194 protein-coding genes and 1 tRNA gene (1 of these 195 only partly in view) are annotated in these 196198 nt (G+C 57.7%); 104 read left to right on the top strand and 91 right to left on the bottom strand.

Features of this window, described 5'->3' with window-relative positions:
- Together GOV85_RS15350 and GOV85_RS15355 are read left to right on the top strand one after the other, a co-directional pair.
- Positions 1-703, top strand: the 3' portion of a protein-coding gene (locus GOV85_RS15350; protein WP_171179682.1) for an MFS transporter. The gene continues 569 nt to the left of window position 1, outside the view; 703 of the gene's 1272 nt are visible here — the last part of the coding sequence; its start codon lies off the left edge, out of view; the stop codon is at positions 701-703.
- 109 nt (positions 704-812) lie between these two features.
- Positions 813-1388, top strand: coding sequence for a DUF924 family protein (locus tag GOV85_RS15355; RefSeq protein ID WP_171179684.1), 576 nt, complete (start codon positions 813-815; stop codon positions 1386-1388).
- 47 nt (positions 1389-1435) lie between these two features.
- On the opposite strand, the gene GOV85_RS15360 is transcribed toward GOV85_RS15355, so the two are convergent.
- Complete coding sequence (locus tag GOV85_RS15360; protein ID WP_171179686.1) at positions 1436-1870, bottom strand: hypothetical protein; 435 nt, start codon at positions 1868-1870, stop codon at positions 1436-1438.
- A gap of 214 nt (positions 1871-2084) precedes the next feature.
- Between GOV85_RS15360 and lpdA the strand changes: the two genes are divergently transcribed.
- Positions 2085-3479, top strand: a complete 1395-nt coding sequence (gene lpdA / locus GOV85_RS15365; protein ID WP_171179688.1) for a dihydrolipoyl dehydrogenase — start codon at positions 2085-2087, stop codon at positions 3477-3479.
- A 134-nt stretch (positions 3480-3613) separates the two neighbouring features.
- On the opposite strand, the gene GOV85_RS15370 is transcribed toward lpdA, so the two are convergent.
- On the bottom strand, positions 3614-4999 hold the full coding sequence (locus GOV85_RS15370; protein ID WP_171179690.1) for a M20/M25/M40 family metallo-hydrolase: 1386 nt from the start codon (positions 4997-4999) through the stop codon (positions 3614-3616).
- A 321-nt stretch (positions 5000-5320) separates the two neighbouring features.
- On the opposite strand from GOV85_RS15370, the gene hemA reads away from it, so the two are divergent.
- The 4 genes from hemA to GOV85_RS15390 all read left to right on the top strand — a co-directional run bounded on the left by hemA (position 5321) and on the right by GOV85_RS15390 (position 9551).
- Positions 5321-6544: a 5-aminolevulinate synthase gene (gene hemA / locus GOV85_RS15375; RefSeq protein ID WP_171179692.1), complete on the top strand. Its 1224-nt coding sequence runs from the start codon at positions 5321-5323 to the stop codon at positions 6542-6544.
- Positions 6545-6673: 129 nt separating this feature from the next.
- Positions 6674-7879 carry a helix-turn-helix domain-containing protein gene (locus tag GOV85_RS15380; RefSeq protein ID WP_171179694.1) on the top strand — a complete coding sequence of 402 codons (1206 nt, stop codon included), beginning with the start codon at positions 6674-6676 and terminating at the stop codon, positions 7877-7879.
- A 71-nt stretch (positions 7880-7950) separates the two neighbouring features.
- Positions 7951-9072, top strand: a complete 1122-nt coding sequence (ispG, locus tag GOV85_RS15385) for a flavodoxin-dependent (E)-4-hydroxy-3-methylbut-2-enyl-diphosphate synthase (RefSeq protein ID WP_171179696.1) — start codon at positions 7951-7953, stop codon at positions 9070-9072.
- Between the two features lie 62 nt (positions 9073-9134).
- On the top strand, positions 9135-9551 hold the full coding sequence (locus GOV85_RS15390; protein ID WP_171179698.1) for a VOC family protein: 417 nt from the start codon (positions 9135-9137) through the stop codon (positions 9549-9551).
- 115 nt (positions 9552-9666) lie between these two features.
- Here GOV85_RS15390 and GOV85_RS15395 read toward each other — a convergent pair whose 3' ends face one another.
- Together GOV85_RS15395 and GOV85_RS15400 are read right to left on the bottom strand one after the other, a co-directional pair.
- Positions 9667-10425, bottom strand: a complete 759-nt coding sequence (locus GOV85_RS15395; protein WP_171179700.1) for a DsbA family protein — start codon at positions 10423-10425, stop codon at positions 9667-9669.
- Positions 10422-11804 carry a M48 family metalloprotease gene (locus GOV85_RS15400; RefSeq protein ID WP_171179702.1) on the bottom strand — a complete coding sequence of 461 codons (1383 nt, stop codon included), beginning with the start codon at positions 11802-11804 and terminating at the stop codon, positions 10422-10424. Before GOV85_RS15400 ends, GOV85_RS15395 begins: the two co-directional genes overlap by 4 nt.
- Here GOV85_RS15400 and GOV85_RS15405 point away from each other — a divergent pair.
- The 3 genes from GOV85_RS15405 to GOV85_RS15415 all read left to right on the top strand — a co-directional run bounded on the left by GOV85_RS15405 (position 11803) and on the right by GOV85_RS15415 (position 16837).
- Positions 11803-12966 carry a pyridoxal phosphate-dependent aminotransferase gene (locus GOV85_RS15405; RefSeq protein ID WP_171179704.1) on the top strand — a complete coding sequence of 388 codons (1164 nt, stop codon included), beginning with the start codon at positions 11803-11805 and terminating at the stop codon, positions 12964-12966. The genes GOV85_RS15400 and GOV85_RS15405 overlap by 2 nt on opposite strands.
- Positions 12967-13032: 66 nt before the next feature.
- Positions 13033-14253: an N-acetylmuramoyl-L-alanine amidase gene (locus GOV85_RS15410; RefSeq protein WP_171179706.1), complete on the top strand. Its 1221-nt coding sequence runs from the start codon at positions 13033-13035 to the stop codon at positions 14251-14253.
- 94 nt (positions 14254-14347) lie between these two features.
- Positions 14348-16837 (top strand): PBP1A family penicillin-binding protein, encoded by a 2490-nt coding sequence (locus tag GOV85_RS15415; RefSeq protein WP_171179708.1) that lies wholly within the window; start codon positions 14348-14350, stop codon positions 16835-16837.
- Here GOV85_RS15415 and GOV85_RS15420 read toward each other — a convergent pair.
- Entirely contained in the window at positions 16831-17661 is an 831-nt protein-coding gene (locus GOV85_RS15420; protein ID WP_171179710.1) for an aminoglycoside phosphotransferase family protein, read from the bottom strand. The two genes, GOV85_RS15415 and GOV85_RS15420, sit on opposite strands and share 7 nt — an antisense overlap.
- 77 nt (positions 17662-17738) lie before the next feature.
- Here GOV85_RS15420 and prfB point away from each other — a divergent pair, with 77 nt between their 5' ends.
- The 3 genes from prfB to GOV85_RS15435 all read left to right on the top strand — a co-directional run bounded on the left by prfB (position 17739) and on the right by GOV85_RS15435 (position 21352).
- Complete coding sequence (gene prfB, locus GOV85_RS15425; protein WP_171090621.1) at positions 17739-18866, top strand: peptide chain release factor 2; 1128 nt, start codon at positions 17739-17741, stop codon at positions 18864-18866.
- Positions 18867-19128: 262 nt separating this feature from the next.
- Entirely contained in the window at positions 19129-20529 is a 1401-nt protein-coding gene (locus GOV85_RS15430; RefSeq protein ID WP_171179712.1) for an amidase, read from the top strand.
- Positions 20530-20554: 25 nt separating this feature from the next.
- Positions 20555-21352, top strand: a complete 798-nt coding sequence (locus tag GOV85_RS15435; RefSeq protein WP_171179714.1) for a DUF2189 domain-containing protein — start codon at positions 20555-20557, stop codon at positions 21350-21352.
- On the opposite strand, the gene GOV85_RS15440 is transcribed toward GOV85_RS15435, so the two are convergent.
- From GOV85_RS15440 to GOV85_RS15450, 3 genes are all read right to left on the bottom strand, one after another.
- Positions 21349-22068 (bottom strand): helix-turn-helix domain-containing protein, encoded by a 720-nt coding sequence (locus tag GOV85_RS15440; protein WP_171179716.1) that lies wholly within the window; start codon positions 22066-22068, stop codon positions 21349-21351. The two genes, GOV85_RS15435 and GOV85_RS15440, sit on opposite strands and share 4 nt — an antisense overlap.
- A gap of 316 nt (positions 22069-22384) precedes the next feature.
- Positions 22385-22945: an acetolactate synthase small subunit gene (gene ilvN, locus GOV85_RS15445; RefSeq protein WP_171179724.1), complete on the bottom strand. Its 561-nt coding sequence runs from the start codon at positions 22943-22945 to the stop codon at positions 22385-22387.
- A gap of 69 nt (positions 22946-23014) precedes the next feature.
- Entirely contained in the window at positions 23015-24766 is a 1752-nt protein-coding gene (locus GOV85_RS15450; protein WP_171179726.1) for an acetolactate synthase 3 large subunit, read from the bottom strand.
- Positions 24767-25188: 422 nt separating this feature from the next.
- On the opposite strand from GOV85_RS15450, the gene GOV85_RS15455 reads away from it, so the two are divergent.
- On the top strand, positions 25189-26034 hold the full coding sequence (locus GOV85_RS15455) for a 2OG-Fe(II) oxygenase (protein ID WP_171179728.1): 846 nt from the start codon (positions 25189-25191) through the stop codon (positions 26032-26034).
- Positions 26035-26080: 46 nt separating this feature from the next.
- On the top strand, positions 26081-26464 hold the full coding sequence (locus tag GOV85_RS15460) for a VOC family protein (protein WP_171179730.1): 384 nt from the start codon (positions 26081-26083) through the stop codon (positions 26462-26464).
- Between the two features lie 86 nt (positions 26465-26550).
- On the opposite strand, the gene GOV85_RS15465 is transcribed toward GOV85_RS15460, so the two are convergent.
- Complete coding sequence (locus GOV85_RS15465) at positions 26551-27198, bottom strand: response regulator transcription factor (protein WP_171179732.1); 648 nt, start codon at positions 27196-27198, stop codon at positions 26551-26553.
- On the bottom strand, positions 27195-28628 hold the full coding sequence (locus GOV85_RS15470) for a cache domain-containing protein (RefSeq protein ID WP_171179734.1): 1434 nt from the start codon (positions 28626-28628) through the stop codon (positions 27195-27197). Before GOV85_RS15470 ends, GOV85_RS15465 begins: the two co-directional genes overlap by 4 nt.
- 246 nt (positions 28629-28874) lie before the next feature.
- Between GOV85_RS15470 and GOV85_RS15475 the strand changes: the two genes are divergently transcribed.
- The 3 genes from GOV85_RS15475 to GOV85_RS15485 all read left to right on the top strand — a co-directional run bounded on the left by GOV85_RS15475 (position 28875) and on the right by GOV85_RS15485 (position 33376).
- Entirely contained in the window at positions 28875-29957 is a 1083-nt protein-coding gene (locus GOV85_RS15475; RefSeq protein WP_171179737.1) for a TRAP transporter substrate-binding protein, read from the top strand.
- A 120-nt stretch (positions 29958-30077) separates the two neighbouring features.
- A complete protein-coding gene (locus GOV85_RS15480) occupies positions 30078-31004 on the top strand; it encodes a TRAP transporter small permease subunit (protein WP_171179739.1) in 927 nt (308 codons plus the stop codon).
- 17 nt (positions 31005-31021) lie between these two features.
- Positions 31022-33376, top strand: coding sequence for a TRAP transporter large permease subunit (locus tag GOV85_RS15485; protein ID WP_171179741.1), 2355 nt, complete (start codon positions 31022-31024; stop codon positions 33374-33376).
- An 82-nt stretch (positions 33377-33458) separates the two neighbouring features.
- Here GOV85_RS15485 and GOV85_RS15490 read toward each other — a convergent pair whose 3' ends face one another.
- The 4 genes from GOV85_RS15490 to GOV85_RS15505 form a co-directional block, all read right to left on the bottom strand.
- Positions 33459-33848 (bottom strand): VOC family protein, encoded by a 390-nt coding sequence (locus GOV85_RS15490; protein ID WP_171179743.1) that lies wholly within the window; start codon positions 33846-33848, stop codon positions 33459-33461.
- Positions 33849-33855: 7 nt separating this feature from the next.
- Positions 33856-34680, bottom strand: a complete 825-nt coding sequence (locus GOV85_RS15495; protein WP_171179745.1) for an arginyltransferase — start codon at positions 34678-34680, stop codon at positions 33856-33858.
- Between the two features lie 75 nt (positions 34681-34755).
- Entirely contained in the window at positions 34756-35187 is a 432-nt protein-coding gene (locus GOV85_RS15500) for an RDD family protein (protein ID WP_171179746.1), read from the bottom strand.
- Between the two features lie 65 nt (positions 35188-35252).
- Entirely contained in the window at positions 35253-35675 is a 423-nt protein-coding gene (locus GOV85_RS15505) for a DUF2852 domain-containing protein (RefSeq protein ID WP_171179748.1), read from the bottom strand.
- A gap of 141 nt (positions 35676-35816) precedes the next feature.
- Between GOV85_RS15505 and GOV85_RS15510 the strand changes: the two genes are divergently transcribed.
- The 5 genes from GOV85_RS15510 to GOV85_RS15530 are packed head-to-tail and all read left to right on the top strand — an operon-like array spanning position 35817 to position 41087.
- Entirely contained in the window at positions 35817-36206 is a 390-nt protein-coding gene (locus GOV85_RS15510; RefSeq protein WP_171179750.1) for a nuclear transport factor 2 family protein, read from the top strand.
- A 49-nt stretch (positions 36207-36255) separates the two neighbouring features.
- Positions 36256-39051, top strand: a complete 2796-nt coding sequence (locus GOV85_RS15515; protein ID WP_171179752.1) for a glutamine-synthetase adenylyltransferase — start codon at positions 36256-36258, stop codon at positions 39049-39051.
- Positions 39035-39307, top strand: coding sequence for a hypothetical protein (locus GOV85_RS15520; protein ID WP_171179754.1), 273 nt, complete (start codon positions 39035-39037; stop codon positions 39305-39307). The genes GOV85_RS15515 and GOV85_RS15520 overlap by 17 nt, the downstream gene beginning before the upstream one ends.
- A 38-nt stretch (positions 39308-39345) precedes the next feature.
- A complete protein-coding gene (locus GOV85_RS15525) occupies positions 39346-40548 on the top strand; it encodes an RSP_2647 family RNA methyltransferase (protein ID WP_171179756.1) in 1203 nt (400 codons plus the stop codon).
- Positions 40545-41087, top strand: a complete 543-nt coding sequence (locus GOV85_RS15530) for an RSP_2648 family PIN domain-containing protein (protein WP_171179758.1) — start codon at positions 40545-40547, stop codon at positions 41085-41087. The genes GOV85_RS15525 and GOV85_RS15530 overlap by 4 nt, the downstream gene beginning before the upstream one ends.
- 70 nt (positions 41088-41157) lie before the next feature.
- On the opposite strand, the gene GOV85_RS15535 is transcribed toward GOV85_RS15530, so the two are convergent.
- From GOV85_RS15535 to GOV85_RS15565, 7 genes are all read right to left on the bottom strand, one after another.
- Positions 41158-41844: a M48 family metallopeptidase gene (locus GOV85_RS15535; RefSeq protein ID WP_171179760.1), complete on the bottom strand. Its 687-nt coding sequence runs from the start codon at positions 41842-41844 to the stop codon at positions 41158-41160.
- A gap of 97 nt (positions 41845-41941) precedes the next feature.
- Positions 41942-42655 carry an FkbM family methyltransferase gene (locus GOV85_RS15540; protein WP_171179762.1) on the bottom strand — a complete coding sequence of 238 codons (714 nt, stop codon included), beginning with the start codon at positions 42653-42655 and terminating at the stop codon, positions 41942-41944.
- A gap of 176 nt (positions 42656-42831) precedes the next feature.
- Entirely contained in the window at positions 42832-44016 is a 1185-nt protein-coding gene (locus tag GOV85_RS15545; protein WP_171179764.1) for a VWA domain-containing protein, read from the bottom strand.
- A 4-nt stretch (positions 44017-44020) separates the two neighbouring features.
- The gene (locus tag GOV85_RS15550) at positions 44021-44191 is read right to left on the bottom strand and encodes a hypothetical protein (RefSeq protein WP_171179766.1); all 171 of its coding nucleotides are present in this window, start codon (positions 44189-44191) and stop codon (positions 44021-44023) included.
- A gap of 7 nt (positions 44192-44198) precedes the next feature.
- A complete protein-coding gene (locus tag GOV85_RS15555; RefSeq protein WP_171179768.1) occupies positions 44199-45575 on the bottom strand; it encodes a DUF2927 domain-containing protein in 1377 nt (458 codons plus the stop codon).
- On the bottom strand, positions 45572-46021 hold the full coding sequence (locus GOV85_RS15560) for a GNAT family N-acetyltransferase (protein WP_348540093.1): 450 nt from the start codon (positions 46019-46021) through the stop codon (positions 45572-45574). The genes GOV85_RS15555 and GOV85_RS15560 overlap by 4 nt, the downstream gene beginning before the upstream one ends.
- A gap of 102 nt (positions 46022-46123) precedes the next feature.
- Entirely contained in the window at positions 46124-46969 is an 846-nt protein-coding gene (locus GOV85_RS15565; protein WP_171179770.1) for a MoxR family ATPase, read from the bottom strand.
- Between the two features lie 382 nt (positions 46970-47351).
- Between GOV85_RS15565 and dksA the strand changes: the two genes are divergently transcribed.
- Positions 47352-47774, top strand: a complete 423-nt coding sequence (gene dksA, locus GOV85_RS15570) for an RNA polymerase-binding protein DksA (RefSeq protein ID WP_050602554.1) — start codon at positions 47352-47354, stop codon at positions 47772-47774.
- A gap of 39 nt (positions 47775-47813) precedes the next feature.
- Positions 47814-48998, top strand: a complete 1185-nt coding sequence (locus GOV85_RS15575) for an FAD-dependent monooxygenase (protein WP_371813609.1) — start codon at positions 47814-47816, stop codon at positions 48996-48998.
- A 4-nt stretch (positions 48999-49002) separates the two neighbouring features.
- Here the strand turns inward: GOV85_RS15575 and xth are convergent, their stop codons facing one another.
- A complete protein-coding gene (gene xth, locus GOV85_RS15580; protein WP_171179773.1) occupies positions 49003-49782 on the bottom strand; it encodes an exodeoxyribonuclease III in 780 nt (259 codons plus the stop codon).
- 280 nt (positions 49783-50062) lie between these two features.
- Positions 50063-50386 carry an iron-sulfur cluster assembly accessory protein gene (locus GOV85_RS15585; protein ID WP_171179775.1) on the bottom strand — a complete coding sequence of 108 codons (324 nt, stop codon included), beginning with the start codon at positions 50384-50386 and terminating at the stop codon, positions 50063-50065.
- Positions 50387-50462: 76 nt separating this feature from the next.
- On the opposite strand from GOV85_RS15585, the gene GOV85_RS15590 reads away from it, so the two are divergent.
- The gene (locus tag GOV85_RS15590) at positions 50463-51602 is read left to right on the top strand and encodes a deoxyguanosinetriphosphate triphosphohydrolase (RefSeq protein ID WP_171179777.1); all 1140 of its coding nucleotides are present in this window, start codon (positions 50463-50465) and stop codon (positions 51600-51602) included.
- Here GOV85_RS15590 and GOV85_RS15595 read toward each other — a convergent pair whose 3' ends face one another.
- Positions 51603-51947, bottom strand: coding sequence for a hypothetical protein (locus GOV85_RS15595; protein ID WP_171179779.1), 345 nt, complete (start codon positions 51945-51947; stop codon positions 51603-51605).
- Between the two features lie 53 nt (positions 51948-52000).
- On the opposite strand from GOV85_RS15595, the gene argS reads away from it, so the two are divergent.
- From argS to GOV85_RS15625, 6 genes are all read left to right on the top strand, one after another.
- Positions 52001-53746 carry an arginine--tRNA ligase gene (gene argS, locus GOV85_RS15600; protein WP_171179780.1) on the top strand — a complete coding sequence of 582 codons (1746 nt, stop codon included), beginning with the start codon at positions 52001-52003 and terminating at the stop codon, positions 53744-53746.
- 88 nt (positions 53747-53834) lie between these two features.
- Entirely contained in the window at positions 53835-54890 is a 1056-nt protein-coding gene (locus GOV85_RS15605) for an SPOR domain-containing protein (RefSeq protein ID WP_171179782.1), read from the top strand.
- A complete protein-coding gene (gene nagZ / locus GOV85_RS15610; protein WP_171179784.1) occupies positions 54887-55894 on the top strand; it encodes a beta-N-acetylhexosaminidase in 1008 nt (335 codons plus the stop codon). The genes GOV85_RS15605 and nagZ overlap by 4 nt, the downstream gene beginning before the upstream one ends.
- A complete protein-coding gene (locus tag GOV85_RS15615; protein ID WP_171179786.1) occupies positions 55884-56678 on the top strand; it encodes a ScpA family protein in 795 nt (264 codons plus the stop codon). The genes nagZ and GOV85_RS15615 overlap by 11 nt, the downstream gene beginning before the upstream one ends.
- Positions 56671-57321 (top strand): SMC-Scp complex subunit ScpB, encoded by a 651-nt coding sequence (scpB, locus tag GOV85_RS15620; RefSeq protein WP_171179788.1) that lies wholly within the window; start codon positions 56671-56673, stop codon positions 57319-57321. Before GOV85_RS15615 ends, scpB begins: the two co-directional genes overlap by 8 nt.
- 65 nt (positions 57322-57386) lie before the next feature.
- Positions 57387-57602, top strand: a complete 216-nt coding sequence (locus tag GOV85_RS15625) for a hypothetical protein (protein ID WP_171090541.1) — start codon at positions 57387-57389, stop codon at positions 57600-57602.
- Between the two features lie 3 nt (positions 57603-57605).
- On the opposite strand, the gene GOV85_RS15630 is transcribed toward GOV85_RS15625, so the two are convergent.
- The 8 genes from GOV85_RS15630 to GOV85_RS15665 form a co-directional block, all read right to left on the bottom strand.
- The gene (locus tag GOV85_RS15630; RefSeq protein WP_171180061.1) at positions 57606-58685 is read right to left on the bottom strand and encodes a 2'-deoxycytidine 5'-triphosphate deaminase; all 1080 of its coding nucleotides are present in this window, start codon (positions 58683-58685) and stop codon (positions 57606-57608) included.
- Positions 58686-58746: 61 nt separating this feature from the next.
- A tRNA-Pro gene (locus GOV85_RS15635) sits at positions 58747-58823 on the bottom strand.
- 61 nt (positions 58824-58884) lie between these two features.
- Positions 58885-59490 carry a MerR family transcriptional regulator gene (locus GOV85_RS15640; protein WP_171179791.1) on the bottom strand — a complete coding sequence of 202 codons (606 nt, stop codon included), beginning with the start codon at positions 59488-59490 and terminating at the stop codon, positions 58885-58887.
- Between the two features lie 18 nt (positions 59491-59508).
- Positions 59509-59811, bottom strand: coding sequence for an integration host factor subunit alpha (gene ihfA, locus GOV85_RS15645; RefSeq protein WP_152458234.1), 303 nt, complete (start codon positions 59809-59811; stop codon positions 59509-59511).
- A 96-nt stretch (positions 59812-59907) separates the two neighbouring features.
- The gene (locus tag GOV85_RS15650) at positions 59908-60879 is read right to left on the bottom strand and encodes a beta-ketoacyl-ACP synthase III (protein WP_171090537.1); all 972 of its coding nucleotides are present in this window, start codon (positions 60877-60879) and stop codon (positions 59908-59910) included.
- A 21-nt stretch (positions 60880-60900) separates the two neighbouring features.
- A complete protein-coding gene (plsX, locus tag GOV85_RS15655) occupies positions 60901-61989 on the bottom strand; it encodes a phosphate acyltransferase PlsX (RefSeq protein ID WP_171090535.1) in 1089 nt (362 codons plus the stop codon).
- A 24-nt stretch (positions 61990-62013) separates the two neighbouring features.
- On the bottom strand, positions 62014-62220 hold the full coding sequence (rpmF, locus tag GOV85_RS15660) for a 50S ribosomal protein L32 (protein ID WP_008756996.1): 207 nt from the start codon (positions 62218-62220) through the stop codon (positions 62014-62016).
- 205 nt (positions 62221-62425) lie between these two features.
- On the bottom strand, positions 62426-62962 hold the full coding sequence (locus GOV85_RS15665) for a DUF177 domain-containing protein (protein ID WP_171179793.1): 537 nt from the start codon (positions 62960-62962) through the stop codon (positions 62426-62428).
- An 85-nt stretch (positions 62963-63047) separates the two neighbouring features.
- On the opposite strand from GOV85_RS15665, the gene GOV85_RS15670 reads away from it, so the two are divergent.
- The 3 genes from GOV85_RS15670 (at position 63048) to GOV85_RS15680 (ending at position 66238) form a co-directional block, all read left to right on the top strand.
- Positions 63048-63521: an outer membrane protein assembly factor BamE gene (locus tag GOV85_RS15670; protein WP_171179795.1), complete on the top strand. Its 474-nt coding sequence runs from the start codon at positions 63048-63050 to the stop codon at positions 63519-63521.
- Positions 63522-63621: 100 nt separating this feature from the next.
- On the top strand, positions 63622-64362 hold the full coding sequence (locus GOV85_RS15675; RefSeq protein WP_171179797.1) for a GNAT family N-acyltransferase: 741 nt from the start codon (positions 63622-63624) through the stop codon (positions 64360-64362).
- A gap of 67 nt (positions 64363-64429) precedes the next feature.
- Positions 64430-66238 (top strand): ABC-F family ATP-binding cassette domain-containing protein, encoded by a 1809-nt coding sequence (locus GOV85_RS15680; protein WP_245223194.1) that lies wholly within the window; start codon positions 64430-64432, stop codon positions 66236-66238.
- Here GOV85_RS15680 and GOV85_RS15685 read toward each other — a convergent pair.
- Both GOV85_RS15685 and GOV85_RS15690 read right to left on the bottom strand, forming a co-directional pair.
- Complete coding sequence (locus GOV85_RS15685) at positions 66235-66783, bottom strand: sugar O-acetyltransferase (protein WP_171179799.1); 549 nt, start codon at positions 66781-66783, stop codon at positions 66235-66237. The genes GOV85_RS15680 and GOV85_RS15685 overlap by 4 nt on opposite strands.
- Positions 66784-66792: 9 nt before the next feature.
- Complete coding sequence (locus GOV85_RS15690; RefSeq protein ID WP_171179801.1) at positions 66793-67548, bottom strand: 3-hydroxyacyl-CoA dehydrogenase; 756 nt, start codon at positions 67546-67548, stop codon at positions 66793-66795.
- Between the two features lie 201 nt (positions 67549-67749).
- Here GOV85_RS15690 and GOV85_RS21440 point away from each other — a divergent pair, with 201 nt between their 5' ends.
- Positions 67750-68598 carry a hypothetical protein gene (locus tag GOV85_RS21440; protein ID WP_217358297.1) on the top strand — a complete coding sequence of 283 codons (849 nt, stop codon included), beginning with the start codon at positions 67750-67752 and terminating at the stop codon, positions 68596-68598.
- Between the two features lie 85 nt (positions 68599-68683).
- Here GOV85_RS21440 and tyrS read toward each other — a convergent pair whose 3' ends face one another.
- Complete coding sequence (tyrS, locus tag GOV85_RS15700) at positions 68684-69937, bottom strand: tyrosine--tRNA ligase (protein WP_171179803.1); 1254 nt, start codon at positions 69935-69937, stop codon at positions 68684-68686.
- A 243-nt stretch (positions 69938-70180) separates the two neighbouring features.
- Between tyrS and GOV85_RS15705 the strand changes: the two genes are divergently transcribed.
- The 3 genes from GOV85_RS15705 to GOV85_RS15715 all read left to right on the top strand — a co-directional run bounded on the left by GOV85_RS15705 (position 70181) and on the right by GOV85_RS15715 (position 72143).
- Entirely contained in the window at positions 70181-71302 is a 1122-nt protein-coding gene (locus tag GOV85_RS15705; protein WP_371813610.1) for an anhydro-N-acetylmuramic acid kinase, read from the top strand.
- A gap of 78 nt (positions 71303-71380) precedes the next feature.
- Complete coding sequence (locus GOV85_RS15710; RefSeq protein WP_171179807.1) at positions 71381-71671, top strand: hypothetical protein; 291 nt, start codon at positions 71381-71383, stop codon at positions 71669-71671.
- A 10-nt stretch (positions 71672-71681) separates the two neighbouring features.
- Entirely contained in the window at positions 71682-72143 is a 462-nt protein-coding gene (locus GOV85_RS15715; protein ID WP_171179809.1) for a hypothetical protein, read from the top strand.
- A 67-nt stretch (positions 72144-72210) separates the two neighbouring features.
- Here GOV85_RS15715 and GOV85_RS15720 read toward each other — a convergent pair whose 3' ends face one another.
- From GOV85_RS15720 to GOV85_RS15730, 3 genes are all read right to left on the bottom strand, one after another.
- Positions 72211-73101: a fatty acid desaturase gene (locus GOV85_RS15720; protein ID WP_171179812.1), complete on the bottom strand. Its 891-nt coding sequence runs from the start codon at positions 73099-73101 to the stop codon at positions 72211-72213.
- A gap of 45 nt (positions 73102-73146) precedes the next feature.
- The gene (locus tag GOV85_RS15725) at positions 73147-73776 is read right to left on the bottom strand and encodes an extensin family protein (RefSeq protein ID WP_171179814.1); all 630 of its coding nucleotides are present in this window, start codon (positions 73774-73776) and stop codon (positions 73147-73149) included.
- Between the two features lie 199 nt (positions 73777-73975).
- Complete coding sequence (locus GOV85_RS15730; protein WP_171179815.1) at positions 73976-74395, bottom strand: cupin domain-containing protein; 420 nt, start codon at positions 74393-74395, stop codon at positions 73976-73978.
- Positions 74396-74481: 86 nt separating this feature from the next.
- Between GOV85_RS15730 and GOV85_RS15735 the strand changes: the two genes are divergently transcribed.
- Positions 74482-75900 (top strand): YdiU family protein, encoded by a 1419-nt coding sequence (locus tag GOV85_RS15735; RefSeq protein WP_171179818.1) that lies wholly within the window; start codon positions 74482-74484, stop codon positions 75898-75900.
- A 13-nt stretch (positions 75901-75913) separates the two neighbouring features.
- Here the strand turns inward: GOV85_RS15735 and GOV85_RS15740 are convergent, their stop codons facing one another.
- Positions 75914-76801: a DMT family transporter gene (locus GOV85_RS15740; RefSeq protein ID WP_171179820.1), complete on the bottom strand. Its 888-nt coding sequence runs from the start codon at positions 76799-76801 to the stop codon at positions 75914-75916.
- Between the two features lie 221 nt (positions 76802-77022).
- Between GOV85_RS15740 and GOV85_RS15745 the strand changes: the two genes are divergently transcribed.
- The 6 genes from GOV85_RS15745 (at position 77023) to GOV85_RS15770 (ending at position 81542) form a co-directional block, all read left to right on the top strand.
- Entirely contained in the window at positions 77023-77727 is a 705-nt protein-coding gene (locus GOV85_RS15745) for an endonuclease/exonuclease/phosphatase family protein (protein WP_171179822.1), read from the top strand.
- Positions 77728-77810: 83 nt separating this feature from the next.
- Entirely contained in the window at positions 77811-78224 is a 414-nt protein-coding gene (locus GOV85_RS15750; protein ID WP_050602224.1) for a Fur family transcriptional regulator, read from the top strand.
- Between the two features lie 131 nt (positions 78225-78355).
- Positions 78356-79234, top strand: a complete 879-nt coding sequence (locus GOV85_RS15755) for a DMT family transporter (protein ID WP_171179824.1) — start codon at positions 78356-78358, stop codon at positions 79232-79234.
- Positions 79235-79370: 136 nt separating this feature from the next.
- Positions 79371-80648 carry a phosphopyruvate hydratase gene (eno, locus tag GOV85_RS15760; protein WP_171179826.1) on the top strand — a complete coding sequence of 426 codons (1278 nt, stop codon included), beginning with the start codon at positions 79371-79373 and terminating at the stop codon, positions 80646-80648.
- Positions 80649-80696: 48 nt separating this feature from the next.
- Complete coding sequence (locus GOV85_RS15765; protein ID WP_171179828.1) at positions 80697-81236, top strand: GNAT family N-acetyltransferase; 540 nt, start codon at positions 80697-80699, stop codon at positions 81234-81236.
- A gap of 141 nt (positions 81237-81377) precedes the next feature.
- Positions 81378-81542: a hypothetical protein gene (locus tag GOV85_RS15770; RefSeq protein ID WP_171179830.1), complete on the top strand. Its 165-nt coding sequence runs from the start codon at positions 81378-81380 to the stop codon at positions 81540-81542.
- Here GOV85_RS15770 and GOV85_RS15775 read toward each other — a convergent pair.
- The 3 genes from GOV85_RS15775 to mazG form a co-directional block, all read right to left on the bottom strand.
- Positions 81539-81988 carry a GNAT family N-acetyltransferase gene (locus GOV85_RS15775; protein ID WP_171179832.1) on the bottom strand — a complete coding sequence of 150 codons (450 nt, stop codon included), beginning with the start codon at positions 81986-81988 and terminating at the stop codon, positions 81539-81541. The genes GOV85_RS15770 and GOV85_RS15775 overlap by 4 nt on opposite strands.
- Positions 81985-82926, bottom strand: coding sequence for a nucleoside hydrolase (locus GOV85_RS15780; protein WP_171179834.1), 942 nt, complete (start codon positions 82924-82926; stop codon positions 81985-81987). Before GOV85_RS15780 ends, GOV85_RS15775 begins: the two co-directional genes overlap by 4 nt.
- Positions 82927-82987: 61 nt before the next feature.
- Positions 82988-83845 carry a nucleoside triphosphate pyrophosphohydrolase gene (gene mazG / locus GOV85_RS15785; RefSeq protein WP_171179836.1) on the bottom strand — a complete coding sequence of 286 codons (858 nt, stop codon included), beginning with the start codon at positions 83843-83845 and terminating at the stop codon, positions 82988-82990.
- A gap of 66 nt (positions 83846-83911) precedes the next feature.
- On the opposite strand from mazG, the gene GOV85_RS15790 reads away from it, so the two are divergent.
- From GOV85_RS15790 to GOV85_RS15805, 4 genes are all read left to right on the top strand, one after another.
- Entirely contained in the window at positions 83912-85075 is a 1164-nt protein-coding gene (locus tag GOV85_RS15790; RefSeq protein WP_171179838.1) for a M20 aminoacylase family protein, read from the top strand.
- Positions 85076-85087: 12 nt separating this feature from the next.
- Positions 85088-86062 (top strand): agmatinase, encoded by a 975-nt coding sequence (gene speB, locus GOV85_RS15795; RefSeq protein WP_171179841.1) that lies wholly within the window; start codon positions 85088-85090, stop codon positions 86060-86062.
- A gap of 86 nt (positions 86063-86148) precedes the next feature.
- Positions 86149-87096 carry an agmatinase gene (speB, locus tag GOV85_RS15800; RefSeq protein ID WP_171179843.1) on the top strand — a complete coding sequence of 316 codons (948 nt, stop codon included), beginning with the start codon at positions 86149-86151 and terminating at the stop codon, positions 87094-87096.
- A gap of 66 nt (positions 87097-87162) precedes the next feature.
- A complete protein-coding gene (locus GOV85_RS15805; protein ID WP_171179845.1) occupies positions 87163-87564 on the top strand; it encodes a DUF1499 domain-containing protein in 402 nt (133 codons plus the stop codon).
- A 15-nt stretch (positions 87565-87579) separates the two neighbouring features.
- Here the strand turns inward: GOV85_RS15805 and GOV85_RS15810 are convergent, their stop codons facing one another.
- A complete protein-coding gene (locus tag GOV85_RS15810) occupies positions 87580-87861 on the bottom strand; it encodes a hypothetical protein (protein WP_171179847.1) in 282 nt (93 codons plus the stop codon).
- 62 nt (positions 87862-87923) lie between these two features.
- Here GOV85_RS15810 and prfA point away from each other — a divergent pair, with 62 nt between their 5' ends.
- The 3 genes from prfA to GOV85_RS15825 all read left to right on the top strand — a co-directional run bounded on the left by prfA (position 87924) and on the right by GOV85_RS15825 (position 90641).
- Positions 87924-88979, top strand: coding sequence for a peptide chain release factor 1 (gene prfA, locus GOV85_RS15815; protein ID WP_171180070.1), 1056 nt, complete (start codon positions 87924-87926; stop codon positions 88977-88979).
- Positions 88976-89821, top strand: a complete 846-nt coding sequence (gene prmC, locus GOV85_RS15820) for a peptide chain release factor N(5)-glutamine methyltransferase (RefSeq protein WP_171179849.1) — start codon at positions 88976-88978, stop codon at positions 89819-89821. Before prfA ends, prmC begins: the two co-directional genes overlap by 4 nt.
- Positions 89822-90062: 241 nt before the next feature.
- The gene (locus GOV85_RS15825; RefSeq protein ID WP_171179851.1) at positions 90063-90641 is read left to right on the top strand and encodes a DUF4167 domain-containing protein; all 579 of its coding nucleotides are present in this window, start codon (positions 90063-90065) and stop codon (positions 90639-90641) included.
- 52 nt (positions 90642-90693) lie between these two features.
- Here GOV85_RS15825 and rsmA read toward each other — a convergent pair whose 3' ends face one another.
- The 5 genes from rsmA to lptG all read right to left on the bottom strand — a co-directional run bounded on the left by rsmA (position 90694) and on the right by lptG (position 97083).
- Positions 90694-91536 (bottom strand): 16S rRNA (adenine(1518)-N(6)/adenine(1519)-N(6))-dimethyltransferase RsmA, encoded by an 843-nt coding sequence (rsmA, locus tag GOV85_RS15830; protein WP_171179853.1) that lies wholly within the window; start codon positions 91534-91536, stop codon positions 90694-90696.
- 84 nt (positions 91537-91620) lie between these two features.
- Positions 91621-92586: a 4-hydroxythreonine-4-phosphate dehydrogenase PdxA gene (gene pdxA, locus GOV85_RS15835; protein WP_171179855.1), complete on the bottom strand. Its 966-nt coding sequence runs from the start codon at positions 92584-92586 to the stop codon at positions 91621-91623.
- Complete coding sequence (locus GOV85_RS15840; protein WP_171179857.1) at positions 92583-93836, bottom strand: peptidylprolyl isomerase; 1254 nt, start codon at positions 93834-93836, stop codon at positions 92583-92585. Before GOV85_RS15840 ends, pdxA begins: the two co-directional genes overlap by 4 nt.
- Positions 93827-95983 (bottom strand): LPS-assembly protein LptD, encoded by a 2157-nt coding sequence (locus GOV85_RS15845; RefSeq protein WP_171179859.1) that lies wholly within the window; start codon positions 95981-95983, stop codon positions 93827-93829. Before GOV85_RS15845 ends, GOV85_RS15840 begins: the two co-directional genes overlap by 10 nt.
- Positions 95983-97083, bottom strand: coding sequence for an LPS export ABC transporter permease LptG (gene lptG / locus GOV85_RS15850; protein ID WP_171179861.1), 1101 nt, complete (start codon positions 97081-97083; stop codon positions 95983-95985). Before lptG ends, GOV85_RS15845 begins: the two co-directional genes overlap by 1 nt.
- A 229-nt stretch (positions 97084-97312) precedes the next feature.
- Here lptG and GOV85_RS15855 point away from each other — a divergent pair, with 229 nt between their 5' ends.
- From GOV85_RS15855 to GOV85_RS15865, 3 genes are read left to right on the top strand one after another with little or no spacing between them, the layout of a single operon-like run.
- Entirely contained in the window at positions 97313-98779 is a 1467-nt protein-coding gene (locus GOV85_RS15855) for a leucyl aminopeptidase (RefSeq protein WP_171179863.1), read from the top strand.
- Between the two features lie 4 nt (positions 98780-98783).
- A complete protein-coding gene (locus GOV85_RS15860; protein WP_171179865.1) occupies positions 98784-99242 on the top strand; it encodes a DNA polymerase III subunit chi in 459 nt (152 codons plus the stop codon).
- 31 nt (positions 99243-99273) lie between these two features.
- Complete coding sequence (locus GOV85_RS15865) at positions 99274-100320, top strand: aldo/keto reductase (RefSeq protein ID WP_171179867.1); 1047 nt, start codon at positions 99274-99276, stop codon at positions 100318-100320.
- Between the two features lie 74 nt (positions 100321-100394).
- Here GOV85_RS15865 and GOV85_RS15870 read toward each other — a convergent pair whose 3' ends face one another.
- Positions 100395-101381, bottom strand: coding sequence for a GlxA family transcriptional regulator (locus GOV85_RS15870; protein WP_171179869.1), 987 nt, complete (start codon positions 101379-101381; stop codon positions 100395-100397).
- A 132-nt stretch (positions 101382-101513) separates the two neighbouring features.
- Between GOV85_RS15870 and GOV85_RS15875 the strand changes: the two genes are divergently transcribed.
- The 4 genes from GOV85_RS15875 to GOV85_RS15890 are packed head-to-tail and all read left to right on the top strand — an operon-like array spanning position 101514 to position 105036.
- On the top strand, positions 101514-102428 hold the full coding sequence (locus GOV85_RS15875; RefSeq protein WP_171179871.1) for a 3-keto-5-aminohexanoate cleavage protein: 915 nt from the start codon (positions 101514-101516) through the stop codon (positions 102426-102428).
- A 60-nt stretch (positions 102429-102488) separates the two neighbouring features.
- Positions 102489-102806 carry a hypothetical protein gene (locus GOV85_RS15880; RefSeq protein WP_171179873.1) on the top strand — a complete coding sequence of 106 codons (318 nt, stop codon included), beginning with the start codon at positions 102489-102491 and terminating at the stop codon, positions 102804-102806.
- An 8-nt stretch (positions 102807-102814) separates the two neighbouring features.
- On the top strand, positions 102815-104281 hold the full coding sequence (locus GOV85_RS15885; protein WP_171179875.1) for a carnitine 3-dehydrogenase: 1467 nt from the start codon (positions 102815-102817) through the stop codon (positions 104279-104281).
- Positions 104278-105036: an SDR family oxidoreductase gene (locus GOV85_RS15890; protein WP_171179877.1), complete on the top strand. Its 759-nt coding sequence runs from the start codon at positions 104278-104280 to the stop codon at positions 105034-105036. Before GOV85_RS15885 ends, GOV85_RS15890 begins: the two co-directional genes overlap by 4 nt.
- 1 nt (position 105037) lies before the next feature.
- Here GOV85_RS15890 and GOV85_RS15895 read toward each other — a convergent pair whose 3' ends face one another.
- Positions 105038-105220 (bottom strand): hypothetical protein, encoded by a 183-nt coding sequence (locus GOV85_RS15895; protein ID WP_171179878.1) that lies wholly within the window; start codon positions 105218-105220, stop codon positions 105038-105040.
- Positions 105221-105299: 79 nt separating this feature from the next.
- Positions 105300-106169 (bottom strand): helix-turn-helix domain-containing protein, encoded by an 870-nt coding sequence (locus tag GOV85_RS15900; protein WP_171179880.1) that lies wholly within the window; start codon positions 106167-106169, stop codon positions 105300-105302.
- A 108-nt stretch (positions 106170-106277) separates the two neighbouring features.
- On the opposite strand from GOV85_RS15900, the gene GOV85_RS15905 reads away from it, so the two are divergent.
- From GOV85_RS15905 to GOV85_RS15915, 3 genes are read left to right on the top strand one after another with little or no spacing between them, the layout of a single operon-like run.
- The gene (locus tag GOV85_RS15905) at positions 106278-106481 is read left to right on the top strand and encodes a DUF2061 domain-containing protein (protein WP_171090445.1); all 204 of its coding nucleotides are present in this window, start codon (positions 106278-106280) and stop codon (positions 106479-106481) included.
- Entirely contained in the window at positions 106474-107376 is a 903-nt protein-coding gene (locus tag GOV85_RS15910; protein WP_171179882.1) for a fatty acid desaturase, read from the top strand. The genes GOV85_RS15905 and GOV85_RS15910 overlap by 8 nt, the downstream gene beginning before the upstream one ends.
- 21 nt (positions 107377-107397) lie before the next feature.
- Positions 107398-108300: a DMT family transporter gene (locus GOV85_RS15915; protein WP_171179884.1), complete on the top strand. Its 903-nt coding sequence runs from the start codon at positions 107398-107400 to the stop codon at positions 108298-108300.
- Here the strand turns inward: GOV85_RS15915 and GOV85_RS15920 are convergent.
- The 4 genes from GOV85_RS15920 to GOV85_RS15935 all read right to left on the bottom strand — a co-directional run bounded on the left by GOV85_RS15920 (position 108297) and on the right by GOV85_RS15935 (position 113167).
- On the bottom strand, positions 108297-109658 hold the full coding sequence (locus tag GOV85_RS15920) for a DEAD/DEAH box helicase (RefSeq protein ID WP_171179887.1): 1362 nt from the start codon (positions 109656-109658) through the stop codon (positions 108297-108299). The genes GOV85_RS15915 and GOV85_RS15920 overlap by 4 nt on opposite strands.
- A 185-nt stretch (positions 109659-109843) precedes the next feature.
- Positions 109844-110773, bottom strand: a complete 930-nt coding sequence (locus GOV85_RS15925) for a glycosyltransferase family 2 protein (RefSeq protein WP_245223196.1) — start codon at positions 110771-110773, stop codon at positions 109844-109846.
- Positions 110770-111513, bottom strand: coding sequence for a hypothetical protein (locus GOV85_RS15930; RefSeq protein WP_171179889.1), 744 nt, complete (start codon positions 111511-111513; stop codon positions 110770-110772). The genes GOV85_RS15925 and GOV85_RS15930 overlap by 4 nt, the downstream gene beginning before the upstream one ends.
- 49 nt (positions 111514-111562) lie before the next feature.
- Positions 111563-113167 carry a peptide chain release factor 3 gene (locus GOV85_RS15935; RefSeq protein WP_171179891.1) on the bottom strand — a complete coding sequence of 535 codons (1605 nt, stop codon included), beginning with the start codon at positions 113165-113167 and terminating at the stop codon, positions 111563-111565.
- 109 nt (positions 113168-113276) lie between these two features.
- Between GOV85_RS15935 and GOV85_RS15940 the strand changes: the two genes are divergently transcribed.
- From GOV85_RS15940 to GOV85_RS15975, 8 genes are all read left to right on the top strand, one after another.
- Entirely contained in the window at positions 113277-113639 is a 363-nt protein-coding gene (locus GOV85_RS15940; RefSeq protein ID WP_171179893.1) for a nuclear transport factor 2 family protein, read from the top strand.
- 73 nt (positions 113640-113712) lie between these two features.
- The gene (locus tag GOV85_RS15945; RefSeq protein WP_171180074.1) at positions 113713-114492 is read left to right on the top strand and encodes an SDR family oxidoreductase; all 780 of its coding nucleotides are present in this window, start codon (positions 113713-113715) and stop codon (positions 114490-114492) included.
- A 2-nt stretch (positions 114493-114494) separates the two neighbouring features.
- Positions 114495-115613 carry a hypothetical protein gene (locus tag GOV85_RS15950; RefSeq protein WP_171179895.1) on the top strand — a complete coding sequence of 373 codons (1119 nt, stop codon included), beginning with the start codon at positions 114495-114497 and terminating at the stop codon, positions 115611-115613.
- Between the two features lie 101 nt (positions 115614-115714).
- A complete protein-coding gene (locus tag GOV85_RS15955; RefSeq protein ID WP_171179897.1) occupies positions 115715-116767 on the top strand; it encodes a methyltransferase domain-containing protein in 1053 nt (350 codons plus the stop codon).
- Between the two features lie 45 nt (positions 116768-116812).
- The gene (locus GOV85_RS15960; protein ID WP_171179899.1) at positions 116813-117943 is read left to right on the top strand and encodes an ABC transporter ATP-binding protein; all 1131 of its coding nucleotides are present in this window, start codon (positions 116813-116815) and stop codon (positions 117941-117943) included.
- A 114-nt stretch (positions 117944-118057) separates the two neighbouring features.
- Positions 118058-118840: a 5'/3'-nucleotidase SurE gene (surE, locus tag GOV85_RS15965; protein WP_171179901.1), complete on the top strand. Its 783-nt coding sequence runs from the start codon at positions 118058-118060 to the stop codon at positions 118838-118840.
- Positions 118837-119487, top strand: a complete 651-nt coding sequence (locus tag GOV85_RS15970) for a protein-L-isoaspartate(D-aspartate) O-methyltransferase (protein ID WP_171179903.1) — start codon at positions 118837-118839, stop codon at positions 119485-119487. Before surE ends, GOV85_RS15970 begins: the two co-directional genes overlap by 4 nt.
- 62 nt (positions 119488-119549) lie before the next feature.
- Complete coding sequence (locus GOV85_RS15975) at positions 119550-120722, top strand: M23 family metallopeptidase (RefSeq protein ID WP_171179905.1); 1173 nt, start codon at positions 119550-119552, stop codon at positions 120720-120722.
- Positions 120723-120782: 60 nt separating this feature from the next.
- On the opposite strand, the gene GOV85_RS15980 is transcribed toward GOV85_RS15975, so the two are convergent.
- Positions 120783-121454: a YafY family protein gene (locus GOV85_RS15980; protein ID WP_171179907.1), complete on the bottom strand. Its 672-nt coding sequence runs from the start codon at positions 121452-121454 to the stop codon at positions 120783-120785.
- A gap of 21 nt (positions 121455-121475) precedes the next feature.
- Positions 121476-121781, bottom strand: coding sequence for a hypothetical protein (locus tag GOV85_RS15985; RefSeq protein WP_171179909.1), 306 nt, complete (start codon positions 121779-121781; stop codon positions 121476-121478).
- A gap of 222 nt (positions 121782-122003) precedes the next feature.
- Here GOV85_RS15985 and GOV85_RS15990 point away from each other — a divergent pair, with 222 nt between their 5' ends.
- The 4 genes from GOV85_RS15990 (at position 122004) to GOV85_RS16005 (ending at position 124520) form a co-directional block, all read left to right on the top strand.
- The gene (locus GOV85_RS15990; protein WP_171179912.1) at positions 122004-122219 is read left to right on the top strand and encodes a twin-arginine translocase TatA/TatE family subunit; all 216 of its coding nucleotides are present in this window, start codon (positions 122004-122006) and stop codon (positions 122217-122219) included.
- Positions 122220-122225: 6 nt separating this feature from the next.
- Positions 122226-122684: a Sec-independent protein translocase protein TatB gene (gene tatB, locus GOV85_RS15995; RefSeq protein ID WP_171179914.1), complete on the top strand. Its 459-nt coding sequence runs from the start codon at positions 122226-122228 to the stop codon at positions 122682-122684.
- On the top strand, positions 122681-123562 hold the full coding sequence (tatC, locus tag GOV85_RS16000; protein ID WP_171179916.1) for a twin-arginine translocase subunit TatC: 882 nt from the start codon (positions 122681-122683) through the stop codon (positions 123560-123562). The genes tatB and tatC overlap by 4 nt, the downstream gene beginning before the upstream one ends.
- Before the next feature lie 115 nt (positions 123563-123677).
- A complete protein-coding gene (locus tag GOV85_RS16005; protein WP_171179918.1) occupies positions 123678-124520 on the top strand; it encodes an ATP-binding protein in 843 nt (280 codons plus the stop codon).
- A gap of 60 nt (positions 124521-124580) precedes the next feature.
- Here the strand turns inward: GOV85_RS16005 and GOV85_RS16010 are convergent, their stop codons facing one another.
- The 11 genes from GOV85_RS16010 to alr form a co-directional block, all read right to left on the bottom strand.
- Positions 124581-125225, bottom strand: coding sequence for an SDR family oxidoreductase (locus GOV85_RS16010; RefSeq protein WP_171179920.1), 645 nt, complete (start codon positions 125223-125225; stop codon positions 124581-124583).
- Positions 125226-125267: 42 nt separating this feature from the next.
- Positions 125268-125516: a hypothetical protein gene (locus tag GOV85_RS16015; RefSeq protein WP_171179922.1), complete on the bottom strand. Its 249-nt coding sequence runs from the start codon at positions 125514-125516 to the stop codon at positions 125268-125270.
- Between the two features lie 264 nt (positions 125517-125780).
- Positions 125781-127304, bottom strand: a complete 1524-nt coding sequence (purF, locus tag GOV85_RS16020; protein ID WP_171179924.1) for an amidophosphoribosyltransferase — start codon at positions 127302-127304, stop codon at positions 125781-125783.
- Positions 127305-127958: 654 nt separating this feature from the next.
- On the bottom strand, positions 127959-128552 hold the full coding sequence (locus GOV85_RS16025) for a CvpA family protein (RefSeq protein ID WP_171179926.1): 594 nt from the start codon (positions 128550-128552) through the stop codon (positions 127959-127961).
- A gap of 40 nt (positions 128553-128592) precedes the next feature.
- Positions 128593-129957 (bottom strand): DNA repair protein RadA, encoded by a 1365-nt coding sequence (gene radA / locus GOV85_RS16030; protein ID WP_171179928.1) that lies wholly within the window; start codon positions 129955-129957, stop codon positions 128593-128595.
- 121 nt (positions 129958-130078) lie between these two features.
- Positions 130079-130861: a DNA repair protein gene (locus GOV85_RS16035; protein WP_171179931.1), complete on the bottom strand. Its 783-nt coding sequence runs from the start codon at positions 130859-130861 to the stop codon at positions 130079-130081.
- A 150-nt stretch (positions 130862-131011) separates the two neighbouring features.
- The gene (locus GOV85_RS16040; RefSeq protein ID WP_171179933.1) at positions 131012-131461 is read right to left on the bottom strand and encodes a paraquat-inducible protein A; all 450 of its coding nucleotides are present in this window, start codon (positions 131459-131461) and stop codon (positions 131012-131014) included.
- Between the two features lie 2 nt (positions 131462-131463).
- Positions 131464-132114, bottom strand: a complete 651-nt coding sequence (locus GOV85_RS16045; protein ID WP_171179935.1) for a hypothetical protein — start codon at positions 132112-132114, stop codon at positions 131464-131466.
- Positions 132115-132131: 17 nt separating this feature from the next.
- Positions 132132-132878, bottom strand: coding sequence for an ABC transporter ATP-binding protein (locus GOV85_RS16050; protein WP_171179937.1), 747 nt, complete (start codon positions 132876-132878; stop codon positions 132132-132134).
- On the bottom strand, positions 132875-133657 hold the full coding sequence (locus tag GOV85_RS16055; RefSeq protein WP_171179939.1) for an ABC transporter permease: 783 nt from the start codon (positions 133655-133657) through the stop codon (positions 132875-132877). The genes GOV85_RS16050 and GOV85_RS16055 overlap by 4 nt, the downstream gene beginning before the upstream one ends.
- Positions 133654-134688, bottom strand: a complete 1035-nt coding sequence (gene alr / locus GOV85_RS16060; RefSeq protein WP_171179942.1) for an alanine racemase — start codon at positions 134686-134688, stop codon at positions 133654-133656. Before alr ends, GOV85_RS16055 begins: the two co-directional genes overlap by 4 nt.
- A 241-nt stretch (positions 134689-134929) precedes the next feature.
- On the opposite strand from alr, the gene GOV85_RS16065 reads away from it, so the two are divergent.
- Positions 134930-135469, top strand: coding sequence for a GNAT family N-acetyltransferase (locus GOV85_RS16065; protein ID WP_171179944.1), 540 nt, complete (start codon positions 134930-134932; stop codon positions 135467-135469).
- 254 nt (positions 135470-135723) lie between these two features.
- Here GOV85_RS16065 and GOV85_RS16070 read toward each other — a convergent pair whose 3' ends face one another.
- From GOV85_RS16070 to GOV85_RS16095, 6 genes are all read right to left on the bottom strand, one after another.
- Positions 135724-137214: a replicative DNA helicase gene (locus GOV85_RS16070; RefSeq protein ID WP_171179946.1), complete on the bottom strand. Its 1491-nt coding sequence runs from the start codon at positions 137212-137214 to the stop codon at positions 135724-135726.
- A 201-nt stretch (positions 137215-137415) separates the two neighbouring features.
- Positions 137416-138093 (bottom strand): orotate phosphoribosyltransferase, encoded by a 678-nt coding sequence (locus GOV85_RS16075; RefSeq protein ID WP_171179948.1) that lies wholly within the window; start codon positions 138091-138093, stop codon positions 137416-137418.
- Positions 138094-138229: 136 nt separating this feature from the next.
- Positions 138230-139411 (bottom strand): ammonium transporter, encoded by a 1182-nt coding sequence (locus GOV85_RS16080; RefSeq protein ID WP_171179949.1) that lies wholly within the window; start codon positions 139409-139411, stop codon positions 138230-138232.
- 204 nt (positions 139412-139615) lie between these two features.
- Complete coding sequence (locus GOV85_RS16085; protein WP_171179951.1) at positions 139616-140083, bottom strand: CinA family protein; 468 nt, start codon at positions 140081-140083, stop codon at positions 139616-139618.
- Positions 140080-140577, bottom strand: coding sequence for a phosphatidylglycerophosphatase A (locus GOV85_RS16090; protein ID WP_171179953.1), 498 nt, complete (start codon positions 140575-140577; stop codon positions 140080-140082). The genes GOV85_RS16085 and GOV85_RS16090 overlap by 4 nt, the downstream gene beginning before the upstream one ends.
- Positions 140574-141704, bottom strand: a complete 1131-nt coding sequence (locus GOV85_RS16095) for a bifunctional 2-C-methyl-D-erythritol 4-phosphate cytidylyltransferase/2-C-methyl-D-erythritol 2,4-cyclodiphosphate synthase (RefSeq protein ID WP_171179956.1) — start codon at positions 141702-141704, stop codon at positions 140574-140576. The genes GOV85_RS16090 and GOV85_RS16095 overlap by 4 nt, the downstream gene beginning before the upstream one ends.
- 182 nt (positions 141705-141886) lie before the next feature.
- Between GOV85_RS16095 and dusB the strand changes: the two genes are divergently transcribed.
- The 7 genes from dusB to GOV85_RS16130 all read left to right on the top strand — a co-directional run bounded on the left by dusB (position 141887) and on the right by GOV85_RS16130 (position 150936).
- Positions 141887-142870 (top strand): tRNA dihydrouridine synthase DusB, encoded by a 984-nt coding sequence (gene dusB / locus GOV85_RS16100; RefSeq protein WP_256368825.1) that lies wholly within the window; start codon positions 141887-141889, stop codon positions 142868-142870.
- The gene (locus GOV85_RS16105) at positions 142867-143955 is read left to right on the top strand and encodes a nitrogen regulation protein NR(II) (RefSeq protein WP_171179960.1); all 1089 of its coding nucleotides are present in this window, start codon (positions 142867-142869) and stop codon (positions 143953-143955) included. Before dusB ends, GOV85_RS16105 begins: the two co-directional genes overlap by 4 nt.
- Positions 143955-145322 carry a response regulator gene (locus GOV85_RS16110; protein WP_171179962.1) on the top strand — a complete coding sequence of 456 codons (1368 nt, stop codon included), beginning with the start codon at positions 143955-143957 and terminating at the stop codon, positions 145320-145322. The genes GOV85_RS16105 and GOV85_RS16110 overlap by 1 nt, the downstream gene beginning before the upstream one ends.
- Before the next feature lie 123 nt (positions 145323-145445).
- Positions 145446-147710, top strand: coding sequence for a PAS domain-containing sensor histidine kinase (locus GOV85_RS16115; RefSeq protein ID WP_171179964.1), 2265 nt, complete (start codon positions 145446-145448; stop codon positions 147708-147710).
- A complete protein-coding gene (locus GOV85_RS16120) occupies positions 147707-149116 on the top strand; it encodes a sigma-54 dependent transcriptional regulator (RefSeq protein ID WP_171179966.1) in 1410 nt (469 codons plus the stop codon). Before GOV85_RS16115 ends, GOV85_RS16120 begins: the two co-directional genes overlap by 4 nt.
- A 42-nt stretch (positions 149117-149158) precedes the next feature.
- Complete coding sequence (locus GOV85_RS16125) at positions 149159-149719, top strand: helix-turn-helix transcriptional regulator (RefSeq protein ID WP_171179968.1); 561 nt, start codon at positions 149159-149161, stop codon at positions 149717-149719.
- Between the two features lie 53 nt (positions 149720-149772).
- Positions 149773-150936: an MFS transporter gene (locus tag GOV85_RS16130; protein ID WP_171179970.1), complete on the top strand. Its 1164-nt coding sequence runs from the start codon at positions 149773-149775 to the stop codon at positions 150934-150936.
- Here GOV85_RS16130 and GOV85_RS16135 read toward each other — a convergent pair.
- Complete coding sequence (locus GOV85_RS16135; RefSeq protein WP_171179972.1) at positions 150928-151410, bottom strand: hypothetical protein; 483 nt, start codon at positions 151408-151410, stop codon at positions 150928-150930. The two genes, GOV85_RS16130 and GOV85_RS16135, sit on opposite strands and share 9 nt — an antisense overlap.
- Before the next feature lie 96 nt (positions 151411-151506).
- Between GOV85_RS16135 and trkA the strand changes: the two genes are divergently transcribed.
- From trkA to GOV85_RS16160, 5 genes are all read left to right on the top strand, one after another.
- Positions 151507-152883, top strand: a complete 1377-nt coding sequence (gene trkA, locus GOV85_RS16140; RefSeq protein WP_171179974.1) for a Trk system potassium transporter TrkA — start codon at positions 151507-151509, stop codon at positions 152881-152883.
- Positions 152883-154421, top strand: a complete 1539-nt coding sequence (locus GOV85_RS16145) for a TrkH family potassium uptake protein (protein ID WP_171179976.1) — start codon at positions 152883-152885, stop codon at positions 154419-154421. Before trkA ends, GOV85_RS16145 begins: the two co-directional genes overlap by 1 nt.
- A gap of 131 nt (positions 154422-154552) precedes the next feature.
- On the top strand, positions 154553-154792 hold the full coding sequence (gene hfq / locus GOV85_RS16150) for an RNA chaperone Hfq (RefSeq protein ID WP_005982826.1): 240 nt from the start codon (positions 154553-154555) through the stop codon (positions 154790-154792).
- Entirely contained in the window at positions 154792-156063 is a 1272-nt protein-coding gene (hflX, locus tag GOV85_RS16155; protein WP_171179977.1) for a GTPase HflX, read from the top strand. The genes hfq and hflX overlap by 1 nt, the downstream gene beginning before the upstream one ends.
- Positions 156064-156083: 20 nt before the next feature.
- Positions 156084-156392: a putative quinol monooxygenase gene (locus GOV85_RS16160; protein WP_171179979.1), complete on the top strand. Its 309-nt coding sequence runs from the start codon at positions 156084-156086 to the stop codon at positions 156390-156392.
- 1 nt (position 156393) lies between these two features.
- On the opposite strand, the gene GOV85_RS16165 is transcribed toward GOV85_RS16160, so the two are convergent.
- From GOV85_RS16165 to hemB, 4 genes are all read right to left on the bottom strand, one after another.
- The gene (locus GOV85_RS16165) at positions 156394-156789 is read right to left on the bottom strand and encodes a nuclear transport factor 2 family protein (RefSeq protein WP_171179982.1); all 396 of its coding nucleotides are present in this window, start codon (positions 156787-156789) and stop codon (positions 156394-156396) included.
- A gap of 109 nt (positions 156790-156898) precedes the next feature.
- A complete protein-coding gene (locus GOV85_RS16170; protein WP_171179984.1) occupies positions 156899-159361 on the bottom strand; it encodes a penicillin acylase family protein in 2463 nt (820 codons plus the stop codon).
- A gap of 170 nt (positions 159362-159531) precedes the next feature.
- Entirely contained in the window at positions 159532-160107 is a 576-nt protein-coding gene (locus GOV85_RS16175; protein WP_171179986.1) for a YSC84-related protein, read from the bottom strand.
- A gap of 145 nt (positions 160108-160252) precedes the next feature.
- A complete protein-coding gene (gene hemB, locus GOV85_RS16180) occupies positions 160253-161251 on the bottom strand; it encodes a porphobilinogen synthase (RefSeq protein ID WP_171179988.1) in 999 nt (332 codons plus the stop codon).
- A 119-nt stretch (positions 161252-161370) separates the two neighbouring features.
- On the opposite strand from hemB, the gene GOV85_RS16185 reads away from it, so the two are divergent.
- The gene (locus GOV85_RS16185) at positions 161371-161895 is read left to right on the top strand and encodes a component of SufBCD complex (RefSeq protein ID WP_171179990.1); all 525 of its coding nucleotides are present in this window, start codon (positions 161371-161373) and stop codon (positions 161893-161895) included.
- Between the two features lie 21 nt (positions 161896-161916).
- Positions 161917-165375 (top strand): transcription-repair coupling factor, encoded by a 3459-nt coding sequence (gene mfd / locus GOV85_RS16190; protein ID WP_171179992.1) that lies wholly within the window; start codon positions 161917-161919, stop codon positions 165373-165375.
- Between the two features lie 145 nt (positions 165376-165520).
- Here mfd and GOV85_RS16195 read toward each other — a convergent pair whose 3' ends face one another.
- The 4 genes from GOV85_RS16195 to GOV85_RS16210 all read right to left on the bottom strand — a co-directional run bounded on the left by GOV85_RS16195 (position 165521) and on the right by GOV85_RS16210 (position 170696).
- Positions 165521-167179: a tetratricopeptide repeat protein gene (locus GOV85_RS16195; RefSeq protein WP_171179995.1), complete on the bottom strand. Its 1659-nt coding sequence runs from the start codon at positions 167177-167179 to the stop codon at positions 165521-165523.
- Between the two features lie 58 nt (positions 167180-167237).
- Positions 167238-168446, bottom strand: a complete 1209-nt coding sequence (locus tag GOV85_RS16200; protein WP_171179997.1) for a multidrug effflux MFS transporter — start codon at positions 168444-168446, stop codon at positions 167238-167240.
- A 76-nt stretch (positions 168447-168522) separates the two neighbouring features.
- Positions 168523-169182 carry a DsbA family oxidoreductase gene (locus tag GOV85_RS16205; RefSeq protein ID WP_171179999.1) on the bottom strand — a complete coding sequence of 220 codons (660 nt, stop codon included), beginning with the start codon at positions 169180-169182 and terminating at the stop codon, positions 168523-168525.
- The gene (locus GOV85_RS16210) at positions 169179-170696 is read right to left on the bottom strand and encodes a class I adenylate-forming enzyme family protein (RefSeq protein WP_171180001.1); all 1518 of its coding nucleotides are present in this window, start codon (positions 170694-170696) and stop codon (positions 169179-169181) included. The genes GOV85_RS16205 and GOV85_RS16210 overlap by 4 nt, the downstream gene beginning before the upstream one ends.
- A 65-nt stretch (positions 170697-170761) precedes the next feature.
- On the opposite strand from GOV85_RS16210, the gene GOV85_RS16215 reads away from it, so the two are divergent.
- Positions 170762-171385, top strand: coding sequence for a helix-turn-helix domain-containing protein (locus tag GOV85_RS16215; RefSeq protein WP_171180003.1), 624 nt, complete (start codon positions 170762-170764; stop codon positions 171383-171385).
- Here the strand turns inward: GOV85_RS16215 and GOV85_RS16220 are convergent.
- Positions 171374-171610 carry a hypothetical protein gene (locus GOV85_RS16220; RefSeq protein ID WP_371813612.1) on the bottom strand — a complete coding sequence of 79 codons (237 nt, stop codon included), beginning with the start codon at positions 171608-171610 and terminating at the stop codon, positions 171374-171376. The genes GOV85_RS16215 and GOV85_RS16220 overlap by 12 nt on opposite strands.
- A gap of 546 nt (positions 171611-172156) precedes the next feature.
- Positions 172157-173986: an extracellular solute-binding protein gene (locus GOV85_RS16225; RefSeq protein ID WP_171180007.1), complete on the bottom strand. Its 1830-nt coding sequence runs from the start codon at positions 173984-173986 to the stop codon at positions 172157-172159.
- Positions 173987-174286: 300 nt separating this feature from the next.
- On the opposite strand from GOV85_RS16225, the gene GOV85_RS16230 reads away from it, so the two are divergent.
- Both GOV85_RS16230 and GOV85_RS16235 read left to right on the top strand, forming a co-directional pair.
- Positions 174287-175060: a 3-hydroxybutyrate dehydrogenase gene (locus GOV85_RS16230; RefSeq protein ID WP_171180010.1), complete on the top strand. Its 774-nt coding sequence runs from the start codon at positions 174287-174289 to the stop codon at positions 175058-175060.
- Between the two features lie 64 nt (positions 175061-175124).
- Complete coding sequence (locus GOV85_RS16235; RefSeq protein WP_171180012.1) at positions 175125-176150, top strand: patatin-like phospholipase family protein; 1026 nt, start codon at positions 175125-175127, stop codon at positions 176148-176150.
- Here GOV85_RS16235 and GOV85_RS16240 read toward each other — a convergent pair whose 3' ends face one another.
- The 3 genes from GOV85_RS16240 to GOV85_RS16250 all read right to left on the bottom strand — a co-directional run bounded on the left by GOV85_RS16240 (position 176151) and on the right by GOV85_RS16250 (position 178709).
- Positions 176151-176828, bottom strand: coding sequence for a DUF502 domain-containing protein (locus GOV85_RS16240; protein WP_171180014.1), 678 nt, complete (start codon positions 176826-176828; stop codon positions 176151-176153).
- 79 nt (positions 176829-176907) lie between these two features.
- A complete protein-coding gene (locus GOV85_RS16245) occupies positions 176908-177819 on the bottom strand; it encodes a pseudouridine-5'-phosphate glycosidase (protein WP_171180016.1) in 912 nt (303 codons plus the stop codon).
- Complete coding sequence (locus tag GOV85_RS16250) at positions 177816-178709, bottom strand: PfkB family carbohydrate kinase (RefSeq protein WP_171180018.1); 894 nt, start codon at positions 178707-178709, stop codon at positions 177816-177818. Before GOV85_RS16250 ends, GOV85_RS16245 begins: the two co-directional genes overlap by 4 nt.
- Positions 178710-178878: 169 nt before the next feature.
- Between GOV85_RS16250 and GOV85_RS16255 the strand changes: the two genes are divergently transcribed.
- Entirely contained in the window at positions 178879-180021 is a 1143-nt protein-coding gene (locus GOV85_RS16255) for a HupE/UreJ family protein (protein WP_171180020.1), read from the top strand.
- 7 nt (positions 180022-180028) lie between these two features.
- On the opposite strand, the gene GOV85_RS16260 is transcribed toward GOV85_RS16255, so the two are convergent.
- Positions 180029-180649, bottom strand: a complete 621-nt coding sequence (locus GOV85_RS16260; protein ID WP_171180022.1) for a thiamine phosphate synthase — start codon at positions 180647-180649, stop codon at positions 180029-180031.
- A gap of 163 nt (positions 180650-180812) precedes the next feature.
- Here GOV85_RS16260 and GOV85_RS16265 point away from each other — a divergent pair, with 163 nt between their 5' ends.
- The 4 genes from GOV85_RS16265 (at position 180813) to GOV85_RS16280 (ending at position 185378) form a co-directional block, all read left to right on the top strand.
- Positions 180813-181556 (top strand): RNA methyltransferase, encoded by a 744-nt coding sequence (locus tag GOV85_RS16265; RefSeq protein ID WP_171180024.1) that lies wholly within the window; start codon positions 180813-180815, stop codon positions 181554-181556.
- Between the two features lie 59 nt (positions 181557-181615).
- A complete protein-coding gene (gene ctaA / locus GOV85_RS16270) occupies positions 181616-182761 on the top strand; it encodes a heme A synthase (RefSeq protein ID WP_171180027.1) in 1146 nt (381 codons plus the stop codon).
- Positions 182762-182765: 4 nt separating this feature from the next.
- The gene (locus GOV85_RS16275; RefSeq protein ID WP_171180029.1) at positions 182766-184235 is read left to right on the top strand and encodes a carboxypeptidase M32; all 1470 of its coding nucleotides are present in this window, start codon (positions 182766-182768) and stop codon (positions 184233-184235) included.
- Positions 184236-184682: 447 nt separating this feature from the next.
- Positions 184683-185378: a THxN family PEP-CTERM protein gene (locus GOV85_RS16280; protein WP_171180031.1), complete on the top strand. Its 696-nt coding sequence runs from the start codon at positions 184683-184685 to the stop codon at positions 185376-185378.
- Between the two features lie 107 nt (positions 185379-185485).
- Here the strand turns inward: GOV85_RS16280 and gyrA are convergent, their stop codons facing one another.
- Positions 185486-188209 (bottom strand): DNA gyrase subunit A, encoded by a 2724-nt coding sequence (gene gyrA, locus GOV85_RS16285; RefSeq protein ID WP_171180033.1) that lies wholly within the window; start codon positions 188207-188209, stop codon positions 185486-185488.
- Positions 188210-188401: 192 nt separating this feature from the next.
- Between gyrA and GOV85_RS16290 the strand changes: the two genes are divergently transcribed.
- Together GOV85_RS16290 and GOV85_RS16295 are read left to right on the top strand one after the other, a co-directional pair.
- Positions 188402-188671 (top strand): usg protein, encoded by a 270-nt coding sequence (locus GOV85_RS16290; protein WP_171180035.1) that lies wholly within the window; start codon positions 188402-188404, stop codon positions 188669-188671.
- Between the two features lie 101 nt (positions 188672-188772).
- Positions 188773-189468: a hypothetical protein gene (locus tag GOV85_RS16295; RefSeq protein ID WP_171180037.1), complete on the top strand. Its 696-nt coding sequence runs from the start codon at positions 188773-188775 to the stop codon at positions 189466-189468.
- On the opposite strand, the gene GOV85_RS16300 is transcribed toward GOV85_RS16295, so the two are convergent.
- Entirely contained in the window at positions 189469-190422 is a 954-nt protein-coding gene (locus tag GOV85_RS16300) for a radical SAM protein (protein WP_171180039.1), read from the bottom strand.
- Between the two features lie 165 nt (positions 190423-190587).
- On the opposite strand from GOV85_RS16300, the gene zwf reads away from it, so the two are divergent.
- The 4 genes from zwf (at position 190588) to GOV85_RS16320 (ending at position 196124) form a co-directional block, all read left to right on the top strand.
- Entirely contained in the window at positions 190588-192042 is a 1455-nt protein-coding gene (gene zwf, locus GOV85_RS16305; RefSeq protein ID WP_171180041.1) for a glucose-6-phosphate dehydrogenase, read from the top strand.
- Positions 192039-192710, top strand: coding sequence for a 6-phosphogluconolactonase (gene pgl / locus GOV85_RS16310; protein WP_171180044.1), 672 nt, complete (start codon positions 192039-192041; stop codon positions 192708-192710). Before zwf ends, pgl begins: the two co-directional genes overlap by 4 nt.
- 4 nt (positions 192711-192714) lie before the next feature.
- A complete protein-coding gene (pgi, locus tag GOV85_RS16315) occupies positions 192715-194319 on the top strand; it encodes a glucose-6-phosphate isomerase (RefSeq protein ID WP_171180046.1) in 1605 nt (534 codons plus the stop codon).
- 185 nt (positions 194320-194504) lie between these two features.
- Positions 194505-196124 carry a long-chain-fatty-acid--CoA ligase gene (locus tag GOV85_RS16320; protein WP_171180048.1) on the top strand — a complete coding sequence of 540 codons (1620 nt, stop codon included), beginning with the start codon at positions 194505-194507 and terminating at the stop codon, positions 196122-196124.
- The last annotated feature ends 74 nt before the right edge of the window (positions 196125-196198 follow it).

Raw genomic sequence — 196198 nt, forward strand, 5'->3', positions numbered from 1 at the left:
TATGACACTGCGCAAACTGATGGAGACATCACCATTGGGCTGCGTCGGCATGTTCCTGCTGGGTGGAATATTTTCGGCTCAGTTCGGGATGAGCTCGGTCTACGGCGCGCAAGCCGGATTGTCGCTGGTCGAGATTTCAACCTTTGTGGCCGCGTTTTATGTTGGCTCGGTTCTGTTGCAATACCCGATTGGTTGGTTCTCGGACCGTATGGATCGCCGGATTCTGATTCTGACGGTTTCCGTCGTCGGCGGCTGCGGCGCACTGGTGGGAATGTTTTTCGGGGCGACCTTCTCAATCCTGCTGACCGGTGCATTTGTTATTGGAGGCATGACCAGCCCGCTTTATTCCCTGCTGATCGCCTACACCAACGACTATTTGGAATATGACGACATGTCTGCTGCTTCGGGCGGGCTGATCTTCATCAACGGCCTGGGCGCAATTGCCGGTCCGCTGATAACCGGTTGGCTGATGGGCAACGGCATCATGGGCCCTGCAGGTTTCTTCCTGTTTATTGCGACGCTGATGTTTGCGATGGCGTTCTACGCGCTCTACCGAATGACCCAGCGTGCTTATGTACCTGTTGACGAAACCGGAACAATTGCACCGATTATGCCGACATCGTCGCCAGTAGCTTTGGAAGTTGCGCAGGAAGTTGTGATCGAAGCAGCACAAGATGAGCAAGATACGCAAGAAGTCGCTTAAGAAACGAAAATATGTCGCAAATGTTGCAATATGTTACTGTCACAATTCTGTAAAACATTCTTAAATGACCTTACGTCCCTGGGGAGGGCAAATTACGGAGTTTAGGGCAATGGTAGGTCCTGAAGAAGTATTGAGTTTTTGGTTAGATGAAGTTGGTCCCAAGGGGTGGTATCTGCAGGATGACGCATTGGATGCGGAAATCCGAGACCGTTTCTTGTCAACTTGGGAAGCAGCGGTTGAGGGCAGATTTTCGCTTTGGCTGACATATCCCAGCGGATCGCTGGCGTATATTATCCTGACAGATCAGTTTCCACGTAACATGTTCCGGGGGCAGGCCCGTGCATTTGCGACTGACCGAGCGGCTTTGGCAGCTGCCAAATGCGCGGTCGACAAGGGGTGGGACAAAAAGATCGACGAACCCGCGCGGCAGTTCTTTTATCTGCCGATGATGCACTCGGAAAATCTGTGTGATCAGGAACGTTGTGTGCGTTTGATCTGCGAAAACCTGAGCGGTGACACAAGCAATCTATTGCACGCACGGGCGCATCGCGAAGTGATCCGCAAGTTCGGTCGGTTCCCCTATCGGAACGAAGCACTGTCGCGTCATTCCACACCACATGAAGTTGCCTATGTCGACATGGGTGGTTATGGGACCACCGTACGCGAGCTTCAGGCAACCGTTTGACCGTTTGAAAATGCTGGCATGCCGCGCCTTGTTCGCGCGGCATAACCTTATGAGCCTGGTTCACACCCTTTGAAATCCAAAATGCGCTTGGACACGACGTCCGCGCCGCTATTGATGGTCTGGGCTATCAAAACCTGAGGCTCGTCTGCCAGACTGATCAACCTATCCTGTGCTGTCTGCAACTTTTGTTCCAAGGAATTTAGTCGGGCTAAGGTCGATTGGATATCCTTGGTTGTTTGACTGTCTAAACCAATTGCCTTTTTCGGCAACGCGGCTAAGTCGTCTCGTAATGCCGCAAGCTCTGTTCGAATGTTCGTTGTCTCCTCTCGGAGCGGAGCAACGACTTGCACTGTTTCAGAAAACTCCGCCGTGATGCTCTCCACCTTTGACGCCAACTGCCAGCCCAGAAACAGGCACAAGGCCACAAGGATCAACGTGGCGTTGAGCAAAGCAAGCAGCAGGTCTTTGAGTGTTTTCGCCATAGTCAGCCTCTTGAATGTCCTTTGTTAAGAAATGCCCGAACGGTGTCGACAGTTCAGTTCTAGCCATGGAGCGGGCTTGGGTATAGGCTGAAATCCACGTCTTCAGGTGTGGCTTACCTCGCGTCGCTTTTGTCGCGGGGCGCGCCTGTTGATGTGTTTTGAAAAGTAGTTTAATGGTAAACTAATTTTTCAACACCTGCGCCGAGAGGGACACATGGCTGCACAATCTTATGATCTGATCGTAATCGGGGCTGGCCCCGGCGGCTATGTCGCTGCAATCCGTGCCGCCCAGTTGGGTCTGAAAACCGTCGTTGTCGAACGCGAACATCTTGGAGGCATTTGCCTGAACTGGGGTTGTATCCCCACCAAGGCATTGCTTCGCTCATCCGAAGTGTTCCATCTGATGGAACGCGCCAAGGATTTCGGCTTGAAAGCTGACAAGATTGGTTACGACCTGGATGCGGTAGTCAAAAGGTCACGGGGTGTGGCCGGACAACTTTCAGGCGGGATTGGTCATCTTCTGAAGAAGAACAAGGTTGCTGTTGTGATGGGCGAGGCCACGATCGCTGCCAAGGGCAAGGTCAGCGTCAAGACCGACAAGGGCACCGAAGAACTCACCGCCAAGAACATCATTTTGGCCACCGGCGCGCGGGCGCGGGAATTGCCGGGGCTTGAGGCGGATGGTGATCTGGTCTGGACCTACAAACATGCGCTGCAACCGCCACGTATGCCGAAGAAACTGCTGGTCATTGGGTCCGGCGCGATTGGCATCGAATTCGCCAGCTTCTACAACACGCTTGGCGCGGACACGACCGTGGTCGAAGTGATGGATCGCGTTCTGCCGGTTGAGGATGCCGAGATCAGCGCATTGGCGAAAAAGGCCTTCACCAAGCAAGGCATGACCATCATGGAAAAGGCGATGGTCAAGCAATTGGACCGGGGTAAAGGTAAAGTGACCGCTCATATCGAGGTTGAGGGCAAGGTCGAAAAGTATGATTTCGACACCGTGATTTCGGCGGTAGGCATCGTCGGTAATGTCGAAAACCTTGGCCTCGAAGCGCTGGGGGTCAAGATCGACCGCACGCATGTGGTGACGGATGAATTCTGCCGCACCGGTGTCGAAGGGCTGTACGCAATCGGTGATATAGCAGGTGCACCATGGCTGGCGCATAAGGCCAGTCACGAGGGCGTCATGGTCGCGGATCTTATCGCGGGTAAACACGCACACCCGGTCAAACCCGAGAGCATTGCAGGATGTACCTACTGTCAGCCTCAGGTCGCGTCCGTTGGCTACACCGAAGCCAAAGCCAAAGAACTGGGTTACGACATCAAGGTCGGGCGCTTCCCGTTCATCGGCAACGGCAAGGCTATTGCCCTGGGGGAACCAGAGGGGCTGATCAAAACCGTCTTTGACGCCAAGACAGGAGAGCTTCTGGGCGCACATATGATCGGCGCGGAAGTGACGGAACTGATCCAGGGCTATGTGGTTGGACGCCAGCTGGAGACCACCGAAGAAGATCTGATGAACACGGTCTTCCCGCACCCAACCTTGTCAGAGATGATGCACGAAAGCGTTCTGGACGCTTACGATCGCGTGATCCACATGTAAGGGAAGGGGGCTCTGCCCCCGCCGCGGCAAGCCGCGACTCCCCCGAGGTATTTATAGCCAGATGAAGCAGGGGATCCGCACTTCATCTGGCCGAAAATACCTCGGAGCGCGAGGCAGAGCCTCGCAAAAACACTTTACTTGTTCAAAGCATCCAGAATGCGGGCCCAGGATCGGATGCCCTTGTGAAAGCTTTTGACATCATATTTCTCGTTCGGTGAGTGAATTGCGTCATCATCGTTTGCATAACCGACCAGCATGGAATCTAGCCCGAGAACGGTGTTGAAGTACCCGACCACCGGAATAGAGCCACCCATGCCAGTAAAGACCGCCTCGCGATCCCATTCGTCAGACAAGGCGCCGCGCGCGGCTTCGAACTCTGGGCGGTCCAAATTCATGACAGAGGCTGGTGAGCCTTCAAGGTCATTGTCCCAGATCACTTTGGCGTCCGGAGACAGACGCTCCTCGACATGTTTGCGAATTTTGTCGCGCAGAGCGTCGGGATTCATGTCACCGACGAGACGGCAGGTGATTTTGCAATGTGCCTCGGATGGGATCACGGTTTTCGAACCAGCCCCGTTGTAACCGCCCCAAAGCCCGTTCACCTCAAGCGTTGGACGCGCCCATTGCTGCTCGAGTGTCGAATACCCCTTTTCACCATGTGGTTGGGTGTAGCCGACCGAATTTAGGTAGTCTGCTTCGTCGAAACCGCAGTTTTGCCACTGGCGGAGTTGATCCTCGGGTACTTCGTGTACGCCTTCGTAAAATCCGTCAACGGTTACGCGGCCGGTTTCGTCATCGTAGAAAGAGGCCACTATTTTCGACAGTTCCCGCAAGGGGTTTAGGCCTGGGCCACCGTAGTGGCCGGAATGCAGATCGATACGGGGTCCGATGATGGTGAATTCATCCTTCAGCATACCGCGCAGTTGGGCAGCTATGGAGGGAACCCCGCGTGAGACCATCGAGGTGTCGCAGACCAGTGCCAGGTCGGCTTTGAGCTCGGCCGCGTTTTCCTTAAGGAACGGGACTAGTGATGGAGACCCCGATTCTTCCTCGCCTTCAAAGAAGAAGGTGATGCGACAGGGCAGGGATCCATGCACAGCCTTCCAGGCGCGGCAGGCTTCGACAAAAGTCATCAGTTGCCCTTTGTCATCCGATGCGCCACGCCCACGGATAACGGGGCCGTGCTCGGTATCTTCGATTGCAGGATCAAATGGGTCGCGTGTCCACAGGTTCAGCGGATCAACCGGCTGCACATCATAGTGGCCGTAGAACAGGATATGCGGAGCGTCTGCGTCTTCTCCCACATGGCCAACAACCATGGGGTGGCCCGGCGTTTCTCGCTTTTCCGCGTCTATTCCGATACTGCGAAGGTCGTTGACCAACCAATCTGCGGCGCGGTTGACCTCGTCCTTGAACGCGGGATCGGTTGAAATGGATTGGATGCGCAATAATTCCATCAGGCGGTCGATCGAGGTTTGCAGATCTTCGTCAATCCGGTTCAGCACGGTGTCTAGCGACATAGGGGGCTCCTGCTTTTCTAGGTTGGGCGAACCCTAACAGCGTGATCAGCGCCGTCCAGAGCGGTTTTGACGAAAACCAAAGTATCGTACGACGCATTGTGATGCGACTGTACCTGCGTCGTTTCCACGCGTTCGATAGCCGGAACTTTACTTGTCGTAGGGGGCACAACCTTTTATTTGATGCAAATCAAAGTTGGGTTCACCTGTTCGGCTGTAACCAGCTAAACTAAGGAACGCAAAGCCGCTGAAACACGTTGCACTGTGTAGGGTGGCAAACTATTTGCCCAAGGGAAACCAATTTGGGCGCTCAAGGAGGGTCCGTTGGACTATACTGCTCAGCTCGATTCAGCGATTGCCAGGCTGCATGATGAAGGACGCTACCGGACCTTCATTGACATCGAACGTCGCAACGGACATTTCCCTCATGCGGTGCGCACGCGTCCGGATGGGTCGCAGCAGAACATCACCGTGTGGTGTGGCAACGATTACTTGGGCATGGGGCAGCACCCTGTTGTTCTGAATGCCATGCATGAGGCTGTGGACGCAGCAGGTGCAGGGTCTGGCGGGACGCGCAACATCTCAGGCACCACGGTTTACCACAAAAGGCTTGAGGCCGAGTTGGCTGATCTGCACGGCAAAGAAGCCGCGCTGTTGTTCACCAGCGCCTATATCGCCAATGATGCAACGCTCAGCACTCTGCCCAAGCTGTTCCCCGGCCTGATCATTTATTCCGACGCGCTGAACCATGCCTCGATGATCGAAGGTGTGCGCCGCAACGGCGGTTCTAAGCGGATTTTCCGGCACAATGACGTGGCGCATCTGCGTGAGTTGCTTGAAGCTGACGATCCGCAAGCGCCTAAACTGATCGCCTTCGAGTCAGTCTATTCTATGGACGGCGATTTTGGCCCGATCGAAGAGATCTGTGATTTGGCCGATGAGTTTGGCGCGCTGACCTATATCGACGAAGTGCACGCGGTTGGCATGTACGGCCCGCGTGGCGGCGGCGTGACTGAACGTGACCGTTTGGCCCATCGGATCGACATCATCAACGGAACCCTCGCCAAAGCATATGGCGTTATGGGTGGCTACATCGCCGCCAGTGCCAAGATGTGCGACGCTGTGCGCTCTTATGCGCCGGGTTTCATTTTCACCACTTCGTTGCCGCCAGCTGTTGCCGCAGGGGCTGCCGCTTCGGTTGCGCATCTGAAAACCGCGCAGGAGCTGCGTGACCAGCATCAGACTCAGGCCAAGATCCTCAAGCTGCGACTTAAAGGGATGGGTCTTCCCTTGATTGATCATGGCAGTCACATTGTGCCCGTGATCGTCGGCAACCCTGTGCATACCAAAAAGCTCAGTGATATGTTGCTGGATGATTATGGCATTTACGTGCAGCCGATCAATTTCCCGACTGTCCCGCGGGGAACCGAAAGGCTTCGGTTTACCCCGTCTCCGGTGCATGGACCCGACGAAATGAACCGTTTGGTGCAGGCGATGGACGAACTTTGGTCACATTGTGCGCTAAATCGCGCCGAACTTGCCGGTTAACCTCACGCCAAAGTGTGCAACGTGATTGCCGCGTGTTAAGCTTAGGCTAACAAAATTGGCAGACGAATCATTGTGGGGATGATTCGCCGCTAACGCGAAATACGCGACAGGCAGAATGGGGCAGCAGGGATGATTGGGCGCAGATCACAGCGCGAGTCCGAAGAAGACGTGGACGTCAGACCAAAAGGGTTTGATGACTACGAGATTCGTCTTGGTGACAAGATGCGCGGTGAGCGCGCGACAATGGGCAAATCTCTTTTGGATGTTCAGCGCGAACTGAGGATCAAAGCCAACTACATTGCTGCAATCGAAAACGCCGACCCTGATGCGTTTGATACACCCGGCTTCATAGCCGGGTATGTGCGCTCATATGCGCGCTACTTGGGAATGAACCCGGATGAGACCTTTGCAACCTTCTGCCAGGAAAGCGGTTTTGAAGTGGCCCATGGCATGTCGGCCGAGGCATCTGTGGTCCGCAAATCCACTGGCGGTCTTCCGTCGCGCGGTCCTATGGGGCGCGACCCGTTCATCTCGCCCAATACGCCCTATATTCCGGGCAAAGAGCCGCTGGTCAGTCAGATCGAACCGCGCGCCATCGGCTCTTCGCTGGTGTTGCTGGCGGTCATTGGTGGCATCGGCTATGGCGGCTGGGCTGTTTTGAACAAAATCCAGCAGGTGCAGGTCAGCCCTGTTGAGCAAGCCCCTGTGGTCCTGTCCGACCTTGATCCACTGGATGCGGTGCGTGGTGCCGCGTCAGACGATACGGTTGAAGTGGCCAGTACCGAGGCGTTGGATCGTCTTTATCGTCCACAGGCGCTGGACGTGCCGGTTCTGGTTGCTCGTGATGCCCCGATCTCGACCCTTGACCCACGTGAGGTCGGAACTTTCCGTCCGCCCGAGTTGCCGCAGCTTGAACTGGCCAAGGTTCACACGGTCGAACGACCCGCGCTGCCGCAGGTCGTGGAACAGATTGATACGACGCTTAAAATTGTGGCTGTTGACCCGGCATGGATGCGTGTGACGGCTGCAGACGGCAGTATCATTTTCGAAGGCACCCTTGGCACGGTTGAACAAGGCAGCGTTTTTGAAGTGCCTCTGACCGAGGAGCCGCCGCAGTTGCGGGCCGGGGCCTCGGGGTCGGTCTACTTCTCTATGAACGGCGAGCATTACGGTCCGGCGGGTGCGCCGGGTACGGTTGCCAAAGGTGTCGTGTTGTCGAAAGACGCAGTGTCCGAGACGTATGCCGTAGCCGATCTTGAGGCCGAGCAGAACAGCGCTCTAAAGCAACTGGTGGCGGAACTGCAGACCGAAGCGACTGAAACGCCCGCGGAGTGATCTAACCATTGCGACGCCCCGGTTGTCGGACTATCTAAAGGTCCAACTCTGGCAGACGCGGATCCGTCCTTATGTCCCTCAATCACGTACGCCCTTGGCGCGACATCTATCGTCGTAAATCCCGTCAAATCATGGTCGGCAACGTCCCTGTTGGGGGTGATGCACCCATTGCGGTACAGACCATGACCAATACGCTGACCACCGATGTGGCGGCCACCGTGGCGCAGGTTCAGGCCGCAGCCGAGGCTGGCGCGGATATAGTGCGCGTTTCGGTTCCGGATGAGGCGTCGTCGAAGGCACTGAAAGAGATCGTCCGCGAAAGCCCTGTGCCGATCGTGGCAGACATTCACTTTCACTACCGCCGTGGCATCGAAGCCGCCGAGGCGGGCGCGGCTTGCCTGCGCATCAATCCGGGCAATATCGGCGATGAAACCCGCGTGAAAGAGGTCATTCAGGCCGCACGCGATCACAACTGTTCGATCCGTATCGGGGTCAACGCGGGGTCATTGGAAAAACATCTGCTTGAGAAATACGGCGAGCCATGCCCCGAGGCGATGGTTGAAAGCGGGCTGGAACATATTCGCATCCTGCAGGACAACGACTTTCACGAGTTTAAGATCAGCGTGAAGGCCAGCGACGTTTTCCTGTCTGCTGCTGCTTATCAGGGCATTGCCGAAGCCACCGACGCGCCCATTCATCTGGGCATCACCGAAGCTGGAGGGCTGGTCAGCGGCACCATCAAGTCCGCCATCGGTTTGGGTAACCTGTTGTGGATGGGGATAGGCGACACGATCCGTGTCAGCCTGTCCGCTGATCCGGTGGAAGAGGTCAAGGTCGGTTTCGAAATCCTCAAGTCACTGGGCCTGCGACATCGCGGCGTGAACATTATCTCGTGCCCATCCTGCGCCCGTCAGGGGTTCGACGTCATCAAGACCGTTGACGCCTTGGAGCATCGGCTGGAACACATCAAGACACCGATGAGCCTGTCAATTATCGGCTGTGTCGTGAACGGCCCGGGTGAGGCGTTGATGACCGATGTGGGCTTTACCGGCGGCGGCGCAGGCTCTGGCATGGTTTACCTGGCCGGCAAGGCCAGCCACAAGATGTCAAACGATCAGATGATTGATCACATTGTCGAACAGGTCGAGAAAAAGGCAGCTGAACTGGACGCGCAGGCCGAAGCGGCCGAGTAGGCGCTTATTCGGTCAACGCTTGCCGCGCGTCTTAAATGTCATGTCCACGAAAGGGCAAAGGGATGATCGCCTATATCACCGTTGGTGTGGACGACATTGCAGCTGCAGAGCAGTTTTATTCTGCTTTCCTGCCAGCCCTAGGATATGAATTGGAATGGTATCACGGCGACTTAAGCTACGCTCTTCCATCTCAGCCAGGTCAGTCTCAAGCTTTGCCGGAATTCTATGTGAAATCCCCGTTCGACGGGCATCCGGCCTCGGCAGGGAATGGCACGATGGTTGCGTTCGAGGCGCAAAGTCAAAAGCAGGTTCGTGACCTTCACGCGGCGGCACTTGCCGCAGGTGGTTCCGACGAAGGCCAGCCGGGCTTTCGCGACTCCTATGGGGCTAATTTCTATGTTGGTTACATGCGCGATCCGCAAGGAAACAAGATCGCGCTGTTTTCCAGTAATCCAAGCGAACCCGGTCGGGACGGTTAGATCAGAGGTTCCACACGCTATTTGCTGGGGCGAATGCTGTGCAGAGCCTTCGTGATCTGAAAGAAAGAAGAGCTCTGCAATAGTAGGAGGCGGGCTAAGCCGCCTCACCATGTGTTCAGCCGCGCTCGGCGCGCACACCATCCGCGATTTGTTGCATCTGATCGGCAGGCAGGAAGCCACGCAGCATTTCGGTGCCCAGAACAAAGGACGGCGTGCCCGAAATCTGCATCCGCTGCGCCAGTGCGCGGGTGCGGGTGATTTCGTCCGTCACGCGGTCGCTGTCCATTGCGGCGATGATCGCATCGCTGTCCAGCCCCAGACCATCCGAGATGCGGCGCAAAGACACTTCTGATGGCTCGCCGGTGAACTCCAGCAGGGCGTCATGGACCTGTTTGTAGGCTTCATTGCCCGCCACGTGCTTGGTGGCGACGGCAAAGCGCGAGGACAGGACAGACGCGTCACCCAGAATGGGGAACTCCTTGATCACCAAGCGGATATTGCCGTCTTCGGCCAACAGGCTGGCTACCTCGGGTACGGCACGGCGGCAATAACCACAGCGGTAATCCATGAATTCGACCAGTGTGATATCCCCGTCCGGGTTGCCGCCCACAAAGCTGTAGCCATCGTTGAACAGTTCTTCTTCATTGGCGGCGATCAGTTCCTTGTCGGCCAGCGCTTCGGCTGCGGCATTTCGCTGTTCAAGGATGTTGATCGCTTCGATGATCACTTCGGGGTTTTCAAGCAGATACTCTCGCACCTGCGCGCCGAATTCGGCCTTTTCGGCATCGCTCATTGCGTTCAAATCCAGCGCCTGCGCTGAAGTCGCAGCCATGGAAAGCCCCAGAAGGGCAGGTGCAGCATGTCTGAGGATCATTTCCGTTTCCTTTTACTTTTCTTGAATCGTTCTGACGCAATCAGCACGTCTTGTGCCCTTTGCCAACCCGGCGAGCCTTCGGGCAAGCGGGCCACAGCCCGTTTTGCGTGAATTCCGGCATCATCCAGCCGTCCTTGCAGCGCATATCGCTCTGCCGTCACGGTGGATGCCATTCCGTTGTTGCCAACCTTGGCATAGGCAATGCCCAAATCCTGCATCAGGCGCGCATTGCGAAAATCGCGGGATCGGGCCTTTTCCAACGCGGTCAAGGCTTGATCGGTGTTACCCTGCGCCAGCAGCGCACGACCATATCCTGCAAGGATCAGCGCATTGTTCGGGGCCATTTCCACCGCGCTCTGATACGCTTGAACTGCTTTGTTTATTTGCCTGTTTTCCAACAGAATTTGCCCCTTGAGTTCGTAATAGTAAGGGTCATTCGGGCGAATGGCCAGAGCCTCATCTATGGCGGCGCGAGCGCGGGACAAATCGCGGTTTTGATGATGCGCCGACGCCTCTCGCATCAGGCGAATGTCACGGTCGGTCTCTTCTTTGGCGCGCCGCAAAGTCCAGCTTGGAGACCGCAGAAAGGCGGATAGCTTACCTTTGACGCGGGCGAACCAGTAATCGGCGCTAGGGTTGGGGATAGCCTTGTCACCAAACTCGTCCAGAAAGGCCTCGGCGGCACGCAGACGGTCGCGGCTTGTCGGGTGCGAGCGCATATAGGGGTCCTGATTGGCAACGCTCAGCAGCTCCTGACCGGCGAATTTCCGATGCAGTTCGACCATGCCGCTGGGCGAAATCTGGGCCCATCGCAGATAACTTGCAGCGCTTCGGTCAGCCGAGGCTTCTTCTGCGCGGGTGTGGCCCAGAAAGCTGCGAAGGGCGGCGCCCTGGGTGCCGGCGGCAATACCAAGGGCTGCTTCACCACCACCCGCAGCAGCAGCCAGCAAGGCCAGAGCGGTGCCAAAGCCGGCATTGCGCTGCGCCGCTTTCAGGTTTTCGGCCCGCCGTGCCAGATGGCCATTCGCGATGTGGGCGGCTTCGTGCGCGATCACAGCCTGCAGCATTTCCGGGCTTTCGACGCTCAGGATCAGTCCGTAGTTCACGTAGATCGCGTTGTAGTCGATGACAAAGGCGTTGAACGTGTTGTCGTTGATGACCAGGATTTGAACGCGGTTGGTATTCAAACCGGCCGCGCGCAGGATGGGAAATGCCAGTTCACGCAGCCCATGCTCGATGTCGGGATCTCGGATCAGGCTTTGCGCATGGGCTTGAACCACTGCCGCAAGCCAGACGACAGCTGCAAGCATCAGAGCCGGGATTGACGCCAGCCTGGATACGCGTTCAAAAGCCATGGCTGCAACATGGGAGATGGGCATGAGAAACTCAACCCGGTCCGGGGTCGATCCGTTTATTGTGATGGACGTAATGGAGGCCGCGCGCAAAGCGGAAGAGGCCGGACGCCATATCATCCACATGGAAGTCGGCCAGCCGGGGACAGGGGCCCCCAAGGGCGCGACCGAAGCGCTGGCAAAGGCAATGGAGCAAGGCCCTTTGGGTTATACGGTGGCTTTGGGGTTGCCCGCGCTCAGGCAGCGGATCGCGCGGCTTTACGGCGATTGGTATGATGTTGACTTGAACCCGGATCGAGTGGTCATCACCCCTGGATCCTCAGGCGGGTTTCTGCTGACCTTCACGGCGTTGTTCGACAGCGGGGACCGGGTTGGTATCGGCGCGCCCGGTTATCCGTCCTACCGACAGATCCTTAAAGCGTTGGGGCTGGTGCCCGTCGATCTGCCCACTGCCCCTGAAAACAGGTTGCAGCCTGTTGCCGAGGATATTCAGGGAATGGACCTGAAGGGGCTGATGGTGGCCTCGCCCGCGAACCCAACCGGTACCATGTTGGATCATGCGTCCATGGGCGCGCTGATAGAAGCGGCGCAGGGGCAGGGGGCTTCGTTCATAAGTGACGAAATCTATCACGGGCTGGAATACGAAGCCAAAGCTGTCACCGCGCTGGAGCTGACGGATGAGTGTTATGTGATCAACTCATTCTCCAAATATTTCTCGATGACAGGCTGGCGCGTCGGATGGATGGTGGTGCCAGAAGATCAGGTGCGTGTGGTTGAGCGGATTGCCCAGAACATGTTCATCTGCGCCCCCCATGCCAGCCAGGTTGCAGCGCTGGCCGCGATGGATTGCGAAGACGAGTTGCAGGACAATCTGGACGTCTATCGCCGAAACCGGGCGCTGATGCTGGACGGGCTGCCCAAGGCCGGGTTCGCGAACATCGCTCCGCCTGATGGCGCGTTTTACGTGTATGCCGACGTGTCTGACCTGACCAATGACAGCCGTGCCTTCGCGGCCGAGGTTCTTGAAAAGGCGGGCGTTGCGGTAACTCCGGGTCTCGACTTCGATCCACAGCGCGGTCACACGACCCTGCGTTTCTCTTACGCAAGGGCCACGGCTGATATCGAAGACGGTCTTGAGCGTTTACGCCTGTTCATGGCCGCGCGTGGCGCGATCAGGGAACAGGCCTGAACCGTTCACAAAACGCAGCCAGTGGTATAGGCTGCGGGTCAAACGATCTCGGGAAAACTTGAGGCTATGAGCAGGATCTTCTTTTGCATCGCCCTGATTTGGGCGCTGGCGAGTGGTGCAGTTGCGCAGGAGTTCAGCGCGCTGGCGCGTATTCAGCCGGACCAGAGCCGCATAACAGATGTCGGGCGCACTGGCGTGCGAGTGGATATCGGCCTCAGCCAAGGTGTGCCGTACCGGATCTTCACCTTGCAGGATCCTTATCGGATGGTTTTGGATTTTAACGAGGTCGACTGGACAGGGTTGAATTCCTCGGACTTCCTGCAATCTGATCGCATCAGCGGTGTTCAGTTCGGGGCTTATGTTCCGGGCTGGTCGCGTCTGGTGCTGGAACTGGGTGCACCGATGGCGGTCGAGACAGCGCAGTTGTCGATCGCAGAAGACTCGGGCGCGGCTTTGTTGTCCCTGAACCTTAAAGGCACGGATTTCGACACATTCAACGCGACATCAGGTGCGCCACGCAATCCGGGTTGGGATCTGCCAGAACCTGCCAACTTGCCGCAAACAGCACCCCGCAATTCTGATCGACCCCTGCGCGTCATGCTGGACCCAGGCCATGGCGGCATAGATCCGGGGGCCGAGGTTGGTGGGGTTGATGAGAAGACCCTGATGCTGACCTTCGCACGCGAGCTGCGTGAAGTACTTTTGCGTTCCGGCGGATATGAAGTGGTCCTGACGCGGGTTGAGGATCAGTTCGTGTCGCTTGAGCGTCGGATTGCTTTGGCCCACCGGGCGGGTGCAGACCTGTTCATCTCACTGCATGCCGATTCCCTGTCCGAGGGGCAGGCCCATGGTGCGGCGGTCTATACTTTGTCTGATGATGCCTCGGACGTGGCGAGTTCGAAACTGGCGGAACGGCATGATCGCGGCGACCTGCTGTCTGGCGTCGACCTCAGTGGCTCGGATGATCAAGTGGCTGACGTTTTGCTGGACCTGGCACGGCAGGAGACCAAGCCGCGCACGCTGTCCCTCGCCACATCGATTGCCAACGGTATGACGCAGCAGGGCGGTCCCATGAACCGTAAACCCCTGCGCACGGCGTCTTTTTCGGTGCTTAAAGCCGCAGATATTCCTTCGGTTCTGGTCGAGCTTGGGTTTCTTTCCAGTCCTAGAGATCTGAGAAACCTCAAGGATCCGGAATGGCGGTCGAAAATGGCTTTGGGGATTTATCAGGGGCTTGAGGATTGGCGACAGCAGGATGTGATCCGCAAATCCCTGATTGGCCAGTGACCTTGCGGCGCAAACCGGCTAGAATGCGCTTGGTGTTTTGACCCTCAGGCGGTGCATCACTATATAGTCGGCACCGCGAGAAAAAGGCAGTAACGTGATCCGGTTCATTCTTTCGTTTTTCGGGGCGATTTTCAGCCTCGTCACTTTGGGTATCTTTATGGTCGCACTGGTAATCGGTGCGGTGTTCTGGATGTATGGCCGCGACCTGCCCAGCCATGAATCTCTGGCCCAGTATAAGCCGCCCACCATCAGTCGGATTTATTCGGGCAAAGGGCAGCTGATTGATGAATTCGCGCAGGAACGACGCCTGTTCACCCCGTCCGAGGACATCCCCGATCTGGTGAAACAGGCTTTCATCTCGGCCGAAGACAAAAACTTTTACACCCATCAGGGGTACGATCCGCGCGGTATTGTTGCAGCCGGTGTTGAGGCAGTGCGCACCAAGGGCGAAACCGTGCGCGGGGCATCGACGATCACGCAGCAGGTAATGAAGAACTTTCTGCTGTCAGGCGACCGCCGAGCTGAACGCAAGATCAAGGAAATCATCCTCGCCACAAGGCTTGAGGATACCTTGGACAAGGAACAGATCCTCGAACTTTACATGAACGAAATCTTTCTTGGCCAGAACTCCTATGGCGTGACCGCTGCGGCGCAGACCTATTTCAACAAGACCTTGCAGGAGTTGGCCCCGCATGAGGCCGCGATGCTGGCTGCGATGCCCAAGGCACCTTCGGATTACCACCCGGTTCGTCAAAAAGAACGCCTGCTCGCCCGCCGCAACTACGTGCTGCGCGAGATGAACCAGAACGGTTACATCGATCAGGCGACCTATGAGACCGAAGTCGAGATGCCGCTACGTTCGGTGCAGAACGGTGACTTTGAAAGTTTCCGCACCGCTTTGCCGCCGCGTGACTATTTCACCGACGAAATCCGTCGCCAGCTGAGCGAGGATTTTGGCGAAGGTGAGTTCTTTACCGGCGGCTTTACGGTCCGTGCGTCTGTGGACGAAGAAATGCAGATCGAAGCTGCCAAAGCTCTGCGCACGGCGCTGCAGAAATACGACCGATCGCGCGGCAGGTGGCGCGGTACGGGCGAAGTGATCCCGGAAGAAGCGCTGGCGGATGAGGCGCAGTGGCGCGAAGCTCTTTCTATCATGGAAATTCCACGCGATGTGGTGCTGCCGACCCGGTGGTATCCTGCCGTGGTTTTGGGCGTCTCTGACCAGCAACTCACGGTCGGGATCGAAAATGGACCCGCCGATGGCATTATCCCACGCTCGGACATCAAATGGATGCAGGGCGATTTTGCAGCAAACTTCAAACGCGGCGACGTGATCCTTGTGATGGCCGGGGAAGAGGGACAATGGTCTGCCCGTCAGGTGCCCGAAGTGCAGGGCGGCTTTGTTGCGATGGATGTGAACTCGGGCCGTGTTTTGGCGATGCAGGGCGGGTTCTCGTATCAGGACACCGTGTTCAACCGCGCCACGCAGGCGCAGCGTCAGCCCGGATCGTCTTTCAAACCTTTCGTCTATGCCGCCGCACTGGACAGTGGCTATAGCCCCGCAACCATAGTTGTGGACGCCCCGATTGAGGTGAACACGCCACAGGGTCTGTGGCGTCCCAAGAACTCGTCGAACAAGTTCTACGGACCGACGCCGCTGCGCACCGGGATCGAGCAGTCGCGGAACCTGATGACCATCCGTCTGGCGCAAGAGGTCACGATGCCGGTGGTTGCAGGCTATGCGGAACGCTTTGGCGTCTACGACCGGATGGGGGCATTCCTTGCCAACTCGCTGGGATCCGAAGAGACGACGCTTTACAAGATGGTGGCGGCCTATGCGATGTTTGCCAATGGCGGTCAGCGGGTCGAACCCACTCTGGTCGACCGTATTCAGGACCGGTTCGGCAAAACCATCTATCGCCACGACGACCGCCAGTGTCTGGATTGCGATTCCACATGGATGGCCCCTGATGAATCTCCGACCCTTGTGACGGACCGCGCACAGGTGATGGATGCGATCACGGCCTACCAGTTGACCTCAATGATGACAGGCGTGGTGGATCGCGGTACTGCCGCGCGCCATGTAAACTTGCCGGTGCCGACAGCGGGCAAAACCGGCACCACCAACGAATCCAAGGATGCGTGGTTTATTGGGTTTACCTCGAACATCGTTGCTGGCTGTTACATCGGCTACGACCGACCGCGTCCGATGGGGCGGGGGGCTTACGGCGGCACGATGTGTGGCCCTGTGTTCCAAAGCTTCATGGAAAAAGCTGTCGAGAAATACGGCGGCGGCCCGTTCGAGGTGCCGGAAGGTGGTCATTTCATCAAGATCGACCGTTTCAGCGGCGCACGGCTGCCTGACGATGCCAGCGGTGACTATGTTGTTGCTGAATTCTTCCGTGATGGCGTCGATGGCTTCATCGACCGCGTCTATGACGGCGGCTTTGCGATCGGTTCGGATCTGCCCTTGTTCGAGGAAGTGCAGCGCGCAGGCGTGCAGGTTCAGACCTCGACAGGTCAGACGGTCACTGTCGGGCCCAAAGCCACGCAGGGCGACCTGAGCACTGGCGGGCTTTACTGATCAGATAGACACAGAAGCAGATTCAAAAGGTCTGCTTCCGGATCGTTATCGATTGCACCGTCCGATCGCCAGTGGATGGACAAGGCGCATTTGGCGGCGGCCCATTGGGCCAGCCGTTCCTTTGGTACTCTCAGCACCTTGGAGTAGAGCGACAGGCAGGTTTCGATCTGCTGAGGACCACGCACCAAATCTGGCATCCCTTTTGGGTGTCGTAATGCATTTGCCAACTCAAACGCCGGATCTCCGACATACCCTTTGGCATCGAAAACCCGCGGGCCCGTCTCGGTCATGATAATATTGTCAGGGTGAAGATCCCCGTGAAGAGGCACGGACGCTGGCTGGCTATTCAACAGATGCCGGCCCATGGCCATGGCGGACAGTACGTCGTTGGGCAGAAGGGTTGGGCATGTTGGCGCAAAAGCGCAGTTAAACAACGGGGTGAAAACCTGGTCCAGGGGTCTCAAACCCTGAACCCGGACGGTGGGTTTTCCATGCAGACGCGCTGCAGTTTCGGCAAGGAATCTAGTGGTGTCATCGGGGCGTCCCGAACGCGCAATGTCACCCAATGACGGACCATCCAGCCACTCCATCAAAACAGCGTTCCGTTCTTCGTTGAAAATACGAACCGCACCCCGGTCTCGCCACGCATTCAGCAGCGCGCTGCCGGGTGCTTCGTTGCCGCGATCCGGTCTGCGATAGAGTTTCAACGCTGCGGGTCCGTGTTTCGACAACACTTTCCAAACCCGCACCTGACCGGTCTCGGCAACCAGCTCTGGCTGATGCAGGTTCCATTCGTCCAGAAACTCGTCGCATGTGCTTTGCATTCGCGTCCGGCCTGTCTTGTGGTGTCTCGCACCTCTTGCTATCACGCAGGCCTGATTGAGCAAGTTGGGACAAGACCATGCGCGCCGAAACCCAGAACATCGTGGCGGAAATCGAAAAGTCGCTTGAGCTGCTGGCGCAGCGTATGGACTATGAAACCGCACCGCATCGCCTTGAGGAATTCAATGCGCGTGTCGAAGATCCGAACCTGTGGGACAACCCCGAGAACGCGCAGAAGCTGATGCGCGAACGGCAGATGCTGGTCGACGCCATCGAGACCTATGAAACCATCAAGACCGATCTCAGCGACAATATCGAGCTGATCGAATTGGGTGAGATGGAAGAGGATGAAGAGGTCGTGCAGGACGCCGAAGCTGCGATCAAAGCACTACAGGGCAAAGCCGCCAAGAAAGAGCTTGAAGCGCTGCTGGACGGTGAGGCCGACAGCAACGACACGTTCCTTGAAATCAACTCGGGCGCGGGTGGAACCGAAAGTTGTGACTGGGCTTCGATGCTGGCGCGGATGTACGTTCGCTGGGCCGAGAAAAAGGGCTATACGGTCGAGCTTCAATCCGAGACCGCAGGCGAAGAGGCGGGCATTAAATCTGCCGCTTACAAGATTTCGGGCCACAACGCCTATGGCTGGCTGAAATCGGAAAGCGGTGTACACCGGCTTGTGCGGATTTCGCCTTTTGACTCGGCGGCGAAGCGCCATACCTCATTCAGCTCGGTCTGGGTCTATCCAGTGGTGGACGACAATATCGAGATCGAGGTGAACCCGGCCGACATCCGCATCGACACCTACCGGTCCTCCGGCGCAGGTGGTCAGCACGTCAACACCACGGACTCGGCGGTACGGATCACGCATATTCCAACCGGGATTGTGGTGACTTCATCCGAGAAGTCGCAGCACCAGAACCGTGACATTGCCATGAAGGCCCTGAAATCGCGCTTGTATCAACAGGAACTGGACCGTCGGAACGCGGATATCAACGCCGCGCATGAGGCCAAAGGCGATGCAGGCTGGGGTAACCAGATCCGGTCCTACGTCTTGCAGCCGTACCAGATGGTGAAGGATCTGCGCACCAACCACGAAACTTCGGATACCAAGGGCGTGTTGGATGGTGATCTGGACGGGTTCATGGCGGCGACTCTGGCTCTGAACGTTGCAGGCAAAAGCCGGTCCGAGGCGCAGGGCGACAGCTAAGGTGCATAGCCAGATCGCTTTTCTGAACGTGCTGAAAAGGTACTGGCGGCGTATCCTGATTACATGATTGGTCTTTCTTCTTTGCAGCACAACTGTTGTGCGACAGCTGAAGATTTTGTTTCTTTTTCTGAATGAGTTGGCCCATGCCGTTTCAATCCTGTTGACCGGTGGCGAGGTCGAGAAAAGATACATTTAGACAGTGGGTTTAAATGAGCTGAACCGCTCGCTAGGCTGTTGAAGACCAACAACAGAATGGCATGCAATGGACCTGACTCGGATATCGGCCGCAGAGCTTGTGAAACAACTGGCAACCCGACAGGTTTCAGCCACCGATGTAATGCGTGCCACCCTGGATCGCATCGCTAAGGTGAATGGCGATGTGAACGCTATAGTAGCGTTACGGGAAGAGAGTGCGTTGATGGCCGAGGCACAGAGATGCGATAGCGGTCCAATCACTGGCCCGCTGCACGGTCTGCCAATTGCGGTCAAGGATTTGGTCAATGTGGCAGGCGTGGTCTCGTCTCATGGATCGCCTTTGTTCAAGGACGTCGTGCCGGACAGCGACGATTTGATTGCCGCCCGGATGCGGGATGCGGGGGCTATACTTATCGGAAAAACCAACACGCCGGAATTCGGATTGGGATCGCACACATTCAACCCGGTCTATGGTGCGACGCGCAATCCGTATAACGCCGACCATACCTGCGGAGGATCGTCCGGTGGGGCGGCGGTGGCCCTGGCCACGGGAATGGTGGCGCTTGCAGACGGGTCCGACATGATGGGCAGTCTGCGTAACCCAGCGGCCTGGAACAATGTCTACGGCTTTCGCCCAAGCTGGGGCAGGGTGCCGTCTGATCCTGTCGGCGACAGCTTTCTGCATCAACTGTCCACACTTGGCCCCATGGCCCGCAGCCCCGAGGATTTGGGCATCTTGCTTGACGTTATCTCGGGGCCAGACCCGCGCCTGCCCTTGGCCTCTGATAGCGTTCCGGTGTCACCGGTGGAAATTGCAGATTTGCAGGGTCTGCGGATTGGTTGGCTTGGGGATTGGGGCGGGGCGTTCCCGACCGAGCCTGGAATTCTCGACCTGTGCAAAGATGCTTTGACCGTGTTTGAAAGCCTTGGCGCTGATGTGCAAGAAGTTGATCCGCCCTTCGATGCAGAACAACTTTGGACCAGTTGGATCACGCTGCGGTCGTTCAGCGTGGCGGCGGGGCTGGAGCCCTTGGCCTCGCAAAGGGATCATCTGAAAGATACGGCTCAATGGGAACTGGATCGTGGTCTGGCGATGTGTGCAATGGAGGTGCAGCACGCCAGCGTCATCCGCTCGGATTGGTTCCGGCGCGCTGCAGACCTGTTCAAACAGTTTGACGCATTGGTTCTGCCATCCGCGCAGGTCTGGCCCTTTGGGGTCGAGATACCGTACCCGACCAGTATCGCGGGCCGGACGATGGACACCTATCACCGATGGATGCACGTCACGGTGCCTGTCAGTCTGATCGGTTTGCCTTGTCTGGCCGCACCTGCGGGTTTCGGTTCAAACGGACTGCCGATGGGGTTCCAGCTGTTCGGTCCACGGGGCGCGGATCACAAACTATTGTCGGTTGGGGCGGCGTATCACGCCGAAACCAACTGGCCAAACAAGAGACCGGCGAGGTCATAACGCCGGATCGGGAGGAGGAGACAACATGGATAAGCCTTTTGGTGTGCCGGAAATGCGACCGGTGGATACCGCCATGCTGCGCACGGCATTGCAGCGCGCGTGGACTGATTTTCGCCGCGCACCGCTATTCGGGGTGATCTTTGCTGGCTTTTACGTGCTGGCGGGTTGGGCCATGGCGTGGGTGACTGTGCAGACCGGAACAACCTTTTGGCTGGTACTGGCGGCCATCGGGTTTCCGTTGATCGGACCTTTCGCAGCGGTCGGGCTTTATGAGGTCTCGCACCGGCTTGAGCAGGGTGAGCCCTTGGATTTTGGTGCGATCTTTGGCGTGGTACTGCAGCAAAGCCGCAGGCAGTTGCCTTCGATCTGTGCAATCATCGTTGTCGTCTTCCTGTTTTGGTTCTTTCTCGGGCACATGATCTTTGCCCTGTTTCTGGGCCTGGCCACGATGACGAACATATCGACGTCGACAGAGGTGTTCCTGACGTTGAACGGCCTGACCATGCTGGCCGTGGGTACGGTCGTGGGGGCGGTCTTTGCCACCATTTTGTACATGATCACCGTTCTTTCGATCCCATTGCTGCTGGATCGCGAGCTGGATTTCGTGACCGCCATGATCACAAGTTTTTCTTACGTGAAAGAAAATCTGTTTGTGATGCTTGGCTGGGGGGCCTTGGTCGCGATTTTGACATTCATCGCGATGGTGCCCTGGTTTTTGGGGTTGTTGATCGTTTTGCCAGTGCTTGGCCACGCCAGCTGGCATCTTTATCGGCAGATTACCCAGGTCGATGCCGCGCAGACACCCACAACTGCGGCAGGTTAGAACTGCTGTGCAAGATTGTTCGTGGACAGGCGCGCAGCGGCAAAAATAGCTGCAGAGTCGTGCCCCAGGTACTTGAGAACAACCGGTTCCGGGTTGGATGTATCCGCGGAATTAACCACCGATCCGCGCCAATGAACCGCAGTTCCGTTTTGATCGGGTGAGATCAGGTAGACCCGGCTGTTGTGGCCGCCCCGTTGGGATGTCAGCATATAAACGGTATCGCCGCTACAGGCGGCGATACCTTGGATTTCACGGTCTTGCGGTGTGGCATCTGGCATGGCAGTGCGTGATACATAGCCCCGTATCAAAGTGCACTGGGCCAGCGGTCGTGCGTGCAACAAGGTCATGCGGTGTGTATCCGAAAGGCTTTCGATGACGGCATAAAACCCAAGTGAAAAGGCGGACTTCCCGATCGCCTCTGCACCCGAACCCAGAAACTCAGTCAGAGTTTTGGTGGCCGGGTGGTTTTCTGATTTCTCGATCTCGTCCAAGGGCTGGAGAAGAATTCGGGCATCTACGTCGAAAAAGCGACAAATCCGATCCAGAACATCCGGGCGAGGAACGCTTTCGCCAGAAAGATATCTGTTAAACTGCGTGCGGTTCACCCCGAGCTTGCGGCACAGGGCTGAGACCGAGCGATGCTGCTGCGCCAAACGCCGAAGGTTCTCGCTGAACATCGCGCGTAACATTTCAGGGCTGCGGGTATCGTCAGTCATGGCCTTCCACGTATTGCTGTGTCTTCGAATGAAACCCATTGAACACCGAGGCAAAAACCGGGTGCACAAAAAGTAATCGTACAGAATAACCCCAAGCAACGTATCCCCACGCCGCGTTGCAGCTTCGACGCTAGCGCCGCAAAGCTCAATGGCAATAGGCTTTATGCGAAAAAGACTGATCTTTATCTGGAAAAACAAACCCTATGGCAATTATGGCGCAAAAGGCTCGTGTAGGTTGAGAGCGTGCTGCCTGACCAACCAAAGGTGTGCCCCCGCCCGGAAAGACGCTAAAACGTCAGCGGGCGGGGAACAGATTTTAGTCGCCGCGCAGCAAGGCTGCGACACCTGTACGGGCGATCTCGACCAGACCCAATGGGCGCATAAGGTCCGCAAAGGCATCGATCTTGTCCGGTGCACCGGTGATTTCGAAGATGAACGAATTCAGAGTGCTGTCGACCACATTGGCGCGGAAAATATCGGCCAGCCGCAGGGCCTCGACCCGCTTGTCGCCTTCACCCACGACCTTGATGATAGCCAGTTCGCGCTCGACCGAAGGGCCTTCGACAGTAAGGTCATGCACGTCGTGCACGGTTACAATTCGGCCCAGCTGCGCCTTGATCTGCTCAATAACCTGGGGGGTCCCGGTGGTGACGATGGTGATGCGGCTGAGGTGGCCTGTGTGATCAACTTCGGCCACGGTCAGGCTTTCGATGTTATAACCGCGCCCCGAGAACAATCCGATCACACGTGCCAGAACGCCAGGTTCGTTCTCGACCAACACCGCTATCGTGTGACGTTCCTGCACGTCCGAAAAGGTGGGTCGTAGGTTATAGGCCGAATGGCGGGTGGCACCTTTTTTGATATGTAGGGCAGACATTTATGTCCCTTTCATCATCCTTGATATATCGGGCGCGGCAAGGCGCCCGACCAAATCCGTCGAATTTTGTTAAACCAGAACCGAACCTTTGGAATCGATCACGCCCTGCGTTTCTGCTTCGCCCAGAAGCATCTCGTTATGGGCCTTGCCCGATGGGATCATTGGGAAGCAGTTTTCGTGCTTTTCAACCAGACAGTCGAAGATCACCGGACCGTCATAGTTGATCATCTCCATGATCGCGTCGTCCAGATCGGCAGGATCGGAACACAGGATGCCCTTTGCTCCGAACGCTTCGGCGAGTTTAACGAAATCAGGCAGGGCTTCGGACCAGCTGTGTGAATAGCGTTCGCCATGCAGCAGTTCCTGCCACTGACGGACCATGCCAAGGCGTTCATTGTTTAGGATGAACTGCTTCACGGGCAGACGGTATTGCGCGGCGGTGCCCATTTCCTGCATGTTCATCAGCCAAGACGCCTCACCAGCCACGTTGATCACCAATGCATCTGGATGCGCCATCTGCACGCCGATAGAGGCGGGGAAGCCATAGCCCATCGTGCCCAGGCCACCCGAGGTCATCCAGCGGTTGGGGTCTTCGAACCCAAGGTACTGAGCCGCCCACATCTGGTGTTGGCCCACTTCGGTGGTGATGTAGCGATCGTGCTTTTTTGTCAGCTCTTCAAGGCGTTGCAGCGCGTATTGCGGTTTGATGGATTTTTCGCTGTTGGCATATGCAAGGCAGTTGATCTTGCGCCATTCCGCGATCTGGTTTTGCCACTGCTTCACGTTCGCAGCATCCGTCTTGCGACCGCGAGACTTCCAGATCTTCAGAATGTCTTCCAGTACATGCGCCACGTCACCGACAATGGGTATGTCCACACGGATTACCTTGTTGATCGAGGACGGATCGATGTCGATATGCGCCTTTTTCGAGTTCGGCGAAAACGCATCGATGCGGCCGGTGATCCGGTCGTCGAAACGTGCGCCGATATTGATCATCAGATCGCAGTCATGCATCGCCAAATTGGCCTCGTAGAGACCATGCATGCCCAACATTCCAAGCCAGTTCTCGCCCGAGGCTGGGTAAGCGCCCAGACCCATCAGGGTCGAGGTGATCGGGATACCAGTCGCGTCCACCAGTTCACGCAGCAACTGGCTGGCTGCAGGGCCAGAGTTGATGACACCGCCACCGGTATAAAAGACCGGTTTCTTAGCGGTTTCCATGGCGGCAACCAGTTCCGTGATCTCTTCCAGGTCGCCTTTCAAAACCGGTTGGTAATGCGACGTTGAAGGCTTGGGGCTGGTGTACTCGCCCGAGGCAAACTGCACGTCCTTGGGAATGTCGATCAACACAGGACCGGGACGGCCCGAGGTGGCGACGTGAAAGGCTTCGTGCATCGTTTCCGCCAGCGAATCCGTGTCTTTAACCAACCAGTTATGCTTGGTGCAGGGGCGGGTGATGCCAACAGTGTCAGCCTCTTGAAACGCGTCTGAACCGATCATGAAGGTCGGAACCTGACCCGTCAGAACAACCAGCGGGATCGAATCCAACAATGCGTCGGTCAGGCCGGTGACAGCGTTGGTCGCGCCAGGGCCAGACGTTACAAGCGCAACGCCGGGTTTGCCGGTCGACCGGGCATAGCCTTCGGCGGCATGGATTGCACCTTGTTCGTGACGCACCAGAATGTGGCGAATGTCGTTTTGCAGAAAGATCTCATCATAGATCGGTAGGACGGCGCCACCGGGGTATCCGAATACCGTGTCCACGCCCTGATCCTTGAGGGCCTGAACCACCATCTTTGCGCCGGTCATCTCACGTGTCATCTGCTTTGCTCCGTTCGCGACATGTGTCTTGCGTTTTGCCAAAAAAAAGCCCCCGATTTTTCGGAGGCGCATGGGTTCGATTATGGTTTTCCGTTACCGGCCCATGCGCGTTTTTCCTACGATTACGACTAGCGCTTTCATCGCCAGAGGCTCCTTCTTTGCGTGCAGGGACATTATGGTCGGGGGGAAGGGGCGTCAACAGGCAATTGCACCAATTTTCTATCTTGGCGGCGGTTATTTGCGACATTTTATTGCGCAGATTGCCGCATGTTGGGAATTTCCGGGAAAACGATGTTCATTTCACTGGTTTTTTAGACGCATGTGAGGGTCCAAAAGCGTCAGGTCGATGTCTGAAACTGGCATGATCTGCCTATTTGACTGCGTCACGCTGACCCTGTGGGCGCGCATGAAGGAGGCGGAGAATGCTGCAAGACCTGTTGGACCTTGGACGGTATCCGATCGATCGCCCGGATTCGCCCGCGTATGTTCGATTGATCGAAGATTTGAGGCGGGAACTAGATCAAGATGGATGCGCGGTTCTGCCGGGTTTTGTCCATGAAAAGGGCATCGCTCTTTTGACTGAAGAGGCCGATGCCGTTGCGCCCAATGCGCATCGCTCTTTCAGCCGTACGAACCCGTATTTCACCAAGGACGACCCGCGGTTTGGCATCGGTCATCCTATCCGACAGTTCTATGATCGTTCGAATGCCTTTGTTCCAGCGGATAATTTTCCGCAATCGGGGCCTTTGCGGAGTATATATGAGTTTGAACCCTTTCTGCCGTTCGTTCGTGATGCCCTGAATGAGCCTGCAGAGCGTTTTTTCCGTTATGATGACCCGCTGGCGGATGTGATCATTAACGTGGTCGAGGAAGGGCAGGGCTTTCCATGGCATTTCGATACGAACAATTACACGGTGACACTGGCCATTCAGAACGGTGAAGAAGGGGGCGCGTTCGAGTACGCGCCAAATCTTCGTACAACGGAAGACGAAAACTTTGCTGAGGTCGCCGCAGTTTTGAACGGGGATATGACGTGCGTCCATCAGTTAGAGCTTCAGCCCGGTGATTTACAGATTTTCAAGGGGCGATATTCGCTTCACCGGGTAGCGCCGGTGACGGGGCCGCGCCGCCGGTATGTCGGTATCTTTTCATTTGTCGAAACCGAAGGCATGTGCGGCGGTATCGAACGGACTGAGCAACTGTATGGACGGGTTCTGCCACACCATTACGAACGCGCGGGGCTACGCAAAGATCAATTACTGGATTGAGACACCACACCGGTAAACTGAAGGTGCTTCCTTTTCGGAGATTCAGATGCCTGAGATTTTGCAGCTAACGCCGTTTGTGTTGTGTTCGTCTTTGCAGAACCAGATCGATTTCTATTGCAAGCGATTGGGGTTCACATGTGGGTTCAGGCAGGACAACTATGCTTTTCTGTCGCTGGGACCGGTGGCCATGCGCTTATTGGAATGCCCGCCGCGCCCGGATGGCAGGCCGTTGGGCGACGACCAGTCGTTTTACATTGATGTGGACGATGTGGATAGCCTGTATGAAAGCTGGCGCGCCGGGTTAGCCGATTTGCCCAAGGGGCGTGTACGACCGCCGTTTGACCAGCCTTATTTGCAGCGTGAGTTTCACGTTTTGGATGAAGACGGGACACTGGTGTTCTTTGGTCAGGACATTAGGCCCCGAGCGTGAACACTCCCGCCCATCGTCGACACGCCAGCGGCGCGTCTTCTCTGGTTGGGCAGGGCAGCGCGTGCCGCGCTGCGGGAGTATGCAGATCAAAAGCCGACGCCAGTGCCTTGCAGAACGCCGTGTTCCAGTGCATAGCGGGTCAGACCAGCTGTTGAGGAAATGCCAAGCTTGCGCTTGATGTTCTTCCGGTGGGTCTCGACCGTTCGCACTGAAATCTCCAGCTTTTGGGCAACCTCTTTGTTGGACTTGCCCTGTGCAAGTTCCAATAGGATCGTCTGTTCGCGCCCGGTGAGCGCCTCGCGCGCACTATCCTCTTTGGGTTTCAGGGATCCGCTGGCACCGGTGCACAGATATTGCTTGCCCTGCATGACAGCGTCGATGGCCTGCCTGATCTCTTCCGTAGGTACATCCTTGAGTACATAGCCTTTGGCACCGTGGCTGAGCGCGGTTGTGATGTATTCAGGACTGTCATGCATCGACAGGATCAGGATGCGCGTTTCGGGCAGACGTTCGAGGATGATTTCCGTCGCGCTGAGACCGCCCAGGCCAGGCATGTTCAGATCCATCAGGATCACATCAGGGGCCAGATCAACGGCCAGATCCACGGCCGCCTGACCGCTGCCCAGCGTGCCGACGACCTGGATATCTTCATAGCTTTCCAGAATCGACTGGATGCCCTCGGCCACCATCGGGTGGTCGTCAACGATGAGAACCCGGGTTCTGTCAGAGCTCATGTACCAGCCTTTCGGTTCGGAGTTGCGTCTTCCTGCGGTGGCAGAAGGTGGCTCAGCGGCAAGCTGGCTTCGATCACCGTCCCGCCACGCGGTCCGCGTGATGACAGAATCCGCAAGGACCCGTCAAGCTGTTCGATACGTTCCTGCATGTTACGCAGCCCGATGCCTGTGGTTGCTGTTCCGGGCTCAGTGCGCAACCCACGGCCATTGTCGGTGATCCGCATAGTTGCACCTTTCTTATGTCCGCGCAGGTCTATGGTAACATGAGTGGCCCCCGAATGGCGTTCGATATTGGTCAACGCTTCTTGCGCAATTCTATAAAGGGCGATCTTGCTGTCCTGATCCAGCCGGTTTCGGAAGACCACGGTGGAGAATTCGGTCTCGATCCCGGTACGGTCTCGGAAATCGTCGGTCAGGGCCTTCAACGCGGGACCAAGGCCCAGATCGTCCAACACGCCCGGACGCAGGTCACGGCTGATGCGCCGCACCTCGGTAATGGCGGCCCCCAGGTTGTCGATCCCTTTTTCCAGCGGAGCGAGCGCACCTTCGTCATCACCCCGAGTCAGACGCCGCCGCGCGTTGTCCAAAGCATATCGAACGCCGACAAGAATTTGGCTGATCCCGTCATGTAATTCACGTGCGACCCGGCCCCGTTCTTCTTCCTGTGCGTCAAACACACGCTGGGTCAGTTCCTTCAGCTTAGCATCGGCCAACCTGCGCTCGCGAATGTTCAGCAACATGCCCGACGCAAAAACGATGAGGACAGCGGCCAGTACAATCGCGCCGATATACATGAATGTGCGCTGTACGCGGGCTTCGACTTCGGCCCGTGCGTTGGCAACGGTGGCCACGATGTCATCGATGAACACCCCGGTCCCGACGACCCAGCGCCAGTCCTGAAGGCCAACAACATAGGCGATCATCTGCGCTTCTTGCCCAGTTGAGGGCTTCTGCCACATGAAACTGTGCCATCCTGCCCCTTGGCGAGCGAGGCGAATGAACTCGTTGACGATTGGCGTGCCTTCGCTATCCGTCAGACCTTCCCAATTCTGGTTGATGAATTGCGTCTGGCGGGGGCTGACAAGGTTGTTTCCGTCATAGTCATACACAAAGAAGAACCCGTCCTGACCATAGATCATCGCCGACAGGATCTGCGTGACGAGGTTTTTGGCCACTTCATCATTTGGTTCAGCCCGACCATAGATATAGGCAAAACCGTTGCGCGCCTGCGTTACGTAGTTGCGCAGCTCTTCCTTCTTGGCTTCGATCAGACGGCGTTCCAGGGCCTCGATCTCGCGCTCAGCGGTGGCGCGCGCCTGATAGGCGACCAACACGGCAATTGCCGCAACAGCGACGACCAATGGTATGGCCGCAACCAACGACAATTTCTGCGCATAAGTCAGCGAAACCAGGTTTCTAAGTCTGTGCATGGTCGAATCGATACGCAAGTGGCAGCAAAAATGCAAAAAGATTGAACATTTCCATACCCAAAGGACGTCAAAAGCCCGGCTGAACTGGAACTCACCAAGGGTTTTCTCGCTAAAAAAGGTCAGAAACCCGGCTTTCTACGCAGTAGTAGGTATTCCCATTCACAACACTGTCATTAGTCTGACGCGCACTGAATACGACAGGTCCGGCTGTGCCGGATTATGACTATGAAGGGGAGGAACACTCATATGGATCGTCGTTCATTTTTGAAAAAATCCGCGCTGGGCGGATCGGCAGCTGCAGCAACCGCTCTGGCGGCGCCGGCTTATGCTCAGGGCCAGCGTACCCTGACCATGGTGACGTCGTGGGGCCGTGGCTTGGCGGGCGTGTTTGACAGCGCGCAGCGCTGTGCCGACAGCATCAACGCGATGTCGGACGGAAGCCTGAATGTTGAGATCAAGGCCGCTGGTGAGCTGGTTGGCGCGTTTGAGGTTTTTGACGCGGTGTCGTCCGGTCAGGCCGATATGTACCACGCGGCGGACTATTACTTTGTGGGTCAGCACCCGGGCTATGCCTTCTTCACTGCTGTTCCGTTCGGCATGACCGCGCAGGAACTGGTGAACTGGTATTACCACGATGGCGGCATGGAGCTGCATGACGAGCTGGGTTCGATCTTTGGCCTCAAGTCTTTCCTGGCCGGGAACACCGGCGCGCAGGCGGGTGGCTGGTACTCGAAAGAGATCAACAGCCCCGAAGATTTCCAGGGCCTGAAGTTCCGTATGCCGGGCCTGGGTGGCCAGGCGCTGGGTAAGCTGGGCGCGTCGGTTCAGAACATTCCGGGTTCGGAAGTGTATCAGGCGCTGTCCTCGGGTGCGATTGACGGAACCGAGTGGATCGGTCCCTGGGCCGACGAAAAGGCGGGCTTCCAGGAAATCACCAAGACCTACTATACTGCGGGCTTCCATGAGCCAGGCGCGGGTCTGTCGCTGGCCACAAACCGTGACGTCTTTGACGAACTGACACCTGCACAGCAGAAGATCATCGAGATCGCAGCGGCCGAAGCGCACCAGTGGAATCTGGCGCAGTTCCTGGCCAATAACGGTGCAGCCCTGCAGCGTCTGCAGTCGGGCGGCGTGAAGGTCATGGAGTTCCCGGACAGCGTTTGGGATGCATTTGGCCAGGCGTCGCAAGAGGTTCTGGACGAGAACATGGGCGACGAGCTGTTTAAGAAAATCCACGACAGCGCAATGGCGTCTATGGCGGCTTCGTCTGCTTGGATCAACCTGTCGTCGGGTGCCTACACCGCTCAGCGCGACCGCGTTCGCGGCTAAATTCGAGCCAAATGAGCAAACGGTTTCCCCGCATCAGCGGGGAAGCCTTTCCTGTTGCATATGCGCGGACCCATCATGCCGCTATAATCAGCAATGCAACTGACGAGACCCGGGGACAACATGCAGGACGACAACGGTATTTCGTTTTTCGGCGCCCTGTGGAATGGACTGATCTGGTTCATTCAGAACATTGCCGAAGCCTTCTATAATTTCGGATACGCTATCACGCATCCGCAGCTCTGGCTGAACTGGTCCGACAAAGAGGCGATCATGCGCTTTGTCTACTACGGAGGCTCGGTCGAGTTCTTCTTCGTGGTTTTCACCTTCTTTCTGGTTCTGACCGCAATCGGGCTCTACTACCGGAACTTCATGTGGGCCATCGTGCGTGGGCTGGAAGGGTTTGCAAACACTACCGGCCGCTTCTTTGCGTGGGCGGGTCTGCTGATGGTGATTCAGCAGATCGTGATTGTCTTCATGCAGCGGGTGTTTACGCGCCCTGATATGTCGTTCGGCTTGGGGATCCCGTTCCAGATGGACATCAGCTGGTTTGCGGAAGAACTGAAACTTTACAACGCAATGGTGGTTTGTCTGTGCTGTACCTACACATTTGTGCAGGGCGGGCATGTGCGCGTTGACCTGATCTACGCCGGCATCAGCCACCGCGCCAAGCGCGTGGTTGATATGTTAGGCGCGGTGTTGTTCATGATGCCCATGGCTGTGCTGACCTGGATGTATGGTTGGTACTTCATGTGGCGGCACCTGATCGTGCCGAAACCTTCGGCCAGTGACACGCTGGATCGTCTGGTGGCCAAGTCCCGCGCGCTGCGCTGGAATGTGGAGACCATCGGGTTCAGCCCCAATGGCTTTAACGCATACTTCCTGTTCAAGATCCTTCTGGTTGCCTTTGCGGCCATGGTGTTCCTGCATGCCATCGCATTCCTGTACCGGTCGTATCTTGAGTATGTGGAAGGGCCGGAAAGCACCGGAAAATACCTCGACAAGGACAGCCTTGGTGAGGGTGAAGAAGCCTATGAAGGCGCGCATTAAGGACGGAGAACCAGACAATGCTATTCGGACTTGATGGCGTCGAGATAGGCCTCATTATCGTATTCTTCTGCCTCTTCGGAGGCATTCTTTCCGGGTTTCCGGTGGCTTTTGCCATCGGTGGGGCCGGGGTCATTTCTTTCGGGATCATCGCTGCGCTCGACAGTGCGGGTCTGTTGATCCACCAGGCGATAGACACGGGCTCGCAAGCCTATCGGGATATCGTGAACTCGGGGGTGAAACCCGACACGATATCCGTGTTCCGATACCCCGATTTGCCAAGGATCGCCGAACCGGTCTTTGTGCAAGGCTGGGAAACGGCGCTGGATCGCAACGTCTCCTTCATCGTGAACCGAATGAACGAACGCGTTCTGGCGGGTCAGTCCATCGAGACGCTGTTGGCCGTGCTGATGTTCGTTCTAATGGGTATTACGCTGGAACGCTCAAAGATTGCCAACGACCTGCTGACCACGATGGCGCGTGTCTTTGGCCCGCTGCCGGGCGGTCTGGCCGTATCGATCGTGGTTGTGGGTGCTTTCCTTGCCGCGTCGACCGGGATTGTGGGCGCGACGGTTGTGACCATGGGCCTGTTGGCACTGCCGACCATGCTGCGAAACAACTATGCTCCCGAACTGGCAACCGGTGTCATCGCTGCATCGGGTACCTTGGGGCAGATCATCCCGCCGTCGATTGTGATCGTTCTGCTGGGCACTCTGGCTGGGGATCTGTATTCGACAGCACAGGAAACGCGCGCCATTGAGGCAGGTTGTACCGATGCTTTGACCTTCCTGGGCGAGCCCGCTGTTGTTTCGGTTGGGACGCTCTTCCAAGCGGCCTTGTTGCCGGGGATCATGCTGGCCTTGCTCTATGCGCTTTATGCCTTTGGCTATGCGTTACTGAACCCGCACAAAGCACCGGCGGTGGAAATTTCAGGCGGGTCAGGCGAGACAATCACCCGGTCCGAGGGACTGACCTGGCTGCTGGGCGCTCCGGTTGCTCTGATTGTCGGGGCAGTTCTTCTGGGCAATGTCGGCGTGATTGGAAGTCAGAACATTGCGGTCTCAGCCTTCTCGGACGTTGGACAGAGTGCCTCGCTGCGCACGAACGTGTCAGAAGAATGCAAAGCCTCGATGATCGAGCTGCACGGTCAGTCAGCCTGGGATCAGGCTGTTGTCGAGCAGGAAGCAATCGATGCCGCAGGAGGTGTTGCGGATGCTCAACGCCTGAGTGAAGAGGAACTGGCGGCCGCACAGCAAGAGAAGATCGCCGCAGCGGCCCCGATTGGAACGGGCGTGGCAGTGACCATTGTTCTTTTGGGGCTGACACTGGTTCTGGGCCGCGGGATTGCGCCCTCGCGTTCACCGCAGCCATTGATCCTGGGGGCAATTGGCCTGCTGCTGATGGCTTTGGTCGATATCCTTTTGATTTCGCCGACAACCTCTTCGGGGGCCACTTTCCTTCTGCTGGCTTTGCCATTTGCACTCGCCATCTATGGCTGCAAGGAAGCTGCCGCACGATGCGCCACCAACGATCTGATCCGCGTTGTGTTTCCTCCGTTGGTTCTGATCATCGCGGTGCTGGGGTCGATCTTGGGGGGCGTGACCAACCCGACACCGGCGGCTGCGCTGGGCGCGGGTGGTGCGATCATGCTGGCGGCGTATCGCAAACTTCAGGATCAGGGCCGGTCGGGCAAGGTGATCATCTGGGCAACCTTTGCCGTGATCATTGCCTTGCTGATGGGGGTTAACTTTGATCTGCGCATTTCGCAGGGCAGTGTTTCATTTGAAACTTGGGTTGCGTTTATCGTCGCTTACGGCGCTTACCTTTTTGCCCTGTTCGGCTTGATTTACGGCTGTTGGGTGCTGTTTTCGAGCGGTGTTCTGACGCCTGTTGTTCGCGAGACAGCCAAAGTAACCTCGATGGTCTTCACCATTCTGATCGGATCACAGTTACTGAACCTTGTGGTGATCTCGTTTGGAGGTGAGCACTATATCCAGCAGTTCCTGAAGAGCTTTGACAACGAGTTCACGGTCTTCCTGATCGTGATGCTGGTGCTGTTCATTCTGGGTTTTGTACTGGATTTCCTCGAGATCATCTACATCGTGATCCCCATTGTGGGGCCGGTGATTTATGGTGGATCTTTCGATCCGAAATGGGTGACGATCATGGTGGCTGTGAACCTGCAGACCTCGTTCCTGACGCCGCCCTTTGGCTTTGCGTTGTTCTACCTGAGGGGGGTCGCGCCAAAAGAGGTCACGACGGGTCATATCTATCGCGGGATCATACCGTTTGTGTTGATCCAGGTGGTCGGCATTGCGATCTTGTGGTTCTTCCCCTCGATCGTCACGATCGTCCCGGACCTGATCCCGAATTGATCCCGGTTACCAAAATGCAAAGGGGGCCTAATGGCCCCCTTTTCTTGTTTGTACCGGAGAAGGGGCCAGATGAAGCTGCGGATCAGCTGAACTGGATCAGGTCCCACCGATTGTCGAAGGGATCGCGCCAGACGGCAACCTGGCCATAGGGTTCGGAACGTGGGGCCTCTTCGAATGTGACACCTTGCGCCAGCATGTCAGCATGATCGCGGTCGAAATCATCGGTTTGCAGGAAGAAACCCACACGACCGCCGGTTTGGTTGCCAATAGCGGCTTTTTGGTCGGGGCCGTCGGCTTTTGCCAGAAGAAGGGCGCTGCCTGTCGATCCGGGCGGGGCGACCAGTACCCAGCGTTTGCCGTCGCCGAGCGCGAGGTCTTGCAGGAGCTGGAACTTGAGCGTTTTGGTGTAGAATGAGATCGCGGTATCATAGTCGGGCACCACAAGGGCAACCGCATGCAGGGACTGCTTCATTATTTGGTCAGCTTTTGGTAGGGTGGCGGTCAGGTAGCTGAATATTCGCTACTTGTTCGGCTATGGGCGCAGATGACAACGGGTGATGCGATGCATCGGAATAGGCACCTGGGTCTTTGATCTTTCGCCATTGCCCCTGAATATAGGCTTCAAGCCCTGTGAACTTGGCCTTGTAACCCATTTTGGGACTGCCGGGGACCCAGTAGCCTAAATAGATATAGGGAAGCCCGGCTTCTCGCGCGATCTCAATATGATCCAGGATCATGTAAGTGCCCAGAGAGTTCTGGGGTTGGTTGGGATCGTAGAAGGAATAGACCATACTCAGCCCGTCATCGAGCACATCGGTCAGGCTAACGGCGATGAGGTTGCCGGTTTCCGGGTCGGCATACTCCACAACGCGGCTGCGGATCGGGGTTTCTTCAATCATGGCGGCAAACTCGAACACATCCATGTCGGCCATGCCCCCGTCGGCGTGCCGTGTGTCAAGATAACGGCGGAACAACTCGTATTGTTCGTCTGTGGCCCAGGGTGACGTTGCGCGGCGTTCCAGGTAGCCGTTGCGCTTGGCTGCGCGTTTCTGGCTTTTGGTGGCGCGAAAGGCCGACACATCGATCCGAGCGGACAGACAGGCCGCGCAATCGGTGCACGACGGGCGATAGAGCACATTCTGCGACCGACGAAACCCCTGTTGAGACAGGGAATTGTTCAACTGTTCCGCGCCTTCACCTTGAAGGGCTGTGAACAGTTTACGCTCCATCCTGCCGTCGAGATAAGGGCAGGGTTGCGGAGCGGTAACATAAAACTGTGGCGCTATTGGCAGCGTGTGTCGCATGAAGTTCCCATCTGGCCTCGGGACGGATGATAGCAACCGTTTCCGAGACCGCCAAGTGATTCACACAACTGGTTTTCACGCCCTTTGATTGATCATCACAGTCCCCAGGAAACTGTCGGTCAGACCCTGACCACGGGCGCTGGTCAGCATCATGATGATCGAAATGATCTGGACCACGAAAAACGCCATACTGACGAAATAACCGGCAGTATGGGCGATGGCTTTGCCCATATCCATCCGCTCGCCGAATGCGTCACGCAGTTCGATGCCCATGAAGCGCATACCCAGCGTAGCTGAGCCGTTCGAGATGGTGATGACCCGATACGCAAAGCTGATCACAGCGTAAATCAGCGGAAGGAAAAACAGCCCCGCACCGAAGGTCAGGAAGACGGGCACGATGCACAGCAGCGAGATGAAGGCGATATCGAACAGCCACGCGACAAAGCGCTTGGTCGCAACCGAGCTGTAGAATTCTGGTTGAGTATCCGGGTTGGGCAGGTGGTTCATTCGTCACGTCCGAAAGATAGGGTTGGTGCACCCTGACCCGAATAACCGGGGCAGGGCAAGGGCTATCAGGCAGGTGCGCCTGTGCCGTTTTCTTCGTGGTTTTCGCGGGCGCGTTCGTCCATGAACTGGTCGAATTCAGCCTTGTCTTTGGCTTCGCGAAGACGGCGCAGGAAAGCTTCAAAATCCTGCTGTTCGCGCTCCAGGCGGGCCAGAGTGTCAGCCTTGTAGGCGTCAAAAGCGCTGTTACCCGAAGGCTTCATTGCGCTCATGTGGCTGTGCCAGGATTTGCGGCGGCTGCAGGACTTGCTGAACATGCGTTTGCTCCAGATCATGTAGGCCAGAAGGGCAAGGCCAACAGGCCAGAAGAAGATGAAACCAAGGACCATGGCGGCGATCCAGGCCCCTTTGCCTTTGTCATCCAGCCAGGCCTCAATTCGGTAAAGCCATCCCGGATTGGCGGGGACGGCGGGGTCGGACAGTGCAGTCATGAAAGCTCTCCAGGGTTGATGTAAACTGTTTTCACATTGTCTAGATGGGGGCGCCTTCGGGTGATACAAGGGGTAATGTGAAAAAGATTTACATTCCACTATACAGTTGATGGTGAATGTCTCTGACGGCAGGGTGCGGCCATGAATATGACTGAAAACAAAACGGCTCCTTCGCTGAATGACATTCTTGACCTGGAAAAGCAGGTCTGGACCGCGCTGGTTGAAGGAAATGCAAGCGCAGACCGCGCTTTGCTGAGTGCGGATTTTCTGGGAGTTTACCCAACCGGGTTTGCCAACCGAGACGATCACGTCGGTCAGTTTGCGGATGCGCCGACGATGGCAGAGTTTGATCTCAGTGATGCGCGGTTGCGTGTGCTGACACCTGACATTGTGTTGTTGTCCTATCGGGCCGATTACCAGAGACCGGGTGCAACCGGAGGCGACGTAATGCTGATTTCCTCGCTCTGGGAAAGGCGCAACGACGTTTGGGTTAACAGTTTCAGTCAGGATACACCCGTTCAGGATATCTGATCAGAATACCCCATTGACGATGGCGCATGGCGATGCGCAGGGTGCGCGCATGACTGACGCACTTGCCATTACCCGACTTCCACGTGCTTTTGATCCGTCTCTGGGGGATGAAGCGCGGGCCCTGATGCCAGATTTGTCGCAGGAAATGGGTGAGCTCGTGGCGGGCACTGCCGGGTCCAGCCCTTATCTGAAAGGTCTGATCGAGCGTGAGAAAGGCTGGTTGCCTGGGGCCTTGTCACATCCGGATCAGGCGCTGGCGAACGTCATGGATGCCGCGCGTGATCTGCCGCCCGATCAGTTGAAACCCGGCTTGCGTCAGGCCAAGCGACGTTTGGCGCTGCTTACCGCCTTGGCTGATATTGCAGGTGCGTGGCCGCTGGAAAAGGTCACGGCGGCCCTGACGGATTTCGGAGCCTTGGCCGCGGATATTGCGGCCAAGGCCGAGATCGCTGCGTTGATCCGGCGCAAGAAACTGCCCGGAATGACTGAAGATGACGTCGAAAACGCAGCTGGGCTGGTCATTCTTGCGATGGGCAAGATGGGCGCGCATGAGCTGAATTACAGCTCGGACATTGATCTGATTGTTCTGTTTGACGAGACGCGTTTTGACTCCGACGATTTCTACGAGGCCCGTCAGGGCATGGTCCGGGCAACGCGGAATTTCTGCGCGACGCTCAGTGACAAGACAGCAGACGGGTATGTGTTTCGGACCGATCTGAGGCTGCGCCCAGATCCCGCCGTGACCCCGGTTTGCATGGCGATGGAGGCGGCTGAACGATATTATGAAAGCCTTGGCCGTACCTGGGAACGGGCCGCCTATATCAAGGCGCGGCCCTGTTCCGGGGATTTGGGGGCGGGTCAAAGGTTCCTGGACAGCCTGCGCCCCTTTGTCTGGCGCCGCCATCTGGACTTTGCGGCCATTCAGGACGCCCATGATATGCGTCTGCGTATCCGCGAAAACAAAGGAACTGGTGGGTCTTTGTCCATCCCGGGCCACGACATGAAGCTGGGGCAGGGCGGCATCAGAGAGATTGAGTTTTTCACCCAGACCCGCCAACTGATCGCTGGTGGGCGTGATGCGGACCTGCGCGTGCGGGGAACTGTTCCGGGGCTGTCGGCGCTGGCGTCAAAAGGCTGGGTGCCAGAGGACGTGGCCGAGAAACTGACCGATCATTACCGGGCGCATCGAGAGGTCGAGCATCGTATTCAGATGATCCACGACGCGCAGACCCACAAGGTACCAAATTCACCCGATGGGATCGAACGCGTTGCCTGTCTTATGGGGATCAGCAATGCAGAGCTGACACAAGACCTCATGTGCCGCCTGACCGAAGTGCATGAGCTGACCGAGGGGTTCTTTGCGCCGGGTCAATCACCGGCCTCTACGCCGGTGCAGAACGTCGAGTTTGACAAGAATATACTGGCGCGCTGGACGACATACCCGGCGCTGCGAAGCCAGCGGGGCGCGCGGATTTTCGAACGCCTGCGGCCCGAATTGCTTTCGCGCCTCTCTAAGACAGCCAAACCGGACGAGGCGCTTATGGCTTTAGACGGGTTTCTGGCCGGTCTTCCCGCCGGGGTGCAGCTGTTTTCCTTGTTCGAAGCAAACCCGCATCTGATCGATCTTTTGGTCGATATTGTTGGCACATCTCATGCGCTGGCTTCGCACCTGTCACGCAATGCGTCTGTATTTGACGCGGTGATCGGGGGCAGTTTCTTTACCGATTGGCCGGGGCAAGAGGCGCTGCAGGCCGAACTGGCACAAGCCCTTTCGGAAGAAACGGATTATGAAACCCAACTCGATCTGGCGCGGCGCTGGTGCAAGGAATGGCATTTTCGCATTGGGGTGCATCATCTGCGCGGCCTTATTCACGGGGCGCAGGCCGGTCAGCAATATGCAGAGCTTGCTCAGTCGGTGATTGCAGCCGTACTTCCCTATGTCACCGAGAACTTTGCCCGCAAACATGGTCCCGCGCCCGGTCGTGGAGCCGCCATTTTGGGTATGGGTTCGCTTGGCGCGGGGCGTATTAATTCGCAGTCCGATCTGGACATGATCGTGATCTATGATCCGCAGGACGAAGAGATGTCAGACGGTCCGCGCCCATTGGCCACGCGCACCTATTACGCGCGCTGTACTCAGGCGCTGATAACTGCACTTTCGGCACCCATGTCACAAGGGCGCTTGTATGAGGTCGATATGCGGTTGCGCCCTTCAGGTAACCAGGGGCCGGTGGCAACAAGCTGGGCCAGCTTTACCAACTATCAGCAAAACGAAGCCTGGGTTTGGGAGCATTTGGCCCTGACCCGCGCGCATGTCGTCGCTGGAGACGCAGGGCTGGCCGAAGATATTGAATCCTTCCGGGCCGAATTCCTGTCGCGGCCAAGGGAACAGAGTAATGTGCTTCGCGAAGTCGCCGAAATGCGCGCGCGCCTTGCTGCCGCCAAGGCACCTGCGGGCATCTGGGATGCCAAGAACGGACCGGGGCGTCTGATGGACATCGAACTGATGGCCGAAACCGGCGCTTTGCTGGCAGGCTCGGCGCAGCGCGATGTATCATCGGGTCTGGATGGGGCCGTCGCAGCCGGATTGCTGGATGTCGCGCAGGCGCAATCGCTGAAAGACTGCTATGATTTATGCTGGTCTGTGCAATGTGCCGCCCGACTGCTGTCGGGCAAGGTCATCGAGGCCGACAAAATAGGCGAGGGCGGCGCGGCGTTTTTGTGCCGCGCGACCGGGTTCGAACATGTCGAGGCCCTACAGGCAGCATTGCAGGAAAGTTACACGACCGCAGCCGATCTGATCGGAGGCGTGATCAACGAGGGCGAAGATGACGCGCAGCACTGATCCCAACGACCATAAGGGTCTGATCCGCGAAGCTTACCGCATTGAGGGCATTACCTTGCCCGAATGCCGCAGCATCTTTCTGGACTGGGCGCTCAGCCTGCCTGCCGATCGCGATCAGAATACAGCGCTGGCGGAATTGCACGCAGGCTACATGGACCAAAACCCCGATCATCCCATGACACATGTCCTGAGCGAGGGTCTTCAGGCGGCTCAGACCCCCAAACGTCGAGGCGGATGGCGGTCTCGTAACCGCTAGGGGTTTTCGACCGGCGCGTTCCTGACTATGAGAGCGCCATGACCCAATCTGCCGACCGCCCCCGTATCCGCCTGAAACCCAAAGCCAATGCGCGCGGCTTGCGCCATGGCTTCCCCTGGGTCTATGCCAATGACATCGTCACCGACCGCCGCACGCGCAAGATCCCGGCGGGCGCTTTGGCCGTGCTTGAGGATGAAAAACGCGCGCCCATCGCGCTGGTGGCGGTCAACCCCGAGTCCAAGATCATGTGCCGGGTGCTGGACCGTGATATTGACGCGCAGCTTGATGCCGCTTGGTTCGAAACCCGCCTGCGGCGCGCCCTCGAGATGCGCGAACGCCTGTTTGACGCCCCGTACTACCGCCTGCTCCATGCCGAGGCGGATGGCTTTCCCGGCGTGATCATCGACCGCTTCGGTGACGCCTGCGTTATCCAGCCGAACTCGGCCTGGGCCGAGGCACACCTGGACCTGCTGACCGATGCTTTGGTCAAGGTGACTGACGTGATCACGGTGCTGAAAAACGCCTCAGGCCGCACACGTGGGCTGGAGGGGCTGGACGACGTCAACCAAACCCTGCGCGGCACCACACCCGATGCACCGCTGCCGGTGCCGATGAATGGCGCGACTTATATGGCCGATTTGACCGGCGGGCAGAAAACCGGCCTGTTCTATGACCAGCGTCCCAATCATGCCTTTGCCGCGCGGCTGGTACATTCGGGAGCGCACGTGTTGGACGTCTTCAGCCATGTGGGCGGTTTTGGTCTCGCCATGCTGGCAGGCGGTGCAGGGCAGGCGCTGTCTGTGGATGGCTCTGCCGCCGCACTGGAGTTGGCGGCAAAGGGCGCTGAGGCTTCGGGCCTTGCTGACAAGTTCCAAACCCGGCAGGGCGACGCGTTCGACGTGTTGGCCCAATTGGGGGAAGAGGGCGCGCAGTTTGACGTCGTAGTCTGCGACCCGCCTGCTTTCGCACCGTCGAAACAAGCGCTGGATGCAGGGTTGCGCGCCTATGAGCGGATCGCTCGACTGGCCGCACCTCTGGTCAAACCCGGCGGTTATCTGGGGCTGTGCTCATGTTCGCACGCTGCGGATCTGGGGCGGTTCCGCGATGCCTCATCCCGCGGGATTGGTCGGGCCGGACGGCAGGCACAACTGATCCACACCGGGTTTGCGGGCCCGGATCACCCGCAATTGCCGCAACTGGCGGAAAGCGGCTATCTCAAAGCAGTGTTCTATCGCTTATGAAAGCCGTTCTCGACACCTGCGTGATCTACCCCACGGTGATGCGCGAGATGCTGTTGGGGGCTGCGCGTCTGGGTCATTTCACCCCGATCTGGTCTGCACGCATCCTCGAGGAATGGGCCCGCGCCGCCCGCAAACTTGGCCCAACGGGTGAGGCACAAGCCCGTGCCGAAATCTCACTGACACAAGCCAATTGGCCGGATGCCGAGCGCGCGCCGAACGAAGGGTTGCAAAACCGCCTTTGGCTGCCGGATGCCGCAGATATCCACGTGCTGGCGACTGCAGTTGCGGCTTCCGCCGATGTAATCGTGACGGTGAACGCCAAGGATTTTCCCAAGAATATCCTGGCCGAAGAAGGCCTTGAGCGCCGTGACCCAGACAGCCTGCTTCACGGTTTCTGGCAAGCAGACGCAATCGGGATGAACGCACTCGCGGCTCAAGTCCTTGCCGAGGCTAACCGTCTTTCAGGTGATCAATGGACCTTGCGCACATTGATGAAAAAAGCCCGCCTTCCACGTTTGGGTAAAGCCCTTACCACGTAAAAGCGATCCTGCTTCATCTGGCTAAAAATACCTCGGAGAGCGCGAGAGGCTGGCCTCTCGCTGCGCGCCCTCAGCCACGCGCCCAACGCTGTTCAAGTTTTTCAAGGGCTGCAATCCGCTCATCCGTCTTGGGATGGCTCATCAACCACGCAGGAACGACCCCGGCGCGCTGCTGCGTCAGGTCCTCCAGCTTGTGAAACAGCGATTTTTGCGGTCCAATTCCGATACCGGCCTTGGTCAGCAAAGCAGCAGCATACTCATCTGCCTCATATTCATCCCCACGTGACAGACGTGAGGCCAAAAGGGCGGTCAAAGCATTGGCAATCATCGCGCCGATGAACGGGATGAACCGGTTCAGTACCAATATCAACGCCGTCCGCATTGCGTTCTGACCGGAAAAATCAATCATCCGCCGCCGCGCATGTCCCAAGGCGACATGCCCCAGCTCATGTGCGATAACGCTGGCCATTTCCTCGGCCGAGACCTCGCCATTGCGGAACTTCCGATAAAACCCACGCGTAATGAAAATCCGACCGTCTGGGGCTGCAAGACCGTTCACCGGGTCGATCTCGTAGATAAAAACGGGCACCCGATCGATACCCAAAGCGGCCGCCAGACGGTCCGTCATACGTTTCAATGCAGGGTCAGCCAGTTCCGTCGATTTCGCATCCAGTTCCCGATGGGTACGCCAGACGGAAATCCGGTACATCACAAGACCATAGGCAATGGCCAGCAGGATCGGGGTGAAACGCAACATGGCTTAGATATGGGGCCGCAACGGCGTCAGGGCAATACAAACTTTACTGCAGTCAATAGAAGGATCAGGACAGGGCTGAGCTGCGCCTCGTGCCGTTTCATTCAGAAATGTGGTTGATATTCATAAACGTCAGAACATCACCGGCGCGAGGGGCCCGGATATCCAAAACAAACCCTTGATCCATCACCGCTTGAAACACCCGGGCCAGACCTTTTTGGCCATAAATCCCCGGATGGACCTCGATGACAAGGCGGGACACAGAACGCAGGTCGCACTGTTGGAACAGGTCTGCCTCACCACCTTCAATGTCACATATGATCAGTGTTGGGGCAAACTTTGCGACAATGTCATTGAAGTCCAAAATCGGCACATCGACTTTTTCGGTATAGGCTCTTTCCTCGCCACTCAGGGATGAGGCCCAGAAATTCTTGCGGATATAGAAATCGACAGTGTTGCCATCATTTGTTTGCCCAAGGATGCCATGAAGACATTCGGCTTTGTCGGACACATCGTTTTCTTCAAAGGTTGCTTGTATCACGTCGATCAGGGCCGGGTTTGCTTCGACCGAAACAACTTTGTCGACACCCTCGATCTGGGCGATCTTTGTGGACAAAAAACCGACCCCGGCTCCGATATCCAGAACCCGCTCGCCTTGTTCGATGCACCGTTCGGCATGGCGCAACTCGGCTGTTTCGTAACGTCCCAGCCTCATGGATCTCGGAATTCTGCGGGTGAACAAACCGGGCTTTTTGTGAATTCTAACGCCGCGATAACAGACCGAGCCACCGTCTTCAGCGAATTCTGTTGCCATGTGCGAACCTCAAGTCTTGCGTGGATGAGCGTGTGCCCCGAAACCCGGGCGGGAATGCCACTTTTCCAGATGCACCTTAGACTGTGTCTCAAGGTGATAAAACCTTAAATTCCAGCAGCCTATTGCAGTGCAATAATCAGTGGCACGCGTTTTTTCTTTCATTTTCGGGGAACGACCTACCGCGTCAGTTCCCGCATGCCCTGTTCCAGTCCGGCAAGTGTCATGGGCACCATGCGATCTTCGAAGATCTCTTGGATCATGCCGATTGAATGGGTGTATTCCCAATACTTCTCGGGCACCGGATTGATCCAGAGGTTGGATGTCCATTGGTCCCGCGCGCGTTGTAGCCAGACTTGCCCGGCTTCCTGGTTCCAATGTTCATTGGCACCGCCGGGATAGGCGATTTCGTACGGGCTCATCGAGGCGTCGCCAACAAAGATACACTTATAGTCGCCACCATAAGTGCGCAGAACTTCGTGGGTGGGGGTCTGTTGATCCCAGCGACGGCGGTTGTCGCGCCAAACACCTTCATAAAGGCAGTTGTGGAAGTAGTAGTATTCCAGATGCTTGAATTCAGTACGGGCGGCGGAAAACAGTTCCTCGACTACCTTAATATGCGGGTCCATTGATCCGCCCACGTCCAGAAACAACAGCACCTTGACCGCGTTGTGACGCTCGGGGCGGGTCTTGACGTCGAGATAGCCATGTTCAGCCGTGGCGCGGATGGTGCCGTCCAGATCCAGCTCTTCAGCCGCCCCTTCACGGGCCCAGCGGCGCAAACGCTTCAAGGCGACCTTGATGTTGCGGGTGCCCAGTTCAACTGTGTCGTCTAAATTCTTGAATTCCCGCTTGTCCCAGACTTTGACGGCGCGCTGATGGCGGCTTTCCTTTTGACCGATGCGGACGCCTTCGGGGTTATATCCATACGCACCAAACGGAGATGTTCCGGCTGTGCCAATCCACTTGTTGCCCCCCTGATGGCGGCCTTGTTGTTCCTTCAGACGCTCGCGCAGGGTTTCCATCAGCTTGTCGAACCCGCCAAGCGCTTCGATTTCGGCCTTTTCTTCGTCCGACAGGTGCTTTTCAGCCATCTTGGCCAGCCAATCGGCGGGGATATCGACAGCTTCCAGAACCTGATCGAAACTGATTTCGTTCAGTCCTTCGAAACTGGCTGCAAAAGCACGGTCGAATTTGTCGATGTTGCGCTCATCCTTCACCATCGACACGCGGGCGAGATAGTAGAACGCTTCAACATCATAGGTGGCCAAGCCCTTCTTCATACCCTCCAGAAAGGTCAGATACTCCCGAAGTGAGACCGGGATGCCTGCTTTGCGGAGGTTTTCGAAAAAGGGCAAAAACATCGCGTCACGCCACCATGCGCACCAGAATCAACGAGATTACCAGCCCAAGAAGCGCAAATGCGATCCCGTAGCCAGCAGCATACTGCGCCATGTCAGCCCCGTTTCCATTGCGTTTTTTTGCGGTCAAAGCGCCCAGGATCGCCCCTAGGATCGCCATTCCCAAAACTACCACCATTTGTGATTCACCCGTCTGTCCTGCTGCCCGAGCTCCGCTGGCCTGCGCTTTCAACCAAAGACTGGGCCACCAGTTGCGAACCAAACCCGTATCGCGCCCAACCAATGCTGTCCAGCCTGACCGAACGGGCCTGCTGAAGCTGTCCGGCCTGTCTCAAGGCTTCAGACTTCAACAGCAGCAATGTGGCCAGAATCGAGGCATTCTCGGCCCTGGTCATCACGTTGATGGCATTGTTAAGCTCGGGCAAAACACGTGGTCCCTGATCCTGAGCCAGCGCAAATGCGGCAGTTTGAGTGGTCACATAGGCTTGATGAACCTCGGTGCCAGGCGTCGCCTTCAGAAATTGCTGGGCAATCTGAAACTGTCTAAGCGCTTCGTTTGGGTTGCGGAACTGTTCCATCCGGCCAAGCAGATAGTGGGGATAAGCGCGACGGTGATCCGTCCATCCCAATTGCTGACCAATGCGGGCCGCCTTCCTGGCGGCGCGCATTTGCCGCGGTGATCCCGGCCCGGGACCCAGCGATTTTTGAATGGCGTCTACCCATTCACGGGGTGTCTCGGTAGCGGGTTGAACAGCCAGCCGGTCGCCACGCGGGTTCAGGCGGCTCAGCACGTCGGGGATCACGGATTTCACCTGTTCCTGGCTCATGCCTGTACGCAGCTCTGGCGCATAGGTGGCGCGCAGTATCAGCATGTCAAACCCGGTTAGAACGGTGTGAATATTGTCATCGTTGAACACCGAATCCGGCAAATGATAGAGGTCATTCAGAGGACCCAGCGCCTGCGCCAACTCCTCATGAAGGCAATCACGTATTTCCTGAGGGCTGACATCATACGGAATGAATATCCCTAGCCTTTCGCGTCGGCGCAGCTCGGTCCAACTGCTTTTGGCCTTGCGGCGGTCACGGCGGTATTCGTCCAGGCTTGAGGCATTCGGTACCACGAAACACGCGGCGTTGGGCAGAATCCGCAGGATGTCTTCCTGACTGACCGCCTCGATCGTGATATTGGCCTGACCGTCTTGGATCTGCCGAATATTGATCCCGGCTTCACGTTTCAAACGGTTCAGCAGGCGCGTCAGATCCTGCTGCATACTGGCGGTCGGCGCCCCGGTCAGCCGTACTGTGACCGGTGTTTCAAACCGGGTAAACACCGGCAGGGCAGCGCCGCTTTCCAGCGCGAAGTGCAGCGACACAAAATCCTCGGCGATGTTCTTGTTGGATCGGGCGGGTGGCCAGGGACGGGGAGCGCCGAAGGATTTGGTGGGTGGCAGTGCCGCCTCAACCGAGCGGATCTCGTCGGATACCGGAACGGTTTGAATAGGTTCAACCGATGTGCAACCCGCCGCAAACAACGCTACAACAAGAGCGGACCAACGCATCATGAGCGGGAATACTTGATGAACGGTGTGACCGTTCCGATGCGGTCATAAAGTTGCCGCGCGGTTTGGTTGAACTCCTGCGTCAGCCAATAAACCGACGGCGCACCTTCCCGGTCGGCTTCGTCGTAAACCGCCTGGATCAGTACTCGGCCCACGCCTGTGCCACGGGCTTCGGGTCGGGCAAAAAGGTCTTGCAGGTAGCAGACCTTTTCGATCTTCCAGGCATGACGGTGAAACAGGTAATGCGTCAGCCCGACCAGAGTGCCATCCTGCTCGGCGACAAAACAGGAAAAATCCTGCGGATCACCGCCCAACAGTCTTGAAAACGTCGTCTCGTAGATTTCTGCGGGCAGGGCGGTTTCATAAAACGCCAGATAGTCCCGCCACATGTCAGCCCACTGATCCTTGTCTTCGGCGCGAAGGGGGCGGATTTTCAGTGTGTTCGCCAAGCGATCTGTCCAATTCTGTGAGGTTGATCCGGTCACTCCTGCGATGCTGACACCCGGGGTGAAGCAACGCAAGCCAAGATCACCAATTTGTTCAGGTTTAAGCTACCGTTTGCCGCGCGCCATGAAGGCCAGCCGTTCGAACAAATGCACATCCTGTTCATTTTTAAGCAATGCGCCATGCAGCTTCGGCAGGGCATTGGCCCCATCGCGCTTGAGGTCGTCGGCGGTCAGGTCTTCGGCCAGCAGCAGTTTCAGCCAGTCCAGAACCTCGGAGGTCGAAGGCTTTTTCTTCAAACCCTGTGTCTCGCGGATTTCATAAAACTGGGTCAATGCGGTGGTCAAAAGCGCGTCCTTGATACCGGGGTGGTGCACTTCGACAATGCGGCGCATTGTGGTCTCATCAGGGAAGCGGATGTAGTGAAAGAAACACCGGCGCAGAAATGCGTCGGGCAGTTCCTTTTCGTTGTTCGACGTGATGATGACGATGGGCCGGTTCTTGGCCCGGATCGTGTCGCCGGTCTCGTAGACATGGAACTCCATCTTATCGAGTTCCTGTAAAAGGTCGTTGGGAAATTCGATGTCCGCCTTGTCGATCTCATCGATCAGAAGAACAACTTTTTCATCGGCCTCAAACGCCTGCCACAGCTTACCCTTGCGGATATAGTTTGACACGTCATGCACGCGCTCTTCGCCAAGCTGGCTGTCGCGCAGGCGGCTGACCGCGTCGTATTCGTAAAGGCCCTGTTGCGCGCGTGTCGTTGATTTCACGTTCCACTCGATCATCCGCAGACCCAGTGCACCGGCGACCTGTTTGGCCAGTTCGGTCTTGCCGGTTCCGGGTTCCCCTTTGACCAACAGAGGGCGCTCGAGTGTGACGGCGGCGTTCACGGCAATGGTCAGATCGTCTGTGGCGACATATTCGGCTGTACCTTGAAAACGTGCTGTCATGGGCCTCTCGTGTGGTTGTGCGGTATGGTCGGGCAAACTGTGTTTTCCGGGTTACAGAGCGGCAAGGTTTTTGACAACCCGCGTCCCTGCGTCGGTCAACAGGAATTTTACTGCGTCTCCAAGCGCTTTTGATTGATTCGTCCGTCGCCGACACCGGCGCATCACGCGACGTGCCTCAAAAAAGCCTGGTGAATTTCATATAAAAACAAGGTTTTCCTGATGTTTGTCTCATATTTAGACAAATCCGCGCGGGCGACTGTGGATGCAACGTTTGTGTAGTGACATTCCACGGCCCGTCGGCTAAACGCTGCGCAGAAGGGAGAGCCAAATGTCAGGTGAAACAACCGCGACCGACGTTTCTGGCCATACCGAGGGAGCAAATATGAAGCAGGAAGTTTTTCTGCCGGAGGACTACCGTCCGGCCGAAGATGAACCTTTCATGAATGATCGTCAGCTTGAGTATTTTCGTCGCAAGCTGCTGGATTGGAAGACAGAACTATTGGCAGGCAGCCGCGACACGATCGAAGGTTTGCAGGACAATACCCGTAACATTCCGGACGTCGCAGACCGCGCAAGCGAGGAAACCGACCGTGCACTTGAACTGCGCACGCGGGATCGTCAGCGTAAGCTGGTCGCCAAGATCGACTCGGCCCTGCGCCGTATCGAAGAGGGCGAATACGGGTATTGTGAAAAGACCGGCGATCCGATTTCGCTGAAACGTCTGGACGCGCGTCCGATTGCCACAATGACGCTTGAGGCACAGGAACGCCACGAGCGCCGCGAAAAGGTCCACCGCGACGATTGATCGCCGGATTCTGGGTAAAAAACTCAAGCGCCGGGGCCTGTGGCTCCGGCGTTTTTGCGTTATGGCGGGGACATGAATATCCACGGTTTGAATTTCTGCGTTATTGGTGGGGGCATCGGCGGCCTGGCTGCCGCGCTTGCATTGCAAGTCAGGGGCGCACAGGTCACTGTGCTCGAACAGGCTAGCGAACTGACCGAAGTTGGCGCTGGCCTGCAAATCAGCGCCAATGGCATGACTGTGCTGAGGGCTCTTGGCGTTGCACAAGGCAAGCCCGCGTTCGCCCAGAAATCGTTTGGTACGGTGCTGCGTGATTACCGCAAGGGGCGGGTGATCAGCCGCGTACCCAGTCCCGCCGCCGGACCAACTTATTACTACCACCGCGCTGACCTGCTTGATTTGCTGCATAAAGCCGCCGTGCGTGCAGGGGTGGAGTTACGTCTGGAATCGCGCGTCACCGAAGTGCTCAAACACCCCGGAGAGGCCGAGATTGTTCTGGAAAGCGGCGAAAGACTTCGGGCTGAATGTGCCATTGCGGCAGATGGGGGGCGCAGTGTGATCCGGCCGATCCTCAACGGCCTCGAAACACCCGCGTTCACCCATCAAGTTGCATGGCGGGCCACGATTCCGTGGAGACATTCTGACCAGACGCCGCGTGCCGCGCTGACCATGGGGCCCAGACGTCACGTGGTGACTTATCCTCTGCGCGATCAGAATCAGATGAACATCGTTGCGGTCGAAGAACGATCAGACTGGCACGAGGAGGGATGGCGTCAGGAAGGAAATCCAGACGACTTGCGCGCGCGGTTTGCGGATTTCGGTGGGGAAGTTGGCACGATTCTGGCGCAGGTCGAACAGGTCAATATTTGGGCTTTGTTCCTGCGACCGGTTGCCGAGAAATGGCAAAACGGTCGCATCGTCTTGCTGGGGGATGCGGCACATCCGACGTTGCCCTTCATGGCGCAAGGGGCCTGTTTGGCGTTGGAGGATGCTTGGTGCCTTGCCCGCGCATTCGAATTGGAGTCCGGGATCGTTAAGGCTTTGGCTGCTTATGAAAGTGCCCGAAAACCGCGAGCTCGCAAAGTCGTAGCAGCCGCAGGGTCAAATGCTCGTAACTTTCACCTGAGCGGCCCGATGCGTCTGGCTGCTCAGGCCGCCTTGATGGCGCTAGGTCCAAAGCTGGCGCAGCGATACGAGTGGATATACAGCTACGATCCGACGGTTTGAGAGTTTACAGATCTAGATCAACCCAAACCGGCACGTGGTCTGAAGGTTTTTCATGTCCCCGGATTTCAAAGTCGATACGGCAATCGCGCATCAGATCGGCAGCCTGAGGGGTCAACAGGAAATGGTCGATCCGAATGCCGTCATTCCGGTTCCAGGCACCGGCCTGGTAGTCCCAGAATGAATAATGTCCGGGGCCTTGGGTCGTGGCCCGGAACGCCTCGGTGAATCCAAGATTCATGACTTTGCGAAATGCTGCGCGGCTTTCGGGCCGGAACAGCGCGTCCTCTCGCCATGCCTCAGGACGTTTGGCATCTTCGGCCTGCGGGATGATATTGTAGTCGCCCGCCATGAGTGCCGGCTCTTCACTGTCCATCAGATCACGCGCGCGCTGGTACAGTCTTTCCATCCAAGCCAGCTTATAGTCGTATTTCGGGCCAGGTACCGGGTTGCCATTTGGTAGGTACAGACCGCAGATTCGCAGAGCTTTTTTGCCGATGACTGTCGCCTCGATCCAGCGTGCTTGTTCATCATGGTCATCCCCCGGCAGACCGCGCGAGACATCTTCCAACGGCAGCTTCGACAGGATGGCCACGCCGTTGAAGCTCTTTTGCCCATGGGTTTCCACGTTGTATCCACGCTCTTCAAACATCTCGCGTGGAAAATTTTCATCGATGGATTTGATTTCCTGCAAAAGAACGACGTCGGGTTGCGCGTCATCCAGCCACCGGGGAAGGGCCTCGGCCCGCGCTTTGATGCCGTTGATGTTGAATGTGGCGATTTTCATGCGCGATCCTCCGAAGCAATTGGCAACCTATCGCTCAGAATGAACCCAGCGGCAAGGTGGAGGGCAGGTTTGCGAGGCTCTGCCTCGCGCTCCGAGGTATTTTCAGCCAGATGAAGAAACGGATTCTTAACCAACTCGATCAATGCTGCTGAAGCGGTACAGGCGGAGGCGCCGATGACCGCGCCAGGTGAAGCTCTCTGATCGTTTGGTCAGAGAGCGGATCCCTGCTTCATCTGGCTAGAAATACCTTGGGGGTGTGGGGGCAAAGCCCCCACCGGTTTCACATCGAAAAAGACGTGCCGCATCCGCAGGAGGATGTCGCGTTTGGATTGTCGATCACAAAACGCGCGCCGATCAGCTCTTGTGTGAAATCAATGACTGCGTTCTCAAGGAAAGGCAGCGAGATCGCATCAACGATAACTTTCTGGCCTTTGCCTTCAAGGATCAGGTCATCCTCTCTTGGGGTGTCCAACGCGATTTCGTATTGAAAGCCCGAGCAACCGCCGCCTTCCACTGCAACACGCAGGGCTTGTCCCTGGTCTGCGGCGCCAATCTCGGCCAGACGCTCAAAGGCGCGTTCAGTGACAGTTGGGGGCAGATTCATGCCGCTCTCCAAAGGTTTATTTCCTTAGCGTCCTACAATATATGGAACCCAAGGACAGGCGACAAGGACTAGACCTTTGGTCAGAGCGAGTTTTGCCTCGGATCCGGTGCGCGCAAGAGGGCGGCTGGTGCCTGAGGACGAGAGCAGTTTCCGGTCATGCTTTCAGCGCGACCGGGACAGGATCATTCATGCCAGTGCCTTTCGGCGGCTCAAACATAAGACGCAAGTCTTTGTTGAGCATGAGGGCGACAGCTATCGTACCCGTCTGACCCATTCCATCGAAGTGGCTCAGGTGGCGCGAACCATCGCCGGGGCGTTGGATCTGAACCCCGAACTGACCGAGGCTGTGGCTCTGGCCCATGACCTCGGCCACACGCCATTTGGTCATACTGGTGAAGACGCCTTGCATGCCTTGATGGAGCCTTATGGTGGTTTTGACCACAATGCACAGGCTATTCGGATTGTGACCAGGTTAGAGCGTCATTACGCTGAGTTCGACGGCTGCAACCTGACATGGGAATGTCTGGAAGGGATCGCCAAACATAACGGCCCGGTTGTGGGTGATTTGCCCTGGGCGTTGGCCGAATGCAATCGGGGCTTTGACCTTGAACTCCACACCCATGCCAGTGCAGAGGCACAGGTAGCGGCGCTATCTGACGATATTGCGTACAACAATCATGATCTTCTGGACGGGTTGCGCGCAGGGCTTTTTGAAGATGATGACCTGCGCAATCTTCCCATTGTAGGGGCTTGTTATGCGGATGTAGACGCAAAGTACCCGAAGCTGGACCTGTATCGCAGGCGTCACGAAGCGCTACGGCGGGTGTTTGGCGTTATGGTTTCTGATGTAATCAACTCCTCCCGTGAGTTGATTGAAAATTCGGGGGCGCAGTCTGTCGAGGATATCCGCCATCTTGGCTATCCCGTCATACAGTTTTCAAGTGGGGTGTGGGCGCAGCTTCGTGAAATCCGGGCGTTTCTGTTCACTCGGATGTATCGTGCGCCCAGTGTCATGAAGGTCCGGGCCGAAGTCGCAACGATTGTAGAAGACCTGTTCCCCATTTATCTGAATGACCCGAAACAGATGCCTGCGCGCTGGCACAATGACATTGAAGCTGCCAAGGATGAGACCGCTTTGGCACGTATTGTTTCGGACTACATTGCGGGTATGACTGATCGGTTTGCTCTGCAGGATCACGCCCGGCTGACAGGCTGATCACTTCACAGCGATGTAAGCGATGCCCCAGACTTGCTGACCCGCTTGTTTCGTCGATTGATCAGCGTCGTCTGTTGGCGGGAATACGATCATCGTGGGGCCATACCCTCCGATCCCTAAAGGTGAAACAACAGCGTGCGTGGTGATGGTTGGTTTATCGGTGGCAATACTGTCCCAAGCGATTTCGGCCTGATACTCTTCTAACGCCATGGGAAGTGCTGTTTTACCTTCCGCACCGGCCATGATCATGACCTCGAAAAGAAGGGGCCCTGAAAACGCATAGTCCCGCTGGTTGCCCGGTGGGCCGTCGGGGATCGTGATCTCAAACTGTTCCAAGGCGTCCATTGACCTTGCCGTGCTGCGTGGTAAACCGCCGGGCAAGCAAAAGGACATCCGAAATGAACCTGTTTTCCGAGATCCGCGGCCTTGTATTGGACGCGCTGGCACAGATGCAGTCCGAAGGCGCGCTGCCGGAAGGGCTGAGCTTTGACAACGTGGCTGTCGAACCCCCGCGTGATGCAGCGCATGGCGACATGGCGACCAATGCGGCGATGGTGCTGGCGAAACCGGCCAAGATGAAGCCGCGCGATATTGCCGATGTGCTGGCTGGCAAACTGGCTGCGGATAACCGGATCACCAGCGCCGAGGTTGCCGGACCGGGCTTCCTGAACCTGCGCCTTGCGTCCGCAGTCTGGCAAGGCGTGCTAACGGCGGTGCTGGAGAAGGGCACGGACTATGGCCGTTCGACCTTGGGGCAGGGACAAAAGGTCAATGTCGAGTATGTCTCGGCCAACCCGACCGGTCCGCTGCATGTGGGGCATACGCGGGGGGCCGTGTTCGGAGATGCTTTGGCAAGCTTGCTGGCCTATTCCGGCCATGATGTGACCCGCGAATACTACATAAACGACGGCGGTGCGCAGGTGGATGTACTGGCGCGCTCGGCGTATGAGCGCTATCGCGAAGCTAATGGCCTGAGCCCCGAGATCGCTGAAGGCCTGTATCCCGGCGATTACCTGATCCCGATCGGTGAGGCGCTGAAAGAGAAATACGGCGACAGCCTGATCGACAAGCCTGAAAGCGAATGGCTGGAAGATCTGCGCAACTTCGCCACGGATGCGATGATGGACCTGATCCGCGCTGACCTGAAGGCGCTGGGCGTTGAGATGGACGTGTTCTTCTCGGAAAAGTCGCTCTATGGCACAGGTCGGATCGAAGCGGCGCTGCAATCGCTGACCGACAAGGGCCTGATCTATGAGGGCGTGCTTGAGCCGCCGAAGGGCAAGAAGCCCGAGGATTGGGAGCCGCGTGAACAGACCCTGTTCAAATCGACCGAGCACGGCGATGATGTGGACCGCCCGGTCAAGAAATCGGATGGCAGCTGGACCTATTTCGCGCCCGACATCGCCTATCACTATGACAAGGTCAGCCGTGGCTTTGACGCGCTGATCGATGTGTTCGGGGCCGATCATGGCGGCTATGTCAAACGGATGAAGGCAGCGGTGTCGGCTCTGTCTGGTGGAAAGGTGCCGCTGGATATCAAGCTGACGCAGTTGGTGAAGCTGTGGAAGAATGGCGAGCCGTTCAAGATGTCCAAGCGCGCCGGGAACTTTGTCACTTTGCGCGATGTGGTCGATCAGGTTGGGCCGGATGTGACCCGTTTCGTGATGCTGACCCGCAAGAACGATGCGCCCTTGGATTTCGATTTCGATTTGGTGTTGGAACAAAGCCGTGAGAACCCCGTGTTCTATGTGCAATACGCCCATGCCCGTGTGATGAGCGTTCTGCGCCGTGCTGCTGAGGCCGGGATTGCCGCAGATGACGTGACCCTCTCCGGTGCTGATCTGAGCAAGAACGACCATGCCTCGGAACTGACCGTTGCCAAAAAGCTGGCCGAATGGCCGCGTCTGGTGGAAATCGCCGCGCGCACCAATGAACCGCACCGCGTTGCTTTCTATCTCTATGAACTTGCAGGGGATTTCCACGCGCTGTGGAACAAGGGCAATGACGAAACCCAGTTGCGCTTTATCCAGGATGGCGATGTTGCCACAAGCCAGTCGAAAATCGCATTGGCCCGTGCCGTTTCTGTTGTGATTTCAGCGGGCTTGGGTATTCTTGGCGTTACTCCGGCGCAGGAGATGCGGTAACAAATATCGCCCGAACCGCCGGTACGAGGTAGGCAAGAAATGACCCGCGCGCCTTATTTTCAGGTGCGAAACGGGCAGTGAGGCGGACATGGCGAGTTACGATTACTCGGGGCAGCAAAGCCCCGAGCAGATGCATTACCCGAATCAAGCGTATTCTGAGGATGCGTATGATTACCCCGACGATATGCAAGATTATGACGCACCGCGCGGCACGTATGGGCTGGGCCGGGTCGTAAACGTTCTTGGGGCCGTCGCCTCATTGGCGTTGGTCGCTGGTGTAGGAGTATGGGGCTATCAACTGGTCATGCGGGATGTGAGCGGCGTGCCCGTGGTACGTGCCGCCGAAGGTCCAATGCGCGTCCAACCGGAAAACCCGGGCGGGACGCCCGCAGATCACCAGGGTCTGGCCGTCAATGCAGTTGCCGCCAGAGGCACCGCCGCGGCCCCGGCTGATCGCCTGATCCTTGCACCGCGCCCCGTGTCGCTGACCGATGAAGATTTGCCTGGCAGCGATCTGAAGCCAACTCCGGCGCTGCATGTGGTGGAAGAGCCGATCACGACCCAGGAAGCCGCGCGTCTGCGCCAAAGTGCGGTGGACGCGTTGGTGGCTGAACTTGCGGGTGAGGCGGCCAAGACCCAGCAGGAATTCGAAGACGGGACGCAAGTAGCGTCACTGGCCACGCCCGAGGAAGAGCCGGCAATTGATCCTGTTGATTTTGCAGCGGCTTTGCCGGATCCGGCTCTTGCTGAATTGCCAGGGGTTCGCAGGTCTTTGCGTCCGGTTAAACGCCCTGCGCGCAGTCAAATCTCGCCCAGCGAGGCGTCTGAGGGCGCCATCAACGCCGCCGTCAAGGCTGCGGTTGGGTTGGATGTTGACCCCGACACGTTGGCCAAGGGCACCCGACTGGCGCAGCTTGGCGCCTATGACAGCTCGCAGGTGGCGCAGGCCGAATGGGATCACCTAAGTGGTCGATTCGGGGAATATATGGCTGACAAACAACGGGTTATCCAGAAAACCTCAAGCGGCGGTCGAACCTTTTACCGCCTGCGTGTTTTGGGATTTGAAGACCTGAGCGACTCGCGCCAGTTCTGTGCCGCGCTGGTCGCACAAGGGGCAGACTGTATCCCGGTCGCCGTCCGGTGAAGTTTGGCGCCACGATCACCGATGCCGAAGGGCTGCGTCTGACGCAGGAAGAAAGGGACCTGTTTCGCCAAATGAACCCCTTCGGGTTCATACTGTTTGCCCGCAACATCGAAAGCGCCGATCAAGTCCGCGCCTTGTGCGATGATTTCCGCGAGGCGGTCGGGCGCAATTGCCCCATCACTATTGATCAGGAAGGCGGGCGCGTGCAGCGCTTGCGCGCGCCCTTGGCCCGCGAATGGCTGCCACCCTTGGATCATGTGACCCGTGCAGGCGATCAGGCCGAGCGAGCCATGTATCTGCGCTATCGCCTAATCGCGGATGAATTGTTCAGTCTTGGGATCGACAGCAACTGCGCCCCCATGGTCGATGTGGCACGGTCTGATACGCACGCTTTTCTCAAGAATCGCTGTTACGCTTCTGATCCTGAACAGATTTCCAAAATTGGCAGGGCCGTAGCAAAGGGGCATTTGCACGGGGGCGTTTTGCCTGTAATCAAACACATGCCAGGACATGGCCGTTCCACGCTGGACAGCCACTACGACTTACCTCATGTCGATCTGTCATTGGACGAATTGGACAGCAGTGATTTCGCGCCGTTTCGTGCACTGAACGATTTGCCGATGGGGATGACCGCACATCTGGTCTACGATCAAATCGATCCCCAACCAGCCACGATTTCAGCCGCCATGATGCGTGTGATCCGCGACAAGATCGGCTTTGAAGGGCTGATCATGACCGACGATATCGGGATGAAAGCGCTGAGCGGTACACCGTCGGACGTGTCACGTCAGGCCATTCAGGCAGGCTGTGACGTTGTTCTGCACTGCAATGGCAGTTTTGCAGATCGTGCCGCAGTGATGGAAAGTGCCGGAGAGATGACCGATCAGGCACAAGCCCGCGCAGAACGGGCGCTGGCGATGCGCAAACCTCCTCAGGAACTTGACATCCCCGCCGCCGAGGCGGAACTATCTGCCCTAATGGGCGGGCAGGTATATGAACGATAACCTCTTTAGCGAAGACCCTGTCTCGGTCGCGGATCGTCTTGCGGCCGAAGCGCTGATTGTTGATGTCGACGGGTTCGAAGGACCACTGGACGTTCTGCTGACCTTGTCGCGTACGCAGAAAGTGGACTTGCGGAAAATCTCGGTTCTGGCGCTGGCGCAGCAGTACCTGGCTTTTGTAGAAAAGGCCCGTGCGCTGCGGATCGAACTGGCCGCCGACTATCTGGTGATGGCCGCGTGGCTGGCCTTTCTCAAATCCCGGTTGCTGTTACCTCCGGACCCCGATGACGAAGGTCCATCGGGCGAGGAACTGGCTGCGCATCTGGCGTTTCAGCTGGAACGCCTTCAGGCCATGCGCGATGCGGCTGCGCGGTTGATGGCACGCGATCAGTTGGGCCGCGATTTCTTCAAGCGCGGGCAGGGCGAAGATATCACCCGTATCCGCACTGTAACCTATTCCGCCACGCTGCTGGATTTGATGCAGGGTTACGCCCGTATCCGCACCCGCGACGAATTCCGCCCCTTTGTGATGGATCGCGACTCGGTCTTCACGATGGAACAAGCGCTGGAACGGATGCGACCGTTGATTGGCTTTGCCGGAGCGTGGACCGACATGGAGACGTACCTGCCGGAGGGCTGGGACGCCGACCCGGTGCGCCGCAGGTCCGCAACGGCGGCAACTTTTGCGGCCTCGTTAGAGCTGGTGAAAGAAGGACATATGGAGATGAAACAGAGCGAGACATTCGCTCCGATCCATCTGCGAAAGAGGACCGAGACACGTGACTGACGCCCCTGAAGAGACCGGTACTCTGTTCGAAGCTCCTCCGCTGGCGGAACAGGAACGCATGGTCGAGGCTGTTCTGTTTGCCAGTTCTGAGCCGGTGACAATTGCGGATCTGGAGGCCCGGATGCCCCACGGAAGCGATGCGGCGCAAGCGGTTGAATTGCTTCAGAAACGCTATGAAGGGCGTGGCGTGCGCGTGGTGCGTGTGGGCGATGCCTGGGCCATTCGGACTGCCCCGGATCTGGGTTTTCTGATGCAGAAGGAAACGGTCGAGACCCGCAAGCTGAGCCGCGCAGCGATCGAAACTCTGGCCATCGTCGCCTATCATCAGCCCTGTACACGGGCCGAGATTGAGGAAATCCGTGGGGTTTCGGTTTCGCGCGGAACCATTGATCAGCTTTTGGAGATGGAGTGGATCAAGCTGGGCCGCCGTCGTATGACACCGGGTCGTCCTGTGACCTTTGTTGTAACGCCAGAATTCCTGGATCACTTTGGTCTGGAAAACGCGCGTGACCTGCCTGGCCTGAAAGAACTTCGGGCGGCTGGGCTTCTCGAAAACCGGCCTCCGCCGGGTGCCATTCCCCTGGGTGAAGGGCGTGAGGACGAGGCCGACGAAGATCAGACCGAGCTGTTCGAGGAAGAGTGATTGCGCAGCCCTTTTGTTGCCGCATAAAGCGCCTATCTTTAACCCTGAGGACAGGGAGTTGAGCAATGAATGCAAATCGGATCATTGATATGATTGTGCGTCAGGTCATGCGCCGACTGGTCAACAAAGGCGTGAACAAGGGCATTGATATGGCCAGTCGCATGGGCAAGGGCGACGCCACATCCAAGGGGCCAAAGCACGCCAATTCATCTGATCATGCCCAAAAGCTTCGGCAGGCCGAGAAGATGAGCCGGCAGATGCGCAGGTTCATGAAATTCTAGAACTTACCCAACAGCCTTGAAGTGCTTGGACAGTTTCAAGCCCTGACCCTGATAGTTTGATGCAATGCCCGCGCCGTACAATTGCGTCGGCATTTCGGCCATTTTCTCATAGACCAGACGCCCGACAACTTGTCCGTGCTCCAGCACAAAAGGTGCTTCGTGGCAGCGAACCTCTAAAACACCGCGCGATCCGGCCCCGCCGGCGGCGGTATGGCCAAAGCCGGGGTCAAAGAACCCGGCATAGTGCACCCGGAATTCGCCAACCATCGCCAGATAAGGTGCCATTTCAGCGGCGTACATTGGCGGGATATGTACTGCTTCACGGCTGACAAGAATATAGAACGCACCAGGATCAAGGATAATACAACCATCCTTGGTGCGCACTTCTTCCCAATAGTCCTGCGGGTCGTATTCGCCGATACGATCCAGATCGATGACCCCGGTGTGAGGCTTGGCGCGGTAGCCAACCAGATCGGTCTCGGGAAGCTGCAGATCCACTGAGAAACCTAGTCCGTCCTGAATAACAGCAGGGCCGTCGACCAGTGGCGATTCAGCATGTAAGGCTTTCAATTCAGCGTCCGAGAGCACGGCTTGACCCTGACGGAAGCGAATCTGATTCAGACGCATGCCCGGACGCACCAGCACCGAGAACGAGCGCGGGCAGATTTCAGCATAGAGTGGGCCTGCGTATCCAGCAGGCACCCGGTCAAACTCGGTGCCGCCATCGGTGATAGTCCGGGTCAGAAGGTCCAGCCGTCCGGTCGAGCTTTTGGCATTTGCAACAGCGCTCATATGGTCTGGCAGGGCGATTGATTCCATTAACGGAACTAAATAGACGCAACCTTTTTCCAGAACGGCCCCGTCCGTGATATCGATGCGGTGCATCTCGAACTCGGTCAAACGATCTGCGACGGTTCGCCCTTCGCCTGCAAGAAACGAAGCGCGGACGCGGTAAGCGACTGTTCCCAGACGTAAATCAAGGCTTGCTGGTTGAATCTGAGCAGGCAGAACGTCCGGGCTGGCCGTGATCTCGCCGCGCGCGATCATCGCCTCAATCTGTTGGTTTGGGCAAACACCTGTCATCTCGATCCCCTCTGGTGCCAGAGCGGGATCTGGCCTGTGTGCCATAAACGTCGGTGTGATTTGGTCGGGCTAGCAGGACTCGAACCTGCGACCTTCCGTCCCCCAGACGGACGCGCTACCAGGCTGCGCCATAGCCCGACGTTGGGGTGTTCATAAAGATTTTCCCGGCAGGGGCAAGAGGAAAACACTGCCTTTTTTCCTAACCCGTCGCCTGTGTCTCGACACGATCCAGCCAGTGGCGCAGGTCTTTTGCAATCGGGGCGATTCGGCGCAACAGGTCGTCGTCAAACTCTGCCCGGTTCCACGCCAACGAGGCGATTCCCCCCAAGATCGGAGAGGCGTCAAGCTGGGGCTCTGCAACCGGCTGCTGGTTGGCAGCTGGTGCCGCGTCGATCTGAGCATCTTCTTTTACCTTGGGCGCAGTTGTTTCGCCCAAATCCATATGAATCTGTTCGGTAACTGGTGCAGGTTTCGGTTCGAAAGGCACCACGGTGTCTTCAACGGGCGAGGATGGAGCCGGGGACGGGTCGTCCAAGGATTGCGACAGCGACGCAACATGCGCCACGCCTTGCTCGCGCAGAATGCGCTGAACGCCTTTGATCGTGATTCCGTCTTCGTGGAGAAGCTTTTTGATCCCGCCCAAAAGCCGCATGTCATTGGGGCGATAGTACCGGCGTCCACCCGCCCGTTTGACCGGTTTCACCTGCGTGAACCGGCTTTCCCAGAAACGCAGAACATGGGCCTGAACACCAAGCCAATCCGCAACTTCGCTGATCGTGCGAAACGCGTCGGGAGACTTGCTCATATCCGCGCGACCTCGGGGTTACTTGCGATTCCCGGCAGCGACGCGATCCTTCATCAGATGCGACGGGCGGAAAGTCAGCACGCGGCGCGGCTGAATTGGAACTTCTTCACCGGTTTTAGGATTGCGACCAACACGGGCGGTCTTGTCGCGTACACTGAACGTGCCGAAGGATGAAATCTTGACCTGCTCACCGCGCACCAGAGCGTCGGACATGTGGTTCAGAACACTTTCAACCAGCTGTGCGCTTTCGTTTCGTGAAAGCCCAACCTCGCGAAAGACGGCTTCGCTCAGATCCATTCGAGTCAGTGTTTTATCGCCCATGCCATTTCCCCTGTTGATATCAAAGCATATGGGTATGGCAAATTCGCTGTCAATATCAATGAATTGCGGGCGGCTGTGTAAGCTGGTTTGCGCCGGTTACCAGCGCAGAACAACCGCGCCCCATGCCAAGCCGCCGCCAATAGCTTCGGTCACGATCAGGTCGCCAGGCTTGATCTGCCCACGCTGTTTGCCCACCGAAAGTGCCAGCGGAATCGATGCGGCCGAGGTGTTGCCATGATCCTGAACCGTCACCACGACGTTCTCCATAGGCAAGCCCATTTTCTTGGCGGTGCCCTGAATGATGCGGATATTGGCCTGATGCGGCACGATCCAGTCTACGTCCGAGTTGCCCAGACCCGCGCGTTCGAGCGCAGTTTCAGCAGTTTTTGTAAGTTTTTCAACAGCATGGCGGAACACTTGGTTGCCTTGCATACGCAAATGCCCTGTGGATTGCGTTGATACTCCGCCATCGACATACAGCAGATCCTTGTAGCGACCGTCCGAGTTCAGATCGGTTGCCAGAATGCCGCGATCTTCCGAAGTGCCGTTGCCTTCCTGAGCTTCCAACACCAACGCCCCGGCTCCGTCGCCGAACAGGACGCAGGTGGAGCGATCCGTCCAGTCCATGATCCGAGAGAACGTCTCGGCGCCGATAACCAGCACGCGTTTGGCCTGACCCGAAACAATCAGCGCATTCGCGTTGGAAAGTGCAAAAACGAATCCCGCGCAAACGGCTTGTACGTCAAAGGCAAACCCCTTGGTCATGCCAAGCCGGGCCTGAACCATGGTTGCCGCAGACGGGAAGGTCAGATCAGCTGTCGATGTCGCTACGACGATGGCGTCAATGTCATCCGCACTCAAATCGGCATCTGCCAAAGCCGCCTCGGCAGCTTTTGTCGCCAGATCCGAGGTCGTTTCACCCTCGGCTGCGAAATGGCGGCGTTCAATGCCCGATCGCGTTCGGATCCACTCGTCGGTTGTGTCCAGCGTTTTCTCAAACTCGGAATTGGGAACAATGCGTTCCGGCAAATAATGCCCGACACCTACTACAACTGAACGGCCTGCCATGTTGGGGTACTGCCTTTTTGATTATTTTTCGGTCTGCGGCGCAGCTTGCGCGGCATCTTGTGCAAGCTGGGCTGTGGATGCAACCCGCGCGGCCAATTTTTCGGAAAAGCCCGATTGCGCCAGCGTAAAGGCCAGCTTGATTGCAGCCGACACGCCGGTCGCGTCTGCGCCGCCATGAGATTTCACCACGGTGCCGTTCAGCCCAAGAAAGACGCCGCCGTTTACACGCCTTGGGTCGATCCGTTTCTTTAGACGGTTTAACGACGTGATGGCCAGGATCGAAGCCAGCCGGGACAGCGGAGAATACTTGAAAGCCTGGCGCAGCAGGTCACCGATCAGGCTGGCTGTACCCTCACCGGTCTTAATCGCAACATTGCCGGTAAACCCATCCGTGACAATGACATCCGCCTTATCGCCCGGAATGTCGCTGCCTTCGACAAAGCCCACAAACTCGAAATTTGCCTGCTCTGCAAACTCGGTGATCATTGCGTGCGCTTCTTTCAGCTCGGCGCGGCCCTTGTGTTCTTCGGTGCCGACATTCAGCAACCCAATGCGGGGCCGTGCAAGCGCCATGCCATTGCGCGCATATGAAGCGCCCATCAGGGCATATTGCAGCAAATCCTTGGCGTCGGCGCGGACGTCGGCGCCTACGTCGAGCATCACGTTGAACCCCTGAGGGTTGCGCGAAGGCCACAGAATCGCAATGGCCGGGCGGTTCACGCCCGGCAGTTTGCGCAGGCGCATCATCGACAGCGCCATCAGCGCACCGGTGTTTCCACAAGACACCGCACCATGTGCCTCGCCCTGGCGCACAGCCTCCAGCGTGGACCACATCGAAGTTTGCTTGCCGTTGCGCACAACCTGACTTGGCTTGTCCTCCATCGTGACGACGTCCGGACAATCACGAAAAACGACGCGCCCCTCAAGGACACGCCGTTTTGCGACTAGCTTTCGCAGGACCTGCTCGGGACCGTGCAGCAAGAACCCAATATCCGGGTTCTTGTCAGCCGACTTTGCCAGACCGGCAACAACAACTGCGGGACCCTCGTCCCCACCCATGGCGTCGACCGAGATGGTGATCCGTCCGGCGTGCGTGGGCTGTTCAGTCATGCCTCGGCCTGCGCTCAATCAGGCTTAGGCTGCGTCTTCGTCCAGGTCGATTTCGTCGGCCTGTGCGACGACTTCACGATCATCATAGTGGCCGCAGGATGCGCAAACGTGATGCGGGCGCTTCAGCTCGCCACAGTTGGGGCATTCGTTCGGGTTTGCAGCAACCAGAGCGTCGTGTGCGCGGCGGTTGTTGCGACGCGACTTGGAAACTTTGTTCTGTTGGACGGCCATGGTCTCAACCTTTGTCTACTGAGGGTCAGCAGATTCGCCGCCGACCGGGTTTCATATTTCGTTTTATCGTGGTTTGACGCGCGTTTAGGCGACCAGCCCCGCAATGTCCAACCCAAAATCCGATGAGCGCGCGAAAATACTGCGATTCTCGTCATGTTCAAGCGATTTTTCTGGCCGCCTGCTATGACAGGAAATCAGCCCCCTGTCACTCGTCTTTTTTCAGCGCGTCGCGCAAACCCGCCAATCCGGCAAATGGCTTGACGTCTTCGTCGGTCATGGCCTGTTTGCCTGGCTCTGTATAGTCGACCTGGCCCAGTTCTGCCCCGTCCTTGCGTGGGTATTGCGGCAATGCCAGCGCCAGCGCCTCGACCATGACCAGTGCCGGATCAATCTCGGGACCCAGCGGTTCGGATTCGTCATCTTCAGGGATCTCGAACTCGGGTTCATCAGGATCGGTCCAATCGGCCAGAAAGGTGCGATGAACCGGGACATCAATACGGGTTGTGACAGGGTCGAGGGTCACGACGCAGGGCTGGATGACAGTGGCCCCAAGCTTGCCGTTGAGAACCCAGTCGCGCTTGCCCTGCGCTCGGATCTCTCCGACAAAGCTGAGCTTGCGCAAACCCAGCAATCCCAGATCTTGCCGAATCTCGTCTAACGAAGCGGCAGAAGGGCGCAGATCGAACGGAGTTGGAGCGTTCTGAGGCAGATCGGCCACCCGAAGTGATGTAAGGTTGCTCATTTGTGAGCCTTTCTATGTGTTGAACCGTGGCAGCGGTTTCTGTAATCGGATAGAAGCCGCAGAAGGCCAAGGCAAGAGGGTGCGCATGTTGAAGGTAATGAACCGGTTGAAACCAGCGACGAAATCGCTTGTGTTTGTTGCCTGTCTGGCCGCGATCGGGGCCTGTACGCCAATCTTCAAGAATCACGGTTACGTGCCGCCGGCCGAGGATCTGGCCGAAATCAAAGTTGGTGTCGATACGCGCGACACCGTGGAAGAAGCCATCGGCGCTCCGGGCGCTTCGGGTGTGGTGAGGGATTCAGGCTTTTACTATGTCCGCTCGCGGGTGCGCCACTACGGCCCGAAACGGCCCGAGGTTGTATCACGCGAGTTGGTCGCCATCAGCTTTGACCAGCGTGGCGTCGTCAGCAATATCGAGCGCTTTGGCCTTGAAGACGGCCTGGTTATTCCATTGGAGCGCCGTGTGACCGATTCCAACGTTCAGGACAAAGGCTTCCTGCGACAGCTGCTTGGCAATATCGGCAACTTCAACCCGGCCAATATTCCGGGCGCCAACTAATTTTGTCTTCTGCAGTGTGCGGGTCACAAGACAGTCACATGTCTTGTGTTAGCGAGGTCACGACGACAACAATGGGTCAGCAACCGTGGAGGATGCGACCGTGGCGACAGCGGTACTGTTGAGCAAAGGGCGCTATCGCGCCCGATTGGCGCAATCGGCAGTGGATATCAACGCCGCGCAGGCGTTGCGTACATTTGCGTTTGGCACGCAACAATTAGACAGCGACGCTTTGGATGTACGGTGCAGCCATGTCTTGGTCGAAGACATGCGCTATGAGCAGCAGTTGGTGTGCTGTTTTCGGATGCTGACCATGGATCATGGTCGCGAGATCGGGCGTAGCTATTCGGCACAATTTTATGATCTTTCAGCGCTGGCAGGTTTTTCCGGTCGTATGGTCGAGATGGGCAGGTTTTGCGTCCACCCCGATTGTAACGACGCAGATATCCTGCGAGCCGCTTGGGGGGCGATGACGGCATATGTGGACCAAAATGGTGTTGAGATGCTGTTTGGTTGTTCCTCTTTTGCAGGAACCGAGACCGAGCACTATCTGGATGCTTTTGCCATGCTAAAAGACCGCCATCTGGCTCCTAAACGCTGGTTGCCGCGGGTGAAGGCTCCGGATGTGTTTCGCTTTGCTGCGCGTCTGCGGCGCAGACCGGATGTGAAACGGGCCATGTTACGGATGCCGCCCTTGTTGCGAACTTACCTGTTGATGGGCGGCTGGGTCAGTGATCACGCGGTTGTAGATCGGCACATGAACACGCTGCATGTGTTCACCGGGCTGGAGATTGGGGCGATTCCCCCGGCGCGGAAACGGTTGCTGAGGGCGGTGGTCGAATGATTCCGTATTTTTGACGAGAAGAAGCAGGGGCGTTGACGCGCCTGCCTAGCCGGTTTAGCTGGCGGGCATGGCGAGAATTCCTTTGTTGCAGATGTCCGGCATTTCCCTGACCTTCGGGGGCGATCCGGTGTTTTCCGACCTTGATTTGGTAGTCCAGCCCGGCGACCGCGTTGCCTTGGTGGGACGAAACGGGTCTGGGAAGTCGACTCTAATGAAAGTGATGGCGGGTCTGGTCGAAGCCGATCAAGGTGAGATCGTTGTGCCGCCGGGAAAATCCGTGGGGTATATGGAGCAAGACCCAACCATGGAAGGGTTTGCGACGCTGGGGGATTATGCGTCCAGCGGTTTGGAACTGGGCGAATTGTACAAGGTTGAGCGCGCTGGCGAAGGGTTGAAATTTGACCCGTCTCGCCCTGTTGAGACGGCATCGGGTGGTGAACGGCGGCGGGCGGCCTTGGCCAAGTTGATGGCTGAAGCGCCGGATCTGATGTTGTTGGATGAACCGACCAACCATTTGGATATTGAAGCCATTGCTTGGCTTGAGCGCGAGCTTGGCGCAACACGCGCCGCCTTTGTGCTGATCTCGCACGACCGGGCCTTTTTACGGGCGTTGACGCGGGCAACGCTTTGGATCGATCGCGGCGCGGTGCGGCGGCGAGAGCAGGGCTTTGACGCTTTTGAGGCCTGGCGGGACAAGGTGTGGGAAGAAGAGGATCAGCAGCGTCACAAGCTTAACCGGTTGATCAAGTCTGAAGCCAAATGGGCGGTTGAGGGCATCAGCGCCCGACGCAAGCGCAACCAAGGCCGGGTTAGGGCACTGAAGGCTCTGCGCGCCGAAAAGGCTGCGCAGATCAAGCGTCAGGGTTCGGCTGCCATGACGCTGGAGGCCGGGCCGAAATCGGGTCGTAAAGTGATCGAGGCCAAAGGGCTGTTCAAAGGGTTTGACGACAAGCAGATCGTTCGGAGTTTTGATCTGCTGGTGCAGCGCGGTGATCGCGTGGCCTTTGTTGGGCCAAACGGGGTGGGTAAGACCACGCTGCTGAAGATGTTGTTGGGGCAGGTCCAGCCGGACGAAGGTACGGTGTCGCTGGGCACGAATCTTGAAATTGCGGTGTTTGATCAGACGCGTGCTCAACTGGATCCCGAGATGTCCCTTTGGGACAGCCTGACCGGCGACCCCGAAATGCGGGTGTCGGGTAAGGCCGATCAGGTGATGGTGGGCGGACAGCCAAAGCATGTTGTGGGGTATCTCAAGGAATTCCTGTTTGACGAACGGCAGGCAAGAGCGGCCGTTAAGTCCCTGTCTGGTGGTGAAAAAGCGCGGCTGTTGCTGGCGAAGCTGATGGCGAAATCCTCGAACCTTCTGGTGCTGGACGAACCGACCAACGATCTGGATGTCGAAACGCTGGATTTGTTGCAAGAGCTTCTCGACGATTACGACGGCACGGTTCTGTTGGTCAGCCACGACCGGGATTTTCTGGATCGGGTGGCCACGACGACCATTGCGATGGAGGGCAATGGTCGTGCCACGGTTTATGCCGGTGGGTGGTCGGATTACAGTGCGCAACGGGGTGATGTGGTCGGAAAAAAAGAAGAGAAAGCAAAGGCCTCAAAGCCAAAGGTCAAGCAAGAGGCTAAGCCGAAGTCGGGTTTGTCTTTCTCGGAAAAGCACCGGTTGGACAAATTGCCTGACGAGATTGCGCGTCTTGAGGCCGAGATCGCCAAGCTGGAAGAACTGATGTCTGACCCGGAGCTGTTCAGCCGTAAGCCTGTAAAGTTCCAGAAGGCCACCGAGGCGCTGGTTGAACGGCAGGAAAAGCTGTCGGCGGCCGAGGAAGAGTGGCTAATGCTCGAAGAAAAGTCTGAAAGCGCTTAGCGGTTCGGGCTTTTTGCTGGGTTTCCCACTACGGTCTCTCCGGCGGCAACGTCCTTGGTAACGACGCTGCCTGCGCCAATCGTGGCATTGTTGCCGATAGAGAGACCGGGCAACAGAATTGCGCCTCCGCCCACCCAAACATGCTTGTCAATTGTGACTGGTAAGCCGATTTCCAGTCCTTGGGCCCGCTCAGCCGGGTCTTTGGCATGTTGGGCGCAATAGATCTGGACATTGGGGCCAAACATCGTGTCGTCTCCGACCCGCACCAGGGCGGTGTCCAGAACGACGCAACCGGCTTTGAAATAAACCCGTTTGCCCAGATGGATGTTCATCCCATAGGCGCAATGAAACGGGGCTTCGAGGAAACAGTCTTCACCTACTTGACCTAGCAAGGCACGCAGCTCGGGTGCCATCGCTCCGCGTGCGTCAGGTGGGCTGGTGTTGTGCGCGTGAACCGCACCTCTTGCCCGTGCACGAAGTTCGTCCAGTTCTGGGTCCAGACAGCAATACCACTGTCCGGACTGCATTTTTTCACGTTCCGACATGCGACAGATTTAGCGCATCCGCAGCGCTCCGTCGATGCGGATGACCTCACCGTTCAGGTAACCCATCTCGACAATGAATGCGGCCAGCCGTCCGTATTCTTTCGGGTCCCCTAAACGGGCCGGGTTCGGGACGTCGGCGGCGAGTTGCTGCTGTACTTCTTCGGGCAGCCCCGCCAGCATCGAGGTCATGAAGATGCCCGGCGCGATGGTCATGACCCGAATGCCGGTCGAGGCCAGATCGCGGGCCATCGGCAGGGTCATGCCGACGACGCCGCCTTTGGATGCTGCATAGGCCGCCTGACCCTTTTGGCCGTCATATGCCGCGATAGAGGCCGTGTTGATGATCACGCCCCGCGCGCCGTCTGGTTCGGGGTCATTCTTTGACATCTCGGCAGCGGCCAGACGTGAGACGTTGAACGTACCAACCAGATTGATGTCGATTGTGCGCTGGAAGGCATCCAGAGGGTGGGGGCCTTCCTTGCCAACCGTTTTGATGCCATACGCGATGCCCGCGCAATTCACGACTGCGGTGATCTTGCCCATCTTGGCCATGCCATGACCTACAGCAGCGGCCACCGAATCCTCATCGGTCACATCCGTCTGCGCGAAATGCCCGCCGATCTCGGCGGCGACCTGCGTGCCACGTTCTACGTCGCGGTCCAAGATCGTGACCTGTGCACCCTCAGAGGCAAAATGGCGGGCCGTGGCTTCGCCGAGGCCGGACGCGCCGCCGGTGACAAGTGCTGCTGTGGTGGACAGGTGCATGGTGAACTCCTCCCATAGATATGAACACTTGTTCAATAACTGGTTCGCGGGTGCGGTGTCCATACCTTTGATGAAGACGCTGTCCATCCGGGCTGCGCTTCCGTTCCTGAAGACAAATTAATCCTGTCCTCACGAAAAAGCGCCTTTTCGTGAGCGAAGAGATTTGGACCGTCATGTGTTTTATCGCCAGGAGGTGCCGATATGGTTACGAGTAAGAAACAAGCGCTGGGTGCGGTTTTTGTCGCGCCTGTTTTGGGATTGGTGATGATTGGCAGTGCATCTGCTGCACCGGAAGTCTGTACTGGAAAAACGGCCCGAAGCCTGGCCAATGCCGGGGATTACGCGGGGTTGTGTGACTGCGTTCAGGTGACGCCGAGTTTTCTGGAGAGGCTTCAGAGACGGTCGGATTTTGAAACAACGCTGCAAGTTGTCGGGGCGCAATGTCCGGGGCTTGCCTCGCTTTTGACGGATTTGCCGACGGCAAGCCTGTCGGGGTTAAGCAATAATCGTGGTGAAAGCCGAGGGTCTGAACCGCTTGGTGAGGCGTTTGCGGATGCTGCAAATCCAGGATCGCCGGGCGGTGGAAACGGCGGTAACGGCGGCGGTGGAGATGGAGGCAACGGCGGCGGTGGAGACGGAGGCAACGGCGGCGGTGGAAACGGTGGCAACGGCGGCGGTGGAGACGGCGGCGGTGGCAACGGTGGCGGTGGAGACGGCGGCAACGGCGGCGGTGGAGACGGTGGCAACGGCGGCGGTGGAGACGGTGGCAACGGCGGCGGTGGAGACGGCGGCAACGGCGGCGGTGGAAATGGCGGCAACGGCGGCGGTGGATATGGCGGCAACGGCGGCGGTGGAAACGGTGGCAACGGCGGCGTTGGAGACGGTGGCCCTGGTAACGGAAACGGCAACAACGGGAACCCCGGTAATGGCGGGGGGAACACCGGGGGCTCTGGGCCTGGCACTGGCAACGGTGGCGGCAACAATGGCCAGGGCAACGGTGCCCAAAACGGCGGTGGCGGAAACGGCAATGGCGGAAGGGGTCTCCGTTAAGCTCCGCCAGGTTCTTCAAAAAGAAACGGCCACCGTCAGGTGGCCGTTTGAGTTGTGTCTTAGGTGCATAGAGGCGGGCGAGCCATCAACCGAGCTGAACCAGCGCATGACGTTTTTTGCCTGCGCTCAGCTTGATGGGCGATGACAGCGCGCCTGCGTCGATCATCATTCCCGCATCGGTCAGCGGCGCATCATCCAGCTTGGCCCCGTTCTCGGCGATCAGGCGCTTGGCCTCTTTGCCGGATTTTGCCAGACCGGATTTGACGATGATCTGCACGATGGAAATACCGTCACCCAACTCATCAGCGCTGAGGGTCAGTGTCGGCAGGTCTCCACCTACGCCGCCTTTTTCGAACACTTCGCGCGCGGTGGCTTCGGCATTGGCCGCGGCCTGTACGCCGTGCAGCAGGGTTGTGACCTCATTGGCCAAACGGATCTTGGCTTCATTGATCTCGGACCCGGCCAGCGCGCCCAGACGGTCGCACTCGTCCACCGGCAATTCGGTATATAGCTTCAGGAACCGCCCCACATCCGCGTCGGTGGTGTTGCGCCAGAACTGCCAGAACTCATAGGGCGAGCGCATCTCGGCGTTCAGCCAGACCGCACCGTCCTGAGACTTACCCATTTTCTTGCCGTCACTGGTGGTCAGCAGAGGCGAGGTCAGGCCATAGATCTCGTGATCCAGAACACGGCGGGTCAGGTCGATACCGTTGACGATGTTGCCCCACTGGTCGCTGCCGCCCATTTGCAGAACACAGCCATAACGGCGGTTCAGTTCCAGGAAGTCATAGGCCTGCAGGATCATGTAGTTAAACTCGAGGAAGCTCAGCGACTGCTCACGATCCAGCCGCGACTTCACAGATTCAAACGACAGCATCCGGTTGACCGAGAAATGGCGCCCGATATCGCGCAGAAAATCGAGGTAGTTCAGGTCGTCCAGCCATTCGGCATTGTTCAGCATCAGCGCCTTGTTCTCGGCGTCCGTGTCATAGTCGATATAGGCGGCGAACACCTTCTTGATGCCCGAGATGTTCTCGTCGATCTGTTCGGGGCCCAGAAGGGGGCGTTCATCCGCGCGGAACGAAGGATCGCCCACCTTGGTCGTCCCACCGCCCATCAGTGTGATCGGCTGGTGGCCGGTTTTCTGGAACCAGCGCAGCATCATGATCTGGATCAGGCTGCCCACATGCAACGACTTGGCCGTTGCATCAAAGCCGATATAGGCCGGTTTACACCCACTGATCAGCGCGTCGTCAAGGCCCTGATAATCGGTGCAATCGGCGAGAAAGCCGCGCTCGATCATCGTGGCGATGAAATCCGATTTGGGGTGGTAGGTCATATCGTGCCCTTTGGGTTAATGTTGCGGGGCACTGTATAGGCGGCAGCGCCGATGAGGAAAAGCCACGTTTTTTAATTGAGGGTGGGTGTCGATCCGGCCACGCGGTTAGCGAAAAATATGAACCGCTACATGAGAACGCTTGCGTTTTTGTGCAAACAAAAGGCAGTTTGACCGGGCTGCAACCCAGAGGTGTACTCAAGGACTCGGATGCGGCGAAGAAGACAGCCAGTTCAGGAGGCAGGCGTGAGCCAGACCATCAGCAAACACGGGGTGATCCGGGCACTGGGCGCGATGTCGGGCACCTCGATGGACGGGGTGGATGCCGCGATGGTCGAAACTGACGGCCACCAGATTATGGGGTTTGGACAAAGTAGCTATCGCGCTTATTCAGACGCAGAGCGAGACGTGCTGCGGGCAGCGCTGGGTCAGTGGCATGGGCCCGATGTCGATGCAGCGGCTGAGATGGTCACTTTTGCCCATGCCGAGGCACTGTCTGAATTCGAAGAGGTCGATCTTATCGGTTTTCACGGCCAGACCGTTGCGCATGAGCCGCGCGGGCGTGGAACCTTGCAGGTGGGTGACGGTCTGGGGCTGGCGCAGGCGCTGGGGCGTCCGGTGGTTTGGGATTTCCGCAGCGATGATGTGGCGATGGGGGGCGAGGGGGCTCCGCTAGCGCCGTTCTTTCATTTTGCCTGCGCCAAGTGGTTCGGCGCGGACCGACCCCTGTGTTTTCTGAACCTGGGTGGGGTCGGCAATCTGACCTATGTTGATCCGTCCTTTGACGGCCCCGAAGCGCCGGGCGCTTTGCTCGCCTTTGACACCGGGCCTGCAAACGCGCCTGTGGACGATCTGATGCAAGCCCGACTGGGGTTGCCCATGGATCGGGACGGGGCGCTTGCGCGGGTTGGAACCGTCGAAATGGGCGCGTTGGAGCTGTTTCTGGCTGAGCCATACTTTGCTCGAATGCCACCCAAGTCTTTGGACCGGAACGATTTCGCGGAAATGATCGGTCTGGTGAAGGAATTGAACGATGCGGACGCCGTGGCGACCCTGACCGGGATGTGTGCCGCAGGTGTCGTACAGGGGATGGAGCATTGTCCGAAACCTCCGTCCTGCGTGCTGGTCACTGGAGGTGGGCGCCACAATCCGGTTTTGATGGAGATGTTGCGCGTGTCGCTGGATTGCCCGGTGGAGCCGGTTGAAGCAGTGGGACTGGATGGTGATATGCTCGAGGCGCAGGCCTTTGCCTATCTGGCGGTACGTGTGGCGCGTGGCCTGCCGACGTCGTGCCCCGGCACAACCGGCGTACAGGCGCTGGTTGGGGGTGGGGTTGTAAGTTCGGTTTCGATGGACGCTGTTGGCTAGCATCAGCCGAAAACAGTTCAAAATAACAGCTTGTTGTGCGACGGTTGCCCCGGACCCACGGATCAAGGGCAAGGCATTATGGCGACCAAGGCAGAGCTTGAAGCTGAATTAGAGAAATTACGGAAGCGCAACGCAACGTTGGAAGTGCGGGTCAACCAAGACCCGGCCCCCAAGGAGCGAGATGAGCATACCAAATCATCGGATGAAATTCGAAAGCTTCTGGAAGAGCATGGGATCGACCTGAGTCAAGCGCAGGCTTTGGGCGAGGATGTGGTCGAGGAATTTGGCCGCTTGCAAAAAGAATATCCGATCACAGCGTTACTGATTGCGTTCTCGCTGGGGTATGTCGTCGGACGCGCGCAGGGTTAGGAGGCAAGCCATGAGCAGATTAAGCAGAAATCTGGTAACGATCTATCGGACAGAACGCCTGATTGCACGCCGTCGCTTGGCCGTGGTGCAGCAGCAGACGATATTATTTGGAATTGCGGGTATTGCTGCGCTGTTGGCCCTCGTGCTTTTGAACCTAGCGCTGTTCTTTGCCCTGCAAAGTACAATGTCGCCAGCTTCAGCTTCTGCGGTATTGGCGCTTGGCAATCTTGGTTTTGCGGGGCTGTTGGTTCTGATTGCACGCCGCAGCAGCGTTGAGGATGAAGTCGCGCCGGCGGTTGAGGTCCGTGACATGGCAATCGCAGACATTGAGGATGAGTTGGAGGAGGTGGCGACTGAAGCGCGCGAAGTCGTGCAGGCGGTCAAAAGCATCGGCTCGAATCCATTGGGGTCGGCGACGACGGTTTTGGTGCCTCTGATCAGCATGTTGATCAAAAGCCGAAGCAACGAATAGGGGGCGCTGCCCCCGTCGCGCAAGCGCGCCTCCCCCGAGGTATTTGGGGCCAGATGAAGAGCGGATATTATGTGCTGAGCGTGCGGGTGTAGTCTTTGGTGAACTCCGCATAGCCGTTGGACGTGGATTTCAGATGCGCGCGCATCCAGTGGTGCAGCGCGGGCAGGTGATGGAATGGCACATTGGGGAAGGAATGATGCTCGGCATGGTATGGCATGTTCCAGGCCAGAAACCGCAAGGCTCGGTTGGTGAAGGTCGTGCGGGAGTTCTCGAGCATGTTTGCCACCGGCGGGCAGAGGCCGTGCTCGGCCAGCAGGTAAAGGCGTAAAACGGGTTGAGCAACCAGCACCGGAAGAAGCCAGACCCAGAACAGTATCGTACTGTAAGTCAGGCTGATGAGGGTTAACGTATAGAGACCAAGCAGAATGCGGGCTTCGACCTTCATTGCGTTGTGTTGGCGTTTCGGAAGGTAAGGCGCATCCAGGTGGCCGCTCGCGTTTTGAACCAGTACCTTTGCCATACCGCTCCAATAGGTCCAACCGCTCAGGTAGATCAACAGGTCAGACCAGTTGTCAGGCCTTGGTTTGCCGCCCAGCTCTGGGTCGCGCTGAGGGTCATTGGTCCATTTGTGATGGGCGAGGTGGAAATAGCGGAACCAAACAAAAGGCAAGGCAATTGGTACCGAGACCAGATGTCCGACGGCATCGTTTAGCCATCCTGTTCGAAAAGGGGTCTTATGGGTGCATTCGTGGCTGAGCGTAAAGAGAAACACCAGCAAAACGCCTTGCGGCAGGATCAAGACCGGCCAGAACGGGATTTGCGCCACGATTGCGGCGCTTAGGGCTGACAGCGCAGCCAGATGGATCGACAGATGCTTCAGCCCAGCGGTGTTCGACCGGCGTTGCAATCGGTCCTTGGTTTCCGCAGGCAGAGAAGCGATCAGGTCTTTGTGGTCCATGCGGACATCGTTAAGTCCGGCGTAAGTCCGGTCAAGTCCGAAGAGCTATCGGCAAACCGGAGCACCTTTGCGTTGGGCGGTGTCAAAGTGAAAATGCCCAACGTGATAGCGGTCGGCGTCCGGGCCGAGTACGGTACTGAACACGCCACAAGCACCGTTGTGCAGCTCGCGCAACACCGCACTTTGGGTATTGTCCGTCCACCCGTCCTTAACGGTGATTTGTGTGCCGTCCTGAAGAACAAAGGTTGAAATATCAATGGCCCGCCCGCGTGCATGTTGAGACAGGCGCGCGCGTGGCCGGTTGTTTTGGGTTTTGCAGGCATAGTGCCCCACAACCCGCATCCCCTTGAGCCCGCCGCCCATTTCGGCAAAGGCGGGTTTAGCAACGGTTTCGATCCATGTTTTCAGCGTGACAGCCGTCTGACAATCCATCAGCGAAAACTGACTGAGGGCAACATTTGAAATCCGGTAGACCCGAACCGGTTTGGCAATGCCGCAGCCCCGGGCTTTGCTTTTCAGGGTTTTGCGCGTTTCGCCCAATATGGTCCAGTCGCCGCAGACGGCCCCGCGTTCGCGCATCCGCTCGCGTCCTTGTTCCAATTGCATGGCCGCGCATGGGGACAGGTCGTCGGGCGTCTGCGCGGCTGGTTCGGCGGTTGTGGACTCGTTGGGCAATGAAACATCCAACGGTTCGCCAGAATCTGCACAGTCCGGGCTGGCGCTTGCGATCCCTGCACTTAAGCAGAGAAAAAGGACAGTCAAACAGACCTGCTTCATGCTCACTCGATACTCCATCACACACGGTTACGGGTACAGGATGGTCAAAGCTGGGCCGTCTGTAAACTCAACTTTTCAGAGATTTACGTTGGTTGGGCTATTCCCTCGGGATGTCAAAGCCCGGCGCGGCCAACTCAAAACCTTCGAAATCAAAGCCGGGAGAGACCGTGCAACTGACCAAGGTGTAGTCGCCGGTGCTGCGTGCAGCCTGCCAATGGCCTTCCGGTACGATCAACTGCGGTGCGCCTTTAGACAGGTCAAGTGTGAGAAGGTGATCGGCGGCGGGGCCTTTATCTGTTGCGCTGAGCGACAGGACCAGAGGCGCGCCTGCGTGGTAGAGCCAGATCTCGGTGGCGTCGACCCGATGCCAGTGGCTGCTTTCTCCGGCCTGCAACAAGAAATAGATGCAAGTGCCGGTGAGGCGGCCTGCGTTGCTGGCACGCCATGTCTCGGCATACCATCCGCCTTCGGGATGACGTTGCAGGTTCAGGTGGTCGATAATGTCTTGTGCGGTCATGAGTGCCCTCTTGGTTCGGCGCGATTATGCACGGGACGATACGATCCGCTATGGTATTCGTGCGCCCGAACAATATGTAATGCGACATGACCCTGACGATCCCCTTTGATAATACTTATGCCCGTCTGCCGGATGCGTTTTTTGCGCGGCAGGCTCCGCTTCCCGTCCGTGCGCCACAGATGATTGCGTTTAACGATGATTTGGCGAAGTTGCTGCAAATTGCACCAGGAGATGTGCATGACATGGCCGAGGCTTTTGCCGGCAACCATCTGCCCACAGGTGCGGAGCCTATCGCGCAGTTATATTCGGGGCACCAGTTCGGACAGTATAACCCTCAATTGGGGGATGGGCGTGCGGTGTTGCTGGGCGAGACCGTGGGCACCGACGGTGTGCGCCGGGACATTCAGTTGAAAGGCTCGGGCCCCACGCCGTTTTCGCGCCGAGGCGATGGTCGGGCGTGGCTGGGGCCGGTTCTGCGTGAATATGTGGTGTCTGAGGCGATGCACGCGCTGGGCGTTCCGACCACGCGTGCTCTGGCGGCTGTGGAAACGGGCGAAACGGTGTTTCGCGAAGGCCCGATGCCCGGCGCTGTGCTGACGCGTGTGGCCAGCAGCCATCTGCGGGTGGGTACGTTTCAGGTTTTCGCCGCACGGGGGCAGCTGGACAGTTTGCGTCGACTAACGGAATACGCCATCGCGCGTCACTATCCTGAGGCTGACGGGCCGATGGGTCTGTTGCGGGCGGTGCGGGACGCACAGGCCAAGTTGATCGCGCAGTGGATGAGCGTGGGATTCATTCACGGTGTTATGAACACTGACAATTGCTCGATCGCGGGTGAGACGATTGACTATGGTCCTTGCGCTTTCATGGACACGTATCACCCCAACACGGTCTACAGTTCGATTGACCGGATGGGGCGGTATGCCTATTCGAACCAGCCCGACATTGCCGTATGGAACCTTGCGCAGTTGGCGACGTCCTTGATCCAGCAGATGGATGACAAGGAGGCCGCTGTCGAAGAGGCGACCGAGATCGTCCATGCCATGCCAGAGCTTTTGCAGCAGAATTGGTTGACCCTGTTCCGTGCCAAGATCGGTCTGACGATTGACGAAGACGCTGATCTAGAGCTTGTGACGGATTTATTGAAACGCATGGCCGAAGGGCAGGCGGATTTCACCAACACCTTCCGGGCGCTGGGCAGCGATACCGCGCGGGATCAATTTGTTGACCCCGCCAGCTATGACAGTTGGGCCCAGGGCTGGCGCGCGCGATTAGAGCGCGAAGCGCAACCGATGGACGTGATGGCCGCTTCTAACCCGGCGTTCATTCCGCGCAACCACCGTGTCGAACAGATGATCCAAGCTGCGGTGCAAGGGGATTACGCGCCGTTCCATCGGCTGAACGCCGTCCTCGCACAGCCTTACGATGATCAGGATGATGCCGCAGATTTGAGACGGCCCCCGGCCAAGAACGAGGTGGTGCACGCAACCTTCTGTGGGACGTGACCCATCTCGGGCCTTACTTTCGAACAATCTCCAACACGGCGGCGCTGACGATCAGCGCAGCGCCCAGAAACTCGCGCAGGCCAAAGGGTTCTCCGGATAGCACGGCAGCAGATGCGATTCCGACGACCACTTCGCTCATCAGCAGCAGGCCGACCCTTGATGGGGAAAGCTTTGTTGCTGGCCAAATCGTCATGTAGACCATGGGCAGGATGTAGAAGGCCGACAGCAGGGCGAACAGAAGCACGCGGATCGTCTCATGAGGTGCCACGGAAGGGATGTTCTGCTCGCCCAGCAATGGAAGGCTGAACAAGGACAGAATCAGCGCGCCGAATACAAAGGCAAAGACCTGCCCCGAAATCGAGATGCGATTGACACGATAAAGGCCCATAGAGCCCAGGGCCCAGCATACGCCTGATGCCAATGCCAGCCAATCGCCTATGTTTTGCGGCCAGGGCACGAAACCCGCGCCGCCCAGAACAACAAAAAGGCCGCCCAACCCGCAGAAGAGACCGGCAAGACGCATAAGGTTGAGGCGTTCACCCAAAAACATGACGCCCAGAAGCGTGCCCCAAATGGGCGTGAGGTAGAACAGCAGGATCGACCGGACAACGTCAGTGTATACAAGACTGATGGAATACAGGCTGAACGCGGCACCCGTGAACATCCCGCTGAGCATCAGGTTGCGCCATTCGCGAACAAGTGTGTGTCGGTCGCTCCAAACAAATGGGAATAGAGCGATCAGGGCCGCGCAATACATGACAATCCCGGGCCAGGGGCCGGTCAGACCCTGATCCAGAAAGAACCGAACCGGGATCCAGTAGAGCCCCCATAGCGCGCCGCCCATGACCAGAACCAGGCTGGCGCGGGTGCTGTTGACCGGCTGTGTCTGATGCAGTTCCATTCAGCCCCTCGAGTTGCGGCGGTTTGGCCGTTCCACTGCAACCGGATAGAGCAGGGGATCAAAAGGAACAATCCTTTGGTGATCGCTTGCGGGTCGTTTGCCAATAAATCGTGCGATTGGCGTTGTTTCTTTCCGAGGCATTCGTTCTGTATCGGAACAGGGGGGGTTGCGCGCCGCGCCAGAGGTGGCACATTGAGCGCAAGCCCATTGGTCAAGCCCTTATGAAACAATCTTCAACCCTACGTATCGCCAGCTATAACATTCAAAAATGCCTCGGGCTGGATTTCCGGCGTCAACCGCAGCGTATCCTGCAGGTCATCGAACACATGCGGGCCGACATCGTTGTGCTGCAAGAGGCAGACAAACGCCTGCCGCCGCGCCCGGCAGCCCTGCCGCATTTCATGCTGGACGAGGCGGGTTGGCAGATCGTCGATCTTGGCGGGGCCGGCAGCCTTGGGTGGCACGGTAATGCAGTCATATGGCGTGGGGATGGTATTTCCGTCCGTCAAAAAGGGCATCATGATTTGCCGGGGTTAGAGCCGCGCGGCGCGGTCCGAGTCGAGTTCGATACTCAAATCGGGCCGTTGCGGGTGATGGGGATGCATCTTGGGTTGCTGCCCGCATCGCGGCGGCAGCAGATTTCGCACATCCGGCGCTTTGATGATGATCTGGCCAAGATGCCAACCGTCTGGGCCGGGGATTTCAACGAATGGTCGCGGCAGCCGGTTCTGGACCATCTGGCCCCCGAGATGCGTTTTCTACCGCCCCGACCCAGCTTTCCCGCAGCGCAACCGCTTGGCGCGTTGGACCGGATCGCGCTGGGCGCAGGGGTGAAAGCCACCGCGCATGGGGTTCACGACGCGCGCCCGGCACATATCGCATCGGATCATCTGCCTGTCTGGGCCGATCTGACACGTGCTGCGTAAGAACAGCGGAAAAGCAGAAATCCCTGTGGCGCAAACTGCACAGACATACTAAGACAGATACCCGAGCAAGTCTGAGGGGCATCATGTCGGAAACGATTATTGGGCGTTGTGAGGCCAAGGGCCTGCGCATGACCGGTCAAAGAAGGATCATCGCGCAGGTGCTGGAACAAAGCGACGACCATCCGGATGTCGAAGAGCTCTATTCACGTGCTTCTGCCGTCGACAAAGGTATTTCGATTGCAACCGTATATCGGACGGTGAAACTGTTTGAAGAAGCGGGGATTCTGGAGCGTCTGGAATTCGGCGATGGCCGCGCACGGTACGAGGATGCCGAGCGTGACCATCATGATCACTTGATCGATATGCAATCGGGTGAGGTGATAGAATTCGTCGACCCTGAGATCGAAGCCCTTCAGGAAAAAATCGCGGCAAAGCTGGGGTACAAACTGAAAGGCCATCGGCTGGAGCTGTATGGCGTGCCACTGGAACAGGATTAAATCATCACGAAACGCGATTGATCCCCTCACGTTAATTCATCACGCGTGACGGGAAATGTCTTGCCAGAGGCCATTGGTTGAGGTTGTTGTGCGCATAGGCACCCAAAGTGCTTTTTCCTGTGGACGCGCATATGAACAACGTAAACGGCATTCTGCTGCTCATTGGGTCGATGGCGGCCTTTGCACTTGAGGACATGTTCATCAAGGTTCTGTCGGTCTCGGTGCCGACAGGGCAGATCATGGTGTTCCTCGGCGTGGTCTGTACGCTCGTGTTTGCAGCTCTGTCAGTGGCCTCGCGCAAACGCGTCTTTGACCCGATGGCCTGGAAGCTATTGCCGTTGGCGCGCGCGGCAACCGAAGGGATCGGGGCAGTAACCTTTGTTACGGCGCTGTCTTTGATCGACCTTTCAACGGTCGCCGCCGTTTTTCAGGTCCTGCCGCTGGCTGTCACCATGGGGGCAGCCATGTTTTTGGGGGAACACGTCGGCTGGCGGCGTTGGAGCGCGATTGGCGTGGGGTTTGTCGGCGTTCTGATGATCATTCGTCCCGGTTTCCAAGGGTTCCAGCCCGAGTCTCTTTTTGTGATTTTGTCCGTCCTGGCCATTGCTGCGCGCGATCTCATCACGCGTAAGCTGGATGCGCGAGTCGCCTCGACCGTTGTAGCGATGCAAGCGTTCATTGCAGTTGCGCTGGCTGGCGGGCTGTTGATGGCGATTTCCGGTGCATCTTTTGTGCCGCTTCAGGACGGACAATCGTTACCGTATCTCGGGGCCGTAGGGTCCGGTGTGATTGGGTATTACGGCATTGTCACCGCGATGCGTGTCGGCGAAGCGTCGGCATTGATGCCGTTCCGCTACACGCGTCTGGTGTTCTCGATCGTTGCAGGAATGCTGGTTTTTGGTGAGCGGCCAGATGCGCTGACGCTTGCGGGCGCGACACTTATCATTGGGTCCGGACTTTATACCTTTGTTCGCGAGCGGCGTTTGGCAAACGAACTGGCTCCGGTCTAATTGTGTTGGCGCAAACAACAGGCTGTTAGCCCTAAAGGTCCGAAAATGTGCCTGTTAGCGATAACGGAACCGGTTTACATTTGGGCCGGTGCTGCTATGACGCGTGCAACCGACTGCAGCCATAGGAACGGGCCTCATGAGCACCATTATCGACATCCACGCACGCGAAATTCTGGACAGCCGGGGCAACCCGACAGTTGAGGTTGACGTGATTCTGGAAGACGGCACCATGGGCCGTGCTGCCGTGCCGTCCGGGGCATCAACCGGTGCCTATGAGGCAGTGGAAAAGCGCGACGGTGACAAAGCGCGTTACATGGGCAAGGGTGTTCTGGAAGCCGTTGCCGCCGTGAACGGTGAGATCGCCGAAGAACTGGTAGGTTTCGACGCGACCGAACAGGTGGCCATCGATCAGGCGATGATCGAGTTGGACGGGATCGAAAACAAAGGCCGTCTCGGTGCAAATGCCATTCTGGGTGTTTCGTTGGCCACAGCCAAGGCCGCGGCCGATTTCACAACCCAGCCGCTCTATCGCTATGTGGGCGGCACCTCGGCCCGTGTTCTGCCGGTTCCAATGATGAACATCATCAACGGGGGCGAACACGCAGATAACCCGATCGACATTCAGGAATTCATGATCATGCCGACCTCGGCCGCGAATATCCGCGAGGCGGTGCGCATGGGGTCCGAAGTGTTTCATACACTGAAGAAAGAGCTCTCGGCAGCTGGTCTGGCCACCGGTGTCGGTGATGAGGGTGGCTTTGCTCCGAACATCGCAAGCACCCGCGAAGCGATGGATTTCATTCTGAAATCCATCGAAAAGGCGGGTTATAAGCCGGGCGAGGAAATCCATCTGGCGCTGGATTGCGCCGCGACTGAATACTTCAAAGACGGCAAATACGTTCTGGCGGGTGAGGGCACGACTCTGACCTCGGAAGAAAACGCCGCCTATCTGGCGGCGTTGGTCAACGACTATCCCATCATCTCGATCGAGGACGGCATGTCCGAAGATGACTGGGACGGCTGGAAAGCCCTGACCGACGCCATCGGTGACAAAGTACAGTTGGTGGGCGACGACCTGTTCGTGACCAACCCCGTACGTCTGGCCGAAGGGATCGAACGCGGCTGCGCCAACTCGATGCTGGTCAAGGTGAACCAGATCGGTTCGCTGACCGAGACTCTGCGCGCTGTCGATATGGCCCACCGCGCGCGTTACACCAACGTCATGTCCCACCGCTCGGGCGAGACCGAGGATGCAACCATCGCCGATCTGGCCGTGGCAACCAATTGCGGTCAGATCAAAACCGGCTCGTTGGCGCGGTCGGACCGGTTGGCTAAGTACAACCAACTGATCCGTATCGAGGAATCGCTGGGCGAGGTCGCGGAATACGCGGGCGCGTCGATCCTTCGCAAATAACACATCTGATGCTAGGCTGACCCTCGGACACAATCCGGGGGCCACGTCTTGCTAAAGATCATTGAACCAGAAACGCCGGACCAGTTGAACGCGGTTCGGCGTTTGTGTTGGGACTATCGGGATTTCCTGCTGACCTTGGATGAAAAATCCGTTCAGATCGTTCAGACCTTTTATCCAAAGGAAAAATACGCCCGTTTGATGGACAACATCGAGGTGGATCACGCACCGCCAAATGGTGGGATCAAGTTGGCTGTGTTGGAAGGTGAGCCGATTGGTAGCGGCATGTTTCATACAATCGCGCCGGGCGTGGCCGAGATAAAGCGGGTGTATGTGACGGATGCGGCAAGGGGCTCTGGCGCGGGCCGTGCCATTATGTTGTCGCTGATTGAAACCTGCAGGGATCTTGGCTTTGACTATATCCGAATGGATACCGGAAAACCGCTGGAGGCAGCGACTCAATTATACCTGTCGTTGGGGTTTACCCTGCGCGACGCATACTCTGAGATTCCAGAAATCGCACGGGACCACCTGATTTTTTTCGAGATGTCGCTTACGAAACTCAAAAAAACTAAAAATAACGATAGTTGAATTTAATCAGCGTTTTAGCAACCAGGATTGCCCTGATCTGTTTACGAGAACCCTGCTTTAGTAAAGTTATGTGTGAACTTGTTACTAACCAAGTTCATTCTGAATGCAGTAATCTCGTTTCATTGCAGAAAGGGGAGTACGATGTCTGTATCAAAATTCCTTCTGATCATCACCGCAGCGTCCATCACAGTTCTGTCCGCTTGTTCCGAGCCGGGGACATATCCGATAACCGGAGAACCAGTTTCAGCGAACGATCCGGTTCAGGACATGAATCCAGCCAATATCTTCAGAGGCGAGTCGCGCTAAAGCGCTTTGCTCATCAGCATGTATCTGTCACGCGGTTTGAATCCGGTGCGCAGGTACAGTTTCTGAGCGGCCTCGCTGGTGCGGTCGACTTCCAAGTGCAATGCCGTCAATCCTGCTCCAGCCAGAGCTTTGGGCAGATCCAGCAAAACCTCGGTCGCGATACCGCGGCCACGAACGGCAGGACGGATATAGATTTCGTCCACGAAACCGTCCATGCCACCAAATTCGACCGACCAGCCGAAGGTCAGGATGATATACCCCAACGGTGCACGCCCCGGTCCGATCAGATAGACACAGCCATGAGGGATGCCTTCCAGTAAGGGGGCAAGGGCATTTCGGGTTTTGTCGGCGTCCTGTTCTATTCGCGCTTCGGCGTGAAACGCAGTGACCAGCGCCATCAGGCGGTCCAGATCTTCGGGGCGCGCAAGGCGCAGAGCGGCGCTCATAGTCGGCCCAGCCTTTCTGTCAGTAGCTCAAAGAAGCCATCCGCATCGAGATCACCGATGAACAGGGCGTTTGGTGCGCGGTCGGTTACGCCCCACCAATCGGCGATGGTCATGCCCATGGTCAGTTCCGACCGGGTCTCAACCTCGACATTCACTTGGCGGCCCGAGAATAGCTCAGGCCGGATCAGATAAGCGGTCACGCAGGGGTCATGCAACGGTGCACCTGCGCTTCCGTATTTTTCCTTGTCGAAGCGCTCAAAAAAGTCGGTCATTTCAGCCACTGCAATGCCGACCTTGTTTCCCAATGCTCGGAACGCATCATTGCGGGGTTTGGTGACCAGCGCCTTATGCGTGACATCCAGGGGCATAACCACGATGGGCCTGCCGGATCGGAAAACGATATCAGCAGCTTCTGGATCGACGTGGATGTTGAATTCGGCTGTGGGTGTGATGTTGCCTACTTCGAAATAAGCGCCCCCCATCAGCACGATTTCCTGCACCCGATCGACGATGTCTGGGGCCTTGCGGAACGCCATGGCGATGTTGGTCAGCGGCCCCAACGGGCAGAGTGTCACGGTGCCTGAGTCATGTTTGCGCAGTGTCTCGATGATGAAATCAACCGCATGTCCGTCTGCCAGCGGCATTTCAGGGTCCGGCAGAACGGGCCCGTCTAGCCCGGTTTTGCCGTGCACATGTTCTGCCGTGACCAAAGGGCGGATCAGGGGGCGATCACAACCCGCATAGACTGGAACACCCGTCTGCCCCGCCAGTTCGCAGACAATCCGTGCGTTCTTGGCAGTCAGCGACAAGGGCACATTCCCGGCGACGGCAGTAATACCCAGAACCTCGATCTCATCCGGACTGGCCAAGGCCAGCAGGATGGCGACGGCGTCGTCTTGTCCGGGGTCGGTATCGATGATGATTTTGCGCGGTGCCATTATGCCTCCGGGGTCTTGAAACGCGGACACTCGCAAGTGTCACCGCACTTGTCCAGCAGTTTCAGGCCCCGGTCGACGCGTCCACCGGCGGGAGTTTGCCGTTGGCGCGATGCTCTTCGGTTTTGACTTCGTCCCAAAGCGCATCCATCTCGGCAAGATCGCTTTGCGCGGGGGTTTTGCCCCGCTCGGCCAGACGGGCCTCGACCTGTTCAAAGCGGCGGGTGAACTTGGCATTGGTACGGCGCAGGGCGGCTTCGGGTTCGATACCCAGATGGCGACCCAGATTGACCATCACAAACAGGAGATCACCGAATTCGTCCTCCAGCGCATCGGCGTCCATCTTGTCCCGCGCTTCTTCCAGTTCAGCCGCTTCTTCGGTGATCTTTGCCAACACATGGCTGGCATCGGGCCAGTCAAAGCCTACGCGTGCAGCGCGTTTTTGCAGTTTGTGCGCGCGCAGCAGGGCGGGCAGGTTCGCCGCGACACCGTCCAACGCGCCCTTTTGTTCCTTGCCTGCACGCTCGGCGGCCTTGATCGCTTCCCAATCCTTGGTCTGCTGATCGGCTGACTTGTCGCGGGATTCGTCGCCAAATACGTGGGGATGACGGCTGACCATCTTGTCCGACATGGTGCGGACCACGTCTTGAAAGGTGAAATGCCCTGCCTCTTCAGCCATTTGCGCGTGAAAGACGGATTGGAACAGAAGATCGCCCAGTTCTCCTTTCAGCTCATCGTAAGCTTCGCGCTCAATGGCGTCGGCGACTTCATACGCCTCTTCAATAGTGTAGGGGGCAATCGTCGCGAAATCCTGTTCGATGTCCCAAGGACAACCACTTTGCGGGTCGCGCAGGCGGCGCATGATTTCCAGTAACCGTTCGATACCAGCGTCGCTGTTGTGGATCAGAGGATTTTCAGCCATTGCGAACCCTTTCGTTCCGGTGTCAGATGCATCCATCCCGCAGTCCCGATCAGGAGTCCACCCCAGATGCCCGTCGTCAACCGAATTGCCGATTTCTCAGCCGATATGGCTGCGTGGCGTCAGCACTTGCACACGATCCCTGAACTGGAGTTCGAGTGCTATGAGACAGCCGCCTTTGTGGCCGAGCGTCTGCGCGAGTTCGGGGTGGATGAACTGCATGAGGGTATCGCCAAGACCGGAATGGTTGCGATCATCAACGGGCAGGGCGAGGGGCCGACCATCGGCCTGCGTGCGGATATGGATGCCCTGCCAATTCCAGAAGAAACAGGTGTCGAATATGCTTCGAAGAACCCAGGTAAGATGCACGCCTGCGGTCATGACGGCCACACCACAATGCTGTTGGGAGCGGCGCGCTATCTGGCCGAAACACGGAACTTCAGCGGTCGCGTGGCCCTGATCTTTCAGCCCGCCGAGGAAGAGGGCGGCGGTGCCGGGGTGATGGTCGAAGAAGGCATCATGGACCGGTTCGACATCTCGCAGGTTTACGGAATACACAACGACCCGGGAAACCCGGAAGGCGCTTTCTATACCACGGCGGGCCCGATTATGGCGGCGGTGGATTCGTTCGAGATTCATATACAGGGTGTCGGAGGGCATGGGGCGTTGCCGCATCTAACCAAAGACCCCGTTATGGCGGTCTGCGGTATTGCGCAGGCGATCCAGACCATCGTCAGCCGCAACCACTATGCAGTGGAAGATCTGGTGGTCTCGGTCACACAGATACACACGGGAACGGTTAACAACGTAATTCCGGACACTGCGTATCTGAATGGCACGGTGCGCACCTTTGACCCGTCCGTGCAGAAGATGGTCATGGAGCGGATGGAGCAGATCGTTCAGGGGCAGGCCGCGTCTTACGGGGTTGAGGCGCGGTTGGATTATCAGGTTGGGTATCCCGCGACGATCAATGATGTCGAAAAAACCGCTTTTGCTGCCGATGTTGCGCGCGAAGTCTCTGGGCCTGAACGCGTGGTCGACACTATGGGGCGCGATATGGGAGCCGAGGATTTTTCATACATGCTTCAGGAACGGCCCGGCGCGTATCTGTTCTTGGGGCAAGGCGATGGTGCAGGGCTGCACCATCCCAAGTACAACTTTAACGACGATATAGCGCCTATCGGCGCGTCCTTTTTCGCACGCATCGTGGAAAAGGCGCAGCCGTTGGGTTGATGGGGTAAACAAATGGCACTGGAAGACGCAAAAAACCAGGTGGACGAAGCGTTCACTAATCCCGATCTCAAAGGGTTGTCTTATGAGAACACTTTTGGCGGAGCGACCTCGTTTCTGCGGCGGCTTTATACCAAAGATCTGGACGGGGTGGACATCGCCGTGACCGGTGTACCCTTCGATCAGGCTGTCACCAACCGCCCCGGCACGCGCCTTGGCCCACGTGCAATCCGCGAGGCCAGCGCTCTGCAATCGCCCGATGCGCCCTATGGCTGGCCTTTTGATGCGCTCAGCGAACTGGCCATCGTGGACTACGGAGACATGGCTTATGACTATGCCAATATTCCGGCCTTTCCCGACACACTGACCGATCATATCCGCACCATTCTGGCGGCCGATGTAGCGTCTGTCACGCTGGGCGGGGACCACTATATCAGTTTCCCGATCCTGAAAGCCTATGCCGAGAAATACGGGCCGATGTCGTTGCTGCAATTCGATGCGCATACGGACACCTGGGCCGATGATGATATGTCCCGCGTTGATCACGGAACAATGTTCTACAAGGCAGTAAAGTCTGGGATCGTAGACCCAAAGCGCTCCGTTCAGGTGGGCATTCGCACCACCAATGAGGACACTTTGGGCGTCAACATCATCGACGCGCGCGAGGTCTATGAATCCGGCCCTGCCGCGGTCGCGCAGAAGATCAAAGGTATACTGGGTAACAGCCCAGTCTATCTGAGCTTTGACATCGACGGGCTGGACCCTGCCTTTGCGCCGGGCACCGGCACGCCGGTCTGGGGCGGGTTAAGTTCCATTCAGACACAGATCATCCTGCGCGACATTGCCGGGATTAACATCAAGGGCGGAGACGTGGTCGAGGTCTCTCCGCCTTTCGACACGTCGGGTGCAACAGCGATTGCCGGGGCGCATGTGGCGACGCAGATCATCTGCCTGCTGGGCTGGGACAAGTTGGCAAAGGCGAAAGAGTAAACCCGTTGGGATACGCGTTAACTTCTGGTTAGCCATACTTCCGGTATGTGCTGGAAGACGTGAAAAAAGGATGGGGCGGCACGCGCATGACAGAATTCAACCAACCGGTCAGTGGCAATGACTTGGCGCGATTTTCGGGGCCGAACACGTTTATGCGCCTTCCGCAGGCCGCTTCACTGGCAGGGCTGGACGTAGCGGTACTGGGGATTCCGATGGATATCGGCACCTCGTGGCGGTCGGGCACACGATTTGGCCCGAAACAGATCCGCAGCGAAAGCGCGATGATCCGGCCCTATAACATGGCCACGTCTGCGGCCCCGTTCGAAAGTCTGCAGATTGCCGATATTGGCGATCTGGCGATCAATACCTTCTCATTGTCGGACAGCCTAAGGATCATCAAAGAAAGCTATGATGCGATACTGGCAAAAAATGTGATCCCGGTCGCGATGGGGGGAGATCATTCGATCACATTGCCGATCCTGCGGGCGATTGCGGCAAAGCACGGGCCGGTGGCGCTGGTGCATGTGGATGCCCATGCGGACGTGAATGAAGAGATGTTTGGCGAAAAGGAAACCCACGGCACCGTTTTTCGCCGCGCGTATGAAGAGGGGCTGATCGTTCCCGACAAAACCTTTCAGATCGGCATTCGTGGATCTGGCTACGCGGCCTCAGACTTTACCGAGGCCAAGGATTGGGGTTTTCGCCAGTTTCCCGCTTGGGAGCTCTGGCAGCAGAACCTGACCCAAATCGGCTCGCAGATTCGCAAGACCATCGGCGAGCAACCGGTTTATATCACCTATGACATCGACAGCCTGGATCCTGCTTTTGCTCCGGGCACCGGCACACCCGAGATTGCGGGGCTAACAACACCACAAGCACTGCAACTGATCCATGCGCTGCAGGGGGTGAACGTGGTGGGATGTGATCTGGTCGAGGTCTCTCCGCCTTATGATCCGTCGGGCAACACGGCGCTTACAGCGGCGAACCTGATATACGAGATGCTGTGCATCCTACCGGGGGTGACGTCACGGTAAAGCGGGGCGGAATGGCTTGTCCCGGCGCTTGATCCGCATAGGGTTTCCCCGAAAGGATAATGCGGGATGAAAAAGATGGTTCTTTGGGGGGTATTCGCGCTTGTGATCGGGCTGGGCGCCTATATCCGACTGGCCCCATCCGACCCCGCGCACTGGAACATTGCGCCGGTCGCACCCGTGGATCAGGACCTGCCCGGCGGTGTGGTGCGCGTTGTCGAAACCGGTCCAGACGGGTTGCAGCGGCTGGACCAGATCATCCGCGCCACGCCCCGCACATCGGTGTTGGCAGGTTCCGTCGAAGCAGGCATGATCACCTACATCACCCGCACGAAATGGATCGGCTTTCCCGACTACACCACGGTTCAGCAGGACGGCAACTCTCTGCGCGTTCATGGCCGCTTGCGGTTTGGGCGCAAAGACTTTGGCGTGAACAAGGCGCGGGTTGATGGGTGGTTGAAACAGATGTGACTTTGCGCCTGTGGTTTAAGACGCCCCGTCCGGTGCTGCGTTTCCGAGGGGTGTACTTTGCAACCTTGATGACAGGCACCCTTCCTGAACCTCTCGCCACATGGGAACGTTCAGCGACATCTGACACTGCGCGGTGAACATGCGACCATCGACCTGCAGGCAGATCATCTCGCCCAACTCGATGCGAGACCCCGATGTATCGGTGCAATAGCAATCGCGGGTTTTACCGTCCGGGCCGACGTAATCGGCGAAAACCGGCGTGGATGTCAGCAGTAAAGCAAGCAAAATCCGTTTCATGACAGCGAGCTTAGCATGACGTTGCCCTTGACCAAAGCCCCGGGATGAGAGACACCGCCCGGATGATCCCTGAAGAACGTCTTGAACAGATCACCCAGCGTTTTCAATACCTCGAAGCAGCCATGGCCGATGGCGCGTCGGGGGGCGATATTGCGACGCTGGCCAAGGAATACTCCGACCTCAAGCCGGTGGTTGATCAGATCATGGCCTGGCGTCAGCTGGTCGCGGATTTGGCCGAGGCCGAGGCGATGCTGGCCGACCCGGATATGAAAGAACTGGCCGAAGAGGAAATTCCTCAGTTGCAGGCCAGTATTCCGGCGGCGGAACAAGCCCTGCAGCTGGCGCTGCTGCCAAAAGACGAAGCCGATGCGCGCCCGGCGATGCTGGAAATTCGTCCTGGGACCGGTGGGGATGAGGCCGCTTTGTTCGCAGGTGACTTACTGCGCATGTACCAGCGCTATGCCGAGGCGCGGGGCTGGCGGTTTGAGATCATCGAGGAACAGGCTTCGGATTTGGGCGGCATTAAAGAGGTCGTGGCCCATATCAAGGGCGACAATGTGTTTGCCCGGATGAAGTACGAATCCGGTGTGCACCGCGTGCAGCGCGTGCCCGAGACGGAAAGCGGTGGGCGCATTCATACCTCGGCTGCAACCGTGGCGGTTCTGCCGGAGGCCGAGGATGTGGACATTCAGATCGACGCAAATGACATAAGAATCGATACGATGCGCAGCTCGGGCGCGGGCGGGCAGCACGTGAACACCACCGACTCGGCGGTGCGGATCACGCACCTTCCGACAGGGTTGGTTGTAACGAGTTCCGAGAAGTCTCAGCATCGAAACCGCGAGATTGCCATGCAGGTGCTGAAGACGCGGCTCTATGATCTGGAGCGGCAACGGATCGACAGTGAACGCTCGGCAGATCGGGCCAGTCAGGTGGGCTCGGGCGACCGCTCGGAACGTATTCGCACCTATAACTTCCCACAAGGTCGCATGACGGATCACCGGATCAACCTAACGCTCTATAAGCTTGATCAGGTGATGCAGGGCGATCTGGATGAGGTTATCGACGCGTTGACGGCTGATGATCAGGCGCGGCTGTTGGCCGAGATGGCGCAATGACCGGCCTGCAAACAGCGGCACAGGCCATGGTGGCGGCAACGGCCCGTTTGCGGGCGGCTGGCGTGGATGATCCTGCCCGGGATGCGCGCCTGCTGCTGGCCCACGCGGCGCGTATTGAAGCCAGCCGGGTAACACTGATTGCACCGGAAGAGTTGCAGCCCGAGATTGCCGAGCGTTATGACCAATTGATCTCGCTTCGCGCCATTCGGGTGCCGGTTTCACATTTGCTAGGCGAGCGCGAGTTTTATGGGCGCAAATTTCGGGTCAGCCGAGATGTACTGGACCCACGCCCCGAAACTGAAACTTTGATAGAAGCAGCCCTGAGCGCGCCGTTTGACCATGTTCTGGACCTCGGCGTGGGGTCGGGGTGCATTCTGATCACGTTGTTGGCCGAACGTGCCAGCGCCTCGGGTATTGGGGTCGATCTGAGCGAGGCGGCCTGTCTCCAGGCCAGCGCCAACGCCGTTGAGCATCATGTAGAGGGGCGGGTTGATATTGTACGTTCAGACTGGTTTGAGAGCATTGAGGGTCAATTTGACCTTATTGTTTCCAATCCCCCCTATGTCTCGGTCGAGGAAATGGCTGATCTGTCGCCGGAGGTGAAAGAGCACGAACCACGCATGGCTTTGACCGACGAAGGCGACGGGCTGGGCGCATATCGGCGGATCGCCGCGTCTGCCCCGGATTTTCTGTTGCCGGGGGGACGGATTCTTGTGGAAATTGGCCCAACGCAGGCAAAAAAAGTTGGCGCTTTGTTTGATGCGGCGGGGCTTGTTGATGTCCGGGTGATCCCTGATCTGGATGGGCGCGACCGTGTGGTTGGCGCAAAAATGCCGGGTTGATCGGCGAGATTGCGACCAAAAAGCGCTGCCCAGACTAAAAAAGCTGGTGAAAACCCGAGATTCCTCTTGTCTGCGCGCTCAGGACATGTTTACTCAGGATTAGTCGGCGAGGTTGATGCTGTTGCAGCTCACCCCTGACGCCAAGCCCAAAAAAGTCGAGATCCCGTCACGGCAAACGCCTCAGAGCAGTGCAAGAAACGGGTGGTTCGACAGCGAATTGACAAGGCTGACGTAAAGTAAGATGAGATCTTCCAAATCCCGCTCGCGGGCCAAGAATAACCGCAATCGTCCCTCCGGCGGCAACGTCGTAAACCGTGTTTTTGATAGCTCGGGCCCCGAGGGCAAGGTGCGTGGCACGCCGCAGCAGATCATTGACAAATACAACCAATTGGCTCGTGACGCGCAACTGTCCAATGACCGCGTGGCCGCCGAGAACTTTCAGCAGCACGCCGAGCATTATCTTCGGATGCTGAGTGAAGCGCAGCGCGAAATGGAAGCCCGCCGGGAAGAGCAAGAGCGCCAAAACCGCGAACGCCAGGCAGAGCGTGATCGCGAACGCGCCGAACGGCAGGAACGCGAAGCCGCCCGTCAGGCCGACCCGGCCGAAGCGCCGCAGCCGGATGTGATGGATTTTGCGGCGCCCGAGGCAACGCCGGAAAGCGGTCTGGTCGAGACACCGGAAAGCAAAGGCGCCGAACCTCCGGCACAGGAGAAAAAGGAAAAACCTGCGCGCAAACCGCGCACACGTAAGCCCAAACCGGCGCCAGCGGCGGAAGATGCCCCCAAAACCGATGGGGACGCACCGGAAGCGGCTGAATAAGCAAAAAAGCGGTTTGAACAAAAGCCCCGGTAGAGCCGGGGCTTTTTTGTTTTCAGGTCTTTTGAACTTCGCGGGCCAGCGCGCAGAATGCTTCTAGCGGGACCTGTTCGGCGCGTTCCGTGGGCTGAATTCCTGCCGCCAGCAAACGGTCTTCGATATCGGGGGCCACGCCCTTCAATGAAGCTCGCAACATCTTGCGGCGTTGATTGAAGGCCGCAGCCACAACGCGGGACAAGGTGGCAGCATCGGCGGGATAGCGGGGCTTGGGCAGGGCGGTCAGGTGAACCACGGCGCTGGACACCTTGGGCGGTGGGGTGAAAGCGCCCGGGGGCAGCGACATGGCGATGCGCGCCTCGGCCCGCCATTGAGCGAGGATGGCAAGACGTCCGTATGCTTTGCTGCCGGGTTGGGCGACGATGCGTTCAGCCACTTCGCGTTGGAACATCAGCGTCAGGCTCTGCCAAAAAGGTGGCCACTCAGGTGGTGTTAGCCAACGGACCAGCAATTCGGTGCCCACGTTATAGGGCAGGTTGGCGGCAACACGGATCGGCGGTGTAAGGTGTTCCAGCGGATTGATTTCCAGCGCATCGCCGTTGATGACCTGAAGCCGTCCGGGATAAGCGGCGGCGATGTCGTTCAGGGCAGCAATACAGCGCGTGTCTTTTTCCACTGCCACGACCTTGCGCGCGCCTTCAGACAACAGCCCGCGTGTCAGGCCGCCGGGGCCAGGTCCGATTTCCAGCACATCACATTCTGTCAGGTCCCCGGCCTGGCGGGCGATCTTGGCGGTCAGGTTGAGGTCCAGTAGGAAGTTCTGACCCAGCGATTTGCGTGCTGAAAGCTGATGGGTTGCGATGACCTCGCGCAGCGGGGGAAGATTGTCGATAGCGCTCATGATCCAATTACCGTGACGCAAGGTGGAGGGAGTACGCCAGAGATTTTTTGCCTCCGGCGGAGGTATTTTCAGCCAGGTGAAGGGTCAAGTGCCTTTAGCCATGCGTTGGGCAAGTTTCAGAGCTTCGATCAGGCTGGTGGGTGTAGCGATGCCCTTCCCGGCAATGTCCAGTGCGGTGCCGTGATCCGGGGAGGTGCGAATGAAGGGTAGACCGAGTGTCACGTTCACGCCAAGGTCGAAATCCAGCGTTTTGATAGGGATCAGGGCCTGATCGTGATACATCGCAATGGCCGCGTCATAGCGGGCGCGAGCAGCCGCGTGGAACAAAGTGTCTGCTGGGTGGGGGCCTGTAAGAGTTGCTCCGTCCGGATCAAGTTCAGCTATAAGCGAAGTAATCCAGTCGCCTTCCTCGGTGCCCATTTTGCCACCTTCGCCTGCGTGGGGGTTGAGGCCAGCGATGGCGATGCGTGGGCTATCGATTCCGAACTGGTCACGCAGGCCACGCGCAGTGATTTGAATCGTTTCGCGCAGTAGGTCAGGGGTCAGGGCCGCAGGGACCTGAGAAAGTGGAATATGGATAGTGGCGGGCACGACCCGCAGTTGATCGCTGGCCAGCATCATCACGACCCTTTTCGTGCCAGAGAGGGCCGCGAGAAATTCGGTATGGCCGGGATAGGTGAACCCAGCCCCGTCGATCAGAGCTTTTTTGTGGATAGGCGCGGTGCAAAGCGCGGCTGCATCGCCCGTTTTGACCAACTCAACACCCGTTTCGATGGCATCAATCACCGAGGGCGCGTTGGCGGGGTCGGGTTGGCCGGGCACGTTGGGGGCCGGGAAATCCAATTGCAGGACCGGCAGTGCCTGCTCGCAGGAGGCAACGGCCTGAGATGGGTGTTCGATTTGCGCGACAGGCGTGTCAGCAGGCAGGTGGCTGACATCTCCGATATAGAAAAACGGGCAAGTGCCGCGAAGCTCGGCCCAGGCTTTGGCAGCGATTTCAGGGCCGATCCCGGCCGGTTCGCCGCAGCTGAGCGCAATCGGACGTGTCATTCCTGAATGATGACGGCATCGGCCCGCAGCTGTTCCACCAGGCTTTCGGCAAATGCCTGAAGGCGCTGTTGGGCTAGGGCGTTTGCCACATCCGCGCGTGAGGTGTTTTCACCCAGATCGCGCGTGCGGTTGCACAGCATCAGGAACATCAGCGTCTGGCCGTTGTTGCGGGTGAGGTTGGTCGATACCTCAAAGCGGTCCAGCTTGGCCAATTCGACGGCAACGTCACGCGGTACCTGGGAAGGGGCGGCGTCGATGCGTTCCAATACTTCGGAGGGCTGATCTTTGGCGATGCCGTACAGGTCATCACAGGTGTCGATCTCTTCCTTCAGGCGTGCGGCTTGTGACAGAGCGTCGGCGCTGCGCCCTCCGGCGATGTAATAGATTGCATAATCCAGCGTCGAGATTGGAGCTGCCGAAGTTGCAACTTCACGCAGGCCACGCATCTGGAACAGGGCCACAGCATTGGGCAGCGAGATCGGTTCGGTAATCTCGCCGTTTTGCAGACGCAGGATGACCGGTTGCAGGGCGGGGGGGAGGTCGGTGATGTTCAACCATTCCAGCCGACCGCCCTGATCGCGGGTGGCCGCGGCCGAATACTGTGCGGCGGCGGCTGAAAAGGCATCAATGCCTTCCAAGCGCGAGATTTCCTGAGCCAGAAGCTCGGTCTGAGCAACGGTTTGCTGGTTCACCGGGATGATAATTTCCGACAAAAGGACCTGAAGGCCACCGCCTCCGGTCTGCCCCAGAGCGCGGTCAATTTCATCCTCAGTGGGGCGGGCCTGAGACAGATAGCGTGAGCTGATATAGTCGCGCCAGGCCAGCTGGTCCGCCACATAGTCGCGAACCGTCTCTGGATCGACGCCCGATTCTCCCAGCAATTTCAAGAACTGTTCTGATGACAACTGGCCCCTCGACGCAAATTCGTCGATGCCCAGTTGAACGGCCTCGGGGGTGGCCTGCACGCCGGCCTCGCGCATGACCTGTTGGCGCAGTTTCGCATCAATGAGAGCGTCTCGCACATCAGCTTCGCTGCCGCCAGGCAGGCCCAACACGTTCAGAAATTGCAGGCGTTGTTCCAGTTCATACCAGGTTACGATGTCTTGGTTGACCCGGATTGCAGGAGAAAACAGGCTTTGTGCCAAGGCCTGCGAGCCCGCAATTGCAAAAACTGCGGCGGTGAGAACCGGCGCGGCCGGTTTAAGCCAACCGGAACGAAGAAACCTGGAGAAACCTGATATCAACTGCATCTTCTCTTGTATGTCTTGCCACCGCCTTCGACGGAGTACCCTGTCAGTGAAAGGGTAAAGCCGAATTCTGTCGAAGGCTCAATAGTAGATGTTGAAGTAAAGCGCCGGCTTACAGACATGTTAACCTGCACGCATTCGTTGAGGTATGTCACGCCCAAACCCAGACGGATCGGTTCGGATTGGCCAAGATCATAGCGGGCCAGAGCATTTGTCCGCCAGTTCTCGTCGACCTGATACCGGCCTACAAGCCAAATTTCCGATATCTCATCGACGATGTTTTCGGCGGGATCGGGTTCCTGCCAGACATAGCTGCCGGAAATCCTCGCGAATTCGTTCGACCATGCGCCGCGCAATTCAGCTTTGACAAAGCTGAAATCACTGTCGATCAGTCCACGCCCACTCAGTGACCAGCCATTGTTGGTTCTGATCTGTCCGGCAACCAGCAGATCTGATGTGGTGCCCTGCAACCCCGAAGTCAGAGTGAAGTTCGGATCGGCATCTGCCCGAAACACTTGACCCACGGTGGCCAAGGCCTGCCAGCCGTCCACGCCGTAACGGGCCCAGTTCAGACCAACGACTCCGGTCGCGCCATCTTCGCGCTGATCCTCTGCTGGAAAACGAGAGAGCGCAAGCAGGTTGCCCTGATCAAACTCCTGAAAGGTGCTCTCGTCATTTGGCACATCCGTATCCGAGACATGCGTCCATCCGATCTGAGCAATGGGTTCAAGGAATTGAACTGCGCCGGATTGCTCGCGTCGCGTCGTGGGATAGCGCAGGGTCAGGGCAGCTCTGGGGGTAGAACGCGTGACTTGCGAGGGGAAGTTGCTGTCGTTTCGAATGTTAAACGTATCGACGGACGCGCCCAGAGTTGCATCGGCGCGTAGGCCCGAAGCGAAGGTCCAGCTGCGCAGCCATTCGGCGTCAAACGTGGCGCGGGCGATGTCGCGGCCGATTACATCCACGTCGCTGGTACGCTCATGTGCATGGCCGACAAAGGCCAATCGCACTTCGCCGCCCAACGCGTTGGGAAAGAAACGCTTTTCGTAATTCAGATCGAAAACACGCGACGGAATCTCGTTTTGGTTTTCGCTTTCTCGAAGCGTTTTGTAGTAGATCAGGCTTGTCTTGAAGGCAGTATCACGTTTGATCCGCTCCAAAGCAACTTCGCTTCGCAAACGGTCCGGGTCAGGAAGGCCGTAGTCCACCAGATACGCGTCGTCCGAAGTGGTTTGCACTTGGAAGGTCAGTCGGAAATCATTTTTTAGGTTGAACCAACCGTTTGCGAAAAGGTAGCCGCGATCCTGGTCTGGCTGAATGTCATCGCGCGTATAGGCGCCTTCCAGCTGAATACGCCCGTTCACAAAGGCCTGGCGGTATCTGTAGCCCAACGTTGTTGTTTTGCCTGATACATAAGGTGTCAGTGTCAGGTCCTTGTGGTCCCCGAGTTTGAAGAAATACGGAATCTGCACGCCTGTTCCCAACTGCGACGTGCTGCGGATCGATGGCACAAGAAAACCGGTCGCGCGGTCCAGTGTGGGGTCGGGCAGTCGCAGATAAGGAAAATAGAAGATAGGGTAGTCCAACACCCGAAGCTGCGCGCCTTCGAAATACAACTGCCGTTCCAATTGGTCATGAGTGACGCGGCGGGCCCGAATCTGCCAGATTGGCGGCCTGCCATTGGCGCAGACATGGCAAGAGGTGGCCGAGACTTTGCTGAATTGCGTGTAACGCCCGGCTGTTCGCTTTGCCTGAACAGATGCGATCTGGACCTGTTGTTCAAAGACCATGCGCGCGCCGACCAGCAAACCGTTCTGAATACCGCTGTCCAGCTGTCCCGAATCCGCAAGCAACGTTGTCTGACCGCCCTGATCGATGCGGATAGGGCCGTCCAGCGTCAGTTCGCCTGTTTCTCGGTCATATGTGATGCGTTGGGCAGACAGTTTGATGTCGCCCTGAAAGGCCTCGACATTTCCTTCGGCTACCAGCTTTCTTTCAGGCGTAATAAAAACCTTGTCGGCCACCAGCAGCGCTGGCTGTTCCTGAGCCTGTGTGTCTTGTGCCTGTGTCGGGGTGGATTGGGCCACAAGTACAGCGGGCACGGAAAGCGTCACTGCACTGGTCAACACAACATAAAGGAGGCGCCGCATCAGCCATCCTCCGCGTGAAGCAGTAGGCCCAATGAGAGCAGAATAGCGGCAAAGGGCGGTGCCCAGGCAGCGATATATGTGGACAATTGTCCGTTTTCCCCAAGGATTTGCGCAAAGTTGCGAACGAAGTAGACGGCGAAGCCAAGCAAGACCGCTGTCAGCACCGCGATTCCGGTGCCGCCAAATCGGACGTGGCGCATGGTGAAGGCTGCTCCGATCAGGACCATCGAGACCAGAAAGAATGGGCGTGCCAGTTGAACTTGCAACCAAACCTCATATTGCTTGGTCGAAAAGCCGGCCTCGCGCAGGTCCGCGATCAGTTGGGGCAGGTCATAGACTGACACGGAATCCTGTTGCCCGAGCGTATCCAATATGCGCTGGCGGGTCAGCGAAGTCGGCAGTTCCAGGCGGTCATGAACAACGGAACTGGCTTCGGGGTTCTGCCCTTCCTGCATGGTCCAGATCTTGGCGTTGGACAAGACCCACCTGCCATCTTCCAACTCGGCTCGATCAGCGATGATCTGTTGGGTGGGTTTGCCATCGCGGGCGAAGGTAATCACGGTCACATCGTCCAACCCAAGCGAATCCCCGTTAGAGGTTCCGCGCGCATGGATCACCGCCTGACCGTTTTCCGCTGATTGGCGCAGCCATAACCCTTCGCTACTGATGGACAGGGCCGAACTGCCGTTATTCTTGTAGGAATCGGAAAGGCGTTGGAATTCTTCTGAAGTTGCGGCGGCAATCGGATTCAGCAAGGCTACGGCCAGCGCGCCGATGATCAGCGCAAGAAGCACAGGTGCCACCAGCGCACGAATACCCGAGCGACCGGTCGCGCGTGTCACCACCAGTTCTGAAGTGCGCGCTAGCCCGACGAACAGAGCGATCGTAGACAGGATGACCAGCAGGGGAAGCATTTCGCTGATCGCTGCCGGTGTGTTCAGAAGAGTCAGTTGCAGCAACTGCCCAAAAGACAGGTCGTAATCGTCAAACCGGCGAATCTGTTCGATCAGGTCGATGAGAATCATCAAGGTCAGAAAGATGCCACCAATGACCAGAAAGCTCTGCATGAAACGACGGGCGAAATAACGGTCGAGGATCACGGGCAACACCCCGCGAAGCTTGCAGAACGGGCATACGGGCGGTCCGCGCGCGCGCGGAAATTCCTGCGCAACGGCTTATGCCTGCCCTCTCGTGCCACGTCTTTCTCCCCCGAGCCTGCCGGTTATTTTTTCGAGACCTTAATGCAATTGAGGCCCGGGGAAAACTGCTATCTGGTCAAGCGGTGCTACGCGGGCTAGGTCTTGGGGAACAGAATTTGAGGAGTTTACAATGAGCAGTCTGGTACCGATCCTCTTTCAAGAGTTCGACTTGGATGCGATGGCGCAGGCCGAAGGCCGGGTGGCCATCATCATTCCGTCCGACGGCAAGATGAACCCCGCTGCCCGTCGGGCCAATCGCCTGACAAAAGGGGCAGTGGCGCGATTGGTCGAAAGTGGGTCGTTCGAAAAAGCCAAAGCCGCTGATGTAATCTCGCTGGCATGGCCCGCCGGAATGGCCGCCGAGGCGCTGGACGTTCTGGTGCTGCCGCGCCGCCCGGAAGCGGACGAAGCACGCAAGGCAGGGTCAGCGCTGGCCAAGCTGGCGGGCGGCAAGGACATGCTTTTGATGGTCGGCAATCAGGTGCGCACTGACGAACTTGCTTTGGGCATCGCTTTGCGCAGCTATGACTTTGACGCGCACAAGACCAAAGAAAGCGACAGCTTGGGCACGGTCACGATCAGTCATTCCAAACCGGACGAAGCCGAGGCCGAATTTGCCCCGCTTTACGCAATTGCTGACGGTGTACGGATGACTCGGGATCTGACCAACGAGCCCGCAAATGTTCTGACAACCACCGAATTCGCCGATCGTCTGGTCGAGATGCAGGAACTGGGTCTTGAGGTCGAAGTTCTGGACGAAGACAAACTTGCGGAACTGGGAATGCGCACATTGCTGAGCGTTGGGCAGGGCTCGGACAGCCCGTCCAAAGTGGTCGTCATGCACTGGAAGGGGGGTGACAAGGGCGATGCGCCGCTGGCTCTGGTTGGCAAAGGTGTGGTGTTTGACACCGGGGGTATCTCGCTGAAGCCCGCGGGCGGTATGGAAGAGATGACCATGGATATGGGTGGCGCAGGTGTTGTCGCCGGAACCATGCGCGCGCTGGCCAAGCGCAAGGCCAAGGCCAATGTCGTTGGTCTGGTTGGATTGGTCGAGAACATGCCCTCAGGCAATGCCACGCGCCCCGGCGATGTGGTCAAATCGATGAAAGGCGATACGGTCGAGATCATCAATACCGATGCCGAGGGTCGTTTGGTTCTATGTGACGTCATGTGGTACGCGCAAGAACGGTTCAGCCCCGTTGGCATGATAGATCTAGCCACTCTGACAGGTGCAATCATCATCGGGCTAGGGCACGAGAATGCCGGTGTGTTCTCAAACAACGACACGTTCTGTGATGCCTTCCTGAAATCGGCCAAAGCCGAAGACGAGGGCGCGTGGCGGATGCCGTTGGGCGATTCCTATGACAAGTTGCTGAAATCGCGCATTGCCGACATGAAGAATGTGGGTGGTCGGCCTGCGGGGTCGATTACCGCCGCGCAGTTCCTGCAACGGTTCGTCAAAGAAGAAACGCCCTGGATTCACCTGGACATTGCAGGGGTGGCCTCGGTTTCCGCTGAGACATCTTATGCACCCAAAGGCGCCACCGGTTGGGGTGTTCGCGCGCTGAGCCGGTTTGTGCAGGACAATTTCGAGTAAGCAGATGGGCGCTGTCTATTTCTACCACCTGACCCGCCAGCCGCTGGAACACACCTTGCCGGTGCTGCTGGACAAGGCGCGGCAGGCCGGGTGGAAGATTGCCGTGCGGGGCACCGACCCTGCGCGGATGGACTGGCTGGATGAAAAGCTGTGGCTGGGGCCCGAAGACGGGTTTCTGCCGCATGGCCGCGACGGTGGCCCCCATGACGCAGAGCAGCCGATTTTGCTGACCACGGGTTCGAAAGCTGCCAATGGCGCGTCCTGTGTCATGGTCGTTGACGGAGCGCTGGTCGAGGCGGAAGAAGTCACCGCGATGGAACGTGTGTGCATTCTGTTCGATGGCAATGACGACATAGCCGTTCAACATGCGCGGGGGCAGTGGAAATCGCTGACCGCTGCGGGGTGTTCGGCGCAATACTGGTCGGAAGAATCCGGACGGTGGGAAAAGAAGGCCGAAGCCTGACGGGCGACGCCGTTTTCAGGAGATTTGAAAGATGCAAATGAAGCCCTTGGGCCGTACTGGAATTATGGTGAGCGACCTATGCCTTGGAACCATGACTTTTGGCACACAGACCTCCGAAGCCGATGCGCACAGGCAGATGGATATGGCGCTGGATGCCGGCATCAACTTTGTGGATGCAGCCGAGATGTATCCCGTAAACCCGGTTTCAAAAGAAACGATCGGACGCACTGAAGAGATTCTGGGCAACTGGAACGCGGCCAATGCGGCGCGGCGTGGGGATTACATTCTTGCGACCAAGCATTCCGGTGAGGGTTTGTCCTTTGTGCGTGACGGTGCGCCGATCACAGGCAAGACGATACCCGAAGCGATTGAAGGGTCGCTGAAGCGGTTGCAGACAGAGTGCATCGATCTCTACCAGTTTCACTGGCCGAACCGCGGCAGCTACATGTTCCGTCAGAACTGGGATTTTGCGCCAACCGGGCACAACACCGATGACGTTTTGGGGAACATGCAGGAGTGTCTGGAGGCGTTGCAGGCTCAGGTCGACAAGGGCAACATCCGCGCCTTTGGTCTGTCCAACGAAAGTGCATGGGGCACGGCGCAGTGGGTGCGTCTGGCCGAAAAGATGGGCGCGCCGCGTGTGGCGTCGATTCAGAACGAGTATTCGCTGCTCTGCAGGCTGTTTGACACGGATATGGCCGAGCTATGCGTGCATGAAGATGTCGGGCTGATGGCGTTCTCGCCTTTGGGTACCGGGTTGCTTACGGGTAAGTATCAGGGTGGTGCCGTCCCGGACGGTTCACGCATGTCGCTTTCACCTGAACTAGGCGGGCGCAAGTCTGATCGGGTGTTTGATGCGGTCGCGGCTTATCTGGACGTTGCTGCGCGCCATAGCTTGTATCCGACGCATATGGCATTGGCCTGGTGTCGCACGCGGCCATTCATGATGTCGGCTATTTTTGGCGCGACCACGGTTGAGCAGCTTGAACACGTATTGGCTGGCGCGGATCTGACGTTGTCAGATGAGGTGCTGGCAGAGTTGGATGCAGCCCATAAGGCGCACCCAATGCCGTACTGAGGGCAGGGGGCGCTGCCCCCGCCGCCTTCGGCGGCTCCCCCGAGGTATTTTTAGCCAGATGAAGTTGGATCCGGTCAGTGATGGGTGGGGTGCGCGCGCTCTTGTCTGAGATCGCGGGCGGACTGGCCGTGTGCGGTGCGAAAGGCACGGGCGAAGCTGGATTGTGAGGCAAAGCCCGTGGCCAGCGCCACATCCATCAGCGGCATGTCGGTGTCAGTGACAAGGCGACGCGCTTCGGCCAGGCGCAGTTGCAAGTAATGGTCCTGCGGCGTGGTGTTCAGGCGCAGACGGAACTGTTGTTGCAACGTACGCGGGCTGGTGCCCAGCCGGTCTGCGATATAGGCAAGCGGCAAGGGGTCATCCAAAGAGTCCTGCATCAGTGAATTGGCCTTGGCGGTCAAAGCTGTGTGGCGGTGTGGTGCGCCAGTGCGGCTTTGCGGTTTGGCAGGGTCGGGTGCGCCTTCGTAGAGGAACAAGCCCGAAACGCGCGCCGCGAAACCCGCTCCGTGACGGGCGGCGATGATGTGCAGCATCATCTCGACCGCCGGGATTGCTCCGCCGGATGTCAGCCGGGTGTCAGACACGGTGAAGCGGTCGGGGCGCACGTCCACTTCGGGGAAACGCGAGGCGAAGTTTTCCAGGTCTTCCCAATGGGTGGTGGCGGCGTGGCCGTCAAGCAGCCCGGCCTCGGCCAGCAGCCAGGGGCCGCCATCGATGCCTGCCATTGTTGCGCCAGTACCTGCGATCCGGCGCAGACCCGCAAGCAGGCTGGGGGTGGCGTGACGGGCCAGTTGGAACCCGGCCACAACGATCATTAGGTCACAGCCTTGCAGACGTGCCAGCGGGATACCCGGCACTTGCAAGGCGCTGGTCAGCATTGCCGGTTCGGGTGTCGCTGTCACGTAGTCCCAGTCAAAGGCCGGGCGATCGGCCAGACGGTTGGCCGCGCGCATTGGGTCGACCGCGGAGGCGAAGCTGAGCGTGTTGCAGTCATCAAGTACCAGCACCGCCGTTTTCAGGGCGCGATGTTCGGGCTGCAGTATGTTTTTTGCGGATTGCATCAAGTTCGATTCGCATTCTGCCAAGTTGTTTTCCCAAGGCTGCGTCAGAGTTGAAAGTAACGCAAATCGGAATCCGGGGAGAAGCCTGGGGAAAACTCAGGTCAAAACCGGGTATAACTTGGGGAAAACGCCATGCCTCTGGAAATGAACCGCGATGTCTTTATCACCTGCGCCGTGACCGGCTCGGGTGGAACGCAGGATCGCAGCCCTCATGTACCGCGCTCGCCGCAGCAGATTGCCGACAGCGCGATTGCTGCCGCTAAGGCTGGAGCTGCAGTTGTGCATTGCCATGTGCGTGACCCCGAAACCGGTGCGCCAAGCCGTCGGCTGGATCTGTATCGTGAGGTCACAGACCGGATTCGCGACGCCGACGTGGACGTTGTTCTGAACCTGACTGCGGGGATGGGGGGGGACATCGTGTTTGGTGGTGTTGAAAGCCCGTTTCCGGTGAATGAAGCGGGTACTGACATGATCGGTGCGTCGGAGCGCGTTGCGCATATTGCCGAGTGTCTGCCCGAAATCTGCACTTTGGACTGTGGCACAATGAACTTTGCCGAGGCCGATTACGTCATGACCAACACGCCTGGAGCCCTGCGCGCTATGGGGCAAATGATGACGGATATGGGCGTGAAGCCCGAGATCGAAGCCTTTGACACCGGCCACCTGTGGTTTGCCAAGCAGTTGGTGAAAGAGGGGATTCTGGAGCCCAACGCCTTGGTTCAGCTGTGCATGGGTGTGCCGTGGGGCGCGCCGGACGATTTGAACACCTTCATGGCGATGGTGAACAATGTCCCCGATGACTGGACCTTCAGCGCATTCTCATTGGGGCGGAACCAGATGGCTTACGTTGCGGCGACGGTTCTGGCCGGCGGCAACGTGCGCGTGGGTCTCGAGGACAACTTGTGGCTGGACAAGGGTGTTCTGGCCGAAAACTGGCAGTTGGTGGAACGCGCGGGAACCATCATCGAGAATATGGGCGCGCGGGTTATTGGGCCGCAGGAAGTGCGTGAGAAGTTGGGATTGGAGAAACGCGCGCCAAAGGGATGATTTGCTTGCGGCCGCTGGCATGGTCGAAGGCTCTGGAGCGTCAGCAAAAGGATGATAACCATGAGATCGGTTGTTGTGATATGCGCGGCGCTACTGATGGCATGCCTGCCCTGCGAAGGGGCAGCGCAAGCCACAGAGGTTGAGTTGGCCCGCCAGCAGTGCGAAGCCAAAGGCGGAAGATATGAGGTGGCTGGGCGACTCCGGGAGTATATCTGCTTTGAACCTTTGCCCGACGCCGGGGCACCCTGCAAAATAGCCTCCGATTGTGCAGGGTTCTGCCTGTCGGACACCAAACAATGCAGTGCCGTCACGCCAAAATTCGGATGCATTCCACATCTGGATGAGGCGGGGCAGGCGCAAGTGATCTGTATCGATTAGAGGACGATATGACAAAAACGGCAGCAATCATCGGGGGTGGGGTCATTGGCGGCGGTTGGGCTGCACGGTTCCTGCTGAATGGCTGGAACGTCCGGGTGTTCGACCCGGACCCTGAGGCCGAGCGCAAAATTGGCGAAGTTCTGGACAATGCGCGGCGGTCTCTGCCAGGCCTGAGCGATGTGCCATTGCCGCCCGAAGGCGTATTGAGCTTTCACGATGAAATGGCCGACGCCGTAGAAGGTGCGGTTTGGATTCAGGAAAGCGTACCGGAGCGTTTGGACCTGAAACTGAAAGTCTACAAAGGTCTGCAAGAGGCCTGCGATCCGGGCGCGATCATCGGGTCTTCGACCAGCGGTTTTAAGCCTTCGGAATTGCAAGAGGGCGCGCTGCGCCCCGAACAGATCGTCGTAACGCATCCGTTCAACCCGGTTTACCTGTTGCCGCTGATCGAGTTGGTGCCCACCGATAGGAACCCTCCCGAAATGGTCGCACGCGCGCAGGAGTTGCTGAAATCGGTCGGGTTTTTCCCCCTGCACATCAAGAAAGAGATCGACGCGCACATCGCCGACCGGTTCCTTGAAGCGGTGTGGCGCGAGGCTCTGTGGCTGGTCAAAGACGGCATTGCGACGACCGAGGAAATCGATGAGGCGATCCGCATGGGCTTTGGCATCCGTTGGGCGCAGATGGGCCTGTTCGAGACCTATCGCGTGGCAGGCGGCGAAGCCGGTATGCGCCATTTCATGGCGCAGTTTGGCCCGGCGTTGAAATGGCCCTGGACAAAGCTGATGGATGTGCCCGAGTTCACCGAAGAACTGGTCGATATAATTGCGGACCAGTCGGATGCGCAATCGGGCATGCATTCGATCCGCGAACTGGAGCGCATTCGCGACAACAACCTTGTGGGGATGATGCGCGCGCTCAAGGCGCAGAATTACGGGGCAGGCGCGGTTCTGAACCAGCATGATACGCTGTTGAAACCGGGTGCCTTGCCGACATTGGATCAGGCGGACCTGAGCCAGCCGATCCTGACCCTGTCGCGCGCCGTCCCGCTGGATTGGACGGACTATAACGGCCACATGAATGAGGCGAAGTATCTGGAGGCCTTTGCCGCCGCCACGGACCGCTTCATGGAGATCATCGGCTGCGACATGGAGTACATCTCGTCGGGCGGCAGTTACTTCACCGCCGAAAACCACATTCGTTACATCGATGAGGTCAACGCGGGTGCAAAGATCGAGGTGCGCACGCAGATGCTGCTGGGGCAAGGCAAGAAGCTGCATGTGTTCCACAGCATGTATGAAGGCGACAAACTGCTGGCCACAGGCGAAAGCTTCTTGCTGCATGTCAGTCTTGAGACCCGGCGTCCAAGCTCTCCGTCCCCTGAAATCGAAGCGGCGATGGCGCGCATTGCCAAAGCTCAGTCCGTGTTGCCTTACCCCGAAGGTGCGGGGGCCGCTATTCGGAAGCCCTCATGAGCCGAAGGGTGTTGGTAACGGCTGGCGCGTCCGGTGTCGGTCGCGCCATGGCCGAGGCGTTTGATGCGGCTGGATATGATGTCTGGGTTACAGATATCGATCAGGCGGCGCTAAATTCTGTGCCCGATCATTGGACGACACATTGCGCCAATGTCTCGGATGAGGCTGGTATGCGCGGCGTCTTTGATGCTGTTTCAGAGGCAGGGGGGCTGGACACCCTGTGTGCCAACGCCGGAATAGCAGGGCCAACCGAGGCAATCGAAGACATCGATCTGAATGCTTGGCGCGCCTGCATTGCGGTTAATCTGGACGGTGCTTTTCTGGCGGCCAAATATGCCGCGCCACTGATGAAATCGGCAGGTACAGGCAGCATCATCCTGACCTCGTCGACGGCAGGTCAGTATGGCTATCCTTTTCGTGCGCCGTATGCGTCGGCCAAATGGGCGGTCATTGGCTTGATGAAAACACTTGCGATGGAACTGGGCCCGCATGGGATACGCGCAAACGCAATCTGCCCGGGCGCAGTAGAAGGTCCGCGCATGGAAGGCGTTCTGGCCCGTGAGGCAGAAGCCAAAGGCATGAGCCGCGACGCGGTCTACCAGGGCTATGCCTCGGGCACCTCCATGGGGCGCTTTGTCGAGGCGCAGGACATAGCGAATATGGCTGTATTTCTGGCGTCAGACGCGGCGCGATTGGTGTCGGGTCAGGTCATCGCGGTCGATGGCCACACAGTCAATCCTGACCCGAAACTATGATTTAGCCCTGGTTGGGGCCCCTGATCTGCCGGATGCTCTGGCGGACGGCCTGCCAGTCCTCTGCTTCCTGCTGATTTCCGGCAGCCTCGCATTCACGCATTTTCTGCGCAGCTTCGGCCTCGGCCCGGTCTCCGTGAGCGGCATAAAGGGCACGTGCGTATTGAGCGGTTTGTATTGCGTCCATTCCTGTGGTCCTCCGTCTGTGATCGGAATGCCCGAAGGTTCGCGCCAAGGGACCATAGCACAGTATTCCAAAGCCTGCATCATGTGCCTTCTGAAATCATGGATCTGAGCTGCCGAAGATGGTTGGGAAAGTTGCGGGCGGTCACCTCTGCCTCGCGTACAAGCGTATCGAAGTGGCGGGTAAATGTTTCGATCCGGTCCCGGTCGCGAAACGCCAAATAGTGACTGCCTGCGTAGAACACGCAAAGCAGAGGGCCGAATATCGTCACCGGGGCGGAATAAAGTCTTTTGGCATCAAACAGATAGATCCGCATTCTGGGGTAAAGCTGATCGCAAAGTGTCAGAAGGTGGTCGGTCTGTTCCAGCCGTACCCGCGCGCTAAGGCCGCTGTAATACCCTGTGGCGCTTGCAAAGCTCTCGATTTCGAACAGCGGCATGGCGATTTCATAATCCGACTGCGCACTGCGCATCCAAGCCAACCTGTCCTCGGAGGCGCCGATCGCCTGATCCGCCGTTCGCCCCAGATGCGGGGCATATTCCCATTCCAGCACGGCGCGGGTCTTGAGCATGTCAGGCAGCGTGGCTGGGACATAGCGCAGCTTGTACCCGGCCGCTTCTTTGTGCCACTCGAAAATCTTTTCATCTACCAGCGCGCGGGGTGCTTCGGTGAAGCTTAGGGAACCGGCCAGAAGCTCGGCCGCGCTTTCTGGCCTGTCGGACAGGCTTAGCAACCAGTCGGCTGAAACGCCAAGCGCAGCCGCGCATCCTCCGACCACATGCGCATTGGGCAGGCGCGCGCCATGCCCGGTCAAAAGCTGCGATACGGTCGAGCGGTCAACCCCTATGTCACGCGCAAGCGCGCTTTGACTGATGTTCCGTTGTTCCATCGCGCGGGCAAGTCGCAGTCGAAACTGCGCGGCGCGATCTCGTTTGTCTATTTTTTCCTGCATATGGTGATAAATATCATAATTGATGAATTTTGTTAATCATATTCAGAATTTTCAGAATAACCACCGACTTGTAACTCTTTGAAAAAAGCAAAAAGACTGAGGGTCGGAATGGAAACGCGGCGAAGATCTGTCGTGAAAGCAATCGTTTGGAATGTCATGGGGCTTGTCACCATGACCGTTGTAGGGCTGATTGCCACGGGCTCGGCCACTGTGGGCGGGGTTGTGGCGCTGGTGAACACCGCCATTGGCCTGACCATGTACGTGATTTACGAAAGGGTGTGGGCGGGCATCTCGTGGGGGCGCAATGGCTAAGCGACCCACATCCCAATCCCCTGAATGGGGCACGTTTTTCCTGATCATGGCCTGTTATGCGGCGTGGCTTGCGGGGTTGTTCTGGTTGGCGGATGTTTCGTTGTGGTTGGCGGTGCTGGCCTTGGGCCTGGTTGCGGCCCTGCATTCGTCACTGACACATGAGGTCCTTCACGGGCACCCGTTTCAAGCCAAATGGCTGAATGAGGCGTTGATGGTGCTGCCGCTGACGCTTTTCATCCCGTACAACCGCTTTCGGGATCTGCATCTGGCGCATCATCAGGATGCAGCGTTGACCGATCCATATGACGACCCGGAATCGAACTATTTGGATCCCAAGGTCTGGTCGAAGTTGCCACGCGGTCTGCAAATGCTGCTGGCGGGCAACAACACGCTGCTTGGCCGCATGTTATTGGGCCCGGCCATCGGACAAGTTCTGTTTCTGCGAGACGAATGGCTAGGCGCGCGGCATTGGGACAAGGATATCCTGTTGGCCTGGGCGTTGCACCTGCCGGGCGTGGCGGTGGTACTGTGGATTGTTGCCCAGTCGGCCATGCCGGTCTGGGCCTATCTGATCTCGGCCTATATCGGGCTGGGGCTGCTGAAAATCCGTACGTTCCTTGAGCACCGCGCGCATGAAAAATCCCGGGCACGTACAGTCATCATCGAAGATCGGGGACCCCTGGCATTTCTGTTTCTGAACAATAACCTGCACGTGGTTCATCACATGAACCCAAGCGTCCCGTGGTATCGCTTGCCACAACTGTATCGGGACGGAAAAGACAAGTATCTGGCTTGTAATGAGGCATATGTATACCGGTCTTATGCGCAGATTTTCCGGCAGTACTTGTGGCGCGCGAAAGACCCCGTGCCGCATCCGCTCTGGCCAAAGTCCTGATTTGACGACACAACGGGTGGCATGAGTCTCTGGATCCCTGTCACCATCGCCGCCGCCAGTTTTCAAACTGTGCGTTTCATGCTGCAAAAATCGCTGAGCAGCGTGAAACTATCTGCGGCTGGCGCAACGTTTGCGCGCTTTGCCTATTCCATACCGTTGGCCGTCGCAGGGTTGCTGGTCGCTTTGCAGGTAACGGGGGCAATCCTGCCAACGCTCAGCCCATTGTTCTGGATATACGCGGTGATCGGCGGGACGGCGCAGATACTTGCGACGATTTGTGTGGTGGCGCTGTTCAAACAGCGCAACTTTGCGGTGGGGATCACCTTCAAGAAAACCGAAGTGATTCAAACCGCGATTGTCGGCTTTCTAGTTCTGGGGGATCGCGTGTCAGCGGGCGCGCTGGTGGCTATTCTGTTGGGTCTTGCCGCAGTTCTGCTGCTGTCGAAAACACCCGGTGGTGACGGGGCATTGTGGCGGCATCTGACCAACAGGGCCTCAAAATTGGGGCTTGGTTCGGGTGTTTTGTTTGCCTTTTCCTCCGTCAGCTATCGCGGCGCCTCGCTGCAACTGGGCGACTTGGACGCATGGTTCAGGGCATTGGTCACTTTGGCTGCCGTTGTGACGTTTCAGTTCCTCAGCATGGGGCTTTGGCTGTTGTGGCGCGATCGGTCCGAGTTGATCGCAGTCTGGCAAACGCGATCTACTGGAGTCTTTGTCGGGCTGACAAGTTTGGGCGGGTCGTTTTGCTGGTTCTGGGCGTTCACTTTGCAAAACGCAGCGTATGTAAAAGCGCTGGGGCAGATCGAACTGCTTTTCAGCTTGATGGCCTCGACATTGTTCTTCCGCGAAACGATCACCCGGCGAGAGATCGCCGGAATGACCTTATTGGGGCTTTCGATACTGGCGCTGGTGCTGGCAATTTAGCCAGCACGACGCTCATCAAAGCTAAGAGCGATAAAGCTGGGCAGATGATCACCCATCCCCACAACAACCGGACCGTTATCGGCCTTGCGGCCTCGACCGCGTCCTTTCGGTTCGCGCTCTTTCCGGTTGTCCTTCGAGCCTTCCTGTTCCTTGGCCCTTTTCTCGGGCTTCGGTTTCTCAGACTTGGGTTTTTCAGGCTTGGGCTCTTCTTTGACCGGATTGTCGATGCGCGGGATGTCTTTCTGGATCAGCTTTTCGATTGCATCCAAAGCCTTCTCATCGCGGCCCGAGCAAATAGTGATGGCCTTGCCTTCGCGCCCGGCACGACCGGTGCGACCAATGCGGTGAACGTAATCCTCGGCATGGCCAGGTACGTCGAAATTGAACACGTGACTGACCGAAGGAATATCCAGGCCACGCGCAGCGACATCCGAGGCCACCAGCAGGCGTAGCGACCCATCGCGGAAGCCGTCCAGCGTTTTCATGCGCTGCGACTGGTCCAGATCACCGTGGATCGCGGCGGCGTTATAGCCGTATTTCTTCAGCGATTTTGCGCAGATATCCACATCTGTCTTGCGGTTGCAGAAGATGATCGCGTTGGTGCATTTCTCACCTTCGGCATCGATCAGCGCACGCAGAACCTTGCGTTTGTTGCTGGCCTCACGATCGCGGCGACCGCCCTTGAACATGACGACGCCCTGTTCAATGGTCTCGGATGCGGTGGCCTGACGGGCAACCTCGATCCGGGCAGGGGCGGACAGGAATGTGTCGGTGATACGCTCGATCTCAGAAGCCATTGTGGCCGAGAAGAACAGGGTCTGGCGCGTGAACGGTGTCAGCGAAAAGATCCGTTCGATATCAGGGATAAATCCCATGTCCAGCATCCGGTCGGCTTCGTCCACCACCATGATCTGAACACCAGTCAGCAACAGCTTGCCGCGTTCAAAATGGTCCAGTAGGCGACCCGGCGTGGCGATCAGAACGTCAACGCCCCGGTCGATCAGCGCCTCTTGTTCCTTGAAACTGACCCCGCCGATCAACAGCGCTTTGGTCAGTTTCAGGTGCTTGGTGTATGTGTCGAAATTCTCGGCCACCTGCGCGGCGAGTTCCCGTGTCGGGCACAGAACCAGCGAACGCGGCATGCGTGCACGGGCGCGACCACGGGCCAGCAGGGTGATCATCGGCAGGGTAAAGCTGGCGGTTTTGCCAGTGCCGGTCTGCGCAATCCCCAGAACATCGCGACCTTCCAGAGCAGGTGGAATCGCACCTTCCTGGATCGGAGTGGGGGTTTCGTATCCGGCTTCCTCAATGGCTTTGAGGACCTTTGGGTTCAGGTTCAGTTCGTTAAACTTTGTCATGTAAGTCCGGTTTTTGCGGACACTTGACCTGGCCCGCGCGTCAAAGATGTGCCGGGCCCGGATGGCCATGCGCGCAATGCGCCTATTCGGCTTGGGGGCGGACATAACAAAAACGTAGGTCAGGGTCAAATGAAGTCCGCTTAGTGCGGGGCACGCAAAATGTTCGCGGGATTTTCCGCAACAATTCAGCAGGTTCCGGGGAAGTGTTTCTCCAGTTTTTCGTCCAGAGCCAATGGGCGGTGACGCAGTAGGTTGTGCTGTTCCAAACGGGCACGGACTTCGGGGTCTGCTCCGCTCATCTCATCGTAAAACGCGCGCAGCCCGTCTTTGCCTTGTTCGGCTTCGATCCAGTTGAGCAGTTCATTTTTGTTCAAACCACCCTGTTCGCGCGGTACGTTGGGTGCCATGCCTGCCTGATACGAGCCGCGATCAATACGAAACTGGTAATGTCCGATCCAGTGGTCCCAATCCGGTGCGTGCCGGTGGCACAGCTCGACCTCGGGCAACTCGTATTTGCAAGGCAGTAGCTTTTTGTTCTGAAACAGGTTGTGGATGCGGAAGTTCAGGTATTTCAGGCCAGTGCGAACGAACAGCTTGCCCTGCACATGGCTGAGAAAACCACCCAGAACAAACGCGCCATAGGTCGGGTAAATTGCTTCGACCAACGCCTCGCGGTTGGGCCCCTGCGGAATGTGTGCCTTATAAAGATCGTCACCGCCAGCCAGGGCTTCCATAGGGCGGACGCGTGCGGCGTTGAGGTTGGGCGGCACGTTGCCCAGCACTTCGGCGATCGGGGTCGGGGACCAAAGAAACTCGTCTACATCGATATGCGTCAGCCAATCCAGGGGCGTGTTGCGATAGGCAAATGTCGCGTGAACCGTCTGACGGACCTGATGCTTTTCCGGCCTTGCGCGACCTCGCTTTTCCCAAAACGCATCGTCGCAGACCCGCACGCGCACTTTGGGGTGCATCCTGAGCGCCCGAAAGGTGCGCCGGTTGGGTTCGTCCATGTAGATATACATAAAGTCCGCGCCCAGTTCGAGGTGATGGGCCACGAACCGCAATACGTTCTCGGTCGGGCCCCGAACCATCGAGACGATGCCCCAGGTGCTCATGCGCGCGTCGCGCGCGCGTCGCGCATCCGTTGCAGGCGGCGAAAGACACCGCCTGGGTCTTTGTTGAGTTCCGTCATCAGATGATCGACCAACGGCGCGATGGTCGGGTCGTGCATCGCTCGGGTCCAAATTGGGGCGATAAGATTGATGTCCAACCCGCCTTTTTCAAAGGAAAAACCCTTCATTTCGAAGGGTAAATCCACATGGTTTTTGTCCTCGAACCGAAAGGGTGTATCCGGGGCCAGGCCCGAGAATAGGCGTTCAAACTCGTAAAGCTTCATCAGACCAAACAACATCCGCAACGCGTGACCCACCTCGCGCTGTGTCGCCGTCTGGCCGTGGTCCGCAAATGTCTGAACCGAAGACACCAGCCAGCGCAGGTCGAGTGTGGCCAGCAGGTGATCGGACTGTTCGTCCCACAACCGGCAGAATAGGGTTGGCGCGTGGCGAGGAAAAGACCGTTTTCTAAGGTTCGAAATCAATTGCGCGTTCAGGAAGGCCAATTCCGACTGGCCGACGAATTCGCGTGCGATTTGGGCGCGTTTGCGATCCCATGTGGTGCTGCGTCCGGCCGGCACTTCGGTGGCGCTGGCTGGAACCGTGCGTTCGGCCAGATCATCCAGATCGACGTCGGGATCAGGCAGGGTGAGGGCGCCGAACTGAAACGGACTGCGCCGGTTCTCATAGCTGTCCAGCATGTCTGGCAGACCACCGGGATAGGTCAGTTCGTCGTCACTCATGCGCGCAGGATTGCACAGCCTGGTTCGGCTGCGCAATCAGCCAGTTGGATCACACCATCATCTCTTTTGTCGCAGTCAGGTTCAGAGCCGGATAGTCGCGCACGACTCGGTCGATGTCCCATTGCAGGCGCGTCAGATAGACGATGTCACCGTCATGATCATGTGCGATGTGCTGCTTGTTGGCGTTGACGAACTTCTCGACCTCGGCCTTGTCACCGCTGACCCATCGGGCCGAGGTGAATTGCGACGCCTCGAACCGAACGGGCAGACCGTATTCCATCTCGATCCGGCTGGCGAGCACTTCGAATTGCAGCGCGCCGACGACGCCGACGATAAAGCCCGACCCGATCGAGGGTTTGAACACTTTGGCCGCGCCTTCTTCGGCAAACTGCATCAGGGCTTTTTCCAGATGCTTGGCTTTCATCGGATCGCCCGCACGCACGCCCTGCAGCAGTTCCGGCGCAAACGAAGGAATACCGGTCACGCGCAGTGCTTCGCCTTCGGTCAGTGTGTCACCGATGCGCAGTTGGCCGTGGTTCGGGATGCCGATGATGTCCCCGGCCCAAGCCTCTTCCGCCAGTTCGCGGTCGGATGCAAGGAATAGCACTGGGTTCGAGATCGCCATTGGCTTTTTGGACCGCACATGCGTCAGTTTCATACCACGTTTGAAGTGACCTGAAGCCATACGGACAAAGGCAACCCGGTCGCGGTGCTTGGGGTCCATATTGGCCTGAACCTTGAAGACAAAGCCTGCGACTTTCTTTTCATCGGGCGCAATCTGACGCGGTTCAGCTGACTGAACTTGCGGCTGTGGGCCATAAGCACCGATACCTTCCATCAGCTCTTTGACGCCAAACGAGTTGATCGCCGAACCAAACCAGATCGGGGTCATGTGACCTTCTAAAACCGCCTGCGGGTCAAGTGCTGGCAGCAGTTCACGCGCCATCTCGACCTCTTCCAGCAGCTTTTCCAGAAGATGCTCGGGCACATGTTCGGCCAATTTCGGGTCGTCCAACCCGTTGATTTCGATGCTTTCCGCCACCCTGTTGCGGTCTGCGCGGTCCATCAGTTCCAAACGGTCGCGCAGCATGTCGTAACAGCCGATGAAATCACGGCCCACGCCAATCGGCCAGGCCGCAGGCGTAACGTCGATGGCCAGCATTTCCTGAATCTCGTCGATGATCTCGAACGTATCGCGGCTTTCCCGGTCCATCTTGTTACAGAAGGTCAGGATCGGAAGATCGCGTAGACGGCAAACCTCGAACAGTTTCTGCGTCTGGCTTTCCACACCTTTCGCACCATCGATCACCATGACGGCCGCGTCCACCGCAGTCAGCGTGCGATAGGTATCCTCGGAAAAGTCCGAGTGACCGGGCGTATCCACCAGATTGAAGCGGAAATTGTCATAGTCGAACGACATCGCCGATGCCGAGACCGAGATGCCCCGATCCTTTTCCATCTGCATGAAGTCAGACCGTGTCCGCCGTGCCTCGCCCTTGGCGCGCACCTGACCGGCCATCTGGATCGCGCCCCCGTAAAGCAGGAACTTTTCCGTCAGCGTCGTCTTGCCCGCATCCGGGTGCGAGATGATGGCGAATGTCCGGCGGCGGGCAATCTCGGGCGGCAGGGTGGGTTGGTTCGAGGTATCAAGCATGAGCGCGCGTATATGCGGGGAAATCTGCCGAAGCAAGACAAAGGGGGTGGTTCGAATCGTGAGGGTATGGCAATAAGAACATATAGTGAACAAATAATGGAGAGGATCAATGAATTTGAAAGAGATTGCAGACGAACTGGTCGCCGGATGCCGTGAGGATCGCGCCAAGGAAAACCTGTCAAAGCTATACGCTCCGGATGCTGTTTCGGTCGAAGGGCAGGATTTTCAGGGAATGGGGCGCGAAACCCACGGTGTGGAAGCCATACGTGGCAAGCATGAGTGGTGGGAAAGTGCCCATGAAGTCTCAGGGGCTTCCGTCAGTGACCCGTTTCCCCATGGTGACGACCGTTTTGCCGTGATTTTCGAAGTGCAGGGCACTGTGAAAGAAACCGGCGAAGCCTTTGATATGCGCGAGGTGGCCGTTTACCACGTGGCCGACGGCAAAATCGTGCGGGAAGAGTTCTTTTACTGATCAACGATCCGTTTCTGGTCTTCCCTGTCTGGCCGGTGCTAGACATGCGGCAATGACTGACAGGGAGGATCCGATGGATCTGGGAATTCAAGGAAAGCGCGCGCTGGTTTGCGCCAGCAGCAAGGGATTGGGGCTGGGCTGCGCAGAGGCTCTGGCAGAAGCGGGCGTTGATCTGGTGATGAACGCCCGTGGTTCTGACGCGTTGGAGGCTGAGGCCGCGCGACTTAGGTCAGAGTACGGCGTCGAGGTGCAAGCCGTCGCGTGTGACGTGACAACTGCCGAGGGTCAGGCCCAGGTGATCGAAGCCGCGCAGGGCGTTGATATTCTTGTGACAAATGCAGGTGGTCCCCCTCCGGGGCTGTGGTCAGACTGGGATCGTGATGATTTCATTGAGGCGTTGGATGCCAACATGCTAACGCCAATAGCGTTTATGAAAGCACTGTTGCCCGGAATGATTGACAAAGGATGGGGGCGTGTCGTCAACATCACTTCACAGTCGGTGCGTGCTCCGATCCCGGCCTTGGGTTTGTCGAATGCAGCGCGTACGGGGCTGACTGGATACGTGGCGGGTACGTCGCGTCAGGTTGCGCCCTTTGGGGTCAATATCAACAACCTGTTGCCGGGCATTCATGCCACCGATCGGGCGGATTCTTTGGATGGCAGTGTCGCAGCGCAACAAGGTATTTCGATCGATCAAGCGCGTGCAAATCGAGCCGCCACTATCCCTGCACGTCGTTACGGTACACGGCAGGAATTTGGTGCTGCTTGCGCGTTTCTCTGCTCGAAACAGGCGGGTTTCATAGTTGGGCAGAACATTCTGCTGGACGGTGGCGCCGGAAACATGACGATGTAAAGATGGCTCAGAATTTCTCTTTAAAAGACCAGTTGTTTAATGCGGAAAAAACCCGCTATCTCGCGGGGTTGTTTGATGCAGCTGACGCGTCTTTTGATGCCGAGGCGTTTCATGCGCAGGTTATGTCGCGCCTGCTGAAACTGGAACTGAAAGAGAGAATGGTGTGGATTTCAGACTGCCTGCAACAGGCAGTGCCGGGCGATTTACCAGCGGTTGCCCCTGTCATCCTGCGCGCTTTGCCGCCGCCTTTGGACCCCTCGAAGACAGATGATGATTTCGGGGATTTCATTTTTGGACCGTTGGGCGAGTGGGTTGCAGAGATCGGGCTGGATCACGTTGATCTGGCTTTGGATGTGCTGGAAGAGTTGACCCAGCGGTTTTCCATGGAATGGGCCATTCGCCCGTTTCTGAACCATGATCCAGACGCCGTACTAAAGCGAATGCAGACATGGTGCAGCCATGACAGCTATCATGTGCGCCGGTTGGTGAGCGAGGGCACGCGGCCCCGGTTGCCTTGGGGACAGGGGATTGGTCTTGATCTGGCAGATCCGCTGCCGCTGTTGGACCGGCTGCACGGGGACGGCACACGCTATGTTACCCGGTCTGTGGCCAATCATTTGAACGACATCACCAAGAAAAACCCTGATCTGGTTCTGGAACGCTTGGAAAAGTGGCGCGCTGATGGACGGCAGAACGTGGCTGAGTTGGACTGGATGACCTCACATACGTTGCGCGGACTGGTCAAAGCAGGACACCCCGAGGCGATGAAGGTTTTGGGGTATGACCCTGAGGCCAAGGTGGCGGTGTCAGTGGATCTGACCTCAGAGGCCCGGATAGGCGGGGCGCTGGAGTTTTCAGTTGCCCTGACCGGCGCAGGCGAGCAGCCTGTTCTGGTGGATTATATCGTTCATTTCCAACGTCCTGGTGGAAAAATCTCAGCCAAAGTGCACAAACTCAAACAGGCGTCGCTTAAAAATGGCCACTTGCACCTGAGCAAACGACACAAGCTGAAGGGCGACGCCACAACGTTCAAACTGGTGCCCGGCGCACATCGGCTTGAGGTGCAGGTGAACGGCAAGGTCCGCGCGGGCGTGGATTTCGAATTGCTGGGCTCGACCTGAAAAGAAACACTCACGCTTTTGTCAAAAGCAAAGGCTTTGGATTGCTTGGCGCGGCTTGCTGCATTACCTGCGAAGAAACCATGTTTGAGGGGAAGACTGCGATGAAGCACGAGTCGGTGCAGAATTACTATGGTGAGGTCCTGCAAAGCAGCGCGGACTTGCAGACCAACGCGTGCTGTACGCCTGATGACATGCCGGATCATGTCAAAAAGATCCTTTCGAAAATCCATGACGACGTGCTGACTCGGTATTACGGCTGCGGTCTGATCGCGCCTCTGGATCTCGAGGGCATGTCGATCCTCGATCTGGGCTGCGGCGCGGGGCGTGACGTCTATGCCTTGTCGGCTATGGTGGGTGAAAACGGGCGGGTTGTCGGTGTGGACATGACGCCCGAGCAATTGGACGTTGCCCGTGCGCATCAGGACTATCACGCCCAAGCCTTTGGCCACGCCAAAAGCAATGTAGAATTCCATCACGGTTATATCGAAAAGCTGGATGAGCTGGATTTGGAGCCCGGATCGTTCGACATCATAGTGTCGAACTGCGTGATCAACTTGGCGACCGACAAGGATGCGGTTCTGCGCGGAGCGTATCGGCTGCTGAAAGAGGGTGGCGAGATGTACTTCTCGGACGTTTACGCAGACCGCCGTATCCCGCAGGCGATGGCCGAGGATGAAGTGCTGTACGGCGAATGCCTGTCGGGCGCGTTGTACTGGAATGATTTCCTGTCGATGGCCCGTAAGGCCGGTTTCGGTGATCCACGACGCGAGACTCACCGTCCGTTGACTATCGAAAATCCCGTGCTCGAAGCACGTGTGGCACCGCTTAAGTTCCTGTCGGCCACGTATCGATTGTTCAAACTACCCGCGCTGGAGCCGGCTTGCGAAGACTATGGGCAGGCGGTGGTCTACAAGGGCACCGTGCCCAACGCACCGCATGAGTTTGTTCTGGACGATCACCACATCATCGAAACCGGCAAGGTCTTTCCGGTCTGTGGCAACACGTGGATGATGTTGCAGGATACGCGTTTCGCGCGGCACTTTGATTTTATCGGTGATTTCTCGACCCATTACGGCATCTTCGAAGGCTGCGGTGGCGAAAGCCCGTTCGAAGCCGTGGGTGAGACAGCATCTTCGGGCGGTGGTTGCTGCTGATCCCTTGCACCTGAGGGGCGGGGTTGCTATCCCCGCCTAAGCCCGATGGATTTGATCGGGAAAGGCAATTGGGGTCCATCGGTGACAGGTAACGTAACTCCTCCACGTCTGGCAATTCGCAACATTATCCGCCGGTTCGAAGGGCGGGTTGTGGTGGATGATGTGTCGCTGACCGTGCAGGCGGGCAAGGTGACGTGTTTGCTGGGGCCTTCGGGCTGCGGCAAATCCACGACGCTGCGTATGATCGCCGGGGTCGAGATGCAGGACTCGGGCGAGATATACGTAGATGGCAAGCTGATCTGCGACACGGTTTTCCGGGTGCCGCCGGAACGGCGTGAGATTGGCTTGATGTTTCAGGATTTCGCGCTGTTCCCACATTTGAGCGTGGCCAATAATGTGGCGTTTGGCTTGAAGGGCAGCAAGGATGAAAAACGCGCCCGGGTTGAAGAACTGCTGCGTAAAGTAGACCTGATGCGCTTCATCGACGGATTTCCGCATCAGTTATCGGGCGGGGAGCAGCAGCGTGTGGCACTGGCCCGCGCATTGGCGCCGCGCCCCCGGATCATGTTGATGGACGAGCCGTTTTCCGGCCTCGACAACCGCCTGCGTGATGGCATTCGGGACGAAACGCTGTCTATCCTCAAGGAAGAGGACGCTGCCGTTCTGCTGGTCACGCACGAGCCGGAAGAGGCGATGCGCATGGCGGATGAGATTGCGCTGATGCGACGTGGTAAGGTGGTGCAGCAAGGCGCGCCCTATAACGTTTACACCCGACCAGCGGATAAAGCCGCCGTGGCCTTTTTCAGTGATGTCAACGTGTTGCGAGCGCAAGTGAATGGGGCTTTGGCTGATACGCCGTTTGGTCAGTTTCTTGCGCCCGGCATCCCGGACGGAACGGATGTCGAAATTGTATTCCGCCCGCAGCATGTCAAACTGGATTTTGACCGCAACGGAAAGGGACCTTTGCCCACGCCGACAGATGGTGTGGCTGCGCGGGGTGTAGTCGAGCGCGCGCGTTTTTTGGGAAATGAGAGCCTTGTCGAGTTCCGCATGGATTACGACGGCTCAATCCTCAAGGCGACGGTTCCAAATGTTTTTGTACCGGGGCTGGGTCGCGTTATGTGGCTGACCATTCGCCGTGACAAATGTTTTGTTTTCCCTGACAGCAAAAGCTGATCTGACGATTTCCGCCTGAGTGGTGCGCGAAAGCCTCAGAATGCAGGCCCGCGTCGCTTGCCGCAACGCAGACCGGGGTCTATCAAGGGCCAAACGCGGGGGTAAATCGAGCACATGCGTATTCTTCTGACCAATGACGACGGAATCAATGCTCCGGGCTTGATCACGCTTGAGGCAATCGCAGCCGAACTTGCCGGACCGGATGGCGAAGTTTGGGTGGTTGCGCCTGCCTTCGAGCAATCCGGGGTCGGGCATTGTATTAGCTATACCCATCCCACGATGATCGCCAAGCTCAGCGAGCGACGCTATGCGGCCGAAGGGTCGCCTGCGGACTGTGTATTGGCTGGGTTGCATGATGTAATGGTGGACTGCCCGCCGGATTTGGTCTTGTCGGGCGTAAACCGGGGCAACAACTCGGCTGAGAACACACTTTACTCAGGAACCATTGGTGGTGCGATGGAAGCGGCGCTGCAAGGCGTGCCGGCAATTGCACTGTCTCAGTATTTCGGCCCACGTAACCTGGGGTTGGATGATCCATTTGAGGGCGCTGCGCGCTTTGGCGCCGACCTGGTCCGGCGTATTCTGGATGCCACTCCGGTAGAGCAGGGTGATTACCGCTTGTTCTACAACGTGAATTTCCCACCCGTTCCGGCAGATGAGGTGCTGGGCACACGCGTAGCGGCACAGGGTTTCCGGCGTGATACACATTTCTCGGTCGAGCCACACAGTTCGCCCTCGGGGCGGCGGTTCCTGTGGATCAAGGGCGGTTATCAGCACAACCCGACGGCGCCGGGCACCGATGCGGCGGTCAATTTGGAAGGTTACATTTCGGTCACGCCGATGCGCGCCGACTTGACCGCGCATGACATGCTGGAGGCATTGAAGGCAGTCGAATGAGCGGACTGGACCCCGAAACCGTAATGCAGTTCCTCTTTGCCTTGCGCAAAAGGGGCGTGACCGATGCGCGTGTTTTAGCGGCTATGGAGCAGGTGGATCGGGGGCGGTTTGTCACTGGCCTGTTTGCGGATCGCGCTTACGAGGACATGCCGCTGCCAATCGCCTGCGGTCAGACAATCAGCCAGCCTTCGGTTGTCGGGCTGATGACACAGGCGCTGGATGTGCGGGCGCGGGACACCGTGCTCGAGATCGGAACCGGCTCGGGCTATCAGGCGGCGATCCTGTCGAAACTGGCGCGCCGTGTCTATACCGTCGAACGTCACCGGCGGCTGGTGAGCGAAACGGGCAAGCTGTTTACCGATTTGGGCCTGACCAATGTCACCGCCATGTTGTCTGATGGATCCTTCGGTTTACCGGAACAGGCACCGTTTGATCGGATCATTGTGACAGCCGCAGCCGAGGACCCTCCGGGCCCGCTCTTGGCGCAGCTTAAAATCGGGGGTATTATGGTTTTACCCGTGGGGCAGTCGGATGCGGTGCAGCAGTTGATCAAAGTGACACGCACTGAAACCGGTCTGGACTATGATGAATTGACGTCAGTTCGTTTTGTGCCTCTGCTTGAGGGACTTGGGAAGGACGAGAAGTAACAGGCTTTGTGAGTTGGTCGCCGGAACCCCGGAAAACAGGGGCAGGCTTTGAGGACAGAATTATGAAAGCAGTATCCAAATCATCTATGCGCCGCTGTGCAACCGGACTGGTCGCTGTGGCAGTTCTGGCCGGGTGTGAAGGGCCTCTGGACTATGATTTGCGCGGGCAAGTCGGCGGGTTCTCGACCACCGATGCGGCGCTGTCGGCCACTACGTCGCGGCCCAAACCGGACAGTCGGGGCGTGATCACCTATCCTAACTATCAGGTTGTCGTCGCCCGACGAGGCGACACGGTGCGGGACGTAGCCGCACGGGTGGGCCTGCCGGAAGAGGAATTGTCACGCTTTAACGGTCTGCAGACAACCGACACCTTGCGCGAAGGCGAAGTGCTGGCGCTGCCGCGGTCAGTGGGTGCAGGAAGCGGAGTAGATATCGCCTCGGTGGCCGGAAATGCAATCGATCAGGCCCCGGATACAAACTCGGTTCAGACAACGACGTTGGAACCTGCGAAACCAGCGACATCCCCGGCTCCAGTGACCTCGGGGCCGGAGCCGGTTCGGCACAAGGTGAAGAGGGGCGAGACAGCCTATACCATCTCGCGGCTCTATCAGGTGCCGGTTGAAGCCTTGGCGGAATGGAACGGGTTGGGGCCAGATTTCACCGTGCGCGAAGGTCAGTTTCTGCTGATCCCGGTCAAGAACCAACCAGCGCCAAGGCAAAGCGCTGCTGCCGCAGCACCTGTTGCGGCAACGGAAGTGACCGAGCCGGGGCAGGGCTCGCCCACGCCGACGCCGCCAAGCGCAACGCAGCCTCTGCCTGAAGAAGATGTCGCGCCGCTGGCCGAGGCCCCCGATGTGACGGCTGAAGCCCCGACCAATACGCGGTCTTCAGCTTTGTCTCTGCCGGTAAGCGGCACCATCATTCGTGGGTATAACAAAGGCAAGAATGAAGGTATCGACATCGCAGCAGCACCCGGCACGGCGGTGACGGCGGCCGACGCGGGCACTGTTGCGGCAATTACGGCGGACGCGGATCAGGTTCCGATCATCGTGGTCAAGCACAAGAACGATCTGCTGACAGTCTATGCCAATGTCGATGATATCACCGTCAAGAAAGGCGACCGAGTACGTCGTGGCCAAAAGCTTGCGCAGCTGAGGGGCGGAGACAATGCCTATGTGCATTTTGAAGTGCGCAAAGGGTTCGAGTCAGTCGATCCAGAGCCTTACCTGAAATAAGGGAAATAGCCCGTTTCGGGCCATGCTTTTCGCGCAAAGACTAGGAAAAGATTAAACCTGTCAATCGTTTGGGTCGTAGTCGCTCAGGCGTTTGCCAGGTTCATCGGCAAAGACTTCCGGCAGAGGTAAGACGGATTCGATCAGGTCGATACGGAAGACCCGGAAACCCTGACGCAGCTCGCACCAGGCCGTGAGGGTCCAGACGCGGCCCCAATACTCCATGTGCAGCGGGCGGATAGTGCGGTTGGTGAGAACCCCGTCGATTCTGCGATAGGACAAGCGGAGTTTCTGGCGTGATTTGATGGCCGCGCGGATCGGGGCCATATGTGCCAGCCCGCGGGCGGCATCGGCAAAGGGGTAGACTGCGAATTTCCACGTGTCAGCTTCGGCCACAACCTGCGTCGGTAGAACCGCGTCGATTTTGTCAGCCAGCGCGTTGGCGGCGGCTTTAAGTTCCGGGTCGGCAGCTTCCGCCACGATGGCCATGCCAAGGTTCAGCGCCTCAAGCTCGGCTGGGGTCAGGTTCAAAGGGGGCAGAGTAATCTGCTCGCGCACCATGTAGCCTACGCCGCGCTCGCCTTCGACCGGAACACCCGAAGCCACCAGCGTGTCCATGTCGCGATAGATGGTGCGGACCGACACCTCAAGCCGGTCCGCAATGTCCTTCGCACGGTGCAGTTTGCCGTCGCGCAGGATCTGGATGATATCAAATAGGCGATCCGTGCGGCGCATGTCACGCCGCCCAGACTGCGCCTAGGCAGTCATGTTCCATAGCACATTCTCGTGACGCATCTGAATGCTTTCAGGGTTGATGGCCGCCATCATACCGGCGCAAAAGTCCTGTTGTGGGAATTGTGCGGCGGCGTCCTTGGCCGCCTTCATGTCCGTCCAGATGACATAGTCAGTCCAGCGACCGTCTTCGCCCTGGCTCAACTGGCGGTTGGCAAAGCCCGGTGCGCTGCGCACAAAGGCTTCTGAGGCTTGGCTGAGCTTCACAAACTCTTCCGATGTAGTGCCATTGGCGAGGGTGAAGGTGACGATTTCAGCAACATGGGTCATTTGGGTCTCCGTTGACCAGGTTTCGATACCGTCTACTTATGCGTACCCAACTGACATAAACCTGTCAGTTGAGAAATACGAGCCCTTAGATTCTTTCAGATCACATCAAATTTTGCCTTCAATCCGCTTCTGATCTCTTTTTACAAAAAGCCTCCGGGCGTAAACACAGAGCCAGTTCATATTCCCGGCGTTCATTCGCGCCGACGAAAAAGGAGAAAAGACATGCTCAACAATATCGGCCTTCCCGGTCTTCTGCTGATCGCCGTTGTGGTTCTGGTTCTGTTTGGTCGCGGCAAGATCAGCTCGCTGATGGGCGAAGTTGGCAAAGGCATCACCGCTTTCAAAAAAGGCGTGAAGGACGGAACGGAAGAGCTGGAACAGGATGCGTCCGAGATCGCCAAGGACGTGACCCCCGAAACCGAGAAAGACAAGGCGTAAGCGCAGATGTTTGATCTGGGCTGGACCGAACTTCTGGTCATCGGCATCGTCGCCCTGATCGTTGTGGGGCCGAAGGACCTGCCGGTGCTGTTCCGCAATGTCGGGCGTTTTGTCGGCAAAGCCCGTGGCATGGCGCGCGAATTCAGCAGCGCCATGAACGAGGCTGCGGATCAGGCTGGCGTGAACGAGATCAAGAAAGGTCTCAACGCCGCCGCGAATCCTGTGGGTTCTGCCGTGGACGGTGTCAAACAAGCCGCGCAGGACATGGCAAAAAGCATCGATCCCACTAAATTCGATCCTGACAGCGAAACCGGCAAACTGGCGGCAGAACGGGCCGAGCAGGCCAAGAAAATTCAGGCCACCACAGCACGTGCCGCTGCCGAGCGCAAAGCCAAGGAAGCCGCCGACGCACTGGCCAAGGCGGAAGAGGCCGAAGCCGCGCTGAATACTGAAAGCAAGACATGAGCAAGACCGACGAGATCGAAGATACCTCGGCGCCCCTGATCGAGCATCTGGCCGAGCTGCGCACACGGTTGATACACTGTGTCGTGGCATTTCTGGTCGGTATGATCATCTGCTTTACCGTGGCCACGCCGCTTTTTAACTTTCTGACAAATCCCCTGTGCGAGGTTCTGACCGAGCGTGGACAGGATTGCGGCCTGATTTTCATCTCGCCGCAGGAAGGTTTTTTTGTGGCTATCAAGGTCTCGTTGCTGGGCGGGTTTATTCTGGCGTTTCCCTATATAGGGATGCAGATGTGGCGCTTTGTGGCGCCTGGTCTCTACAAGTCGGAAAAGAACGCGTTTTTGCCCTTCATGCTGGCCTCGCCCTTCATGTTCCTTCTGGGCGCAAGCTTTGCGTTCTATGTCGTCACGCCGCTGGCCTATGACTTCTTTCTTGGGTTTCAGCAGTTTGGCGCGGAAGGTGAAGCCGTAGCAGAAGGTGCAACCGCTGCACCCCTGAGCGTGGTTTTCCAGGGCTCAGCACAGGAATACCTGAACCTGACGATCAAGTTCATCGTGGCTTTCGGACTGTGCTTCCAACTGCCGGTTCTTTTGACCCTCATGGGCAAGGCGGGACTGGTCAGCGCCGAAGGGCTGGGTGCCGTGCGCAAATATGCCGTCGTAGGCATTCTGGTTTTGGCGGCCATTGTCACGCCCCCCGACGTGATCACGCAGGTTATTCTGTTTGTTGTGGTTTATGGTCTCTACGAAATTTCGATCTTTTTGGTAGCCCGGGTTGAACGGAAGCGAGAAGAACAATTGCGCGCCGACGGCTACTACGACGATGAAGAGGCCGAAGCGGATGAAGACCTTATGCAGGAGTTCGAAGACAAGAAGTAATCTGCTGAGAAAACAACATAGGCGCGCCACATCTGGGCGCGCCTTTTTCGTTGGTGGGCCTTGTTGCGTCAATCAGAACATGCTTTGAACCCATCAGAATTGACCGGAGGACCCGATGGACGACCAAGCTTTGAACCGCATCGCCGCTGCATTGGAACGCATGGCACCGGCGCCTCTGGCAACGCCCGATTTCAACGCGGCACCGGCTTTTGTCTGGCATGTGGAACCAGAACGTCTGGAACCGGTGGAGCAGGTCAACCGCGTCGATTTGGACTTATTGGTCGGCATCAACCGGTCGCGCGATACCTTGCTCGACAACACACGCCGGTTTGCTGCCGGGTACAAAGCGAACAACGCGTTGTTGTGGGGCGCTCGGGGAATGGGGAAGTCCAGCCTGGTAAAGGCCGTCCACGGCACGCTCAGCACGGATCACCCGGATCTGAAACTTGTAGAGCTACAGCGTGAAGATATGGCTTCAGTCGCGCGCCTGTTGAATCATCTGCGCCCCGCCCCGTACCGGTTCATCCTGTTCTGTGATGACCTGTCGTTCAGTCATGATGACCAGCACTACAAGTCGCTCAAGGCCGTTCTGGATGGAGGCATCGAAGGCCGACCCGAGAACGTGGTGTTCTATGCCACTTCGAACCGCCGTCATCTGATGCCACGGGATATGATCGAAAACGAACGCTCCAGCGCCATCAACCCATCCGAGGCGGTTGAGGAAAAAGTCTCGCTGTCCGACCGTTTCGGTCTTTGGTTGGGTTTCCATCCCTGTGATCAGGACGAATACCTTGCCATGATTGACCGGTATTGCGCGGCCTATGGTGTGTCAGCCGATGCAGATACCCTGCGGGCTGAAGCGATCGAATGGCAAGCTACGCGCGGTTCGCGCTCGGGCCGTGTCGCATGGCAGTTCTTCGTCGATCTGGCCGGGCGCAATGGCGTCCATATCGCCTGATCCCAGCTTCATCTGGCTAAAAATACCTCCGCCGGCGGCATGGCCCGATAGGGCCATTTCCTATAGCAGCGCCAGAATGCGCGCGGCTTCACTTGCCGTGCTGTTCAACGCATCCCGGTCTTCTCCGGGATGAAACCTTGCACGTACAGCGGTGGGCATCGGTGCAGGTTCGACAATTGAAACGCGCGGACCGGTGCGTTCGGTTTCCGCGGCCCAGCTACGGGCCAGAGCCATCTGCGCCGCCTTGGTGGCCCCATAGATGCCATAGAATTTTTCACCAACCTTCGGATCGTCAAAGAACACCGCGTGGCCGTTTTCACCCAGCAGGGGCGTAACGTAGGGAATCAGAACCGAGGTCGCATTGGCGTTGGTGTTAACGGCCTTTGCCCACTCTTTGGGATCAATGAAATGAGCCGGTGTCAGGGCCGAGGTATGGATCGCTGTGTGCAACCAAAGATCCACCTTGCCCCAACGGTCGTGAATTCCTCTGCACAAGGTTGCCATGGCATTTGGATCGGTGATGTCCATAGGGGCCAGCGTTGCCGACCCACCCTTGGCCTTGATCCTGTCGTCCAGCTCTTCCAGCCCGCCGGTGGTGCGGGCAACGGCGACGATATGATATTCGGGCGCCAACGCTTCGGCCAGGGCAGCGCCCAACCCGCGAGAGGCCCCGGTGATAAGGGCGATTTTGGTCTGATCGGTCATGGCTGCGGTTTGAACCCCTGCGCGCGGGGCGTCAAGTCGCGATTAGCTGCCGGGAATGGTGATCCGCTTGGTCTGGCCGCTTTGTCGCAGCACAATGCCATGTTCATCAATCGCAACAACCGTACCCGAAGCAACCCGACTGCCGGTTTTGACCTCTTTTACTCGTCCCGACGAAAGTCGCATGAGGGCCCGCATCTCGGCCTTTGGTCCAAAGACGCCAAGGACCGACACGGAGTTCTTCTTCAACGCGCCCCGCTGGGTGGCCGCGCTTTTGACTGTTGCATTCGACATGATCTGCGGCCTGGACCGTAGCCCAAACCCCTTTTAGTGAGTGGTGTGGGCCAACTACCAAAACCAAAGCGCAAGCAAAAGCGCATCACACACAGATGTCATCGAGACAAAAATGCCCTACGAAAAAGCCCCTGAGATCACACGGCATTCACCGCTGAGTTGTGGCAAAAAACCACTCATCGAAGCGGTTCGAACCGAATGCAGCCGTCACTTTGCAGAAGCGAATCGTTGGCCTTTAGCGCCGGGGGATAAAGGTGAACCCGACTAGCCAGAGGCCAGCTTTGCCGCGTTCCACGATCCGCCGGGCACCTGCATGTCTGCACGCTTCTGGCTGACGCGGCTGCTGTTTTCCAGATTGTCCAGATAATCCTCACTGACGCTGCCGGTGATATAATTGCCGTCAAAGCACGAACAGTCAAAGGCGTCGATCTCGGGGTTGCCTTCCTTGGCGGCCCAGATCAGGTCATCCAGATGCTGATAGAACAGAGCATCCGCGCCCAGTTCTTCGCGGATCTCCTCGATCTCTTTTCCGTTTGCGATCAACTCGGCCTTGGTCGGCATGTCGATGCCGTAAACGTTGGGGTATTTCACCGGGGGCGAGGCGCTTGCGACATAAACTTTCTTGGCACCTGCGTCGCGACACATCTGCACAATTTTTTTGATGGTATTGCCGCGCACGATGGAATCGTCGATCAGCAAAACGCTGTGGCCATCAAATTCCAGCGGAACGGCGTTCAACTTGCGGCGAACGGATTTCTGCCGTTCAGCCTGGCCAGGCATGATGAAGGTGCGCCCGACATAACGGTTTTTCACCAGACCTTCGCGATAGGGGATTCCGGTGATCTTGGCTGCTTCCAATGCCACGGGGCGGGCACTATCCGGTACAGGGATGATCCGGTCGATTTCCAGACCAGACTCCTGAATCTGCTTGGCCAGCGTCTGCCCCATACGCATTTGGGTTTTGTACACCGAAACCCCGTCCAGCAGTGAATCAGGACGGGCGAGGTACACGTATTCAAAGATACAGGGCGTCAGCTTGCCTTCGACGGCCTGGAATTCGTGCATGTTGCCGTCCAGATCGATCAAGATCGCTTCACCCGGGCGCAGATCGCGCAGCTTTTCAAAGCCGTTGATGCCGAAGGCTACGTCTTCTGAGGCAAACGCATAGTCATCGCCCTGGCCATCGACCTCGCGCTTTGCAACCGACAGAGGACGAATCCCAAACGGATCGCGGAAGGCCAGCATCCCGACGCCCGCGACCAGACATATCACGGAATAGGCGCCCTGAACGCGTTCCATCGTCATCTTCACACCTGCAAACAGGTTGCGGATGGGTTCCGCATTGCCGTTTACCTTGATCGCGTCCGCCACCTTGTCGGCCAAGACGTTCAACAGAATCTCGGAGTCTGAGGTGGTGCGCAGATGGCGGCTGTATTTGCCGGTAACCTTCTCGCGCTGCTCGGCAGTGTTGGTAATGTTGCCGTTGTGAACCAGATAGATGCCATAAGGCGCGTTTACAAAGAACGGCTGCGCCTCGGCCGCGCTAAGCGAACCTGCGGTGGGATAACGGACATGGCCCATGCCGACATGGCCCAGAAGGGTTTCGGCGTCCTGAGCATTGAACACGTCCTTGACCAACCCGTTGGCCTTCTTTTCCCGGAAAAACTCGCCATTGAAGGTCACGATCCCCGAGGCATCTTGACCCCGGTGCTGCAGCATAAGCAGCCCGTCATAGATCTCGGCAAACACATCATGTGTCCGGCTTGCGATTCCCAAAATCCCACACATTTACGGGGCTCCAACTTCTATGACGATTTTATCTGAGGACTGACCGCTTTTCGGAGACGGGCCGTCTGCAAAGCGTATGCGGATGTCTTGGTAGCAGGTGAAATTGACGCCAATAGGGCGACTATCATCACGACCAGCGCGCATTCATACAGAAAGAACAAGATCGGTGGCTCCGATTCCGTGGCGGGTTGGCCTCCACATAAAGCCTAATGACCGGGCTGTCATCAAAGGATCACACTCACCTATTGCCGCAGGCGGAAATATTCGCCGGAGTCGTGTTGTGACGAAGGTGATGACATGCACAGACATATATGCTGTCATGCTAAGGAGTATCCGCAAGTTTGGAGTAGTAGAGCACACAGAGGACCCGAATGTGGCAGCATAAGTCTCAACAGAACAAGCAGGAACGCATCAAACAACGGTGTCATCGCTGCCGGGGCATGGGGCGTGCGCCTTGTCAGATCTGCAACGGTGCTGGTGAAGTTGCCAAAGGTCGCGATATTCTGGGTAAACCCATCTTTAGCCGGTGCGATGGCTGTTTCGGACTGAAAACCATCCGATGCACCGTATGTGGTGGCGAAGGTTTCAACTGACCGGCATGAAAAAAGCCCGGGCCAGACCGGGCTTTTCAGTGAAAACCAAACGAAAGGGCGCTTAACCTTCGGCAGGTGCCGTTGTTGCAGGCTGGGCGTTATCTGCAGTGCAGCTGGCTACCAGCTCTTCATATTGCGCCGTAACCCAGCCCAAAGCGGCTTCGGGATTTTGTTCTTCGATCTGACCGCTGAACTGTTCGAACACCTTGGCCGAGCGGCTTTCGTCAACGATCGTGTAAGATTGGCCGGTCATGACGGTGTCGTAGACAAAGAAGGCAATCGCAACCAGCAGAATGCCGCGCGCGATACCAAAGAACAGACCAAGCGCCTGATCCAGCCCTCCCAAGGCCGAGCGTTGCACCAGTGACGAAAACAACGGCGTGAAAATGCTGACCACGATTAGCGCCACGGCAAAGACTGCAGCAAAGCCGGTGATGACCGAAAGCTCGCAACTGTCGCGTAAGAAATCTCCGACAACGGGGATCTCCTTGACCAGTGGGACGGCCTGTGGGGCAAAGATGAACGCCAGAACGGCCGCTGCGACCCAGCCTGCGATTGCAAGAACCTCGCGCATGAAGCCACGTGAGTAGGCCAATATGCCCGACACCACGATGATCAGGGCGACGACCCCGTCAATTATTGTAAAACCTTCCATGGCCCTCGCCTGTTCGTTTTCTGCCCCTCAGGGCGCGACTTTAACCTGCTCCGAAGGTTTCGCCAACAAACCCAACCAAATCAGAGGGTCGGGTGAGTGACAGACCTGCCACAGTGCCGGTTTTGCCACCTGCCGGAGCAATTGCCGCTGTGAAACCAAGTTTTTGTGCTTCTTTCAACCTGTTTTCTGTCTGCGGGGCAGGTCTAAGTGCCCCAGATAGCGAGATTTCTCCGAAAACGACGGTGTCGGCGGGCAGGGCGGTGTCTTCACGCGCGCTGAGTAACGCAGCGGCAACTGCGAGGTCGGCGGCGGGTTCAGTGACCTTTAGCCCTCCTGCCACGTTTAGATAGACATCGAGGCCTGCAAACGGGATTCCGCAACGCGCCTCGAGCACGGCAAGGATCATGGCCAGCCGCCCGCTGTCCCATCCAACGACCGTGCGGCGGGGCTGGGAATGGGGCGAAGGGGCGACAAGGGCCTGCAATTCGACCAAAACGGGGCGGGTGCCTTCGATGCCTGCAAAGACAGCTGAACCGGGGCTGGGCGTGCCTCGTTCCGACAGGAACAGGGCAGAGGGGTTCGTGACCTGAGCCAGCCCTTTGCCAGTCATCTCGAAGACACCGATCTCGTCCGCCGGGCCAAAGCGGTTCTTGACGGCGCGCAGGATGCGGAACTGGTGGCCGCGCTCGCCTTCGAAATACAGCACCGTGTCGACCATGTGTTCGACCACGCGGGGACCGGCAATCTGGCCCTCTTTCGTAACGTGGCCGACCATTATGATCGAGACACCGTGCCGTTTCGCAAATGTGGTCAGTTCATGTGCTGCGGCCCGGACTTGTGACACCGAGCCCGGCGCGCTGTCCACATTGTCGGCCCACATGGTCTGGATCGAGTCGATGATCGCCAGACCGGGCTTTTCGGCCTCAAGCGTCGTAAGGATGTCGCGCAGGTTGGTTTCTGCGGCCAGTTGCACCGGAGCATCCTCCAAACCCAGACGACGCGCACGCATCCGGACCTGAGCGCTGGCTTCCTCGCCCGAGACGTAGATGGTTTTGACGCCAGCACGCGCAAACCGGGCAGCAGCCTGCAACAGCAGCGTGGATTTACCGATGCCCGGATCTCCGCCCACAAGAAGGGCAGAGGCCGGGACCAGACCACCGCCCAATACCCGGTCAAGCTCCTCGACCCCGCAAAGGGTGCGGGGCGGCGGGGTTTCCTCGGTCGACAAATCCGTGAGTGCAATGGACTGGCCGCGTTTGCCGCCGAGGGATTTCTTGGTCGGGCCAGCCGAAAGGGGCACGTCCTGAACGATGGTGTTCCATTCGCCGCACGCGTCGCAGCGTCCGGACCACCGCGTATGTGTTGCTCCGCAGGCCGAGCAGGAGAAAGAAGTCGTTTTTGCCATGCGGCCTTTGGTGCCCGAGCTTGGGCGGTTCTTCAAGCCCTTGCAGGCTTTCCTCACCGCCGGTGGCGCGCTGCGGCCTCAGGCCCGGATGGGCCATCGCCCACAGCGGGCGCTGACGCGCCTATTCCGCCGCCCGAGGGGGAGACATTGCAACCACGCTGGACGCCTTTGAGGCGCTGTCTTTGCGTGGTGTTTGCAACTGAGTCGACAGTTCGGGCAACAGCTCGAACAGTTCATCCCGCAAGCGTGCCAATTGCGACTTGGCGATGGTCTCTTCCATTTCCACATCGCGCGTCCATTGGCGCAATTCGTTTTGGATGACCTGAGCCTCTTCCAAACGTTGCTGGAACAGCTCAATCTCTTGCTGCCGTTGTTGCAGGAACATCTGCGCCCGTTCGACCCGCGCGTCGCCATAGGTTTCGGCCAATTCCTGGCTGATCTGGCTCATTTGTGCAGCCAGTTCCAGAATCTCTGGTTCAAGCGATTGCAGGTCAGGGTGCTGGCGCAGAAACGCCATACGCTCTTTGACCGCGTCGAACTCGGAGGACATCATGAACAGCCCGCCTCGGTCAGCGGCATGGGCCATCTGATACGCGTTCGCGATGTCATGCATATCGAGGGCAAATTTGCGGTGGTTGTTTTCCAGGGCCATCATTCGTGCGTTTGCGGGCAGGTAGAATGCCAGCATTAGAATCAGTGCGGTCAGCCCGATCTGGATGAACATCCCGGCATCCGTCGCCGGTCCGTCGCCGAATCCGGCCTGCATCGAAAGCCAGGGCAACACGCCCGCAGCGGATAACATCGTGGTTGAAACGGCCAGCAGGGCCGCCATGCAAATCAGTAAAAAAGTCAATCTTAAAAAGGCATTCTGACATTGCAATGTGATGTTGTGGAGGGCGGCCATGATCGTCGAACTCCTTTTTCAAACCGGAACACACCGGGCCGAAGCGGAGGAAGATCAAACAACTTAGGGCGATCCGCTGCGGACCCGAAAACTACAAATCTTAACTGCTCGAAATATAAAGATGATACTTAGATATGTGTTTTCAATCAATTAGGTCTGAGCTTTTCGTGAACCAGATGTCATCTCTGTAATATGACCCAGTGCGATGGATGCCAGAATACAGGCCGTGAACAGATAAAGACCCCATGCGGTCTCAACGGTGGCGTAAGAGATGCCCTTGGCCAATGTGATGTAAAGCGCGATCAGAAAAATGTCGGCCATGGCCAGTTTGCCGAGGATATTCAGCGCGGGTTGGACGCGGGCATCCAGCAGGTTCCATTGGATCAGCGCGGTGCCGATGGTTTTGATGTACGGCGCGAAGAGGGCGAAGACGGTGACGATCAGTGCGAGGAAGATGTCGGATTTCCACAAGGACTGGAGCCCGGTGATGACGCTGATTTCGCTGAGGCCGAAGATCGGCAGGAACCCCGCGCGCATCAGCGGAGCGAACCACGCGATGGGGTAGAGGATCAGGAGCGAGAGGGTGGCGAGGCGGAGCAAACCTAGTTTCCTTTAGACTGGTCCGTAATCTGCCTTGGAGGGTCTTCGCGTCTAATTTGAAGTGGCTTGTTACGTTCCCCAGTAATTGCGTTTCTGATGCCCGTAATAAGGCCGATGATAGGTTCTGCTTTGTAGCTGGAATTGCCAACAGTCTCGGCTGCATCTTCGACCATACCGAGTATCTTGTGGTAGTTGCTTAACTCCCTATCAATCTCTCTGTCTACGCCCAGAAGAGCTTTAAGAACCCGATCCTTTGCCTCAGGGCTTTTCCACTCACCTCTAATTACCATCTCACGCGCTTCAGTAATTTTTTGGTGAAGCGAAATCTTGAATTCATTCGAAAGAGTAACTGAACTTTCGGTATCAAGTTCTTCTATTTCGTTCGAAGCAGACCATTGATGAAATGCGCCGCTGAATATTCTGAATTGGCGAGCAATGGAATACATAACCTGTTCCGGATCACCATCGAATTCTATCGACACATCCGGGCCAGAAATCATTCGAGAATAGGTTGGTAGGTAACCATATAGCCTCGCAAAATCATTGTAGTAACTAGATGAATATCCCTCTGCCGTGTTGATGTCGCTTTCTATGAAAGCTCTTCTTTCCGTTAAGAAAAATTGCTCAAGAAGATCAGAAATTCTTTGTTGCAAAGCAATGCTCCTTGTTTTCACCGAACCGCCTCAATCGGCCCCTCTGCACTCCCGCTGATGAACTGCTCGACATAGGGATCACCCGAGGCATCCATCTGCCCGACGGGACCGGTCCATTGGATGACGCCTCCGTGCAGCATAGCGACGTTGTCGGCAATCGCGCGGACCGAGCTCATGTCGTGGGTGATGGTCATCGCGGTGGCGCCCATCTCGGTCACGATTTCGCGGATCAGATCGTTGATCACGCCGGACATTATCGGGTCAAGACCAGTGGTGGGTTCGTCGAAAAAGATGATCTCGGGCTCGGCGGCGATAGCACGGGCAAGGCCCACACGTTTTTGCATCCCGCCCGACAGCTCGGCCGGAAAACGGTCGGCCACGTCGGACTTCAGGCCCACGCGCCGCAGTTTTTCGATAGCGATTTCGCGCGCTTCCTCGGTCGGACGTTTCAGAGAACCACGCAGCAGGCGGAAGGCAACGTTTTGCCAGACGGTCAGTGAATCAAACAGGGCGGCCCCCTGAAACAGCATCCCGAACCGGGCCAGAAACGCGTCGCGGTCGCCTTTGCTGGCGTCTTTTCCGTCCACATAAATCATGCCGCTGTCGGGGTGGATCAGGCCAAGGATACATTTCAGAGCCACCGATTTTCCGGTGCCCGACCCACCGATGATGACCATCGAGGTGCCCTTGGGGATCTCAAGGTTAAGTCCTTGTAATACGCGGTTGTCACCAAAGGCTTTATGTACGTTCTCCATCCGGATCATAGCGAGAAGAATACCCCTGTGAGAACGAAGTTTGCCGCCAGGATCAGTACGGCTGCGGCCTCGACCGAGCCTTTGGTGGCGCGGCCTACGCCCTGTGCACCGCGACCGGAATTCATACCGTAATAGCACCCCATGATGGCCGCGATCAGGCCGAAGACTGCGCCTTTGACCAAAGACGAGACGATGTCGCGGGCTTCAAGAAAATCGACCGTGTTTTTCAGATAGGCCGCCGGATTAAAGCCCAGATTTTGAGTGGCAACCGTGTAGCCTCCGGCAATGCCGATGATATCGCCCACTGCGACCAGTGCGGGCACGGTGATCAGCGCAGCCAACACGCGTGGAGCGGTCAGGTATTTCATCGGATGGGTCGACAGCGTGACAAGCGCGTCGATCTGTTCGGTCACTTTCATCGTGGCGATCTCTGCAGCGATGGAAGAAGTTACGCGGGCAGCAATCATCAGGCCGACCAGCACCGGGCCAAGCTCTCGCACCATACCGATGGCGACGATCTGAGGCACCACCGCTTCGGCGTTGAAACGCGCGCCGCCGGCGTAGATTTGCAACGCCAGCGCGCCGCCGGTGAAGATAGCGGTCAGGCCGACCACGGGCAGGGAAAGCCAACCGATATTAAGCAAGGCCATTCCGAACTCGCGCGGATAGAAAGGCGGGCGCAGGATATGCGAGATGGCATCCAGCGCAAACAGGGCCACCCGGCCAAAGGCTGCCATCAGGCTCAGTACAGCCCGGCCCAGCCCCCCAAGCGCGGAAATTGGGTTCATTCCACGTAGCCCCGCGAATAGCGATTGCCGAGAGATGTCAGTATTTCGTAACCGATTGTTCCGGCAGCTTCAGCCAGATCGTCGACAGTCTGGTGGCCGTTGAGAATGCGCAGGCGTTCCGGGTCGTTCGGCAAGTCGGTAACATCCACCGTGATCAGGTCCATCGAGATACGGCCGACCACCGGGCAAGGCTGGTTTCCGGCAAAAGTGTCAATCCCTCCGCCGATGGCACGATGCAGGCCATCAGCATAGCCCGCCGCGACGGTCGCGATACGTGACGGGCGGCGTGCGACCCAGCTGTTGCCGTAGCCGACGGTTTCGCCCACCTCTAGTTGGCGTACCTGAATGACGGGCAGATCGACGGTGACAACCGGCTTGGCCCCAGCAAACGGCAGACCGCCATAAAGGCCGATACCCGGGCGGCAGAAATCGAAATGGAACTCTGGCCCCAGTAAGGTGCCTCCGGTTGCGGCCAGCGAACGCGGGGCAGTGATGCCGTCGGTCATCTCGCGGAAGGTCTTAAGCTGCTGATGGTTCATCGGGTGATCCGGCTCGTCCGAACAGGCCAGATGAGACATGACCACCGCCGGGTTCAAGGCCTCAGCCTTTGGGCGCAATTCGGCCCAGTCTGCGGGCTCCAGCCCCAGACGGTTCATGCCGCTGTCCAGTTGAATGCCGAATGTGTGGTCAGGGAGTGCTTGCAGGTGACGCTGGAACTGTTCGGCCGAGTTGATCAGAGGCGTCAGGTCGTGCGCGCACAGCAGATCCGTGTCGCCTTCCATATGCCCAGAAAAGACACCGATCATCGGGCCAGGTCCCACGGCCTCGCGCACGGCAGCACCTTCCTCGGCGGCGGCAACAAAGAATTTGCGAACGCCTTCTTCGGCCAGCGTGTCACTGACAGGCCCGACACCCAGCCCATAGGCATCGGCCTTGACCACGGCTCCGGTTTCAACCCCGGTCTTCGCATCAAGCGCGCGCCAGTTGCTGGCCAGCGCATGAAGATTGATCGTCAAACGTGCAGTACTCATGGCACTGTTCATGACATCGCGCTGTCCAAGGTCAAGAGGGAATGGTGCTTTTCTGTTGCGTATTCCGTTGCACGATGTTGCCAATCATCAGATGGCGCCGAAAACCATGACGTTTTAGCGGTTTTTCGCTGTGAATGGTTCGCTTTGCGATTGTTTTCACATTGGTGTTAAAGCGATCTTGCGAGAATGATCGTTCCATCATTGTTCAGTCAATGACAAAGCAGCGAGAATTGAGGAAGTCATGAAGTTTTCGACCGGGTTGGCTGATAGCCCCTTCAATGTGGCCCAGTTTTTCGAGGATGTTTTTGCGGCGTCTGAAGGCACGGATGAAGGCGTGGTCATTGGTGCCTTTGTGCAAGACCTGATCGACAGCACGCCATCAAAGGACCTGTTGGTCTGCACCGCGCATAGCGAAAGCCAACTGCTGGGCTGTGCCATCTTTTCGCGCATCATGTTTCCGCAGGACGCGCGTTGCGTATTCATCCTGTCGCCCATGGCGGTTAGGACAGACAATCAAAAGACTGGCGTGGGGCAGGCATTGATCTCTTACGGGTTGGACTGCCTGCGCGCAGCTGGTGTGGATGTGGCGCTGACCTATGGCGATCCCGGGTACTATTGCAAAACCGGCTTTGGTCAGATCTCTGAGACAACCGCGCAACCGCCGCTGGCGCTGAGCCATCCGCACGGATGGCTGGGGCAGTCATTGGATGGTCAGGATCTGACACCACTGAAAGGCCCGTCGCGCTGCGTGCCCGCATTGAACAATCCATCGCTTTGGTGAGGGGAATCGTGCGGTACGCGAAAGGACCTGTCGCCAGTTCAGAGAATAATCGAGCATTGTCTTGTTGTTGTGAACATGGCGCGCCACCAGCTTCTTTTGCGGCCGTTGTCTTGGGATATGGCCGGCCATAATCCGCAGCGCCGGCGGCGATGCAGACCTGTTGCTGTGGAAGCTTTGTTCAGCGGTTCTAACACAGCGTGGCTGATGCGCCATCGCTTCGGCCGGAGGAACAGGAAAAGTCAGAGACCGCCTGTTCAGTAGCCTTCGATCTCGCCACCCTGCTGCCAGGGTTTGACCAGATTGCCAAAGCGTGTGAACTGGGCTTCGAACGAAAGCTCGACGGTGCCAATGGGACCGTGGCGTTGCTTGCCGACAATGACCTCGGCCTTGCCGTGCAGGCGTTCCATCGCCTGCTTCCACTCTTCCATCTTTTCCAGCTCGTGATCACCGGGCTTTTCGCGTTCCTTGTAGTATTCCTCGCGGAACACAAACATCACCACATCGGCATCCTGCTCGATCGAGCCCGATTCCCGCAGGTCGGACAGTTGCGGGCGTTTATCGTCGCGGTTTTCGACCTGACGGCTCAGCTGTGACAGGGCGATGACCGGGATATTCAGTTCTTTGGCGATGGCCTTCATACCCATCGAAATCTCGGCAATCTCGTTCACGCGGTTGTCGGACATACCTCGGCAAAGCTGCAGATAGTCGATCACCAGAAGGTCCAGACCATGCGTCCGCTTGAGCCGACGCGCACGGGCGGCAAGCTGCGAGATCGGCAGTGCCGGGGTGTCATCGATGAACAGGGGGCAGGCTTCCAATTCCTTGGCCGCGTCCACGAAGCGGCGGAACTCGGCCTCGGTCATATCGCCTTGACGGATCTTGTGCGAGGAAATCTCGGACGCTTCGGCCAGCACACGGCCCGCCAACTGCTCGGCGCTCATCTCAAGTGAGAAGAACCCGACCACACCACCGTCAATCGCGCCTTCCGAGCCATCCGGCTTCTGTCCGCGTTTGTAGGCTTTGGCCACGTTGAACGCTACGTTCGTCGCCAGCGAGGTTTTCCCCATCGACGGACGCCCGGCCAGAATGATCAGGTCAGAGGGGTGCAGGCCCCCGAGCTGTTTGTCCAAGTCGGCCAGACCGGTGGAAATCCCCGCCATTCCACCACCGCGCTGGTACGCTTCATTGGTGACGTTGACGGCTTCTGTGACCGCCTTCAGGAAGGATTGAAAACCTTGTTCGGTCTGGCCCTGCTCGGATAGCTGATAGAGCTGCTGCTCGGCCTCGACGATTTGTTCTTTTGGCTCACTGCTGACTTCGACCCGCGCTGCCTTGTCTGAAATGTCGCGGCCAAGTCGGATCAACTCGCGCCGAATGGCGAGGTCATAGATCATCTGGGCATAGTCATGCACAGCAAAGGCGCTGATCGAGGCACCGGCAAGCTTGACCAAATAGGCCGGGCCGCCCAGCTCCTTCAAGCCTTCATCTTCGCCCATGAAGGATTTCAGTGTGACCGGTGAGGCCAGCGCGTTTTTAGCGATGCGGGCGGCGGCGACTTCATAAATCCGGGCATGAACCGGATCATAGAAATGCTCGGCCCCGATGATCGAGGCGACCCGGTCATAGAGGTCGTTATTGGTCAGGATCGCGCCCAGAAGCTGCTGTTCAGCCTCAATGGAATGCGGCATGGTTTCTGCGTTTTGAATCTGTGCCGCTGCTTGCTCGATACTGCTGATCTCGTTCATTGCTGCTCTCACCGTCCCTTGGGACATGGTCCATAGCTTAGCCCTGCGAGTCGGGGCAAATTGTATGTTTTCTGGGGATATGCTGTGAATATCTCCGGGCCCCATCATCTTGAAGCATGACGGGGCTGTACGTCAACATGTAGTGCGAATTAAGTCCGCGGACCTGCTACTGTTTCCGCTCAGAAAATTGATTTCGCGACGTCAGCTTTTATTCGCTTCCTGCCACCCCCGCGGGTCATTCAGGAAGGCCTCGACGCCGCTAAGGGTCTCTTCGTCAAAGGCCTTTTGCGCCTTGGCCTCGGCAAGAACATCCCACCAAGTGCAAAGCGAATGCAGCTTTACACCGTGATCGCCCAGTGTTTTCTCGGTTTCGGGAAAGATGCCGTAGTAGAAGATCACCGCAGTATGCCCGCAGGTCGCGCCGGTTTCGCGGATCGCGTCCACGAAGGAAAGTTTCGAGCCACCGTCGGTTGTCAGATCCTCGACCAGCAGCACCCGCTCGCCTTCGTTCATCGCGCCTTCGATCCGGGCGTTGCGGCCATAGCCTTTGGGTTTCTTGCGCACATAGGTCATGGGCAGCGCCATCCTCTCGGCAACCATGGCGGCAAAGGGGATGCCTGCGGTTTCGCCGCCGGCGATGTTATCGAACGCCTCGAACCCGGCCTCGCGCATCACGGTCACGGTCAGGAAATCCATCAGTGTCGAACGGATGCGCGGGTACGAGATCAGCTTGCGACAGTCGATATAGGTCGGGCTGGGCAGTCCGCTTGCCAGGGTAAACGGCTCACGCGAGTTGAAATGGACGGCCTTGATCTCCAGCAGCATCCGCGCGGTCAGGCGGGCGATTTCGGTGCTGTCGGGAAAGGAACTGGGGATCATGGCGCAAACCTCGGGGCTGAAAACACGTTGCGGGCTGATAGCCCGACCGTTGGGCCGGAGTCGAGAGGGCAAAAAAGAAAAGCGGACCCCCAAGAGGTCCGCTTTTCGCCCTTTCGGGCAGAGCGCCAAGGTGGGCTTAGCTGCTCATGTCGTAGGCGCGTTCCCCGTGTACCGAAAGATCGAGCCCGTTTGTCTCGGTTTCGGCGTCTACGCGAAGCGGGGTGAGAAGTGCAACCACCTTCACCAACACAATCGTAACAACTGCCGTAAAGACACCCACGATCATCAACCCGCCCAATTGCGCGGTCCATGTGCCAAGGCCAAACGCAGCGATCATGATGGTGCCGAAAATGCCGCCGACGCCATGCACCGCAAATACATCTAGCGTGTCGTCGATGTTCAGCTTGTTGCGGATGACATTGACGGCTTCCTGACACAGGACACCGGCGACCGCACCGATGATCAGCGCTTGTACCGGACCCACAAAGCCGGATGCCGGTGTGATCGAAGCCAGACCAGCAATGGTGCCTGTGACCAGACCGACCATGGAAGCCTTGCCAAAGCGGATACGTTCCCACAGTGCCCAGGTCAGCGACGCGGTTGCGGCGGACAGATGCGTGACGGTCATGGCCATTGCGGCGCCGCCATCTGCGGCCAGCTGTGATCCGCCATTGAAGCCGAACCAACCCACCCACAACATCGCAGCACCAACCATGACGTAGCCGGGGTTGTGCGGGGGTGTGGTACGGTTGCGGCGCGGGCCAAGTATGACGGCGATGATCAGAGCGGCCAGACCAGCGGTTTCATGGACTACGATTCCGCCCGCAAAGTCGCGTACGCCGATCTCGCCCAGCATGCCGCCATCAGCCAGCATGCCGCCGCCCCAGATCCAATGGACGACCGGCGCGTAACAGAGCAGCATCCAGAGGGCGGAAAAGGTCAGAACAAACCCAAAGCCAACGCGTTCGACATAGGCACCCACAATCAGGGCCGGTGTGATGATCGCAAAGGTCATCTGAAAGGCGAAGAACAGGATCTCGGGCAGGGTGCCTGCAAGGCTGTCGGCATCCACACCGTTCAGGAACGCTTTGCCCAGACCACCCCAAACCCCGCTTTCGCCAGGGCCGAAGGCGATCGAGTAGCCCGCAACGAGCCACAAAATGCTCATCAAACAGGCGATTGAAAAGCAATGCATGAACACGCTGAGTACATTTCGGGCACGTACAAGCCCACCATAGAACAAGGCAAGGCCCGGCAATGTCATGAAAAGGACCAGTGCGGTAGCAACGATGATCCAGGCTGTATCGGCTCCATTCATGGGCCGTTCTCCTTTCCCCTGCGTTTGGTTCGGAACGCTTTGTGTCGGCGCTCGGAACCCTTGTGAGTGTGTGCGCAGCCTTGAAACGGAGGAGAGGTGAGGAAAAAAGAGGCAGAGTTGTTAAAGGCGCTTAAAATGTCGCCTTTTCTTCAAGTGATGACAGTTTTTGCGGCTTTTCAGGCATCTTGCCTAAGGAATGGGCGTTTAGGAAAGGCCATCTTTAAGTAGATCTAACGCGTGATCACGCGCTGCCAGCCGGACCGCATCTCGCCCCAATGCGCCAAATTCAACGGTTTCGGTTCGAGTGTCTCTACTGTCTCGGGACAGTCCAAAACACACACGCCCCTCTGGCTTGAACTCGGACCCGCCCGGTCCGGCAATGCCGGTGATCGACACGGCTAGCTGCGCCTGAGAATGACGCAGGGCTCCGTCTGCCATCTCGCGGGCGACCTCCTCTGACACTGCGCCATGCGCGGCCAGCGTTTCGGCCAAAACACCCAGCATGTCCTGTTTGGCTGCGTTGGTGTAAGTGACAAAGCCCCGGTCAACCACAGCGGAGCTGCCGGGAATATCGGTCAGGGCCGCAGCCACCATCCCGCCCGTACAGCTTTCAGCCGTGGCGATCATCACGCCCTGCGCCTTGGCAAAATCCAACAGCTCGCTCACGTTCACAGACCCAGTACTCCGTGTGCTATTCCCGCCAGTATCATCACGCCGATGGCTGCGAAAACGCCTGCGATGACGTCGTCGAGCATAACGCCCATCGGATCGCCACGCCTGTCGGCCCAGCCAACGGGGCCGGGCTTGGTGATATCGAACAGGCGGAACAGGATGAACCCAGCCACCCAACCGGGCCAAAGGGCGGTAATGTTGATCCCATGGGCCCAAGACGGGTAAGAAATCGCCCAAAGCGCGATGAACTGGCCTGCGACCTCATCAACGACGATTTCTGACGGGTCGTGATCATCTTGGCCCTCGGTCATCACGCGGGTTGCCCAAAGGCCGCCAACAAAAACGGCCAGTGTTGCAAGTGCCAGCAGGGGAAACCCACCCAGCGTGTGCAATATCCAAGCCATCGGCAGCGCCGCCAAGGATCCCCAGGTTCCGGGGGCAGGGTGCAAATATCCGACACCGCCGACCGTACCGATCACCTGTGCCGTGGTCATTGTTTCACCAAGCAGGCTGTGGCGAGCGAGGCGATCCCTTCGCTGCGACCAGTAAAGCCCAAACGCTCAGATGTGGTGGCCTTGACCGAGACCTGATCTGCGCTTAACCCCATGATTTTAGACATTTCAGCGCGCATGGCAGCGGCATGAGGGCCGATTTTTGGATACTCGCAGACTAAGGTGCAATCGACGTTCGAAATGCGGTATCCCATCTGCCCGGCCAGCTCGACCGCATGGCGCAGAAAAATCTCGCTGGCAGCACCCTTCCATTGCGGATCTGAGGGCGGGAAGTGGTGACCAATGTCACCCTGCGCCAAAGCGCCGTAGATCGCATCGGTTACGGCGTGCATCCCGACATCCGCATCTGAATGTCCCTGCAATCCGCGCCCATGAGGCACCTTCACACCACACAGGATAACGTGATCCCCCTCGCCAAAACGGTGTACGTCATACCCGTTGCCAAGCCTTACATCCATATCCGTTCCCATTATCCGTTCCGCCCGGGCAAAATCCTCGGGTCGGGTGATTTTTAGATTGTCTGCGTCGCCGGGGACAATGCATACATCAAGGCCCGCCGTACGGGCGACCTCCACATCATCCGCAGCCCCGCCCGAATGGGCTGCGTGTGCGGTTGTGATGGCGTCAAAGTGAAACCCCTGCGGTGTCTGCGCAGCATAGAGGCCATTGCGATCCTGCGTGCCCTTTACAGCGCCATCCCGCCCAACCCACAGCGCATCCGTGACAGCAAGCCCCGGGGCAGCCGCTTGGTGCGTTTCCAGCGCGTTCAAAACGTCCTTTATGATGCGCGACGAGACACAAGGGCGGGCCACGTCGTGGATCAGAACATGTTGCACACCCAGACCTTCCAGGGCCTTCAATCCGCTACTTACTGAGCCTGAGCGATCTGATCCGCCAGATGCGAGGATCAGATCTGAATTGCGAAACTCTTCCCATGCGGGGGTGTCTTCGTCTGAAAGCACAAGTACGATGTGATCCACCTGTCCGCGGAACCGCTCGATCGTCCAGTCTGCCACGCGACGGCCCGCAAGGATGCGCCACTGCTTGGGTACGCCACCTCCGGCGCGCAACCCGCGCCCTGCGGCGACTATGATGGCGGCTGTAGTCATGTCTCGGGCGCTCCTTCGTATTGGGCTGTGTTTAGGCGGCGGTGAAAGCAGAGGCAATCACCCAAGGTAAAACGATTAAAAATTAGGCATGTGATGATTTTGCGGGCTTGTTTCGCGCCGTTTTGTTGTTCATATGCGCGGAATTCGATATCAAAACCGCAACTGCCCAAGGATTAAGCACGTTGACTCTGCGCCTCGCTGAAAAAGAAGTAACATCACCGGTCCTTCTGGCTCCGATGGCCGGAATCACTGATCGCCCGTTTCGCGATCTGGTGATGCGGTTTGGTGCCGGCATGGTGGTAAGCGAAATGGTCGCCAGTCAGGAGATGGTGCAAGCCAAGCCTGGCGTGCGCGAACGTGCGGAACTGTCTGCGGACGTAGAAAACACTGCCGTGCAATTGGCCGGGCGTGAGGCGCACTGGATGGCCGAAGCCGCCCGTCAGGTGGCCGACAGGGGCGCGCGGGTGATCGACATCAACATGGGTTGTCCCGCCAAGAAAGTGACCAACGGCTATTCGGGCTCGGCCTTGTTGAAAACGCCGGATCATGCCTTGGCCCTGATCGAAGCCGTGGTGGGTGCAGTTGATGTACCGGTGTCCCTGAAAACCCGACTGGGCTGGGACGATTCATTGCTTAACGCGCCGGATGTGGCGCGACGAGCGCAGGACGCCGGTATTCAGATGGTCACGATTCATGGGCGCACGCGATGTCAGTTTTACAAGGGCCATGCCGATTGGCGGGCGATCCGAGCTGTGAAAGAGGCTGTGTCGATTCCAGTCATCGCAAACGGCGATGTCGTGGATACGGCCGCCGCGCGAACCGCGCTGGATCAGTCGGGCGCGGATGGAGTGATGGTCGGGCGCGGTGCGCAGGGCAAGCCCTGGCTCTTGGCGCAAGTATGTTACGACCTTTACGGAGCAAGGGCCCCAGAAATTCCCGTTGGTGCGGATCTGATCGACATGGTGCAGGCGCATTATCAAGCGATGCTATCCTTCTATGGGGCGGACCTCGGCCTGCGCGTCGCCCGCAAGCATCTTGGATGGTACATGGATGAGGCCACGACCCCCGCGCCGTTGCGACGGGCCGTTCTGACATCACGCGAGCCAAACGAAGTGTTGCGCCTGCTGGCGGATGCGTTGAGCGAGACGGGCGAGGTGGCGGCATGAACTCGAACGCCAGCATCTGGAACTCATTGCCCGTTCCGGCCTTCATCATTGATCCGGACGATCGCATTTCCGATGTAAATGCCGCAGGTGAAGGGTTTCTGAACGCGTCACGCAAGGCTGTGATCGGCCATCCCGTGTGGGATCAGATCGCCGTAGATGCACAGCTTGAAGAGGCTTTCGAGCGCGCGCGCACCTATGGTACGCCGCTTTTTGTCAACGATGTAGACGCCGGATCAGGAAACCGCGCACCGTTGCAATGCGCGTTGCAGATCGCGCCTTTGGTTGGATATCCTGGATCGATGATCATGATCATCTCGCCGCGCGAATTGTCGGGGCGGATGACACGGGGCAACACGGTCAAATCGGCCGCGCAATCGGCCATTGGCATGGCTGAGATGCTGGCCCACGAGATCAAGAACCCCTTGGCCGGGATCACGGGCGCCGCGCAGTTGCTGAGCATGAATATCCCGGCGCAAGATTTAGAACTTACAGACTTAATCGTGGCGGAAAGCCGCAGAATTGTGAAGCTGCTGGAGCAGGTTGAACAATTCGGAAACTTGCAGAAACCCGACTTCAAACCAGTCAATATCCATGACGTTCTGGATCGCGCCCGCCGGTCAGCCTTGCTGGGGTTTGGCGCGGACATGACGATCATTGAAGATTACGACCCGTCCTTGCCGTTGGCCTTCGGAGACCCGGATCAATTGTTGCAGGTGGTTCTGAACCTGCTCAAGAACGCATCCGAAGCTGCTGGGCCGCAGGGGGGAACCATCCGGCTTCGGACTTACTTCGAACATTCCTTCCGTCTGCGCCGCAGCGATGGGTCTGGTCATTCATTGCCTTTGCAGATCGAGATTATCGACGATGGACCAGGGTTGCCCGAGGACATTCGCGGGGACATTTTTGACCCCTTTGTCTCGGGCAAGGAAAATGGCACCGGGCTAGGGCTGGCGCTGGTGAGTAAGATCATATCGGACCATGACGGCTGGATTTCAGCCGAGTCCGTTCCCGGGCGAACCGTATTCAAACTGTCGCTGCGCCGCGCGCCGCGCGAGGTCGCCGAGCACAAAAAGGAGACCACCTAATGGATGGCACCGTACTGGTTGCGGATGATGACCGCACGATCCGCACCGTTCTGACACAGGCCCTGACGCGTGCAGGGTGCAAGGTGCATGCAACGTCGTCGCTGACCACGCTGATGCGCTGGGTTGGGGAAGGTAAGGGCGATGTGGTGATCTCGGACGTGGTCATGCCAGATGGCAACGGATTGGAAATGCTGCCAAAGATTGCCGAAGATCGTCCCGGACTGCCCGTCATCGTGATCTCGGCGCAAAACACGATCATGACGGCGATTCAGGCGGCAGAGGCGGACGCCTATGATTACTTGCCGAAACCTTTCGATCTACCTGACTTGATGAAACGAACCGCGCGGGCCTTGGATCAAAAGCAACGGGTACAGCCCGAAACGGCTCATGTAGATGGCGAGCGTCCGGACGAATTGCCTTTGGTTGGGCGCACCCCGGTGATGCAGGCCCTGTACAGGTTGGTCGCACGGGTAATGAACACCGATTTGTCGGTGCTGATTTCCGGTGAAAGTGGAACAGGTAAGTCCCTGATTGCACGTGCTATTCATGACTTCTCGGACCGGCGCACATTACCTTTTGTTACAGTTACGGCGGCGGAGTTGCGGGATCTGGAAGGACCCGCGCGTGTTTTGGCGCGGGTTCGCGGCGGCACGCTGTTGATCGATGAAATCGCAGATATCGAAGATGAGGTTCAGGCCCGTATCGTGCGCATGATGGATACACCTGGCGATCATGTTCCGCGTTTCATGGCCACAAGCCAGTCGGATCTGACGGAAGGGATGGAAACCGGGCGCATTCGTCAGGATTTGTATTACCGGTTGTGCGGTGCCACCATTCATGTGCCGTCATTGCGTGAACGGGTGGATGACATTCCGCTGCTAGCGGAACATTTTCTGGCCCGCGAAGAGCGTGAAAGCGGTGCAAAGCGCTGGCTCAGCCCCGAAGCGGTAGAATTGGTGCGGCGCTATTCCTGGCCCGGTAACGTAAGGCAGTTGGAAAACGCAGTGCGCAGGCTGAGCTTGACAAGCCGGGCGGATGAAATCTCGAAGGCTGAAGTGGAAATGGTTCTGGGCAGCCAGCCCGAAGCGGAACCGGTTCTCAGTGGCGGAGAGCGTGAAAAACTGTCGACCTCGGTCGAGCGACATTTGCGTCGATATTTTGACCTGCACGGCAATATTTTGCCGCCGCCGGGTCTGTATCAGCGCATTTTGCGTGAGGTTGAGGCACCGCTGATCGAAATTGCACTGGACGCAACCGGCGGAAATCAGGCGAAATGTGCCGATTTGCTGGGGATCAACCGAAATACGTTGCGAAAAAAGATTACTGACCTCGATATTCAGGTGACACGCCGTCGCAAACTGATGTAATATCGCCACACAAACCGTGGCATCCCGGCATCTGTCGGGAAAAGATCACGATATATGGCGGTAAGCCGCGAACGCGGCACATCAGGATGAGGGCAGACGGTGGCAACCCGAGCACAGAGCGGGATGATCCCATCGATAAGTCGATGGCGTAAATCACGAAAACTGCGCAATTTCGGTACCTTTGGGCTGGTCCTTTTAGGGCCAGTGCTGGCGCTTGCCACCTATCTTGTGATCGGACCTTTTGACCTTGGTTCGACCGCACCGACCCTGCGCCTGATTCTTCTGGCCGATCTTGTTTACGTTCTGGTTGTCGCTGCGCTGGTGCTGGGGCAGGTGGGTAGCCTGATTGCTGCGCGGCGTGCAAAGTCGGCTGGCTCGCGCCTGCACTTGCGCCTGATTGGGGCGTTCACTCTGCTGGCGCTGGTGCCTACCGTAACCGTAGCGATTTTTGCCGGGCTCACTGTGAATATCGGCCTCGAGGGCTGGTTCTCGGACCGGGTGCGGCAAGTGGTTGGATCGTCCCTGACAGCGGCAGAAGCGTATGAACAAGAACACCGCCGCGGGTTGGTTCAGGACGCCTCGGTGCTGGCGCGGTATCTGGACAATGCGCGTTCGCTGGATTTCTACATCTCGGACGCCGAATTGCGCGAAGTGTTGGCGCAGGGGCAGGCCCAAATTCAACGCGGATTGCGGGAAGCGTATGTCATCGACGGCAGTGGCGAGATCAAATCGCGCGGCGATCGATCATATCTGTTCAACTACGAAGCACCCACTTCGGAACAGATGGCTGAGGCCACTGACACAGGGCTGCTGATCATAGCTGATTGGCCAAACAATGAATTCCGCGCGCTTGTGCCTCTGACAGCCTATCTGGACCGTTACCTTTATGTCAGCCGCGAAGTGGATGGGCAGTTGCTGACCCTGCTGGATGACACCAAGGAAACGGCACAGTTCTACCAACAGCTGGAAAGCGAGCGGGGCAGGGTGCTGTTCGAATTTGGCCTGCTGTATCTGGGCTTTGCGTTGATCCTGATCCTTGCTGCGATGTCTTTGGGGATGTGGTTCGCCGAACGCCTATCACGTCCGGTGGGGCGTTTGACCACGGCGGCCCAAAGGGTCGGGGCCGGGGACCTGAGCGTTCAGGTTATAGAAGAGGCCAGCGATGACGAGATCGCCATGCTGGGCCGGTATTTCAACCAGATGACCCGGCAACTGAAAGGGCAGCGGGACACGCTGCTGGAAAACACACAGCAAATCGAAAGCCGCCGTCGCCTGTTCGACTCGGTACTCAGCTCGGTCACATCGGGTGTTGTCGGCGTTGACCCTGAGGGCTGCGTGACCTTTGTGAACCGCTCGGCCGAACGGTTGCTGGACTGGTCGCGGGGAGAAGAGCACCTGGCCATTGGCATCGCGGTGCCAGAGTTTCTGCCTCTGTTCGAAAGCCTGAAAGACAGCGGGCAAGAGGCTGTTCAGGGCGAGGTTAAAGTCACACGCAAGGGACGTCTGGAAAACCTCTTAGTGCGGATGGCCATCCGTCGCGGCGAAGATGGTGGGTTGGAAGGCTATGTGGTCGCCTTTGACGACGTGACCGATCTGGTCAGTGCGCAGCGGATGGCGGCCTGGGGTGACGTTGCCCGCCGTATTGCACATGAGATCAAGAACCCATTAACCCCGATTCAGCTGAGCGCCGAACGCATCAAACGCAAGTTCGCGCGCAAGCTGGACGAGGAGGATTGCGAAAGCCTCGAGTCGATGACAGGTGTCATTGTGCGCCAGACCAACGATTTGCGCCGTATCGTGGACGAGTTCTCGAAATTTGCGCGGATGCCCGAGCCTGAGCGCCGCGAAGAAAACGTGGTCGAACTCGTCCGTGAAGCAGTTGTTTTGCAACAGGCAGGGCAACCGGACGTGCAGATTGACGCGGATTTGCCGAAGCAACCCATCATGGCCGACCTGGATGCGACGATGTTGCATCAGGCCCTGACAAACCTCATTAAAAACGCCGGAGAAGCGATTGGTACCCTTAAAGAAAAAGGGGCACCGGATAATCTCAAGCCACAGATAAAAGTGGCAGTTTCCAGTGATGATGCCGGTACGGTCATCACGATTGCAGACAACGGGATCGGTCTGCCCGAGGATCGGGCGCGACTGTTTGAACCCTATGTGACTACACGCGACGAAGGGACCGGGCTGGGCCTGCCCATCGTCAAGAAAATCATCGAAGAACACGGCGGAGCGCTGACGCTTGAGGACGCGCCCGTCTTTGACGGACAGGACCATTTTGGCGCGATGGCCGTAATCCGTTTGCCGGGGGCCAATATGTCCTCGACCGTTGCGCCACAGAAGCAGGCAATTAGAACCAACAAACTGAAAGCAGGCCAAAGATGAGTGACATTCTGATCGTAGATGACGAGCGCGATATTCGCGAGCTGGTGTCCGACATTCTGGAGGACGAAGGCTATTCAACCCGGCTGGCGGCCAACTCGGACGAGTGTATGGCGTCCATCAATTCCGAACCGCCGGGGCTGTTGATCCTTGATATCTGGCTGAAGGACAGCCGCATGGATGGGATCGACATTCTGAAAGCGGTGAAACGCGACAACCCGGATGTTCCGGTGGTGATCATTTCCGGACACGGCAACATTGAAATCGCTGTCGCCGCCATCAAGCAGGGCGCATACGACTTTATCGAAAAGCCCTTTAACATTGACCAGTTGATGGTGGTGATCCGCCGCGCGATGGAGACCTCTCGCCTGCGTCGCGAGAACGCGTCGCTCAAGCGCAAAGAGGTCAACAACTCGGACATGATCGGCAAATCGGCCTCGTTCCGGGCCATGCAGGGTCAGCTGGACAAAGTGACCAAGTCAAATGGCCGCGTGATGCTGAGCGGTCCTGCCGGGTCGGGCAAGGAAATCGCAGCGCGCTATATCCATGCCCATTCCAACCGTGCCAACGCGCCCTTTGTGACAGTGAACTGTGCGGGCATTGAGCCCGAGCGCGTAGAAGAGGTGCTGTTTGGCCGCGAATCCGCTGAGCGCGGGGTTGAGCCCGGCTTGCTGGAAGAAGCCCATGGCGGTGTTGTCTATTTTGACGAAGTGGCGGACATGCCTTTGGGCACGCAATCCAAGATCCTGCGGGTATTGGTGGATCAGCAGTTTCAACGTGTTGGCGGATCCGACAAGGTGCGAGTGGATCTGCGGGTTATCTCGTCCACCAACAAGGATCTGGACGAAGAAATCGCAGCCGAGCGGTTCCGCGAAGAACTGTATCACCGTCTGAACGTTGTGCCTGTTGCAGTTCCCTCGCTTGAAGATCGCCGCGAGGATATTCCGGTTCTGGCCCAGCATTTCATCGAAATGTGTAACGAAACCCAAGGTCTGCCGATCCGCGAACTCTCGGAAGAGGCTGTTGCTCTGTTGCAGACGATGACATGGCCGGGGAATGTGCGTCAGCTCAAGAACTTGATCGAACGGGTTTTGATCCTCGGCGACGGAACCGGCCCGATCGAAGCGCGCGAGTTGCCCAGCGAAGAGGATAAGACCGAAGATTCGGGCCGCGTCGTTCTGTCGGGTGCTCTGGCAACCTTGCCGCTGCGCGAGGCGCGTGAAGCGTTCGAGCGAGAGTACCTCCTGACCCAGATCAATCGCTTTGGCGGCAATATCAGCCGCACGGCCAGCTTTGTCGGGATGGAGCGCAGCGCGTTGCACCGCAAGCTGAAGTCGCTGGGTGTCGTTACGTCGAACAAATCCGGTGCACGTGTTGCGCAAATCGATGAGCCGGAACCGGCGGAGTAATCCACCGGGACGGCTGGGCTGGCCATGAGGGCTTAAAACGCAGTGAACCGGCTTGAAACCCGCGGCTATCCAGGGTTCGGAAAGCGCCTGAAACGGCTGCGCCGGTCGGTTGGGTTCAAGCAGGCTCATCTGGCTGAATTGTTGCAGGTGGATCAGGCAACCGTTTCGCGGTGGGAAAGAGGCGGACAGACACCGCCGCCCGAGACCCAACAGGCCGTCTTTGCGGCCCTTGGTCCGGCCCGTACTGATGACAGCGCATTGCGGCGGTTGGTCATGAGTTCGTCAGATTGTGTGCATTTGGTCGAGGAGGCGAGCCACAGGTGTCTTGCCTATTCTGCTAGCCGGGCGCGCGATTGGAAAACCAGCCAGAGCGCTTTGCTTGGTGTGTCGCTGTGGCAATTTGCAACGGAGGAAATACAGGCAGCCGAGGCCGAACTCAATGCGGATGGATGGTGGGACATGTATACGCCCGCACCAAAGGCGTTCCTGACGTCCGAAGCTGTCCATGACCGTATTCGCATCAGCGCGGGCGAAATCATCTGGGAACGCCTGTATCTGTCTGACGGCACGCCTGTTCGTCTGGTCAGCGGTTCCAGACACTAGGGTCGCATAATTTATGCGTTCCGCGACCGGGCGCGGCACGTTAGAAGCGCCCAATGCTACGGGTATTTCAGGTCCTCATTCTTTGGCTGGCCGGATTGGGTGCGGCGACGCAATTTGCAAAAATTGCAGTTCCGTTTCCCGAGCTTGTCTTACTGTATCCTGATCACACCGAAGCCATGGGATGGTTGCTGTCGATCATCAGCCTGATCGGAGCCTTGCTTGGGGCCTTGTCCGGGGCCATCGTAGGGCGGGTTGGGCCCATGAAGCTTTTGATCTTCGGCTTGTGCCTCGGTGGCGCGATTTCAGTGTTTCAGGCGACATGGCCCGGATTTTACATCATGCTGGCCAGTCGCTTTGTTGAAGGGCTTTCGCACCTGGCCATTGTCGTCGCTGCGCCCACACTGATCGCGCAGATCACGACCGGCAAAGCGCGCAACATTGCGATGGTCCTTTGGAGCACGTTCTTTGGCGTCGCATTCGCGCTGAACGCGTGGATCGGACTGCCGCTGATCGCCTCTTTCGGTCTGACCACTTTCTTCCTTCTGCATGGTTTCTTGATGCTTGGGGTAGCTGGTGTGATCCTGATCTGCCGGATGCGCGTGCAATTTGCCTCTGACACCAAGCTCTGGCGGTGGACAGAAGTGCTGAACGTTCATCTGCGCACCTATCGCTCTCCCTTCGTGTCAGCCCCGGCAGTGGGGTGGTTCTTTTATACGCTGACCTTTGTGTCACTCCTGGCCATCCTGCCGGGGCGATTGCCGGACGATATCAGCGCGCATGTCGCCGGGTTGATGCCGCTGGCAGGAATTGTCCTGAGTTGGATAGCTGTTCCTGTCCTATTGAATGTGATGCCCTGTGTCGCGGTGATCAATCTGGGGTTCGGGTTGGGCATTTTTTCCATTTCCGTGGCCTTCCTTGGCCTGCCGTTGGAGATCGTGTGCGTTCTACTGTTTGCCGTTTTGGGGCTCGTACAGGGGGGCAGCTTTGCTGCAGTACCGATCCTGAACCAAACGGCCGAGGCGCAGGCGCTTAGCTATGGGGCCATGGCGCAGATGGGCAACGCGGGAAACTTGCTGGGTACACCGGTTCTGCTGGCGGTTTTGTGGCGCGTGGATGAGGCCGGGATGCTGCTGAGTATAATCGGAATTTATGCGATCGCGATCCTTGCGCATACCGCGCTGGCCCGCCAGCGCGCAGCACAAACCAACTCAGCCTGACTGACCAGGCGAAATGATCTGAAAAGACCCGTCATCGAATTTTACAAAACACGATTGCGTTGTAAGCGGTGGCAATGTTGTTGTACGCGTTGCAGGTACGCTTGATTTTACGTTTTGCTTGCAGGGCGGCAGGCTGACGGGGCGGAACCCTTTTTGCGCCATGCACTGCGCCTCGACCGTGTTGCGCAGGCCCTGGTTCACATCCACGGTATAGACCCGACCGGGCTGCCACCATCCCGGGGACTGGTAACACCGTCCCCGACCGTCGCAATAGGTGCGCCCGGGCCAGTATGTTGGCGGGCTCTGGCGGATTTGATTGGCAACCGGCACTTCTTGTACCGCCTTAAGCTGGCACTGTGTCGTCTCTTGTTGCAGGCGGGAAACGGTTGCACCTTCGCGGTAATAAAGCGAAAGCGGCCCGCCGCATGAGGACAGCACCATTAGGGTTGCAAGCATAGGAAACAGCGTTTTCATATGCTTATCTTGCCGCAGCCGCACAGAGATGACAATTCAATTGACCGCTTTGGGGGCATCTGTCATTCAATCCTTTCAGGCAGAAGGGCCAGAAACATGAAGGTCATCATATGCGGCGCGGGTCAGGTTGGCTGGCAGATTGCGCGGCACCTTTCGGGCGAACTGAATGACGTAACAGTCGTGGACAACAATCCCGATCTCGTGCGCCGGGCAACGGAAACGCTGGATGTGCAGGGCATTGCAGGGTTTGCAAGCTATCCTGACGTGCTGGAACGGGCAGGGGCCCGCGACGCCGATATGATAATTGCTGCGACCCATTCTGACGAGGTGAACATGGTTACCTGTCAGATGGCGCATTCGGTGTTCTCGATCCAGCGTAAGATCGCGCGCTTGCGCTCCAAGTCCTATCTGGAAGCCATTCATTCGGACCTTTACCGCCGCGATCACTTGCCCATCGATGTGGTGATCAGCCCCGAACGCGAAGTGGCTGCTGCAGCGATGCGTCGCCTGTCGGCGCCGTCGGCCTTTGACACCGAGATTTTCATGGATGGCAAGGCGCAGCTACTGGGCATCAGGGTGGAAGAGGATTGCCCGATTGTGAATACGCCGCTCCGGCAACTGACTGATCTGTTTTCCACGCTCAGTTCGATTGTGGTTGGTGTTCGGCGCGAGGGTACGCTGTTCGCGCCTGAATCCGAGGATCAGCTGTTCGTAGGCGACGAGTGTTACGTCTTTACCAATGTGAACGACGTGAACCGCACCATGGAAGTGTTCGGAAAAGCCCAAAAGCGACAGGATCGGGTTGTGATCGTTGGCGGCGGCAATGTCGGTTTGGAGGTGGCCAGAACGCTGGAGGAGCGCGAAAGCCGCGTGCGCGCAAAGGTCATCGAACGCGACCGCCAATGCGCCGAGATCGCCGCCGAAGCGCTGGAGCGGACGATTGTTTTGCATGGGGACGGTTTGGATTCCGGCTTGCTGAGCGAGGCCGGGATCGACCGGGCCGACGCGATGCTGGCCGTCACGGATGACGACCGCACGAACATGCTGGCTGCCGTGCGTGCCAAGGCCGAAGGCTGTGCGCTTGCGATTGCGCTGATCAACGATCCCAGCATGGTTGCCCTTATGGGACCGTTGGGCATTGATGCTTATATTAACCCGCGCGCTACCACCGTCAGCTCGATCCTGCGCCATATCCGGCATGGGCGTGTTAGACAGGTCTATTCCATCGGTGACGCCGAGGCCGAGGTGATCGAGGCCGAGGTTCTGTCGACCTCTCCGATGGCGGGGCAGAAACTGCGCGATATCGATTTCCCCGAGGGTGTGCTGGTTGGTGCCGTGCGCAAAGGAGACGAGGTTCTGCGTCCGACGGGCAGTCTGCGGATTGATGAAAAGGACGTGGTCGCAATCTTTGCCATGGCCAAGGACGTGCCCGAGGTCGAACGTCTGATGCAGGTCTCAATCGATTTCTTCTGATGGCGCGCGCAGGGACACAACAGGTTGGGATTCTGCGGCGTTTACCGTTGTTCCTGCTGATCTGGGCTATCGTGTCGCTGGCCATGTGGATTCCGGCAGTCTATGCTCTGGTGCTGGATGATCACGATACATCGCGGTCCTTTCTTTACTCGGGCCTTCTGGGCCTGTTTCTGGTCGCAATAATTGCAATGGCCTCTTCCAATCGCATTCCACGGCGGGGGACTTTGGGGCAGTTAGCGGTGATGCTGGGCTGTTTCACCATCCTGCCGATCTTTCTGGCGATACCGCTCCATGATGCGCTTGGCACGACCACATTTCTGAACGCCTATTTCGATATGGTCAGCGCGCTTACAACGACCGGGGCTGATCTGTTTCCTGACTACAACCGGCTAAGCGCGCCGCTGCACCTTTGGCGTGCGCTGGTCGGTTGGATGGGTGGCTTGCTGATGTGGATTGCGGCCGCTGCGATTCTGGCGCCGCTGTCCCTTGGCGGGTTCGAGGTAACAGCCAAGGGGCAGCCCGGTCGGCCGGTGTCAGGTGTTGCGCAAAGCGAACGCGTGGACCCGCGCGGCCGTTTGCTGCGTGTAGCGCGGACGCTGACACCGGTATACGCCGGGCTGACTGTAGCGATCTGGGTTCTTCTGATGATCGCGGGTGAGGCCGGTTTGACCGCCGTTTGCCACGCAATGTCGGTGATGGCCACGTCCGGTATCTCTCCGGTTGGTGGTATGGAGGGGGCGCAGGCCGGGTTTACAGGTGAAGCGATCCTGTTTCTGTTCCTGTTCTTTGCCCTTTCGCGCCTGACCTTCTCGACCGATACTGCCGCCACAGGGTTTTCTCGTTTGGACAGAGACCCCGAGTTTCGCATCGGCCTGATGATCGTTCTGGCGGTTGCACTTTTATTGTTTTTCCGGGTGGTGGCCGGCGTCACCGAGATCGGTGGGCAAATCGCTCCACTTCAGGCGTTGCAGGTGATTTGGGGTATGCTGTTCACCGTGCTGGCCTTCCTGACCACTGCCGGGTTCGAAAGTGCGAACTGGAACGATGCGCAGCAATTGTCGGGTCTTGGCACGCCGGGGTTGTTGCTGATGGGACTTGCGCTGATTGGCGGTGGGGTCGCCACCACGGCCGGAGGCGTCAAGCTGTTGCGGGTTTTTGCGTTGTACCTGAACGGTGCGCGCGAGATCGACCGATTGATCTATCCCTCATCCGTTAGCGGTGTCGGGGGCGGCAACCGGCGTATTCAGAGCGACGGAGCCTTTATCGCCTGGATCTTTTTGATGCTTTTCGCTCTGACGCTGGCGGTGTTCAATCTTTTGCTGGCGGCGATGGGGGCCGGATTTGAACAGGCAATGGTGCTGAGCGTTGCCACCCTGACGACGACAGGTCCATTGATCGAGCTGGCGACGGATGTCCCGATCCGGCTGATTGATTTGTCCGCAGGGGCAAAACTTACGCTCTGTGCAGCGATGGTGATTGGTCGTCTGGAAACGCTTGCAATTATTGCATTGATCACACCGTCGCTGTGGCGGGATTGAACCACAACGCCCGGCCAACGTTACCGCCTTATTTTTCATCTGGAATATCTCTGCGCGGCACTCCATACTCGCCCGGAGGGAGCGCGTTGGTCCGCAGCGCGTAGCAAGAACAATGGCGAGATTATAAAAATATGGCTTCGGACAGACAGAATCTTCAGGATGCCTTCCTGAACAATGTACGGAAAGCTAAGGTTCCGGTAACGATCTTCCTGATCAATGGCGTGAAACTGCAAGGTGTGATCACCTGGTTCGACAATTTCTGCGTATTGTTGCGCCGCGACGGACAGTCGCAGTTGGTCTATAAACACGCGATTTCGACCATCATGCCATCACAGCCGATCAATCTGTATGAGGGCGAAGACGCCTCTTGATGGAACATGACCGGAGGCGCACCCGAGCCTGGGTGCTGCATCCCGAAATCAAATCAGATGAACAGCGCCGTGTTCCCGAACCGGCGCTGGCTGAGGCGGTTGCACTGGCCGCTGCACTACCCGATCTGGATGTGATTGGGTCCGAGATTGTACGCCTGCAACGTGCCCAACCGGGGCTTTTGTTCGGCAGTGGCAAGATCGAGGAACTGACCGAACGGCTGCATGACAGTGAAATCGAGTTGGTTTTGATCGACGGGCCGGTCACGCCCGTGCAGCAACGCAATCTGGAAAAGGCATGGAAGGTCAAGATACTCGACCGAACAGGGCTGATCCTTGAAATTTTCAGCGATCGCGCGCGCACCCGTGAAGGGGTGCTGCAGGTCGAGATGGCGGCTCTCAGCTATCAACGCACGCGATTGGTGCGGGCCTGGACCCACCTTGAACGGCAACGCGGCGGGTTGGGATTCGTTGGCGGACCCGGTGAAACCCAGATCGAAGCCGACCGCCGCGCCATTGACGAACAATTAGTCAGACTAAGGCGTCAGCTGCAGAAAGTGGTCAAGACCCGTACCCTGCACAGGGCTGCGCGCGCCAAGGTGCCGTATCCAATCGTTGCCCTTGTGGGGTATACAAACGCGGGCAAGTCAACGCTGTTCAACCGTCTGACCGGGGCCGAAGTGATGGCCAAGGACATGCTGTTTGCCACGCTGGACCCAACCATGCGTCGCGTCCAGCTTCCTGACGGCCCTGAGGTGATCCTGTCGGACACGGTGGGCTTTATCTCGAATTTGCCGACCGAGCTTGTGGCGGCCTTCCGCGCAACCCTCGAGGAAGTGCTGGGCGCGGACCTGATCGTTCATGTGCGTGACATCAGTCACGAAGAAACGGATGCGCAGGCCCAGGATGTTGAGACTATCCTGACCTCATTGGGCGTCGATGAAGAACGTCCACGGCTTGAAGTTTGGAACAAGATTGACCTGCTCAGCCCCGAGGACAAGGACGCCGCTTTGGCGCGGGCTGAACGGGACCCGGCGATATTCTCAATCTCTGCTGTAACGGGCGAAGGCGTCGGTCCGCTGTTGGCCGAGATCGCCACACTGCTTCAGGGTGCACGGCACGAGGTCGTCCTGAACCTGTCTTATGCCGAGGGGGACAAGCGGGCGTGGCTGTTCCGTCAGGACGTTGTCCAGGATGAGGATCAAACCGAAGAAGGGTTCCGCCTGACTGTTTTGTGGACAGACAAACAAGCCGCGCAGTTTGCGTCGCTTTGAACAAGGTGGAAAGGTCAGCTATGACGGAAAATTCAGATCAAAGAGTGTTCTTGAACGGCCTTATCGATGTACCGCAGGACCGGCTTGAATACGTGCGGGCAGCTTTGCCGCTCCATATTGCTCTTACACGCGCGGAAGAGGGCTGTATGTCTTTCGAAGTTGTGGAAGATCAGACAACGCCTGGGCGGTTCATGGTGTCGGAAGTGTTTGCAACGCAAGCGGCCTTTGACGCCCATCAGGTGCGAACCAAGGCGTCAGACTGGTTTCAGGTCACGCAGGGAATACCCAGGAACTACACGATAGAAACGGCTGCGGATCGGACACGTTAAGCTATTTGCCGTCAATCTGCCGTTGATAGTCTTCTGCGTCGAACCAGCCCAGCGAAGACTTTACAAGATAGTCTGACGTCAATTCCCACTCTTCCCAACCGCGTGCCACAACGTGATTGCCGGTTTCGGCGTGGTTCCCTTCTAGGGTCCAAACAAAAATAGCGTGAGATCCGGCCCATCGCATCATATCGCAGCGGACCTCTAGATCAGGAAAGTCGGCGTAAAAGCCACGAGCCATATCGGCAATCGCTGCGCGCCCTTCTATGGGGTCGCCCCGATTGATCGTGATTTGTCCATCAGGTGCAAAGAAACCGGCAACTGCATCGGGGTCACCGGAACTCCAGGCAATTGCGTAATCCCGCGCGAGATTGTTCAATGTATCCCGAATACTGGCCATATTCGCCCCCCTTTGGTCCCACATAATCGGTGGAATGATCATAGGCGAAAAAGGTTCAAGGTGCTACGATGCCCCAGAAACCGGGGCGAGGAGTTGCCGATTAGGCGGATTATCGCGGGATAAGATTGGTCACGCCAACCGCTGCAGCGCGGGCCAGATCAAGGTCCAATGACATCGGGATATACTCGCCACGCCGCCAAAGCTGTGCCTGATCGTCGTAGTAGCGCGACAGGAAGTGCCCCGATTGACCGGTCGCAGTGATAAAGACCGAGCTGTTGGGATCAGCAAAGTCGTACACCCCGCGATACCCCGCACCGTGTACGTTCTGGAACGGATCCGGGCCTTCGCCTGACGTGCGCCCGCGCAGCAGCGTATTGTCGCCACCGCTGGTCGATTGGCGGATGTTCACGAAATAGCGCAGGACAGGCACGTCGCCCAGGACCGGGTGATCATGCGTGGCTTGATGCGCATCGCCCCAGCGCAGGGATTCCAACGCGCTGCCATAGCGCTCAGAAATCCAGATCAGGGCGTCGTCCAGCGCCAGACGAGCCATTTCTGTGCAGGTCTCAACCGGGGCGCTTTGTCGTACATCGCACCAGACGCTTGCTCCGTCGATGTCACGATAAACGCGTTCAATGAACAGCGGCTCGACGTGTTTATATTCGCTGGCCAGTGGCCCAAGCTCATCCGCGATCAGGCGGATCTGAAGAGCGCGCAACCATGCCGCATAGATCAACGGCTCGGGCAGGTGTTCATTCATCTCACCATTCCAGTCTGCCAGCAGTGACAAGGCGATCTGGCGCTGACGTTCCGGTGTGCCCTCGGGGGCCGAGGCACCGGTGAACCACAGGTCTGCGCCGATGAGCGGTAGCAGGGACCGCGCCGTGAAGCTGACGGTATCAAGTTGCGCTTCGATAAAGCTGTCGCGGGTGTGGACCTCACGCGATTGCATCAGGCGATCCCAGCGATGCACACGCTGTGTGTCGCCCCATTCGTAAGAGATATGATTGGGAAAAGGACGGTCGATAATCTTGTTGTTCGTATTGCCCAAAATGCCACCGACCGGTGCGACAAATTCCGGATTGTCCGCATAGGGCAGGCGGCCCTGCCAGCGGTTTGCCTCGATCCAGCCGTGCGTTGGGATGCGCCCGCGGCTTTGGTTTTGCAGATCCCGGCTGGGCATGGCACCGATCAACTTCATCCCAATTGTAGTCCGGTCGACCAGTGACAGGTTCTGGGATGGGGCGATGAACTGCTCGCCCGCTTGTATGGCCTGACGCACGTTGTCCGCATTCATGAGCGCCATAGAAGCGGTCATCGAAGTGTCGCGCGGGCTGAGCGCCGTCCAGGACAGAGACGCCACATGGCCGGGAGGCGTGATGGTCTCCAGCTTGTAATCCGTGCCGGGCAGCACCGGGCCGTTGTCTGTCCAGCGCAGCGTTAGTGTGACTGGCGCCTCGTCTTTGATGGCGATGATCGATGGGCGGGTCAGAAATTCTTTGTAGCCATCGGGGGTCAGATATTCCTCTGGGTTGTCCGGGTTCAGCTGTTCTATGTGCAGGTCCTGATCATCCAGATAAGATGAGGTCAGCCCCCATCCCAATCGGTCACTGCGTCCGGTCATAATGGCAGGAACACCGGGTATCGAGGCTCCGATCACACCACCTTTTTTAAGATCAAGATGGGCCAGATACCACACACCGGGGGCTGTGAAACCCAGATGCGGGTCGTTTGCCAGCAAAGTGCCTCCACTTGCCGACCGCGATGGGGCGGCGGTCCAAGCATTGGACGCTCCGGCCAAGCCGCGTTTGGGAAGCGGTGAGAGGGGTGTTTCGGGTATTTCAGTACCGGCGGCGTAGCGCGGCAGATTGGGAAACAGGTACGCATATTCCGGAAGGGCCGCGATGCCAGGACCGGGGACGTCAGGCAGGATGTCGGCCAGACGCTCGGGGTTGTTCAATATCAAAGAGGTGCGGGCGCGCAGAACCTCATCACTCAGGTGGCCTGAAAGTTGCAAAGCCATCAGCTTGATGACCGCAATGCTGTCGCCCGGTTGCCAGGGCGAGACGGGGGCGTTGAACAGGAACATTTCCGGCGCACCGCGACCCAAAGCCTCCTCATTGATTTCGGTCAGCCTTGCATTGACCCCGGCGGCATAAGCCCGCAAGGCGGCTTTGGTATAGTCATCCTGCACCTCGACCGAGCGATGGGCGAGGCCATAGAGATCCAGCCGCCGCAGCAACTTGTCGATGCGCAGCGTGCGTGTCCCGAAGACTTCGGACAAACGGCCTTGCGCAGTCCTGCGCATCACAGTCATTTGCCACAGCCGGTCTTGTGCGTGGGCATATCCCAGTCCAAAGAACACATCCGGATCGGTTTGGCCCAGAATATGCGGCACGTTGGCGGTGTCGCGAACGATCTCGACAGGGGCGGTAAGACCATCAACTTCAAGGGTCTGGTCGTAATCCGGCAGGGACTGGCTTGCCAGGAAATAGACAAGGCCAACCGCGGCGAGGATCAGAATAATCAGACCCGACGCGATGCGCACCAGCCAGCGGAAAACAAGACCCATTACTGCCCCATATTATCTTTTGGAATAAGGTTGCGCAGAGATTAGAGGATGGTCGGTCTGACCGAAAGAGGAACGCGGCAAGAACCTGCTTGGAAACGCTTATAAATAATTGCCCCGCCGCAGTGTTGTGCTGCGACGGGTGCCATGTGTGGGGGAAGTGGTAATTTGGGTTATGGAATAATGCGCGTGTATTTCGTGCCTTCGATGGTCGCGCCGAATTTCAGACCGGCCTGACCAAAGACCGCCGCCAGCACTGGCGTACGCAGTGTAGTTGTGTCCGTGGACAAAGAATTCCCAGTTGAGTCAACCACATAGCCAATATCGGCGCCGGCTGTCCATCCGCTGGAACGGCGGAAATCGTTCAGTGCAGCTTCGGTCATAAAGAACAGGACATGCGCATATTGCTGCGCACCAAATTGCAGGCCGGCGGTTCCGGAAATTGCGGAATAGTAATCGACCGTCGCCCCGTTGATGCGCAGCGCGCCTTGCCCGTAGGCACCGCCAAAAATGATCAACCCGGCGTCAGTTATCAGGGGCATGACCAACATACCGTTGGCTTTGTTCGCAATCTCAACCGTGTTGGGATATTTCGCGTACATCTCGGTCAGCGTGGCGTCCACGCGGGCGTCGATTGTTGCCGCGTTCGAATTGCCGACGCCGTTGCCGCAGGCAGCCGTCAGGGTCAGACCTGCCATGCCAAAGGCAAAGCCGCGACGGCTCAGTCGGGGGGAAGGGGAACTGCTCATGGTTTTTATATCTCTGTAACTGTGCCTGATGTTGTCGGGTGAACCCGATCTTGTGGGCAAGGATACGCCGATTGGCCCCATGTGTCACGGGAAAGCTGCTCGCCAACGCCAGTTCGTCGGCGAAAAATTGCGAGTCCTTGGGGTTTTAGCCCTGAAGGATGCGCGCAACCTGCGGCGAGAAATAGGTCAGAATTCCATCGCATCCGGCCCGCTTGAAGGCCAGCAAGCTTTCCAGCATCACCTTCTCTCCATCAATCCAGCCATTCTGCGCGGCCGCCTGAATCATCGCGTATTCACCGGATACCTGGTAAGCATATGTCGGCGCGCCGAAGCCGTCTTTCACACGGCGGCAGATGTCCAGATAAGGCATGCCGGGCTTGATCATCACCATGTCCGCGCCCTCAGACAGGTCACGCTCGATCAAACGTAGAGCCTCGTCCGAATTGGCCGGGTCCATCTGATAGGTCTTCTTGTCACCCGTCAGTGCGCCCGAGGCCCCAACGGCATCTCGGAAAGGCCCGTAAAAGGCACTGGCGTATTTTGCTGCATAGCTAAGGATCATTACGTTGTGATGGCCTGCACCTTCCAGCGCGCGGCGCATTTCTCCGATCCGACCGTCCATCATGTCTGATGGGCCGATGATGTCAGCACCGGCTTCGGCCTGAGCGAGAGTCATTTTGACCAATGCCTCTACGGTCTGATCGTTGACAATCTCACCGTCGACAACGTACCCGTCATGGCCATTGATGTTGTAGGGGTCCAGCGCAACATCGGTCATCACGGCGATGTCGGGGGCAGCAGCTTTGATTGCGCGGATGGCGCGATTGGACAGGTTGTCCGGGTTCCAGGCTTCGGCACAGTCTTCAGTCTTCAGTGCGGAATCTGTGTAGGGAAAGATGCAAATCGCAGGTATCCCAAGCGCTTGGGCTTCGACCGCAGCCTTGGCAATCAAGTCAACCGACCGGCGCACCACACCCGGCATCGAGGGCACCGGTTCTTCAATTCCGTCGCCATCGCGCACAAAGACCGGCCAGATCAGGTCATCGGTGGTCAGCGTGTTCTCTCGCACCAGCCCGCGAATTGCCTCAGACTGACGCGCCCGCCGAAAGCGGGTCATAGGGTAGGGGGCAATAGTCGGTTTCATGGCGCGTTCTCCTTGAACATTCGTGCATTGGGTGGCATGAATTCACAAAGGTCTCAAGGGTATCAATGGACGCGCCACCGCGATGAACCCCCCTGAGTGGTTTGAATAAAGGGTTGGGTTTGGACTGGTACTCTTCGATCTTTGAACTCATTGACATGCGCAGCTTTTCGAATCTGTGGTATTGGATTGTGCTGGCGGTATTTTGGTCATCCGCCAGTCATTGGGTGATGGGCATTCCGTATGATTTGGTTGTTCGTGCGCGTCGGATTGGCGGGCAGGTTGAAATCGACCTTCTGGACATTGTGCGCATTCACACGAACCGGATTTTGCTGATCGTAGATATGTCGGGTGCCATCCTCCTGGCGCTTGCGTGCTTTATGCTCACGGGTTTGGCAATGCTGGGTTTCTACTATGACGTAGAGTTTGCACAGGCGGTGTTTTTGTTGGCGTTTCCAATGACTTTGGTGTTGCTGGTGAACATATCGCAAGCAAGACGTCTGCGCCGGCAGGAACTGACGCTGGAAACTGTTTCCAAGACCATTTCACGCTGCAGGCTGTACACGCAGATCATCGGCATGATCTCGATACTGGTCACTTCTTTCTGGGGCATGTATCAGAACATCTCGATCGGCGTTCTTGGGTAGAAAAATCTGAAAGGCGAGGCGATGAAGGCTCCGAACCACGTGACAGTTGGCGGTGCCCCCGAAGGGTTTGACGCGCAGCTCGTACTGAACGAAATCGCCCGCAGCAACGGGCCGGTGGCCCATGTCGCACGAGATGACAAACGGATGGAGGCGATGCGCGCCGCGTTGGCCTTCTTTGCCCCCGACATTCCGGTTTTTGTGTTTCCCGGCTGGGATTGTCTTCCTTACGACCGTGTGTCGCCGAACGCGGATATTTCAGCGGCACGAGTGGCCACTTTGGCGGCACTGGTCCATCAGATGCCGCAGAAATTCGTGCTGCTGACCACGCTGAATGCCGCGACCCAGCGCGTACCCGCGCGCGAGGTGCTGCGCGAGGCGGCGTTTACCGCGCGTGTTGATCAGCGCATCGACGAGACCGCGCTCAGGAATTTTCTGGTGCGTATGGGATTCACCCAAAGCCCAACGGTGATGGAGCCCGGCGACTATGCCATTCGCGGCGGCATCATCGACATCTTCCCGCCGGGCGAATCCGGTCCTGTCCGTCTGGATCTTTTCGGAGACGTTCTGGACGGTGCGCGTCGCTTTGATCCGGTGTCTCAGCGCACCACTGAAAAGCTGGATGTAGTGGAACTTGCGCCTGTATCCGAGGTCATTTTGGACGAGGCCGCTATCACCCGGTTCCGTCAGAATTATCGCATCGAATTTGGCGCGGCAGGTACAGATGATCCGCTTTACGAAGCGGTCAGTGCCGGTCGCAAACATCAGGGCATCGAGCATTGGCTGCCGTTTTTTCACGACAAGCTTGAGACGCTGTTTAACTATCTGCCGAACGCCACAATCACCTTGGATGATCAGGTCACACCAGCGCGTCTGGCGCGGTGGGATACGATTGCCGATCAATACGAAACCCGGCGTCTGGCGCTGGAAAACCGGTCCCGCATGGACACGGTTTATAAACCGACGCCTCCGGGGCTGCTGTACCTTGACGATGCCGCGTGGGAGGCCGCAGTTGCAGATCGCAGGGTGATGCAGTTCAGTCCTTTGCCGCAGGCATCTGGGCCCGGTGTCATTGACGCAGGCGGGCGAATTGGGCGCAACTTTGCCCCGGAACGTCAGCAGGAGAACATCAGCCTGTTTGGCGCTTTGGCCAGCCATATCACAGCCAAGCTCGACAAAGGCCCTGTGTTGATCGCCTCTTATTCAGAAGGTGCGCGCGAACGTCTGACCGGTTTGATCGAAGATGAAGGTCTGGCCGAGGCCATCCCGGTGACGAACGGCACCCGCATCGGTAAACGCGGTTTGCATCTTGCTGTTTGGGCACTGGAGCACGGGTTTGAAACCCCTGGCCTGACAGTCATCGCCGAACAGGACGTATTGGGTGACCGCCTGATCCGCCAGCCCAAGAAGCGGCGCAAGGCCGAGAACTTCCTGACCGAGACCCAATCTCTTAGCCCCGGTGATCTGGTGGTGCATGTGGACCACGGGATCGGTCGCTATATGGGGATGGAGGTCGTTACAGCCGCAGGCGCCGCGCACGAATGCCTGCTGCTGGAATACGCCGAGCAAGCCAAGCTGTACCTGCCGGTCGAAAACATCGAACTTCTGTCGAAATACGGCCATGACGAAGGTTTGCTGGACCGTCTTGGTGGTGGCGCTTGGCAGGCCAAGAAGGCCAAGCTGAAAGAACGCATTCGCGAGATGGCGGACAAACTGATCCGCATCGCCGCTGAACGTGCCCTGCGCAAGGCTCCGGTGATGGACCCGCCGCCGCACGCGTGGGAGGAGTTCAGCGCACGCTTCCCGTATCAGGAGACCGATGACCAGCTGCGGGCCATTTCGGATGTGATGGAAGACATGCATTCTGGTGCCCCAATGGATCGCCTGATCTGTGGCGACGTGGGCTTTGGCAAAACCGAGGTCGCCATGCGGGCCGCCTTTGTGGCGGCCATGTCCGGCGTACAGGTGGCCGTCGTGGCACCAACAACCCTGTTAGCCCGCCAACACGCGGCCAGTTTCAAGGAACGGTTCCGCGGTTTTCCGCTGGAAGTGCGGCAGCTGTCGCGGTTTGTGTCCGCGAAAGAAGCTCAGCAAACCCGTGATGGGCTGGCACGCGGAACGGTGGATATTGTGATCGGCACCCATGCTCTGCTGGCCAAGACCATTCGGTTTAACAATCTGGGCTTGCTGATCATCGATGAGGAACAGCATTTCGGCGTAGGTCACAAAGAACGTCTGAAGCAACTGCGCAGCGACATTCACGTGCTGACCTTAACCGCGACTCCGATACCTCGGACGCTGCAATTATCGCTGACCGGCGTGCGCGATCTGTCGATCATCGGAACGCCTCCCATCGACCGCTTAGCCATCCGAACATATGTCAGCGAGTTCGATGCCGTCACGATCCGAGAGGCGCTGTTGCGTGAACACTATCGCGGCGGTCAGAGTTTCTATGTGGTACCCCGTATTTCGGACCTGCCGGAGATTGAAGAGTTCCTGAAGGACCAACTGCCCGAACTGACTTATGTGGTGGCGCATGGTCAGATGGCAGCGGGCGAACTCGACGACCGAATGAATGCGTTTTACGACGGCAAATATGACGTGCTGCTGGCCACGACCATTGTCGAAAGCGGGCTCGATATTCCGACCGCAAACACAATGGTTGTTCACCGCGCGGATATGTTCGGTCTTGCGCAACTCTATCAGATACGGGGGCGGGTAGGGCGGTCGAAGACTCGTGCCTATGCTTACCTGACTACCAAGCCGCGTCAGAAGCTGACCGCCACGGCTGAAAAACGCCTGCGCGTTTTGGGCTCGTTGGATACGCTGGGGGCGGGGTTCACACTAGCGTCGCAAGACCTGGACATTCGCGGAGCAGGTAACCTTCTGGGTGAGGAACAGTCCGGCCAGATGCGCGACGTGGGGTACGAGCTCTACCAATCCATGCTGGAAGAGGCGATTGCCAAGATCAAGGCAGGTGAGATGGAGGGGCTGTCGGATGCCGACGATCAATGGGCCCCGCAGATCAATTTGGGCGTGCCGGTTCTGATCCCGGAGGATTACGTGCCCGATCTGGATGTGCGCTTGGGCTTGTATCGCCGCCTGTCCTCGCTGTCGACCAAGGTGGAGCTAGAAGGGTTCGCCGCCGAACTGATCGACCGGTTCGGAAAACTGCCAAAAGAGGTCAACACTCTGATGCTGGTCGTTCGCATCAAGGCGATGTGCAAGCGCGCCGGGATTGCCAAGCTGGATGGCGGCCCAAAGGGCGCAACCATTCAGTTTCACAACGACAAGTTTGCTTCGCCTCAGGGGCTGGTCGAATTCATCCAGAATCAGCGTGGTATGGCCAAGGTCAAGGACAACAAGATCGTTGTGCGGCGCGATTGGAAGAAAGACAGTGACAAGATCAAAGGTGCCTTTGCGATCGCCCGCGACCTTGCTGAAAAAGTGGTCGCGCAAAAGAAAAAGGCCAAAGCCGGTTGAGATGTGGGCAGGGGGCGCTGCCCCCGCTGCGCGTTCCGCGCATCTCCCCCGAGGTATTTGCGGCCAGATGAAGAGACGGATCCCCGCTTCATCTGGCTAAAAATACCTCCGCCGGAAGCATCGCGCGGCAGCGCGATCTATCCCACTAATAACGCATCGCGGCCTGCGCACAGAAGCAAGAGGCCGCCACCATCCGGTCGGCTCGTGCCAATGCCATGTCGAGCCGCTGTTTGATTTGGCGGATTTCCACCTGTTCGTTGCGCGCCATGAGGCAATCGTGCAACCCCTTCAGGCTCCACACATTGTCGGGGTGGATAGAGGCGCGGCTTAGCGCACCGCCCAAGCCCAGATCTTCGCGATATACATCTTCGGCTTCGGCCATATGGCCTTGTTCAAACAGCAATGCCCCAAGCGCGTGGCGGGTGGGCTGCATCCAACCCCAGGGTTCGTCATAGGGCAAGGTGTCGTCCAACTCGACCGAGCGACGTAGATGAGCAAAGGCGATTTCGAAGTTGCCTTTGCGATATTCGATCTCGCCCCGCAGCATTTCCTGTGCGATCTCGAGCAGATCGACCACACGATTGTTGTGCAGTCTGCGGGTTTCGGGGACGCATTCCTTGGCTGCGAGAAACAGGTTCTCTTCAGCTTCGGCGTGGACGACATCGCCGGTTGCGGCATGAGCGATGGCGCGGGCGTAGTGGGTCGTGGCTGTCAGGGTGCGGTAAAGGTCCGGATCGGAGGGAAGGTCCAGCGCCTTGGCCTCTTCCCAGCGGCCAAACCGGATCAGGATGTGCGGCCCCATGGACATGTAGCTTTCGAAGAAATCAGCCATGGGCGGGCTTTCGATACGCAGCATCTCTTCGGGCGTTGTATCCCAAAGGCCCTGATTGGCGCGCAGGGCGGGTTCGATCTGTCCCAGAAACAGGGCACCGTAAATCGCGAAGTGATAGTTGTGTTGACGATAGCCAGTGTAGATGTTGAACGCGCCTTCACGTTCGTAATACTTCAAGTCAGCTTCCGAGGCTTTTTCATTCCAGTGCACCACATTTTGGTAATGGCCGCACAGCACATCGATATGCGTCGGCATATGCACGAGATGGCCCGCATCCGGTACCAATGTGCGCAAAACATCCCCGGCTTTCAGTGCCTTTTCTGGCGTTGGCGACATCTCCATCAGGTGGACGTAAAGATGCAACAAGCCAGGATGGGACATTGCGTCGGGATCGTTGGCTATGGCCCATTCAAGCACCTCTTGTGCTTCAAGTGTGGCTGCGCCTTCTGCGGGTTGGCCGGTATTCAGATCCCACATCTGCCATGGTGTTAGGTTCAGCAACGCTTCGACATAGATTGTACGAAGGTCGAGGTGATCTTGGTGCGTTGCAAATGCCGCGCGCATTGCGTCAGCAAAGTCATGATCCCACTGGTGCATGTCCTCGATTGGATCGGATTGCGGGTAACGTGCGGGCAGAGCGTGGATCAGAGCCTGCTCAACAGGCGTGCAGTTATCGGCATTTTCCAAAGCCTTCTGCATTGCGTCATGGGCCAGCGTCAGTGCCTTTTTGCGTCCTCGGTCGTCCTGTAAGTCCCAGGGCAGGTTGTAATTCGGACCCGCCGCATAGGCCACACCCCAATGAGCCATGGCGCATTGGGGGTCATGCTCGACCGCGCGTTGAAAACAGGCGACGGCTTCTTCGTGATTATAACCGTAGGTCCAGTTCAGGCCCCGGTCGAACCACCGTTGTGCTTCGGGGTTCGAAGTGGAAACTGGGCAGGTGTATGTACCTAGATCGTAGTAGTCGCTCATTGAAAACCCTCCCCTCAGCTTGAGCGGAGGGTAGCGCGTTTCCAACGGCTTGCACAGGTCAGGCGGGCAGGCGCTCTTCCAAGCGGCCCATATGCAGCATGAGGCCGAAGGCAAGAACGCACATGCTCAGGATGCCGAAAGTCAAAGGTGCGATGGAACCGTCGAACAGCAATCCGATCGGGGCGGCGATGACGGCTGCCAGCACAGTCGAAATTGCCCCGATCACCGAAGCTGCCATGCCTGCAATATGGCCCATAGGCTCCATTGCGATGGCGTTCAGGTTGCCGATTGTCATGCCAGCCATGAAGAAAACCATGGTTTGCCAAAAGACGAACAGCGCAAATGAGGCGTTTGGCGGCAGGTTCGTCATGTTGAGAAGAATGACCAGCGATGTTATGGCGATCTGAGCGCCAAAGGCAAATGTCACCATACGTCGCATTCCGACACGCACGACCAATGCAGCGTTCAGCAAACTTGCCGACCCTGACATCAGGGCGACGAAGCCGAACCAGAAGGGAAAGCTTTCGGCCCGATCATAAATCACATCATAAACCGGCTGCACCATGGTAAGCATAGTAAACAGCATCCCCATGCACAGTGTCTGAACAAAGATCGACAGACGCACTGTGGGGTGGGCAAACATCTCTTGCACGGCGGCGATCATCAGGGGCAGGCGGAAGGGGCGACGGTTTTCTGCGGCGAGGGATTCGGGCAGGCGAACACCCATCCAACTGACAACGATCAGTGCAAACAGGATGAAAGAGACGAAGATGCCGCGCCAGCCGAACAGGGCGATCACACCCGCACCCAGCATTGGTGCGATGGCTGGAACTAGCGTGAAGATCATCATGGCTATTGATACGATTCGGGCCATTTCACGACCGGAATAAAGGTCTCGGATAATAGCCATAGCCACGACCCGCGGACCAGCTGCGCCTAAACCTTGCACAACACGTGCGATCAGAACCAGCTCGAGCGAGGAACTGGCCCACGCAACCGCAGATGCCGCAATGTAAAGAACTGCGCCGCCGAAAATTACGGGTTTGCGCCCCAACGCATCCGAGATCGGACCGGTAAAGAATGTGCCAATCCCCATGCCCAGCACAAAGGACGTCAGGATCAACTGTGCCTGATTGATGTCATCGGGGCTGAGCTGCGCGCCGATTTCTGGCAGGGCGGGCAGCATTGAATCGATCGAAAAGGCGATAGTGGCGAACATCATTGCGATTAGCGCAATGAATTCCGCCTTCGACATGCGGTTGGTCATGAAGAACTCCTAACCTGTTCGCGCTATCACGGCGGATCAGGTTAAGCCAGACTGGAAATTCGCACAGACCTCTGTGCTATTCTGCAGAGGAGGCCTCAAGTTGAGACATGATCTCGGCGATCACTTTTTCCCACATCTCAGGGGGTTGCGCCCCTGGAACCGCGTGTTGATTGGCCACAATGTAGGTGGGGACCGAACTGACGCCCATATCACGCGAATGGCTGTCCCGGTTGCGAATATCTTCGCGGTCGGCGTCAGATTTCAGCAATTTCATGACGACGGCGGCGTCCATACCGGCGCTGTCGGCGATGTCAGACAGCACTTCGGGGTCACCGATGTCACGGGCTTGCACGAAATATGCATCGAACAAGGCATCGACGACAGCGTTCTGTTTGCCTTCGATTCCGGCCCAATGGATCAGGCGATGGGCGTCCAACGTGTTGGGCGTGCGCTTCATGCCTTCGAAGTCGATCTTCAGGCCCGCATTCTCTGCATGCTCCACCACCGGAGCATAGGCCCGTACCGCACCGTCCTTGCCGCCGAACTTGCGTTCAAGATACTCACGCCGGTCCATGCCCGCATCCGGCATTTCGGGGTTCAGCTGAAACGGATGCCATTCGATGACAAAGGGGTGATCAGGGACATTGGCCAAAGCCTTGTCCAAATGGGTTTTGCCGATATAGCACCAAGGGCAGATCGGGTCGGACAGGATGTCGAGTTTGACGGTCTGGGTCATTTGCTTGGTGCCTCGAAATAGGCCGGCAACGCCCGGCGCAGAAGTTTGCCATTGCCGCCGGTTGGCAGGACAGGCAGGTGGATGAAGGCGCGCGGTTGCTTGTAGCGCGCCAGATTGGCCTCGACATAGGCGCGCAGGGCCGCATCGTCCAGCTTTTCCGGGCCGGTATAGAAGGCTGCTATCACAAATGTGTCCGGTTTGACCTCAATTGCCGCTGCGCCGACCTGCGTGATGCCGGGAAAGCGGGACAGGGCGGCTTCAACCTCGACTGGCGACACGCGATAGCCGCCGGCGTTCATCATGTCATCATCGCGGCCCAGATAGCTGATCTGGCCGTCCACTGCCATTGCGCCCTGATCTCCGGTCAGAAACCAGTCGCCTTGCATCCGCGCCTCAGCTTCGTCGGGTGCGTTAAGATAGGTCAGCATCAAACCGGGGTCCGAGCGGTGTATGGCGATGGTGCCTTCCTGTCCTTGTGGTACTGGGCCATCCGTCCCCAGGATCGCCACGCGACGCCCCGGTTGCGGCTGCCCCAGCGCGTCGCTACGCGCGGGGTGGGTCGGGCTTGAGGAAATAAAGGTCGAGCATTCGGACATGCCGTAGGCTTCGAATAGATCGGTGCCGGTGCTGGAAACCCATTTCTCATGCAGAGCGCGCGAGAGTTTCTCACCCGCGCATAAGCCATGGCGCAGGTCGGGCAATTCCATGTGTTCGGACATTTGCAGCATCTTCCGAAAGACTCCGGGGGCTGCAGCAAAGATCGTCGCACGGTGCTGGCGCAACAAGGTGGGCAGCGCGTCAATACTGGTGCCGCGTTCCGGGATCAGGGCCGTTGCGCCAATGGTCCACGGGTCCATTAACCCGGTGCCCAGCGTATAAGTCCAGTTGAACGCGCCCGCGTGGCACAATCGGTCGGTGTCGCGCAGACCGTACCAGCCATCGAGCATCATCTGCCGCGCCCAGATTGCCCGGTGGGCATGGGCCACCGCACGTGGCTTGCCTGATGTTCCAGAGGTGTAGACGACATAGGCCATTCGCTCGGGGTCGCCCATGGCAAAATGGGCTGCAGGCAGGCTTCGCATGGAATTCAACGCATCCAACCCAATCTGATTGGGGTGCGCGGCGCAGGCAACGTCGGGGTCGCGCAGAACGGCCGCTGGGGAAAGTTCCGCGATCATTTTGGCCGTTTCAGGCTCGGTCAGTTGCGACGATGTCGGCACAGGAACGATGCCCACTGCAATTGCGCCAAGATATGCGATCGGCAAATCCACTGTATTGCCCAGCCGCATCAACGCAATGTCGCCGGGCTTCAAGCCTGCTTGCAACAACCCTGCGCCAGTCCCCAATACGGCTGCTTTCAGATCGCGAAAGCTCCAATCCTGAGCGCCCGTCTCACGCAGCACGGATAGGGCAACCTTTTCGGGGATGCGATCCGCTTGGCCCAGGACATGCGCCGCCAGATTGAAAGGTGTGGGGCAGGGCTCAGGCGCCCCTTTATCAAAGATGGACAACATGGCCTTTGGCTATCGCGGAGCCTGCCGCGTTGCAAGCGCGGCGGACCGGGCCTATAGAGAGGGGCATGAGCACTCAAGATCCCAAATCCCTGATCCGAATTGCCCGTGACACAGGTGATCATACCGAAGTCGAACCACTGGACCTTGGCGCACGGGTGCGCGAGCTGCGCAAAGCGCGGAATTGGACTTTGGAACAAGCCGCCACGCAGGCGGGATTGGCACGTTCGACCCTCAGCAAGATAGAAAATGGGCAGATGTCGCCTACCTATGATGCGCTCAAGAAGTTGGCGATTGGCTTGGAAATATCAGTGCCGCAACTGTTTACGCCGCCACAACGCGATCAGGTGATTGGCCGTATGGCCGTGACACGATCCGGCGATGGGGCAGCCCATGCAACTGCCACCTATGAACATGAGTTGCTGGCCGAGACGCTGACCAAGAAACACATGCTGCCCTACCGTGCGCGTGTACGGGCGCGGTCAATGGAGGAATTTGAAGGCTGGGTACGTCACGACGGTGAAGAGTTCATGTATGTCCTCACCGGTGTCGTGCGGTTGTTTACCGAGTTTTATGAACCCGTCGAAATGCGCCGTGGTGACAGCGCATATTACGATGGCAGCATGGGTCACAATGTGATCTCCGTCAGTGACGAAGATGCGACGATCCTTTGGGTCACATCACTTGCTTGAAGACGCGTGAGCGAATTCGCGGTTCAGGCCTTCGGTAAACAGGAAATCTTCGACCTCTTCATGCGCTTCGTTAATTGTGAGTTGGTGGCGCTCGGCCAGATAGGCTTCGAACCCCTTTCGATCCTTAGAAACGCGCATCATGTCCTGATCCCGCAAGTTCGGAAAGCGCCGTTTTGCACGTGCGTAGGCCGCGCTCCAGTCTTGTGTAAGATCCGTCCAGTTCATCATCTATGAGCTTTCCTTTTGTAGCCATTAGGACTGCTCTCCCCCGACATCAGGGTACGGAAAGGCTGCCGCAAGGTAAGACATGACAAAATGTCGCACCTATCTTTCGCGATTGATCAGAGGTTTGTTGCCCGCTGCGAAACATCCGCAACGGGCGGACGGGCCTGCATTTGGTGTGAGTGGTGGCGGGCCCGGTTATGCTTTGTCCGGCATTGCCGGATTGTTCAGGTGCAGTGCCGAAATGCGTGAAGCCAGTTCTGCACCTGACCTAGTAAGTACAGGGTGTATACACGTTTTGCCCAGTAAATAAAGGATTTTGAACGGCGCCTCGATTTACTCACCAAGTATTGATAGACCTCAACGAGCTTTGTGAACGTCAAATGGCAGACTTGTGTGATTGTGACGATCTTCCGGTGTGCAGCGATCGGCAAATGGGCGCCGGGTGCCGCAAGGTGTGATCAGCAGAAATTTGCCAAACCCCGTGCATTTTCACCAGGCAAATCGAACCAACCCGGGTTCAGCTGACCCCGGTTGGTTAAAGAGTGTTTAATTCGCGTCGTACCACCAAACGTCGGGCATGTACTGCGGACCGTCACCATAGATCGGCACCGTGTCGGGAAACTTGAGCTCGCGGACATGCGCGATGCGCCCGACATCAAAGCTCCAGATCGGGATCACAAGGCGGCCGGCAGTCAAGACGCGGTCCAGTGCGCGGGTGGCTGTTGTGAAGTCTTCGCGCGTTTCAGATGCCAGCATGGCATCGATCATCGCGTCAACGGCAGGCGAGGATACACCCATCAGGTTGCGCGTGCCCGGTGTGTCGACGTATTCACTGCCCCAATAGAACCTTTGTTCGTTTCCTGGTGACAAGGACAGAGCGCGGCGGAAAGGCGTCATGTCGAAATCAAGCTCGTTCATGCGCGAGGTGTATTGCGCGTCATCGACTTTTTCGACCACCAGCTCGATGCCCAGACGTTCTAAGGCGCGGGCGTAAATCTCGGCAATTGTGCTGACGTCCTGCACGACATTCAGGCTGCCCTGGCTGATCACCATTTCAATCTTGAACGGCTGGCCTTCCACGTTTTTCAACACACCATCCTGAACGGTCCAGCCCGCGTCTTCCAGAAGCTTGACGGCCTTGCGAATGTTGCGCCTGTTCCGTTCTGATCCATCACCTTGCGGCAGTTCATAGCCTTCCAGCGTGCCGGGTGTAAGGTCTGCTTCGAAAGGTGCCAGCAAAGCCTGCACTGGTGCAGGGGCAGGTCTGGGTTGCATCGCCAGATCAGATCCAGAGAAATACGACGAAATACGCGGCTGCGCGCCACCTGTGACAGTGTCGTTGATAAATTCGAAATTGAATGCAAGGGTCAGCGCCTCGCGCACCCGCCAATCGTCCAGCGGTGGTTTGCGAGTGTTCATCACAAAGCCGGTCATCCCGGACGGTTTGCCATGGGGGATTTCGGTCTTGATCACATCTCCGCGCTGAACGGCCGGGAAGTTGTATTGCTTGGTCCATTTGTCGGCGTTGAATTCGCGTACAGCCGAAAGCTCTCCGGCTTTGAACGCCTCAAATGCGACAGAGCCGTCGCCGTAGAACTCGATCCGTAGATCGTCGAGGTTCATGGTGCCGCGGCGAAACGGGATGTCATTACCCCAATAGTTCGGGTTTCGACGCAGGTTCACATAGCGGCCTGCTTCGTAATCGTCGATCACATAAGGGCCGGTGCCGATTGGAATATCCTGCAACGTGGCGTTTGCAAAATCCTTTCCCTCCCATTGCGCCTTTTGCAGGATGGGGCGCATCCCAGCCAGCAAGGCCAGTTCCCGGTCTGGTTCGTTGAATGAAATCCGAACCGAGCGCGGTCCGGTCTGTTCAATGCTGTCGATCTTGCCCCACAGCCCGCGATAGCGCAGATGACCCTCGGTCCCTAGGGTCTCATAGGACCAGATCACATCTTCGACCGTAACAGGGCTGCCGTCGGAAAACTGCGCCTCTTCGCGCAGGGTGAATTCGACCCAGGACCGGTCTGGTGCTGCCTCAACTGATTCGGCTAACAGCCCGTAAAGCGTGAAAGGTTCATCCCAAGACCGCCCCATCAGGCTTTCATGGGTCCAAAACGGCAATTGCCAAGGAGAGGTGCCTTTTTGCAAAAACGGGTTCAAGCTGTTATAGCCGCCGGTGTTTCCGAACACCGCTTTGCCGCCTTTGGGCGCATCTGGATTGGCGTAGGGGAGAGACACAAAATCCGGTGGTAGGGCCGGTTCCCCATACATAGCTATGCCATGAGACGATTCTGCATGGGCGACAGACGTGAGAAAAATGCTGGCGATTCCCGCCGCAAATTGTCGAAACGGTCGGAGAAAATCCGGGCTCATTTTGGAAACAATCCTGCTCTGGCCTTATTTTGTTGGGGATCACCGTAGTGATGATTTTTCTTATTATCAAACTTTTAGCTTGGACGAAGGCATAGAATTGCTTATAAAGGTCTTACTGCTCGATAGGTTTCTTGCCTGTATGAAACCTGCCTCAATAACTTAACGCCCGCTTCGTGCGGGCGTTTTTTTTGAGCAGATCGGGATGTCCAGGACCTGGGTATCGTTTCCATAGTTTCCCCGTTTTCTTTGCAGGTGCAGCATGGCATGGTGCGCCAGGACATCGCATAAGGGAGATCGGTCATGAGCCTTTCCGGCAAAACGGCAATCATTACAGGATCAAATTCAGGCATCGGTCTGGGGGTCGCGCGCGAGTTGGCCAAGGCGGGGGCCAACGTGGTTTTGAATTCCTTTACCGATCGGGATGAAGATCATGCGCTGGCCGCAGAGATAGCGAAAGAGACCGGAACCAACGCGCGCTACATCAAAGCGGACATGTCCAAAGGCGATGAGTGCCGTGCACTGATCGAGCAGGCAGGGGCCTGCGATATTCTGGTGAACAACGCGGGCATTCAGCATGTCTCTCCGATCGACAAGTTCCCGACCGAAAAATGGGACGCCATTATTGCGATCAATATGAACTCGGCTTTCCACACCACAGCTGCTGCACTGCCGATGATGCGTAAGGCGGGTTGGGGCCGGATCGTCAATATTGCCTCGGCTCATGGTCTGACCGCCTCGCCTTACAAAGCGGCCTATGTTGCTGCAAAGCATGGTGTGGTTGGGATGACCAAGACCGTCGCGCTTGAGACCGCGCAAGAGCCGATCACCTGCAACGCCATCTGTCCGGGCTATGTTCTGACACCTCTGGTCGAGGCGCAGATCCCGGATACGATGAAGGAATACAACATGAGCCGTGAAGATGTTGTGAAGAACATCCTGCTGGAACGTCAGCCCTCGAAGGAATTCGCCACTGTCGAACAGTTGGGCGGCACCGTGCAGTTCCTGTGCTCGGACGCGGCGGCTCAGATTACCGGGACAACGATTTCGGTCGATGGTGGCTGGACCGCACTTTGAGGTTCCATGGGGGCGCAGCCCCCATACCCCCGGAGTATTTCTGAAAAGATGAAGGGGCCGAGGCATGAAACGGATCAATCTGGCATTGCAGGGCGGCGGGGCGCATGGGGCGTTCACCTGGGGTGTGCTCGACAGGTTTCTGGATGAAGAAGACGTCGAGGTTGCGGCCATTACCGGGACGTCAGCGGGGGCGTTGAACGGGGCAGCGTTCAAGTCGGGTATGGTGCACGCCGGGCGCGACGGCGCACGCGCAAGTCTGGATGCGGTGTGGGCGCGTATGGGTGCGATTGGCGATTTGCGTATGGCCCATTGGTTCCGAGGAGTGGAGCCTGCAGCGATTTCCAGAGCTATGGAGTATTCAGTCCCTTATTCCATAGGCGAGGCGTGGTCCCGAATGGTGTCGCCTTACGCCTATGGTCCGTTTTACAGCAATCCGTTGGAGGCGGTGGTTGATCGGTTCAATTTCGCCGAAGTATGCGCAGATGAAGGCCCGCGCCTGTTTGTCTGTGCCACTTGCGTGCGAAGCGGGAAAATCCGCGTCTTTACGGGTGATGAAATTTCAACCGACGCCATCCTGGCCTCGGCCTGTTTGCCGACCTTGTTCAAGGCCGTTGAGATATACGATCCTGAAACCGAGCGGACCGAGGCGTATTGGGACGGTGGGTATACAGGGAACCCAGCGCTTTACCCGTTGTTCAATGACGATCTGCCCGACGATGTGGTTATCGTTAATATCAATCCGCTGGAACGCGATGAGGTGCCTGTCACACCGCAGCAGATCCAGAACCGGATCAATGAGATCAGCTTCAACTCATCCCTGTTTCGCGAACTCAGGGCGATCAGTTTTGTGCAGCGGTTGCTGAAAGAGGGAAAACTGAAACCCGGGGAAATGAACCGTGTACTGGTTCACATGATTGCGGATAACGAATTGATGAACAGCTTGTCTGTAGCAACCAAAACCGTGCCCAACCCGGTCATCCTGCACAAGTTGAAAGAGGCTGGGCGAAGGGCAGCGGATGACTTTCTTGTCAAACACAAAGCGGATTTGGGGCAGAACAGTACAGTTGATCTGCCCGCAATGTTTGGCTGATCACTCGGGCGGCTGCGTCGGATCTTTTTCGTTGGGGTAAACGAGACCTGCCGAGATTACCAGTTTCGCGGCATCTTCAATGCTCATATCCAGCAATATTACGTCTTCGGCGGGAAAAAACAGCAGGAAGCCTGAGGTTGGGTTGGGCGTGGTTGGCACAAAGACGCTGAGCAGTTCGCCCCCGGTTTCAGCGCGTTTGCTGACCTCACCGCGCGCGCTTGTTGATACAAAACCAATGGCCCAAATACCGCGACGCGGGTACTGAATCAGGCAGGCTTTTTCAAATGACCGTTCAGTCTGGGCAAAGACCGTTTCCGAGATTTGCTTGATCCCGGAATAAACCGACCGCACGACGGGCATCCGATCGACCAGACCTTCGGCGAAATGGATCAGTGAACGGCCCAGTATTCCTTTGGCGATCCAGCCAACGAGTACCGTGAAAATCAGGAAGATCACCACACCCACGCCGCGCAAGTTGATGCCAACATATTGTTCCGGTTGGAACTGTTGCGGCACCAGCGGCAGTACGGCGCTGTCGATCCATCCGACCACCGACCAGATCAGCCAGACCGTCAACCAGACAGGTGCAATGACGACGATGCCCGTCAGAAAGGATGCGCGCAGCCGGGACAGCAGGCCGGGGCGGCGGTGGGGCTCTTCGTCGAAAGGTGTGTTCATTGCAGGTCCGAGTGAGCAGTTCCGAATGGTTTCCGTGGTTTAGGTAGTCAATCCCTCGCTTTGGTACAATAGGGCTGCGTCAGCCCTGATGCACCAGCGATTGCGCGATTTTGGCTGCGAGACGTGCATTGTTGCGGACCAGCGCGATGTTCGCGGTCAACGAGCGGCCTTCGGTTTTTTCGAAAATGCGCTGCAGAAGGTATGGGGTCACGGCCTTGCCGGTAATGCGGTGGGCATCTGCGTCGGCCTGAGCCTCGGCGATGATGGGGGCCAGTTCCTCGGCCGGAATCTGATCGGTGGCAGGGATTGGATTGGCAACCAGTTGTCCGCCGGGCAGACCTAGCGCGCGGCGCATGGCGTGGGCTTTGGCGATGGCGTCGGCACTATCCATGCGCAGGGGCGCAGCAAACAGCGATTTAGCGGACCAGAACGCTGGAAATTCATCCTGCCCAAATGCGATGACAGGCACGCCCAAAGTCTCTAGCACTTCAAGCGTTTTGGCGAGGTCAAGGATGGCTTTGGCCCCGGCAGCAACCACCGTGACCGGAGTATGGCCAAGTTCGTGCAGGTCGGCAGAAATGTCGAACGTCGTCTCAGCCCCCTGATGCACGCCACCGATGCCGCCGGTGGCAAAAACCTCGATCCCGGCGTAATGCGCGGCGATCATGGTGGCGGCGACGGTGGTGGCCCCGGTGCCCCCGGTCGAAATGCAAGCTGCCATGTCCGCACGTGAGATCTTGGCGACACCTTGCGCCTGGCCCAGCCATTGCAGTTGGTCGGGCTCGAGCCCCACGTGCAGTTTGCCTTCAATCACCGCCATGGTTGCCGGAACTGCGCCCGCATCACGAATGTCCTGTTCGACCTGAGCCGCAACTTCGACGTTTTGCGGATAAGGCATTCCATGGGTGATGATGGTGCTTTCCAGCGCGACGATGGGTTGGCCTGCGTCTTTGGCGGCGCGGACCTCGGCTGAGTATTGAATGTCGATCACAGTGGGGTTTCTCCGGAAACATAGGTTGCAGCGGCGTGCAGCGCGCGGGTCAGGGCCTCATCACTGGATGCGCCACCGGATTCTGAGGCGATATGGGCCGCCATGAAGGTATCCCCGGCACCGGTCACGCGGGTGACCAGTACGGACGGGGGCGTTTGGGTTAGGATTTCGTCGGAACTGCCCACGGTGGCTGAGTTTCCACTGTCAGTCACCAATACACGCAGAGCACCGCGATCCAACAAACCTTTGGCAGCGCTCTCAGAGTCGGTGAATTCGCGCTGGCACAGGATGCCGGCCTCTTCGAGGTTCACGTAAAGCGTGGCGCGAGCATGCTTAAGGAAAGGCAGCAGCCGTTCGGCTTTACCGGGCGAGGCTGGGGCCACGCGCAGGTCGGCGCGGGCAAAAGCGGGGCTCTGGGCGATTTCTTCCAAAAGGTCCAGCGTCAGGTTGCCATCCAGCGCGATGGGTCCTTCAAAGGGTGTGTTCTTATAGCCTAAAGGTCCGTGCATCAAAGGGCGTAGGATCTTTGCGCCTGCCGCTTCCAGTGAATGCGCATCAGCAATGGCTGCGATCAGCCCGTTCGCACCCTCGACCGCCATGTAGCGGTCGGTCGGCAAATCCTGTGAGCGGTAGATGTGATCCGTCACCATACCAAGACGCGAACAAGAGTGGACAAGTTCATCGCCTTCGGGATCGCGCCCGATGGCTGTCAGCAAAGTGGGGGTCATACCAAAGCGCACCAGCGTCATGGCGATGTTCATAGCAACGCCGCCAGGCAGGCGCGTGATCCGCCCCGGCACGTCGGAACCTTGCCGCATTGCGCTGGCCGACCGCCCGATCACGTCCCAAAGGACCGATCCGATACATAGGATATTGCTGGTCTGAGTCATGGGGATGTCATGCCGCAGCGGTGATGCCCGTGCAAGTCAGAACGTAACCACCGTCAGATATTCCCGAACCACCCGGCACTTACGCCTTTTGCGCTTGCGATCCGAGACCTGCATGGGAACAATTGACCACAATGATTGGTGATTTGTTTCTTTTTCCGGAGCGTTTCTTATGAACGGCCGTGTATTTCGGGCCATCCTTCGTGTCTTTGCCCTCTTTGTACTTAGCTGTTTCGTCTTTGCGTTCCTTTCTTCAAGCGCGGTGAGGGCGCAATCTGACCAACCTACGTTGATTGATTTCTGGATCGCTGATGAAAAGCTGTTCCTTGAGGTTGGATTGAATGCTGAAGCACTGTTGCTTGGGTTTGATCCAACACGGCATGAAGTTCTTTCCGGGGATCCGCAGTATCTGACACTGCGGCAGATGGCGGCATCGGAACTGGAGCCACAGATCAGAGCGTTTGTTGAAACGTGGGTGCAGGACGTCGAAGTCCAGGTTCCCGAGCGTTTGAAACTGACTTTGGAACGCGTGGTTGTCTCTGAAGGCGGTGGTCAGGAAGAAGCGCGTGTTACCAAACTGCTGCTAACAGCACCTTTTCCGGATCAAGCTTCGAACCTGAAACTGCGCTGGCCGGTTGATGGCGGGCCGATTGTGCTGCGGCAGCAGGGCGTTGCGGCCCCCTATACCAGTTACTTGGCGGCTGGTGAAACCAGCCCTCTCATACCATTGCGCGGAGGGGCATCCTTGACGCCGCAACAGACACTACAGACGTTTTTTGCGTTGGGGATCGATCACGTCATAAACACGCCGTTCGCACCGTGCTTGCTTGCCCTGGTTCTTGTGTTTCTGTCCTTGTCCTTGCGAGCAGTCGTGGCGCAGGTGGTGTTTCTGTCAGTTGGCGTGTTCGTTGGGCTTGGCTTGGCTGTCTACGACGTTTTGAACGTGCCGACCTATGTTGGTTTACACGCGCCGACGGCGTTCGTCATCGGGCTGGCGTTGTGGAACCTCGTGGCACGACGGTTGCAGGTCGCGCGCCTGTTGACGGTGTTTGCTGGCGGAACAGTGTTTGGATTGGCTTTGGCAAGGGCTCTTAGGGCTATCGGCGTGCCGCCGGACCATCAGCTTCCAGCGTTGTTGGGGTTTGGGGCTGGGGTTTTGGTGCCGCTGGTTTTGGCTGCCTCGGCTGCGTTTGGACTGGCGCTTTTGTTTGCTGGCGGTTCGCATAGGACCCGCAGCCGGATTGCAGTTCTGGCCTCAATCCTGATTGCAGGGCTCGGGGTGTATTGGCTGGCCGAGCCCTGGATGCTGCGTTGATGCAGGGTTAGGACATCCCTGCTGTCAGAGTGTTAAGCGCGCCAAGCGGATCGTCGCTGTTCCAGATTTCGTCCCCAATTCCGAAGAAATCGGTGCAGGGGGCAAGGTCGCGGATCAGGTCGGGCGTTAGCCCACCTTCGGCCACAACCGGAACTTCGATCATCTCGGACCACCATTGGAACAGGTCCTTTTCTGCGCGGGTACCATCGCCCAACGTGGCCGTGCCAACAGGTCCGAAGGCCACGTAATCGGCCCCGCTTTCACCTGCTGTCATGCCATCATGGCTGGAGGCACCGCAGAAACTACCAACAATTGCATCCGCGCCCAATTCCTTGCGCGCAGCCCTGACGGACCGAGCCGCGTCGTCCAGATGCGCCCCGTCCAGACCCAGACGCTGGGCCAGCAGCACGTGGTTCGAAATAACTATGGCCACATCACGCGCATGGGCGACTTCCCGGCAAGCGTCGGCCGCGCGGGCGATTGTGTCTTCGTCGCTTCCGGCCAGCGCCAGGCGGATGCAGGCGATGTCGGCCCCGTCCAGTACCGTTGCCAGCTTGTTTGTGAAGGTGCTCAACTCGATGGTCGGAGGCGTGATCAGGTAAATCTGCGGCTGCTCGGGGGTGTCCATGGGCGCGTCCTTCGGTTTTTGGTCTTTGGCGCGGTTTAGCGGATTGCGGCGGGGAAGCAAACTTTTATGCCTGCCGAGGCGGTATTTGGAAACAGAAGAAAAGGATCGGGTTGCCCTGTTGACGCCGTCGGATTAGAGCGGGCGGAACTTTTCGGAGACAGCCATGCCCAGCGATACATCTCAGCCATCCTTCGTGCTCGTGCGCCCGCAGATGGGCGAAAACATCGGCGCCGCCGCGCGCGCGATGTGGAATTTTGGTCTGGACCGTATGCGCATCGTGGCCCCACGCGACGGCTGGCCGAATCCCAAGGCCGTGGCCATGTCCAGCGGGGCAGGGCGGTTGCTGGATGAGGCGCAGCTTTTTGACGATCTGGCAGGATCGCTGGCTGACAGCACGTTTGTCTTCGCAACAACAGCCCGACAGCGCGGGTTAACCAAGCCGGTCTACAGCCCAGAACGTGCGATGCAGATCGCGGCTGAGAAAGTCGCAACAGGTGAAAAAGTCGCCGTGTTGTTCGGTCCTGAACGCGCAGGGCTTGAGAATGAGGACATCGCAAAGGCCAACGCGATCATCTCGGTTCCGGTGAACCCGGAATACGCCTCGCTGAACCTGGGGCAATGCGTGTTGCTGACCGCTTATGAGTGGATGCGCCAGACCGGAGACGTGGTGCATGAGGCCACCGATCTGGGCAAGGGCGACTGGGCCACAGGGATCGAAGTGGAAAAACTGGTCGAGCATTACGAGGATCGTCTGGAAGAGGCCGGGTTCTTTTATCCCCCTGAAAAAGCAGAGGGTATGAAAGTTAATCTACGTAATCTGTGGTCGCGGATGCGGATGACACGCGCCGATGTGCAGATGCTGCATGGGATCATGCGGCAGATGGTCCGCTGGAAAGACAATAGCTGAGGCTGGACCTATCTTCCACCAAGCCCTAGCTTGCGACAAAATCAGGACATGAGGACAGCATGAGCGGTAAGCGCAGCATCTTCGAAGAGGTCTCGGACACCGAAAAACAACAAGCCGTGCAACCGGGAATGATCGACCGGGGACGCGGCGGCGCGCGTCAGGCGATCCGCGTTTGGCTTATGATCCTGTTTGCCCTGGTCGTCGTGATGATTGCGGTTGGTGGCCTGACACGCCTGACCGACAGCGGCCTTTCGATCACGGAATGGCGTCCGATCACCGGGGCCATCCCGCCGATGAATGAGGCGGACTGGCAAGCGGAATTCGATAAATACAAGCAGATCGACCAATGGCGCATCCAAAACCAATGGATGGAGTTGAATGATTTCAAGTTCATCTACTGGTGGGAATGGGGCCATCGTCAACTGGGCCGCGTCATCGGACTTGTCTGGGCCATTGGCTTTTTTGGCTTTCTTGCAGCGCGCAAAATTCCAACCGGCTGGACTGGTAAGCTGTTGATTCCGGGCCTGTTAGGCGGTGTTCAGGGTGCGGTCGGCTGGTGGATGGTCGCCTCAGGCGTGACGCAGGGTGAGGGCATGACCGCCGTTGCCAGTTATCGTCTAGCCACACATTTGGGTCTGGCTTTTGTGATCCTGGGCTTTCTGGCGTGGTACATCTTTGAATTGGGCCGCGAAGAACGCGACCTGATGCAGGCGCGCCGCGCGAAAGAGGCGAAACTATTCTCGCTGTCCACCGGTCTGATGCATTTCGCCTTTTTACAGATACTCGTTGGGGCGCTGGTTGCTGGGATCGACGCTGGGCGGTCCTACACCGATTGGCCCTTGATTGGCGGGCAAGTGTTGCCGCCGGATGCCACTGCGTTGGAGCCGATGTGGCGGAACTTCTTTGAAAGTCCCGGATTGGTGCAGTTCATTCACCGCTGTGCGGGGTATCTGCTGTTCATCTTCGCCTTCATCGTCTGGCGTCGTGGTGGAACCAGCGCGCATCCGCAGACACGTTTTGCCTTCAATGCCGCCTTTGCCGCGCTGGCGTTGCAGGTTGTCGTCGGCATCGTGACCGTGGTCTATGGCGCACCTTGGCAGATCGCGATCTTCCACCAATTCATGGCCGTTGTCGTCTGGACCCTGATCCTGCGTGCTCGGTTCCTGACCGCTTATCCCATCGCAACATCCCTGCGCGGAGTTTGATCCAATGACCGCTTTCAATGAACTCATGGCCTTTCAGCGTGAAACCTCGGCTTTGGGCCAGATTGCCGGGCGGCTGGGTTGGGATCAGGAAACCGTCATGCCGCGTGGGGCTGCCCCGCAACGTGCCGAAGAAATGGCCGCAATCGAAGCGGTGCTGCATGCGCGCCGGTCCGATCCGCGTGTGGCGGAATGGCTTGAGCAAGCCGCGCCACAGGACGAAGTGGGTAAGGCCCAGTTGCGTGAAATCCGCCGGGCCTATGAGCGTGCGGTGAAAGTGCCTGCTGATCTGGCAACAGCGATCGCCCGTGTGACATCCGCTGCGCAGGGGTCTTGGGCGCAGGCGCGGGCGGATGAAGACGTCTCGGCCTTTCTGCCGGTGCTTGAAGAGGTCGTGTCACTCAAACGGCAGGAGGGCGAAGCCCTTGCGCAGGGCGGGGACGTCTATGACGCCATGGTCGAAGATTACGAGCCCTACACGACCGGCACGCAGATTGCGGCCATTTTTGATGAGATGCGCCCACGTTTGGTTGCCCTACGCGCCGCAGTATTGGATCGCCCGGAACCGGCAGCCCTGAATGGCAGTTTTGATGAACGGACCCAGATGCGCCTGACGCAAAAGCTGGCGACGACTTTTGGGTATGATCTGAACAATGGCCGTGTTGACAAGGCGGTGCATCCGTTCAGCTCGGGCAGTGGGCTGGATGTGCGCATCACCACGCGAACCAGTGAAACGGACCCGTTCAACTGCTTTTATTCCACGATACACGAGGTCGGCCACGCCGCTTATGAACAGGGTATCGACAAAGCTTATTTGCTGACCCCGCTTGGGAACGGCGTGTCAATGGGCGTGCATGAAAGTCAAAGCCGCATATACGAAAACCAATTGGGTCGTTCGCGTGCCTTTACTGGGTGGCTGTTCGGACAGATGACTGAGGCATTCGGCGATTTCGGTATCGCTGACGCGGAGTCGTTTTACGCTACGGTAAACCGTGTTCATAACGGCTATATTCGGACCGAGGCTGATGAAGTGCAGTACAACCTTCACATCATGTTGCGCTTTGATCTGGAACGCGCACTGATGGCCGGAGACCTGCAAGTGAGCGAGCTCGAGGCCGCCTGGAATGACAGGTTTAAAGCCGACTTCGGCTATGCGGTCGACAAACCTTCGAATGGCTGTTTGCAGGACGTGCATTGGTCGGTTGGATTGTTCGGGTATTTCCCGACCTATTCGCTGGGCAACGTTTATGCAGGATGCTTGTTTCAGGCGCTGCGTGCGGCAGTGCCAGGGCTGGATGACCGATTGGCCGAGGGTGACACCTCGGGTGCGACGGGCTGGTTGCGCGAACAAGTTCAACAACATGGCGGGCTTTATGCACCCCGCGATGTCATTGCACGCGCCAGCTGTGTAGAGCCGGGGCCAGAGCCTTTGCTTGCGTATCTGGAAAAGAAGTTTGGGGCTTTGTACGGGCTGTGACCTGAGAATTCGGTCTCCGGACTGCGTGCAGAAAGGCCGGATTTCTTTGGTAATGCGGCCGCGACAACGGTGATTTTTTTCGTATTTCACCTTAGACGGACCGTTCCAGAGATGATTGCCGTTGGCGACGTCAATACCGCGCGTGTGACACCATATCGCGATCCAGTACGTGAGGCATCATTGACTTGGTGTTCACGCTTGACAGGCCTTTATAAGATAGGCCCGGATCGATTTTTGGGGTGTAAGGAATTGTATTATAGAAAGCTGAAAATACTTCCAGTCAGCGTCACCGTTTCAACATAGGTAACAATGTTGAGGGGATTTACCCTAAATGAGGAAAAAGGGTGGCCAAATTATGTCCGGGATACTACGTGTTTTCAAGTCTATGTAGCACTCTAGTTGGAGTGCGAATTTGTAAAAAGTGTTTCAAGGGTAGGGGTTAAACACATGGCACTGAAACGTAATGTGGCCGCGGTTGCCTTAGTTGGGGTGTTGGCTGGTAGCGCCGCCTCGGCGTTGAGTGTGACAGCTATTTCTCCTTCATGGCAGAACGTGAATCCAACGACTGGTATTACGGAAAGCAGTTCTGGTTCTACGATCTCGCTGCGTTGGGGCGGTGGCAGTAACCCAAGTGGTTATGATTTTACGCCGACGGGAACACCAATATTGAATCTTTCGCCGGACACAGCTTTTGACCTGGGACAGTTCACGCACCTCAACTTTCCGATTCCGGGGGACGTACTGAGTTCGGTCGATCTTGTCGTCGATCTTCAGATCGGCGGCGGACCTCTGGTGTCATCAACCTTTTCACTGACACATAATGAGACCTTGAATCGATCGGCAAATTGTCCTCAGGATCCAACACCTTGCAACGATGTTGTGACAATTGCCAACACACTTGGTTCTCAGAACTTCACCTTTGGTGGACAGAACTATGTGTTCTCGGTGCTTGGCTTTTCACAGGACGGTGGTAACACGATTTCCACTGGATTCAGTACGGTGGAAGAGGCGCAGAACTACGCAACGCTTTATGGTCAGTATACGATCGCGCCTGTTCCGCTGCCAGCAGCCGGGTGGCTGCTGCTTGGAGGTATTGGTGGGCTGTTCGCATACGGACGTCGCCAAAAGCGCAAAGCGGCTTAGGCAAGGTTTCTCCACCACGCGTTCATTCGTGCGGTGTAGACTTTTCGAATACAAAAAACCCGAGGTCATCGAACCTCGGGTTTTTCTATTTCCAAAGGTTGGAACGATTACTCTTCTGTCTCGTCCTCGCCTTGATCGGCGATCCAAGCCACGCTGACAACCTCTTCGCCCTTACCGGTGTTGAAGACCCGCACTCCGCCCGCGCTGCGGGATCTGAAGGAAATCCCATCCACCGGCACCCGGATCGACTGACCTTTGGACGTGGCCAGCATGATCTGGTCATCGATCTCGACCGGGAAGGACGCCACAAGCTCACCGCCGCGCATCGCCTTGTCCATGGCGGCGACGCCCATACCGCCGCGTCCGCGAACAGGATAGTCATGGCTGGAGCTCAGCTTGCCTGCGCCGCCAGTGGTGATGGTCAGGATCAGGTTCTCGGCTGCCGACATCTGAGCATAGCGTTCCTGCGTAATCGAGCCCGGCGCGGCTTCGTCTTCGTCCACCTCACCGTCATCGGCAATGCCAGCCACGGCGCGGCGCATCTTGAGGTAAGCTGCGCGTTCATCCGGGTCGGCCTCAAAGTGCCGGATCACAGACATCGACACAACGCGGTCGCCATTGGTAAGTTTGATGCCGCGCACACCGGTGGACTCACGTGAGTTGAAGACACGTACATCGGTGGTGCGGAAGCGGATTGCACGGCCTGAATTGGTGACCAGCATAACGTCTTCATCTTCCGAACAGATGCGGGCATTCACCAGTTCAACGCCCTCGGGCAGCTTCATGGCGATCTTGCCGTTGCGGCGGACATTGGTGAAATCCGACAGTCGGTTACGACGTACGTCACCCGCGCTGGTGGCGAAGACGGTTTGGAGGTTTTCCCACTCTTCATCCGGCACATCCACAGGCATGATCGCGGCGATAGATACACCGGTAGGAATTGGCAGGATATTGACTATGGCTTTGCCTTTGCCGGTCCGGCTGGACTGCGGCAGACGCCAAGTCTTGAGTTTGTAGACCATGCCTTCGGTGGTGAAGAACAGCAGTTGGGTATGCGTGTTTGCCACGAAGAGGTTGGTGACGACATCCTCTTCCTTGGTCTGCATTCCCGACAGGCCTTTGCCGCCACGTTTCTGAGCACGGAAATCGGCCAGCGGTGTGCGCTTGATGTAACCGCCTGAGGTTACGGTCACGACCATATCCTCACGCTCAATCAAGTCCTCGTCTTCCATGTCGCCGGACCAGTCGACGATCTCGGTGCGGCGGTCGACAGCGAACTTTTCGCGGACGTCGCGCAGCTCATCACCGATGATCGACATGATGCGTTCGCGCGAGGAAAGAATATCCAGATATTCCTTGATCTTGGCTGCTAGTTCTTCCAGCTCGTCCGTGACCTCTTTGACACCCAACTGGGTCAAACGTTGCAGGCGCAGTTCCAGAATTGCGCGGGCTTGAACCTCGGTCAGGTTATAGGTGCCATCGTCGTTCATCTTGGACAGAGGATCGTCGATCAGACGAAGATAACCTTCGATCTCAGCAGCAGGCCAGCGGCGGGTCATCAGCTTTTCGCGCGCTTCGGCGGCGTCTGCCGAGGATCGGATCGTGGCGACTACCTCGTCCACGTTCGACACGGCCACGGCCAGACCACACAGAATGTGGCTACGCTCGCGCGCTTTGCGCAAGTCGTAGGCGGTCCGACGGGCAACAACATCCTCGCGGAAGTCGATGAAGGACGTCAGGAATCGGCGCAGGGTCAACTGCTCGGGTCGGCCGCCGTTCAGCGCCAGCATGTTGCAGCCAAAGGAAGTCTGCATCGGAGAGAACCGATAAAGCTGGTTCAGAACCACCTCGGGCGTGGCATCGCGCTTCAGTTCGACCACGACACGCACACCGTTGCGGTCGGATTCGTCCTGCACGTGGCTGACGCCTTCAATACGTTTCTCGCGCACCGCTTCGGCGATCTTTTCGATCATCGAGGCTTTGTTTACCTGATACGGGATCTCATCCACGACAATCGCATAGCGATCCTTGCGGATTTCTTCGACACGAGTCTTGGCGCGGATGATGACGCTGCCGCGACCTTCCAGATAGGCCTTGCGCGCACCAGATCGGCCCAGCATGACGCCACCCGTTGGGAAATCGGGGCCGGGGACGTATTCAATCAACTGCTCTGAGGTCAGGTCAGGATCGTCGATCAGGGCCAGCGTGGCGTTGACCACCTCCCCCAGATTGTGAGGCGGAATATTGGTCGCCATACCCACGGCGATACCACCGGCGCCGTTGACCAGCATGTTCGGGAAACGCGCGGGCAGAACGGTTGGCTCTTTGTCTTTGCCGTCGTAGTTGTCCTGAAAATCAACCGTCTCTTTTTCGATATCAGCCAGCAGTGCGGCAGCCGGTTTGTCCATCCGCACTTCGGTATAACGCATGGCCGCTGGGTTATCGCCGTCCATCGAACCAAAGTTGCCCTGACCGTCCAGCAAAGGCAGCGACATCGAGAAATCCTGCGCCATCCGCACCAGCGCGTCATAGATAGCTGAGTCCCCGTGCGGGTGGTACTTACCCATTACGTCGCCAACCGGGCGCGCAGACTTGCGGTAGGCTTTGTCATGGGTGTTCCCGGTTTCGTGCATCGCATACAGAATCCGGCGATGCACCGGCTTCAGGCCGTCACGCAAATCCGGGATCGCGCGGGATACGATGACCGACATGGCGTAGTCCAGATAGGATGTGCGCATTTCGGATTCGATGGAGACCGTCGGGCCGTCATACACTGGGCGCTCTGGCGGGGTTTCGTCCATGTTTTCAGGAATTTCTGGCGTATCGCTCACGTAAACTGCCCGATCTTTGGCTTGGGTCTATATCTTGTGGATGCACCTTATCAGACCCGGCACATAAGGTGCAAGCAAGCAGCGCATTGAGTGCGAAAAACCACGGTAACGTCCCGGTAACATATTGTTATCCAAGAATTAGAAGGTTTCTGTGCTAGCCTGAAGAGACCTTGCAACAAACCAGAGGTCCGCATGAACCCAAGCGAAACCGAATTGATGCTAAAGGGGTACGGTCTGACAACGGCGGAATTCTTCTACCATATGCCCGACTATATCCACGTACTAAACACGTTCATCTGGCAGGACTACGACCTGGCGCCGGATCATCCGAAACTGTTCGAATTCATCGATTTCTGGCAGCGAGAGATTGAAGGTCCGCTGCATTCGGTCAAATTCACCCACCGCAAGATGATTGCACCGGGTGAGTGGCGTAACATGGTTGGCGAGTTTCGCGTGAATTGAGTGGTCGGTAATGCCTGACTGACCATTGAATTATCCGTTTTCATTTAAGGCAAGTCGGGTAAGGTGACGGCCAATCTGTTGCTGCCACAGGAAAACAAACCATGACAAAAGCCTTTCTTTTTGCTGCGGCGCTTTGCCTAAGTGGTCCCGCTTGTGCCGAAGGCGTTCTGGACAAGATAAAGAAGGGTGCTGAAAACACCGCAGAAGCGATCGGTCGCGGCGCGGAAAGCGTCGGTGATACTGTCAACAAAGGCGCTGCGGTCGTCGATGAAACCATCGATTCCACGTCGGACTTGCTGTCCAACGAAGCAACGCCGGAAGAAACGCGTGCCAAGCTGGACGTGATGGCAGGAGAAATCCTTGATCAGTTGCTTGCCGAAAACCCCGAAGCGCAGTCACTCTATGACGTCAGCGCAGGTTATGCGGCCTTCGACTCGCGCAAGATTTCGGTGTTTCCGGTATCGGCAGGGTATGGGCGCGGTGTGGCCGTTTCAAAAGACACTGGTCAGCACACCTATATGAACATGGGCACGGGTGGTGTGGGCGCGGCCATTGGCATTGGCGGCTTTGAGACCAAGTTTGTGATCCTGTTCGAAAGCCCTTCAGATTTGGACAACTTCATTCTCCATGGCTATGACGCGACGGCTGAAACCGGCGCCATGTATGGAGAAGACAAAAAGGGCGAAACCGTGCGCTTTAGCGATGGGCGCTCTTTCTTTGTGCTCAGCAAAAAAGGATGGCGCGTGTCGGCAGGTGCGTCCGGCACCAAGTTCTGGAAGTCGCCCGAACTGAACTGATCAACCCGAGCAGCTTGCGCCGCCAAGAACGCAAAACTTGGCGCAGTGGGGATGGTTAAGGTGAACATCCGCCTCGGCTTCGGCCAGGCTGTGCCCCATCTCGAATTCGGGCTCATAAGGCAGCAACGTGCAGGCCAGAACGGCAGGGCGATCCGCACCTTTGCGTTTGACCACCATGCGCGAATTGGCACACATCACCGCATTTGGGGATTTGTCCAGAATTCCCCAGCACGCCGTCGTAATTTCAGGCACTTCCACGGATTCGTCCATCTCGGGGAATAGAACGGTCTGAGCTGGATTGTTCGGGTCGATGTCAAAGTCATGCCGGGCGAAGAACGCAGCATAACCAGCGCGGCTTTCTGCATCCGTGTCTCCCCACACCGACCTGCCTGCGATCGCCATGTTGAAACCGTGATCGCGCAACCACTCCATCCCGGTAACGGTTTTGTCGAAACTGCCCTTGCCGCGCTCTTCATCATGCAGGTCGGGGCGGTAGTGATCGACTGAGATGCGCAGCGTAAGCTTGTCGTTGTATTTGCTCTGCAACTCCAACAATCCTTCTCGCATCTTGCGGCGCATCATCGGGGCCATCGCATTGGTCAGAATCAAGACCTCATACCCACGTTCCAGCGCGGCACGAGTCATCTCGATCATCTCGGGGTTCATGAAGGGTTCGCCGCCGGTAAAGCCGATCTCGCGCACGGGCCAATTGCGCTCGTCGATCTGGTCCAGATAATCACGGATTTCATCCGCGGTCAGATAGACCAAAGCATCATTGGTCGGGCTGCTGGCGATATAGCAGTTCACGCATTCGATGTTGCACAGCGTACCTGTGTTAAACCAAAGCGTGTCTGGCTGGGTCAGTGAAACTGTTGCGCGGGTCTGCCCGTCTGCTGTCACCAGTTTGTCTTGGAACTTGCCGATATTGGCAAGCTGAGGGGCATTGTCTTTCATTCCCGCGTCCGGCTTTTGCTGAAATCTTTGGTTCGAACTAGCGTGTTGTCGGGGATTTGGTAAGGGTGACGCGGCGGTTCTAACAGAGTTTTGATGATCTTTGAGTTTTCATTTTTGGTTGCGCTAACATTGGACATGCAAGTTGGGTCGGGTTAAGGACAGCTTATGGTTTCACGCGTCATCCCTGTTGATCCTTTTGATCTGATTATTTTCGGCGGCACTGGTGATCTGGCGCAGCGGAAAATTCTGCCTGCCCTGTATCGTAGGTTCTGTGCCGGGCAATGGCATGATGACACGAAAATCCTTGCAGCAGCCCGGGCGAACCATACTGCGGAAGAGTTTCGCGAGATGGTTGCCGATTCTTTGCGCCAACATGCGCCGAAGCGGGCGCAGGACAGCCGGGCGCTGACCGGGTTTCTGCAGCGGGTTGACTATGTGCCTCTGGATGCAATGACAGCAGAAGGCTGGGATGTTCTGGGCCAAAAGCTGTCATCGGACCGCATAAGGGCGTTCTACTTCTCGGTTGGTCCAAGTTTGTTCGGCCCGCTGGCCGAGCGGGTCAGGGCGCATAATCTGGCGACGGACGACACCCGCATCGTGGTGGAAAAACCGTTTGGCCATGATCTGGACAGTGCGCGGGCCCTGAATGCCACGCTGGCTGCACATTTCGACGAGAGCCAGATTTACCGGATCGACCATTATCTGGGCAAGGAAACCGTGCAGAACCTGATGGCTGTGCGCTTTGGCAACATGCTGTTCGAACCCTTGTGGAACAGCCAATATGTCGACCACATTCAAATCACGGTTGCTGAAACCGTGGGGATTTCCGGGCGTGAGGAGTATTACGAGCGCGCAGGCGCAATGCGGGACATGGTGCAGAACCACCTGATGCAATTGCTCTGCCTGATCGCGATGGAACCTCCGGCCAAATTTGATCCCGACGCGGTGCGCGACGAGAAACTCAAGGTAATCCGGGCGCTTGACCAGGTAGAGCCGCATCACATTGTGCGCGGCCAGTTCGCTGCAGGGCCCGAGGGTCCGGGATACCGAGACTGCGTTGGCAATCCGCGTTCAACCACCGAAAGCTATGTGGCGTTGAAGGCCCACATCAGCAACTGGCGGTGGGCCGGGACGCCGTTCTATCTGCGCACGGGTAAGCGGTTGGTGGCGCGGTCTTCGGTGATCAATGTGATGTTCAAGGACGCGCCGCATTCGATCTTCGGGGAAGAAGCCGGACGGCACGCCAATGCATTGTCGATCCGTTTGCAACCCAATGAAGGGATCACCCTGAAGGTGACGATCAAGGAACCGGGGCCGGGTGGGATGCGTCTGGTCGATGTCCCACTGGACATGAGCTTTGCCGAAGCCTTGGGACCCGAAAATCAGGACCCGCCAGATGCTTACGAACGGTTGGTGATGGATGTGATCCGGGGCAACCAGACGCTGTTCATGCGCGGGGACGAGGTCGAGGCCGCCTGGGCCTGGACCGATCCAATCATCGCTGGCTGGCTGGCGCGCGGCGACGTGCCGAAACCTTATGACAGCGGCAGCACAGGGCCGGGCGACGCCGAGCTGCTGATGAAACGAGATGGTCGCCGTTGGCAAGGAATCAAGCCATGAATATTCAGGAATATGCAGACCGCGAAATGCTGGCCATCGACGTGGCAAATGCTTTGGCGGGCGATCTGGAGGCTGCATTGTTGCATCATGACACTGTTGCGCTGGCCGTTCCCGGTGGGACAACGCCGGGGCCAGTGTTTGACAGCCTTTGTGCAGCGGACGTGGCGTGGGACCGTGTGCGAGTTTTGCCAACAGATGAACGGTGTGTACCTGCCGATCACGAGCGTTCCAACGAGCGTCTGATTCGCGAAAGACTGCTGACGAACCGGGCGTCTGTTGCGCATTACATTCCGCTCTATGTACCCGGTGCGGAACCCGAGGCGGCGTTGCCCGAAATCGAATCTCTGATTGCGCCGGTGTTGCCGTTGTCGGTTCTGGTTCTTGGAATGGGTGATGACATGCATACGGCTTCGTTGTTTCCGGGTATGGAAGGGCTGGCTCAGGCATTGGGCAGTGATGCGCCTACATTAACCGTCGCGCGCACCGAGGTGCAGCCCGAGGCGCGCATTTCCCTGACCGCGCCGGTCCTGGATGGGGCATTGTCCAAGCACCTGATTATCTACGGTCAGACCAAGCGCGACGCGTTGGAAAAAGTCATGTCGCTGCCACCGGAAGACGCACCAATCGCCGCTGTGCTGAGCGGTATGACTGTCCATTGGTCGGAGTGAACACATGCAACTGGACGCTTTGAAGGCATTGGCAGACGCGGACCGCCGTATCTTGGACCTGTTTGAGGCGGACGCGAACAGGGCTGTGGAATTTTCAGCTTCGGCCGGGGATATGCATTTTGATTACTCCAAGACGCAGATCGACGAAAGCGTGCGCGCGGGGCTGATCCAACTGTGCGAAGACGCCGGTCTTTCGGCGCGGCGCGATGCGATGTTTGCGGGCGAAAAGATCAACGAAACTGAAGGGCGCGCAGTGCTGCACACAGCGTTGCGCAATCTGGACGGTGGCCCGGTCGAAGTGGATGGTCAGGACGTCATGCCCGAGGTTCTGGACACGTTGCAACGGATGCGGGTTTTCGCCGAGGAAGTGCGCGGTGGTGCGATTGCGGGGGCAGGGGGCAGCTTTACCGATGTGGTCAATATCGGCATTGGTGGGTCGGATCTTGGCCCGGTCATGGCCACACACGCGATGGCTCCGTATCATGACGGGCCGCGCCTGCATTACGTCTCGAACGTGGATGGTGCGCATATCGCTGACACGCTGCGTCAGTTGGATCCGGCACGGACTTTGGTGATTGTCGCCTCGAAAACCTTCACGACCATTGAGACAATGACCAATGCGCGCACGGCCCGCGCCTGGATGTCCGAAGGCGGAGGCGATCCGTCCCGACAGTTTGCCGCCGTATCCAGCGCATTGGACAAGACGCAGGCGTTTGGCATTCCCGAGGCGCATGTTTTTGGATTCGCCGATTGGGTCGGTGGGCGCTATTCGGTCTGGGGGCCAGTGGGCCTGCCGGTCATGATCGCTGTTGGCTCAAACGCGTTTGACGCGTTTCTGCGTGGTGGGCAGGCGATGGATCTGCATTTCCGCTCGGCGGATTGGGCTGAGAACGTGCCCGTCATGCTGGCGCTGGTCGGTATCTGGCATCGTCAGGTTCTGGGCCATGCCAGCCGCGCCGTGCTGCCCTATGATCAGCGGCTATTGCGGCTGCCAGCCTATTTCCAACAGTTGGAAATGGAATCGAACGGCAAATCGGTGGCGATGGATGGTTCTTCCCTGACTGTTCCGTCGGGCCCTGTGGTCTGGGGGGAACCGGGCACGAACGGTCAGCACGCCTTCTACCAACTGATTCACCAGGGTACGGACGTTATCCCATGCGAATTCATGGTTGCGGCCGAAGGGCACGAACCCGAGCTGACCCATCATCACCGCTTGCTTTTGGCCAATTGTCTGGCGCAGTCCGAAGCCCTTATGCGCGGCCGGTCACTGGACGAAGCCCGAGACCGCATGGCGGCAAACGGGCTGACAGGTGCGGAACTGGAGCGGCAGGCGCGACATCGGGTTTTCCCCGGCAATCGTCCGTCCACCACTCTGATTTATCAGAAACTCACACCATTCGTACTGGGTCAGATCGTTGCCCTGTATGAGCACCGGGTGTTTGTCGAAGGTGTGCTGTTGGGTATCAACTCTTTCGATCAATGGGGGGTGGAGCTGGGCAAGGAGCTGGCCACGTCGCTTGGCCCCATTGTGGACGGTGAAGAAAGCGCCCAAGGCAAGGACGCATCCACCGCTGCGCTGGTCGCCTATGCGTTGAAACACCGGGATTAACGCCCCAAAACGCAGCCTGCTGCACTAGTGGGTGGCATTCTTTTATTGTCAGACAATTAAATGCTTGGCAGGGTTCCTTCCTAGGAAACGACTGGATTGACGCAATGGGGCACGCCCCTAGCTGTTAATGTCAGATGGATAAGGCAGGGGTCATCTAAGACCCCGCCAACGACGGGAGGATGTCCATGCTGGGACAGATGATGACGCAGCCCCTGCTGATTTCGTCACTTATTGATCATGCAGAACGCTACCACGGCCAAACCGGGATAATCTCGGTCGAAACAGACGGTACGATTTCCGAGACCAACTGGTCTGAGATTGCGATGAACGCCCGACGCCTGGCATCAGCGCTAACAAAACTGGGATTAGAGCCACAGGACAGGATCGGAACTCTGGCCTGGAACAACCGGCGGCATCTTGAGATTTACTATGCAACCTCCGGCGCTGGCTATGTCTGCCACACGGTCAATCCGCGCCTGTTCCCCGAGCAACTGACCTATATCATCAACCACGCTCAGGATCGTGTGCTGTTCTTTGATGCAACATTCATCCCGTTGGTTGCAGCGCTGCACGATGCGCTTACCGAAGTCAGGCACTTTGTCCTCATGGGCCCACGCAATGAAGAGGCAGCGTCACAGATCCCCGGTTTAGTGTTCTATGATGAACTGATCGAAACAGGAGATGCTGGCTTCACATGGCCTGATCTGGATGAAAACACGGCATCAAGCCTGTGTTATACCTCGGGCACGACGGGCAATCCCAAGGGCGTGCTGTATTCCCACAGGTCGACCCTGCTGCACAGCTTTGCGTCGAACACAAAGGATGTGATCGGTTATTCTGCGATGGACGTCGTCATGCCCGTCGTGCCGATGTTCCACGTCAACGCCTGGGGATCGCCCTATGCCTGTGCCATGTCGGGGTCGCGGATGGTCTTGCCGGGACAGGATTTGCACGGCGAGGCGCTGGTCAACCTGATCGACACCTATGGTGTGACCCTGGCCATGGGTGTGCCGACCATTTGGCAAGGTTTGCTGGCCCATGCCGCCAAGTGCGGGACCGAGTTGAAAAGCCTGGATCGAACTGTGATCGGGGGCGCGGCCTGTCCGCCTTCGATGATCGAAACCTTCCGCGAAACCTATGGCGTCGATACGGTTCATGCGTGGGGCATGAGCGAGATGAGCCCGCTGGGCACAACAAACTACCCTCTGGCCAAGCATCTTGAGCTACCACTGCAAGAACAGCACGCAATCCGCCTGAGTCAGGGCAGGCCGCCCTTTGGGGTCGAGCTGAAAATCGTCGATGATGATGGCAATGATCTGCCGCATGACGGCGAAACTCAGGGCGATCTGATGGTACGGGGGCATTGGGTTCTGGACAGCTATTTTATGTTGCAAGATCAGCAGCTTCTTCGGGACGGCTGGTTTGCCACCGGCGACGTCGCAACGCTGGACCCGGATGGCTATATGACCATCCGCGACAGATCCAAAGACATTATCAAATCCGGCGGCGAATGGATCAGCTCCGTTGAGCTTGAGAATATCGCAGTCGCGCATCCCAAGCTTGCAACCGCCGCCGTGGTGGGCGTACCGCACCCGAAATGGGACGAAAGGCCGCTGCTGGTTGCTGTAAAGGCTGAAGGGGCAGACCCAAGCGAAGACGAATTGCTGAGCTTCTTCGATGGAAAGATCGCCAAGTGGCAAATCCCGGACAAGGTGGTCTTTGTCGATGCACTGCCGCTGAACGCAACCGGGAAAGTCCTGAAACGCAACCTGCGCGCGGATTTCGAAGACGCCCTGACGGGTTAACTTCAGTTAAGGGAGAAGATGGCTCCGGCGGTAGGGATCGAACCTACGACCAATTGATTAACAGTCAACTGCTC

The organism is Ruegeria sp. HKCCA4633 (assembly GCF_013034605.1).
Classification (GTDB): domain Bacteria; phylum Pseudomonadota; class Alphaproteobacteria; order Rhodobacterales; family Rhodobacteraceae; genus Ruegeria.

Excerpts from the sequence above, each read along its gene's own strand:
- GOV85_RS15355 (WP_171179684.1), top strand. The coding sequence starts at position 813 with ATGGTAGGTCCTGAAGAAGTATTGAGTTTTTGGTTAGATGAAGTTGGT.
- GOV85_RS15360 (WP_171179686.1), bottom strand. The coding sequence starts at position 1,870 with ATGGCGAAAACACTCAAAGACCTGCTGCTTGCTTTGCTCAACGCCACG.
- lpdA (WP_171179688.1), top strand. The coding sequence starts at position 2,085 with ATGGCTGCACAATCTTATGATCTGATCGTAATCGGGGCTGGCCCCGGC.
- GOV85_RS15370 (WP_171179690.1), bottom strand. The coding sequence starts at position 4,999 with ATGTCGCTAGACACCGTGCTGAACCGGATTGACGAAGATCTGCAAACC.
- GOV85_RS15380 (WP_171179694.1), top strand. The coding sequence starts at position 6,674 with ATGATTGGGCGCAGATCACAGCGCGAGTCCGAAGAAGACGTGGACGTC.
- ispG (WP_171179696.1), top strand. The coding sequence starts at position 7,951 with ATGTCCCTCAATCACGTACGCCCTTGGCGCGACATCTATCGTCGTAAA.
- GOV85_RS15390 (WP_171179698.1), top strand. The coding sequence starts at position 9,135 with ATGATCGCCTATATCACCGTTGGTGTGGACGACATTGCAGCTGCAGAG.
- GOV85_RS15395 (WP_171179700.1), bottom strand. The coding sequence starts at position 10,425 with ATGATCCTCAGACATGCTGCACCTGCCCTTCTGGGGCTTTCCATGGCT.
- GOV85_RS15405 (WP_171179704.1), top strand. The coding sequence starts at position 11,803 with ATGAGAAACTCAACCCGGTCCGGGGTCGATCCGTTTATTGTGATGGAC.
- GOV85_RS15400 (WP_171179702.1), bottom strand. The coding sequence starts at position 11,804 with ATGCCCATCTCCCATGTTGCAGCCATGGCTTTTGAACGCGTATCCAGG.
- GOV85_RS15410 (WP_171179706.1), top strand. The coding sequence starts at position 13,033 with ATGAGCAGGATCTTCTTTTGCATCGCCCTGATTTGGGCGCTGGCGAGT.
- GOV85_RS15420 (WP_171179710.1), bottom strand. The coding sequence starts at position 17,661 with ATGCAAAGCACATGCGACGAGTTTCTGGACGAATGGAACCTGCATCAG.
- prfB (WP_171090621.1), top strand. The coding sequence starts at position 17,739 with ATGCGCGCCGAAACCCAGAACATCGTGGCGGAAATCGAAAAGTCGCTT.
- GOV85_RS15430 (WP_171179712.1), top strand. The coding sequence starts at position 19,129 with ATGGACCTGACTCGGATATCGGCCGCAGAGCTTGTGAAACAACTGGCA.
- GOV85_RS15435 (WP_171179714.1), top strand. The coding sequence starts at position 20,555 with ATGGATAAGCCTTTTGGTGTGCCGGAAATGCGACCGGTGGATACCGCC.
- GOV85_RS15440 (WP_171179716.1), bottom strand. The coding sequence starts at position 22,068 with ATGACTGACGATACCCGCAGCCCTGAAATGTTACGCGCGATGTTCAGC.
- ilvN (WP_171179724.1), bottom strand. The coding sequence starts at position 22,945 with ATGTCTGCCCTACATATCAAAAAAGGTGCCACCCGCCATTCGGCCTAT.
- GOV85_RS15450 (WP_171179726.1), bottom strand. The coding sequence starts at position 24,766 with ATGACACGTGAGATGACCGGCGCAAAGATGGTGGTTCAGGCCCTCAAG.
- GOV85_RS15455 (WP_171179728.1), top strand. The coding sequence starts at position 25,189 with ATGCTGCAAGACCTGTTGGACCTTGGACGGTATCCGATCGATCGCCCG.
- GOV85_RS15460 (WP_171179730.1), top strand. The coding sequence starts at position 26,081 with ATGCCTGAGATTTTGCAGCTAACGCCGTTTGTGTTGTGTTCGTCTTTG.
- GOV85_RS15465 (WP_171179732.1), bottom strand. The coding sequence starts at position 27,198 with ATGAGCTCTGACAGAACCCGGGTTCTCATCGTTGACGACCACCCGATG.
- GOV85_RS15470 (WP_171179734.1), bottom strand. The coding sequence starts at position 28,628 with ATGCACAGACTTAGAAACCTGGTTTCGCTGACTTATGCGCAGAAATTG.
- GOV85_RS15475 (WP_171179737.1), top strand. The coding sequence starts at position 28,875 with ATGGATCGTCGTTCATTTTTGAAAAAATCCGCGCTGGGCGGATCGGCA.
- GOV85_RS15480 (WP_171179739.1), top strand. The coding sequence starts at position 30,078 with ATGCAGGACGACAACGGTATTTCGTTTTTCGGCGCCCTGTGGAATGGA.
- GOV85_RS15485 (WP_171179741.1), top strand. The coding sequence starts at position 31,022 with ATGCTATTCGGACTTGATGGCGTCGAGATAGGCCTCATTATCGTATTC.
- GOV85_RS15490 (WP_171179743.1), bottom strand. The coding sequence starts at position 33,848 with ATGAAGCAGTCCCTGCATGCGGTTGCCCTTGTGGTGCCCGACTATGAT.
- GOV85_RS15495 (WP_171179745.1), bottom strand. The coding sequence starts at position 34,680 with ATGCGACACACGCTGCCAATAGCGCCACAGTTTTATGTTACCGCTCCG.
- GOV85_RS15500 (WP_171179746.1), bottom strand. The coding sequence starts at position 35,187 with ATGAACCACCTGCCCAACCCGGATACTCAACCAGAATTCTACAGCTCG.
- GOV85_RS15505 (WP_171179748.1), bottom strand. The coding sequence starts at position 35,675 with ATGACTGCACTGTCCGACCCCGCCGTCCCCGCCAATCCGGGATGGCTT.
- GOV85_RS15510 (WP_171179750.1), top strand. The coding sequence starts at position 35,817 with ATGAATATGACTGAAAACAAAACGGCTCCTTCGCTGAATGACATTCTT.
- GOV85_RS15515 (WP_171179752.1), top strand. The coding sequence starts at position 36,256 with ATGACTGACGCACTTGCCATTACCCGACTTCCACGTGCTTTTGATCCG.
- GOV85_RS15520 (WP_171179754.1), top strand. The coding sequence starts at position 39,035 with ATGACGCGCAGCACTGATCCCAACGACCATAAGGGTCTGATCCGCGAA.
- GOV85_RS15525 (WP_171179756.1), top strand. The coding sequence starts at position 39,346 with ATGACCCAATCTGCCGACCGCCCCCGTATCCGCCTGAAACCCAAAGCC.
- GOV85_RS15530 (WP_171179758.1), top strand. The coding sequence starts at position 40,545 with ATGAAAGCCGTTCTCGACACCTGCGTGATCTACCCCACGGTGATGCGC.
- GOV85_RS15535 (WP_171179760.1), bottom strand. The coding sequence starts at position 41,844 with ATGTTGCGTTTCACCCCGATCCTGCTGGCCATTGCCTATGGTCTTGTG.
- GOV85_RS15540 (WP_171179762.1), bottom strand. The coding sequence starts at position 42,655 with ATGGCAACAGAATTCGCTGAAGACGGTGGCTCGGTCTGTTATCGCGGC.
- GOV85_RS15545 (WP_171179764.1), bottom strand. The coding sequence starts at position 44,016 with ATGTTTTTGCCCTTTTTCGAAAACCTCCGCAAAGCAGGCATCCCGGTC.
- GOV85_RS15550 (WP_171179766.1), bottom strand. The coding sequence starts at position 44,191 with ATGGTGGTAGTTTTGGGAATGGCGATCCTAGGGGCGATCCTGGGCGCT.
- GOV85_RS15555 (WP_171179768.1), bottom strand. The coding sequence starts at position 45,575 with ATGATGCGTTGGTCCGCTCTTGTTGTAGCGTTGTTTGCGGCGGGTTGC.
- GOV85_RS15565 (WP_171179770.1), bottom strand. The coding sequence starts at position 46,969 with ATGACAGCACGTTTTCAAGGTACAGCCGAATATGTCGCCACAGACGAT.
- dksA (WP_050602554.1), top strand. The coding sequence starts at position 47,352 with ATGAAGCAGGAAGTTTTTCTGCCGGAGGACTACCGTCCGGCCGAAGAT.
- xth (WP_171179773.1), bottom strand. The coding sequence starts at position 49,782 with ATGAAAATCGCCACATTCAACATCAACGGCATCAAAGCGCGGGCCGAG.
- GOV85_RS15585 (WP_171179775.1), bottom strand. The coding sequence starts at position 50,386 with ATGAATCTGCCCCCAACTGTCACTGAACGCGCCTTTGAGCGTCTGGCC.
- GOV85_RS15595 (WP_171179779.1), bottom strand. The coding sequence starts at position 51,947 with ATGGACGCCTTGGAACAGTTTGAGATCACGATCCCCGACGGCCCACCG.
- argS (WP_171179780.1), top strand. The coding sequence starts at position 52,001 with ATGAACCTGTTTTCCGAGATCCGCGGCCTTGTATTGGACGCGCTGGCA.
- GOV85_RS15605 (WP_171179782.1), top strand. The coding sequence starts at position 53,835 with ATGGCGAGTTACGATTACTCGGGGCAGCAAAGCCCCGAGCAGATGCAT.
- GOV85_RS15615 (WP_171179786.1), top strand. The coding sequence starts at position 55,884 with ATGAACGATAACCTCTTTAGCGAAGACCCTGTCTCGGTCGCGGATCGT.
- GOV85_RS15625 (WP_171090541.1), top strand. The coding sequence starts at position 57,387 with ATGAATGCAAATCGGATCATTGATATGATTGTGCGTCAGGTCATGCGC.
- GOV85_RS15630 (WP_171180061.1), bottom strand. The coding sequence starts at position 58,685 with ATGACAGGTGTTTGCCCAAACCAACAGATTGAGGCGATGATCGCGCGC.
- GOV85_RS15640 (WP_171179791.1), bottom strand. The coding sequence starts at position 59,490 with ATGAGCAAGTCTCCCGACGCGTTTCGCACGATCAGCGAAGTTGCGGAT.
- ihfA (WP_152458234.1), bottom strand. The coding sequence starts at position 59,811 with ATGGGCGATAAAACACTGACTCGAATGGATCTGAGCGAAGCCGTCTTT.
- GOV85_RS15650 (WP_171090537.1), bottom strand. The coding sequence starts at position 60,879 with ATGGCAGGCCGTTCAGTTGTAGTAGGTGTCGGGCATTATTTGCCGGAA.
- plsX (WP_171090535.1), bottom strand. The coding sequence starts at position 61,989 with ATGACTGAACAGCCCACGCACGCCGGACGGATCACCATCTCGGTCGAC.
- rpmF (WP_008756996.1), bottom strand. The coding sequence starts at position 62,220 with ATGGCCGTCCAACAGAACAAAGTTTCCAAGTCGCGTCGCAACAACCGC.
- GOV85_RS15665 (WP_171179793.1), bottom strand. The coding sequence starts at position 62,962 with ATGAGCAACCTTACATCACTTCGGGTGGCCGATCTGCCTCAGAACGCT.
- GOV85_RS15670 (WP_171179795.1), top strand. The coding sequence starts at position 63,048 with ATGTTGAAGGTAATGAACCGGTTGAAACCAGCGACGAAATCGCTTGTG.
- GOV85_RS15680 (WP_245223194.1), top strand. The coding sequence starts at position 64,430 with ATGGCGAGAATTCCTTTGTTGCAGATGTCCGGCATTTCCCTGACCTTC.
- GOV85_RS15685 (WP_171179799.1), bottom strand. The coding sequence starts at position 66,783 with ATGTCGGAACGTGAAAAAATGCAGTCCGGACAGTGGTATTGCTGTCTG.
- GOV85_RS15690 (WP_171179801.1), bottom strand. The coding sequence starts at position 67,548 with ATGCACCTGTCCACCACAGCAGCACTTGTCACCGGCGGCGCGTCCGGC.
- GOV85_RS21440 (WP_217358297.1), top strand. The coding sequence starts at position 67,750 with ATGGTTACGAGTAAGAAACAAGCGCTGGGTGCGGTTTTTGTCGCGCCT.
- tyrS (WP_171179803.1), bottom strand. The coding sequence starts at position 69,937 with ATGACCTACCACCCCAAATCGGATTTCATCGCCACGATGATCGAGCGC.
- GOV85_RS15710 (WP_171179807.1), top strand. The coding sequence starts at position 71,381 with ATGGCGACCAAGGCAGAGCTTGAAGCTGAATTAGAGAAATTACGGAAG.
- GOV85_RS15715 (WP_171179809.1), top strand. The coding sequence starts at position 71,682 with ATGAGCAGATTAAGCAGAAATCTGGTAACGATCTATCGGACAGAACGC.
- GOV85_RS15720 (WP_171179812.1), bottom strand. The coding sequence starts at position 73,101 with ATGGACCACAAAGACCTGATCGCTTCTCTGCCTGCGGAAACCAAGGAC.
- GOV85_RS15730 (WP_171179815.1), bottom strand. The coding sequence starts at position 74,395 with ATGACCGCACAAGACATTATCGACCACCTGAACCTGCAACGTCATCCC.
- GOV85_RS15735 (WP_171179818.1), top strand. The coding sequence starts at position 74,482 with ATGACCCTGACGATCCCCTTTGATAATACTTATGCCCGTCTGCCGGAT.
- GOV85_RS15740 (WP_171179820.1), bottom strand. The coding sequence starts at position 76,801 with ATGGAACTGCATCAGACACAGCCGGTCAACAGCACCCGCGCCAGCCTG.
- GOV85_RS15745 (WP_171179822.1), top strand. The coding sequence starts at position 77,023 with ATGAAACAATCTTCAACCCTACGTATCGCCAGCTATAACATTCAAAAA.
- GOV85_RS15750 (WP_050602224.1), top strand. The coding sequence starts at position 77,811 with ATGTCGGAAACGATTATTGGGCGTTGTGAGGCCAAGGGCCTGCGCATG.
- GOV85_RS15755 (WP_171179824.1), top strand. The coding sequence starts at position 78,356 with ATGAACAACGTAAACGGCATTCTGCTGCTCATTGGGTCGATGGCGGCC.
- eno (WP_171179826.1), top strand. The coding sequence starts at position 79,371 with ATGAGCACCATTATCGACATCCACGCACGCGAAATTCTGGACAGCCGG.
- GOV85_RS15770 (WP_171179830.1), top strand. The coding sequence starts at position 81,378 with ATGTCTGTATCAAAATTCCTTCTGATCATCACCGCAGCGTCCATCACA.
- GOV85_RS15775 (WP_171179832.1), bottom strand. The coding sequence starts at position 81,988 with ATGAGCGCCGCTCTGCGCCTTGCGCGCCCCGAAGATCTGGACCGCCTG.
- GOV85_RS15780 (WP_171179834.1), bottom strand. The coding sequence starts at position 82,926 with ATGGCACCGCGCAAAATCATCATCGATACCGACCCCGGACAAGACGAC.
- mazG (WP_171179836.1), bottom strand. The coding sequence starts at position 83,845 with ATGGCTGAAAATCCTCTGATCCACAACAGCGACGCTGGTATCGAACGG.
- GOV85_RS15790 (WP_171179838.1), top strand. The coding sequence starts at position 83,912 with ATGCCCGTCGTCAACCGAATTGCCGATTTCTCAGCCGATATGGCTGCG.
- speB (WP_171179841.1), top strand. The coding sequence starts at position 85,088 with ATGGCACTGGAAGACGCAAAAAACCAGGTGGACGAAGCGTTCACTAAT.
- speB (WP_171179843.1), top strand. The coding sequence starts at position 86,149 with ATGACAGAATTCAACCAACCGGTCAGTGGCAATGACTTGGCGCGATTT.
- GOV85_RS15805 (WP_171179845.1), top strand. The coding sequence starts at position 87,163 with ATGAAAAAGATGGTTCTTTGGGGGGTATTCGCGCTTGTGATCGGGCTG.
- GOV85_RS15810 (WP_171179847.1), bottom strand. The coding sequence starts at position 87,861 with ATGAAACGGATTTTGCTTGCTTTACTGCTGACATCCACGCCGGTTTTC.
- prfA (WP_171180070.1), top strand. The coding sequence starts at position 87,924 with ATGATCCCTGAAGAACGTCTTGAACAGATCACCCAGCGTTTTCAATAC.
- prmC (WP_171179849.1), top strand. The coding sequence starts at position 88,976 with ATGACCGGCCTGCAAACAGCGGCACAGGCCATGGTGGCGGCAACGGCC.
- GOV85_RS15825 (WP_171179851.1), top strand. The coding sequence starts at position 90,063 with ATGAGATCTTCCAAATCCCGCTCGCGGGCCAAGAATAACCGCAATCGT.
- rsmA (WP_171179853.1), bottom strand. The coding sequence starts at position 91,536 with ATGAGCGCTATCGACAATCTTCCCCCGCTGCGCGAGGTCATCGCAACC.
- pdxA (WP_171179855.1), bottom strand. The coding sequence starts at position 92,586 with ATGACACGTCCGATTGCGCTCAGCTGCGGCGAACCGGCCGGGATCGGC.
- GOV85_RS15840 (WP_171179857.1), bottom strand. The coding sequence starts at position 93,836 with ATGCAGTTGATATCAGGTTTCTCCAGGTTTCTTCGTTCCGGTTGGCTT.
- GOV85_RS15845 (WP_171179859.1), bottom strand. The coding sequence starts at position 95,983 with ATGCGGCGCCTCCTTTATGTTGTGTTGACCAGTGCAGTGACGCTTTCC.
- GOV85_RS15855 (WP_171179863.1), top strand. The coding sequence starts at position 97,313 with ATGAGCAGTCTGGTACCGATCCTCTTTCAAGAGTTCGACTTGGATGCG.
- GOV85_RS15860 (WP_171179865.1), top strand. The coding sequence starts at position 98,784 with ATGGGCGCTGTCTATTTCTACCACCTGACCCGCCAGCCGCTGGAACAC.
- GOV85_RS15865 (WP_171179867.1), top strand. The coding sequence starts at position 99,274 with ATGCAAATGAAGCCCTTGGGCCGTACTGGAATTATGGTGAGCGACCTA.
- GOV85_RS15870 (WP_171179869.1), bottom strand. The coding sequence starts at position 101,381 with ATGCAATCCGCAAAAAACATACTGCAGCCCGAACATCGCGCCCTGAAA.
- GOV85_RS15875 (WP_171179871.1), top strand. The coding sequence starts at position 101,514 with ATGCCTCTGGAAATGAACCGCGATGTCTTTATCACCTGCGCCGTGACC.
- GOV85_RS15880 (WP_171179873.1), top strand. The coding sequence starts at position 102,489 with ATGAGATCGGTTGTTGTGATATGCGCGGCGCTACTGATGGCATGCCTG.
- GOV85_RS15885 (WP_171179875.1), top strand. The coding sequence starts at position 102,815 with ATGACAAAAACGGCAGCAATCATCGGGGGTGGGGTCATTGGCGGCGGT.
- GOV85_RS15890 (WP_171179877.1), top strand. The coding sequence starts at position 104,278 with ATGAGCCGAAGGGTGTTGGTAACGGCTGGCGCGTCCGGTGTCGGTCGC.
- GOV85_RS15895 (WP_171179878.1), bottom strand. The coding sequence starts at position 105,220 with ATGGACGCAATACAAACCGCTCAATACGCACGTGCCCTTTATGCCGCT.
- GOV85_RS15900 (WP_171179880.1), bottom strand. The coding sequence starts at position 106,169 with ATGCAGGAAAAAATAGACAAACGAGATCGCGCCGCGCAGTTTCGACTG.
- GOV85_RS15905 (WP_171090445.1), top strand. The coding sequence starts at position 106,278 with ATGGAAACGCGGCGAAGATCTGTCGTGAAAGCAATCGTTTGGAATGTC.
- GOV85_RS15910 (WP_171179882.1), top strand. The coding sequence starts at position 106,474 with ATGGCTAAGCGACCCACATCCCAATCCCCTGAATGGGGCACGTTTTTC.
- GOV85_RS15915 (WP_171179884.1), top strand. The coding sequence starts at position 107,398 with ATGAGTCTCTGGATCCCTGTCACCATCGCCGCCGCCAGTTTTCAAACT.
- GOV85_RS15920 (WP_171179887.1), bottom strand. The coding sequence starts at position 109,658 with ATGACAAAGTTTAACGAACTGAACCTGAACCCAAAGGTCCTCAAAGCC.
- GOV85_RS15925 (WP_245223196.1), bottom strand. The coding sequence starts at position 110,773 with ATGAGCACCTGGGGCATCGTCTCGATGGTTCGGGGCCCGACCGAGAAC.
- GOV85_RS15930 (WP_171179889.1), bottom strand. The coding sequence starts at position 111,513 with ATGAGTGACGACGAACTGACCTATCCCGGTGGTCTGCCAGACATGCTG.
- GOV85_RS15935 (WP_171179891.1), bottom strand. The coding sequence starts at position 113,167 with ATGCTTGATACCTCGAACCAACCCACCCTGCCGCCCGAGATTGCCCGC.
- GOV85_RS15940 (WP_171179893.1), top strand. The coding sequence starts at position 113,277 with ATGAATTTGAAAGAGATTGCAGACGAACTGGTCGCCGGATGCCGTGAG.
- GOV85_RS15945 (WP_171180074.1), top strand. The coding sequence starts at position 113,713 with ATGGATCTGGGAATTCAAGGAAAGCGCGCGCTGGTTTGCGCCAGCAGC.
- GOV85_RS15950 (WP_171179895.1), top strand. The coding sequence starts at position 114,495 with ATGGCTCAGAATTTCTCTTTAAAAGACCAGTTGTTTAATGCGGAAAAA.
- GOV85_RS15955 (WP_171179897.1), top strand. The coding sequence starts at position 115,715 with ATGAAGCACGAGTCGGTGCAGAATTACTATGGTGAGGTCCTGCAAAGC.
- GOV85_RS15960 (WP_171179899.1), top strand. The coding sequence starts at position 116,813 with ATGGATTTGATCGGGAAAGGCAATTGGGGTCCATCGGTGACAGGTAAC.
- surE (WP_171179901.1), top strand. The coding sequence starts at position 118,058 with ATGCGTATTCTTCTGACCAATGACGACGGAATCAATGCTCCGGGCTTG.
- GOV85_RS15970 (WP_171179903.1), top strand. The coding sequence starts at position 118,837 with ATGAGCGGACTGGACCCCGAAACCGTAATGCAGTTCCTCTTTGCCTTG.
- GOV85_RS15975 (WP_171179905.1), top strand. The coding sequence starts at position 119,550 with ATGAAAGCAGTATCCAAATCATCTATGCGCCGCTGTGCAACCGGACTG.
- GOV85_RS15980 (WP_171179907.1), bottom strand. The coding sequence starts at position 121,454 with ATGCGCCGCACGGATCGCCTATTTGATATCATCCAGATCCTGCGCGAC.
- GOV85_RS15985 (WP_171179909.1), bottom strand. The coding sequence starts at position 121,781 with ATGACCCATGTTGCTGAAATCGTCACCTTCACCCTCGCCAATGGCACT.
- GOV85_RS15990 (WP_171179912.1), top strand. The coding sequence starts at position 122,004 with ATGCTCAACAATATCGGCCTTCCCGGTCTTCTGCTGATCGCCGTTGTG.
- tatB (WP_171179914.1), top strand. The coding sequence starts at position 122,226 with ATGTTTGATCTGGGCTGGACCGAACTTCTGGTCATCGGCATCGTCGCC.
- tatC (WP_171179916.1), top strand. The coding sequence starts at position 122,681 with ATGAGCAAGACCGACGAGATCGAAGATACCTCGGCGCCCCTGATCGAG.
- GOV85_RS16005 (WP_171179918.1), top strand. The coding sequence starts at position 123,678 with ATGGACGACCAAGCTTTGAACCGCATCGCCGCTGCATTGGAACGCATG.
- GOV85_RS16010 (WP_171179920.1), bottom strand. The coding sequence starts at position 125,225 with ATGACCGATCAGACCAAAATCGCCCTTATCACCGGGGCCTCTCGCGGG.
- GOV85_RS16015 (WP_171179922.1), bottom strand. The coding sequence starts at position 125,516 with ATGTCGAATGCAACAGTCAAAAGCGCGGCCACCCAGCGGGGCGCGTTG.
- purF (WP_171179924.1), bottom strand. The coding sequence starts at position 127,304 with ATGTGTGGGATTTTGGGAATCGCAAGCCGGACACATGATGTGTTTGCC.
- GOV85_RS16025 (WP_171179926.1), bottom strand. The coding sequence starts at position 128,552 with ATGGAAGGTTTTACAATAATTGACGGGGTCGTCGCCCTGATCATCGTG.
- radA (WP_171179928.1), bottom strand. The coding sequence starts at position 129,957 with ATGGCAAAAACGACTTCTTTCTCCTGCTCGGCCTGCGGAGCAACACAT.
- GOV85_RS16035 (WP_171179931.1), bottom strand. The coding sequence starts at position 130,861 with ATGGCCGCCCTCCACAACATCACATTGCAATGTCAGAATGCCTTTTTA.
- GOV85_RS16050 (WP_171179937.1), bottom strand. The coding sequence starts at position 132,878 with ATGATCCGGATGGAGAACGTACATAAAGCCTTTGGTGACAACCGCGTA.
- GOV85_RS16055 (WP_171179939.1), bottom strand. The coding sequence starts at position 133,657 with ATGAACCCAATTTCCGCGCTTGGGGGGCTGGGCCGGGCTGTACTGAGC.
- alr (WP_171179942.1), bottom strand. The coding sequence starts at position 134,688 with ATGAGTACTGCACGTTTGACGATCAATCTTCATGCGCTGGCCAGCAAC.
- GOV85_RS16065 (WP_171179944.1), top strand. The coding sequence starts at position 134,930 with ATGAAGTTTTCGACCGGGTTGGCTGATAGCCCCTTCAATGTGGCCCAG.
- GOV85_RS16070 (WP_171179946.1), bottom strand. The coding sequence starts at position 137,214 with ATGAACGAGATCAGCAGTATCGAGCAAGCAGCGGCACAGATTCAAAAC.
- GOV85_RS16075 (WP_171179948.1), bottom strand. The coding sequence starts at position 138,093 with ATGATCCCCAGTTCCTTTCCCGACAGCACCGAAATCGCCCGCCTGACC.
- GOV85_RS16080 (WP_171179949.1), bottom strand. The coding sequence starts at position 139,411 with ATGAATGGAGCCGATACAGCCTGGATCATCGTTGCTACCGCACTGGTC.
- GOV85_RS16090 (WP_171179953.1), bottom strand. The coding sequence starts at position 140,577 with ATGACCACGGCACAGGTGATCGGTACGGTCGGCGGTGTCGGATATTTG.
- GOV85_RS16095 (WP_171179956.1), bottom strand. The coding sequence starts at position 141,704 with ATGACTACAGCCGCCATCATAGTCGCCGCAGGGCGCGGGTTGCGCGCC.
- GOV85_RS16105 (WP_171179960.1), top strand. The coding sequence starts at position 142,867 with ATGAACTCGAACGCCAGCATCTGGAACTCATTGCCCGTTCCGGCCTTC.
- GOV85_RS16110 (WP_171179962.1), top strand. The coding sequence starts at position 143,955 with ATGGATGGCACCGTACTGGTTGCGGATGATGACCGCACGATCCGCACC.
- GOV85_RS16115 (WP_171179964.1), top strand. The coding sequence starts at position 145,446 with ATGATCCCATCGATAAGTCGATGGCGTAAATCACGAAAACTGCGCAAT.
- GOV85_RS16120 (WP_171179966.1), top strand. The coding sequence starts at position 147,707 with ATGAGTGACATTCTGATCGTAGATGACGAGCGCGATATTCGCGAGCTG.
- GOV85_RS16130 (WP_171179970.1), top strand. The coding sequence starts at position 149,773 with ATGCTACGGGTATTTCAGGTCCTCATTCTTTGGCTGGCCGGATTGGGT.
- GOV85_RS16135 (WP_171179972.1), bottom strand. The coding sequence starts at position 151,410 with ATGAAAACGCTGTTTCCTATGCTTGCAACCCTAATGGTGCTGTCCTCA.
- trkA (WP_171179974.1), top strand. The coding sequence starts at position 151,507 with ATGAAGGTCATCATATGCGGCGCGGGTCAGGTTGGCTGGCAGATTGCG.
- GOV85_RS16145 (WP_171179976.1), top strand. The coding sequence starts at position 152,883 with ATGGCGCGCGCAGGGACACAACAGGTTGGGATTCTGCGGCGTTTACCG.
- hfq (WP_005982826.1), top strand. The coding sequence starts at position 154,553 with ATGGCTTCGGACAGACAGAATCTTCAGGATGCCTTCCTGAACAATGTA.
- hflX (WP_171179977.1), top strand. The coding sequence starts at position 154,792 with ATGGAACATGACCGGAGGCGCACCCGAGCCTGGGTGCTGCATCCCGAA.
- GOV85_RS16160 (WP_171179979.1), top strand. The coding sequence starts at position 156,084 with ATGACGGAAAATTCAGATCAAAGAGTGTTCTTGAACGGCCTTATCGAT.
- GOV85_RS16165 (WP_171179982.1), bottom strand. The coding sequence starts at position 156,789 with ATGGCCAGTATTCGGGATACATTGAACAATCTCGCGCGGGATTACGCA.
- GOV85_RS16170 (WP_171179984.1), bottom strand. The coding sequence starts at position 159,361 with ATGGGTCTTGTTTTCCGCTGGCTGGTGCGCATCGCGTCGGGTCTGATT.
- GOV85_RS16175 (WP_171179986.1), bottom strand. The coding sequence starts at position 160,107 with ATGAGCAGTTCCCCTTCCCCCCGACTGAGCCGTCGCGGCTTTGCCTTT.
- hemB (WP_171179988.1), bottom strand. The coding sequence starts at position 161,251 with ATGAAACCGACTATTGCCCCCTACCCTATGACCCGCTTTCGGCGGGCG.
- mfd (WP_171179992.1), top strand. The coding sequence starts at position 161,917 with ATGAAGGCTCCGAACCACGTGACAGTTGGCGGTGCCCCCGAAGGGTTT.
- GOV85_RS16195 (WP_171179995.1), bottom strand. The coding sequence starts at position 167,179 with ATGAGCGACTACTACGATCTAGGTACATACACCTGCCCAGTTTCCACT.
- GOV85_RS16200 (WP_171179997.1), bottom strand. The coding sequence starts at position 168,446 with ATGACCAACCGCATGTCGAAGGCGGAATTCATTGCGCTAATCGCAATG.
- GOV85_RS16205 (WP_171179999.1), bottom strand. The coding sequence starts at position 169,182 with ATGACCCAGACCGTCAAACTCGACATCCTGTCCGACCCGATCTGCCCT.
- GOV85_RS16210 (WP_171180001.1), bottom strand. The coding sequence starts at position 170,696 with ATGTTGTCCATCTTTGATAAAGGGGCGCCTGAGCCCTGCCCCACACCT.
- GOV85_RS16215 (WP_171180003.1), top strand. The coding sequence starts at position 170,762 with ATGAGCACTCAAGATCCCAAATCCCTGATCCGAATTGCCCGTGACACA.
- GOV85_RS16220 (WP_371813612.1), bottom strand. The coding sequence starts at position 171,610 with ATGAACTGGACGGATCTTACACAAGACTGGAGCGCGGCCTACGCACGT.
- GOV85_RS16225 (WP_171180007.1), bottom strand. The coding sequence starts at position 173,986 with ATGAGCCCGGATTTTCTCCGACCGTTTCGACAATTTGCGGCGGGAATC.
- GOV85_RS16230 (WP_171180010.1), top strand. The coding sequence starts at position 174,287 with ATGAGCCTTTCCGGCAAAACGGCAATCATTACAGGATCAAATTCAGGC.
- GOV85_RS16235 (WP_171180012.1), top strand. The coding sequence starts at position 175,125 with ATGAAACGGATCAATCTGGCATTGCAGGGCGGCGGGGCGCATGGGGCG.
- GOV85_RS16240 (WP_171180014.1), bottom strand. The coding sequence starts at position 176,828 with ATGAACACACCTTTCGACGAAGAGCCCCACCGCCGCCCCGGCCTGCTG.
- GOV85_RS16250 (WP_171180018.1), bottom strand. The coding sequence starts at position 178,709 with ATGACTCAGACCAGCAATATCCTATGTATCGGATCGGTCCTTTGGGAC.
- GOV85_RS16255 (WP_171180020.1), top strand. The coding sequence starts at position 178,879 with ATGAACGGCCGTGTATTTCGGGCCATCCTTCGTGTCTTTGCCCTCTTT.
- GOV85_RS16260 (WP_171180022.1), bottom strand. The coding sequence starts at position 180,649 with ATGGACACCCCCGAGCAGCCGCAGATTTACCTGATCACGCCTCCGACC.
- GOV85_RS16265 (WP_171180024.1), top strand. The coding sequence starts at position 180,813 with ATGCCCAGCGATACATCTCAGCCATCCTTCGTGCTCGTGCGCCCGCAG.
- ctaA (WP_171180027.1), top strand. The coding sequence starts at position 181,616 with ATGAGCGGTAAGCGCAGCATCTTCGAAGAGGTCTCGGACACCGAAAAA.
- GOV85_RS16275 (WP_171180029.1), top strand. The coding sequence starts at position 182,766 with ATGACCGCTTTCAATGAACTCATGGCCTTTCAGCGTGAAACCTCGGCT.
- GOV85_RS16280 (WP_171180031.1), top strand. The coding sequence starts at position 184,683 with ATGGCACTGAAACGTAATGTGGCCGCGGTTGCCTTAGTTGGGGTGTTG.
- GOV85_RS16290 (WP_171180035.1), top strand. The coding sequence starts at position 188,402 with ATGAACCCAAGCGAAACCGAATTGATGCTAAAGGGGTACGGTCTGACA.
- GOV85_RS16295 (WP_171180037.1), top strand. The coding sequence starts at position 188,773 with ATGACAAAAGCCTTTCTTTTTGCTGCGGCGCTTTGCCTAAGTGGTCCC.
- GOV85_RS16300 (WP_171180039.1), bottom strand. The coding sequence starts at position 190,422 with ATGAAAGACAATGCCCCTCAGCTTGCCAATATCGGCAAGTTCCAAGAC.
- zwf (WP_171180041.1), top strand. The coding sequence starts at position 190,588 with ATGGTTTCACGCGTCATCCCTGTTGATCCTTTTGATCTGATTATTTTC.
- pgl (WP_171180044.1), top strand. The coding sequence starts at position 192,039 with ATGAATATTCAGGAATATGCAGACCGCGAAATGCTGGCCATCGACGTG.
- pgi (WP_171180046.1), top strand. The coding sequence starts at position 192,715 with ATGCAACTGGACGCTTTGAAGGCATTGGCAGACGCGGACCGCCGTATC.
- GOV85_RS16320 (WP_171180048.1), top strand. The coding sequence starts at position 194,505 with ATGCTGGGACAGATGATGACGCAGCCCCTGCTGATTTCGTCACTTATT.